Consider the following 227,077-nt stretch of genomic DNA (forward strand, 5'->3'; position numbering starts at 1 on the left):
TCTCTTGCAAAAGTTCGGCTACCGCGTGCCGCTGGTGCGCAAGCGCGGCTATCACATGCATTATCAGGGCGGCACCTCGCTCGACCTTCCCCTGGTCGACACCGCGCTCGGCTATGCCATGGCGCCGATGGCCAAGGGCATCCGCATCACCACGGGCGCGGAGCTGACGAGCCCGGACGCACCGGCGACGCCGATCCAGCTCGGCCACGCAGAAGCCGCCGCGCGAACATTGCTCGATCTCGGAACGCGCGTCGAGCCCGAGCCATGGTTCGGCACGCGGCCCTGCACGCCGGACATGTTGCCGGTACTCGGACCCGCGCCGCGTCACCGCGGTCTCTGGCTCGACTTCGGTCACGGCCACCAGGGCTTTACGCTCGGACCCGCGACCGGCCGCCTGCTCGCCGAGATGATGAATGGTGGGGCCACCTCGATCGATCCCAAGCCCTATCGGGTGGATCGGTTCTAGGCGTTGATCCTCGCGCGAATCTGAGCGGCCAGGAAAGTAAAGTAGAAACGGCCGGTCGACGATGTCGACCGGCCCTGCTCTCTCCAGTTGCGATGGCGGCGGATCAATCCGTCGTCAGCGCCGTCTCCATGTCGGTCGGGTCGACCTGCTTGGCGAGGTTGGCGGTGAGCTTGTCGCGGTCGAGCTCGCCCTCCCACCAGGCGACGATCACGCAGGCGACGCCGTTGCCGCAGAGATTGGTCAGCGCGCGGCATTCGCTCATGAACTTGTCGATGCCGAGCACGATCGCCATGCCCGGCACGAGCCGCGGATCGACCACCGCAAGCGTTGCCGCGAGCGTGATGAAGCCCGCGCCCGTGATGCCGGAGGCGCCCTTCGAGGTCAGCATCGCCACGACCAGGATGGTCAATTGCTGGCTGAAGGTGAGATCGACGCCGAGCGCCTGCGCGATGAACAACGTCGCCAGCGTCATGTAGATGTTGGTGCCGTCGAGATTGAACGAATAGCCCGTGGGCACCACGAGGCCGACCACCGACTTCGAGCAACCGAGCCGCTCGAGCTTCTCCATCAAGGACGGCAGCGCGCTTTCCGAGGACGAGGTGCCGAGCACGATCAAGAGTTCGTCCTTGATGTAGGCGAGGAACTTGAAGATCGAGAAGCCTGCCATCCGCGCGATGGTGCCGAGCACGACGAACACGAACAGCGCCGCGGTGACATAGAACGTTGCGATCAGCCCGATCAGGTTGAGGATTGCGCCGGTGCCGAACTTGCCGATGGTGTAGGCCATCGCACCGAAGGCGCCGATCGGGGCGGCACGCATCACGATGGAGATGACGCCGAACACCGCATGCGCGGCGTCGTCGATGAACGAGCGGATGGTGTGTCCGCGCTCGCCGAGGCTCATGATGGCGAAGCCGAACAGCACCGAGAACAGCAGCACCTGGAGGATTTCGCCCTGCGCAAACGCGCCGACCACGGTGTCGGGAATGATGTGCAGGATGAAGTCGACCGACTTCTGCCCTTCCGCCTGCTTGGCGTAATTGGCAACGGCCTGCGCGTTCGCCGCAGCACTGCCGAATCCGGAGCCCGGTTTGACGAGATTGCCGACGACGAGCCCGATGAGGAGAGCGAAAGTGGAGACGACCTCGAAATAGACGAGAGCCTTGACGCCGATGCGCCCGACTTTCTTGGCATCCTGAATATGCGCAATACCGGATACCACGGTGCAGAAGATGATCGGCGCGATCACCATCTTGATCAGCTTGATGAAGCCGTCGCCCATCGCCTTGATCCACTCGTTGGTGGCAAGGGTCGGCCACAGCCAGCCGACGATGGCGCCGAGGACGATGGCGATCAGAACCTGAACGTAGAGAACCTTGTACCAGGGCTTTGCCGCAGTCTCTCGCACTGCAGGCGCTCCGGTTGCGATCGCTTCAGCCATGAAGTTGTTCCTCCCCGTGAACGGCGTTTGTCCCTTGTGCTCACCCAAATTCCATTAGGCGGACAGAGTCAATGCCGGCTGCGGCTTGAAGTGGGCCTGCAGTTAGATTGACAGCGCTAACGCAGCCAGCGGGCGATGCGCTCGACCGCCTCGCGCATCTCCTCGGCCGAGCGGGCGTAGGAGAAACGGATGAACGAGCGGCCGTGAACGGGGTCGAAATCGATGCCCGGAGTCGCCGCGACATGAGCCTTCTCCAGCATCTCCTGAGCGAATGCGAAGCTGTCGGAGGTGAAGTCGGAGACGTCGGCATAGAGGTAGAATGCGCCGTCGGCCGGCAGGAACCTGGTCAGCCCGGCCTTCGGCAAACCCTCGATCAGGATGCGGCGGTTCTCCTGGTAGCCGTGCTTGATCTCCTCCATCTCGGCCGCGCCCTCGAAGGCGGCTTCGGCCGCGATCTGCGACAGCGCCGGCACCGAGATCGACAGGTTCTGCTGCAACCGCTCGATCGGCCGGACCAAAATCTCCGGCACCACCATCCAGCCGACGCGCCAGCCCGTCATGCAAAAATATTTCGAGAAGGAGTTGATGACGAGCGCCTGCTCCGACAGCGCGGCTGCCGTAACGGCCGGGAACGCATAGTCGAGGCCGTGATAGATCTCGTCCGAGATGAAGCGGATGCCGGCGCCTTCCGCCGCTGCGATCAAGCTCGACAGCGCCTCTTTCGACATCATCGTGCCGGTAGGATTGGCGGGGCTGCCGACCAGCACACCCTTCAGCGGCGTTTTGCGATGGGCGGCGAGCAAGGCTTCGCCGGTCAGCGCATGGCGGGTCTCGTTCGTGGTCTCGATCAGCACCGGCTCGCAGCCGAGCGCGGTGAGGATGTGGCGATACGGCGGATAGCCGGGCACCGTGACCGCGACCCGGTCGCCGGGCTCGAACATCGACAGGAAGGCGAGAATGAATCCGCCGGAGGAACCGGTGGTGACGACCACCCTGTCGGGGCTCACCGTGCAGCCATAGGCATCGCGGTAATGGCGGGCGATACGCTCGCGCAGACTGGGGATGCCGAGCGCGGAGGTGTAGTCGATCCGCCCGGCGTCGAGCGCCGCGTGCGCGGCCGCAATCGCCGTCCTCGGGGCCGAGGCTGCCGGCTGTCCCACCTCCATGTGGATGACATGGCCGCCGGCCGCCTCGATTCGCGCCGCGGCCGCCATCACGTCCATCACCATGAACGGGGGAACATCGCTGCGGCGGGACGGCTCCAGCCATTGTCCCAGCCGGTTTCTCAAGGTCGCCTCAACCATCAATATCTGCTATTTCGCTCTCCGCCGGCCCCCTCCGGGACCGGGAACCGAGGCCAATGCGCCCCAGACTGGCCGCATTGTGCGGCTCATTAGGGCATATCCCGTATCCGGTCCGCCGCCAATCGCCAAAACCAAACACGAAACTGCATTTCAAGACCGATCGATGTTGCTTCAGCTCGTTTCGCGCAAGACGGCCTCCGCCCTGACCGCCCTGGTAACGGCGGTGAGCCTCGTGCTGTCGCCGCTGCCTGCGGCGCGGGCGCAGCAGGCCAAGGGACCGCCCGTCCTGCGCGATACCGAGACCGAGCAATTGCTGCGCGAATATACGCGCCCGATCCTGCGCGCTGCGGGGATGGAGAAGCAGAACATCCAGATGGTCATCCTCAACGACAGCTCGTTCAACGCGTTTGTCGCTGACGGCCGCCGCATCTTCGTCAATTACGGCGCGATCATGCAATCGGAGACCCCGAACCAGTTGATCGGCGTGCTCGCGCACGAGACCGGGCATCTGGCCGGCGGCCATCTCGCCAAGCTGCGCGAGCAGCTCGCCAGCGCGCAGACCCAGATGATCATCGCCATGCTGCTCGGCGCCGGCGCGATGGTTGCGGGCGCCCGCAGCGGCAACCCGAACAACGGCCTTGCCAATGCCGGTGCTGCGGCAGTCGCCGGCCCCCAGGAGATGATCCGCCGCTCGCTGCTGTCCTACCAGCGCCAGCAGGAAGAGAATGCCGACCGCGCCGGCGTGAAGTTTCTCAACGCCACTGGCCAGTCGCCGCGCGGCATGTACGAGACCTTCAAGCGCTTCACCGGCGAAAGCCTGTTTGCCGCCCGCGGCGCCGACCCCTATCTGCAGTCGCATCCGATGCCCGCCGAGCGCGTCGAGGCGCTGGCGCAATTCGCCCGTTCGAGCCCCTATTGGGACAAGAAGGACGATCCGGCGCTGCAAATGCGCCACGACATGGCGCGCGCCAAGATCTCGGCCTTCATGGAGCGACCCGAAACCGTCTACCGCCGCTATCCCCAGTCCAATGACGGCGTGCCGGCGCGTTATGCCCGCGCCATCAGCACCTATCTGCACGGCGATCTGCGCAGCGCGCTGACGCAGATCGACGCGCTGATCCAGCTCCAGCCGAACAACCCGTACTTCTACGAGGTGCGCGGTCAGGCGCTGTTGGAAAGCGGCAAGCCCGCGGAAGCCATCCCCCCGCTGCAAAAGGCGGTTCACCTCTCCGGCAACGCGCCGCTCATCGAGATGTTACTTGGGCAGGCGCTGGTCGGAACCGATAATAAGGCCTACACGGACGAGGCCATCCGGATTCTCCGTGCGGCAGTCGCACGCGAGCCGGAGGCGCCGATCGGTTACACGCAGCTCGCGATGGCCTATGGCCGCAAGGGCGACTATGCGGAGGCGGACCTCGCCTCGGCGCAGGCCGCTTATCTACGCGGCGACAACAAGACCGCGCGCGAGCTTGCCACCCGCGCAAAGACCCGCTTCGCCGTTGGGACACCCGGATGGGTCAAGGCTGACGACATCGTGACGGCGAAGTCGCCGCGCGGTAACTAGACTTAAACTGAACATCACTACGTCCCCCACAGGGCGTTTTTCCGAAACCGCTTTCGACAAGAGGATTTGCCAATGCCTTCGCTGCGCCTGCTCGTTCCCGCGCTGTTTGCGCTCGCCGTGTTCGGCGCCACGGGCCCCGCCTCGGCCGACAGCTTCTCCGACACTCAGCGCTCGGACATCGAAGCCATCGTCAGGAACTATCTCGTCACCCATCCCGAGGTGCTCGAGGAAGCCATGGCCGAGCTCACCAAGCGCCAGGCCGCGGCCGAAGCCCAGAAGCACGAGGCGAGCATCGCCATGAACGCGGATGCGATCTTCAACTCGCCGCGCCAGGTCACGCTCGGCAACAAGGACGGCGACGTCACCTTCGTGGAGTTCTTCGACTACAATTGCGGCTACTGCAAGCGCGCGATGACCGACATGCTCGAGATCATGAAGGGCGACTCCAAGCTCAAGGTCGTGTTGAAGGAGTTTCCGGTGCTGAGCCAGGGCTCGGTGGAAGCCGCGCAAGTAGCGGTCGCCGTGCGCATGCAGGATCCGACCGGCAAGAAGTATCTCGACTTCCACCAGAAGCTGCTGGGCGGCCGCGGCCAGGCCGACAAGGCGCACGCGATGGCTGCCGCCAAGGAAGCGGGCCTCGACACCGCGAAGATCGAGAAGGATCTTTCGAGCGCCGAAGTGCGCGCCACCATCGAAGAGAATTTCAAGCTCGCCGAAGCGATGGGCATGAACGGCACGCCGAGCTATGTGATCGGCAAGCAGATCGTGGTTGGCGCAATCGGCGTCGAAGCTCTCAAGGAAAAGATCGGCCTCGCACGCTGCGGCAAGGCGACCTGCTGATCCCACGCACGATCGCAAGCGTTTTCAAGAGGCCGGCTGAAACGCCGGCCTCTTTGTTTTCAGCGCCGCTCGTGCTGCCTGATGTGTCGCGAACGCGGCCGCTCTGTTCATCTGGCGTTCAACAAACAAATGCCGCGGAACAGGGGAAGTTCCGGAACAACCGATATCTCCTTTCGTTGTCGGCGCGGGCAATGACGCATGTGAACACGTGAGGAGGACTTCAATGATTAATCGCTTCATGATCTCGGTTGCCGCGCTAGCGCTCGTCGCCGGAACCGGACTGGCGAACGCACAGGACAAGATGGGCCGCGACAGCGGTTCGACTGGCGCGCAGCCGACGCAGCAGCAGTCGCAACCTGCTGAACGTGGCGGCGCCATGAATAAGGAAATGAACAGGGATAAGGATGCGACGAAGGACAAGGGCACCGTCGGACAGGCTGGTGGCGCCATGAAGTCCGAGGACAAGTCCGGCGCCATGAAGGACGACAAGTCCGGCACGATGCACAAGAGCCAGTCGGCTGACGACAAGGCCGGCGCCACCAAGGGCCAGCGCACCGACGAACGTGCCCAGGACAAGTCCCAGCATCAGGACAAGTCGAAGAGCATGAGCTCGGAGTCCCAGACCAAGCCCGGCACCAAGGACATGAAGGCTGAGGACAGCAAGAGCGGCGCGCCGAGCAAGAGCAGCGCCGAGACCCGCCCCGGCACCAGCACGGACATGAAGGCCCAGGGGCAGACCGGTACCTCGTCCTCGACCACCGTCGGCCAGGCCGGCGCTGGCGCCAAGCTCTCGACCGAGCAGCGCACGCAGATCACCTCGGTGATCCGCGAGGAGAAGGTGGCGCCCGCGACCAACGTGAACTTCAACATTTCGGTCGGCACCCGCGTGCCGCGCGAGGGCATCACGCTTCACGTCCTGCCGCCCCGGGTCGTGACGATCTATCCGGAATGGCGGAGCTACAAGTATATCGTGGTCCGCGAGGAGATCGTGATCATCGACCCGAATACCTATGAGATCGTGGCCGTCCTGAACGTCTAGACTCTTGGTTTGACGCGTTTTCCTTACGCGAACCGGTACCCACTTCGCTCGAAAACGCTTTCAGGCACGGCGGACGAGACGCTTCGGGGGCGGGCAGCAATGCCCGCCCCTTGGCATGGGGCCGACAGCCATGCTTTGGACTGGTTAACAAGCAATTTCCGTAGCTTCCGCACAGGTTTTTGCAAGCCGGATGAGCTGTTTGAAGCCCCTTCCGAGGTCCTTCAAGGCTTCCCCTGAGGCGCTTTGTTACCTATAACCCCCGCCACCCAAGCGCCTTTTGCGGGATAGAAATGGCTGAACCAGCGACCGACACGATTCTCGTTCTCAACGGGCCGAACCTCAACATGTTGGGGACGCGCGAACCGGAGAAATACGGCCATGCGACGCTCGCCGACGTCGAGGCGCTGTGCCGGGAGACCGCGGCGCAGTTCGGGCTCAAGGCCGACTGCCGCCAGTCCAATCGCGAGGGCGAGCTGATCGATTTCATCCACGAGGCGCATGCCAGGAAGATGCGCGGCATCATCATCAATGCCGGCGGCTACTCGCACACCTCGATCGCGCTGCATGACGCTCTGCTTGCCGTCCAGATTCCGACCGTGGAAGTGCACGTCACCAACATCCACGCCCGCGAGAGCTTCCGCCACCACTCCTACACCGCCCGCGCCGCCTTCGCGTCGCTGTGCGGCTTCGGCATCGAGGGCTACCGCCTCGCGATACAGGGTCTTGCCGCCAAAATCGGCGTCAAGGCCAAAGCCTGACGCACCCCTTCAACAAAAGGTTCGGATTAGAAATCATGGCGCGCCAGCCAGACGACAAATCAGCCGCAAAATTTTCCAGCGACGACTCGGCCCTCATCCGCGAGCTCGCGCTGCTGCTCGATGAGACGAGCCTCACCGAGATCGAGATCGAGCGCGCTGGCCTGCGCCTGCGCGTTGCCCGCAACATCAGCGTCGCCGCGACGATGCCCATGCCGGTTCATGCCGTCAGCGCAGCGCCCGTCGCCGGCGCCGCGGTTGCCGCTCCGGCTCCCGCCGACCTATCGAAGCATCCGGGCGCAGTGACCTCGCCAATGGTCGGCACCGCCTACTGGGCGCCCGAGCCCGGCGCAAAACCGTTCATCGACGTCGGCTCAAAGGTCTCGGTCGGCCAGACGCTGCTGATCATCGAAGCCATGAAGACGATGAACCAGATCCCCTCGCCCCGCGCCGGCACCGTGACGCAGATCCTGATCGACGACGGCCAGCCGGTCGAATTCGGCGAAGCTCTGGTCATCATTGAATGAGCGAGTGGCGAATGGCGAATGGCGAATGGTGCCCGTTGGACCCATTCGCCATTCGCTACTCGCTATTCGCCCGCTGAGGCACCATGTTCGACAAGATCCTCATAGCCAATCGCGGCGAGATCGCCCTTCGCATCCTGCGGGCCTGCAAGGAGCTCGGGATTGCGACCGTCGCCGTGCACTCCACCGCCGACGCCGACGCCATGCATGTACGCCTGTCGGACGAGAGCGTCTGCATCGGCCCGCCGCCGTCGAAGGACAGCTATCTCAACGTGCCCGCGCTGCTCGCGGCCTGCGAGATCACCGGTGCGGATGCGGTGCATCCGGGCTACGGCTTCCTGTCGGAGAACGCGCGCTTCGCCGAAATTCTCGGCGAGCACAATCTGCATTTCATCGGCCCCAAGGCCGAGCACATCCGCCTGATGGGCGACAAGATCGAGGCCAAGAAGACCGCCAAGCGCCTCGGCATCCCCGTGGTGCCCGGCTCCGACGGCGGCGTCGGTCCCGAGGACGACGCGATGGCGATCGCGAAGGAGATCGGTTTTCCGGTCCTCGTGAAGGCGGCTGCCGGCGGTGGCGGCCGCGGCATGAAGGTCGCACACAGCGAGGCGGACCTGCAGGTGGCGCTCTCGACCGCCGCCAACGAGGCCAGGTCCGCCTTCGGCGACGCCTCCGTCTATCTGGAAAAATACCTCCAGAAGCCGCGCCACATCGAAATCCAGATCCTCGGCGACGGCCGCGGCGGCGCGATCCATCTCGGCGAACGCGACTGCTCGCTGCAACGCCGCCACCAGAAGGTCTGGGAAGAAGGCCCCTCGCCCGTGCTCACCGCCGCCGCGCGCGCAAAAATCGGCGAGACCTGCGCCAAGGCGATGCGCGAGATGAAATATCTCGGCGTCGGCACCATCGAATTCCTCTACGAGGACGGTGAGTTCTACTTCATCGAGATGAACACCCGCATCCAGGTCGAGCATCCCGTCACCGAGAGCATCACCGACATCGACCTCGTGCTGGAGCAGATCCGCATCGCCGCCGGCGGCGACCTGCCGGCGAAACAGGAAGAGATCGCGATCATCGGCCATGCGATCGAGTGCCGCATCAACGCGGAGAATCCGCAGACCTTCCGCCCCTCGCCCGGCCGCATCCTGCAATACCATCCGCCCGGCGGTCTGGGCGTGCGGATCGATTCCGCCGTCTACCAGGGCTACACCATCCCGCCCTATTACGATTCCCTGGTCGGCAAGCTGATCGTGCACGGCAAGACCCGCGCCGAGTGCCTGATGCGGCTGCGTCGCGCGCTGGACGAGATGGTGGTGGACGGCATCGAGACCACGCTGCCCCTGTTCCGGGCGCTGGTGCGCGAAGACGCCATCATCAACGGCGACTATCACATCCACTGGCTGGAGCAGTATCTGGCCGGCCAGTCCGGCAACTCGCCCGGATAGAATCCCTCGACGAATGGAACCGAACGCCCTCGCCGGCGTTATCGGACGTTTTGTACGCTCGGGGGAGTGGAAATTCTTAAACGTCGAACGGAGTTGGCCGCAACGCCCGATCTCAGGCGGCGGCGCGCATTTTGGCAGGTCCTGCTGTTCGCGGCGGGACTTTTGGTGCTGACTGTGATCAGCGCCGGCTCGGTCTACCTCGTCAACAAGGCCCGCGAGGACAACAAATGGGTCCTGCATACGATCGAGGTCGAGAACCAGGTCAATGCCCTGCTGCTGGAGGTCCGGCGGGCCGAGAGCGCTGCCCGCGGCTACCTCCTGACGCGGGGGCCTGAGTTTCGCACCGACCACGAGGAGGCCGTTGCCGCGATCCCGCTGGCCCTCGACAAGCTGACCCGGCAGATCGGGGACAATCCGGCGCAACGCAACGGCATCACCCGACTGCGTGCGGCCATCGAGACCCGGCTGGAGCAGTTCTCCGCTGAGATCGATACGATCACGCGCGGCGAAACGGATAAGGCAACGGCCCTTGTCCGCACGGCCGCCTCCGGCAACAGCACGGCCACGATCCGCGATACCGCCGAAGCGATGCTGCGCGAGGAGGAGCGGCTGTTCACCGAGCGCTCCATCAACGCCGACCGCAGCCAGACGCTTGCAGCGTCCCTCACCGGCATCGGCTCGGGCCTGGTCGTTGTGCTCGCGATACTCTCGGCCTGGCTGGTGCGGCGTTCCGCAGCGATGCGCGATCAGGCCGAGGCGCGCCTGCGCGATGCCAATGCCAACCTGGAGACGACCGTCGACGAGCGTACGGCCGATTTGCGAGAGGCCAACGACGAGATCCAGCGCTTTGCCTATATCGTCAGCCACGATTTGCGCTCGCCGCTCGTCAACATCATGGGCTTCACCAGCGAGCTCGAGGAAATGGGCCGCGACATCTTCCGCCGCATCGGAAGTCTCACCCATGTCGCCGCCGGCGGACCGCAGGTTGCCGCTTCCGATGCCGGCGAGATTGCCCTGGAGGGACCGGACGAGAAGCTCTCGGAGGACTTTTCAGAAGCGCTCGGCTTCATCAAATCGTCGATCGCCAAGATGGACCGCCTGATCTCGGCGATCCTCAATCTGACCCGCGAAGGGCGGCGCGAGTTCGAGCCCGTTCGCATCGACGTGCGCGAACTGATGGAGGCCATCGCGGCGACTGTGGCCCATCAGGCCTCAGAGGCGAACGCCGAAATCCGCATCGGCGAATTGCCCGACGTCACCAGCGACCGCCTGGCGCTGGAGCAGATCTTCTCCAACCTGATCGACAACGCCGTCAAATATCTGAGGAACAGCGAAGCGGGAAAGATCACCGTCCGCGGCCGCACCAAGCTCGGCTACGCGATCTATGAGGTTGCCGACAATGGCCGCGGCATCGACGCCAAGGACCATCAGCGCATTTTCGACCTGTTCCGCCGCGCCGGAACCCAGGACAAGCCGGGTCAGGGCATCGGTCTTGCCCATGTGCGTGCACTGGTACGCCGACTGGGCGGTACTATGTCCGTATCGTCAGAGCTCAACCAAGGCAGTACATTCACCATCACGCTGCCGATCAACTGGAACGCCAGCAAGCGGACTTCAGACCGATGACCCAACCCGTGACCATCATCATGATCGAGGACGACGAGGGACATGCGCGCCTGATCGAGCGCAACATCCGTCGTTCCGGCGTGAACAACGAAATCGTGCCCTTTGCCAACGGCACGGACGCGGTGAAATATCTGTTTGGCGCCGACGGCAGCGGGCTCGTGCAGAAGGGCCACGCGCTTCTGATCCTCCTCGACCTCAACCTGCCCGACATGAGCGGCATCGACATCCTGCGACGGATCAAGGAGAACAAATATCTGAGGGCCTCGCCGGTGGTGGTCCTGACCACCACCGACGACTCCCAGGAGATCAAGCGTTGCTATGAGCTCGGCTGCAACGTCTACATCACCAAGCCCGTCAACTACGAGAATTTTGCCAATGCCATTCGGCAACTTGGCCTGTTCTTCTCCGTGATCCAGGTCCCGCCGGCCGCCACATGAACCAGATCACCCCGACGCTGCTCTATATCGACGACGACGACGCGCTTGCGCGCCTGGTCGAGCGCGGCCTGACGCGCCGCGGCTACAAGGTGCTGCTTGCATCGAGCGGCGAGGAAGGCCTGGCTCGCATCCGTGAAGGCGGCATCGACGTCGTGGCGCTCGACCAGTACATGCCGGGCCTCGACGGGCTGGAGACGCTCGAGCAGATCATGGCGATCCCGGAGGCGCCGCCGATCGTCTTCGTCACGGCGTCGCAGGATTCCAACATCGCGGTCACCGCGCTGAAGGCGGGCGCGGCCGACTATCTCGTCAAGGACGTCAAGGGCGACTTCATTCCCCTTCTGCATGTCGCGGCCGACGGTGCGCTGCGCCAGGCCGAGCTGCAGAAGGCGCGCGAAGAGGCGGAGGCCGAAATCCACGCCTCGCGCGACCGCTACGCGGCGCTCGCCGCCGAACGCGAGATGTTGCTGCGCGAGGTGAACCACCGTGTCGGCAACTCGCTCCAGATCATCGCTTCGCTCCTGCATCTGCAGGCGAGTTCTGCCGGCCAGGAAGAGGTCAAGGCCGCCCTCACCAACGCGATGGGCCGCGTCGCCGCGGTCGCGCAGGTGCACCGCCGCCTCTACACCTCGCAGGACCTGAAGAGCGTGGTTCTGAACCAGTATCTGGATTCCCTGCTGGAGGATCTCCGCCGCTCCGCCGAAGGCAACCGGATGTCGCGCCTGACCCTGAAGGCCGAGCCGATCGAGATCGATCCGGACCGCGCCGTCGCTGTCGGCATCATCGTCAACGAGCTGGTGATGAACGCGGTCAAATACGCCTATCCCGACGGCGCCGGGCCCATTCATGTCGAGCTCGTCTCGCAGGACGACGATGTCCTGCTGTCGATCGCCGACAATGGCGTCGGCGACGCCGTCAAGGCCGATCCGCGCTCGACCGGCATGGGCCAGCGCATCGTCGCGGCAATGGCCTCCAAGCTCGATGCCTGCGTCGAGCGCGATCCCGATCATGCAGGGACCCGGATCGTGCTGAAGTTCCGCCGCGTGCCCGCGCCTGCGCCTACGGCGAGCAGCGCCGCCGCGAGCTGACGCGCGACCCCATCGCAAGCGCGATGCGATCCTGCTATTCTCCGGCAATGACCTCGCGCGACTCCGCCTCGTCTGAAATCACCCCCGCCGTGCTGTTGCGCGCCTATGCCTGCGGCATCTTTCCGATGGCGGAGAGCGCCGACGACCCGACCCTGTTCTGGGTCGAGCCCGAGCTGCGCGGCGTGATCCCGCTCGATGGTTTTCGCATCGCCTCGCGGCTCGCGCGGACCGTGCGTTCGGACGCGTTTCGCGTCACCGTCAACACCGCATTCAAGGCGACGATATCGGGCTGCGCCGCGCCGCAGGCCGGGCGCGAGGATACCTGGATCAACAAGCGCATCCGCGACCTCTATGGCGGGCTGCACGCGCTCGGCCATTGCCACTCGGTCGAAGTCTGGCAGGACGACGATCTCGTCGGCGGGCTCTATGGCGTCAGCCTGGGGCGCGCCTTCTTCGGGGAAAGCATGTTTCACCGCGTGCGCGACGCCTCCAAGGTTGCGCTGGTGCATCTCGTGGCGCGCCTGATCGCGGGCGGATTCGAGCTCCTGGACACGCAATATGTCACCGAGCATCTGAAGAGCTTTGGCGCGGTCGAGATTTCCCGGCGGCGTTACACCGCCCTGCTCGACAAGTCGCTCGCCGGCGAGCCTGCCGATTTCCTGCGCCTGCCGGCGGAGCAGCCGATCGCGGGCACCCGCGCGCTCGAGATCATCGCCACACGACAATAACTGCTCAGGCGTCGTGCTTACCGGCCAAAACCCGGGAACGGGAACAGGCCCGGCTGCTGCTGGGGCGGCGGAGGCGGAGGTGGCGGCTGCTGCTGGGGCAGCGGCTGCGGCGGGCGCTGCTGCTGCACCGTCTGCTTCGGCGGCGAGGATTTCTTCTGAGCCGGAGGCGGCGCCGGCGGCTTGGTGCCTGGATCGGGCGCAGCGGTCGCGATCGTCGTCTGCGGCTCCTTACAGTCGGTCAGCCAGATGTCGTAGATCGGATGCTCGACGCCGTGCAGGCCGGGGCTTGCCGCATACATCCATCCCGAAAAGATCCGCTTCACCTCGCCTTGGAGCGTGATCTCGTCGACCTCGACGAAAGCGTCGGTGTTGGCGGCTTCCGTCGCCGGGCGCGTGTAGCAGGCGTTGGTTTTGACGCGCAGCGCACCGAACTGCACGGTCTCGCCGATCTCCTCGTCGAAATTGATGATACGGCCGGTGATCTTGTCGAGCCCGGAGAAAGTCGCCTTCTTGTTCACGATCTTCTGCGCCGGCGGCTCGGTGACGACCTCGTCGCCCGGCTGCAGGCTTGCCGGCGTCTGCGGTACGGCGCCCGGCGCGCCCGCCGGTCCACCCTTGGGCTGGCGCTGGCCGGGCGGCAGGCCCGGCAGCGGATTGGCGCCCGGCTGGGGTGCTGCCTGCGGATTGGGTGGCGCAACCGCAACCGACGGCGGCTGGTTCTGGGGTACCACGGTCGAGCCCGGCGGCGGCGCCAATGGCTGCGACTGCACGGGACCCGGGAGCGCATTGCCCTGCTGGGCCGGCGGCGGCGCCGGACGCGTCGGCAGCACGCGGCCCTGCCGCGGCAGCTCTGGCACCACCTCTTCGTCGTCGTCAGGCATCTGCTGGGGCGGCTGATTGCCGCGGGGAATGGCCCCCGGCGGCCGCGGCGGCGGATCGGAGAAAATGGTGCCGATCTGCGCCTGCGCAGGTGGGGCAAGCGTCATCGCTGTGGCGGCGAGCAGAGCCGCAAGACCGGTCAGGACAAGGTTTCGAGACATCTCGCGCGGCTTCAACAGCGAATCGGGTTTCGGGACATTGTACAGGGGGTTACCGCCGCTCGCAGACCTTCCGGTTAACACGGCGAATACGGCGGGGAAAGGGCGGCAACCCTGCCCCGCCCGCCGGCCGTCTGGCCAGGACGCCCCGCAGATGGAATAGTTGCACCAGGGTCCGCGCCACGGGCCCCGGGCGTCTCCGGGCCAACCGGAGCAATATCAAGGGGGGAACATGCCCGATCGCATTCGTCTCGATGGCCGGGTCGCCGTCGTCACGGGCGCCGCCGGCTTCATCGGCCGCGCCACCGCAAAACTGCTCGCCGACCGCGGCGCCCGCATCGTCGCCGTCGACCGTCGCGAAGCCGACCTCAAGACCGCGATCGTCGACCTGCCCGCTTCCGCCGAGGCACTCGCGATCGCCGCCGACGTCACCAGCGAGGACGAGGTCAAGGACTACGTCCGCGCCAGTGTCGACCGCTTCGGCAAGATCGACGTGTTCTACAACAATGCCGGCATCGAGGGTGACGTCAGGAAGATCACCGACTATCCGCTCGAAAGCTTTCGCCGCGTGCTCGACGTCAACGTGATCGGCGTGTTCCTGGGGATGAAGCACGTGCTGCCGGTCATGCTCGCGCGTAACAAGGGCAGCATCATCAACACCGCATCCATCGCCGGCCTGCTCGGCACGCCAGAGGTTGCGGTCTACAGCGCCTCCAAGCACGCGGTCATCGGGCTCACCAAGAGTGCCGCGATCGAATGCTCCGGCACCGGCGTGCGCGTCAATTGCGTCTGCCCAGGACTGATCGAGAGCCGGATGCTGAGCGCCATCGTCAACGGCCGCAATGGCGGCAAGGCGCCGATCCCAAACGAGAAGCTCGCCGAGCGCATCCCCGCGCGCCGACTCGGCGATCCCTCGGAGGTCGCCTCGATCGTCGCGTTCCTTGCGTCGGATGAAGCGAGCTACGTGTCCGGCTCCGCCTACACCGTCGATGGCGGCCGCGTCGCGTCCTAGTCCCGCGCCGTCATCCCGGGGCGTCTCGAAGAGGCGAACCCCAATTCGCGATTGCGAATTGTGGGATCTCGAGATTCTCTGGTGCGCAATTGCGCACTAAAGTTCGATGCTTCGCATCGCCCCGGAATGACTCCTCAAATCACAGGTCTCCTGCCCCAATGCCCGTCGTCCTCGATCCCGATGCCGCCGCCGTCTACAAGGCTTTCCTGGAAGCCGGCCGGCCGCCTTATGAAACGCTGACCGCTCCCGAAGCGCGCGAGTCCTATCTTCAGGCCCACCTCGTCGTCAGTCCGGAGCCGCCCGAGCTTGCGCGGGTCGAGCAACTCGAAATCCCCTCGCCGCACGGCGCGATCCCGGCGCGCCTCTACGTGCCAAAACGCCTGCGGAAGCAGAACGGCCTGTCGGCGGCGCTGGTGTTCTTCCACGGCGGCGGCTGGGTGATCGGCAATCTCGACACCCATGACGTCGCCTGCCGCAAACTCGCCGACGAGGGCGAGCTGATCGCGATCTCCGTCGACTATCGCCTCGCACCCGAGCACAAGTTTCCGGCCGCCGTCGACGACGCCATTACCGCAACCAAATGGGTGGGCGACAACGCGAGGCAGCTCGGCATCGATGCTTCGCGCTTGTGTGTTGGCGGCGATAGTGCCGGCGGAAATCTCGCAGCCGTGGTCGCGATCGCCGCGCGCGACGGCAATGGTCCGGCCATCGCCGGACAGGTGCTGATCTACCCCGCCGTCGATTTCGCGATGACCACACCATCGCACAGCGAGCCCGAGACCAGCGTGCTGCTCACGCATTCCGTTATCCGCTGGTTCCGCGACCATTATCTGAACGGCACCGCCGACACCCACGACTGGCGCGCCTCGCCCGCACGCGTGTCGACGCTTGTCGGCCTGCCGCCCGCCTATGTGCTGACCGCCGGCGCCGATCCCCTGCGCGACGAGGGCGACGAATATGCCGCGCGCCTGAAGGCGGCCGGCGTGCCCGTCGCCTATAGGCACTTCCCGGGCCAATTCCACGGCTTCTTCACAATGGGCAAGCTGCTGCGGCAGGCCGATATCGCAGCACGCGAGATCGGGGCGTGGATGAAGGAATTGAATTGACGATCAGTGTAGCCCGGACGGCCATCTCCATCCCCGTGCGTGGGCTGTCATGGCTCGGCGACCAGGGCACGCGTGCGATCGCAGCGCTGGTGGTGTTCGGGATCGCGATTCCGCCGCTCGGTGCGATGTTGCGGCCCTACGTCACCGAGGCGATCTTTCTTTTGCTCTGCATCTCCTTCATGCGCGTCGATCTGATCGCGCTGCGCGATCATTTGCGCCGGCCGGGACTGATCGTGGCGGCCACCGCGTGGACGACGATCGGCGTGCCCCTGATCTTCGGCCTGATCGCACATCTCACGGGCTTCGACACCCGCGCGCCCGGCCTGTTCCTGGCCCTGATGCTGCAGGCGATCGCATCGCCGATGATGGCCTCGCCCGCGATTGCTGCGCTGATGGGGCTCGACGCTACGCTCGTGCTCGTCACGCTGGTGACCAGCACGGCGCTCGTTCCCTTCACGGCCTCGCTGTTCGCGGCCCTCTTCCTGTCGGGAACACTCGACATTTCGCCGCTCGCGCTTGGGCTGAAGCTGCTTGCGATATTGGCGGGCTCGCTGTTGGTTGCCACCGCCATCCGCTGGATTTTTGGCGCTGACGCAATCCAGCGCCACCGCCGTCCCATCGACGGCGTCAACATCCTCATCCTGTTCGTGTTCGTCGCAGCCGTCATGGGCCATGTGATTGCGGATTTCCTCGCCAATCCCGTGTTGTCGATCGCGGTCGCCGCACTCTCCTTCGCCGTCTTCTTTGCCCTCCTGATCGTCACGACGCTGCTGTTCCGCCGCATCGGCTATGAACAGGCGCTCGCCCTCGGGCTGATGGTGTCGCAGCGGAACCTGGGCCTCATGCTGGCCGCGACCTCGGGCGCGCTGCCGGCCTTCACCTGGCTCTATTTCGCGCTGACCCAGTTTCCCTATTACGTGGCGCCGCAGATGCTCACGCCGATCGCACGGCGGCTGACGGCGAAGACCGAGACATCGCGCACGGCGAGCGCGACGAGCACGTCTTAGACGGCGCGCGCCGCGCGACGCAGCGATTGCGGCGGCTGGCCGAAGGCGCGGATGAAGGCGCGCCGCATCCGCTCCGGATCGCGAAAGCCGGTGGACTGCGCCACGAGCTCGATCGCTTCGCTCGACGACTGCACGCGCTCGCGCGCCACCTCGATGCGCAACCGCTCGACCGCTTTCGACGGCGTCGTGCCGGTCTCGGCGGTGAAGGCGCGGGCGAAATGCCGCGAGCTCATGCCGGCGCGCTCGGCGAGATCCTCGACGGTCAGCGGCGCGTCGAGATTCTCCCGCGCCCAGGCGAGCAGCGGGCCGAACCGGCCGTTCGGCGTCTTCAATTCGAGCAGCGACGAGAATTGCGATTGCCCGCCGCTGCGGCGATGGTAGAGCACGAGCTGGCGCGCGGTGTCCTGCGCGACCGCTTCGCCGTAATCCTCAGTGACCATGGCAAGCGCGAGGTCGATCCCGGCGGTAATGCCGGCCGACGTCCACACATTGTCGTCTCGCGTGAAGATCTGGTCGGGCTCGAGCTTGATCCTGGGATAGCGCGTGACGAAATCGCGGGTGCGGCCCCAATGCGTGGTCGCACGCTTGCCGTCCAGCAGGCCCGCCTCGGCGAGCACATAGGCGCCGGAGCAGACGCTTGCGACCCGCACGCCGCGTTTGGCCATCCGCTGCACGAAGGCGAGCGTCAGCGGGCAGCGCGACGCGGTCGCAATACCCTCACCGCCCGCCACGATCAACGTTGTGATGGCGCCGGCTGATTTGAGATCGCGCGCCATCATCTCCGCGCCGGAAGAGCTGCGTACTGGACCTGCCTTCACCGCAAGCACGCGGATCGCAGGCACCTTCCGCGTATAGCGCGTGGCGATCTCGAACACCGAGATCGGGCCGGCCGCATCGAGCAATTGGAAATCCGGAAAGATCAGGACGCCGATCATGATGAGGTCCACCGTATCAGAAAGTGATGTGTCCTAAAATGAGGGAATTATGCCATTTCGGACGGAAGGGCAGCATGGCATCGTGGTTCCGTCAAGCCAATTCTCTTCAAGCCAGTTTTCTGGAGGCCTTCCCGATGTCGCAGCCGCTTCAGATCGGACTTCTCGTGTTTCCGCGCGTCACCCAGCTCGATCTCACCGGTCCCGTGCAGGTGTTTTCGAGCGTGCCCGGCGCAAAAGTGCATCTGATCTGGAAACGCATCGAGCCGGTGCCGAGCGATTCCGTGCTGACGCTGACGCCGACCACGACCTTCGCCGACTGCCCGCAGCTCGACGTCATCTGCGTGCCCGGCGGTTTTGGCACCGACGAGCTCGTCAATGACGAGGAGACGCTCAACTTCCTGCGCAAGCAGGCCGACGGCGCGCAATACGTCACCTCGGTCTGCACGGGATCGCTGGTGCTGGGCGCGGCCGGCCTGTTGAAGGGCTACCGCGCCGCCACCCATTGGAGCGCGACGGAGGTGCTGGCACTGTTCGGTGCGACACCGACGCGCAACCGCGTCTGCATCGACCGCAACCGCGTCACCGGCGGAGGCGTCACCGCAGGCATCGACTTTGCACTGACACTGGTGTCGATCCTGGTCAACCGCACGCTTGCCGAGGCGATCCAGCTCCGGCTCGAATACAACCCCGCCCCGCCCTTCAACGCGGGCTCACCGGAGACTGCGCCTGCCGAGGTGCTCGCACTCATGAAGGAGAAGATTGCACCGTCGCAGGCCCGCCGCATCGAAGCCGCCAAGCGCGCGGCGGCACGCGTGATGTGAAACAGCGGATCACGACAGAAAAAGGCCGCTCGGTTTCCCAAGCGGCCTTTCCTGTCTCACGATGGCTGCACATATCACCGGGCGATTTCGGATCTTCTAGACCGGGGGCCTATCTCCCGATCGAGTCCTGCTCGGCAGCCGCTGCATTTCGGGACAGTCGCGATCTGTTGCCCGAACCGACGCGATGGTCTCCCATCTCCGTAAGATGGGTTTATTAGGCCGCACGGCGCGTGCGAGCGCAATGGCTGCGCAAGCGGCGTCCCCGCTGATCCCGTTGTTCACAGGGTCAAGCGACGATGCGAATGCATCCAATGGAACGAGATCGAGAAAATTAGCTGCCGGGCGTCCAGGCCTGGTAGTCGCCGGTGGCCTTCGGGCGCTTGCCGCTCGCGAGCGTCGAGCCGGACGGCCTGTACGCAGCGGGCGTGCCGGTCAGGTTCGGCTGATGCGGCTTTTCCCACTCGCGCGGCTTGTAACCGTCCTCGGTCGGCGGCACGTCGACGACGTGATGCAGCCAGCCGTGCCAGGACGGCGGCACGCGGCTCGCCTCCGCATAGCCATTATAGATCACCCAGCGCCGTTCGAATCCGAGCGTCGGATCGATCTGGCCGCCACGGGTGCGGTAGTAGCGGTTGCCCTGCTCGTCCGCGCCGACCAGTTCGCCGAAGCGCCAGGTCCAGAGCTGCGTGCCAAAAGTCTGGCTACTCCACCAGGTGAAGAGTTTCAGGAAGAACTGTTTCATGCGGCGCGGGCCCTGCTTTCTGGCGCCCTGATGCCATCCGGCAGCCGAATTGTCCAGTTGGGCCCTAGGCGGATCTTGCCGCAAAGCGGTCGCGATCCGTTCATGCCGGGTACAGTCGTCGAGTGAAAGGCTGCCTCGTGCGCGCAATCCTGTGCGCGGCCCGGGAACCAGGGCCCCGTTACTGGGTTTGTCCTCCGGGAAAAGGAGCCGAACATGAACAGTCTCAGAGTTTTAAGCGCCACAGCGGCTTTGGCGCTGGTGTTACCGTTGGTCACGTCGACCGCCAGCTTCGCGCAGGGTCCCGCTGGTGGAGGCCGCGGCCCCGGTGGCGGTGGTGGCGGACATGCCGCGATGGGTGGTGGCGGAGGTGGTGGTGGCCACGCCGCGATCGGTGGTGGCGGGGGCGCCCGGATGGGCGGTGGCCCTGGCGCCGGTGCGGCCTTTAGTGGCGGTGGCGGTAACTTCGCCGCAGGCGCCGCAATGTCGCGGCCGAGCGTTGGTGCGGGGCCAGCCTTTGGCGGCGGCGGGCGCAGTTTCGCAGCAGGTGCCCCAGTCGCGCGGCCGAGCGTCGGCGCGGGACCGGCCTTTGCCGGCGGCAGTGTCGCAGCGGCCTCCCCGGGTTCGACCTGGCGCGGCAGTGGCGGCACCTGGCAAGGCGGCCGCTGGCACCATCGCGGTGGCGGATTCTGGCCGGGCGTCGCGGCCGGGGCTGCGATCGGAGCGCTTGGTTCGTACGCCTATTACGGCGGCGGGCCCTACTACGATGACTCCTACTACTATAATGACGGCTATTACGATGACGGCGCGAGCGTCGCAGTCGTGCCTGACGGCGGCGATTCCGTTGCCTACTGCCAGCAGCGCTACCGGTCCTATGACCCGGCGTCAGGCACCTATCTTGGCTATGACGGCCTGCGGCATCCGTGCCCGTAGTGGGCCTTGCGCCACGCGCATTCGACACGTGATGAAAAAGGCGTCGCTGTTCGGCGGCGCCTTTTTTCTGTGCGGCGCGCAGGCTCCATCTGGAACAGGCATCTGTGCACCCCACCGTGCATATCTGTACTGATCCAATCCAAAATTGACCCGATGCGCGATTCGCCTATATCAGCAATCGCTGTGGGGACTTCGATTGGTTAGGCAATGTCATGCCGCGTATACTCGTGGTTGATGACGATCCGATGGTCGGCGCGACTATCGAGGTCCTCCTGCTACGCCAGGGCTTCGACGTCACGTTGACGGACGGCGGAGAGTCGGGGCTGGCTGCGCTCGAGACGCAGACGTTCGACGTGATGCTGGTCGACATCTTCATGCCGCACATGCGCGGCTACGAATCCATCCGCATCTTTCATGAGCGCGCGCCGAACGTTCCGTTGATCGCGATGTCCGGCTATGCTTTCGCATCGTCAGCCTCGCCCTCCCCCGATTTCCTGCGCATGGCGCTCGAGCTTGGCGCGACGCGCTGCCTGCGCAAGCCGTTCACGCCGGATACGCTCTTGACCACCATTCAGGAATGCCTCGGACGGCCGAACGAGAGCGCACCGACGAAGGACAAGTCATCCCCTTGATTCCCTCGCAGCGCGTCATTCTTGCAGCCGGACTCGCGATCCTCCTGATCATTACCGCAGCCTCGATCGGGCTCGATCTCAAGTCGCGCGCCGATACAGCCTGGACCAACCACGCGGTCGAGGTGCTGAAGAAGATCTCCGACCTGCGCCTGCTCGTCCGCCGCGCCGAAAGTGCTGCGCGCGGCTACGAACTCTATCGCAGCCAGACCTTCAACGACGAGTTCGCGACCGCGCGCGCGCAGATCGCGCCCTCGCTCGGCGATCTCAAGCGCGCCGTGCGCGACAATCCCGACCAGGTCGCGCTCGTCGAGGCGACCGAGCCGCTGATCAAGCGCCGCATCGACATCGCCGCCGAAGCGATGCGGCTGCGCGCCGACCGCGACGAGGCTGGCATCGCCGCGCTCCAGGGCAAGGCTGAGGGCCGCGGCCTGATGGAGACGGTCACATCGAATCTCGACCGGCTGACCGCTGATGAGGAAGAGCTGCTCGCCGCGCGCGCGGCCGACTCGCGCCGGACCGGCATCGTCCTGCTCGGGATCGACGTCGCCGGCGTAGTGCTGATCCTGCTGCTGGTGGGGCTCTTGCTGCGCGAGACCGGGCGCGCCAGGGTCGCGCTGCAAAGCACGCTGCACGAGACCAAGGCCGCCAACGAAGCGCTGGAGGCCGCCGTTGCCGAGCGCACCGCGCATCTCGTCACCGCCCATGACGAGCTCCGTCTGTCGGTCAACGTGCTCCAGAGCACCTTCCACAGCATGGCGGAGGCCGTCCTCGTCATCGACGAAAAGGGCGAGGTCTTGCTGTCGAACCCGGCTGCCGAGCGCACGCTGGTCCATCGCACCGGCATGAACCTCCAGACGATGCGCGAGCGCGCCACCGTCGTCACCAAGGAGGACGGCACGGTGCTCAACTTCGACGAGCTGCCGTCAGCGCGCGTGCTGCGCGGCGAGGAATTCGACGAGCACGAGATCGTCATCCTGCCGAACAGCGGCAGCCCGACCCGTCATCTCGTCGTCAGCGGCCGCCCGATGCGCGATGGGCAGGGCGCGATCAGCGGCGCGGTGCTGGTCTATCACGACGCCACCGCCTCGCGCGAAACCGAGCGGCAACTGCACCAGTCGCAAAAGCTCGATGCCATTGGCAAGCTCACCGGCGGCGTGGCGCATGATTTCAACAACATGCTCACCGTCATCTCCGGCAATACCGAGACGCTGGTTTCCGAGCTGAAGGAACAGCCGGAGCCGCAGCGCGTCGCAAAGCTGATCCTCGAAGCCGCCGACCGCTGCGCCGAGCTGATCCAGCATCTGCTCGCCTTCGCCCGCAAGCAGCCGCTGCGTCCGCGCAATGTCGAGATCAACGCCGCGCTGACGGACATCGCAAAGCTGCTGCGCCCGACGCTCGGCGAGCAGATCCAGATCGAGACCGCGCTGGAACAGGGCGCGGTCACCTCGCATATCGATCCCTCGCGCCTCACCAACGCGGTGCTCAACATGGCGATCAATGCGCGCGATGCGATGCCGGGTGGCGGCAAGCTGCTGCTCGAGACCCACAAGGTCGAGCTCGACGAGGCCTATGCGCAGGCCAATCCGGGCGTCGTGCCCGGCCCTTACGTGATGGTGGCGGTGTCCGACACCGGCACCGGCATGTCCAAGGAGATCCAGGAGCAGGCGTTTGAGCCCTTCTTCACCACCAAGGAGGTCGGCAAGGGTTCCGGGCTCGGTCTCTCCATGGTCTACGGCTTCGTCAGGCAGTCCGGCGGCCACATCAAGATCTACAGCGAGCTGGGCCACGGCACGACCATCAAGCTCTATCTGCCGCCGGGCCAGGGCGAGATGGAAGCCGCAGGTCCAGTCGCCGCGCCGTCCGGCGGCGGCGTCGAGACGATTTTCGTCGTCGAGGACGACAACCTCGTGCGCACCTTCGTCACCGCGCAGCTCGAGAGCCTCGGCTACAAGACGATCGCCGCCGCCGACAGCCGCGCCGCGCTGGCGCTGGTCGACCGCGGCGCGGCGTTCGACCTGCTGTTCACCGACATCGTCATTCCCGGCGGCATGAGCGGGCGCGAACTTGCAGAGGTCATCACCAAACGCCGTCCGGGGCTGAAGGTGCTGTTCACATCAGGCTATACGGACGACGCGGTCGTGCAGCAGGGCAAGCTTGGCGAGGGCGTGCGGCTGCTGACAAAGCCCTACCGCCGCAACCAGCTCGCCGACATGATCCGCCTCGCGCTGAACGGCGGCAGCGCCGACGCGGCGGCGTCCTAGCCCCGCGTCGCCAGCACCACGGCCGCAAGCGTGAAGATCAGCGCGGCGATCTGCCCTGGTCCGAGCGGTTCGTGCAGCGCGATCGCCGAGGCCAGCACGCCGATGACGGGCACCGCCATGGTGCCGATCGCCGCGACGGAAGCCGGCAGGCGCGACAGCGCGGCAAACCAGCTCACATAGGCGATGCAGAACTGCACGACGGTGGAATAGACCACCAGCACCCAGCCGACCGTCGTCATCCGGTCCAGATGCGTGGTCTCGAGCAGGAGACCTGCGAGCGCCACCGGCAGGCAGCCGGCGCCGATCTGCCAGGCGGCCGCCGTGATCGGCGGCAGATGGATCGGCAGCTTCTTCGACAGCACGGTGCCGACCGCAAAGCCGATCGAGCCCGCGAGCGCCATGATGATGCCGGGGAGTTTCTCCTCGCTCGCGGCGATGCCATTACCGCCCATGATGGCGGCGAGCCCGGCAAACGCCATCACCAGCGCGATGGTGCGCAATAACGTCGGCCGCTCGCCGAGCACGGGCCAGGCGATGATCGAGGCCCAGACCGGCATGGTGTAGGCGATCAGCGCCGCCTCGCTCGCCGGCAGCCAGAGCAGCGCGAGCCCCATCAGCACCATCCAGCCGGTGACGTTGAGGAGCCCGGCCAGCAACAGCCGCGGCCAGATCTCGGGTGCAACCTTCAGACTCTGGCTGCGCAAAATCGCAAAGGCGGCGAGCAAGAGCGCGCCCAGCACGCCCGTGACCCCGCGCAAGGTCAGCGGCGGCAGCTCGGACAGCAGGAATTTCGTCACCGGCCAGTTGAAGCCCCAGCCGACCGAGGTAATGGCGAGGAACATCAGGCCCGCGGGGGCGATGCGTGGGCGCATCCCCCGTCGCGTCGAATCATGCATGCAAAAAACCCGGCAAGATTTTTCCTACCTTGGCGCGAATTCGACGCCTCCGCCACCACCTCAACGGGCATGTCTGTCGCTTTATTCCGTAGCGCTACGTGAGTCTCACTGACGCAATCCCGGAGGCCAAAAATATACCCCGCCTGTGAACAGCGGGACGAAGCCTCCGGAGCGGTGCGGGAAACAAATTTTTTCGGTTTCGAATCTCTGAGGACTCACTGATACTTGCCTCCACAACAGGCGCGGCACTGACCCCTGTTATCCCCGTCATTCCACCATATTTAGTATTTGATTCAGGAACTCGTACTAGTTCTTGACGGGCGCAACGGAGAGTCCTAGCTTTCGATCCGTTCGGCGCGAGTGTGTTTGCGTCCCGCCGGTCACTCCCCAAAAGGGTCCGCAAAAACCACTCCGCCGGCCGGTCCAAGGCAGCGGATGAAGGGCTTGTCTGCCCTGAATTGGCGGATTTTCGGGGCGCTCGAACGGGTCGACACAGACCCGAAAGAGCCTGGTTGAACAAAGTGGCGTGGGGCGTTGAACGCATGGCCCTTCATCCGGGGGTGGATGAGGTGACATGCCGACGGTTGGGCCGGTGCCAAGCACCGGTTCGGCGGCGAGAGAAACTGGGCCGGGTCCACCGGCAGCAACTGCGAAGCCTGAAGGCCGAAAGGCCGGGAGGAATTCGCGCAAGAGAAATAACCGGCACGCCCCAACGAAGGCGGTCCGGTCAAATAAAAAGGACGGGGCAACTATGCGGATTGAGCGGCGCCACACCACGGCAGGACAATCACCTTACGCCGGGATCGATTTCCGGCTGACCACGTCGGAGATCCGGAATCCCGACGGCTCGGTCGTGTTCAGGCTCGAGAACGTCGAAGTGCCCGGCGCCTGGTCGCAGGTCGCCTCCGACGTGCTCGCCCAGAAGTACTTTCGGAAAGCGGGCGTCGCCGCGCGCCTGAAGAAGGTCGAGGAGGAATCCGTCCCCTCCTTCCTGTGGCGCTCGGTGCCCGACACCGAGGCCCTCGCCGCCCTGCCTGAGAAAGAGCGCTTCGTCAGCGAGCTCTCGGCCAAGCAGGTGTTCGACCGACTCGCCGGCTGCTGGACCTATTGGGGCTGGAAGGGCAAGTACTTCTCCACCGACGAGGACGCGCAGGCCTTCTATGACGAGCTCCGCTACATGCTCGCTATGCAGATGGTCGCACCGAACTCGCCGCAATGGTTCAACACCGGCCTGCACTGGGCCTATGGCATCGACGGCCCCGGCCAGGGCCATTATTACGTCGACCCCTTCACCGGCAAGCTGACCAAGTCCAAGTCGGCCTATGAGCATCCGCAGCCGCATGCCTGCTTCATCCAGGGCGTCGGTGACGACCTCGTCAACGAGGGCGGCATCATGGACCTCTGGGTGCGCGAGGCGCGCCTGTTCAAATACGGCTCCGGCACCGGCTCCAACTTCTCGCGCCTGCGCGGCGAGGGTGAAAAGCTCTCCGGCGGCGGCCGCTCCTCGGGCCTGATGAGCTTCCTGAAGATCGGCGACCGCGCCGCGGGCGCGATCAAGTCGGGCGGCACCACGCGCCGCGCGGCCAAGATGGTCGTGGTCGACGTCGATCACCCCGATATCGAGACCTATATCGACTGGAAGGTGAAGGAGGAGCAGAAGGTCGCCGCCCTCGTCACCGGCTCAAAAATCAACCAGAAGCATCTCAAGGCCGTGCTCAAGGCCTGCGTGAACTGCGAAGGTTCGGGCGACGATTGTTTTGACCCCGAGAAGAACCCTGCCCTGCGCCGCGAGATCAAGCTCGCGCGCCGCAGCCTCGTGCCTGACAACTACATCAAGCGCGTCATCCAGTTCGCCAAGCAGGGCTACAAGGACATCCAGTTCGACGTCTACGACACCGACTGGGATTCGGAAGCCTATCTCACCGTTTCGGGGCAGAACTCCAACAACTCGGTCTCGCTGAAGGACGACTTCCTCCGCTCGGTCGAAACCGACGGCGACTGGAATCTCGTGGGCCGCACGACCAAGAAGGTCACGAAGACCCTGAAGGCGCGCGACCTCTGGGAGAAGATCGGCCACGCCGCCTGGGCCTCGGCCGATCCGGGTCTGCACTTCAACACCACGATGAACGACTGGCACACCTGCAAGGCGTCCGGCGACATCCGCGCGTCCAATCCGTGCTCGGAATACATGTTTTTGGACGACACGGCGTGCAACCTCGCCTCCGCCAATTTGCTGACGTTCTACAACACGACGACGAAGCACTTTGACGTCGAGTCCTACGAGCATCTCTGCCAGCTCTGGACGCTGGTGCTCGAAATCTCCGTGATGATGGCGCAGTTCCCGTCGAAGGCGATCGCCGAGCTCTCCTACGAGTTCCGCACGCTCGGCCTCGGCTATGCCAATATCGGCGGCCTGTTGATGACCATGGGCCTGTCCTACGACAGCAAGGAAGGCCGTGCGCTCTGCGGCGCGCTGACCGCTGTCATGACCGGCATCACCTACAAGACCTCGGCCGAGATCGCGGCCGAGCTCGGCACCTTCCCCGGCTACAAGAAGAACGCGGCGCACATGCTGCGCGTCATCCGTAACCATCGCCTCGCCGCGCACGGCCGTGCATCCGGCTATGAAGGGCTGAACACCAATCCGGTGCCGCTCGATCACGCCTCCTGCCCGCAGGCCGACATCGTCACCCACGCGCAGGCCGCCTGGGATGCCGCGCTGTCGCTCGGCGAGCAGCACGGCTACCGCAACGCCCAGACCACCGTCATCGCGCCGACCGGCACGATTGGCCTGGTCATGGATTGCGACACGACGGGCATCGAACCGGACTTCGCGCTGGTAAAATTCAAGAAACTCGCCGGCGGCGGCTACTTCAAGATCATCAACCGCGCGGTCCCCGAGGCGCTGCGCGCGCTCGGCTATCGCGAGAGCGAGATTGCGGAGATCGAGGCCTACGCCGTCGGCCACGGCTCGCTGGCGAACGCCCCCGGCATCAACGTCTCGACGCTGAAGACCAAGGGCTTTACCGATGAAGCGATCGCCAAGGTCGAAAAGGCCCTGCCGACCGCCTTCGACATCAAGTTCGCCTTCAACAAGTGGACTTTTGGCGAAGACTTCATCCGCGACCAGCTCGGCATCGGCGCCGAGGCGATCGCGGCCCCCGGCTTCGACCTGCTCCAGGCCGTCGGCTTCACCAAGCGCGAGATCGAGGCGGCCAACGTCCACATCTGCGGCGCGATGACGGTGGAGGGAGCTCCCCACCTCAAGGCAGAACATTACGCGGTGTTCGACTGCGCCAACCCCTGCGGCAAGATCGGCAAGCGCTATCTGTCGGTCGAAAGCCACATCCGCATGATGGCCGCGGCGCAGCCCTTCATCTCGGGCGCGATCTCCAAGACCATCAACATGCCGAACGACGCCACGGTGGAGGACTGCAAGTCCGCCTACATGCTGTCGTGGAAGCTCGCGCTCAAGGCCAACGCGCTCTATCGCGACGGCTCGAAGCTCTCCCAGCCGCTCAACTCGCAGCTCATCTCTGACGATGAGGACGAGGATGATGCGGTCGAGGCGCTCTACGAGAAGCCGATGGCGGCGCGTGCGGCGCAGATCTCCGAGAAGGTGGTCGAAAAGCTCGTCGAGCGCATCATCGTCATGCGCGAGCGCGAGAAGATGCCGGACCGTCGCAAGGGCTACACCCAGAAGGCGGTCGTCGGTGGACATAAAGTCTATCTCCGCACCGGCGAGTATGACGATGGCCGTCTCGGCGAGATCTTCATCGACATGCACAAGGAAGGCGCGGCGCTCCGCTCCTTCATCAACAACTTCGCCATCGCCGTGTCGCTCGGCCTGCAATACGGCGTGCCGCTCGACGAATATGTCGACGCCTTCACCTTCACCCGCTTCGAGCCGGCGGGCCCCGTGCAGGGCAACGACAGCATCAAGTACGCGACCTCGATCCTGGACTACGTCTTCCGCGAGCTCGCGGTGTCGTATTTGTCCCGCTTCGACCTCGCCCATGTCGATCCCAACGAGACGGGCTTCGACGCACTCGGCAAGGGCGTCGAGGAAGGCAAGGAGCCGGACGAGGACCGCGGCCACCACGCGACCAAACTCGTGTCGCGCGGCCTCACCCGCTCCCGCACCGACAACCTCGTCGTGATGCGCGGCGGCACGATGCCGGCGAGCGACGGCGGCGGCAGCAAGGTCACGGCGCTGGCCTCGCACGGCACCTCGGCCCGTGCCGGTGACGCCGTCGAAGGCGCCGTCGCGCTGAAGCAGGAAGCCCAGCACGACCTCTCGCCCACCGAGAAGCTCGAGCAGCTTCAGTGGAGCAAGGCCGGCACCGCCGCGCAAACGGTCGTCCCCACCAAGGCCGAACGCCGCGCGGAAGCAAAGGCCAAGGGCTACGAAGGCGAGATGTGCTCGGAGTGCGGCAACTTCACCCTGGTGCGGAACGGCACGTGCATGAAGTGCGATACGTGCGGCAGCACGACGGGGTGTTCGTGAGGCGGTAGCGCGCGACGATCGTTGGGACCGGGCGAGACCCAGGCATCTACAAAGGGCGGCCGAAAGGCCGCCTTTCCCTTAGACACGGCCCCCCGAAAACCGTGCGACGGCGCATACTCGCCTAAAGAGGACAGGATAGTATGTATTTCTCTAGCGGCTTAATCCTGAACAGCGGCCCGATAGCAAGTCTGCAGCTCACCCCATCCTTCACTGACGATGGGCTACCTAAACCGCTCGTCCTTGTGGGCACAAACGGCTCGGGAAAAACCGGAGCATTGTCGACTATTGCTGATGCACTAGCCGAAATCGCGGCTCAGTACTTCATCAATGCACTTCCGGCGCACGGAGCTGGTCACAAATACTTTCGGATGCTCGGCGGAAGAAGTCTGCGAATTAACCAGTCGTTTGAACTTAGCGCGCTGAAGTTTGTCCATGGCAATACCGATTTCCTCATTAGGGCAAAATCGGGCTCCGTTCCATCCGATGCGATTCCTCGAAGCTTCACTCAGTTCGATCCTCTGGCTGGACTAGCAGGTGGAGGTAGCGAGAAGGTCTTCTCCGGCGATACCGGAAAGCTTCATGAAATCTTCGCTGGAGGCGCATATGCGTTCTTTCCTTCGAGCCGCTATGAAATTCCACACTGGGCTAATACTCAAGTTCTTGAACGCAATCCCGAGTGGGATTTCACCCCAAGCGTGTCCGACCGTCTCGAAAACCCGATTATCGTTGAATCTTCCTTTCAAGAGCTCAAGTCTTGGCTCTTAGATGTCGTCTCCGCACGCACGATTGATTTTCATCATGTACTCGCCGCGACCGACCTCGACTTACTCAAGAGATCCTACCGTGGAGGTCACTACATAAATGTATCAAACAGTCTTGGTTTGGATGAGATATTCTCGACGATACTTGGACGAAGGGTGCGAATTGCGCGGCTAATGGGAGGTAGCAAGGACCGAAGAGTGTGCATAGCTGAGGGCAATGAAATTGTGCTGAATTCCATTGACCACCTATCAGCAGGACAATCTTCTCTTCTTTCCATATTTGGCACCGTGGCGAGGTACGGCAATGTTCCTCGGTTACCTTTGGACCAACTACAAGGATTGGTTTTAGTCGACGAGATCGATGATCATCTGCATGCGGACTTACAGCACGACGCGCTCCCTAAGCTGATGAAATTGTTTCCCCGCATACAGTTTATTGTGAGTTCTCATGCTCCACTCTTCTTACTCGGAATGCAGAAAGCCTTCGGTGAAGATGGATTCTCAATTGTTGATTTGCCGTCTGGCCTAACAATTGGGCCTGAACGGTTCTCTGAATTTGAATCTTCGTTGTCCTATTTTCGTGCAACGCTTTCATTCGAGAACCTTCTTCAGGCAAGGATCGGAGCCGCTGGGCCGCCGTTGGTCTTAACAGAAGGGCAAACCGATCCCACATATTTGAAGGCAGCATCCGAGCTCCTGGGCTTCGCCGATCTGACCACCGGTGTCGAATTTGACTGGGTTGGCGCTCCCGATGTCCGAGGCGCCCAGGGTGGCGGAAAGAGCCATCTCGATGATGCTGTTAAATTCCTTGTCAACAATCCGCAATTTCAGATCAGAAAAGTGCTCTTTTTGTACGACCCCGAGACGAGGAAGTCGTCGTTCGACTCTGGAAACTTGCATGTTAGGACCTTGACTCAAATTCCTACAGCGAAGCGAAAGAACGGGATCGAGAACCTTCTGCCCGATCATGTGTTCGAGCCCCGCTTCTTCCAAAATACGGTTATGGGCAAGGGTGACGACAAGGGTCCCGTACCCATGCTGCAGAAAACCCAACTCGCCGAGTATCTCTGCAACGCAAAACGCGATCCCGCGGACTTTTCTGCTTTCCGGGACGCCCTTGAAGTGATCCGAGAGTTATTGCTTCCCGTTCAACAAGAAGCGTAGCCCGTAGCGAACCTGATTGTTCCGGCAACCATCCGGGTCCGATGAAGGTGCTGGCGCGATCACACTACGGGCAGCCACAAACTGCTCAGCACGCGTAGGGTAGATTAGCCGAAGGCGTAATCCACCAATTCGCACAATGCGGCGGCGGGTTACGCTTCGCTAACCCGCCCTACGCGCTCAATTCGGATAGATCGTTGCAGTAATGTCGGACGAAGCCTACACCGTCCTGCCGCGGCGCAAGGCCGCGTAAAGACCGACGAGGGTCCCGATCGCGACGAGCGCTGCCGCGAGCAATAGTTGCAATTCGCCGTCATCGGTGGAGCCTACGGACGACAACAATCTCGTCACCACGACGAACAGGATGCCGACCGAGACCGCGGCACCCAGGCAGAGATGGACGAACTCGCCGGTCAGGTTGCGGTCGAGAAGTCCGAGCGCCGTGAAGTACATCGCGCCGGCGTTGGGGTGAACGAACACGGCGATCCGCGCATAAGGCCCGTAGGCGTCGAGGAGGGATTCGCATTTACTCATCGCGGCTTTCGAGGCTATCAGCTTCAGGAACGGCCTGAAGAACCGGGCCTGTCCATAGCTGAGGACGGCGCCCACGATGATGGCCAGCCATGCCAGGATGAAGACGAACGCATCCGCGGGCTTGGGATTGAGCGCGACGGACATCAGGATCAGAGCGGTTCCTGGAAAATAGCCGAAGTACGGGAAGACCGACTCCAGGAGCACACACACGAATATGAAAACCGGAAACCATGACGAGGCGGCCGCCTCGAGCACGATCGCGTTCATGTCCAGGATATCAGTCTTGTAGAGCAGCAGGTACACGCACATGGCTAGTCCAGCCAGCGCGTAAAACGGCAACGCCCCCGTCAGGAATCGCTTCGTCACTGCCGAACAGCCCGGCAGGCAAGTTTGCGCATGTGCACGGCGATTCCTTCGATGACCCGATCCCGACCCCACGCCAGCCCGCGTGAAGTCCCCCAGCGAGGTTCTACCGCGTCTGAGTTCTACGCGCTAGGCTCGCCAGCTTGCGCCCTGCCATAGTCATCGGATTTGTGCTAAAGTTCTACCGGTTTCCATCGGCGGAAGAGTATCGACCATGACCCCGAAAGAAACTTCTTCCCTCGTCCTCGAGAGAGCGAAGCACGGCGCGCTCATAGATCGGTGTGGCCGGATCTTTTTCTACATTGCCCTTTGGGCTGCAGCTGTATGCTCCGCCTTTCCAATTCCAATTCCAATTCAGTTGCCGTTTTTTCCGCACGATTATTTTGGGGTCGGCGCTTTGATTTTCCCAATCGGGCTATCGCTACTCGCATGGGCTATTTTCGAGTGGCTCAAGTGGCGGATTCTCTAGGCCCCACTCACCGCCTTTTCCAGCAGGGCTACGTTTGTGTAGTGATTGGTTCGTAGGGTGGGTTAGCCCCGTGAATTGCGCGAAGCGCAATTCACTAGGCGTAACCCACCTCTTTTATCTCCGCGTTAACAGAAGTGGTGGGTTACGCCTACGGCTAACCCACCCTACGCACCGCCCTACCCCTGCCTTTGCGCCAGCCAGAACCCGCACAGCACCGTCGCCAGTCCCGCCATCTGGAGTGACGTCGGATGCTCGCCGAGCAGCAGCCAGGCGACGAGCAGCGTAAGCGCCGGCACGCAGGCCGGAAACACCGCGGCGCGGGCGACGCCGAGGCGCTGGACGGAGACGGCGAACAGGTAAAGCGCGGCGGGGCCGGCCAGAATGCCTTGCGCGAGCGCCTGGAGCGCATTCTCGGTGAGCCCAAGTGCAGCGACGCGCGCGAGGCCGCCAGTGACGAGGTAGATCGGCAGCAGCGCGAGCGACAGCACGTTGATGACGATGGCGGCGGAATAGGCCGAGACGTGCCAGCGGCGCAACAGCATGCCGAAGCTCGCGAACATGAAGCCGGTCAGCACGAAGATCAGGTCACCCTGCACGCCGTCGGCGCCGATATGGCCGATTGACTCCGCGCCGATCACGCAGAGGCCGCCGACGATGACGATGGCGCCCGCGAGGCGCGAGGCCGTGATCTTTTCCTTCAGCACGAGCGCCGCGAGCAGGAGGCCGCCGAGCGTGGCCGACGATGGCTGGATGACGCTGCCGTGGCCGAGCGGCACGAACAGGAAGCCGGTATAGGAGATCAGCGACATCACGGGGCCGCCGAGCACCATCAGCACGAGGCCCCTTCCCCATCCGATGCCGCAGAGATCCGTGATGCCCGCGCGCAGCACCAGCGGGATGAACGCGATGCCGGACCAGACGTAGCGGTGCACCAGGAGATCGACCGGCGTGAAGCCGGCCTTCAGCCCGTGCCGCGTGGCCGCAAAGCCGAGCGCCCAGAACAGCGCGGCTGCGAGGCCGCAGACGATGCCGAGCAGCGCCGGTGTCGCATCGGGCTTTTGGGTGAGCGCGTCGGTGCCGCGCGTGCGTTGGTCCATGGTTTGGAGTTACGTCGACGCAGCCACGCGCTCAACCCACGCGCCTGCACGGCTGGCACGCGCGGCGACACACGGGTGTAGCAAGCGTAGCCCGGACGAGCGAAGGCGGAAGCGAAACCCATCGATTGCGACCCACGACGATGATGGGTTTCGCAAGAGTTCAACCCCATCCTGCGGGCTTCCAATTAAGGCGACCTTGGCGACGCGGCCGAGACTGGCCGCACCTGCGCCGCAGATGCGCCCCATTGTCTCCCCCTCGCCTCCTTAATCGGCGTGCCTAGTCGGAGCCATGAACGGGGGGACCGCGGCCGCGCGGCGGCGACATTGAAGATTTGGCAAGCAAGCTGTATTGCCGGCGCGCTGACAGCGACTTCGCTTGTCGCGATTGGTCAGATCGCGGTACCGCGCCCGAGCATCGCAACGCCGAATGCAAGAGTTGCCGATGCATTCAGCGGCATCGCGCTGAACGTGACGACGGCGCTGACAAATGCCAGCGCGGCGTATCCGACCCCGGCCATCGCGGCGAAATTCGATACGGGGTTATCGGCGAATGCGATCGTGGCGGAGGGATTTGGCGCCGCGGCGCGGGACTCGGTGCCGCCGTCCGATGTAACCAGTTCGCAAGGGCCAGAGTTGCAGCTCGCCAGCCTGGAGGCAGCGTCGCCGGAGAACGAGGCAACGCAACAGCAGGATCGTGCGCCCGCAGCGTCGCCCGATCCGGGTGAAGGCAAACAATCGTATCTCAAGTACTACGTCTATTCGGAAATTCCGCCGCCGGAGAAGCCCGCGAAGATCGCCTTGTCGGCGTTGAGCGGCGTTCCGCTCGGAACGCCCGTCCAGGAGATCGAACGCGCCGCCGAAGCGTTCGGTATCGACGCCAATTTCATGAAGGCAGTCGCCAAGATCGAATCCGATTTCAATCCGAAGCAACGCACCGGCTCCTATATCGGCCTGTTCCAGCTGAGCAAGTACGAGTTCGGCAAATTCGGATCGGGCGACATCCTCAATCCGCGCGACAACGCGATGGGTGCCGCCTACAAGTTCCTCACCGAGGCTGCGCTATTCGAAATATTAACGCAGAAGAAGCCGACCCTTTCCGATCTCTACCTGATCCACCAGCAGGGTTGGCAAGGAGCCGCCCAACACATCAGCCATCCGCAGCGGATTGCCTGGAAGTCCATGTGCGCAACCCAGGAGGGCACGGAGAAGGGCGAACGATGGTGCAAGCGCGCCATCTGGGGCAACACGCTGCCGGCGGTCAAACGCGAATGGAAGTCGGTCGATGGTCTCACCTCGGCCGCGTTCGTGGCGATGTGGCGGGACCGCGTCGACACGTTCTACGCCCGCTATCCAGTGCTGACTGCGGCGGCCGAACGCTCGAGATAGAACAGCAAGCGTAGGGCGGATTAGCCGACTGCGTCCGCCGTAGCTGACCCGTCCTACGCACTCCCTTCTCCTCATCGCTCATCATTCGCCGGCGCATTGCGGCGTGCCTGTCTCGCGGCTTGCCTCGCCGCCCTCCTCGCAACCCACCGCGCGCGAAACCGCTTCGCGGCACGAAAAGTCCGCGGCGCCACCACCTGAAATGCCATTGAGGCAACTCCGGCGACCACCCCCTTCACCACGTCGAAAGCGAAATCGGGTCCAAAATACTCCCACATGACCCTGCATCCTTCTCGCGAAGGCTCCGCCGGGCGGTCGTGGGCAAATTGCAAACATGAAAAAGGCCCCGTCCGTCACCGGCGGGGCCTCAAGAAAAATCCCTGTGCGCGTTGTTCAACGCACGCGAAATCTCCCGGTACACCCGCTCATGGTGGACACGATGAAAGAGCTGCAAAGCATGCTCGTGCGATTGAAAACGCCCATAGCGATCATCCCAAAATCAGCGAATGCGAGAAGCCCGGTGCGCAATGCCAAATGCACGCACGAGAGGCCAATGGCGGCAGAGAAGCAGACTGAAGGGCTGCCGTCTGTGTGGCAATTCACAATTGCCGGGTGAATTTTCCAGCCTATGGAATGGTCGCCATAAATTCTCCGTCACGCTCGCGTTGTCTTGATCGCGACGGCGGCGGGACCTATTCTTCCACATCCGCGGACCGCCGCACTCATTCCGTTGACGCCAGACTGAATGGAAAGCGCATCGGTGCCTCAGACGCACGACCCCAAGCCCGACGACCCCAAGCCGGACGACCTCAAGCCGGATCCACAAGGCCCGCAGCGCGCCGATGTCGAGCTGGCGCGGGCCCATGAACGGATCAAGAGCGCCAATGAGGAACTTGCGCGGTTGGATCGATTGGTCTCCGGATTGGAGCGCGGCAGCGACAGCCCGCCGATCCGGCAGATCAAAGCTGCTGCGGAACGAGGCGACGCTCCCCAGGCGCCAGCGCCGGAGCGCAAGGCTCGCCATCAAGGCCTGAAAGGGGACCGGCCCATGCTGCGAGCCTTCGTTGGCCTGCTGCTGGCGATAGGCCTTCTTGGTGCTGCGTTCGCTTCGCAATACCGCGATGAGGCCAAAGCGATCATGGCGCGATGGGCCCCGCCGGTCGCGAGCCCGTCCCCGGAGGTATCAGAGGATCGCAGTCCTCCGACGCCGCCAACAGTCCAGCTGGCTGCTGCGGATGAGCAGACGCCCCTGCCCGCGCCGCCGGTCCGCAAGGAGGCGGAAAGCGCTCCGCCAGCCGGCGCCACATCGCCCTATCCGGCATCCGCTGAGCTTGTGCAATCGCTCAAGACCATCACCGAGGCACTTGCAAGCATCAACGAAAAGCTCGAGCAACAGAAGAGCCGCAACGAGCAAACGCTTCGCGAGCAGGCCGACGCCATTCAACAACTCAAGACGGCGCAGGAGAAAGGTGCTGATGACAATGCGCGCCTCGCCGCACAGGTCCAGGCGCTGCAAACGCAGCTTACGACCTTATCCGCGAAACCCGCCGGGCAGAGCGTGATGAAGCAGACCGAGATGGCTGTGCGTCGGCACATTCCCGCAGCCGCACCTCGGCGGCCCAGGCCGCCGCGCGGACCCTGGACGCCCCCGCCATACATGGTCGACCCTTATTACGGCGATCCGGATTGGTGAGGTGCACCATCGTTCCGATGGGTCGGCCCCGAGCAGCGCACTGGGGTCGTGCTATAACCTGCCGCCATGCGCACGGCTGAAGATTTCAATCGCTACTATGAAACACCTGATCCGTGGGGCTACGCGCGCGCGACATTCAGGGACAAGGTGCTGCGCCGACGCCTGACGCGATCCATTCGCAAAAAATCGGTTCTTGAGCTTGGCTGCGGCGAAGGCCACCTCACCCAGGTGATTTTTCACAGGGCGCGATCGGTGACTGCCGTCGATATCAGCGATGTCGCGATTGCCCGTGCGAAGTCGCGGAATCTGGGAAATGCTGGGTTCGAGACCGCGGACCTCCTGGAAACGTCGTTTGGGGGTTACGACGTGATCGCAGCCATCGAATGTATCTATTATTTGTCCCATCAGGAGCAGGGAGCATTTCTGGCGAAGGTTGCCAGGGAACACCCCGGCAAGCTGCTCTGGCTTTCGGGTCCCATCATCGATTATCAGAGATACTTCAGCCACCGGCGATTGATGCTCGAATTCAAGACGCTCGGATTCACTGTCATCAGATTCTATAATCTGTCGGTCTATTGGCACCCGCTTTCATCTCGGATTGTCGGCAACCTCCTCAAGCTGCCGCTTGGCTACAGGCTGCTGGATCGGCTCCCCGAGCGGATGATCTACCAAAGACTGTACGCCGTGCGAGCACCGTAAGCTCACTCACATGCCCATGCAGATAAATTCGTTCTGCATCTGAAGCCGCTTCGTTCTCAAAGAACGAATCGGAATCGTACAAAAAGAAAAGAAATGGGCAGGTTACGCCGAGCCTTGAACCGGGCCGCGCGAAGCGCGGACCGGCTCGCCAACTCAAGCTACGCGCACGTCACTTGATTTGATTAATTGCATCACGCCGCCTTGGCGGCACCTTCCGGCTGCGCCGTGTCCATCGCGCGCATATAGAGATCAAGCAGGGTTTCGCGCTCGTCGCGCTCGTCCTGGTCCTGCTTCCTCAACTTGATGATCTCCTTGAGGATCTTCACATCGAAACCCTCGGCCTTGGCTTCCGAGAAGACCTCCTTCTTCTGCTCGTTCAACTCCAGCAATTCGGTATCCAGGTTCTCGATCCGCTCGACGAACGAACGAATTTTTCCGCCGGGAATGGTGATGTCAGTCATGGTGCCTCTTTGTTGAATGAGGCCATGAAAATGACCGCAAACGAATGACCAATGTGTTAACCGACGGGTCCCGCACAGCATGTGGGAACCCGGCGCGCCGAGACGAGCGAGGGCGGAAGCGATACTCATCAAATTCGGTCAGGTGATGGGTTTCGCAAGGGCTCAACCCACCCTGCCCACTCGCACACGCCGCATGCCAAGAAAAAGCAAGCTCCTCCCTCGCCTTCGCAGCTTCCGGCGGGTCGCGCGGTGGGCGCGAAAAAAGCTCGCGCGGGCACCGCGGATGGTTCGGATCGTCGGCAGCGTGGCGATCCTGCTTGCGGTCGCAGCGCTTCTGAACATCGTCTATCAAGTGATCCGCAAGCCGACTGAGCTGTTTGTCCTTGTCGGCAACGCCCTCGACAAGGAGCCGGCCGAGAACTGGCGGCATTACGGGCCGCTCTTCCGCAAGCTTTCCACCGCTACGATCACGCCCGAATTGCTGGCCGCGCTGGCGCAGGTCGAGAGTTCAGGCAATCCGGTCGCGCGCACCTACTGGCGCTGGCGATTGAGCCTCAATCCCTTCGCGATCTACCGGCCCGCCTCCAGCGCCGTCGGCCTCTACCAGATGACCGATCCAGCCTACGCCGAGGCCGCGCGGTTCTGTGTCCGCAGCAACACGGTCACGGAGACCGGCTGCGGATTCACCAGTCTCTACATCCGCGCGATCCCGAGCCACGCCATCGAGCTGGCATCGGTGTACCTGGACCGCAATGTGGCTGATGTTCTCACCCGCGCGGGCGACCTAAAGGCAAGCGCGCAGCAGAAGCAGGATCTGGCCGCGTTCATCCATCTCTGCGGCGCGGGTCCCGCCACAGCCTACGCACGCCGTCACTTTCAGATGATGGCCGGCGAGCGGTGCGGCGATCACCTCGTCGCAAGCTATGTCTTCAGGGTCAACGCGATGAAGCGGCAATTTCAGCGCCTTGCCGCGGATGACGGCAATTAGCTCGTAGGGTGGGTTACCCCGCGGCTGCGCGAAGCGCAGTCCGCTCGGCGCAACCCACCCTACGGACTTCAGTACCCTGACTTCGTGCTCGAGCCGGTGGTCGGCTTCGTGCTCGCGCCGGTGGTTTGACCTGGAGCGTAACCGGACGCGCCGGGGCTGGTCTTCTTCGACGCCTTCGCGTGCTGCTTCTTATGTCCGGGAGCGTAGCTGGAAGCTCCCGGCTCGCCTTTCTTGGAACCCGTTTGCTGCATGTCCTGACGCTGCATCTCCTGACCTGGCGCCTTGCTCGACACACCCTGAGCGAACACGGCTGGTGCTGTAGCCATGACGACGGCAGCAGAGAGCGCAATGACCATTGCTTTCATGTCGTCCTCCGATGAGCCCCTCATTGCAACGAAGTGAACCCAACGCCCGTTCCTCGGGGGCCCATGCGGAAAACCGTTCTGCATCTGACTCTGCTTCGTTCTCAAAGAACGAATCGGAATCGCGCAAATCAGCCATGGACACGTCTTAACGTTCCATTTCTCGCTGAGGATTTGAATGAGCTTGGCCGTATCCGCCCACGCGAATATTGGCGGGTCACACCTTCGGCTGATTAGCGCAGCCTAACCCACCTCTTTCGCTTCCGCGTACAGACAGCGCGTGGAATGGGTGGCGCGATGCCCATCAGCGCTGTGCACGCCGATGGGTTTCGCGACAGATCACCCTTCCCACAAGCTGTCATTCCCCAAGAGACCCGACCAAGAGACCCGACCGTCTTGGGGCTGCAGTTCCCGATACTATGCGCGTTCTATCTCGAGCGCGCGTTCTACCTCTATCTCTTGCTCCGCAAACTCCGGGCTGGGAGTCTCGCCTACCGAGACTTCCGCCATTCGGCGCTTGACCTCTTCACATGTCTTGCGGACGTCTTCGGTGAATACCGCGCATTCTTCGATGCGCTTGAAGATCTTCCGTCCCTCTTCACGATACCCCGCCGCCGTTTCGCGCATGAAGGCAATCGCATCATGGACCTGGGCCGTCAGCGCCTCGCACTTTTTCGCGGCGTCGATCAACTCGGTGCCCATGGCCTCGATCTCTTTTGCAGCGGACTCATAGTCGCGAATGACCGCCTCTGCACTGAGCGCACCGACGCGCGTCACCCCCGCGGTGTGCTCGACGTAGTCAGGCAGAGCAATGGACGCGATGGAACTTCCCGGGCGTACCGAACTAATGTCCGCCTCGAGTTGAACCAGGTTCACTCCTTCGCGTCTGCGCAATTGTTCAACACTTGCCATTGAATTGATCCTCCCAATACGCACCCAGAACCCCAAACGGCGTTGAGTGTATTACGGGGGTAAGCGGTGTTCTAACCCGTTGTGTCCTTGACAGTCTCAACTTTGCCATTTTTTCCCAATCGCTGACGCAGCACGCAGCGATGATGGACGTCATAAGCGCTCAACCTTCTGGTTGCGGTTCGCGAAGCTGGCAGGTTTCGCAACAATTCGACCCCGCCGGGCTCCCACGGCGCGCGAGCCCGGGCCGGCAAATGCCGGGGAACCAATGGTCGCGCAACGTCTTGAGATATGCCGCTTCCATTATGGACGGCTCAGACCCGTTGAGAGGCGAAAATGGTCCTGATGATGGGCCTTGGCGCGCTGCTCATCCTGGGCGGACTCCTCTACACGGCACGCGCCACCATATGGCGGGGACCGCTGAGCGGCCGGGATTCCTCCCAGCCGGTTCGTGGCACGCTTGAGCCGCCCCGGCGCGGCGTGGGCTTCCTCGGGTGGGAAGCAAATTGGCCGGGCGTTCTGCTGATGGCCCTCGGCGCAGTTCTCATGGCGGCCGGCGCCACCCTGTAGGCACACCCTACGCGCTGCTGCGAGAGCTAGCCGGTTTTCTTGGTCCGCAGCGCTTCGTGCGGGTGTCGACGATCGCCGCGTCGATTCGACTTGCGAACGTAGGTGACGAGCGCCTCGGGGTTTTCAATCTTGATCTTGAGGGCCGCGACCAATGCGTCCTCGGCTTCGATTGTGAGCGCCTTGGCGCGCATGCCGAGCTTCAATCCGACGGTATATGATGTCATGGCAGGCTCCTCGATCCGCGCCGCAAGACAAGACCGGATCACGGCTATTCTATCAGCATCGGCGACCCGAGTTCATCGAAGCGAAAGAGCTGAAAGACCCGCTGACCGTTGAAGTCGAGGACTCGCAGATCATCAGTCTCGTGCAGATTGCTTTCGACCGCTTGAAAATGCCCGCCATAGCGTTGTCTGGCGAGCGACAAGGGAACCTCGAACGCGACGAATTTTCCGATCCCCTTCTGCCTGAGCACCTCAAGCAGCTTCTGATCGTGCGAGGACTCGTGCGACGTGAGAATGAGCAGCGGACCGCTCGCCGTGAGCAGCAAGAGCGATTTCATCGGATCCTCCTTCGCTGGTCGGACCGAACTTTCGCGTCTTGTCCAGTTTAGCCCGCAGAAGGGGTAGAGCGAAGCGAAACCCATCGACTGCTGCCGCGAACATGACGGGTTTCGCAAGGGCCCTCCCCGTCCTACAGTCGCTCCCAGAATGCGCGGAGCAGCATGGCCATGAACGGAAATCGGTACTACGGCGTCCGAGTCGAGGGCGCGAAATACGGCGTGGGCTTTGGCTCCGCGCTCGCGATCGCGATCTCCTACACCAACAACCATTCGATCCTGTGGGCGATCATTCACGGCATCTTTGGCTGGCTCTACGTGATCTATGTCGCGCTGTTCGGGTGACGACGTCAGCACGTAAGCACAGTCCGCTCGGCGTAACCCACCCTACGCAGCACCACAGCAAAAAGCCCGCGACGAGGTCGCGGGCTTCCTGCGATTTCAGCGATGGCGTCGAGCGTTCAACGCACCTGGCCGATAGTGCGGCCTGCCGATGCGGTCGCCCTCGCGCGCGGCGTCAGCACGCTGACCTGATGGGGGGTGGCGGACACGGCCGCGACCTGCGTTTGCTGTTCGACATGCGCGGCGCCGAGCACGGCGACCTGGGCTTGCGAGATCGGCAGCGCGTTCGCCTCGAAGGTCGGCATTTCAGCGGCAAAGCCTGATGTCGCGCCGGCCATGGCGATTACGGCGGCTGCGATGGTTAACGAGATAGTCTTCACACCGATTCTCCTCAGTAGCAGGTGGAGACCGAGAGGTAGGTTCCTTTGCTGCGTTGCGGTAGTATCGTCTGCTGCATTGCAACAATGCAGATTTGCTGTCAGGACAGGCCCGACGATTTGTTCGGCCACAATGATTTGGGGCACGACTCCTGATCCTTTCAGCTTCTGCGCGCGGATCCCCACGCGAGCCGCCCGGCTCTTAAGCCAATGACGACGAGGTCTTTGATGAACGACGTGCAAAAATGCCCGAAATGCGGCTCCGAACATGCCTATAGGGATCGCGACCTCTGGGTCTGCCCGGAATGCGCGCATGAATGGAGCGCGACTGGCGAAGCAGCCACGGACTCGGCGGACGACACGGCCGTGCGCGACGCCAACGGCAATTTGCTTGCCGACGGCGACAGCGTCATCGTGATCAAGGATCTCAAGGTCAAGGGCTCGTCGTCGGTCGTCAAGGGCGGCACCAAGGTCCGGAACATCCGCCTGCAGGAGGCGACCGACGGCCACAACATCGCCTGCAAGATCGACGGCATTGGCGCGATGAATTTGAAATCGGAGTTCGTGAGGAAGGCGTGAGCCACTTTGGGCATGATCTCCGCGCAAACGCGTTTCGCGTTTGTCGCGAGGGAATACCGCTGCGCACTTTTCCGGATCATGCTCCAGCCGGGATCCCTCTTCCAAATCTCAACACATGACCGTCACCCCGGCGACAAGACGCAACCGCGATTCCAGCGCAAACACGGCTGAGGCTCGGCGCACAGCCCAAAATGGGGAACAATTGCAATGTTGAGTACGGACGCAACCAAGTCGATGGGAAAATCGGGGCAACGGAAGGGCAAGAAAAAGTCCGGGCAGCGGGCAAAATCCGGCCAGCAACAAGCGACCGGGCAAGCGACCGGGCAAGAAACCAAGCAAGAAACCAGGCAAGAAACCGGACAAGAGACCAGGCACGAGACCGCAAAGGACGAACTCCAGGCCGCCCCGACGGAGACCGGCCGGGAGAGTGTCGAAGAGATCGTTCAGGAGATTGCCCAGGAGATCCACAAGATCGGCCAAGAGGCTGGCCAAGAAACCGGCCAAGACATCAGCGCGCCGATCGCGCCGGCTGAGGACATTCCGGCTGAAGCTTCCGCGATGGATCCGCCAGCGGGCGCGCTGGTCGTCTCAGCCGGCATCGCTCCGGTCAGTCCTCAAACCGTCGCGGATGCCTATGCCGACTACACCAGAAAGTCGCTCGAGCATATCTGGTCGTTCTTCGGCAGGTTGGCCGCTGCGCGGTCGCCAGCTGAAGCCTTCGAGCTTCAGATGCAGTTCGCGAAGGAGGCATGCGAAACTTTCGTCGCGGAGTCGCAGAAGATCAACGATCTGCAAGCCGAATTGGCCAGACAGCGTGTCATGAATTTCGAGGGCTTCGTTGCCAAGGTCACCCAGACCACATTCGAGCTGCGCGCGACACGTCATTAGGGCGTAACAAGCGTGACGAGCGTAGCCCGGACGAGCGAAGCGATATCCGGGATTCTTGCCGCGTGGATGGACCGACCCGGATTTCGCGGAGCCTGCCATCGGGCGCGCATTCGCGCGACCCGTTGGCTCCATCCGGGCAACTCACTCAGTTGGCCGCCCGTACGTCGTTGCGGCCTGCCGCTGCGGTCGCCGTCAGCTTCGGCCGCAGCTTCAGGACTCTCACCTGATGCGGCGACGGTGCAGTGATCGAGACCTGCGATTGCCGGACATGCGCCGCTCCCAAGACGGCGACCTGAACAGACGAGATCGGCAGCCCGTTCGCTTCATAGGTCGGCAACTCCGCGGCAAGGCCTGTGGCCGCGCTGGCGATCGAAATCGCGGCGGTGGCCGCGATAATCGGTGACATCTTCTTCACGGCAATTCTCCCAAATTGGATCTGAAGAGCCGGACCTATGCATCCGCGCCGCGCCGTCAATGAGATGATTATCATCATATAAAAACAAGATCGTGATCGACCTTCACGCAGAGGATTTATTTCGCTCCTGTACGCAGGATTGAATCCAGATTCTAAAATCCCCTGCGGGCGTAGAATGATCCTGCCGTCATGTGCCAACAATCGCTTGCGCGAAGCGGTGGAACCGCGCTCCAGATCCCGTCACTTCTTTATGAGCGACCGTTGCCCGTCTCAGGGAATCTCGTACACCGACACCTTGTCGGCAATCCCGCTCAGCGCCACGCTTTTGCGCGTCGGCGTCAGCCCGCCGGCCTCGAGCAGCGTCCTGGCATCGGCATTCTCCACGACTTGCTCCGTCACCACGATCGAGCGCGAGGCGGCAAGGCCCTGGACGCGCGAGGCGATGTTCACGGTCTGCCCAAAATAGTCCTGCTGGCCGTTGAGGGTGACCGCGAGGCAGGAGCCCTCGTGGATACCCATCTTGAGCAGCAGGCCCTGGCGCTGGCGCTCGGCGCCGAGATCGCTCATGGCCTCGCGCATGCGGATGGCGGCCGCGATCGCGCGATCGGGTGTCTCGAACGTCGCCATCACGGCATCGCCGATGGTCTTGACGACCGCGCCGCGTTCGGAGGCGATGATCTCCTGCAACAGCCGAAAATGCTCGTTGACGAGATCGAAGGCGACGAGGTCGCCGACGTTCTCGTAGAGCTGGGTGGAGTCCTTGAGATCCGAGAACAGGAAGGTCAGGCTCAAGATCTTCAGGCGCTGGCCGATGGCGAGCGTGTCGGTGCGGTAGAGATCGCGAAAGGTCTGGTTGGTGAGCAGGCGCTTTGCCGTCAGCGCGGGCTTGCGCCTGGAGAGCAGCGCGTCGAGCGCCTGGTTCGCCACCCACACCGCCGGCAGCACGCGGCCGTCGGTGCGATTGTCCAGCGTCAGCCGCAGCGGCCCGGGGCGCAGGGAGACCGCATCGACATGCGTCTCGGCCTTGCTGAAGATGAGGGACAGGTTTTGCCGCTCGGCCGCCTCCTCGCCTTTTACTTCGAGGAACTGCGCCGTGTGCGTCACGGGCTCGAAGACGATGATCGTCCCCTCAGGGACGTTCAGCGAGAGGATGGCCCGCTCGCCCGGCGGCAGGTCGACGGTCTCCAGCGTCAGTTCGCGCATGGCCTTGTCGAGATCGGCGGGCAGATCGATCGCCGAGCTCCAGAACACCTGGCGATAATATTCCGGCACGGACAGGCTGTCGGGATTATGGGCGGCGATCTTGCGCAGGCGCGGTGAGACCGTGAACGTCACCTCGACCAGATTGTCGAGCGAGGTGTCATAGCCCGCGGCGCAGAACGCGCAATGATACTGCGGACTGGTCAGCGTCTTCAGGCTCTTGTTGGCGGAGAGCACGCCGGCGCAGCTCGGGCACATCACGGCCCAGGTCATTTCCAGCATGCCGAGCTGCACCCCATGCAGCAATCCCGCAATCACGCGCTCCTCATCGAGCTTGGCTTCCCTCGCGAGATCCAGCGCATTCATCCGGTTCAAGGCATGGTCCGGCGCCTCCCGCACCATGCGCTCGAACAGGTCGACGACATCAGCGTCGGCGGACTGCCGCAACAGGCCAAACAGGGTTTCGATTTCGCTCATGGGAGGATGCTACCTGAAAGAGGCGCCGGCGGGGAACCGCCTCTCTGTAGGTATGTCCGGACCGGCGGGGAACAAGCCGTAGCAGCCAATTGCTGCGTCACGATGATGTGCGCAGGACCCCGTTTGATGCTGCCAAAAACTCTGATCCATCACCGTCATTGCGAGCGGAGCGAAGCAATCCAGTCTGCCGCCGCGGAAAGATTCTGGATTGCTTCGCTGCGCTCGCAATGACGATGTGGAAGCAGCGCACTCAAATGTCTGACCGTCATGCTGAGGTGCCGGAGCGAAGCGGAGGCCTCGAAGCACGACGGCCCCGCCGCATCCGGTCCGTTCATCCTTCGAGGCTCTCCACGCGACGCATTGCGTCGCATGGCTCAGGATGACGGGGCGGACCATCACCCCGTCATTGCGAGCGCAGCGAAGCAGTCCAGTCTGCCGCCGCGGAAAGATTCTGGATTGCTTCGCGGAGCTTGTCATCGGGCCGCGCTTCGCGCGGACCCGTTGGCTCGCAATTACGATGGCAATGCTGGTGCAAGCCCCTACTTCAACGCCGTCGCAAGCGCAGTCAGCTTCTCCACCAGGTTGGTACCGAGCGCGTAGATCACCTCGATGATCGCAAGCGCAATGCCGGCCGCGATCAGGCCGTATTCGATGGCAGTTGCGCCGGTTTCATCGGCGACGAATTTCTTGAAAATGCCCTTCAAATTGCTATCCTTCCCAGTTGCGCAGCCTACGGTCTGCACGCAACGGGATAGATTCCACAATCTACGATTGCGTTAATTTCAACGCGGCAATTTGACGAAGACGCGTAACTGCGCGCTCAATCGCGCGGCCAGGGGACGAGGCTCATCTCCTCGCCGCCCTGCGCCTGCGTGCGAACAAGCACCGCGAACACGCCATCCACCGCCGCACGCACGGCGGCCTCGACGGAAGCGCCCTTCGCAACATGCGCGGCGATCAGGCCTGAGAGCAGATCGCCGGTGCCGCAGGGACGGATCGGCAGCCGCACCGTGGCAAAGCGGCTCGCCTGCCCGTTCGCGCAAAGGATCGTCTCGACCTGTCCTTCCGGCGTGTCCGCAAGCGTGCATCCGGTCGCAACGACGCCGCTTGGGCCCTGCGCCGACAGTGCCGCGCTCGCGGCGAGCAGGCTGGCAGCGTCGGTTACATCAACGCCCGCGAGCTGTTCCAGCTCGAACTGGTTCGGCGTCACGAGCGATGCCGCCGGCACGAGCCGCTTTCGCACCACGTCCAAAATGCCCCCGGCGACGTAGACCTTGCCGTCATCCCCGATCACGGGATCGCAGAGATAGGCGAGCTTTGGATTGCGCCGCCGCGCCCGCGCAACGAAATCGGCGATCGCATGCGCATTGGCCTCCGAGCCGAGATAGCCGGTGACGAGCACGGAGGCGCGCTCGACCAGCCCCCGCTCCTCGACGCCCACAAGCAGATCGGCAACCAGCTCCGCATCGAGCACGCGGCCGCGCAGGCTCGGATAGCGCGGATGGTTCGACAGCAGCGTCGTCGGCACCGCCGCAACGCTCACGCCCTCCGCCTGCATTGGATAGACGGCCGCGCTGTTGCCGACATGGCCGTGGACGACCTGGCTTTGAATGGAGATGACGAGCATGAGGCAACTCTAGCATGAGAGCAGGCGCGATTGCGTCATCGCCGCCGATTTGTCCGACCTGTCAACGGCTTCGTCCCATCCACAGTGTGTCGCGCCAAAAATTGCCTTCTACTTTGCATGGGGTTGTTTCGAGGTTTTGACGCCCCTACCCTTTTTTTCCGCTTCCCAGCCGACCCGCGATCCCTTGAGGCAGATCAACGCTGCTCCGTCCCGCACCCCAACCCTCGCTTCCGGGCAAGGAGGGGGGCCGACATGCAGGTGCTGCTGAGGGAGATCCGTCATAATCCGCTGCTCTGGCTGCTGACGATCGTGCCGGTCGTGCTGGTGGCCGCAAAAACCGCGCCGGAGGCGCACACGATGCTGTTCGTGCTCGCGGTGCTCGCCATCGTGCCGCTGGCCGCCCTCCTCAGCCACGCCACCGAGGCGGTGGCGGCCAAGACCGGCGATGCGGTCGGCGGGCTCCTCAACGCCACGCTCGGCAACCTCACCGAGATGATCATCGCGATCACGGCGCTGCATGCCGGCCAGTACATGCTGGTGAAGGCATCGATTGCCGGCGCCATCGTCACCAATTCGCTGTTCATGCTCGGCGCCTCGTTCCTGATCGGCGGGCTCCGCCATCGCGTCCAGGAGTACAACCGCGCCGGCGGGCGACTCTATTCGGGCCTGTTGCTGATGGCGACCGTCGCCCTGCTCGCGCCCTCCGCCGTCGCCGATCTCGAGGCTGCGCGCGATCCAGCGATGATGCAGAAACTCAGCGTCGGCCTCGCCGTGTGCTGATCGCCGCCTACGCGCTCGGCCTGCTGTTCTCGCTGGGGACGCACAAGGACCTGTTCGCCAGCGCCGAGCACGACGAGGCGGAGGCGCCGTGGCCGATCGGCACCGCGCTCGCAACGCTGTTCGTCGTCACCGTGCTGGTGGCGCTGGTGAGCGAGATCTTCGTCGAATCCGTGCAAAAGGCCGCCGAGAGTTTTGGCATGAGCCCGGCCTTCGTCGGCTTCATCATCGTCTCGCTGGTCGGCGCCGCCGCCGAGATGGTGGTGGCCTTCTCGGCTGCGCGCAAGAACCGCCTCGACATGAGCGTATCGATCGCGCTCGGCAGCGCCTCGCAGATCGCACTGTTCGTAGCACCGGTGCTGGTGCTGCTGAGCTACGTCACCGGACCGAAGCCGATGGATCTCCTGTTCTGGCCGGGCGCGGTCACCATGACGCTGATCGCGGCGCTGACTGCAAGCTTCATCACCAACAGCGGCCGCTCGGCCTGGTTCGTCGGCGCGCTGCTGATCTTCATCTACGCGATCTTCGCGCTGACGCTCTACGTCGTCCCGCCGGCGTCGCAGGCCGCAGGGTGAGCGGACCGGGACGTCCGGGGACGACACGTTTCCGCCATGGTGCCTCTGTCCTCTCATCGAAAGCTCGAGGAGAGACATCATGGTCGCCCGCATCGGGCCGGTCCTTGCCGCCGCTGTCGCGTTGGTCATCGCCCAAGCTGTCTTCACGCAGGGTATTATGGCGCAGGAGCTCACGCCGGCCGGGCGCGTTATGCTCGAGAACAAAATCGCTGCCGCCCCGCTGTCGGTCAAGCCGCAGACCTTTGCAATTCCGACCTGCGCCTTCGCCGGCGGACTATGCGGCGCGGTCCGCCGCGACGGCTCGACCGCCGTGCCGCCCCGCTACGATTGGATCGGCCCGTTCGCCGACGGCCGGGCCGCGGTGCGCCTCAGTGGCCTCTATGGCTTCATCGACGAGGAAGGCAACGAAATCGTTCGGCCGCAATATCGCATCGTCGACGACTACAGGCTCGGCTTTGCCCAGGTCGATGTCGACGGCAAGTCGGGCCTCATCGACCGCGACGGCAACATGGTCATCCAACCACGCGACGGGTCAGTCGAGGCCATCGCACCGGATCGTTTCCGCGTCACACGGGAGCGTCAGCTCGGCGGCCTGCGCGGGGCAGAGGATTTCTCCGGCGTGCACGCCTCCCGCACACCGACCGGCGTCAGCGTCTCGTTCTCGATGTCGCGTGTGTTCAACCGATTCAGCGTCATCGACCGCGCCGGCCAAATCATCGAGGCGGAGGATCGGACCGCCTCGTTCGCGTTCGACCTGGACGATCCGTCGCTGCGCGTGACGCGCAAGGACGGACGCTGGGGCATTGCGCGCGGCGATGGAAGCTGGCTGATCGAGCCCATCTTCGAGCGTATCGACGCGTTGAGCGACGGTCTCGCGCAGGTGAAGTTGAACGGCAAGGCCGGCTTCATCGATCGCTCCGGCAAGGTCGTCATCACGCCGTCCTTCGACAGGGTGTGGGCGTTCACGCCCGGCATCGGGCGCACCGCGGCAGAGCGCGACGGCACGGTCGGCCTCATCGACAAGACCGGCGCGTGGGTCGTGACGACCGACTATCAGCAAATGTATCCGGCGGTCGAATTCACCAAGGACCGCACGCGCGCCTATGGCTGGCACGTCAGCCGTGACGACCGTTGGGGCCTGCTCAATGTCGATCTTCGTCCCCTGCTCGACGTCGCATTCGATCAACCCGTGAGCTATTGCCTCGACGACCGCCTGACTGCCTCCAAGGACAAGGAGTGGTACACATTCAAGCCGGACGGCAGTCCGCTCCAGCCACCCGGCGGCCGTCTGCTCGATGCGCCCTGCGGTGGCCCGCAGCCCTTGACTCTCAAGCTCGGCGACAAGTTCGCACTCGTCGACGCCGACCAAAGGCAGATCACGCCGTGGTTTGAGGCCATGACCCCGGCGGGCCTCAACATCAAGAACGTCAAGCTCGACGGCAAATGGGGACGGATCGGGCCCGACGGCCAATGGCTGATCGAGCCGAAATACGACGTCCTTTCGAACGGCGGCCCACTTCTGGTCGCCGACATCAATGGCAAACGCGGCATCCTCAGGAGTGACGGCACCTGGCTGATCGAGCCCAGGTTCGATGCCGCGCGCCTGCGCGACTCCAACACGGCCTTCGTCACCGTCTCCGGCGCAACTGGTCTGCTGCGGGTTGCCGATCAATCCTGGATCATTCCACCGCGCCCCGGCACGATGTGCCAGATCGGCTCCGCACTGATCCGGCAGACCGACGGAACGCGCACGGTGCTGTCGCCGGACGGCGAGACCTGGATCGACATTGGCGCCGAACGGATCGGCACCAACCTCGACGACGGCCTCGTGACATTCCTGAAAGACGGCAAGTGGGGATTGGTCGACACGGCAGGCCAGATCATGCTCGCGCCGACCTATGACGCGCCGCTGTTTTTCTCACCTAGCTTGCGTGGCATCGCCTGGGCGAAGCGCGACGGCCAATGGTGTGCGATCGACAGGCGCGCAAATCCGGTTCCGGGGCTGGCCTGCGTCGCTGAAGATCCCCTCGGCGCGCCCGCACCCCGCTACGAATGCAGGGTCGAGCCGTAGCGGGGACGTGGAGCTATCGCCCCGTCACGGACGCCGGCGGACGCGGCGCTCGCGATGTGCCGGCCGGCTTGCCGGACTTCGCGGCAGGACGCGCCTTGGCCGCAGCCGCGTCGTCCACGCTCACGAGATAAGAGGCAAGCGTCTTCGCCGAGTCCGGGCCGCTCGTGTAGTGATCTCTGAGGAACCAGGCGAGCGTCAGCGTGAAGCGGCCCTTGGCAAGGCCGCGCGGGCTGCGGTGGCAGCTCGCGCAGCTATCGGCAAACAGTCTTGCCGGTGGCTTCTCCGCATCGAGATTTTGCGCCCGCGCGACCGCACCCGTCAGCAGAACGGCGGCGCCAACGGCGATAAGGGGCGCGATCCAGCCGCGCCCCGGCTTTTGCAACGACGTCAAATTGTGTCCCCTGCCCCAAAATCCTCGGGTTAGGCCGCCGCGAGCTGGTCGAACTCCGCTGCCTGATAGGCCTTGCCGTCGGGATCGGTAATCACGACCTGCCAGCCCTCGCTCGCCCACACCTTCGCCTTGGCCACGATCAGCAGCCGGCTTTCCCGTGCAAAACTATACTTCGCGTTCTCGCGTTCTGCGATCATCTTGTAGGCCACCACGCATCCCCTAAAAGCGTTGCCCTGCCACCCGAGAGCTGTCGTGGCAGCGCGCTTTGGCGGCAATTCGCCGGGATCGTGGCAATTTGGCGCCGTCAACACGACGCGGGTGGGATGCGGAACTGCGCACGCATCAGCGTCACTCTGACAACGTCGCTTCGACAAAACCTCGCGGATCCGCGCAGAACTCGCGCATCACGCGGTAATGGTCGGTCTCCTCCACCGTAACGGGCGCGAGCCCGTTCTTGCTCAGCCGCAGCAACCGCGCATTGGGATAGGCCATCAGCATCGGCGCGTGCGTTGCCATGATGACTTGACAGATCCGCGACTCCTCCATGCGGCGCAGCAGCTTCAGAAATTCGAGCTGGCGCGAGGGGGAGAGCGCCGACTCCGGCTCGTCGAAGATGAAAATACCCTGGCGCTGACAACGCTCTTCGAAGAATCGAAGGAAGCCTTCGCCATGCGAATGCGAAAGGAAGTCCGGCCCAAGCTTGCCGACATCGCGCGCAGCTTGATCGAGATATCGCGCCACGGTGAAAAAGCTCTCGGCGCGAAAGAACCAGCCGTTCGTAATCTTAGGCAGCCAGCTCGCGCGCAGCGCCTTCGACAGCACACCGCCCATTTCTTCCGTTGCCTGGGAATGGTCGACCGGCATGTAGCCTTTTCCGCCGCCAGCGTCGTCGTAGCCGGCAAGCGCCGCGATGCCTTCCAGGATGGTGGACTTTCCGGTGCCGTTCTCTCCGACGATGATGGTGATCGATGTATCGAAGCTGAGCTCGAACTCCTCGGCAAAGATCGGAAGGCAGAATGGATACGCGTCACGGTCGCCGATACGCGACGGCTCAAGCCAAACGCGCTTCAGATACGGCGCAGGCAGGTTGATCGTGCGATTGCCCCTCCGGCTCATTCCGTGCCCCCTGCCAGTTGCTGCCGTGAACAGGAACATAACAGGAACACATAGACCAGGGAAGCGGCATCTCAACCAACCGCAGGCGCGCCCTTACTCCAGCGCCTCCAGCACCAGTTCCATGGTCATCAGCACGGGATTGTCGCCGCGGATCAGGCGGCCCTCGGCGATGCCGCCGGTGTAGTCGATCAGCGCGACGTCGAGCTCCGCCTCCAGCCCGCCGGCGCTGCCCGGCGCGATCGTGCCTGACGTCACCGCAAGCTCGGTGGCAAAGGGCTCGGTCACGCCGCCATGGGTGAAGCGGGCGCCGATGGTCGAGCCGACCCCGCCGTGAAGCTCTGCGCGCGCGATGCCTTGCGTGCGGCAAAACTCTTCCAGGCAGCCGGCAAAATCCTGGTTCGGCCGCAGCCGCAGCGCGAAGACGCGGCTGGTCGTGCGCGCGCCGGTGGCCGCGCAGGCAACCGGGCCGAACAGCTTGAAGTTCGTCTCGGGATCGGGCTCGGCCGTGAACAGCGCGCCGTCGAGGCCGAACGCGTCCACCTCAGAGGGCTCGGCGACCACAGCCTCTTCGGGAAGGATGTGCCCACCGCTGGCGCGATTGCCCTGTTCGGTCCAGAGCCCGTGGCAATGGAAGAACGACGCGCCGTCGCGGCTGCCGAGCGTCATGCTGCCGAGCTTCAACCGCGTGACGCCGGTGGGGCGAAAGGTGTCGCTGTAGAACGCCGCATTAGCACCGGTCTTCGATAGCGCCGGCATCACATAGGCGAACGGCCCGAGCGCGCCGCCGCGAAAATTGAGCACACCGCCGGCAAATCCCTCCTGGGCAAAGCCGCGACGCGCGGCCTCTAACAGCGGCACGCCGGCGTCAAGCGTGAAGGAGAAGGCGCGGCCCCGCGCCTCGACCCATTGGATGCGTTCCGGAACGGGTGCGCCCGGCTGCTTGATGCTGCGCATCTGTTACCGTCAACCCGCCTGCTTGGTGTTGAGATCGAGCAATCCGCGCGCCTCGAGCTCGTCGCGCACCATGCGCTTGGGAATTTTGCCATAACCCGACTTCGGCAACGCCTCCCAGAAGAAGAAGCGCTTTGGCATCTTGTAGCGCGGCACTTTAGCGCTGAGGAACGCCGCCATCTCCGCCTCGCTCACAGCCTTCGCGCCCTCGCGTGCGACGCAGACGGCAACGCCGACCTCGCCCCAGGTCGGATCGGGCACGCCAAGCACGGCGACCTCGCCGACCGCCGGATGGGTCAAGATCTTCTCCTCGATCTCGCGCGGATAGATGTTGGAGCCGCCGGAGATGTACATGTCCGACGCGCGTCCCGTGATGTAGACAAAGCCCTCCTCGTCCATGTGGCCGAGATCGCCGGTGCGGAACCAGCCATTGCGGAACGCTTTCGCATTGGCCTCGGGATTGTCGTAATAGCCGGCGAATACCGCGGGCCCGATCACGCAAATCTCGCCGCTCTGGTTCGCAGCCAGTTCGCGGCCCTCGTCATCCTGGATCGAGACCTGCATGCCCGTACGCTCATAGCCGCAGGTGCCGAGCTTGGTCTGCGGGGTATCCTCGACGTCGTGCAGCGCCGCCGGCAGCACGGTGATGTTGCCGGTGACCTCACCGAGCCCGAAATACTGCACGATCACCTTGCCGAGCTTGTTCAACGCGGTCTTCTGGTCCTCGCGATACATCGGCGCGCCCGCATAGATCACCTGGCGCAGCGAGGAGTGGTCGAACTTATCGACCGCGGGATGCTCGACCATCATCTTTAGAATCGTCGGCACGGTGAAGAGATTGCTCACACGATGCGCCTCGATAAGGCGAAACGCCTCAGCGATGTCGAACTTTTCGGTCGGCAGCAGCACGGTGCGCGCGCCGCGCGCGGTCTGCATCAACTGATGCACGCCGGCGCCATGCGACAACGGCGCCACCACGAGCGATGCATCGTCTTCCGTCGTGCCCGGCGTGAGATCGGCGAGATGGTTGGTGACGACAAACCCCATTTGGCCGTGGGTCAGCACCGCGGCCTTGGAGCGGCCGGTGGTGCCTGACGTGAAGAAGAACCAGCAGGGATCGTCATGCTCGACGGCGACGTTGGCTATGCTCGCACCCGCGTTGGCCTTGATCGCCTCCGCCACGCTCGTCTCGCCGAATGACGCCTTGCCGTCGATCGTCCAGGTGAACGCCAAGGTGCCACCGTTCACAGCCGCGGCGTGCTCCGGAAAATCGACATGACACAAAAATCCCTTCGCGCCGGAGGCCTGCGCGAGATAGGCGACCTCGTCGGGCATCAGGCGGAAGTTTGTCGGCACCCAGACCGCGCCAAGGCGGAAGGCGGCGAACATCGAGACGAACATCTCGTCGCCATTCTTGGAATGGACGAGAATGCGGTCGCCCTTGGCAATCCCCCGCGCCGCCAATGCCGCCGCCAGCGCGGACACTTGCGCGTCGATCTCGCGCCAGGTCCAGGATTTGTCGCCCCACACAAAACCGATCCGCTGTCCATGCCGCCGGGCATTCTGGGTCAGCATGTAAGCGAGATTCATGACGCGGCGGGACATCCGCAATAGCTGCATGGGGCTTCCTCTTCGGTGGCGGGCACCGCAGGCGGGCCGCTCTTCGCGGTCCATTTTTATCGCCATCCGCCGAGGCCCGGCAAGGCCGCCCAGCGCAAGGCCCCATTACGGCATCTTGAACGCGAAGGCTGTGGCGGTAATACCCTTCTCCTTGTAGCAGGACGGCGAGCCGTGGCCGCCGCAATAGCCGCCATGCAGCTCGAAGCGGATGGTGCGCACCGCGCCCGCCTTCATCGGTTTCGGCTTGATCTCGTAGCTGCGGACATAGCCGTCGAAGACGCTGCGCACGCTGCCGTTGGGCAACGTCACCAGGATGTTCATCACGCAGCCGCCGGTTCCGCAGTAGACGGCTTTCCGGCCTTCGCAGGTCGTGTCGCGGAAATCGACGATGTAATCGTCGCGCCCGTCACCGGTGAGGTCGATCCGGCGCACCGTATCAGGCGCAAGGCTCACGGTGCCGCCGCCTTGCGACGTGCATTCCTCACTGGCGTAACGCAGCGCCTTCTGGACTTCGCCGGGATAGGCGGCCGGATCGAAAGCCTTCGGCTCCTCTGCGCGAGCGTGACCGGCCAGAAGCGCCGCAAGCACGATGATCGCATGAAATCTCATGCTGCGTTGGTCGGCGTCGCGGGCGCCAGCGTTCAGGGAAATTTAAACATGTTCGGCGCACCTTCGCCGCATTCTCCGCGTATCGAGTTGTGCATGATGTCCAGAGCGCCCGCCATCCTCCTGCTGTCGCTGGCGCTCGCCGGATGCGCCGCCACACCGCAAGCACATCTGGCAGCCGATCCCGCGGCCAGGCCGGCACGTTTCGCCTGGGACGGCGGGGGCGAAGATCCCAACCGCCCCCGGATATCAGCGGAAACCTCGCGTGCTGCGCGGACGGCTGCGAAGCCCTCCCAGGATGGCACCGGCTTGGACGACGAGCACGACGCGCAGCTCAGCCGCTCGCTGGTGATCTGCAAGGGCTGCCTCCGTCCGCAGCCGCAGCCGAGCGACGACGCGCGCCTCGCCAAGGCTTCCAATTGAACCGCTTCCGATTGAACCGATCGGCCACGTAGCTCTACCGAGATAGGGGCCGCAGGACCGGCCGTTCCGGTCTATAAGCGCGTCATCACCGATCTCAGGATAGTTCATGCTCACCCGTCGCCATTTCGTCGCCACTGCCCTGCTCGTCTCCGTCAGCCCGGCCGTTGCCCAGACCGCCCCGCCCAGCGATCCCGTCGCGATCCTCACCGCGATCTACACCCGTGCAGCCAAGGGCAAGGGTGATGGCGGCGGTGCCTTCATCATCGAGAACAAGGCGGCGAAGGGAAAATACCTCTCGAAATCGCTGGTCGCGCTGTGGGCCAAGGCCGATGCGCACACCCCGAAGGGCGACGTCGGCCCCGTCGATTTCGATCCCGTGACCAATTCGCAGGAGCCGGACGTCAAATCGTTCAAGGTGGAAACGGAGAAGCTCGAAGCCGACAAAGCGAGCCTCGCGGTCACCATCACGGGCCACCGCAACGACCGCAAACCCGCCGACCTCATCGTGCGTTATGAGTTCGTGCGCGAGGCCAATAGCTGGCGGATCGACGACATCAAGGGCTCCTCCGACGGCGAACCCTGGTCGATCCGCAAAATGCTGGCGGACTCGCTGAAGAACTGAGGGGAGACACGATGAGCGCAGTGACCGACAACAAGTCCCATCATCGCTTCGAGCTCGAGGTCGACGGCCACGTTGCGACCGAACATTACAAGCTCGACGGTAACGTCATCACCTTCGAGCACACGGAGGTACCGACCGAGCTCGGCGGCAAGGGCGTCGGCTCAAAGCTGGTGCAAGGCGCTCTCGACCAGGTGCGCGCCGCAGGATTGAAGCTGATCCCGCAATGCCCGTTCGTGAAGGCGTGGATCAACAAGCATCCGGACTATCAGGATCTGGTGAAGGTCTAGAGCGTTTTCGAGCGAAGCGGATACCGGTTCTCGTCAAGAAAACGCATCAAAAAAAGAGCGACGTACAGGCTCGTCGGCTCTCGCCGACAGGCCTGCACGAGAGTTGGCTTCATCACCCATGCTTGAGCAAGTCCTGGTCGCTCTGCTCCCAGTCCTGCCAGAGCAAGAGCACGCCAAGGAGCACCACGACCGCGCCGAGGCTGGTGTGGTAGAGGCGTAGAAAACCTTCGCCGGAATAGCCGAAGACATAGGGAGAGACGATCAGCCACAGGCCGACGAGGATCGTTGTCACCTCCTCCCAGCGCTGCAGCGCGACATATTCGAGCTGGGCGAGGCCAAACACCACAAGGCCGATCGCGAGCGTGTTCAGGATGGCCATCTGGCGCCCGGCGAGCGCCGCCTCCTCCTGGATCGGAAACCACGGCGACGCAAAGATCAGCGCGCCGAGCAGCATGCCGCACCAGTCTTCCCATGTCCGGTGAGTCTTCAGGAAACCAAAATCCGACATCGTAACCTCCCAACATAGAGGCATACGTCTGCGGCTGGCGATCATAACACTCCGAATGTCAGGCGACCCTGCCGGCCGCATTCGAGCGCATGTCTTGATGGAACACCACGGTGCCGACTGTTGCAAGAGGCGCGCCGACATTTTCTTTGCGTTCGCCGGACTTTAACAAACCCCGATTGCAGCGCCTTGTCCTAATCGGTCCTAATCGGCAAGGCCGCCCTTGTGGTCGCCCTGATGAGAAGCTGCATTGACGAAAGCACAGGAGGCGGCTCTCGGGCCGCCTCCTCGCGCTGTATCCCTGCTGAGGCTCTACTGACAGACATGCATCAGGCCATCAGAGCCTTTGATCATGGTGCCGGGATCGCAGACAATGCCGTAACGCGCCTTGTAGTCGGCCCATCCGCTAACGCCATACCAGGGGCCATCCGCGTAGTAGGCCCTAGGCACATAGAAGGGCTTGGTTTCGATGGGACCGCCATAGTAGGCATTGGCCGCCAATGCTCCGGTGCCGTAAGGCCTGCCATAGTAACCGGCACCACCCCAGTTCCAGGGTTGTGTGGCAGCGACGGCGGCGGTCGTGCCGGCAACGGCTGCTGTGCCAGCCGCGCTTGCAAGGCCGGCGTAGTTGACCGCCATCGGGCCTGCAATACCGGCCGAGTCGTACTGGACAGCCCGCCGGTTTTGTCGACGTGCAACACCCGCAACGCTCACTGGCGTCAGGGGACGACCCACTCGCGCCTGCGCACTTTCGATCGAAAGCGAAGCGCCGCCTTGCTCCGACCAGCCGAAGGAGAGCAGCATCGCACAAGTGAACGTCGAGGCTGCTAATGCAACGTTTCGTACATTCATCTTCATCATGGACCTTACTCCACTGTTTCCTGCCCGGTTTCAATGATGGAACCTCCCAATCAGCGGTCGTTGCGCTAGATCAACAGTCCACCTCTTGTTGTGCCTCAATGAGACAACGACGCTGACGCAGCGCGGCGAGCGCGAAATCGGCTTTCATCTCCTCCATCGGATCGCCGCGAACAGTGCTTCGTTGTATGCGAACGACGGCATCAACCTGAACAGCGCATTCGCCTGGCGATCATTCGATCAAGCTCGGCGGCGCGATGGCTATTCTCTTCGAGATCCGGCGCTTGGATCCTGAGCAAGCTGCACGCAAGCGACGTCATGACCGTAGAGGTTGCCTGGGCGGTGTCGGCCTTGGCAAAGGTGACATCGCCCAGGCTCAAAGTTGGTTAGCCGCGCATGTTTAGGCCATCACGCGGCAGGTATGAATCAACATTCTGCTTCAGTCATCATCCTCGGCCTGCGCACGACGTCGCTCCACGACCTCGCTCATGTCGTGAAGTACAAGGACCGCGAGGGCCCCCATGCGCTGCCTCTGTTCGGGATTGAGGGTCTTGTAGAGTGGCTGCCACGCCTCGGCGAGTTTATCCAAATCGGCTGATCGTTGAGCCAATGCCTCCGAGCGTCGTTGCAAGAAGGCGATGGGGTCACGATTGCGCATGGTTTCGACGGCATTTTGGTCGGCCCGTCTACCCACTGTTTCCGAGATTTTTGCAACACGGGCCTTCCGATCCTCCGCTCTGGCACGAATGGCGCTCTCGACAGGCGGCCAGAGTTTTTCCTGGTCAGGTGTCAGCTGCAAGGCTGCCTTGGTCAAATCGATCCGCATGTCCATCAGTGTATTTCGGTCCACTGCGTTTAGCCGTTCTGGCGTCGCAGTGGAGGTAGTTTGCGCGCTGGCAATCGATGGTGCGGTAAGAAGGAGTGCAGCTGTTCCGATCACTACTATCTTCATCATCGGCGACCTCCTAGGTAAGTAGCCCCCAGGCACCGCGCAAACAATCGTCGGCAGGACGATGTCGCGTTGATTCAAATCAAGGGACTTGGAGAAAGAATTGTGGCGCGCAGGCCAGGCGAGAGCTCCGACATGTCCGTTCTTGCGCCGCCATTCGGACGCGCGGACGTCAACTCTCCATCGCAGCAGAGCTGCGACGCGGCGTTCGTCAGACGAGCAACAAGGAAAGAAGGCCCCGGGCGAAACCCCGGGGCCAGTTGTTGGGTACCGCTATTGGACTAGTAACGTGCTGTGACCGGTGCCGTGTAACCGCCGAAGCGGTAGTTGAAGCGCAGGGTGATCATGTCGACGTCCTGGCTGACCCCGGTGCCCAGCAGGGTGACCCCAATCGGAGTAACCACGCCTGCGAAGGCAGTATTGTCACGCCCCATCCAGAGATGGTCGTATTCAATACCGAAGGACCAGTTCGGTGCGAAGCCATATTCCCAGCCGACACCCAAGGCGCCGCCCCAGCGCGTGTGACCTGCCGAGGCCAGACCGACCCCGGTGACGTTGTTGAATATATCAAAGCTATTGTGAGTGACGGCCGCGCCACCCTTCACGTAGAACAGTGACGCGTTCCACGCCCAACCGAGTTGGGCCGTGAAGAGGCCAATGCCGTCGGTTTTCCCCGTGGTTGAAATCAGCGGATCGATCAGGCTGACGCGCGTGTTCTTGATGTCGGCCCAATCGCCCTGTGCTTCCAATCCGAACACAAACTGATTGGTTTGCCAGCGATACCCGATCTGTCCGCCGATAAGACCTCCGGAGCGATCAGCGCAAGCACCCGCGACTGTTCCTACGAGCGTTACAAAATCGATGCACTGGTGGCTTTGGCCCCAGCCGCCATTGGCGCCGATGTAGAAGCCGCTCCAGTTGTAGATCGTCACGACCGGTGCTGGTGGCGGGGCGGCCTTGACGGGCATGTCGGCGGCCGATGCAGGGGCAGCCAGGCCCATGGCTGCGACGCTCACAGCGGCTATCAGAAGTTTCCTCATATGATTGTCTCCGTATCAGAGCTTATTTAATCGACGATTTCTTGTGCACGGGAGCGTGCATAACTTCTCCATGCCAATCGCGAGTTTAGTCGCGAGTCTTTCAAGCACCCGTAACAAGATGGCAACACTCAATCGAAATCTCTTAGACAGCGCATTTCCGCCGACCACAGGGGTCATTCGTTGTCGGGAAGCGGCGAGGCTTCGGCTGCGTCCTCCTGGCCTTCTGAAAGCCATTGGTGAACTTGATTGGACGGGATATGCCGCCGCGGCAGATGCGGATTGATCGTACCCGCGAAGACGATCAGCCCTTCGTCCAGTTTCGAGCTTGCAAAGACCTTGGCCTCGTCTTCGGTCGCGAATGTCCTGGTTTCGCGCGGACTTCGCCTTCTTTCGCGCAGACTGCGTGGACGACTCTCAAAAGTGACATACCAGGCTGGCGTCATCTCACGTGGACTCCGAGCGCGCAGTCTCGCGGAGTTGGCTGACGAGCGCACTTAGTCTGCGACGTGCTGCAGAGGAAGCGCACTCGCCCGCGAACGCGCCCACGTGGGCTTGCCCCTGTCGATTGATCTCGGCGCGAGCCCAATCCGGTGTGCGCGCAGACCCTTTGATTTAGCTCAACGGTTGCCCCGCATTTGCTCGTTCGATGGAGCGTCGGTATTTGAACTGCAAGGACAAGCACGATGATCCGACTAGCCATTGTGGGCTTCGCCGTCCTGGTTACAACGTCGGCCCAGGCAATAACACCTGCACCGTTGGTCCAATCAGATCACATGATTACGCAAGTCGCCGTCGGCTGCGGTCCGGGCCGAACGCTCGTGAACGGTATCTGCGTCGCACGAACCACCATCCGTCAGACCCGTCGAGCAGTGCGCCGGTGCATCCGCTGGCAAGGAGGCGTCTGCGCCCTGTACGAATGAGACTCCTGAGCCTGCATCCGGAGGGATGCTGATGCTCATCGCTTGTCCGGACCATCTTTCAATAGCAGGCGAGGCTCGCCTCGTGCCCCTGCCCTCCAAGAAGCGAAACATAGAGCCAACATGAAAGCAGCTTCACTAAGCGTATTCTGGCTTGGAATGCTTGGAATTTCCGCGGAGGTGCTCGCTGCCCCGTGCTCGTCCTATTACATTTCGGAAATCACTGTTGTATCGGCGGTCGACACCGAGGCCGGGCGTGTACAGACTTTTGTCGGATTTGGAGCGTCGAAGGAAGAAGCCGAGAAGAATGCCTTGGGATCCTGCTCGCACATCCAGCTCGACCTCCAGACTTGCCTGGACTCAGATCGCCTCGTGAGTCGTAATGCTCCTTCGGATGAACTTAACGGTTTGCTTCATTTGAAGTACATGAAGGCGGTGAAGCGCATCACTGGCTGCGACTAGCGCAACTTCGCAGCCCTGCATCATTGTCTGGATTTGTGCGAATGCTCATGCACCGTTCGCACGAGTTGCAACTTCGATGGCCGGTTTCCGTTCTGGACCAAAGAGAACGCAAATGCAGTGCCTTGGATTCGACTTAGGGCACAGTTGTTTTGGGCGACTGCTGCTTGTCGGGGCGGCCGTGGCTCTGCTCCCGCTTTCCGGCCAAATTGCCCATGCCGATGAAGGGGGCGTGTCTTTCTGGCTTCCCGGGCAAGTTGGCAGTCTCGCCGCTGTGCCTTCGACGCCCGGCTGGACATTAGACACGGTCTATTATCACGCCTCCGTAGCCGCCTCCGGCAGCGTTTCCGCTTCCCGACAAATTGCTATCGGAAACCTTCCGACAAACGCAAATGTCAGCCTGAATGCGAATCTGAACGCACGTGCCGATCAGGTCGTGCTGGCGCCCACATACGCCTTTGCCAATTCAGTGCTCGGCGGCCAATTGGCGATTGGCATGGCCGGATCATTCAGTCGCGTCGACGCGCGCCTCGACGGGACTCTGACGGCCCAACTCGGTTCGGTCACCGCGACCCGCACGGGTACCATTTTGGATTCCTTCACATCGGTTGGCGATCTCAGCCCGATCGTGACGTTGAAATGGGGGCAAGGCGTCCACAACTGGGTGATCTATGGTACGGGCGACATTCCCGTCGGAGCCTATGATCGGGGGCGACTCTCCAACATCGGGATCGGCCACGGAGCCATCGATGGTGGCGGTGGCTATACCTATTTCAACTCGGTAACGGGTCGAGAATTTTCTGCTATCGCCGGTTTCACCTACAACTTCCAAAATCAACAGACACAATACCAGAACGGCATTGATTTCCATTTCGATTGGGGAGCGTCGCAATACCTCTCAAAACAACTTTTCATCGGCCTTGTGGGGTATGCGTACCAGCAAGTTACCGCTGACTCCGGCCAACACCCTATCCTGGGACCCTTCAAGTCGCGCGTGATCGGCATCGGTCCGCAAATCGGCTACATTTTTCCGATCGGGAAGATGCAGGGATCTTTGAACCTGAGAGGTTACGGCGAGTTCCTCGCGGCCCATCGCGCGTCCGGTTGGAATACTTTTCTGACGTTCGAGATCTCCGGCGGTGCCCCAGAGATGCCGACCCGTCACCCCCTGGCGAAATGAGCAGGGAAACTGTCCACGAGGCCGCCTTAGGCACCTGAGGATCAGCATCGAGCTTCCGACTACATCGCCCCCAGCCGCTGCAACGCCTCCCGCGCCGTCGGCAGATCAGGGCGCAGCTCCAGCGCCTTCCTGAAATCCGCGATCGCGCCCTGCTTGTCGCCGAGGCGCATCTTGGCCTGGCCGCGGTTGTTCCAGGAGAACACGTCGGAGGGATCGTATTGCAGCGCCTTGTCGTAATCGGCAAGGCCGCCCTTGTTGTCGCCCTGGTAGAGCCGGATCATGCCGCGATTGCGCCAGCCGCGCGCATCGGTCGGCGCGATCCGGATCGCCTCGCCATAGTCGGCGGCGGCGCGGTCCAGCTGCTCGGAATCGCGAAAAACGTTGCCGCGGTCGATATAGGCGAGCAGATCCGGCGCTAGCTTGATGCGCGTGGTGTAGTCGGCGAGCGCGCGCGTCATGTCGCGTTTGCGGTAGTAGGTCAGTCCGCGGTTGCCATAGGCGCCGGCGTAGTTGGGATTGAGCTTGATCGCGGTGTCGAAATCGGCGATCGCGCCATCAAGGTCGCGCTTGTTGTACCGGGACTCGCCGCGGTTGTTGTAGGCAAGCGGCAGCGACGGATCGAGCTTGATCGCCTGGTCATAATCGGCAATCGCGCGATCATAGTCGCGCTTGAAGGAATAGACGCGGCCGCGGTTGTTGAAGGCGCAGGCATAGTTCGGGTCGAGCTTGACCGCCTCGTCGAGATCGGCAAGCGCGGCATCGAGCTCGTGCCTCTCGGTGAGCCCATGCCCGCGGTTGCAATAGGCGCCGGCGAGCCGGCGGCCGGTTTCACTCTTGGTGTCGATGACCGTCGAGCAGGCCTTGACCCGCTCGTCGGGCGTGCTGGCGAGGCCGACACAGGCCTCCCAGGCCGGGCCGCCTTCGGCCGCCGCCGGCACCGGCGCGGCACAGGTGAGCGCGAGGACGGCAAGCGACGCCAGATGGCCAACCGAGACACGCATTTGCCGGATATCTCCCCTGCGACGATGTCCGTTGGTCGCGTCTTTGCAAGGGCGGGTTCATCCGCCTACATCGGGATCGGAGCGACAAACTCAGAGGGATTTGCATGCCGGCCGCCGTACGCGACAACAAAGACAAAAACCGCTTCGAGCTCGACGTCGGCAACGAGGTCGCCTTCGCCAACTATCGGCTGACGCCGCAGGCCATCATCATCACCCACACCGAGACGCCGCGCAGCTTGCGCGGCCGCGGCATCGCCTCGGAGCTGGTGAAGGGCGCGCTGGAGCTGATCCGGGCCGACGGCAAGAAGGTGATCGCAGCTTGCGGCTTTGTCGTCGACTACCTGCACAAGCATCCGGAAGACGCTGACCTCATCGCCTGAGGCCCCCTCAAACGCAAAAGGGCCCGCCTGATGGCGGGCCCTTTCGACGAGCGGGTCATCGCTCAGTGCTTGATCTCCGGCGGCAGCTTGCCGCCATTGGCCGCGAGCTTGGTCATGACCTGCTTGTGCAGCCAGACATTCATGCTCGCGGAATCATTGGTGTCGCCGGTGAAGCCGAGCTCCTTGGCGAGCTCCTTGCGCGCGGCAAGGCTCGAGTCGATGTCGAGCGCCTTCATGAGATCGACGATGGAGGTGCGCCACTCCAGCTTCTCCTTCTTGGCCGCGACCGCCTTGTCGAGGATCGGCGCGACGTCGACGGTCTGCGCGGGCGCAGCCGCGGGGGCAGAGGCCGGCGAAGCCGCCGTGCCGGAGCTTGCGGGTGCGCTCGCGCCGCCGGCCGGCGCTGCCGCTGCCGGATGGCTGCCGAAGATCGCGCCCATGATTTTTCCGAAAATGCTCATAGTTGCTCCCCAAAAAGGATCCGAAGGAAGGGCCTGAGTGGCACTCTATAGACTTGGTTCTTGCGCAGACATGCGACGCGTTGAACAGCATGAGCTTATCTGCGGCGAAATGACGACAGAATGACATATTCGAGGTTGCGCTGCGGCAACAATATTCACCCAACAGTGCGGGACAGCCCTCCCAATTGGGAGTACCGTTGAGCCTCAGTCCGCGATCCCGTCTGGAATTCGCGTCTGGTCTGGATCGCAATTGTCTAGGAAATGCGGCCGCTTGCGCCGTTTGTCGGCGCAACATGCGGCTGCGCGGCAAGGGAGCTAGCGACCATGGCGACACTCTACCAGGGCAATGTCCCCGGCGTGGCCCAGTCCGCTGATGCGGCTGGACCAACGATCCGGACCATCCAACTCTCGGACCTCCACGACGCGCTGAAGCGCGGCTGGGAAGATTTCAAGGCGGTGCCGAGCCACGCCATCATCCTGTGCGTGATCTATCCGGTGCTGGGCCTCGTGATCGCGCGCGTCGCGATGGGCTATTCGGTGATCCCGCTGCTGTTCCCCCTTGCCGCAGGCTTCGCGCTGATCGGACCGTTCGCCGCGCTCGGCCTTTATGAGCTCAGCAGCCGTCGCGAACGCAACGAGGAAGCGAGCGCCTGGGATGCCATGGAGGTGCTGCGTTCGCCCTCCTTCGGCGCCATGCTCGGGCTCGGCACGCTGCTGCTCGCACTGTTCGTGACCTGGGTTGCCACCGCGCAGGCGATCTATGTCGCAGCATTCGGCTATGAAGGTGTCACCGGCATCGCTGATTTCATCACGCGCGTGCTGACGACGCAGCAAGGCTGGTGGTTGATCATCGTCGGCTGCGGCACAGGCTTCCTGTTCGCACTCGCCGCGCTCTGCATCAGCGTCATCTCGTTCCCGCTGATGCTCGACCGCCATGCCAGCGCCGGCGAAGCCATGGTCACCTCGCTCCGCGCGGTCGCGAAGAACCCGGTACCGATGGCAGCGTGGGGCCTGATCGTCGCAGTGCTGCTCGCGCTCGGAACCCTGCCCGCCTTCCTGGGCCTCGCCGTGGTCATTCCCCTGCTCGGTCACGCGACCTGGCATCTCTATCGCAAGGTGATCGTGTCGGATCCCAACGCCCGGCCCGTACCGCCTCCGCCGCATCGCCCGCGGAAGCCGGCGGCCGACTTCCCGGCCAATCTGTTCCCGTGGCGAAATCGCACAGGCGAGTGAGGGCCACATCGAGTCGTGTGTGTCCGCCGATCGCTTGCCGGCCGGCGGATGCACCCCACATCAATCCTTAACCCTGCCCGCGTTTCGGGCAGGGTCCATTGATCTGCGGGCCTTGTTTTAGCCGCGGTTGCTCCCAAGATGGCTGCCGCCGGTCATGTCACTTTCAGGAAATCGATTCTTTCGAATGACCCCGACGTTTCATCGTCTTTCCCTCGCGGCCCTGAGCCTTGCCGTCTCGATCGCCTTCGCCGAGCCCACGCTCGCTGCCACCGCGTGCGGGTCGGGTAATTTCGATGCCTGGCTCGCCGACTTCAAGACGGAGGCCGCCGCCAAGGGTATCGCGCCGCAGGCGATCACGGCCGGCCTTGCCGGCGTGACGCTCGATCAGGCCGTGCTCACGCGCGACCGCTCGCAAAAGGTCTTCAGCCAGAGCTTTGAGGAATTTTCCGGCCGTATGATCCCGCCACGCATGACGCGCGGCGCCAACATGATGAAGCAGTACGGCTCGGTGCTCTCGCGCATCGAGCAGACCTATGGCGTGCCGGGCGAAGTGCTGGTCGCGATCTGGGGACTGGAAACCGATTTCGGCGTCAATACCGGAAAGTTTCAGACGCTGCGCTCGCTGGCAACGCTCGCCTATGACTGCCGGCGCGCCGAGCAGTTCCGCGGCGAGTTGATGGAGGCGCTGCGCATCGTTCAGCGCGGAGATCTCGCCCCTAGCGAGATGAAGGGCGCCTGGGCCGGCGAGCTCGGCCAGACCCAGTTCATGCCGTCGTCCTGGATGAAATACGCCGTCGACTTCGACAACAACGGCCGGCGCGACCTCCTGCACAGCGCGCCCGACGTGCTGGCGTCGACCGCCAATTATCTCGCGAACTATGGCTGGCAGCGCGGCAAGGATTGGGAGCCCGGCGGCCCCAACTTCACGGTGCTGCAGCAGTGGAACAAGAGCGAGGTCTACGCCAGGACGGTCGCCAATTTTGCGACCCAGCTCTCCCGCGCACCCTGAACAAGCGTTGGGCCGACCGCAGGGTTTGCGACCGGCCCTCCCTATAGCGTTTGCCTCTCCGTCTACTTGCCCATGGTGGCGTGCATCGCCTTGTTCAGATGCGCGCCGCAGGCTCCCATCTTGCCGTTGAGCAGGGCGTCCTGTGCGGAGGCGATTTCCTTCTGCGCGGTGATCTTGCTGTCACCGTCGGACATGTTCTCGATCGCCGTTTCGGTCTTCTCAAGATTGGCCGAGCTGCAGCCGCCCGCTGCATGCTTGGCGGCCTGGGCCGGCGCGACAGCGAACGCAACCGCGGCAATTGCCATAACCCGGAGTAACTTCGTCATCATGTTACTTTCCTTCTTCTGATCTTGTGCACACCGACTGCATTGCCGGAATCTGCGCTAAGAGTGTCCGCTACTCTCCGTAACATGTGAGAATGAATTCCCCGCGAGAACTGCGTGATGTTGCGCGGCCTGCAGAGCCCCATGCGGAATTTCCGATTTTCATTACGGGTTTGTAATCAACCCTTCGCACGCGCAGCGTGTAGGCGCCGACAGAGGCCAACAGACGGAGCGTCGGGCCTCATGGACTGCTCAATATCCTGTCCAGCGAGGACCGCCAGAAGCGGATGACTGGAAACGCGGCGCTCTCGCCCCAAGGCAAATGAAATGAATAAATATTCATTTTATAATCCACTTCCTTCGCATGCGATTCGCGCATGAAAGACTTGGGATTAGACGCTATCCAGGAACCTTGCCCCTCACAGAATGCGCCCTATTTCCGCAAGAGCCGGAACAATCAAAAAATGTCATAAACACGTGATTTTCCGGTGATTTATTGCGATGTGTCCGGGCGCCTGCCCATCGCCTGGACGGGTTTGCCGAGAGGTTAATCGCGTCTTACCTTTGCCATGCACCTATCGCTTAGCTGCATCGCAACATCGGAACTTCCGCAGTGCAACACCTCCATCTATATTCATTTCAACGATGAGGCCGCCATCAAAGGCTGAATCGAACTACAGGAGACTACCATGTTGCTCTCGCTCATCCGCATGATCCACGCGTTCCGGGACTATCAGCGCAATGTCGCTGAACTCTCGCAGCTCAGCGATCGCGAACTGGCCGATATCGGCATTGATCGCTCGGACATCCCGCGTGTTGCAGCCGGCCAATACCAGGGCTGAGCTCAGCTCGGCCGACCGGACCAAGCCGATAGCGCCCGCCTCGTGCGGGCGTTGTCGTATCTGGCGCTGGGAATCGTCATCTCCGCGATTCCACTTCCCGCCGAAAAGCGCTACCTGTCGCGCCCATGACAGGTCCTCAATCCAACACCGTCCATATCGTCGGCGCCGGCCTTGCCGGCTCCGAGGCCGCCTGGCAGGTCGCCAAGGCGGGCATTCCCGTGGTGCTGCACGAAATGCGGCCGAGCCGCATGACGGAGGCCCACCGCACCGAGGGGCTCGCCGAGCTCGTCTGCTCTAACTCCTTCCGCTCGGACGATGCCGCCAACAACGCCGTCGGGCTGCTGCACGCCGAGATGCGCCGCCTCGGCTCGCTGATCATGCGCGCGGCCGATGCCAATCAGGTGCCCGCCGGCGGCGCGCTGGCGGTCGACCGCGACGGCTTCTCCGCCGCCGTCACCAAGGCGCTGACCGAGCATCCCCTGATCGAGATCGCCCGCGGCGAGATCGCAGGCCTGCCGCCGGCCGAATGGGGCAACGTCATCGTCGCCACCGGCCCCCTCACCTCGGCGCCGCTGGCGGATGCCATCCGCGCGCTGACCGATGAGAATGCGCTGGCCTTCTTCGACGCGATCGCGCCGATCGTGCATCGCGACTCCATCGACATGTCGGTGGCCTGGTTCCAATCGCGCTATGACAAGGTCGGCCCCGGCGGCAATGGCGCCGACTATCTCAACTGCCCGATGACGAAGGAGCAGTACGAGACCTTCGTCGCCGCGCTGATCGCCGGCGACAAGACCGAGTTCAAGGAGTGGGAGACGAACACGCCCTATTTCGACGGCTGCCTGCCGATCGAGGTGATGGCGGAGCGCGGTCCCGAGACCCTGCGGCACGGACCGATGAAGCCGGTCGGGCTCACCAACCCGCACGATCCCACGACAAAGCCCTATGCGATCGTGCAGCTGCGCCAGGACAACAAGCTCGGCACGCTCTACAACATCGTCGGCTTCCAGACGAAGCTGAAATACGGCGACCAGCAGCGCATCTTCCGCACTATTCCGGGCCTGCAGAACGCCGAATTCGCCCGCCTCGGCGGCCTGCACCGCAACACCTTCCTCAACTCGCCAAAGCTGCTCGACGGCCAGCTCCGCCTGCGCGCCCAGCCGCGCCTGCGCTTTGCCGGCCAGATGACGGGCTGCGAGGGCTATGTGGAGTCCGCCAGCGTCGGCCTCATGGCCGGCCTCTATGCGGCGGCGGACGCGCGCGGCGAGACACTGGCGAGTCCGCCGGCAACGACCGCGCTCGGCTCGCTGCTCGGCCACATCACCGGCGGTCATATCGAAACCATCGAGCCGGGCACGCGCTCGTTCCAGCCGATGAACATCAATTTCGGCCTGTTCCCGCCGCTCGCGAGCGTCCCGACCAAAAAACCCGACGGCACGCGGCTGCGCGGCAATGAGAAGACGGTCGCCAAGAAGCAGGCGATGAGCGCCCGCGCGCTCGCCGATCTCGATCGCTGGATCGCCGACAACCTACGCATTGCTGCGGCGGCGTGAGCCCTAGATGAGCCTTCCCAACGAAGACAGTGCCGTGCTCGCGGCGCGCTGGACCGAGGGCGTGCTGCTCAAGCGCGACGTGTTCTCGACCGTCGAGCGCGGCCGCTTCCGCAGCGAAAGCGGCGAGGTCGACGCCGTGCTGCGCCGTCTTGACGAAGTGCCGTGGTGGTCATTCCTGCTCGCCCGCCACCTGTTCGCGCGCGAGAAGCGCGCGCTGGGACTCGCCGCTGGGCTCCATGTCGGGCCCGAACTACTCTGGGCCGGCCGGCGCGCGCTGGTGCGCGGCTTCGTCGACGGCGTGGCGCTACATCTGGCAAAACCGCACGGCAACCTTGCCTATTTCCGCTCAGCCAAGGATGCGCTGCGCCGCCTGCGGCGCGCCGGCATCTGCCACAACGACCTCGCCAAGGAACAGAACTGGCTGGTGGGGCGCGACGGTCGCGCCTATGTCACCGATTTCCAGCTCGCGGCCTGCTTCAAGCGGCGCGGCCGGCTCTACCGCATCCTCGCCTATGAGGACCTTCGGCATCTGCTCAAGCACAAGCGCTCCTACGCGCCCGAAGCGCTGACGCCGCGCGAGCGCAAGATCCTCGCCAAAAAATCCTTTGCCGCGAGCCTGTGGCTCGCCACCGGCAAAAAGGTCTATCGCGCCATCACCCGCGGGCTCTTCAACTTCACCGACCGCGAGGGCGGCGGCCGGAGGCTGGTCAATGACGCGCCGGTGCTGATCGACCTCATCCGCAAGAACCCGGCCGTGCGTGACACCGCCATCGTCGCCTTCGCCGACCGCCGGTCCGGCGTCGGGCTCTACGCCTTCGTCGAGGCCGACCAGACCGCGCTGGAGAGCCAGCTCCGCGTCCAGCTTAGCGCGGCGAAGGGGCCAAAGCCGCCGGAGCACATCCAGGTGGTGCATGCCCTGCCGCGCGATGCGAGCGGCAAGCCGCGCACGGAGATTTTGCAACTGGTCGCCATGAACCAGCTCGACCTGATCGAGCCGATGATGAAAAGCGACCAGGACCGCGAATTCCTCAAGGACATCCTCGAGCAGCGCAAGAATTTGCGCGACCGCTTCAATTTCGAGGCCGATCTGCCGGCGAGTTAGGGCGCCGGCCGCGCCTTGAAGCCTCCACATTGCCGATGGAGAAGAGGCCGAGCATCACGGTGGACAATGGGCAACTGGGGGATGACACGTCGCGCGGTTGGCATGGTGTTGGCAGGCCTTGTGCTGGCCGCCACGCCTGCAATGGCCGCGGAATCGCCAGCCGAGCAGATCTCCAGCTTCCGCCAGAAGCATGGCGAACCCCGCGTCGTACGCGATACCACCCTCGACCGCATCGCGATGGACCAGGCCCGCGCGATGGCTGCGAAGGACGATCTCAGTCACGACGCCCTCGGCCCGTTCACGCGGCGCGTCGCGCCGGCGGGCGCGGGTCGCGCCGCAGAGAACATCGCCTACGGTTACGAGAGCTTCGAGAAAACGCTCGGACAGTGGATTGACTCGTCCGGGCACCGCAAGAACCTGCTGCTGCACAACGCCTCCCGCGTCGGCATTGCGAGCGCCCGGAACGCAAGCGGCAAACGCACCTATTGGGCGATGGTGATCGCGGGTGACTACGAGCCGAAGCCGAAGAAGGGCAAGAAGGACAAGGAGCCGCTCGTCGCCGTGAAGCGCGAGGCGGCTCCCGCAAGCCAGCCCAAAGCCAGCACCTGCCACATCAAGCTGCTCAGCCTCTGCATCTGAGGCAAAAGCATGATCCGGAAAAGTGCGCAGCGGTTTTCCCTCGCGACAAACGCGGAACGCGTTTGCGCGGAGATCATGCTCAAACAAAGACCTAAAGCGCGATGACGATTCAGCCTAAAGCCATCGCGCTTTAGACCGCGCCGCTCACGCGCAGCGCACGCTCAATCCGGATGCGGCGAGCTTGGCCATGACCTCGTCGAGATGCGCGGCATCGCGGGTCTCGATGACGAGCTGCAGCAGCGTCGCCTTGGCCGGCAAATCGGAAAACGTCCGCTGATGCGAGACCTCGATGATGTTGGCGCCGGCCTCGGCGAGCAGCGCCGCGACCGCGGCAAGTTGCCCGGGCCGGTCGGGGATATCGAGCGAGAGCTGGGTCAGCCGCCCCTCGCGCGCGAGCTCGCGGGTGAGCACGGAGGCAATCAGCCGCGTGTCGATATTGCCGCCGCTTAAGACTAGGCCGATCTTCCGGCCGGCAAAGCGCGAGGGATCGGACATGATGGCGGCCAGCCCCGCCGCGCCCGCGCCCTCCACGACGGTCTTCTCGATCGAGATCAGGGTCGCGACCGCGCGCTCGAGCTCGGCCTCGTTGACCAGCGCAATGTCGTCCACCAGACGCCGCACGATCTCGGTCGTGATCTTGCCCGGCGATTTGACCGCAATGCCTTCGGCGAGCGTATCGCCGCGCGCCGGCAGATTGCCGCCATGGATCGCATTGTACATCGACGGGTACAGCCAGGCCTCCACGCCCATGATCTGGATCGACGGCTTGAGCGAACGTGCCGCAATCGCCATGCCGCTGATCAGGCCGCCGCCACCGATGGGAACGACGAGCTCGTCCAGCTCCGGCACCGCCTTCAGCATCTCGAGCGCAACGGTGCCCTGCCCCGCGATCACGAGCGGATCGTCATAGGGGTGGACGAAGATCATGCCGCGCGCCGCGCCATGTTCACGCGCGAACTCGGCGGCCTCCTCCAGCGTCGCGCCTGTCACGATCACCTCGGCGCCGTGGTGTCGCGTGTTCTCGATCTTCACCATCGGCGTGCCGATGGGCATGACGATGGTTGCGGGAATGCCGAGGCGCCTCGCGTGATAGGCGACGCCCTGCGCGTGGTTTCCGGCGGACATCGCGATCACGCCGCGCCGGCGCTCCTCGTCCGACAGGGCGGTCAGGCGGTTGAGCGCGCCGCGTTCCTTGAAGGACGAGGTGAACTGCAGATTCTCGAACTTGAACCAGATGTCGCAGCCGCAGATATTGCTGAGCGTGCGGCTGTAGCTGCAGGGCGTCTCGACGATGGCGCCGCGTACGGTGTCGGCTGCGGCATGCAGATCTGCGAGCGTCACCGGCAGGCCGCTCAGATCGACTGCGGAGTCCTGCGCTTCTGATGTGATTTGGGATGCTTCGGCCATGGGACAGCATAGAGCATTTGGCCGTCGCGAGCGATATCGCGCCGTCTATTTGGTAAATTCACGCGACCGTGACGCGCGCCACAGCGTCCACAGGGTCGCCAGCCGCGATACGGGCTGCGGCAGGAACGGATTGCGGTCGGCGCGCGACAGCCGCGCGAGGTCACGACGCGCAAGCGCCAGCGGCAGGAACGCCTTGCGCGCCGCAGGCGCCACCTCGGGCAAGAGCGATCCCGCCGTCGCCAGATGCTGCCGCGCTTCGCTCGCGAGCGCTTCCAGCGCCGCCCGGAGCGTCGGCGTGTCCTTGCCCGCAAACACCTCCTCCATGCCGATGCGATGGCGCTCGAGAAGCTGTTGCGGCACGAACAATTGGCGGTGCGCGGCATCGCGCGGCAGGTTGGCCAGCACCTGCACCATGCCCTGCGCCAGGCCGGCATGCCGGGCCAGATGCTCGGCCTCAGCCGAAGGCGGTGCCAGGATTCGCGCCGCCAGCGCGAACAGCGCCGACGAGGTCGCAGAGAGATAGCCTTCCAGCGCAGGGATCGTCGGCATCGGATCGTTGTAGAGATCGAACTGGTGCTCCTCGGCGAGACGCGACAACGGCTCGACCGGCAGGTCGAAATCGCGAATTGTCAGCAGGAGCTCGGCCGCGACGGGATTTCCTTCCGCGCTGCCGTGGACATGGCCCGCCAGCATGTCGGTCCACCACTGCATCCGGATCTCGCCGGGCAGCGGCTGGGTGACCTGGTCGCGGACGCGCACGATCTCGACGTTGAAGGCGTAGAGCGCGAGCAGCGCACGCCGCTCCGTCGCGGGCACGAACAGCGTCGAGGCGTAGCGCGGAAAGTCGTGGCTGCGGACGAGGTCGGCGCAGAACGCGGCCGCGTCGGCGGACGGGTTGGCCGCGGTCATGGCACGGCGATCAGGGCGGCCGCGACGCGCCGGCGCTCGCCGATCATGATGTTGTAGGTGCGGACCGCGGGACCCGTCTGCATCGTATCCAGCACCACCCTCACCGCCTTCAGCGCCTGGCGCAGCTCCGGCGGCGGCAGCCAGATCCCGGTTCCCGTGCCGACCAGCAAGGTGTCGATGCTATTGGCCGCCGCAAACACCTTGTCGAGCGAATAGCGGTCGATCTTCGCGGGATCCGTCACGTCCCAGGCCCAGATCGCATCGGGCAGGCAGAGCAGCGAGCCCCGATGCGACATGCCGGCAAAGGCAAAGCCGCCCTTGCCATAGGCATCGATCGGCGCCGAGCGCGGGAAATGCGGAGCGTTGGGATCGCCGGCCATGATGTTCGTCCGAATGGGCTTTGCCGCCCCCGCGCATCAACGCGGGAGCACACGGTTCGGATTATGCCCTACTTCTTCGGATTCTTCTTCGCCGGCTCTTCCGCCGCTTCGGCACGCTGGCTGTGGACGCCGAGATAGATCAGGATCGGCGCCGCGATGAAGATCGAGGTGTAGGTGCCGACCAGCACCACGCCGAACATCATGACAGCGGTGAAGCTGTGGATGGCGTGGCCGCCGAACAGCAGCAGCGCGAGCAGCGCCAGCGTCACGGTGACGTGGGTGATGATCGAGCGCGACAGCGTCGAGTTGATGGACTCGTTGAGAAGCTGCGGCATCGGCATCTTCTTGTAGCGGCGCAGCATCTCGCGGATACGGTCGTAGATGACGACGGTATCGTTGAGCGAATAGCCGAGAATGGTCAGAAGCGCCGCGATGCTGGTGAGGTCGAAATCGACCTGGCTGATCGACATGAAGCCGATGGTGAGCACGATGTCGTGCACGTTGGCGATCATGGCGCCGAGCGCGAACTGCCACTCGAAGCGGAACCAGAGATAGATCAGAATCGCGACGATCGCGAGCATCAGGCCGAGCATGCCGTAGGCGAGCAGCTCGCCGGCGACGCGCGGACCGACCACGTCGCTGCGCTCAATGCTGACGTTGTCTCCGAGCACGCCACGAACCTTCTGCAGGGCCAACTGCTGGGCGGCGTCGCCGCCCGGCTGTTCCGCAACACGGATCAGGACGTTCTCGGGGCCGCCGAACTGCTGCAACTGGACTTCGCCGAGACGCAACCCTTCCACCGCGTTGCGCATCGCGGCGATGTCGGCGGTCCCGGACTTGACCTTGACCTCCAGCAGCAAGCCGCCCTTGAAGTCGATGCCCAGATTGAGGCCGTGGGTGAAGAACAGCGTGATCGCGAGAATCGACAGCGCGGCCGAGATCGGGAAGCTGATGCGGCGGAAGCGCGTGAAGTCGAAATGCGTGTCGTCAGGGACGATGCGCAGCGACGGCAGCAGGCCGAGCGCCGAGACGACGGTGAGGATGGCAATGAGGATGCCGAGCCCGATGAGAACGGTCTGAGTCACGAACAGGCTCCTAGATCGGCACGCTCTGCGGCCGCTTCCACCGCACCCACCAGGCCACGATCAGGCGGGTCAGGGTGAAGGCGGTGAACACCGTGGTGATGATGCCGATGCCGAGCGTCACGGCAAAGCCGCGCACCGGACCGGTGCCGATGTAGAACAGCACCGCTGCGGCGATGAAAGTCGTGATGTTGGAATCGAGGATGGTCGCCAGCGCCCGCTTGAAGCCGGCGTCGATCGCCGAGATCGCGTTGCGGCCGCCGCGCAGCTCCTCACGGATGCGCTCATAGATCAGCACGTTGGAGTCGACGGCGATGCCGACGGTGAGCACGATGCCGGCGATACCGGGCAGGGTCAGCGTGGCGTTGAGCAGCGACAACAGACCGAAGATCATGGCGACGTTGATGGCCACCGCGATGTTGGCGAACACGCCGAATAGACGGTAGGTCAACAGCATGAACACGATGACCAGGATCGAGCCGACGTAAGCCGCAAGCTCGCCCTTCTCGATCGAGTCCTGGCCGAGGCCCGGACCGACGGTGCGCTCTTCGACGACCGTGAGCGGCGCCGGCAGCGCGCCGGCGCGCAGCAGGATCGCGAGATCGTTGGCCGACTGCACGGTGAAACTGCCGGAGATCTGGCCCTGGCCGCCGGTGATCGGCTCGCGGATCACGGGCGCAGAGATCACCTTGTTGTCGAGCACGATCGCGAAGGGCAACCCGACGTTTTCCTGTGTGGCCTGCGAGAACTTGCGCGCACCCGACGTATTGAACTTGAAGCTGACGACCGGCTCGCTGGTCCGCTGGTCGAAGGTCGCCTGGGCGTCAATCAGGTCGCCACCCGCCACCAGCACCTGCTTCTTGACGACGTAGGGGGTCGGCGGCGGCGACGCGCTCATCAAGAGCTCGGATTCGGGCGGCACCCTGCCCTGCTGCGCCTGATCCGGCGGCACGGACGTGTCGACCATCCGGAATTCCATCTTGGCTGTCTTGCCGAGCAATTCCTTCAGACGGGTCGGGTCCTGGAGGCCCGGCACCTGCACCAGGATGCGGTCATTGCCCTGGCGCTGGATGACGGGCTCGACGGTGCCGAGCTCGTTGACGCGGCGTTCGACGATCTGGATCGATTGCTCGATGGTCTTGCGCATGCGATCGAGCATCGCCGGCTGAGGAATGCTCAGGCGGATCAGCCCGCCGCTGGCATCAGCCACTTCGAGGTCGCGTTGACCGCTGGAGCCCATCAGACCGCCGAGCGGTTGCGAAAGGTCACGCAGCTTGGCCAGCGCGGCCTGAAGGTCGGTGTCCTTAACCCGGACCTCGACGGCATCGCCGCGGGTCACGAGCCCGGTGTAGCCGATCTTGGCGTCGCGCAACGTGCGCCGCACCTCGTCGCGGACCTGGTCGAGCTTTTCCTTCTTCACGTAATTGGAATCGACCTCTAGCAGAAGATAGGAGCCGCCCTGCAGGTCGAGGCCGAGCACGATGCGGCGCTGCGCCCAGGCAGGCCAGGTCTTGACCTGCGCCTCGGGAAAGAAGTTCGGGACCGCGCAGAGGCACACGATCAGCGCCGTCAGGATGATCCCCAGCGCCTTCCACCGCGTGAAATACAACATCGATTGAACCTGTCAGATCAGGAGAATGCGAGAACGATCAGCTTGCGGAGCTGTCGTCCTTGGCGCTTTCTTTGGCCGGCTCGCCCTTGGCGCGCACGCCGGAGATCATCTGCCGCATCTGGCGCACCCGCACGCCGTCGGAAATCTCGAACTCGATCTGGTCGTCGTCGACGACCTTGGTGACCTTGCCGACGAGGCCGCCCGAGGTCACGACGGTGTCGCCGCGGCGAATGTTCTTCACGAGGTCGGCATGGTCCCGCACCTTCTTCTGCTGCGGCCGCAGAATCAGGAAGTACATGATCACGAAGATCAGCGCGAACGGCAGAAGCGACATCAACATGCTGTTGGTATCGCCTGCGGCCGCGGCCTGGGCATAGGCAGGGGTAATCAGCATCGAACATTCCTCGTGAACGGGAGAAGGCCGGTCCCGCCCCCGAGAGGCGACCGGTTCGGTCAAATTTCGCGCGGACTATAGCGGCCATTGCCCCAATTGCAACGCTGCCAGCCCCCTGATTTGGCCACCTTGCGGCGCGTCCCAAGGCCCGATAAGGCTGCGTTCTCAGGAACTTCGGACATGCCCAGAAAACCAAGCAAAACCACGGCTTCCAAGCCCGCCAAAAGGCTTGCCAAAAAGCCTGCCCGCGTCGCGGCAAAACGCCCCACGACCGTGGCTTCGGACCCCTCGCAGGCGCGCATCGTCCGCGCGCTGGAGACGATCGCAGCACACCTGTCGGCCACGGCCCAATCAGGCCCCGTCCCCGAATCCTTCGACCGCGCCGACGCCTTCGTTTGGCACCCGGACGGACGCCTGTCGGCGGTGCCGCGGGTCAGCCGGGTCGAGCTCTTCCTGCTTAGGGGCATCGACCGGATGCGGGACATCCTGATCGAGAACACCGAGCGCTTCGCCAATGGCCTGCCAGCCAACAACGCCCTGCTCTGGGGCGCGCGCGGCATGGGCAAGTCGTCGCTGGTGAAAGCCGCACATGCCAGCATCAATGCGGACCGAAAAGCCACCGACAAGCTGAAGCTGATCGAAATCCATCGCGAGGACATCGAGACCCTGCCCGCGCTGATGGAGCAGCTACGCGACTCCGCCTACCGCTTCATCGTGTTCTGCGACGACCTCTCCTTCGATGGCAACGACGCCTCCTACAAGTCGCTGAAGGCGGTGCTCGAAGGCGGCATCGAGGGCCGGCCCGAGAACGTGATCCTCTACGCCACCTCCAACCGCCGTCACCTGCTTGCGCGCGACATGATCGAGAACGAGCGCTCGACCGCGATCAATCCCGGCGAGGCCGTCGAGGAAAAGGTCTCGCTGTCCGATCGCTTCGGCCTGTGGCTCGGCTTCCACCGCTGCAGCCAGGACGAATATCTCTCAATGGTGCGCGGCTATTGCGGCCATTTCGGCATCAAGATGGATGACGAGGCGCTGGAGCGCGAGGCCCTGGAATGGTCGACCACGCGCGGCTCACGCTCGGGCCGCGTCGCCTGGCAATTTACGCAGGAGCTTGCGGGACGGCTCGGCGTGAAGCTGACGGGGAAGTAGGCTGAAGGTGTTGCCTCGGTCATTCCCCGCGAAAGCGGGGAATCCAGTACGCCGCGGCTTATCGGCTCAACAACAACGGTCTCTGGAATACTGGGTCGTCCGGTCAAGCCGGACGACGACAGTGAGTATGTAGCGCGAGCGTACTCTACTGAAGCTTCGCGCCTCACGCCCCGTTCAGGAATTGAAGCGGGTCAACTGGATTAGATCCTTTACGGATCTCGAAGTGGAGCTGCGGCGACGCCACCTCACCGGATTGACCCGACTTGGCAATGATCTGGCCGCGCTTGATAGTGTCCCCGCGCTTCACCATCAGCTCACTCGCATGGGCATATGCGGTGACGTAGCCGTTGGAGTGCCGAACCAGGATCAGATTGCCGTAACCCTTCAGCTCGTTGCCGGAATAGGCAACGACGCCGTCTTCAGCCGCCTTGACCGGCGTGCCCTCGGGCACCGCAACGTTGATGCCGTCATTGGACTTGCCGTTGGTCTTGGCGCCGTAGCCCGTGACCACCTTGCCGCGCACGGGCCAGCGGAAGGTCGGCAGTGCGCCGGTCGTTTCCGCAGCCTTGGCCGGAGCCTCGGCGGCAGGCTTTTCCTCGATATTGGCGGTGGCCTGGGCAAGCCGCGCGCTCTGCTGCGGCGCGGGCAAGGCCGCAACCTTCATGGCCGGCGCGGTCGCAACCGCAGCCGGCTGCTGGGCGACGGCGACGGGCGCCGCGGCAACCGGGGCGGGTGCAGCCAACGCCGCGGTCTTGCCGCCGGGCACGTTCAGCTTGGTGCCGAGCTTGAGCTTGGCCGATGGCTCGAGGCCATTGGCACGCGCGAGTTCGGTGACCGACACATGATTCTTGCGGGCGATGCTGGCGAGCGTATCGCCGCGATTGACGAAGTGGGTGCTTGATGGCGCAGCGACGACCGCAACGGGTTTTGCCGCTACCGGCGCCGCCATGACCGGGGCCGCCGCAACCGGCGCCATGGCGGGCGCAGGAGCCGGAGCCGCCGCCGTCTGATGCGGGATGATCACCTGCTGACCGGGCGACAGGGCGCGCGGGCCCTTGTAGCCGTTGGCGGCAAGGATCGCCGCGGGCGTGACGTGATAGCGCTTGGCGAGCACCTCGAGCGTGTCGCTGGTGCCGACGATGATCTTGGTCCCGCCCGCCGGACGCGCTGCTGCGACCGAGCGCGGCGGCACGGCACCGGTGGCTTCGAGCTGCGGCTGGGCCGGCGGCGTGTAGGAGCCGACCCCGCGACCGCCTCCGGACACCCCGCCCGCCACCGGATAGGACTGCGGCGCAGAAACTGCCGGCGGCGGCAAGGGCTGCGACTGGTAAGCCGGCGCCTGGGTGTTCGGCCGCGCATATTGCGGCAGCTCGCGCTGGACGGGCTGCTGCTGCACCGCGCCAGTCGATTCCTGAGACGCAAAGGGATTTGAGAAGTTTTGCTGGGAGAGCCGCGACGACATGTCGGCGCTACAGCCCGCGAAACTGAACGAGATCAGCGCCAGCACCGCGACCTGCGGCACGCGGCGCGAGTAAAGCAACTCGGCGACAGCGGACATGGTTACTCACTCGTACGCAACAGAACTGGTCTTTTAAGTAAACACCCGCCGAGTAAATAACGGCTTAACCCTCCCAATAAGGTGTTGGCAGCACAACCGATCCGGAAATCTACAGCTCGCGGGCTACCCCAGGCAGCGCCGGCACGAAGCGGACGTCGACGAGTTCCCTGCGCTCGATGCCCGCCTCCGAGCGGGTCAGGCGGACCAGCGTCTGCACCCCCTGATGCGGTCCGACCGGCGCGATCAGGACGCCCCCGACCTCGAGCCGCTCGATCAGGTTCTCCGGGACCTGCTCCATCGCGGCCGTGACGATGATCCGGTCGAAGGGGCCGATATTGGCAGGCAGGTTGAGGCCGTCGCCCAGCATCACCTCGACATTGTGACAGCCGAGCTTCTCCAGTCTGGCGCGTGCGACGTCGGCAAGCCTGCGATAGCGCTCGACCGTCAGCACCTGCCCGGCGAGCCGCGACAGCACCGCCGCCTGGTAGCCCGACCCGGCGCCGATCTCGAGCACGCGATGATGCTTCCGGACCTGGAGCTGCTCCGTCATATAGGCGACGACGAAGGGCTGGCTGATGGTCTGGCCGCAAGCGATCGGCAGCGCGCTGTCGCGGTAGGCATCGCCTCTGTCGGCGTCCTCGACGAACAATTCGCGCGGCACCTCCTCCATGGTGCGCAGCACCGACTGGTCGCTGATTCCGCGGCGTCTCAGCGTGAGCTGAAACATCATCTTTTCCGGCGGACGTTGATTGCTGGCCATTTTACACTTGTTCTCGTCTTGCTTCCCCAGGGACGAACGACGCTTGCGTCGCAAAGTCGAGAGACGGCCTGTCGTAGCCTGTCGGAATCGTTGTTCCGGCTCAGGAACCCATGATAATCTAGGGCTACGGCGATTGACCACAATCTGTGTGCGTAGGACAGCCGTAACCGTCATGACAGATTGGGGTTCGTCCAAACGCGCATTGCGTCGTATGCCTATATCTGCGAACGTTTCACGGGACGGGCAAGGACTCAACTGAATGACTGCGACGGGTGGTTCTGTATTCCTCGTTGAAGACGAGGTCATGATCAGGATGATGGTCGCGGATATGCTGGAGGAGCTCGGCTACAAGGTCGCGGCCGAGGCCGGCGACATTGCAGAGGCGATGCGGCTAGCCCAATCCACCGAGTTCGACTTCGCCATCCTCGACGTCAACGTCAACGGCAAGGTGATTTCGCCGGTCGCCGACGTGATCAAGGCCAAGGGCCGACCCTTCATCTTCGCGACCGGCTACGGCTCCTCCGGCCTGCCCGAGCAGTATCGCGACCGCCCCTCCCTGCAAAAGCCGTTTCAGCTCGACGCTCTCGGCAAGACCATCGAGTTCGCCCTGCGCGGCGGCTAGGGCCTGCGACGGCGTCCATCTATCTGATGCGTCAAACGATCTCGTAAAATTCGAAAATCTTAGCCCGGCAACCCCGCCTACTTTGCATGGGGTTGTTTCGACGCTTTTATCGTCCGGTCTACTTCAGGGTCTCGCCGAGGGCTTCCGAGAACGCTTCATCGGTGCGGTCGAGCCGGAGCGGCGTGACCGAGATGTAGCGCTCCCGCAGCGCCGCGAGATCGGTGCCTTCGGCGGGCAGATCCATCATCGCGGCGCGCTCGAAACCGATCCAGAAATAGGGATTGCCGCGGCCGTCGCGGCGCTCGTCGATCTTGAGGAAGCCGAGATTGCGCTTGCCCTGGCGCGTCACGCGGATGCCGGCAACCTCTCCCGGCGCGCAGGCCGGAAAGTTGACGTTGATCACGGTGTTCTTCGGCACGCCGGCGGTCAGCACCTTGCGCAGGATGTCTGGGCCGAATTTTTTCGCCGTGTCCCACAGCGGCTGATCGCGTGTCTCGATGCTGAACTCTTGCGACAGCGCGAACGACGGCAGGCCCAGAATGGTGCCTTCGAGCGCGCCGGCGATGGTGCCGGAATAGACCACGTCCTCGGCGACGTTGCGGCCCTTGTTGACGCCTGAGAGCACGACGTCGGGCATCGTCGCGCCCAGGATGTGACGCGCGCCCATGATGACGCAGTCGGTCGGTGTGCCCCGCACCGCAAAGTGCCGCGGACCGACCTCGCGCAGACGCAAGGGATCGTTCAGCGACAGCGAATGCGACACGCCGGACTGGTCGAGCTCCGGCGCTACCACCCAGACGTCCTCGGACAGGGCGCGCGCGATCTCCTCCACGACCTTGAGGCCGGGCGCATGAATGCCGTCGTCATTGGTGCAGAGAATGCGCATGTGCTTCGATTCCAAGAGCCTGGATTTGGGGCGGGTTGGGGTCGTCTTATCGCCCTCCGCCCGATCAGGCAAACCCCGGAAGCCCCCGCGGGGAACCGCTGCTCAGCGGCGGATGCGCCATTGCGGCAGGAAGCGCGCCAACCTGCCTTCCGCCCGCAATTCCAGCCGCAATTCCAGGGGTGGCCGGACCGCCGGCGGCGGCATCTTCGGAATGGCTGCCGGAGGCTCGGGGATTTTGGTCGGTTCGAGTTTCGACAGCATTGCGATGAGGCTGCCCACCTCGGCGCTCTCGTCGGCCGGCGGAGCTTCAGCCTTGCGAGGCGCGGGCGGGATCGGCGCAGACTTCGAGGCAATGGCGTCCGGCGCGGCGCCTTGCGGATGGCGCGTACGCGCCATCGTCAGCGCCTTGTCAAAATCCTCGACATTGATGCCGGGTTTTGTCCGCCGGCTCTGCACAAAATCGTCGTCCCAGAGCCGGGCCACCTCGATGTCGAGCACGCCGCGCAAGCGCTGGTCGACGGCCTGGATGCCGAATCCGGTCACGGCCCATTGTCTGCCGACCCAGAAGATATCGCGATGCAAGGCCATGAAGGGTCGGCTCAAAACTCTCGGGCAGCCGGCAGGATAACCGCCCGCCCGATCTTCGCAACCGTCTATCCTGGCGGTATCGCCCTATTCGCGCGTGATCGCCTTCAGTCCGCCCATATAGGGCTGGAGCACGTCGGGAACCGCGATCGAGCCGTCCTCCTGCTGATAGGTCTCCATGACCGCGATCAGTGCGCGGCCGACCGCCGTGCCGGAGCCGTTCAGCGTGTGCACGAAGCGCGGCTTGCCGTCCGGCCCGCGCGAACGCGCATCCATCCGCCTCGCCTGGAAGTCGCCACACACCGAGCAGCTCGAGATCTCGCGGAACGCACCGCCCTCGCCCTGCCCGGGCATCCAGACCTCGATGTCGTAGGTCTTTTGCGACGAAAAGCCCATATCGCCGGTACAGAGCGTCATGACGCGATAATGCAGGCCAAGCCGGCGCAGCACTTCCTCGGCGCAGGCGAGCATCCGCTCAAGCTCGTCCTTGCTGGTCTCGGGCGTGGCGATCGAGACCAGCTCGACCTTGGTGAATTGGTGCTGGCGGATCATACCGCGCGTATCGCGGCCCGCAGCTCCCGCTTCCGCACGAAAACACGGCGTCAGCGCGGTGAGCCGCATCGGTAACTGCTTCTCGTCGAGGATGGATTCGCGGACGAGGTTGGTCAGCGCAACCTCGGCGGTCGGGATGAGGCCGAGCCGCTCGGTCCGCAGCCGCTCGTCGGGCGTCAGCAAGAGCTCGCCCTTGAGGGCCCAGAACTGATCGTCCTCGAATTTCGGCAACTGTCCCGTGCCGAACATCACCTCGTTGCGCACCAGCAGCGGCGGGTTGACCTCGGTATAGCCGTGCTCGGTCGTGTGCAGATCGAGCATGAACTGGCCGATCGCGCGTTCGAGCCGCGCCAGCCCCTTCTTCAGCACGACAAAGCGCGCGCCGGAAAGTTTTGCCGCCGCTTCGAAATCCATATAGCCGAGCGCGCCGCCGAGATCGTCATGCGGTCTTGGTGTGAACGCGTAGTTGCGGCGGTTGCCGAAGACGTGACGCTGCACATTGCCGTGCTCGTCGCGGCCGTCGGGCACTTCCGCGAGCGGCAGATTGGGGATCGCCGACAGCTCCTTCGCAAGCTCCTCGTCCGCTGCCTTCGCGGCAGCTTCGAGTTCCGGCATGCTGGTCTTGAGTTCGGCCACCTCGGCCATCAGCTTGGCCGCGCGCGCCTCGTCCTTGGCCTTCTTGGCATCGCCGATCTCCTTGGAGGCCGCGTTGCGCCGGGCCTGCGCCTGCTCGGACGCCAGGATCGCCGCGCGCCGCTTCTCGTCAATCGCGAGCAGCGATGCCGACAACGGCTGCAGGCCCCGTCGGACCAGAGCGGCGTCGAAGGCTTGCGGGTTGTCGCGGATCGATTTGATGTCGTGCATGGCTGATTTCCCGTCGTGGCCGGGCTTGTCCCGGCCATCCACGTCGTTGCCGCCTTAGATCAAGTCGTGGATGCCCGGGTCAAGCCCGGGCATGACGAATCGTCGGCTGGCCTGCTCAATGATAAGCGAAAAAGCGCCCTACTCGGCCGGATTGGCGCTGGACGACGCGCCGCTTTGGGCCTGCGAGGCCGCCGCCTTCTTCTCCACCATCGCGACCGCGATGATCGAGCCCTCATAGAGCGCCAGCAAGGGGATCGCGAGCGAGGCCTGGCTCAGCACATCAGGCGGGGTCAGGACGGCGGCGATGACGAAGGCGATGACGATGAAATAGCGGCGCTTCTCCCGCAGCATCTTTGCCGTGATGATGCCGATGCGGCCGAGCAGGGTCAGGATCACCGGGAGCTGGAATGCGATGCCGAAGGCGAAGATCAGCGACATCATCAGCGACAGATATTCGCCGACCTTGGGGAGGAGCTGAATCTGGGCGGTCTCCGCGCCGCCCATCTGCTGCATGCCGAGCGAGAAGCGGACCAGCATCGGCAGCACGATGAAATAGACGAGCATCGCGCCAAGCACGAAGAAGAACGGGGTCGCGACGAGATACGGCAAAAACGCCTGCTTCTCGTGCTTGTAGAGGCCGGGCGCCACGAACATGTAGATCTGGCCGGCGACGATCGGAAACGAGATGAAGGCGGCGCCGAACATCGCCAGCTTCAGCTGCGTGATGAAATATTCCAGCAGCGCCGTGTAGATGAACTTGGAGTTCTCCGGCCCCGCGATCCATACGAACGGCCAGACCAGCACGTTGTAGATCTGCTTGGCGAAGAAGAAGCAAAGGATGAAGGCCACGCCAAAGCCAAGCAGCGCCTTGATCAGCCGCGAACGCAGCTCGATCAGATGGTCCATCAGGGGCGCTTTGCTGGCCTCGATATCGGCGTCGGTCATGACGCTTTGGCATCCTTCAGCGCCTCAGCGGGCGCGGTATCCTGTGCCACGGGCGCCGGCTGAACCTCGCGCACGATCGCGAGCGGCTCATCGGCCGCGGCATGTGCCTCCGCCTCGACGAAGGTCGCGGGCGTCGGGGCTTCCGGTGTCGTGGGTGTGGTCGGCGGCTCGATGGCAGCAGGCGTCGAGGACGACGTCTCTGCGGGCTTGTCGATGTCGTCGATCCGCAGGGAGTCGCTGACGTCCTTCTGGAGCGCGGTCATGACATTGCCGCTGGCAAGGCCGGTGGCGACGTCCTTGACCTCGTCAAAACTCTTCTTGAGCTCGGCCATCTCGGCCTCGCGCATCGCTTCCTGGAACTGGCCCTGGAATTCGGATGCCATCTTGCGGGCCTTGCCCATCCACTGGCCGACCATGCGAAGAACGCCCGGAAGCTCCTTCGGGCCGATGGCGATCAGCGCGACAACCGCGATGACGACCAGTTCACTCCACCCGATGTCGAACATGAAGGCTTCCGTTCACGCAAGCCGCGGACACGCCCAATCCTTGCACTACCGGATCGGGCCGCGCCCCACGTCTGCTGGTGTTTGGCTCAGACGGCTTTGCTGCCGACGTCCGTCCGGGCCGCCGTCGGCGCACCGGTGTGCTCGATGGACTTGGCCGGCTCGGCGGGCTTATCGGCGGCCTTGTCGTCGTCCTGCATGCCCTTCTTGAAGGCCTTGATGCCCTGAGCCACGTCGCCCATCAGATCCGAAATCTTGCCACGGCCGAACAGCAGCAGGACCACTGCGATCACCACGATCCAGTGCCAAATGCTAAGCGAACCCATCCTGCAACCCTCCAAACGCGTATGGCTGGCGCCCCAGCCTGATCTCCCCGAAACCTAGGCTCCGCGGGTGTCAAAAACAAGGACCAAGGGAGCGCCAATTCGCTGTTGGCACTAGGTAATATCGCTAGTGTTAACCGGTCGCAGGGTGCGGCAGGAGAGGCCGGAATCAGCCCTCGCCGCCCTCTTCGCCACCGTCCGACGTCTCCGGCTCGACCGCAGGCGCGAGCGCCAGGTCGAGGTCGTCGCCCGGTTCCAGCGGATCCTCGTCCTCGCGCAGCTCCGGGTCGTCCGACGGCGTCGGCACGCTGAAGCCGGTGGGAAGCCGGGAATCCAACAGGCCAGTGCCCTTCAGTTCCTCGAGGCCCGGCAGGTCGGTGAGCTGTTCCAGCGTGAACTGCGACAGGAAGGTCTCGGTGGTGCCGAAGGTGAGCGGCCGGCCCGGCGTCTTGCGACGGCCGCGCGGCTTGATCCAGCCGGTCTCCAGCAGCACGTCCAGGGTGCCCTTCGAGGTCACGACGCCACGGATCTCCTCGATCTCGGCGCGCGTCACCGGCTGATGGTAGGCGATGATCGCCAGCACCTCGATCGCCGCACGCGACAGGCGGCGGGTCTCGGTGCTCTCGCGCGTCATCAGCCAGGCGAGATCGCCGGCGGTGCGGAAGGTCCATTTGTTGGCGACGCGCACGAGGTTGACGCCGCGCGCGGCGTATTCGGCCTGCAACTGCGCAAGGGCGGCCTTCACATCGACGCCGTCAGGCATCCGCTTGGCAAGCGTCGCGGTATCCAGCGGTTCGCTCGACGCAAACAGCAGCGCTTCGAGAAGCCTCAACTCTTCGGGACGTGCCTGCGGCTCGTTGTCCATCGGCTCGACCTCTTCAACCCGAACTTCCGCCAAGGCCATGGCAGCTTCTCCTTCTTGCACTTAACTCACCGGCGCGTCAGGCGCAGGAACTGCGTCTGGCACCGGTTGATGCCGCCCCTTCCGGAAATAGAGGGGGGCAAACGCCTCTTTCTGGTTCAGCTCCAACTGGCCTTCCCGCACGAGTTCGAGTGCGGCGGCGAAGCTCGAGGCAAACACGGTGGCGCGCTGCGTGGGGTCGGCGACGTAGCGCATCAGGTAATCGTCGAGGCAGCCCCAATCTTCCGATTCAGTGATGCCGCCAACCAGCCGCTCCAGCGACGCACGCGCCTCGGCGAGCGACCACACCGTGCGCTTGGCCAGATGCACGCTCGCCAGCACGCGCGACTGCCGCTGCGCGGCGTAGGCTGTGAGCAGGTCGTAGAGCGTTGCCGTGTATTTGGGATGCTTGATCTCGGCGATGGCTTCGGGCTCGCCGCGCGGAAAGATGTCGCGCAGCAATTGCTGCCGGTTCATCAGCCGGTTGGCGGCTTCGCGAATGGCCTCTAGGCGGCGCAGGCGGTTGGCAAGCGCAGTCGCCATCTCTTCCGCACTCGGCCCCTCCGCGCTCGGCGGCTCCGGCAGGAGGAGACGCGACTTGAGGAAGGCGAGCCAGGCCGCCATCACCAGATAGTCGGCCGCAAGCTCAAGCCGGATTTTTCGCGCGGCTTCGATGAAGTGCAGATACTGGTCGGCGAGCGCCAGGATCGAGATTTTGGCGAGATCGACCTTCTGCTGCCGCGCCAGCGCGAGCAGCAAGTCGAGCGGGCCCTCATAGCCCTCGACATCGACGACCAGCGCCGGTTCGCCCTCGGCGAGCTCGGCGGGCCGCCCGGTTTCAAACGATAGGATTTCTGCGGTCATGCGGTTGCCGTGTTCGCTCTTGCGATCAATGCGTCAAGTTCGGTGCGAGCGGCGACCCGGTCGACGGGGTGCGGAGCCTTGCGCGCTGCGAGCGCCCGATTGGCCCGCTCCAGCGCCTCTCCGGTCAGTTCCGGCGTTTGGCTCGCGACGTCACGCATCTCGTCGATATTACCGTTGCAATGCAGGACCATGTCGCAGCCGGCCGAAACGATGGCCCGGGTCCGCTCGGCAATGGTTCCCGCCAGTGCATTCATGGACACGTCATCACTCATCAACAAACCCTGGAACCCAATCGCGCCGCGAATCACCTGCTCGATCATTGTCGCAGATGTCGTCGCCGGATGGGCGGGGTCGACCGCGCTAAACACAACATGTGCAGTCATGGCCATCGGCAGGTCCGACAGCGGCTGGAACGCCGCAAAATCGGTCCGCATCAGCTCGTCCCGGGACGTATCGACGGTTGGCAGCTTGAAATGGGTGTCTGCCGTTGCCCTTCCGTGGCCGGGAATGTGCTTGAGAACCGGCAGCACGCCACCCTGTTCCAACCCTTCGGTCACGGCGCGCGCGATGGCCGCGACTTTTGCGGGCTCCGTTCCATAGGCGCGGTTGCCGATCACGGCGTCGGCGCCCGCCACCGGGACATCCGCCAGCGGCAGGCAATCGACGGTGATGCCGAGATCGGCCAGATCGGCCGCGATCAGCCGTGCGCTGAGCCGCGCCGCTTTCAGGCCCAAGGCCGAATCACGGTCGTACAGAGTCGAGAAAACGGCGCCCGACGGGTAGACCGGCCAATGCGGCGGCCCGAGGCGCTGCACCCGCCCGCCCTCCTGGTCGATCAGGACGGGCACGTCGGGGGCACCTGCGGCATCGCGCAATTCGGCAACAAGGGCAGCCACTTGAGCCGGGGTTACGACATTCCTCTTGAAGAGGATAAAGCCCCAAGGACGTTCGGCACGAATGAACGCCCGCTCGTCGGCGGTCAATTCGGGTCCGGATACGCCGGTAATGAAGGCCCGCGTGGTCATCAGCGCCGATTATCCGTACCCCGCTAGGGGGTCAAGGAAACCGCGGAATATTCTACGGGATAAAGCACTGCCCGCCGGCCGCCTTCAGCTCCGTGCAGAACTGCGCAGCCTCCTGCCGCGTCCGATACGGCCCGACCATCGCGCGGTACTTGACCTTGCCGTCGGAGAGATCCACCCGCTTGATCACCGGCGAGCGGGATCCGAGCACAGAGGCGTACTTGCCTTGCGCCACGCGGAATGCGTCGCGCGCCGCGGACTCGCTGTCCTGGGAGGCGATCGACACCAGAACACTTCCTCCGCCGCTTTCGGGGGCCGCACTGGGCGCGATCTGCGTCGGGTTGGTCGCGGCCATCCGGGTCGGCGGCGCGGCAGGCTGGTCAGCCTGCGGCGCCAGCGACATCGGCTGGTTCGCGCTGGCATTGGCCGAGGTCGGCGGATTGCGGGATGCAGCCGGCGCAGGCGCGGCCGCGGGTTTGGGTGCAGCCGCCTGCTTGGACGCCGCAGCGCCTTGCGGCGTGGTGGCGTCGGTCTGGTCGCCCTTCACCGCCAGCGTGCGGATACGGCGCGGCTCGTTGTTGGGCAGCGTGCCGTTGTTCGGCGCGGGACCGGCAACGGGTGGCGGCACGGCGGACGGCGAGACGCTCGCGACTGGCGGCGGATTGGCATTCTGGTTCAGCGGCGGGAACACGACGCGCGGACCGCCGGACTTGGCGTTGACGTCGATCGGCGCTTCCTCGCGCGGCACGATCTTCTCGGTGCCGTCACCAGTCACCATGCGGTCCGGCACCTTGGCCGTGCTGTCGCTCGGCGCGGGCACGATCTTGGTCGGCGAGTTGTCGGCCTTGATGATCGGAGGCTCGCCGCTGCGCGGCGATCCCAGATAGGTTTTGTAGGCGAAGGCGCCGCCGGTGCCGACCACGGCGAGCGCCAGGATGGCCGCAACGGTAATCAGGCCGCCGCGATGCTTCTTCGGCGGCTCCTCGTCGAGCTCGTCTTCGGGATAGTCGCTCTGATAGGCGTAAGGATCGTCCGGATAGGACGGGTCGCGCTGATAGTCCTGCGCGCCTGACTCAAGCTGGCCATACAGCGCATCGTCGTAACGCGACGGATCGGGCTGCGCCTCCTGCTCCGCATAGGCCTGCGACTGCTGATGGTAGTCGGGCTCGGGCGCGGCGGGCTGGGTGGCATAGCGCTGGAGCGGATGCACCGGGCTGACGGCGGGCTGATAATCCTGATGCTGCGGCGCGGGCGCCGGCTGCGCCTGGACATTGGCACGCCGCATCCACGCCGGCGGTCCCGGCGGCGGCGGTGGCACCTCTTCGTGGCTGTCCTGATAGTCCTGCGCGGCGTAGCCGTCCTGCGCATAGCCTTGGGCTTGGGCATAGCCTTGGGCATAGCCTTGGGCATGGTCTTGGGCATGGTCTTGGGCCGGCGGCTGATACGGTTCTGGTGTCGGAGGTGTCGGGGCTCTCGCCGCCGGACGGGTCTGGCTACCGAACGGATCGGTCTGTCCGATCAGGCGCGCAAGCTCGGCCAAGGGATCATTGTCCGCCCGCCCATGCTGATCGCCGCCGCGACCATAGTCATCGGAAGGCAACGGTCTGTTCTGATATCGATCGGCCATCGTGATGATGCGTCCCTTCGGGAAAGCCACCCAGTCACGAGGACTTCAAGTGGCCTTCACCCACAAGGCTTTCAACCAAGTCGCATAACGTAAGCGATCCGGCTTCTGCCGGTTACCCCTCGAAGTCCACTTCAAGTAGTTCGCCCCAAACTACCGCATCTCGTCCGGGGCATGGACGCCGAGAATGGCGAGGCCCGATGCCAGGACCGAGACGACGCCCTGGACCATGGCCAGTCGCGCCTTTGTAAGCTGTGCATCATTATTGATAATGAAGCGTAAATAGGGCAAATCGCGCCCCTTCGTCCAAAGTGCATGAAATTCGCTGGCTAAATCATAGAGATAAAAAGCAATTCGGTGCGGTTCGTGGGCCGCGGCGGCGGCTTCCAGCGTCCGCGGATAAATTGCGAGCCGCTTCAAGAGATCAAGTTCCGCCGTATCAGACAGCCGTTCGAGCGCCGACTCACCGAGCCAGGCGATGCGTGCGCCCGCCTCCTCCGGGAGTTCCGGAAAGACCTCGGCCCGGGCGTTGCGGAAGATCGAATGTCCGCGGGCGTGGCCGTACTGCACGTAAAATACCGGATTGTCGCGCGACTGCTCGATGACTTTTGCGAGGTCGAAGTCCAGCACCGCATCGTTCTTGCGGTAGAGCATCATGAAGCGGACGGCGTCCTTGCCGACCTCATCCACCACCTCACGCAAGGTGACGAAGTCCCCGGAACGCTTGGACATCTTCACCGGCTCGCCGTTGCGCAACAGCTTCACGAGCTGCACGATCTTAACGTCGAGCGCGGCCGTGCCGGACGTGGTCGCCTTTACGGCCGCCTGCATGCGCTTGATATAGCCGCCATGGTCGGCGCCCCACACGTCGATCATGTCGGCAAAGCCGCGATCGAACTTGTTCTTGTGGTAGGCGATGTCGGAGGCGAAGTAGGTGTAGCTCTTGTCCGACTTGATCAGCGGACGATCGACGTCGTCGCCATAGGCGGTGGCCCGGAACAGGAGCTGCTCGCGGTCCTCCCAATCCTCGACCGGCGCGCCCTTCGGCGGCGGCAGGCGGCCTTCGTAGATATCGCCCTTGGCTTGCAGGAACGCGATGGTCTCGGCGACTTTGTTGTTGCCGCTTTCGATCAGCGAGCGTTCGGAGAAGAAGACGTCGTGGCGGATGTTGAGCGCCGCGAGATCGTCCTTGATCTCGTCCATCATCATCGCGATCGCCTTGGCGCGAACCGTCGGCAGCCATTGCGCCTCGGTCAACGCGCAGAGCTTGTCGCCGTGCTCCTTCGCCAGCGCCTCGCCGACCGGCTTGAGGTAGTCGCCGGGATAGAGCCCCTCCGGGATCGCACCGATGTCCTCGCCGAGCGCCTCGCGATACCTGAGGAAGGCGGAGCGCGCGAGCACGTCGACCTGCGCGCCGGCGTCGTTGATGTAGTATTCGCGCGTGACGTCGTGGCCGGCGAACTGCAACAGGCTCGCCAGCGCATCGCCGAACACGGCGCCGCGGCAATGGCCGACATGCATCGGCCCGGTCGGGTTGGCCGAGACGTATTCGACGTTGACCTTGGAGCGGCCGCTCAGGCGGCCATAGGCGGGCCCTTCGCGCAGCACCGTGCCGAGCGCCTCCGCCCAGGCCGACGGCCTGAGCGTCAGATTGATGAAGCCGGGTCCGGCGACGTCGACCTTGTCGATCAGGGCGTCGCTGCGCAGCTTAGCCGCGATCTGTTCGGCGAGATCGCGCGGTTTTGCCTTTGCCTCTTTCGAAAGCACCATCGCGGCGTTGGTCGCCATATCGCCATGGGTTGCATCGCGCGGCGGCTCGACGACCACGCGCGAGAAGTCGATCCCCTCCGGCCAGCCGGATTCGGCCGCGAGCGCGCGGCAGACGGCGTGCACGCGCGCGAGCACGTCGGCGAACAGATGCAGGGATGAGGATGTGTCGGCCATGGGCCGCCGCCTAACGCAAATCCGGGGTCAAGTCAAAGAGCCGCTGATGCTCGGTCAGGGCAAAACGGTCGGTCATTCCGGCAATGAAATTGCCGATCCGGCGCGCCCGGTCCGCCTTGTTCTCGTCCTCCGCGCCGGCCAGCCATTCCGGCGGGAGGTGGTCGGGAGAGTTCTGGTAACGGGCGAACAGGTCGAACAGGATCTGCTCGGCGTCGGCCATGACCCGCACGACCCGCTTGTGGCGGTACATGTGCTGGTACAGGAACGCCTTGATCGCAGCCTCCTCCTCGGAGGCAGCCACGGGAAAGCCGATCAGCGCCCGGCTCTGCTGGCGCACGTCCTGGGCCGATTGCGGCTTGACCGCCGAAAGGTTCCTCTCGGCCTCGGCAAAGACCGCACCGATGAAATGCGAGATCAGCTCCCGCACCAACTCGGCCCCGCGCCTGTCGTCATCCAGATCAGGATAATGCGCGTCGATCGTCCCGATGATCTCCGCCATCAGCGGCATGATCTTGAGATCGTCGATGCGGAACAGGCCCGCGCGCAGGCCGTCGTCGATGTCGTGGGCGTCATAGGCTATGTCGTCGGCAACCGCTGCGACCTGTGCTTCCAGCGAGGCAAAGCTCCAGAGCTCCAGATCGTAGGTCTTGTCGTAGCTGGCGATGCCGACGGGCACGCCATGCTCGCGATAGCGGCCGACCGGTGCGCCGCCGCGATCCGTCAACGGACCGTTGTGCTTGACGATGCCTTCGAGCGATTCCCAGGTCAGGTTGAGGCCGTCGAACTCGGGATAGCGATGCTCCAGCGAGGTGACGACACGCAGGGTCTGGGCGTTGTGATCGAAGCCGCCAAACTCCTTGAGGCAGGCGTCCAGCGCCCGTTCACCGGCATGGCCGAACGGCGGATGGCCGAGATCATGGGCGAGCGCGAGGGTCTCCGTGAGGTCTTCGTCGAGCCCCAATTGCCGGGCCAGGGCGCGGGCAATCTGGGCAACCTCCAACGAATGGGTCAGCCGCGTCCGGTAATGGTCGCCCTCGTGGAACACGAAGACCTGGGTCTTGTACTTCAGGCGGCGGAAGGCGGTGGAATGGATCACCCGGTCGCAATCCCGCCGGAACGGGCTGCGGGTCCGGCTCGGCGGCTCCGCGACCAGCCGGCCGCGGCTGGAATCGGGGTCGCAGGCATAGGGCGCGCGGGGGGCAGCCATTCCGACGGACACGGCGAATTTAGTCCCTATCCATTTGATTCCACGGACCGACGCACTTAACTATGTCGGGAGCGGGATACCAAATGAAATGGGCAAATGACCCAGGTATGACGCGAGACGACCGGAGAGACGAGAATGACGACTGCCGTGACCATCAGCGACCGGGCCGCCCGCCGGATCGGAGAAATCCTGAGCGGCGAAGGCAGTGGTGCGATGCTGCGCATCTCAGTCGAAGGCGGCGGCTGCTCCGGCTTTCAATACAAGTTCGACATCGAGCGTGCGAGGGGTGACGACGACCTCGTGATCGAGCGCGACAATGCGGTGGTGCTGGTCGATTCCGCCTCCCAGCCGTTCCTGGAGGGTTCCGAGGTCGATTTCGTCGACGATCTGATCGGCGCCTCGTTCCGCGTCAACAACCCGAATGCCACCGCTTCCTGCGGCTGCGGTACCAGCTTCTCGGTCTAGCCCGGCCCAACCTGGCGCTCGAAGCGGTGACCAGCGTGCGCAGCGGTACGCTTTTCGACCCCATGATGCGAACCTCTTTCGCGTCCACTTCGACGCGCTGGGCAGACAAACACCCGACGGGCCGGAGCGACACCGTCGCTTTTATCTTGCCGTCTTGATCTGTCGGGGGTCGGGGGCGGACATGTCGCGGACATGGCCCAAACCGACGCAAATGGCCCGAAGCAGCCGTTTCTTCTTGCGCCTTACTTGATGCCGATGACCATCGAATCCGGACCCACCAGCGGTTCGACGCGGGTTTCGACAAAGCCCGCTTCCTTAAACCAGGCCATGCAATCCGCGCCGGTGAAATCGAATCCCTCGCGCGTCTCGATCAGCATGTTCAGGCTCATCAACAGGCCGAACGCATTCCGTCGGCGCTCGTCGTCGATGACGCTGTCATAGATGATCAACGCCCCACCGAAGGGCAGCGCCTCGTAGGCCTTGCGGATCAGCATCCGCTTCTTGTCCAGGCCCCAATCATGCAAGATGTGGCCCATGATCAGCACGTCGGCCGCCGGCAGCGGGTCGGCAAAAAAGTCGCCTGCGCGGAACGAAAGCCGTTCCGCTAGTCCATATTGAGCCACATAGGCCTCGAAGTGCGCTCGCACCACCGGCAGGTCGAAGCCGATCCCGCCAAGATGCGGGTGCGCGCGTGAAAGCGTGACAGGAAGTGCGCCCTGCGCGGTACCGATGTCGGCAAAGGTCTTGTAGTCAGTCCAGGGAAACTTCCCGGCAATCGCGTTCGCCGCACCAAGGCTCAGGCCGCTCATCGCCTTGAGAAACTCGCCAAGAATTGCTGGGTCACGATAGATCTCGTCGAACAGGTCGCGGCCTTCCTTGGTCTCGTTTTGAGGGACGCCGCTGCGCAAGCCTTCGGTCAGCGCGCCCCAGAACGGATAGAGCCGGGCATTCGCCATTTCCAGGATGCCGCCGACATAGGTCGGCCTGCGCCGGTCGAGGAATACGGCGGCGGCAGGTGCGTTTGCGTACAGATTTTCCCCGCGTTCGAGCTGACCCAGCGCGACCAGCGCATCGAGGAAGTCGCGCACACCGCGCGGATGCAAGGACAATCGGGCGGTCACCGCTTCCGCGGTTAGCGGTCCGTCGGCGAGGAGTGTGAACAGCCCTAGCTCAACCGCGCTCAGAAGCGTCTTTGATCCCCAAAACGCAAAGCCGAGTTGCAGGATGGCGTCAGGTGTTACGCTCTCATTCGGCTCGCAGGCGTTCGACTGAATCGGCTGGTTCATGACGGATCTCCAGGTGGCGGAATGGACGCGAGAGTAGTCGTGATCCGGAAGTGCGGCATGTACGCCGCATTGATTTTCAATGTACTTTCCATTGACATGTCGGCAAGGTTGCAGGGATTGGGCAAACGGCGGCAGCATGCGCCTCCACTTCGAACAATGTGTGTTGGATATCGAGCGCCGCGAGCTCCGCCGCGACAACGAATTTGTCGCAGTGCAGCCGCAAGTGTTCGATCTGCTGGTTTACCTGATCGAGAACCGCGGGCGCGTAGTCGGCAAGGACGATCTCATCAAGGCCATCTGGAATGGTCGGATCGTCTCCGAGTCGACGCTGATCAGCCGGATCAATTCGGCACGCCGGGCCGTCGGCGACGACGGCGATCAGCAGCGGCTGATCCGCACCGTACCGCGGAAGGGCGTACGATTCGTTGGGGACGTCGAGCCAGTGGAACGGTCCGCCGATACGGCGCCGTCATTTCGGCAGCATGGCTTCCTGGCGGATGCCGATCTCAATCAGCAGGTTCGCTATTGCAGATCGCGGGACGGCGTCCGCCTTGCCTACGCAACGGTCGGCTCGGGACCGCCAATCCTGCAATCGGCACATTGGCTGAGCCATCTCGAGTACGACTGGGAGCTGCCGATTGCCCGCTACCGGCTTCTCGATCTCGCAAAAGACTACTCGCTGGTTCGTTATGACGCGCGTGGCAATGGGCTATCGGACTGGGATGCGGGCGACATGTCCTTCGACGCGTGGGTCAGCGATATGGAGACCGTCGTCGATGCCGCTGGTCTCGATCGCTTTCCGGTGCTCGGAATATCGCAAAGCGTCCCGGTCTCGATCGCCTATGCGGTAAGACATCCGGATCGGGTGTCTTGCCTGATCCTCTACGGCGGATTCGCCGCCGGCCGCAACAAGAGACCCGACGCCACCGCAGCAGACCGCGAGCGTATGGCGGCGATCAGAACCCTGATCAGACTGGGCTGGGGCTCCGAACATCCGACTTTCCGCCAGATGTTTACGTCCCAGATGATGCCGACCGCAACGCGCGAACAGGCTGACGCGTTCAATGAACTGCAGCGCCTGAGCGCGTCTGCGGACTGCGCCGTGCGCTATTTCGATAGCACAGGCGAATTTGACGTCCGCCACTTGCTGCCATTGGTCAAGGTCCCGACGCTCGTCATGCATGTTCGCGACGACGCCAACGTTCCAATTGCCCTGGGCCGTGAAATCGCCGCCGGAATTCCAGACGCACAATTTGTCGCCTTACCAGGTAAAAATCACATCCTGCTCGAACAGGACCCCGGGATCCCGAGGTTTTCGAGCGAGCTCAAGAGCTTTGTAAGGCAGCACGTATGACCATAGGATGACTGGCTTCCTTGAGCCTGACGTAGACGCCTGCGAGAGCGATGCCTGCTGTTGGCGCATCGGCCGTGGCGCCCCAACAACGGTAGTAAATTATCCAATGCGCATGATCCATCGTCTGTTCTCTTGCCTCGTTCTATTCCTTGCAATCGCAGCCGTTCCCGCGCGCGCGGCCGAAACCTGCCCGTTCATCAGCGCCAAGGAGCTCGCCGGCGCGATGCCGGCGCTCAAATGGTCGTTGATTTCAAATCAGGACGGCCGCGGCTGCATCTACCAGGGCGGGCGCGGCGACACGATGATGCTGACCGTGTTCCGCAATCCCGACAAGGACCGCGCCAAGGAGTTGTACGCGACCTTCGTCAAGACGCTTGGCGAGCGCATGCCGCTTAGCGCGGTGTCCGGGATCGGCGACGAAGGCCAGGGCGGAACGAGCGCCGCCGGCGCGCAGCGCCAGGAGGCCTCGGTCGTCGCTCTGTCCGGCGATTACATTCTGCAGATCAGCGTCTACCCGATCGGCCGACGCGCCGACGACGCGCTGCTCGGACCGCTCACCGACGTCGCACGCGCTGCCATCGGGAATGTGACCAAGACCAGCGAGCGGTTCGGCAGTTGCGAACGGCTCACGCCTGCGGATGCCGACGGCTTTCTCGACAAGAGCACGCTGACGGTCGAGCGGACCGGCGCGGGCAGCTGCATGATGTTCGATGGCGAGGCCAACACCATGGTCGTCGCTGTCATCGCGATCTCGCGCGACACCGTCGTCAACATGATGAAGCGCGCGGGCCCGTGCCAACACGTGGCGATACCCGAGTTCGGTGGTGAAGCGTTCGGCGAGCATTCCTGCACCAAGGGCAACGGCAACGCCGTCAACATCTATGTCTGGAAGAAGGGCAGGCAGGCTTCGATCCTGTTCGCGCCGGTCAAGCCGCATCCGGAGTCCGGCTCGGTCGAGCGCCTGAAGGCGGTCGCCGGGCGAGTCTATGGAAAACTGTAGCGGCGGCGCATGACCGCTACGGAAGCCGGCTAAGCTCCACGCCATCGGCTACGATCTTCCGTGTCTCCGCCTCCTGCTCAGGCTGTAGCGGAGCATCGCTTGCTTCTATGCGATCCAGCGCACGCAGCAGCGCCGTCACCAGCGCCGGCTTGCGCAACGGCTTTGCTAAAAAGTCCGACATCCCCGCTTCCCGGCAGATCTTGACGTCCTCGGGGAAAGCGTTGGCGGTCAGCGCGATGATCGGCAGCAGATCGAAACGACCGCGCTGCGCACGGATCGCCCGGGTGGCGGCGAGACCGTCCATGTCCGGCATCCGCACGTCCATCAGCACCACATCGAAATCGCCCTCGGACACCGCCTGCACGGCCTCGACGCCGTCGGTCACCACCTTAAGCTCGACATCGAACTCGCCGAGCATCTTGCTCACGACCATGCGGTTGACCGCATCGTCCTCCGCCACCAGCAACCTGAGCGGCCGGTCGAGCGCGGCAATGCACGCCTTGAGCTCGTCGGATTCGCTGCGCTCGGCCGCCTGCTCGGACACCAGCGTCTGGCTCCAGGGCAGCACCAGCGTGAAGCGGAAGGTCGAGCCCTCGCCCGGCGTCGACGTGACGCCGATGGTGCCGCCCATCTGCTCGATGATGCGGCGGGAGATCGCAAGCCCCAAGCCCGAGCCGCCGAAGCGGCGGCTGATCGAGGCGTCGGCCTGCGCGAAATCGCTGAAGAGCTGGCCGACTTTTTCGGGCGCAATGCCGATGCCGCTGTCGGTCACCGTCCATTCCACGGTGGCGAGCAGATCGCGGCGCGATTGGCAGCTTGCGGCAATGGTGACGTTGCCGCTATCGGTGAACTTCACCGCGTTGGAGGCGAGATTGAGCAGCACCTGCTTGATCCGCGCGACGTCGCCGCGCAGGGCGTTTGGCAGGTTCGGGTCGAGCTCGACCTTCACTGCCAGCCCCTTGGTCCTGGCGTTGCCGCGCACCACGGCTGCAACAGTCTCGACCAGCGCGTGCGGGGAGAAATCGATCGCCTCGAATTCGAAGCGGCCGGCCTCGAGCTTGGAAAGGTCGAGGATGTCGTTGAGGATGCGCTGGAGATTGTCGCCGGACTCGCGGATCGCAGCGACGGCCTCGCGCTGCTCCGCGTCGAGCCTGCTCTCGAGCAGCATGCTGGCGAGCCCGAGCACGCCGTTCATGGGTGTGCGGATCTCGTGGCTCATCACGGCGAGAAAATTCGATTTCGCGCGACTCTCGGCCTCGGCCTTCTCGGCGCGCCAGCGCTCGGTGACGTCGCGGCCAAAACCGCGATAGCCGAGGAACACCCCGTCGCGATCGTGCGACGGCTTGGCCGTCAGCGACCACAGCCGCGGCTCGCCGCCGGCGACGACGCGCACGCTCATCTCATGCAGCGGCTCGCCATTCTCCATGAGACCGATGATGTTGTAGGCGGTCGTCATGTCGTCGGGACAAAGCATTTCGAGCACGTCGGAGAACAGCGTGCCCTTGAGCAGCGGCAGCGGGAGCTGTGCGACGGCTGCGAAACGTTCCGGCACGTCGGTCAGATGTCCCTCCGCATCGGTCTGCCACAGCCAGTCGCTGGCGTTGTCCTGAAACTCCTTCAGCAGCAGCGAGATGATTTCGGTCTGCCGTTCGAGCTCGAGCTGGGCCTTGAGATTGCCCAGGAACAAATTGCCCTGCGAGACGATGTTGCGCGCCATGAAGAAGGCGAACATCATCAAAAACACCGACGTCACGAGATAGAGGCCGGTGCCGCACAACAGAAGCGCGCCGGCGCAGGCGACCGTCATGGTCGCGAGATAGATCAGGCCCGCACGCGGGAAGGTCGAGAGCGTGAAGGCGCCGCCCGAGATCATCCCGACCATCAGGCAGGCGAGGATCAACTGGTGCGTCGGCTCGATCCGGCTGAACAGCGCGAGCGGCAGTGTGCCCCAGATCGCGGCGAGGAAAAACGCCTGCCGCATCATCTGCTCGGTCCCGCGGGCGGAAGCCTCCTGCGGCGGGTTTTCGCGCGAGCGCTGCCACGAGCGCACCGCGAGCGAGGCGGCGCTCGCCAGTGTAAAACCCCAGGCGAGCAAGAATCCGTTCCAGCCGATCCCCCAGAACAGGACCAGCACCATGCCGACGGTGAGCATGTTCACGGCCATGGTCACCGGGATCAGCTGCGTCACCGCGTCGATCTGCTTGGCGCGGATGCGGCGCATCTCGCGCTCGGTCAAATCAGCGGTCAGGCCGTCCTCGATCTCGAAGCCGCCAAGCCAATACAGCAGCGCGGCGACGAAGCCGTCGCGCGGCTCAGGGGCTTTCGCGGATTTTGCAGGCCATGCCATCGCAGGGAACTTGACCCGGCCCACGCTTCCATCGGGTTAATTTCCTGGGGGATTTTGTATCTCTGGCGGGAGCTTCCTTGACGACGACGTTTGCAGTTTGTTCTAACGGGGCCCCAGCCCGGAGCACCCCCGCGAATGTCCATCAGAGTTGCCACCTGGAACGTCAATTCGGTCCGGCAGCGGATCGACCTCCTCCTGACCTGGCTGAAGGAATGCTCGCCAGACATCGTCTGCCTCCAGGAGATCAAATGCGTCGATGACGCCTTCCCGCGGCTGGAGATCGAGGCGCTCGGCTACAATGTGGTGACCCACGGGCAGAAGACCTTCAACGGGGTCGCCCTGCTCTCAAAATACCGGTTCGACGAGACCAAGTCGGGGCTCGCCGGTGACGACGAGGACGCGCATGCTCGCTTCCTCGAAGGCGTGGTCACGCTGAAGCGCGGGGTGCTGCGCATCGCCTGCCTCTATCTGCCCAACGGTAATCCGGTCGGCACCGAGAAATATCCCTACAAGCTCAAATGGATGTCGCGGCTTCTTGAGTATTCGAAGGAGCGGCTTAAGGAGGAAGTCCCGCTGATCCTCGCCGGCGACTTCAACGTCATCCCCGCAGCACGTGACGTCTATAATCCGGCGGCTTGGACCGAGGACGCGCTGTTCAAGGCCGAGACGCGCGAGAGTTTTCAGTCCCTGCTCGGCCTTGGGCTGACCGACGCGCTGCGCGCGGTGACCGACGAGCCCGGGCTCTACACCTTCTGGGACTACCAGGCCGGCGCCTGGCAGAAGAACCAGGGGCTTCGCATCGACCATCTGCTGCTGTCGCCGCAGGCGAGCGACAAGCTCGCCAATGTCGGCATCGACAGCTATGTGCGCGGCTGGGAGAAGCCGTCGGACCACGTGCCGGTGTGGGCGGATCTGGATCTGGACGCAGCGTAACGCCCGAGGCGGTCAGCCGCTGGCGATTATTCTCGCCGGCCCTGCAGCCACTGCGCCAGCATTTGGTAGCACATGGCGCGGTCGTCGTCGGAGGCTTTTGCGTAGGCCCGGTTGTAGCTTTCCTGGATCCAGGACTCGTCAGCGCTCGCGCCGTCACGCGCGCCGTCACGTGCCAGCGTCAGCCACATCAGGCCGCGCGCCCGCTGCGGCGGCAGACGGTCGCCGTTGAACAGCATCTGCCCGAGCAGTGCCTGAGCCTGGTGCTGGCCCTTCTGCGCTGCAAGTCGCAGCCAGCGCGCGCCGTAGGTGAAATCTTCACGCGAGGCGTCCGGCGTCTTCAGATAGAGCCGTGCGAGATCGTACTGCGCGTCCGCATTGCCGAAATAGGACGCGGCATAGGAGAACATCTCACGCGCCCTCTCGGGGTCCGACTTGACCTTCGAGTTCGGGATACCGCTGAGGTAGTAGCGGCCGAGCGCGACGAAGGCGTTGGCCACGATCTGCGCCTGCGGCGCCGACGGGCTGTCCTCGGCATGGGCGTTGGCAATCCGGCTGAAATATTCGAAGGCGCGCAGGTCATCCTGGGCGACACCGTCGCCATTGGCGTACATGCGGCCGAGCTTCCACTGCGCGGCGTAATGGCCACCCTCGGCTGCATATTGCAGCGCGGTCAGCGACGAGGTCTCGGGCGCGGTGGCCGCGGAGGGCACAGCCTTGCGCAGCGCGCCGGCCGCATTGGGCGCCGGCGAACCCACTGGAATCGTGGCGTCTTTCGGATTGACCGGCGCACCGTCGAAGGCGTACGCCGGCATGGCCAGCGCTGCGGCCCCGAACACAAACGCAACTATGGTACGCCTAGATGTCCGCATAGCACTGTTTCTCGTGCGCGCCACCCGGATGGGTCACTGCCCCACCGACTGCTGGCCCTACCTGCTGAGCATACTTCCAGAGCGCACCCGATGTATGGTTAGTCGCGCGAGCGCGCCATTTGGTTGCGCGCTGAGCCAGCTCGTCGTCGCTCAATTTTACGTTAAGGGTACCGTCGACGGCGTCGATCTCGATGATGTCACCGTCCTCGAGCAGGCCGATCGGGCCGCCGACTGCGGCCTCAGGGCCGACATGACCGATGCAGAAGCCGCGGGTGGCACCGGAGAACCGGCCGTCGGTGATGAGCGCGATCTTGCCGCCCATGCCCTGCCCGGTCAGCGCCGCAGTGGTCTGGAGCATTTCCCGCATGCCGGGGCCGCCCTTGGGGCCCTCGTAGCGGATCACGATGACTTCGCCTTCCCGATAGGTCCGGTTCTGGACGGCCTCAAAGGCGTCCTCCTCCCGGTCGAAACAGCGAGCCGGGCCGGTAAACCTCAGGTTGGACATTCCCGCGACTTTCACGATCGCACCTTCTGGCGCCAAATTGCCCTTCAGGCCGACCACACCTCCCGTGACGGTGATCGGTTTGTCTGCCGGGTGCACCACGTCTTGGTGCGGATTCCACTTCACGCTCTTGAGGTTTTCCGCGATCGTTCGGCCAGTGACGGTGAGGCAATCACCGTGGAGATATCCGTTGTCGAGCAGCGTCTTCATCAGAAGCGGGATGCCGCCAACTTCAAACATGTCTTTGGCGACATAACGGCCGCCCGGCTTCAAATCCGCGACATACGGTGTCTTTTTGAAGATTTCTGCCACGTCGAACAGGTCGAACTTGATGCCGCACTCATGCGCGATCGCCGGCAGGTGCAGCGCAGCATTGGTCGAGCCGCCGGAGGCTGCAACGACGGCGGCCGCATTCTCCAGCGCCTTGCGGGTGACGATGTCGCGCGGCCGGATGTTCGACGCGATCAGATCCATCACCTTCTCGCCAGCGGTCGTGCAGAAGGCGTCACGGATTTCGTACGGCGCCGGGGCACCGGCCGAGTAAGGCAGCGCCAGCCCAATGGCCTCCGATACGGTCGCCATGGTGTTGGCCGTGAATTGTGCGCCGCACGCGCCGGCCGAGGGGCACGCCACGCGCTCGATCTCGTCGAGATCCTCGTCCGACATGGCGCCGACCGAGTGCTTGCCGACGGCCTCGAACATGTCCTGCACGGTGACCTGCTGCCCGCGGAAATTGCCGGGCAGGATCGAGCCGCCGTAGATGAAGATCGAAGGTACGTTGAGGCGGACCATCGCCATCATCATACCCGGCAGCGACTTGTCGCAGCCGGCGAGCCCCACCAGCGCGTCATAGGCATGGCCGCGGACGGTGAGCTCGACAGAATCGGCGATGCACTCGCGCGACGGCAGCGAGGAGCGCATGCCGTCATGGCCCATGGCGATGCCGTCGGTCACGGTGATGGTGCAGAATTCACGCGGCGTGCCGCCGGCGGACGCAACCCCCTTCTTCACCGCCTGCGCCTGGCGCATCAACGCGATGTTGCAGGGGGCGGCTTCATTCCAGCAGGAGGCAACGCCGACGAAGGGCTGGTGGATCTGCTCGGTGGTCAGACCCATGGCGTAGAAGTAGGAGCGATGGGGCGCACGCGCAGGACCTTCCGTCACGTGACGGCTCGGCAGCCTTCCCTTGAGATTGACCTTGGCGTCCATCGCGAACCAGTTTCCTCGGCCAACCTTGTCAGATCCGGAACATCAGACCCAAGATTTGAATCGACCTTGGGATTTCCTTCGCCGTCGCGAGCCAGCCGCAGCCCCTAAAACCTTACGAAGATTTTATTCATGCAGGGGTGTGGCTAAAAAGCGGCGCGACCTCAAACGGGCTGGGATGACGGTTAAATCCGACCCGACTGTTGCAACAGCGACACATTCGTGGCTCCCAGGCCACGGCAGGAGCTGCCTTACTACCTCTCCAGAGGGCGAACGGACAACCTGAGATTTCCGGACCATTGGCCCACATCTCCTTCACCATGCACCCCGGCGACTCAACGCCCGATCGCCCGAGGAGTTCTCATCTGTCGAAATCAACCCCATGCGAAGTAGGATTGTACGCCGGACACTGGCTTGACGGTCGCACGGGCCGTATCAAATCTGCCTTCCTGCGGGACTGGAAAGTACGATGACACACGCGCCGATCGCCGCCGCACGCCGGATAGGGGCGATCGACGCGTTGCGCGGGCTCGCGCTGTTCGGTGTGCTCGCAATCAACCTGGAGAGCGAGTTTCGCGTCTCGATCTTCCGGCAATTCCAGACGGTGACGCCCGATCCCGGCTGGAACGGTGTCGTCAACACCGCGCTCATGCTGTTCGTCGAGATGAAGGCGTTCGCCCTGTTCTCCTTCCTATTCGGCGTCGGCCTTGCGATCCAGTTCGACCGGCTCGCCACATCACCGCGACGAACGATCCTGCTCGTCAGGCGGCTCCTCGTGCTTCTGCTGTTCGGCCTGATCCATCTGGTGCTGATCTGGAACGGTGACATCCTCACCGAATATGCGCTGGCCGGGTTCGTGGCGCTGCCGTTCCTGTTTGCACCTAGCTGGATCGTCGCCGTCGCAGCTACGATCGCCCTCGCCTTCTACGTTCTCCAGCCGATGCTGCCGAGCGCGATCAGCTTCCCGAGTGATTACGCCATCTACACGCTGGTGCAGTCAGCGAACCAGATCTATCCGACCGGGAGCTTCCTGGACGTGCTGAGGCATCGCGTGCAGGAGCTGCCCGCGATACTGACGCTGCATTACTTTGTCTTCTCGCGTACGATCGGACTATTTCTGGTTGGCATCCTGTGCTGGCGCGCCGACCTTTTTGGCGCGACCGCGCAACGCCATCGCACGCTGATCCTGATCGTCGGCGTCGCCGCGATCGCGTTTGGCCTCGCCCTGGCTCCGCGCCCGCATGACGACCCCGGCCTCGGCAGTCCCATCGTGCTTGCGGCCGGCTACGCCGCCCTGGTGATCGCAGCCGAGCAGACGGCCATGGGTGCGCGATGGCTCCGCTGGGCCGAACCCGTGGGCCGCATGGCCTTCACCAACTACATCATGCAGTCGGTCGTGCTTGGATTCATCTTCTACGGCTACGGCTTCGGACTGTTCGGCAGGCTCGGCTCCGTCGCCGGCCTGTGCCTCGTCCTCATCATCTATGTCGCGCAGATCGTCATCAGCCGCCTATGGCTCGCCCGCTTCACCCACGGTCCGATCGAGTGGCTTTGGCGGGCGCTGATGTACGGGCGAGCGCCGACGTTCCGGAAAGCCGGCTCACACCCAGTCACCGCGCGCCCTTGAGCGTGCAGGACGTCGTGCAGGTAACCGTGTTGCCGCGGTCGCACGCCTTACAGGCAGCGACGCACTGATTCATCTCCTTGGGATTGTAGGAGCTGTAGAGACGCAGCGGACAGGCCGGCGTGGCGCCCGTGATGTCCTGCTCCGGCTCGCAGCCGGCGACCGTCAGTCCGAGGAGTATGACCGCAACAGCCCGCATGGGATCGCCCTGGAGAGCAAGGACAACGCGCTATTCCATGAGGCCTTTCGCGTCAGCTCCAAGCCCCAGCATTCCCAGCGTGGAGAAGCGCGCATCGGCGCTATCAGCCACGTCCCACAAAGGATGCGCGTCAATTCTTAAGAAGGACTTTCGGCCACAGCTCACGCCCATCGACGACGCGAGACAGTGCCTGTCCTGCCCTATGCCGCGTGCCTGGTCGCAATGATCTGCTTCATGTCGGCGGCCAGCTCGCGATAGTGCTCCGCAAGCGTCAGGTAGAGTTCCCGTTTGGCCGATTCGGTTGCAAGCTTGGCGATCAACTCGCATTCGGCGGTAAGCGTCTCGAAACGTTCCAGCCTGTCCTCGAAATCTGTCATCGGCGTTTCCCCATCAATACGCCTTCGAAGGACATCCAACCTAAGCCCGCCAGATACGTCACCGCCAACATCGTTATGCGATTGAATCATTTTTTGTTGGCGCGGCCGCCGCTCATTGGCGGCGACTTTCGTTGGGGTGACGGCATCCGTAGGAGGACTTGCGCTGCGGGGACTACTTCTGCTCCATGCGCCAGGCACCATCCCAATCGGCCGGCGGATGGGCTTCGAGCCCGTCGATGCGGGCGAGCAGCGTCCGCGACGGACCGTCGCCGGGAGCGAGTTCGAGCGCGGCGTTGAAGGCGGTGCGCGCCTCGTCCCAGCGCCCGGCGCGATAGGCCGAAAGGGCCTCGGCGTAGCGCGTCCGCAGGCTCTCCTGCTGGGCGGACAACTGACCCGCCCTCCCCATCACCTCGAATACCGCCTGCGCCACGGTCTGGCCGGCGACCGCGATGCGATCGATCTCGCGCAGCTCGACGCTGTCCTTCAGCGCCGCCGCGGTTGCCTGCGCGACCAGAATGCGGCTGCCATAGATCTTGTTGGCGGCCTCCAAACGCGAGGCCAGGTTTACCGCGTCGCCCATCACCGTAAAGCTCATCATCAGCTCCGAGCCGATGCTGCCGGTGAGCACCTCGCCGGTCGCAACGCCGATACGCAGGTCGCACTGCGCCGGCATGGCGCGGATGCCGAGCAGATCGGGCAGTTGCTGCTGGAGCGTCGGCACCTGGTCAGCCATGTCGAGCGCGGCGAGACAGGCAAGCTGCGCCTGCTCGGCCTCCTCGATGAAGGGCGGGCCCCAATAGGACATGATCGCGTCGCCGATATATTTGTCGATGACGCCGCGGTTCTTCCGGATCGGCGTCGACATGACCGTGAAATAGTGGTTCATCACCTTGACGAGGCCGCGCGGCGTCATGCCTTCACTCATCGCGGTGAAGCCGCTCATGTCGCAGAACATGATGGTCATCACGCGCCGCTCGCCGTCGACGGCGACCTCCGGCCGGTCGATCAGGCCCTGCACCACCTTGGGATCGATATAACGGCCAAAAGTTTCGCGGATGCGCTCGTTCTGGCGCAACTGCTCGATCATCCGGTTGAAGGCGCGCGCGAGCTCGCCGATCTCGTCCTGGGTGGAGACGCTGATCGGCTGGTCGAAGCGGCCGGCCTCGACCTCGCGCGTGCCCGCGAGCAACAGGCGCACCGGGCGGGTAATGCCGCTACTGACGAGCAAGGCAAACACGAGGCCGACGACCGCGGCAAGGATGGTGACGATGGCGGAGACGATGATCGCCTGACGCTGCTGGCGGATCACCGTCGCCGTGCTGGCGAAGACCTGCTTGAGCATGTCGGCGCGGATCGCATCGATCCGCTGGGTGAAGAGATCGCGAAGCGTCTCGATATGGGCGAGCGTCGTCCGTGTGGCGGTGAAGTCACTGGCGTCGAGCTGTTTCAGCAGTTTTGCATTCTCGTCGGCGAGCTCGCGGCGGAGCTCGGCGACGGCGCTTTCAATGCGTGCGTCGATGCGGCCGAGCGCCGCGTTGTCGGACGGCGTGCTCTCGTCGGCGATGATCTCGTTGATCAGCTTTCGCGCGGCGTCGGTTTCTCGCTCAACCAAGGGCTCGCTATCGCGGTAGACGCGCAACTGCGCAGCATAGGTCTCCTCGTCCGGCGGCGTCTGCATCCTCGCGATGACCATGCGCCGCAGCGCCAGCGCCCGCTCCAGCGAGTAGACGTTGGCCCGCGCCAGATTGCCGTAGGCGGGGATGTAGCGGTTGGTCAGTTCGTCCAGGAGCACCCCGACCCGCCCGGACATCACCATCGACAGCATGGAGGTGATCACCATCAGGACGATCAGCCCGAGGGCGATACCGACGATCTTGCGCCTGATCGACTGATTGAACAGCGGCATGGCTACGCGACAGGTGAGGCTCTCGGGGACGACCGGGAACTCATACACCGGATTTGTTCCTGGGAACACGCGACGAATTCGTTAACGCCCGTTTACGATTGCCCGCTTGCCAGTTCCATTTTCGTTCGCGGTCGTCCGGGTAGCATTTTTGCCGCAATGTTACATGAGCGTGCGGATACGAATCGATGCTGGTGGTATCATTCGTTTCGCTCAAGCCGCAGTATCAGCGGATCTTGGTTTGTGCTGATGGTTTCGCAGGGGGACCATGGAATGAACCAGTGCCTACGCTCGCTTGCGTACGTTTTTGCGTTCATATCGCTCGCGCTTCTGTCGACGGAAGCGCTCGCGAAAGCCAAAGCATCCCATCCGAAGAAGACGCACGAGGCCAAAAAGGACTCGAAGGGCGGCAAGCAGCGCACTGCCGCCAAGCACCGGCATTCCAAGCACGCCGCGGCCAAGCGCAAGCCGAAGCCATCCGACGACGACGATGATGACGAGACACCGGCCAAGCCGGCGCTGACCGGCGACCTCGCGGCGCTGAAGGACGCGATCGATCTCGCCCGCAAAGGCAAGACTGACGACGCGACCGCCGCGCGCAACCGGATCGCGGAGCCCGCCGGGCAAAAGCTCGCCGAGTGGTTCATCCTGCGCAATTCCGAGACGACGGGAAATTTCAACCGCTACGCGGCGTTCATCGCCGGCAATCCGGAATGGCCGAGCATGACGCTCTTGCGCAGGCGCGCGGAGGCACGGCTGTGGCAGGAGAAGAGCGATGCCGCAACCGTGCATCGCTTCACCGCGGACCAGCCGCTGAGCGCCAAGGGCAAGTTCGCGCTCGCCCGCGTGCTGCTCGCCGAGGGCGATCGCGACGGTGCCCAACGCCTCGTCCGCGATGCCTGGCGCTCCGACGAATTGTCTGAGCGTAGCGAGGAAGACAGCTACGAAGTGTTCCGCGACCTGCTCACCGCGGACGACCATCGCGCCCGCATGGACAAGCGCCTCGGCGTGAAGGACTATTCCGGCGCACGGCGCGCGGCAAAGCATCTCGATGAGGACGCGCTTGCGATCGTGAAGGCGTGCTCGGCCGTCACCGGCAAGGAGAACAAGGCCAAGGACTATCTCGAGGACGTCTCGGCCGAAGCCCGCAAGGATCTCGGCTACGTACTGTGCCGCGCCCAATGGCACCTGCAGAAGGACCGCCTCGACGACGCCGCGCAAGTCATCCTGGCTGCCGCCCCCGGCACCATGGCGTTGCAGGACACCGATGCCTGGTGGCGCGAGCGCCGCCTGATCGCGCGAAAGCTGCTCGACCAGGGCAAGTTCACGACGGCCTACGACGTGGTGCGCAGCGCGGCCGTGCCGGCAATGGAGGTCTACCGCGTCGACTACCATTTCATGTGCGGCTGGATTGCGCTGCGCTATCTCGACGATCCCAAGACGGCGCTGACGCATTTCGCCTCTATCGACGAGGGCTCGCCCAACCCGATCGCGCTATCGCGCGCGCATTACTGGCGCGGCCGTGCGGCGGAGGCACTCGGCGCCACCGCCGACGCCCGCGCGAGCTACAAGGCTGCCGCCCGCTATCCAACCGCCTATTACGGCCAGCTCGCCCGCACGAGACTTGGGCTCGACCGTATCGAGCTGCGCCCGCCTTCGGCTGTCCTCGCCTCTGATACGGCGGCGCCGATGGACGAGCGGGTGCGCGGCGCCGAGATGCTCTACGAGGTCGGCGAGCGCGACGTCGTGTATTACTACGCCGACGATCTTGCCGAGCAGAGCACGGATGCACGCATGCTCGAAGCGCTCGGCGAACTGGCCAGCCGCCGCAACGACGCCCGTACGATGCTCGAGATCGGAAAGTCGGCGCTCGCCCGCGGGCTTGCGCTCGACCATTACGCCTTCCCGACCATCGGCATTCCCCCGCACAAGCAGGTCGCCCCCGAGATCGAGCTCAGCATCATCTACGGCGTGGCGCGGACCGAAAGCGCGTTCGACCAGCGCGACAAGTCCCCGGCCAACGCCGTCGGGCTGATGCAGGTGACGCCGGAAGCCGGGCGCGACACCGCAAAACGCTTCGGGCTGAACTACGACTGGAGCAAAATGGTCTCCGACCCCGTCTACAACACGCAGATGGGCGCGGCCGAGCTCAGTGCGCTCTTGTCGGAATACCGCGGCAACCAGATCATGACGTTTGCCGGCTACAATGCCGGCCGCGGCCGCGTGCGCGAATGGGTGCAGGCGCGTGGCGATCCCCGCGACCCCAAGGTCGATCCGGTCGACTGGGTCGAGCGCATTCCCCTGTCGGAGACGCGCAACTACGTCCAGCGCGTAATGGAGAACGTGCTGGTCTACCGCACCCGGTTTGAGGACGGCGCCGTTTCGACGGCGAAGTCCGAGCAGCGCGTGCCGACGCAGGAAGTCAGCGCGGTTCCAAGGACATCGGCCGCAGTGCCTCCGCCTTAGCCTCGCACCCCGGGGCTGGACGCGGTGCGAAACTGGACGTGGCGACTGCGGCCGACTGCTCCGCGCGGCAGGGATAGGCGGGCTATCCGTCACGTCCTTCAGGGAGGAGAAGAAGGTCGTGCGCGCGCAGGAACGCCTCAGTCAGCGCGCGCGACAGCGCGCCGATCTGCATCATGCAGCCCCAGCTCGCTATCGCGGCAAACACCGTGATGGCTTCGAGCGAACTGGGGTCCGACCACGGCACCGCCATCGCGGTCAGCCGATATCGCCGGTAGCAATCGTAGTCGCAATACGGCCGCCGCGTGGGCACATGGCGGAGATAGTTCGAGCCGAGAGGTTGCGCACACGCGCTGCAGGCAGAGCCCTCGCCCGGCCGTCCCTGATTGACGAGCATGAATTTCAATGACGTCTCCTCTCCTGCCAAGCGTATGCGCCGCTCACTCCCGACCTCGCGTCGGGTCAAGATGCCGCTCTCCTGCGGCTCTCGATCAACGATCCGGATTCGCGTTGAAGCGCGTAGCACTCGTAGTCGCAGTAAGGTATCCGCGTGTCGACCTCGCGCAGATAGCTGCCGCTGATCTGCTCGCAGCATTGCAGACAGAACGTCTTGCGGAACGGCGTCCTGTCGTTCACCAGAACGAACTTCACGTAGCACCTCCCAATGCGAAGCAGTAGACGGTATCAACCAGAGAGGCGGACGGCGGTGGCGCGCAAAGATGATTGCGGCCGTCGGGATTGTCCCGGTTTCGCTCCACCTTCTGGGACGGGATGAGAATGTACTTCCCGTCCTCGCGGCGCCGCGCGTAGATCCTTCCGTCGACGTACCTGACCTCGGTCGGGTAGCAATCGGCGTCGTTGCAGCAGGTCAGCGCCGGATTGTCGGGCATGTGCCAGGTCGAATAGAATTTCTCGTGCAGAAGCCGATCCTGGGGCGGATGATGACGACGTGCAGCATCCTGGCCGACTTGCTGAGCCTGAACTCCCGTCGTCAACGAGAGTGGCAGCACCATCGACAAGAGGAGCTTGCACATGCGGTTCAAGACGCAGCCTCCTGATTCAGAACAGTCGACCTATGGACGATCGTCACGCCGCTCGAAATCGGAACAGCCATCGGCGGTCGCGCTCGCGGCGCTCCCTGAAGCGGTCGAGGCATTTCTTGGAGCAGACTGCCGTTCGCCAGGAATAGTACCGGATCAGGCCAAACCTGCCGCCGCAGAGGGCGCAGGCTGTTGCGGCAGGCCGGCACTCGAAATGTTCGGAGCTATCGCACATTGTACTCTCCTTTGAGCCTGTCGAGCGTCCTGGATCTCCCGGTAACCTGATCGAGCGTCACACCTCGCGCACAGAAGAAGTGCAGCTCCCGCATCGTAATGATCCGCCAGATCCTCCGGCACGTAAGGGCAGCGGGCGCAGAGCTTGACTCTCATGGGCAGCATCCCGAGCAACGCTGGTGAGACGCCTTTCACCGGGATCCGAGGCTCGCGCCAATCCGCCCGACCCTCGTTTGCGATCGCCGATCGTGGCTCCGCAATCCATTCCTCCCGATTGACGGTGAGGCTACTCCCCACGCAACGGACCGCTCAACTGTACGGAGGTAAACGCGCGCCATGACTAGGGATGGCGACGCTATACTTAGGTTTTCCGTAGTCTTGCGGGGTTTCAGCGGCGTCCGCGCAACGAGACGGCGTACGGCTCGGCCGTTGCACGGCACCCGCGCATTTTCAGGCGGCGGGTGCGCTCGAAAGATTTGCCCGCAATATTGCAAAGTGCTCTACTCGCGTTCGTGCAGCGAGCCGGGGCGCGTCTCGATGATGCCTGGCCAGATCGCGAAATTTGGAAGTACGGCCGCGCAACTCGTGTTCGGCGGCATTGCGGCGCTTCGGTCTCTTCGCGGCGATACGACGAAGAAGCGACGTGTCGAAGAAGTTCCCCGGCAGGATGAAACCGATCTGCGCGAGGCCGTCAAACAATGGCGCGAGGTCTTCGAGCACAATCCGGTCATGTACTTCATGGTCGATCCGGCCGGAACCGTGGTAAACGTCAACACCTTTGGCGCCGAACAGCTCGGCTACACGGCGGCGGAACTGATCGGCCAATCCGTGCTGGGCGTTTTCTTCGAAGAGGACCATGACTTCGTCCGCCGATGCGTTGCGGTCTGCCTCGAGACCGTCGAGCAGTCGCATACCTGGGAAATTCGCAAGATCCGGAAGGACGGCTCGATCCTGTGGGTCCGCGAAAATGCCAAGGCCATGCTGCGCGGCGATGGCGCGCCCATCGTGCTGGTCGCCTGCGAGAACATTACCGAGCGCAAGGAAGCGGAGAACGCGCTGCGGCAAAGCGAAGCCTACCTTGCCCAGGCGCAGGAGCTGAGCCACACCGGCAGCTTCGGGTGGAAGGCCGCGACCGGCGAAATCACCTGGTCGAAGGAGACGTATCGTATCTTCGAATGCGACGAGGGAACGAAGCCCGCGATCCCGTTCATGCTCCAACGCATCCATCCGGAGGACCGGCTCGCCGTGCAGCGGACCACGGGTCGCGCGGTGCGCGAGAGGCAGGACTACGATCACGAATACCGGCTCGTGATGCCTGACGGCTCCGTGAAGCACGTCCGTGCGGTGGCCCGCGCCATACGAGATGCCCGCGGTGGCATGGAGTTCGTCGGTTCGGTGACCGATATCACGGCCACCAAGGAGGCGGAACGCAGGTTTCGCGACAGCGAGCAGCGCTTCCGCGACTATGCCGAGACCGCATCCGACTGGTTCTGGGAGACCGGGCCGGACCATCGGGTTACGCAGATCTCCGAGCATTCCGATTCAGCCGGCATGGCGCCTTCCGGCGTCGTCGGACTGACGCGTTGGGACATTGCACCTGACGCCGACCTCGAGCCGGAAAAGTGGCGGCAGCATCGGGCGGCACTCGACGCCCATGTTCCGTTTCGCGATCTGGTGTACCGGAGCAGGGACCGGAACGGGCATGCGATCTACGTGCGCACCAGCGGCAAGCCGTTCTTCGACACCAATGGCGAGTTCCTTGGCTATCGCGGAGTCTGCACCGATGTGACCGCGGCGATCCGGGCCGACCAGGCCGAAGAAGCGCTGCGCAAAGCGCAAGCCGAGCTCGCCCATGTCACGCGCGTCACGACGCTCGGCGAGTTGACCGCCTCGATCGCCCACGAGATCAACCAGCCTCTCGCCGCCGTCATCGCCAATGCCGATGCCTGCATCTCGTGGCTTGGGCGTGACCCGCCCGACCTGACTGCGGCGCGCCGCTCGGTGCAATGGGTGATCGAGGACGGCAACCGGGCCGGCGACGTCATCCGCCGGGTCAGGGCACTCGCCAGGAAGAGCGACATCGAGATGGTTCCACTCGACATCAATAGCGTCGTCAGGGAAGCGATGGCGCTGGTTCAGCGCGAACTGGCCACGCATGCCGTATCCGTGCGATTGGAGCTGTCCTCCGCACTGCACAGGATTTCGGGCGATCGAATCCAGCTCCAGCAGGTGCTGATCAACCTGGTGATGAACGGGATCGAGGCAATGGAGAGCGTCACCGACAAACCGCGGGAGCTGGCGATCCGCGCGGATGAGGCCGATGAGGATGGCGCGCGCCATTTGCTCCTCACCGTGACAGATTGCGGCGTGGGCTTTTCCGGCGAAACGGCGCAGCGCATGTTCACCCCATTCTTCACGACCAAATCGGGCGGCTTGGGCATGGGCCTGTCGATCTGCCGATCGATCGTGGAAGCGCATGGCGGGCGGCTTTCAGCCTTCGCTGATCAGGGAGGCGGCGCGACGTTTCAGATCATCCTGCCCCTGTGTGAGGAGGCCGTGTCGTGAACCAACGCGACGCGCCATCGCAAGCACAGGCGAGTGCCGACGAGGCGATCGTCTTCATCGTGGACGACGATCCCTCGATGCGCCGGGCGCTCGCCAATCTCTTCGAGTCGGTCGGACTTAAGGTCCAGGCATTCAGCTCCGCACTGGAGATCCTGGAGAGCAAGCTGCCCGAGGTCCCAAGCTGCCTTGTGCTCGACATCCGCCTGCCGGGATCGAGCGGCCTGGATCTCCAGGCGGACCTCGCCAAGGCCAACGTGCATACGCCCATCATCTTCATCACCGGTCATGGCGACATTCCCATGACCGTCAGGGCGATGAAGAGCGGCGCTGTCGACTTCCTGAGTAAACCGGTACGGGAGCAGGACATGCTCGACGCGGTCCAGGCAGCGATCGAACGCGATCGCAAGCGGCGCGATGCCGAGAAGTCGGTTTCGAATGTGCGGTCCCGCTACGAGAGCCTGACGGCGCGCGAGCGCGACGTTCTGGCTCTGGTCGCATCCGGCCTGATGAACAAGCAGGTGGCCGGCGAGCTCGGGCTGGCCGAAATCACGGTCAAGATCTATCGCGGGCAGATCATGCGGAAAATGGCTGCAAGATCATTGGCCGACCTCGTGAGAATGACCGACGCGCTGGAAATTCCGCGCACGAAAGGCGGCGCACAAACCTAAGTATGATTTAAAATCCTTCTCCGCAGGCTCACTTTCCAGCCCAACTTGGAATTCTCGCAGGCTTATCCGGCGTCAGGAGCCCACGCCTTGTCAGCGCCTTCGGTCATTTCCGTGATTGACGACGATCCCTACGTTCGGGCCGCGATGAACAATATGCTCAAGTCGCGCGGATATTTCGTTCACACGTTCCCTTCCGCCGAGGAATTTCTGCTTTCAGCCGTGCTGAATGACACGTCGTGCGTGATCACAGACGTGCAGATGTCGAAAATGAGCGGATTTGACCTGATGACAGAGATGCGGGGCCGAGGCGTGCTGACGCCGTTCATCTTCATCACGGGCTTTCCCGATGAGGCCGTCCACGCGCGCGCGCTCAAGGGGGGAGCCAGCTTCCTGCCCAAGCCCTTTTCGACCTCAGCCCTGATCAAATGCCTCGAAACCGCGTTGGAGGATCGCGGAAAAGCGAGCGCATGATGCGGCGCAATGGAAAACGCCATGCGCCTCTGATCCCTCCGCGCAGGCCGCGGGCCTGCCTCACTCCATCTTGATGTTCGCCGCCTTGATCATCGGCCACCATTTGGCGATTTCGGCCTTCTGACGCGCGCCGAGCGCTTCGGGCGTGAGCTGGTCCTGCGGCGTCATCTCGAGGCCGAGGTTCTCCATCTGCTTCTTCACGCCGGGATTGCTCAGCGCCTCGACGGCGGCGGCGTTGAGCTTGGTGACGATCTCTTTCGGCGTGCCCTTCGGCACCCACATTCCCGACCACAGCGTCATGGTAAAACCCTTCAACCCCGCCTCCTGCGCGGTCGGAATCTCCGGCGCCGACACCAGCCGCTTCTCGTCGCTGATGGCATAGGCGCGGATCGTGCCGGCGCGGACCTGGTTGATCGAGTTGGAGGTCTGGTCGACGATGACGTCGATCTGGCCGGCGATGAGGTCGTTCAGCGCCGGACCCGTGCCGCGATACGGCACGTATTGCAGCTTGATGCCGGCGGCGCTCTCGAAATAGACGCCGGCGATGTGGCTGCCGGAGCCCGCGCCGGCCGTGCCCGCAGTCGCCGGCGACGGACGCGACTTGAGCCAGGCAATCAGCTCGATCAGCGATGTCGCCGGCACCGCGTTCTTGCTGACGACAATCATCGGATTGCTCGGCAGCAGCACCACGGGCACGAGGTCGGCGACGAGATCGTAATTGAGCTTGTAGACGGCACCGTTAGCGACATGGGTGCCGAGATGGCCGAAAGAGATGGTGTAGCCGTCCGGCGGCGACTGCACGGCGCGCCCGACCCCGATCGAGCCGCCGGCGCCGGTGACATTCTCGACCAGCACCGCCTGCCCCAGCGTGACCTTCATCCGTTCGGCGAGGATGCGCGCCATCGCATCCGACGGACCGCCGGCCGAGAACGGCACGATGATGGTGATGTTGCGCGAGGGAAAACTATCGGCATGCGCGGCGCCGGCAAACGCGAGAACGGCAACCAAGGCAGCCCAAACGGCTTTCATTGTTCTTCCTCCCGGCGGCATCATTCTTATTGCCCTCCCCCCGCGCGCCGGGGAGAGGGATCGTTGGTGACGTACTGCCGCGCTAGAACTGCGAATAATCGATCGGCTTGTGGCGGTCGAGCGTGCGGGTGACCGGCGGCAGCGGATATTTGAGGCCGGTCGCGCAATTGAACAGCATCACGCGATCGTTCCTGGTGACGCGGCCGTCGGCGAGACTCTCTTTGTAGGCGGCGTAGGTGGCGGCGCCTTCGGGGCAGAGCAACAGCCCCTCCTCGCGCGCAACCTCGTTCAGCGCCGACGAGATCTTGTCGTCATCGACCGCGATGGCAAAGCCCTTGCTCTCGCGCACCGCGCGCAGGATCAGGAAGTCGCCGATCGCCTGCGGCACGCGGATGCCTGAGGCGATCGTGTGCGCATCCTCCCAACGCGTGGCGTGCTCGGTGCCGGCGTCATAGGCGCGCACCATCGGCGCGCAGCCCGACGCCTGCACCGCGACCATGCGCGGACGCTTCGCGCCGATGAAGCCGATCTTCTCGAGCTCGTCAAACGCCTTCCACATGCCGATCAGGCCGGTGCCGCCGCCGGTCGGATAAAAGATCACATCCGGCACGTCCCAGCCGAGCTGCTCGGCGAGCTCCAGGCCCATCGTCTTCTTGCCCTCGATGCGGTACGGCTCCTTCAGCGTCGAGGTGTCGAACCAGCCGACCTTGGCCTTGCCCTCGCCGACGATCTTGCCGCAATCATCGATATAGCCGTTGACGCGGTAGACGGTCGCGCCCTGAAGCTCGATCTCGCTGACATTCACCTCGGGCGTATCGGCCGGGCAGAAGATCGTGGTCTTGATGCCGCAGCTCGTTGCGTAGGCGGCAAGCGCCGCACCGGCATTGCCGTTGGTCGGCATCGCCATGTGCTTGATGCCGAGCGCCTTGCCCATCGACACCGCCATCACGAGGCCGCGCGCCTTGAACGAGCCGGTCGGCAGTCGTCCCTCGTCCTTGACGATGATCTCGCCGCCGCCGAGCTTTTGCGACAGTTTTGGCAGCCGGATCAGCGGCGTCGTGACCTCGCCGAGCGAGACGATGTCCTTGCATTTGCGCACCGGCAGCAGCTCGCGGTAGCGCCACATGTCGGCGGGACGATTTTTCAGCGCGTCCTTGGTCAGCGCCTTCTTCACGCCCGCGAGGTCGTAGCGTACGAGCAGCGGCTTGCCGGCCTTGGAGAGGTTGTGGACCTGGTCGGCCGCGTAATGGTCGCCCTCCATCGCGCATTCCAGATGCGTGACGAAGGTCGGGCGTTCGATGGTGAGATTGTCGTTGTCTTTCACAACTGTTCTTTCTTGGTGAGGTTGAAGCCTAATTCTCAATATGATCCGCCGCGCGGGGTTCGGCCAGCAGCATCGGGATACTTTGCATCGACCGCGATGTTATCGTCCCTGCACAGGCCCGAGTAGCCCCACATAAGCAAGCGGTCGCCGGGACCGGCGCGCGATTCCAAGTGACGCACAAATTCATCATAGTCGTCGAAGATTAACATCAGAGGAGCCGCACTCCCTGCATACAATCGGTGTTCCAGAATAATCGGTTCCCGTTCCAGCATATTCCGGACCTTGGTCAGCAACTCCGGCGCAAGGATATTTACGCCTGCCTCTGACCAATCATCTTGAGCCGTCATTGCAGAGTTCTACGCTAGATATTCAACACCCTTCCATAAGCATCCAGCACGGCTTCCTTCATCATCTCCGACAGCGTCGGATGCGGGAAGACCGTGTGCATCAGCTCTTCTTCCGTCGTCTCCAGGTTCATCGCAACGACATAGCCCTGGATCAGTTCCGTCACCTCGGCGCCGATCATGTGCGCGCCCAGGAGCTGACCGGTCTTCTTGTCGAAGATCACCTTGACCAGGCCCTGGTCCTCGCCGAGCGCAATCGCCTTGCCGTTGCCGACGAAGGGGAAACGGCCGACGCGGATCTCGCGGCCGTTCTCTTTGGCCTTGGCTTCGGTCAGGCCCACGGAGGCGACCTGCGGATGGCAATAGGTGCAGCCCGGGATCATGTTCTTGTCCATGGGATGCGGATGCAGGCCCTTGATCGCTTCGACGCAGATCACGCCCTCATGCTCGGCCTTGTGCGCCAGCATGGGGGGACCTGCGACGTCGCCGATGGCGTAGATGCCGGGCACGTTGGTCTTGCAGAGGCCGTCGATGACGACGACGCCGCGATCGGTTTTGACGCCCAGCTTTTCGAGGCCGAGATTCTCGATATTGCCGACCACGCCGACGGCCGAGATCACGCGCTCGAACTCGGTCGTGACAGGCTTACCCTTGCCGTCGTCGATGGTGGCAACGACGCTGTCGGCCTTCTTGTCGAGTTTTGTCACCTTGGTCGAGGACATGATCTTGATGCCCATCTTCTCAAAACGCTTGCGCGCAAGACCTGCGATCTCGGCGTCCTCGACGGGCAGGATCTGCGGCAGCACCTCGACCACGGTGACGTCGCTTCCCATGGTGTGGAAAAAGGACGCGAACTCGATGCCGATGGCGCCGGAGCCGACGACGAGGAGCGACTTCGGGATACGGTCAGGCACCATCGCCTCGAAGTAGGTCCAGACCAGCTTCTTGTCGGGCTCGAGCCCCGGCAGCACGCGCGGCCGCGCGCCGGTCGCGATGATGATGTGTTTGGCCTGATAGCTCCCCTCGCCCAGCGTCCCCTTCGGCGCCTCGACGTCGGACTTCTTCACGGTGACCTTGCCGGGCGCGTCGATCGAGGCGGCACCCCAGATCACCGAGACCTTGTTCTTCTTCATCAAAAAGCCGACGCCATCATTCAGCCGCTTGGAGACGCCGCGCGAGCGCTGCACCACGGCCTTCGGATCGAACGAGATCTTTTCCGCCGACAGGCCGTAATCCTTGGCGTGCTGCATGTAATGATAGATCTCGGCCGAACGCAGCAATGCCTTGGTCGGGATACAGCCCCAGTTCAGGCAGATGCCGCCGAGATACGACTTCTCGACGATCGCGACCTTGAAGCCGAGCTGGGCGGCGCGGATCGCGGTGACGTAACCGCCGGGACCGGAGCCGATGATGATGATATCGAAGGATGTGTCGGCCATGCTGTACGCTCGTTCTCGCTCCAACCGGCCTTAACGTTCGAGACCGTCATTGCGAGGAGCTCTTGCGACGAAGCAATCCAGTCTGCCGGTCACGTCCTGGATTGCTTCGCTTCGCTCGCAACGACGACGCGATTTTCTCGTCAAACCATCATCATGACGGGGTTTTCGATGAGCTGCTTGAACGCGCCGATCAGCTCGGCACCGAGCGCGCCGTCGATGGCGCGGTGATCGCAGGACAGGGTCACGCTCATCATGTGCGCGATCTCGATCTTGCCGCCCCGCACGACGGGACGCTCCTCGCTTGTCCCGACCGCGAGGATGGTCGCGTGCGGCGGGTTAATCACGGCGGTGAAGTCTTTGATGCCGAACATGCCGAGGTTGGAGACGGCGGTGGTGCCACCCTGATATTCCTCGGGCTTCAATTTGCGGGAACGCGCGCGCGTCGCAAAATCCTTCATCTCGTTGGAGATGGTGGACAGCGTCTTGGTCTCCGCCTTGCGGATGATCGGCGTGATCAGGCCGCCGGGCATCGCGACCGCAACGCCGACGTCGGAATGGTGGTGCTTGACCATGCCGGACTCGGTCCAGCTCACATTGCAGTTCGGGATCTTCTGCAGCGCGACCGCCATTGCCTTGATGACGAAGTCGTTGACCGAGATCTTGTAGAGCGGCTTCTTCTCCTTGTCCTTCGGAGCGGCCGCATTGATCTCCTCGCGCGCGACCATCAGCTTGCCGATGTCGCAGTCGATGGTGAGATAGAAATGCGGGACGTTCTGGATCGACGCGGTCAACCGCTGCGCGATGGTCCGGCGCATGCCGTCATGCGGGATGATGTCGTAGGAGCCGGGCTCGAACAGCGAAAGGATCTGCTTGTCCGACATGGTCGGGGCGATCGAGGGCGCGCCTGACGGCGCAGCTGCCGGCGCCTTCAGGCCCTTGCCGGTCTTCGCCTGCTCGACGTCGCGGGCCACCACGCGGCCGTGCGGGCCGGTGCCGGTAACCATGGAAATCTGGATGCCGGCGTCCTTGGCAAGCCGGCGCGCGAGCGGCGATGAGAATACGCGGCCGCCCTGCCCATTTGCCTGCGCAGCGGGAGCGGCGGCTGGCGCCGGAGCGGCGGCAGCAGCCGGTGCAGCCTTCGGCGCTGCCGGCACGGGTGCGGGCGCAGCCGCCGGAGCCTCGGCCGCCTTGGGCGGCGCGGCGGATGCGCTGGGCTTCGCAGCACCGGCGGCCTTCACGTCCTCACCCTCGCCCGCGAGCACGGCGATCACGTCGTTGACCGGCACGTCCTGCGTGCCTTCGGGCACCAGGATCTTTGCGATCGTGCCTTCGTCGATCGCCTCGACCTCCATGGTGGCCTTGTCGGTCTCGATCTCGGCAATGACGTCGCCGGATTTGACCTTGTCGCCTTCCTTCTTCAGCCACTTGGCGAGGTTGCCCTTCTCCATGGTCGGCGAGAGAGCGGGCATCAGGATGTTGATGGGCATGCTGACCTCACGAAAAACTTTTCAAAGCGTTGATTGCCACGCGTCAGTGACCCTTCTGTCCGCGCGGTGTGGTGGTGCCGAGATCGGTCGGCCGTTGGATTTCCGCCTCGAACATTTCGAGGATGCGGCTCAGCGCCTCTTCCTCGGTGTATTCGCTCTCGCGCGCATAGGCGCGCGCGGCGTGGCGGGCGAGATCGACCAGCAGCAGGCCCCACATGTCGGGCTCCTCAAAAGCCCGCTGGAACGCCATCGACAGTCCGCCGTCGAGCACGAACACGCGCAGGATCTCGATCGCATCCTCGCGGGCCATGACGTCGGGCGGCAGTGGCTGCTCCTTGGGCCCTGCCATGGTCTACCTGTAGCAGACGGCTTTGGCGGCCTCGACGACTTCGGCCGCCGACGGCAGCGCGAGCTTTTCCAGGTTCGCGGCATAGGGCATCGGAACGTCCTTGCCCGACACACGCGTGACCGGTGCGTCGAGATAGTCGAAGGCGTGCTCCATGATGCGCGCGGCGATCTCGGCGCCGACGCCGCTCTGCGCCCAGCCCTCCTCGACCGTGACGGCGCGGCCGGTCTTCTTCACCGAGTTGATGATCGTTTCGGTATCCATCGGCCGCAGCGTGCGCAGGTCGATCACCTCGGCCTCGATACCGTCCTTGGCGAGCTCGTCGGCGGCCTTCAGCGCATAGGTCATGCCGTTCGACCAGGAGATGATGGTGACGTGGCCGCCGGTGCGCACGATGCGCGCCTTGCCGATCGGGATCACATAGTCGTCGAGCTTCGGCACTTCGCCGGTATGGCCGTAAAGCACCTCGTTCTCGAGGAAGATCACCGGATTGGGATCGCGGATCGCGGCCTTGAGCAGGCCCTTGTAATCGGCTGCCGAGAACGGCGCGATCACTTTCAGGCCCGGAATGTTCGAGTACCAGGACGCGTAATCCTGGCTGTGCTGCGCGGCGACGCGGGCTGCAGCACCATTCGGACCGCGGAACACGATCGAGCAGCCCATCTGGCCACCCGACATATAGAGCGTCTTGGCGGCGGAGTTGATGATCTGGTCGATCGCCTGCATGGCGAAGTTGAACGTCATGAACTCGACGATCGGCTTCAAGCCGGTCATGGCGGCGCCGACGCCGACGCCAGCAAAACCGTGTTCCGTGATCGGCGTGTCGATGACACGCTTGGCGCCGAATTCCTGCAGCAGGCCCTGCGTGACCTTGTAGGCGCCCTGATATTCAGCGACCTCTTCACCCATGACAAAGACGTCCGGGTCGCGGCGCATCTCCTCGGCCATCGCGTCGCGCAGCGCTTCACGAATCGTCTGCGTCACCATCGCGGTGCCAGCGGGCACTTCGGGATCGGGCTCGGCGACGGCCTGCGGCGCCGCAGCGGCCTTCGGCGCCGAGATCATCGGCTTGCCTTCGCCGACCGGCGAGCGGGATTCGGCGACTTCCTGCGCGACGCTCGGCGCGGCCGGCGCCGGCGCCTTGGCGAGATCGGCGGCCGTCTCGCCATCGGCGAGGATTGTCGCAATCGGCGTGTTCACGGCAACGTCGGCGGTGCCTTCCGGGATCAGGATCTTGCCGAGCGTCCCCTCATCGGTCGCCTCGACCTCCATGGTCGCCTTGTCGGTCTCGATCTCGGCGATGACATCGCCTGACTTGATCGTCTCGCCCTCTTTCTTCAGCCATTTGGCGAGGTTGCCCTTTTCCATCGTGGGCGACAACGCGGGCATCAGCACTTGAATTGGCATATCGACTCCAAAAGAAAGCTTGCGCGCGATTAGCGGTAGACATCGGTCCAGAGCTCGGCGGCATCCGGCTCGGGATCATGCTGGGCGAAGTCGGCGGAGGCGTTGACGATGTCGCGCACCTCGGCGTCGATCGCCTTGAGGTCGGCCTCGCTGACCTTCGCCGCCAGCAGGCGGTTGCGTACCTGCTCGATCGGGTCCTGGTCGTGGCGGACTTTTTCGACTTCCTCGCGCGTTCGGTACTTCGCGGGGTCGGACATCGAGTGGCCGCGGTAGCGATAGGTCTGCATTTCCAGGATGAAGGGGCCCTTGCCGGCGCGGCACCAGGCGACCGCCTCGTCGCCCGCGGCCTTCACCGCGCGGACGTCCATGCCGTCGACCTGCTTGCCGGGGATATTGAAGGACGCACCACGCTTTGAGAAATCCTGCTGAGCGGATGCGCGGGACACCGCCGTACCCATGGCGTAGCGGTTGTTCTCGATGACGTAGATCACCGGCAGCTTCCAGAGCTCCGCCATGTTGAAGCTCTCATAGACCTGGCCCTGGTTCGCCGCACCGTCGCCGAAATAGGCGACGCTGACATTGTCGTTGCCGCGATAATGGTTGGCGAAGGCAAGCCCGGTGCCGAGCGAGACCTGTGCACCGACGATGCCGTGACCGCCGTAAAACTGCTTCTCCATGCTGAACATGTGCATGGAGCCGCCCTTGCCCTTGGAATAGCCGCCGCGGCGGCCGGTGAGCTCGGCCATCACGCCGTTGGCGTCCATGCCGCAGGCGAGCATGTGGCCATGGTCGCGGTAGCCGGTGATGACCTGATCGCCTTGCTTCAGCGCCATCTGCATACCAACTACCACGGCCTCCTGGCCGATATAGAGGTGGCAGAAACCGCCGATCGCACCCATGCCGTAGAGCTGGCCCGCCTTCTCCTCGAAACGGCGGATCAGGAGCATGTCCCGAAGCGCCTTGAGTTCCTGTTCTTTGGTGAATTCCGGAGGAGAGCTGCCGTTGGTCTTGTCAGCGGCGGCTTTTTTGGGTGAGGCCATGGGAATTCCGGGTCAGAGAAAACTAAGCCCTCTCTAACCCAACTCAAACGCCGGTGAAAGCACCGCAGCGCAGGCATGCAACTTTCATTATGCCGCAGTGCAGCGTGCCCGAAATTTTGCAAAATCTTTTGCGCCGATCCGGCAACAATTGCTCTCCCGCGAATCCGGCCTCACCAGCCGAGCTCACGCAGATAGGCTGCACGGGCGCCGACACCGGTGTGTGTAAAGTCGGTGAAGACCCCATCCACGCCCAGACGGAAGAATTTGAGATATTCAAGGCTGGGATCACCGTGATAGTCGGCTGCCAGATACTTCCTCTCGTTGCGGAAGGTGAAGACATGCACGAACAGGCCAAGCTTGTGAGCGTCGGCAACAAGGCTGGTTGCTTCCTGCGTCGAAGCCTCCAGCGTTGATCCCTTGTAGGGACCGCCATCGGCATTGTTGTCCTTCCACGGCGAAATCTTCAGCGGAACGATATAAGGCTTCCAGGGACCAATGCCGTCGGCATAGGTCTTGATCTCCGCGAGGCCCTCAGGGGTCACCATCGCATCGTACCAGCGCGCATCACCCGAAGCCGTCCAGTCGAACGGACGGGAGCTGGTGATGTCGTTAAGGAGGACCTTGCCGGTCTTGAAGTCGACGCCGTTGCCGTCGATGAGCTGGACCTGCCGCGTCTGAAGGCCACGGCTGCGCATATATTTCAGGCTGCTGGGCTCGAAGCTCTGAACAATGACGGGGGCATCCTTCGCGTTGAGGCCGTTGTCCTGGATGATCTTGATCAGAGCATCCTCGAACGGGTGGCTGCCGGATGCGCCGCAGCCATTCGCGATCGCCTGGGCGTTGTTCCAGGTCGGATTCTTGGTTTCCGGATAGACGGCGATGGGACGCCCCGTCTCCTTGCTCTTGGCCTTGGCGATGTCGATGACTTCCTGGAAGCTGATGATCGGGAACTTGCCGTTGAAGACCTTCGGCCTTTCGTTCGCCGCATCATAGGTCGTACCGGCAATCCAGTCCTTCAACTCGGCCATGGTGAAGTCGGTAATCGACCAGTCATTGGTGTGGTTTTCGCCGTCGACGATCAGCGATTTCAGCACCGATTTGGGGTCGGCCGGATCGGTGAGATCGGTGAGGTATTCAGCCGGCCCACTGCCGGGAGATTTTACCTTGACGAGCACACCGGGCACGGTGCGCTTGCGGGCCGCAACCGCCGCATTGGTCTTCGCCACCTCGGCAATGTTGGTGTTGTCGGCGAGCCAAGGGTTGTGACGCACCACCAGGACGCAGTCCTTGGTCAGGTGCAGGTCCTCTTCGAGTGCGTCGGTTCCCAGCGCTGCCGCAAGGTCATACGCAGGCTCCGTCTCTTCAGGCACCAGCCCCGGCACGCCGCGATGTCCGAGGATCAGTGGCGCCTTTCCGTCAAGGGTCAGGAAGTGCTTGGCGCCGGCGGGCAGCGGGCTGGTCTGTGCGCGGGCCATCGCTGGTGGGAAGAACGCCAAAGCTGCCGCGCCGAACAGGAGCGCGCCAATATGCATCTTCCGTCGCGAACGATCGCTCGTCATGGCCAGGCCTCCATTTTTTGCGCGGCATCTGTTGCGTAGCGTCGCTTCGAACGCCACGAGCGCCGGGCTGATCAAGGCCGGCGCTCGTGTCTTCTTGTCGCAATTCTCTGACGGGCGGATGACGGCGGGCGCGCAGACGATCTTTCCCCACTGCGGCGCGCGCGAAACCGCAGCGCCGCGGCGAATCTATTCGGCGCCGCCGCGCGAACAGATTCGTGACCGCGTCAGGAACCTCCGCTCCCGTCCATTGTCCAAGGAGAACATGCCGCCCCGTCCCGGAACGACGTCGATGATCAGGTCGGTATGCTTCCAGACCTCGTATTGCGGTCCGCTGATATAGACCGGCATGCCGCCGATGTGACCGAGCAGCACGTCGTGCTCGCCGATGAGAAACTCGCCGGCCGGATAGCACATCGGCGAGGAGCCGTCGCAACAGCCGCCGGATTGGTGAAACAGGACGGGGCCGTGATCAGCACAGATTTCGGCCAGGAGCTTCAGAGCAGCCTCCGTTGCGCTGACCTTGTCGTGCATGAGCCGTGCCCCGCCAGTCCAGAGCGGCGCAATGGGAGAAGATTTTTGCGCCGCCCTGATTGCAACGATCAGAAGAAGCCGAGCTTCTTCGGGCTGTAGCTGACCAGGAGGTTCTTGGTCTGCTGGTAATGATCGAGCATCATCTTGTGGGTTTCGCGTCCGATACCAGACTGCTTGTAGCCGCCGAACGCCGCATGCGCGGGATAGGCGTGGTAGCAGTTGGTCCAGACGCGGCCCGCCTGGATGGCGCGGCCGAAGCGGTAGCAACGGTTGGCATCGCGGCTCCAGACACCGGCGCCGAGGCCGTAGAGCGTGTCGTTGGCGATCGACAGCGCCTCTTCGTCGGTCTTGAAGGTCGTGACCGAGACGACGGGCCCAAAGATCTCCTCCTGGAAGATCCGCATCTTGTTGTGGCCGTGGAAGACGGTCGGCTGGACGTAGAAACCGCTGGCGAGATCGCCGGACAGGCTGGCGCGCCCGCCGCCGGCCAGAACCTTGGCACCCTCTTGCTTGCCGATGTCGATATAGGAAAGAATTTTCTCCAACTGCTCGCTGGAAGCCTGTGCACCGATCATGGTGGCGGCATCACGCGGGTCGCCCTGCACGATGGCGGCCACGCGCTTCAGCGCCCGTTCCATGAAGCGGTCGTAGATGGCCTCGTGGACCAGCGCCCGGCTCGGGCAGGTGCAGACCTCGCCCTGGTTCAGCGCGAACATGACGAAGCCCTCGATCGCCTTGTCGAAGAAATCGTCGTCCTCAGCGGTGACGTCCTTGAAGAAGATGTTCGGCGACTTGCCGCCGAGTTCGAGCGTGACCGGGATCAGGTTCTGGCTGGCATATTGCATGATCAGCCGGCCCGTCGTGGTCTCGCCGGTGAACGCGATCTTGGCGATCCGCTTGCTGGAGGCGAGCGGCTTGCCGGCTTCGAGGCCAAAGCCGTTGACGACGTTGAGGACACCGGGCGGCAGGAGGTCGCCGACGATCTCGGCCCAGACCATGATCGAGGCCGGGGTCTGCTCGGCCGGCTTGAGCACGACGCAATTGCCGGCGGCGATCGCGGGCGCAAGCTTCCAGCAGGCCATCAGCAGCGGGAAGTTCCAGGGGATGATCTGACCGACCACACCGAGCGGCTCGTGGAAATGATAGGCGACGGTGTCGTCATCGATTTCGCCGATGGTGCCTTCCTGCCCGCGCACGACGCCGGCGAAGTAGCGAAAGTGGTCGATGGCGAGCGGCAGGTCGGCGGCGCGGGTCTCGCGGATCGGCTTGCCGTTGTCCCAGGTTTCGGCGATCGCGAGCCGCTCCAGATTCGCCTCCATGCGGTCGGCGATCTTGTTGAGGATGACCGAGCGTTCCGCCGCGCTCGTGCGTCCCCAGGCGTGCTTGGCCGCATGCGCCGCGTCGAGGGCTGCCTCGATATCCTGCTCATCGGAGCGGGCGATCTGGCACACGACCTTTCCGGTCACCGGCGAGGTGTTGTCAAAATACTTGCCTGCTTTCGGCGCAACGAATTTGCCGCCGATGAAATTGTCATAGCGCCCGGCAAAGGGATTCTGGCTGACGTTGAGGAATTCGACCTTGTTCATGTTCACTCCCGGTGTTGCTGTGTGAGCAATTCGTCGCGGGCGTTTCGCCTCCGTGCGACTTGCAATGAAAATGTCGCGGAAGATGTTTTCTGTCAGCCCGGGCGGGAGCGACGGTGCGGCCGACCTGTCGCAGAACTGCGACAGGTGATGCGGCTACACGCACTTATCCTCACGCTGAGGAGCGCTCTTGCACGCGTCTCGAAGAATGGCCGCGGGTGGCGGCCTCCTCGCATGGACGGCTGATGATGTAGGTGGAAGGCAGGCGAATGATCAGTGCGCGCGCAGCTCGAACCGCTTGAGCTTGCGATGGAGCGTGGCGCGGCTGACGCCGAGCGCCTTGGCGGCCGCCGAAACGTTGCCGCCCGCGCGCAACAGCGCCCGCTGCACGACGGCGCGCTGACCGCCGGCAAGGTGGTCGCACGCCGTATCGGCGCCGAACAGATCGGCTGCGGGCACCGGCTGCCACGGGCGGCCGGGCGCGATCCCAAGTCCGACCCGGGCGGATCGGGTCGCGCCTATCACGAGATCGTCGGCATCGACGGCCACGAGGCCACCCTGCCCCTCCGCCGACGGCGCCAGCACGATGCGGGCATTGGCAAAGGCACGGCGGAACAGGTCGGCCTCGATGCGCCGCGCGGCTTCGCCCGCGGCCAGTGCAATCAAATTCGAAAATGCGTCGGTGCGATCGGCGCGGCAGGAGGAGACGTCGAGCACGCCGGCCAGCGCCGCCTCATGGTCGTAGATCGGCACGGCAGTGCAGCTCAACAGCGTGTTGCGCGTGAAGAAGTGCTGGTCGCGGTCGATGGTCAGCGGCCGCTGCTCGACCAGGCAAGTGCCGATGCCGTTCGTGCCTTCATGCTCCTCGCTCCACAGCGCGCCCGTCCACAGGCCCCAGGATTGGAACGTCGCGTCATCGGCCGGCGTGCCGCGACGATCGACCGGAATGCCCTCACCGTCGGCGAGCAGCACGCAGCAGCCCGCAGCGCCGACCGCCTGATAGAGCCGGTCCATCGCGCCCTGCGCGGCCGCAAGCAGCGGCGCGATGCGTTCGCGCGCATAGAAGAGCTCGGCGTCGGTGAGCCGGGTCGATGGCCGGTGGCCGGAAGGATCGAGGTGATGCAAACGGGAGGAACGGCACCACGACGCCACAAGCGCGGAACGTGCCGCCTGGCCCGACGCAATAGCGGCCTCAACGCGAGCCGCGTGATGCTGGTGCATTTGCCCATTCATCACTGTTTCCTCCGAAAGGCAGTCTAGGTCGTGCCGGCGCCGCCAAGTTGATCTGCGTCAACTCCGGATGACGGCGCCTGTGAAGCCATGAACCCGGCGCGCGGCCGCCGTCAAGACGCGAGGGCCCCCGCGGGTACCGACCTTCGGCATAGACGGAACAATCGCCGCCGGCTTCGCCCGGCGGCTTTCGACTTCGGTTTCGGAAGGCGTGAGGCGTTAGTTCTGGTTGATCATCCGAACCAGATCGTGCGGGTTGACATATTGGAGCTGGTAGCGCGCCCGCTCGTCCAGCATGTCGGGGTCGATCTTGTCCGCGCGCAGCAGCGACACCCGCTGCTCGCCCTCGGCCCGCTCCCGCTTTAGCCGCGCCAGCTCGGAGGTCAGGGCGATGATCTCCTGGTCGAGCTCCTGCCGAGCGTTCAGGCCGTATTTGCCGGTATAGGCGTTGATGCCGAAATAGCCGACGATCGCTGCCGCAATCGTGTAAAGGGCAAGGCCGGTTAGAATCGATTTGAGGCGGGCACGGGTGACCATAACAGCCAAGATCGAACAGGTCGGTTAACGGAGTGCTAATTCAACACACGTCGTCATTCCGGGGCGGCTCGAAGAGCCGAACCCGGAATCTCGAGATTCCGGGTTCGATGCCCTGCATCGCCCCGGAATAACCTCAGAAAAGCTCAGCCCTGGTTCTTCGCCACATGCGCGGCGAAGGCGTCGATGTACTGCTGGAGCACGGTCTTCAGCGCGTCCTTGGTCAGGTTGCCGGCCGCGTCGAAGGCGTCGCCGACGCCGTTGAGGTAGACCTCCGGCTGCTGCAGGATCGGGCCGGCGATGCCGGGCAGGATGTTCTGCAGATGCTTGGCCGCGCTGACGCCGCCGAGCGGTCCCGGCGAGTTGGAGACGATGCCGACCGGCTTGCCGAGGAATGAGCTCTTGCCGTAGGGGCGCGAGGCGACGTCGATGGCGTTCTTGAGCACGCCCGGAATCGAGCGATTGTATTCTGGGGTGACGAACAGCACGCCGTTCGACTTCTGAAGCTTTTCGCGGAACGCGAGCCAGTCGGCGGGCGGTGCGCCCTCGAGGTCCTGGTTGAAGAACGAGATGCCCGCAGGCGTGACGACCTCGAGCGAGAGCGAGCTCGGCGCGAGCTTTGCGAAGGCGTTGGCGATCTTCAGCGAAAAGCTTTCCTTGCGCAGGCTGCCGACGATCGTGACGATGTGATGGGCCATTTGTGTCCTCAAACTCCAGCGGAATACCGGTGAGGCACATAAGCCATCCCGGCCAATGGATGCAAGTGCATGGACCGACACGTTTTGGAAACGCAGCGTTTCCCGAAAACGAACCTCCCCCAAAACGATCAGGCCGCCAAATGGCGGCCTGATGCCTCATATGGCGATCGCGCTTCCGCTCAGAGCGTCGGATTCCAGAGCGAGGGGATGAGGCGATATTTGGCGCCGTCCTTCTCGACATGGCCGACCGAGGGGAAGGTGAAGTGGAAGCCGACGACGGTCGCCTTCTCCGCCGCCGCCATATCGTAGAACTTGTGGCGGGTCGCCTGCGCCATGGCGGGATCGTTGTCGAACACCACGTGCCAGTCCGGATTGCGCAGGAAGAACTCCGGAATGTTGGTCACATCAGACTGGATCAGGACCTTGGCATCGCCGGATGCCACCGCAAAGGACGTGTGGCCGGGCGTATGACCGGGCGTCGCGATCGAGGTGATGCCGGGCGCGACCTCCTTGCCCCATTCGTACTTCGTCACCTTGGACTCCAGACCGGCAAAGGTCTTCTTCACGTTGGCGAAGTAGTTCTTCATCATGTCGTTCGGAGCCTTGGCCGCATTCTCCTCGCTCGCCCAGAACTCCCAATCCTTCACCGGCACCATGATCTCGGCATTCGGGAAGGCAAGGCCGCCGTCGGCGAGACGGATGCCGTTGGTGTGGTCGGGATGCAGATGCGAGAGCAGCACGACGTCGATGCTCTTGGGATCGACGCCCGCTGCCGCCAGGTTCTGAAGCGTGCGGCCGACTGCGCCCTTGCTCGCTTCGAAATTGGCCGCGCCATTGCCGCTGTCGATCAGGACGAGCTTGCTGCCTGTGTTGATGAGCTGCGGATTGAACGGCACGGTGACCATGCCCTTCGGCATGTAGGCGGCATCGCCGGCGGCGAGCGCCTCTTCCTTCGGCACGTTGGTCACGAATTTGTCGGGCATCGGGAACGTGCGTGCGCCGTCATTGATCGAGGTGCACTCGAACGAGCCAACCTTGTAGCGATAGAAGCCCGGCGCCTGAATGCCGCTTTGCGGCACTGCGGCACTGGCGGGCGTCGTTCCCAACCGCGTGATCGCGGCTGCGCCGAGCGCCGCAGCGCCCGCAAGCATGTGACGGCGATTCAGTTCGATCATGGGCTTGTCCCCTTCTGAGCATTGCGGTTTTCCCGCTTTCAATTGCGGCGCGAATGTTGTTCCGCTTCGCTCAGAAGGCAAGCCCTCTTTTGGATCATGCCCTGCCGGACATCACGAAGATTTATTTGGGTTGATAAGGAATTTTTCGCCGGTCGCGCGTTTGCCGTACACGGCGATGTTGGCGAGATCGAGCGTTTCCGGCAGCGACACCACGCGGGTGTAGTGGCTGGCGAAGGTGGTCTTGAGCTCGGAGGCCACGCGCTGGCGCAGCCGGCCGATCTCGGCTGGGCCGATCTTCTGCAGGAACGGCGTGAGCAGCCAGCCGCCGACGCCCCAGGTCAGGCCGAAGGAGCGGCTGAGCTCGGTCGGACGGGTGTCGAGGGCGCCGTAGATGTAGACCTGCTTGTACACGTTCGAGCCGTAGCGGCTGTACTCTTTGGCGGTCTTGTTGGCCGCGACCTCCATCGCCGTGAGGATCTGGCTCGCAAGCTTGCCGCCGCCGATGGCGTCGAAGGCGATCGTGGCGCCGGTCTCCACCAGCGCATTGGTGAGATCGTCCAGGAAGCTGGCTGCGGTGGAATCGACGACGTATTTGGCGCCGATCTTGTGCAGGATGTCGGCCTGCTCCTTGCTGCGCACGATGTTGACGAGGCCGATGCCGTCCTTGATGCAGATCTTGTTGAGCATTTGGCCGAGGTTCGAAGCCGCCGCGGTATGCACCAGCGCCTTGTGGTTCTCCCGCCGCATCGTCTCGGTCATGCCGAGCGCGGTCAGCGGATTGACGAACCACGACGCGCCGTCGGCCGCCGTCGTGCCGGGCGGCAGCTCCATGACGTCGCGGACCTTGAGGACGCGGTATTGCGTGTACATCGCACCACCGATCATCGAGACCATCTTGCCCATCAGCGCTTTTGCGGCGTCCGATGATCCGGTCTCGATGACAGTGCCGGCGCCTTCGTTGCCGACCGGCAGCGACTGATCGAGCCGCGCGGCCATCATCCGCATCGCGGCCTCCGGCATCTTTGCGGTGACCACGGGCTGATCCTTGGTGCCGGACACCTGCGCGGCCGACATGTCGGCGGGGCCGATCAAGAGCCCGAGGTCGGACGGGTTGATCGGCGTCGCCTCGACGCGGACCACGACCTCGTCATCGGCCGGCTCCGGCGTCGGCACGCTCACCAGGGACAATTCGAGTTCGCCGCTATTCTTGAGCAGCGAACGCAGTTGCAGTCCGCTGTTGCCGTCGCTCATGTGGATCCTCCCTGGTGCTTGTTTTGTCGTCGTTTACGCCAGCGCCTTCAGCGCCGACTTGCCGGCGTAGAGTGCCTGCTTGCCGAGCTGCTGCTCGATGCGCAGGAGCTGGTTGTATTTAGCGGTGCGATCGGAGCGTGCAAGGGAGCCGGTCTTGATCTGCCCGCAATTGGTGGCGACCGCGAGATCGGCGATGGTGGAATCCTCGGTCTCGCCGGACCGGTGCGACATGACCGAGGTGTAGCCGGCCTTGTGCGCCATCTCGACGGCGGCGAGCGTCTCGGTCAGCGTGCCGATCTGGTTGACCTTGATCAGGATCGAGTTGGCACGGCCGGCCTTGATGCCCTCGGAGAGGCGCTTGACGTTGGTGACGAAGAGATCGTCGCCGACGAGCTGGCACTTCTTGCCGATGAGATCGGTCAGCTCCTTCCAGCCATCCATGTCGTCTTCCGACATGCCATCCTCGATGGTGACGATCGGATAGCGCGCGACGAGGTCGGCGAGATACTTTGCCTGCTCCGAGATCGAGCGCGTCTTGCCCTCGCCTTCGTAGACGTATTTGCCGTCCTTGAAGAACTCGGTCGAGGCGCAGTCGAGCCCGATCATGACATCACCACCCGCCTTGTAGCCGGCCTTGTTGATGGCGTTCATGACGAACTCCAGCGCCGCGTCCGCCGACGGCAGGTTCGGCGCAAAGCCGCCCTCGTCGCCGACATTGGTGTTGTGGCCGGCCTTCTTCAGCTCGGACTTCAGCGTGTGGAAGATTTCAGCGCCGCAGCGCAGGCCTTCGGCAAAGCTCTTGGCACCGACCGGCAGGATCATGAACTCCTGAAAATCGATCGGATTGTCGGCGTGCACGCCGCCATTGATGATGTTCATCATCGGCACCGGCAGCACGCGGGCCGAGGTGCCGCCGACATAACGATAGAGCGGCATGTCGAGCGAGTTGGCGGCGGCCTTGGCGCAGGCCAGCGACACGCCGAGGATGGCGTTGGCGCCGAGACGGCTCTTGTTCGGTGTGCCGTCGAGGTCGATCATGATCTGGTCGATCTGGACCTGGTGCTCGGCATCGATGCCGCTGAGCGCCTCAAAGATCTCGCCATTGACGGCGCCGACCGCCTTTTGAACGCCCTTGCCGACATAGCGGGCCTTGTCACCGTCGCGCAGCTCCACCGCCTCATGGGCACCGGTGGAGGCGCCGGAGGGCACCGCGGCGCGGCCGAGCGAACCGTCCTCCAGCACGACGTCAACCTCGACGGTGGGATTGCCACGGCTGTCCAGGATTTCGCGGCCGATGATGTCGACAATGGCGGTCATATTGCGCTTCCGTTCGTTTGAGGCAGGTCTTTTGAAGAGACAGGTCTTTTGAAGTCGTGTGGGGCGGATCGTTTCGCCGCGGGTCTTACACGGAGAGCAAGCAAATGTGAACGCTTAGCCTGCGCCCCTCGCCTGACGGGTGAAGAGCGCAGGTTTATGCTTTCACCCGGTTGATCTGCGTGTCGAACCGCAAACTGAAACAGTCGGGGTAACGCAATGAATCGCCGCCAGTTTCTCGTCTCCGGCGCCGCCCTCCTCGCGGTTCGGCCAGGCTTTGCCCAGGAAGGCCCGTTCCGGACAAAATACTACCCGATCAGCGCCGGCATTGGCCTGCACGACCTCACCCCCGCCCCCGACGGCACGGTCTGGTTCACGGCCCAGGGCAAGGGCATGCTGGGCAAGCTCGATCCCAGGGACGGCTCGCATAGGACGGTCAGCCTTGGTCAGGGCGCAGCCCCCCACGGTGTGACCATCGGGCCGGACGGCGCGCCCTGGATCACCGAGGGCGGCCAGAACGCAATCGCGCGGGTCGACCCTGATGACCTCAAGGTCTCCCTGTTCCGCCTGCCCGAAAAATTCGCTGCCGCCAACCTCAATACCGGCGTATTCGACAAGGCCGGCACCTACTGGTTCACCGGCCAGTCCGGCTACTACGGCCGGCTCGAGCCAAAGTCCGGCGCGATGGACGTGTTCAAGGCGCCGAAGGGCGTCGGCCCTTATGGCATCACCGTGACGCCCAAGGGCGACATCTGGTACGCCTCGCTCGCCGGCAGCTACATCGGCAAGATCGATCTTGCGACCGGCAATGCCACCGTCGTTCAGCCGCCCACGCCGAGCCAGGGCGCGCGGCGGGTGTGGTCGGATTCCAAGGGCCGGATCTGGGTCAGCGAGTGGAATAGCGGACATGTGTCGGTGCACGATCCCGCCGACAGCTCCTGGAAAAGCTGGAAGCTACCGGGCGAACGTCCCCGCACCTACGCGGTCTTCGTCGACGACAAGGACAAGGTCTGGCTGACGGACTTCTCAGCCAATGCGATCGTGCGGTTCGACCCCGGGACGGAGAATTTCACGAGCTTCCCGAGCGACCGCGCCAATGCCAACGTCCGCCAGCTCGACGGCCGCCCCGGTGAGCTCTGGGGCTGCGAGTCCGGCAACGACCGGATCGTCCTGATCCAGACGATTGCCTCGGGTTGACGGCAGCCATCGCTTACGTCCATGTCAGCGCGACAAAGGACGACAAACGATGGCGAAAAAATCCCTCCAGCTCGGCCGCGCGGTGGAATGGCCGCATACGCCGGAAGAAGCCCAGCTCGACCGCGTGCCCAATCCGCAGAAGGGTACCGACTATCTGGTGCGTTTCACCGTGCCCGAATTCACCTCGCTCTGCCCGGTCACGGGCCAGCCGGATTTCGCGCATCTGATGATCGACTACGCACCCGGCCAGTGGCTGCTGGAGTCGAAGTCGCTGAAACTCTACATCGCGAGCTTTCGCAATCACGGCGCCTTCCACGAGGATTGCACCGTGATGATCGGCAAGCGCATCACTACCGAGATCAAGCCAAAGTGGTTGCGCATCGGTGGCTACTGGTATCCGCGCGGCGGCATCCCGATCGACGTGTTCTGGCAAACCGGCAGGGTGCCGAAGGGCCTCTGGGTGCCGGAGCAAGGCGTCGCGCCCTATCGCGGGCGGGGTTAAGCCGTCCGTCAGACGAGGGCCAGGGCCAGAAGCCCCGAGCAGAGCAGCGCAACGCCTGCCAGCGCCACCGCAAGAAAGCCGAAAGAGGTGAATTCTTCACGCATGATGACAAACCGGGCCGCCGTGCTCACCAGGCGCCAATCATGACGAGCGTAGCGATGCTCGCGGCGGAGAAACTCAGAATAACAATTGGTGCGGCAAGACTCTCATGGAACCACATGTCGCTTCTCCCTCAATGGGACTAGCAACGGAGAGTAAGCCGCCCGTGCTTTGATGCGATGTCGTTGCGCTCGCAAAATGGCTTCGTCCCGGCGCGCTGGTACTTCGCCGGAACATGAACGACGAAACGACTTCACGGCGTCGCGAGTGCGATTGCCCCGACTGGACCAGATTGTCGCAGGTGCGTGGGCGGCAGGTCCGCCCACGCAGCCAGTGCTCCCTGATCACGTGATCGCGATCGGACAGCCATTGCTTCCCGTGGCGCCCTTGATGGGCGCCGGGGTGAAGGAATAGACGAACTGATACTTCTTGTCGGCGATCAGATCGTCGAAGATCAGGTTCTCGTGGTTGTGAATGCCATGCTTGGTTTGCAATTCGGCATGAACCACGAAGGCGAGCGACTTGTCGGGATTGGGCACCACCTCGACCGCCCATGTATCGGCGGCCGTGAGCGCGAGGTCCTTCTCGATCACCCATTTCGCGGCGTCGAGGCCGATGCCCGGCTCTCCACTGTTGAAGCGATCATTGTTCTTCATCCAGAGCGAGCCCCAGCCGGTGTGAAACATGATGGCGTCTCCCGGCTTGATGTCGCTCTCGGCGATGTTCTGCTTCGCCAGCGCCGCCTTGATGTCGGCCGAGGTGATCTCCTGGCCGGCATCCATCATCCCGCCCTTGAGCGCGACCATGTCAATGAGATGGGCGCGGGTGAAGATGGGCTTGAGCTTTTCAACGCCGAGCTTCTTCAGACCGTAGGCGTCACTGATCTCCTGGGCGGTGAAGCCGTTGTAGAACCGCATCTCGCTCCTGTCGCCGTCCTTGCCCATCTGGATGCCGATATGGCCGAGGCCGTCGAACTGCGTGCCGGTCTGGCCGATCTCGGTGGCGAGAAACTCGTCGTGATACACCAGCTTGTTGTCGCCGAACGGCCCGCCGGTCGGTCCGCCGGGAATGCGTAGCGAGAACGCGCGCGCGCCGAAAAGCGGCATACCCTGCTCATAGACGCGGCCGATCTTGTAGATCTTGCCGTCCTTGATCCACTTCGCCGCGTCGAGCACCTTCGCGGGCGTCATGTGGTTCGATGCACCTGACTCGTCATCCTTGCCCCATTTCGACGGCCACCATGGCTTGTCGACGCCCTTGGGCATCGAGACTGCCGTCTGTGCCTGCGCCTCGGTGATCGGCGCGAGCGAAAACTTGCCGTGCATCGACCCCGCGAGCGCAGCGCCCGCCGCGCCGGCGAGGCCCGCCGTGCGAAGCAGGGTTCGGCGATCAGTCGTCGCCATCCCGCCTTTCTCGTCGTCTCCCTTGATTTCGTCTCCCTTGATTTGGTCCATCGCTTCCTCCCAGGTTGCGCCCGGTAGACCGGGCTTAGAATCTTATTTTCGGCCGGTTCGTCCTTCATTAGGCTGTTGTTCCGCGACAAAAATAAGACCAGAGGTTGAGGACGCCGATGAGCCTGTTCGAGAGCGACAAATCCGCCGAGCGGCTTCCCGTATCGCTGATCACCGGGTTTCTCGGCAGCGGCAAGACCACGCTGCTCAACCGCCTGCTGCGCCACGACGCCATGAAGGACAGCGCCGTCATCATCAACGAATACGGCGAGGTCGGTCTCGATCACCTCCTGGTCGAGCGCGTCGACGGCGAGGTTGCAGTGCTCGCGAGTGGTTGTATTTGCTGCACTATCCGCAGCGATCTGGAGGAGACGCTACGCGCGCTGCTGGTGCGCCGCGATCGCGGCGAGGTGCCGCCGTTCCGCAGGATTTTGGTCGAGACGACGGGGCTTGCGGACCCCGCCCCCATCGTTCAGTTGCTGCTGAACAATCCATTGGTTTCACATTTCGTGCGGCTGGACACCGTGGTGACGACGGTCGACGCAGTCAACGCAGCGCGCCAGCTCGACCGGCAGTACGAGGCCGTGAAGCAGGTGGCGCTCGCCGACCGGCTGCTGATCACCAAACGCGATTTGGTCAACAACATTGACGCACTTGAGCTGCGCGTGCGACGGCTCAATCCGGGCGCCAGCATCGACAGCGTGATGCATGGCGAGATCGATCCGGCGCAACTGTTTGGCGCGGCCCTCGTCGATCCCGAAAAGAAAACCGCCGACATCGAGCGCTGGCTCAACGAACAGGCGTTCACCGGGGTCATCGAGGCAGCGCATGAGCGCGGCCATCACCACGATCACGATCACCACACGCATCACGACCATCACAGCCACGATGCCTCGATCGCCAGCTTCATGATCGCATTCGACGATCCCCTCGACTGGATGGCGGTGTCGCACTGGCTGACGCATTTGCGCGCCACGCGCGGAGAGGATCTGCTGCGGGTCAAGGGAATCCTGAACCTCCGCGATGAAGCGACGCCGGTCGCGATCCACGGCGTCCACCATGTCTTCCATCCGCCGGTGGCGCTCGCCAAATGGCCCGACGCCGACAGGCGCTCGCGCATCGTGTTCATCACCCGCGGCATCGCGCGTCAGGACGTGCTGGACCTCTGGCAGGCCGTCCGCGCGGCCGCCTGAGCGCTAGTATGCGCTCATAGTACAAGGGACGATCACAATTTTAGGGAGAACGCCCCGACGAGCAAGGGAGACCCCGAATGTACGCCAATATTCTCTTGAGCACGGATGGATCGGATGTCGCGAGAAAAGGCATCAAGCATGGGATTGCTTTGGCAAAGGCCCTGAACGCTGAGGTGACGGTGATCACCGTTACGGAACCGCTGCCGATCGACTATGGAGGCGGACACGACTCAGGCTGGATTCCTACGCAACAAGAAGTTGATCGCTTCGACGCAGCCTGCAAGGAACGTGCGGGCAAGGTGCTCGATGAAGCTCAATCAATGGCGGAGCAGATAGGGATATCTGCAGAACTCTTGCACGTTCCGAATGCGCGCCCAGCGGATGCGATTATCGAAACCGCGAAGTCCAGAGGTTGTGACTTGATCGTCATGGGCTCTCATGGGCGCCGTGGCTTCAGGAAACTGTTCTTGGGCAGTCAAACATCCGAGGTTCTTGCGGACGGAAGCGTGCCGGTTCTTGTAGTTCACTGATGGGATCCGCTCCCTTCTGGGAGAGCCAATATTCAAAGCAAAGGCCCGTCACAGCCTGCACTGCGACGGGCCTGTCTTCTGGGGCGTACCTGCTGGGCGGCTCACGCCACCGCGCGCACCTTGCTGATGAACCTGTCGACCTCTGATGTCAGCGAGGTTGACTGGTTCGACAAATTCGCAGCGGCCTTGAGCACACCGGCTGCGGCGCGGCCGGTCTCGTTGGCGGCCGACGAGACGTTCGCGATGTTGCGCGTCACGGTCGAGGTCGCTTCCGCCGTGTGCTGCACGGTGCTGGCGATCTCGGCGGTGGCCTTGTTCTGCTCTTCCACGGCCGAGGCGATGACGCGGTTGATGCTCGATACCTCTTCGATGGTCTTGACGATGCCGTCGATCGCGGAGACCGCCTTCTGCGTCGCCTCCTGGATCTGGGTGACCTGGGCGCTGATCTCCTCCGTCGCCTTGGCGGTCTGCGATGCCAAATTCTTCACCTCGCTCGCCACCACCGCAAAACCCCTGCCGGATTCGCCGGCGCGCGCGGCTTCGATGGTCGCATTCAGCGCGAGAAGATTGGTCTGGCCTGCGATCGAGGTGATCAGCCCGATCACTTCGCCGATACGGTCAGCGCCGTCGGCGAGCGCGCGCACCGTGGTGTCGGTCTCCTTGACGGTATCGACCGCCTGCTCGGTGGCGCGCGTTGCCTGTTCCACCTGACGGTTGATCTCGCGGATGGAGGCGTTGAGCTCCTCGGCCGCGGCCGCCACGGTCTGCACGCCGCCGCCGACCTGGTCTGCGAGGTTCGAGGCCGAGCCCGCCTGATCCTGCGCTTCGGTCGCGGTGCCCGACATCGAGCGCGCCGTCGTTTCGAGGTCGTTGGAGGCCTCCGACAGCGTCTGCACCATCTGGCCGACACGGCTTTCGAACTGCCGGACGAGGCCGGCAAGCTCGCCGGCGCGCGCTTCCTTGGCGGCGCGCTCAGCGGCCTGATCACCCGACAGGCGCTCGGCGTTGATCATGGCCTCCTTGAACACCTGCAGGGCGGACGCCATGCGGCCGATCTCGTCGTTGCGGTCGAGTCCGGGCACCTCGCTTGCGAAATCATGGGCGGCAAAACGGGTCATGACCCCGGTGATCGCCGTCAGCGGGCGCGTCACGCGGTTGCGCATCAAGAGCAGGCCGCCGATCGTGAGGGCGAGCGAGGCCGGCAGCAACGGCCCGAACAGGATCAGGCTGAGCCGGGCGCGCGAAGCACCGTCTTCCGCACGCGCGATCATATTGGCGAGCGCGGACTTGGTCACGATGACGATCTTGTCGGCGCCGCCGAGCTGGCGATCCCGGTACTCGAGACCGGCGACGCCGGCGGGTTCGTTTTTGAGCAGACGCGCTGCGATCGCGTTGCGCTCCTCGTTCAGGGCACCCGAAACGGCCGAGTCGGCGTCGCGAATGGCCTGCTCCAGCGCGGCGTCGGCGACGTTGGCGCTGAGGTCACGGACGATCTTCCAGGATTGTTGGAGGCGGCCGCGCAGGTCGGCGAACTCGACGCCCTCGAGCGCTCCCCAGCTCTTCCCCGCCAGGATCGCGCTGAACTGCATGAGGATGGTCTGGCCTTGCGACGCGCGGGTCTGCCAGGCGGACTGCTTGACCACCACGAGGCGATCGACGACCGGATCGATCAGCGTCATGGCATTGTCCACATGCGCGGTGACGTCACCGATCGCGTCCATATAGGCATCGCTCGCCTTCGCCCAGGCGGGTGTCAGGCTGGCCTCGCGTGCGGTCTTCTCCTGACGCAGCCCGGCCGTGGTGCGCGGTCGCAGCTCTTCGAGCTGCGCCCAGATGCCGCGCAGCTTGTCCAAACGCTCGGCGAGGCCGGGCAACTCGATCAAGCCGAGACTCTGCAACACTTCATTGTAGTTCTTCGTCGCCGTGGAGCGGTTCTCTGCGATCGCGGCCAACACCTTGTCCGCCGCAGGCGCCGCGGCCGACAGATGGCTGAGCGTGTCGCCGCGTTCGAGGCGGAACACCACCAGCGCGTTGGTCAGGTCGCGGCTGGCGACTGCGAGCGACACGATGCGGTTGCTGTCCGAATAGCGCCCGACTGCCAGCTTAAGGGCATAGGCGCTGATGACGACGAGCACGATCCCGAGAGAACCGACCACAGCCCCGAGGATGCGGGCGACCGAACGCTGCTTTTGCATCGAATGATCCAACAGAATGACGCCGCGCCCCCGCGGCTTGCCGGCACTCTGGGATCGAAAGGTGAGATTTGATTTAAAATCGACGGGATTTGGCTACCGTTCGACTGCGGAGACTACGGAGAAGCGGCATGTTTCTGCGTCCCGGCGGCCTCAGATGCGGGCATCGGACGGCGCCCGCTGCCGGAGCAGCCGTGCACAGGCGATGCCCAGCACGATCATGCAGGCGGCGGCGGTCAGAAGGGTCGCGACCTTGCCGCCATGGGCCAGGCCAAAACCATAGGCGATCGGCCCGACCGTCTGGCCCATGAAGAAGAAGAACGAATGCAGCGAGAGCGCGGTGGCGCGCGCCTCGACAGAGAGCTCGCTGGCAAAGACCTGCAGGCAGCCATGCGCCATGTAGAAGCCCAACCCCATCACCATGAGATTGAACAACTGCAATTCCCAGCGCGGACCGAAGGCGACCGCGACGAGTTGGGAGGCCACCAGCACGGTGCCCGCGATCATCATGCCCTTGACGCCGAGCCGCGGGAGAAGCAGCGACACGGTTAAGGTGTAGAACAGTCCGCCGATCGCAAAGCCCGCGATGACGACGCCCGCGATCGACAGCGAGGTTTCGCCGAGATCGAACAGGAATGAGGCGATGTAGGGAAACAGGCCGAGCACGCAGCAACCTTCGATGAACACGGCCGAATAGCAGATCGGCGCATTCGGGTTGGTGAAGATGGTGCGATAGCCGGTCTTGAGCGCGGACAGGCTGGTCCTCGGCGGATGCTTCAGCCTGGCGCCGCGGAAGCCGGCCGCGACCGCAATCGACGCCACGATCACGAGCACGCCGAGCGCGGCAAGGACGCCGCGCCAGCCGAGCAAATCGCCGATCAGACCGGACGCCGACGCGCCGAGCAGATTGCCGGTCATCGCGCCGGCCAGCGTTCGGCCGATCGCAACCTGGCGCTTCTCCGGTCCGACCAGATCGCTGGTCAGGCTCAGCGCGATCGGAAACACGCCGCCCGAGCCGATGCCGGCGAGGATGCGGGTGGCAAACAACAGCGGAAACGACGTCGACAAGGCGCCCAGAATGCTGGCGAGGCCCAGGACCGCCAGGCAACCGATCATCAGCCGCGTCTTGCCGAAGAGGTCGGCCGCCGCGCCGATCACCGGCTGGATGATCGCAAAGGTGAAGGCAAAGACCGCGGCGAGGCCAGCGGCGGTCGCGATGTTGACGCTGAGATCCTCGGCGATGTGCGGCAGCACCGGATCCAGCGCTCGCGCCGACAGCGCCGCCGCGAAACTCGCTCCGGATATGACGTTGAGCGCCGGCGGGAGGCGCTGATCCTGCGGCCGCGCCACCGTTTGATGCATCAGGATGTTTTGCCCTTGGCGACGGCGTCGAACGCCATCAGCCTGCGCAGCAGCCCTTCGAACTCGCGCAACGGCACCATGTTCGGCCCATCCGACGGCGCGGAATCGGGATCGGGATGGGTTTCGATGAAGAGGCCGGCGACGCCGACCGCGACCGCGGCACGTGCCAGCACCGGGACGAATTCGCGCTCGCCGCCGGAGGATGCCCCCTTCCCGCCCGGCTGCTGCACCGAATGGGTGGCATCGAAGATCACGGGCGCCCCGGTGCGCGCCAGAATTGGCAGCGCGCGCATGTCTGATACCAGCGTGTTGTAGCCAAAGGAGGCGCCGCGCTCGGTGACGAGCACGTTGGGATTGTTGGCGCTGGTGATCTTGGCGACCACATTCGCCATGTCCCACGGCGCCAGGAACTGCCCCTTCTTGACGTTGACGACCTTGCCGGTCGCGGCCGCCGCGAGCAGCAGATCGGTTTGCCGGCAGAGAAACGCCGGGATCTGGAGCACGTCCACAGCCTGCGCCACCTCGGCGCATTGCGTCGCTTCGTGCACGTCGGTGAGCACGGGCAGACCGAACGAGGAACGGATTTCCGCAAAAATCGGCAGTGACTGCGCAAGCCCAAGACCGCGCTGGGCGGATGCGCTGGTGCGGTTCGCCTTGTCAAACGAGGTCTTGTAGACGAGCCCAATGTTCAGCCGGCTCGCAATCTCCTTCAGCACTGATGCCACTTCAAGCGCATGCTGCCGGCTCTCGAGCTGGCACGGGCCGGCGATGATCGAGATGGGCAGATCGTTGCCGAACCTGACCGGTCCGACCGTGACGACAGGTGCCGCGGAATTGCTATCGCTCAAGACCAAAATCCTCGTTCCGGCGCGACCATAGCGGCGATGCGCGCCCGATCAACCCGATTCGGCCCTGCTCCCTGAATATCAGGGTTGCAGCAGGGCCGCGGCGCGAGGCCGGCCGTCACTTCACGGCGGAGAACGCCGTCGGGGCGAGGAACTGGCTGACGATATTGGCGATGATCTGGCCATCGGCTTCCGACTTCGCACGCGCATCGATCCAGTCGGGATCGCTCATGAAGCCGGCCCACTTCTTCTCGCGCTCGGCGAGCGATTCCCACGCCAGGAAGTAGGTCAGTTCCTGGTTCGACGACCCGATCAGCGTGGTGAAGAACCCCGCCTGCCGGATGCCGTGCTTCTCCCACAGCTTCAGCGTGACCGTGTCAAAGCGCTTGAGCAGCGCCGGCAGCCGGCCCGGCAGGCAATGGTAGACGCGCATTTCGTAGATCATTCTGGTTCCTCCAAGTTTCTTGCGCGCCGGTTATAGCGGCTGCGGCAAGGGGTGTCTTGATGTGATCATGCACGCTGCGCGGCCCGGCGCGCATGACTGCCTTGCGGCCGAATTCCGTTCGTCCTCATCCCCGCGTGACGTGAGCGGCGACACAAACCCAGACGCCGGCGCGGCGCGCCCAACTGTCGGTGTATCGTCCAAAGCCGGCCGACCCATCGGCCCTGAGATAGGTCGTCCGTGCATGGATGATCGCCATGTCGCCCATGATCCGGATCCGCTCGTCCTCGTATCCCAAATTCGATATGGCCGCGGGCTTCGCGATCTGTTCGAGGAATCCGGCACGATCGACCACTGATCCGTCGGGGTTGCTGTTGAGAAAATCGTCGCTCAGATGTTCGCGAAACCAATCGACATCCTTCATGGCGACCGAGCGGATATAGCCGGCGTTGAGGTGCTTCAGTGCGTTCATGTCCCTCGCCGAAGCCAGCCGATCTTCCAGGTCGGCTTTGATCGCAACGCAATCGACTTCCACGTCGAATTCACCTGGCCAGGAAGGCACCGTCAGAAAGATGCGCGCGGGTGGCGAGACGGGAAAATAGCGCTGGTACACATCGTTGAACGCGGCGAAATTCGAACTATCAGGCGTGCAGTAGACGTTGCATTTCACGACGTGCTGCAACGACGAGCCGGCAACTTCCAGGCAAAGTTTCATTTGCTCGAGAACAATCTCGGCTTGCTGTACGAACGGCAATCGCCTGACCTCACCGGTGACCGTGTCAAAGGGCGGTATGCCTGAGACATAAACCGTCTCGCCGGCGACGATGACAGGACAGATTGGTCCCTTCCGCCGATGCTCCAGATAGGTAGAAATGGGTTCAACTCTGATGGGTTCGCGCTTCACGGCAGCCTCCAGGACACGATCGATCAAGTGGTCCCCAAGCTGTCGCATCCGACGAGCTCAATGTCTCCAGTCGTGAGTTCGGTGCGTGCCGAACTCACCTCGCTTGTTGCTCCGGTGCGGACAATGGTAGAGGACGCTATGGTTGCAGCGGCGAACTTGGTCGAGGTTGCGGCGCTCGTCGGCGATACCGCGCGCGCGACCATGCTGTCCGCCCTCATGGGTGGACAATCCCTGACCGGAAGTGAGTTGGCGTTCCTTGCGCGAGTTTCGCGACCGACAGCCAGCGAGCACCTGTCCAGGATGGTCGAGGCCCGGCTCATCTCGGTGACCAGGAAGCGCAGCTATCGGTACTACCGCATCAGCTCACCACTGGTTGCCTGCATGCTCGAGAGCATCAAGCTGGTGGCAGCTCTCGAGGTTCCTCAGCGATATCAACCTCGATCTGCGCGCGACGCGGCGCTGCGGTTCGGTCGCACCTGCTACGATCATTTGGCGGGTCGATTGGGCGTTGCGATCGCGGACTCCCTGATCGCCTGCGATTGCATCGTCCTTGGCGAAGACGGCGGCGATGTCACCGATGCCGGCGCGAAGCTATTGACCGAATTTGGAGTCGACCTGAGCCAGAAGCGCAGAAATAAGCGCATCTTCTGCAAGCCGTGCCTCGACTGGAGCGAACGCCGGTATCACATCGCCGGTCACGTCGGAGCCGAGATCCAACGACGCTGCATGGAGCTGAATTGGCTCACCCGAGTCGATGATACACGGGCGGTGCAATTGACAACGGCTGGCCAGGCCGGTCTTCGCGATACCTTTGGCCTGGATAATTTGGGTCTTCAAGTCGACCCGCCGGATCTCAAGGTTGGAGCGTAAGCGCGCTGCCCCCTGAACGCACCCTCCTCACCATGAGGGGTAACTTGGCGATGCTACACCAGCCGGCTCTGCTTCGCCGCCGCCGCAATGAACGATGCAAACAGCGGATGCGGCTCGAACGGGCGCGACTTCAGCTCGGGGTGGAATTGCACGCCGATGAACCAGGGGTGATCCTCGTACTCGACGATTTCAGGCAGCACGCCGTCCGGCGACAGGCCTGAGAATTTCAGGCCGTGCTGTTCCAGGCGGTCCTTGTAGGCGGTGTTGACCTCGTAGCGGTGGCGGTGACGCTCGGAGATTTCGGTGGCGCCGCCATAGACCTGCGAGACGCGGCTGCCGCGCTTGAGCGCCGCGGGATAGGCACCCAGCCGCATCGTGCCGCCGAGATCGCCGGCCTGCGAGCGCTTTTCGAGCTCGTTGCCGCGCAGCCATTCCGTCATCAGGCCGACCAGCGGCTCCTTGGTGGGACCGAACTCGGTGGAGTTGGCTTCCTCGATACCGACGAGATTGCGGGCGGCCTCGATGACCGCCATCTGCATGCCGAAGCAGATGCCGAAATACGGCACGTCGCGCTCGCGCGCGAACCGCGCCGCGCGGATCTTGCCTTCGGCGCCGCGCTGGCCGAAGCCGCCGGGCACCAGAATGCCGTTGACGTGCTCGAGGAACGGCGCGGGATCTTCCTTTTCAAAAATCTCGCTCTCGATCCAGTCGAGATTGACCTTCACCTTGTTGGCGATGCCGCCATGCGACAGCGCCTCGATCAGCGATTTGTACGCATCCTTCATGCCGGTGTACTTGCCGACGATGGCGATGGTGACGTTGCCTTCGGGATTGCGGACGCGCTCGTTGATCTGCTGCCAGCTCTGCAGCTCCGGCGGAATCCGCGAGCCGATGCCGAAGGCGGCGAGCACCTCGTCGTCGAGGCCGGCGGCATGATACGCCTCTGGCACTGCGTAGATGTTGTCGACGTCGCGCGCCTCGATCACGGCGCTTTCGCGCACGTTGCAGAACAGGCCGAGCTTGCGCCGCTCCTCCTTCGGAATCTCGCGATCGGTGCGACAGAGCAGGATGTCCGGCTGGATGCCGATCGAGCGCAGCTCCTTCACCGAGTGCTGTGTCGGTTTTGTCTTGAGCTCGCCGGCGCTCGGAATGTAGGGCAGCAGCGTGAGGTGGATGTAGACGGCGTGTTCACGCGGCAGCTCGTTCTTGAGCTGGCGGATCGCCTCGAAGAACGGCAGGCCCTCGATGTCGCCGACGGTGCCGCCGATCTCCACCAGCACGAAATCGTACTCGTCATTGCCCGACAGCACGAATTCCTTGATGGCGTTGGTGACGTGCGGCACCACCTGGATGGTCGCGCCGAGATAATCGCCGCGGCGCTCCTTGGAGATGATGTCCTGATAGATGCGCCCCGTGGTGATGTTGTCCTGCTTCGTCGCAGGCCTGCCGGTGAAGCGCTCATAGTGACCGAGATCGAGATCGGTCTCCGCGCCGTCATCGGTCACGAACACTTCGCCGTGCTGATACGGCGACATCGTTCCGGGATCGAGATTGAGATAGGGATCGAGCTTGCGGAGGCGGACCTTGTACCCGCGAGCCTGCAGCAGAGCACCGAGTGCCGCCGAAGCCAGACCCTTTCCGAGCGAAGAAACCACGCCGCCGGTGATGAAAATGTACCGCGCCATGGGACTTAACCTCTAATCCCTCGAATTCGATTCGCCAAAGCGATTCGTCTTCCGCCCCAAAGATTTTGCGGGCCTGTGGGTGAGCCAAAACTACGAGTGGTAACAGTGCCTTGATGGGGATTTTTGATGCAGGACGGTAGGCACCGCCCTGCATGGCCCCCCTGCTTTATTGCGCCGCTATTGCGACTTCGGCGCCTGCGGAGCCGCGGGGGCCTGATTCTGCTGCTGCTCGTCGGCCTTCTTCAACGTATCGAGCACGCCGCCCGAGGTCGGCGGCGCCACCGGCGCCGCACCGCCAACGGGCTGCGTCTGCGAGGCGGGCTGGCCGATGATCGAGGCCGGCTTGCGGTCGTAGCCCGCGTACCAGGTCAGGAACAGGCTAGTGATGAAGAAGCCGACAGCCAAAATCGCCGTCGTCCGCGTCAGCAGGTTCGCCGTGCCGCGGCTCGACATGAAGCCCGCACCGCCACCCATGCCGAGACCGCCGCCTTCCGATTTCTGCAGCAGCACGGCGCCGATCATCACGGAGACGATCATGAGGTGGATGACGATAACGACAGTCTGCATGGTACCCTTCCGTCACAAGCCGTCAGCGCCGATACCGGCTGCCAGCGCGCTTTGCGGGTTTTCCTGAAGTTGCGCGGTGTTACACGATCGGGACCGGCAATGCCACCCCCCGATCGGTGCTTGCGGTTAGCTAGGGACAACCTTTGGCGATCGCAAGGAAATCGGCCGCCTTCAGGCTGGCGCCGCCGACCAGCGCGCCGTTGACGTTGGCCACCGCCATCAGCTCGGCCGCGTTCGAGGGTTTGACCGAGCCGCCGTAGAGGATTCGCATCTTGGCCCCCTCGGCGCTGAAGCGGGAAGTCAGCAATTCGCGGATAAACCCATGAATTTGCTCGACATCCTGGGCCGTCGGGGTCAATCCGGTGCCAATCGCCCAGACCGGCTCATAGGCGACGATCAGATTGGCGGCGCGGGAGCCATCCGGAAGCGATCCCTGAAGCTGGCCGCGCAGGATATCCAGGGTCTGCCCGGCATCACGCTGGCCTTGCGTCTCTCCGACGCAGACGATCGCGGTCACCCCGGCGCGCCAGGCGGCTTCGGCCTTTTGCCGCACCAAAAGGTCGCTCTCGCCATGGTCGGCGCGGCGCTCGGAATGGCCGACGATGATGCCGCTCGCCCCTGCGTCCGCAAGCATTTCCGCGGCAATATCGCCGGTATGGGCGCCCGATACCTTCGGATGGCAATCCTGCGCGCCGACCGCGACCTTCTTCCCCCTCGCCTTGTCGGCGAAGGCGGCAATCAGCGTTGCGGGCGGGCACACCAGCAGATCGGCTTTGGCGGCGACGTCTGCCGCGCCTGTAAGCATGGCGTCGAATTCGGCAGTCGCGGCCTTGAGGCCATTCATCTTCCAATTGCCGGCGATCAGGGGGCGGATGGCGTCAGTCATGTCAAAATCCAGCGAAATGGGCTCGCCCATGCGCTAGCAGAGCAGGCGCCGCAGTTCCAGAGAGATGGGCTCGTTAACACAGCTTAAGGGAGCCTCAGGTTGCGGGGCGAAAGCAGCCACTTTATGATGCCAGATCAATTCGGTGACGCGCTTTTGCGGAATCTGCTTTAAGGCGCGAACCGGTTCCCTTTCCTACCAAACAAGTTGGACCCAATGCTTCGAGGAATGCGCAAGGCCTCATCAAACTGGCTCGGCAAAACCATAATGGCCGTGGTGATGGGCGTGTTGATCATCAGTTTCGGCATTTGGGGCATCGCCGACATCTTCCGCGGCTTTGGGCAGTCGACCGTCGCCAAGGTCGGCGGCACCGAGATTTCGCTGAACGAATTCCGCCAGATCTATACCGAGCGCCTGCAGCAGATCGGCCGCCAGTTCGGCCGTCCCCTGTCCTCCGAACAGGCGCGCGCATTCGGGATCGACCGCCAGGTGCTCCAGCAGTCCATCGCGGAAGCGGCGCTCGATGAGGAAGCGCGCCGGCTCGGGCTCGGCCAGTCCGACGACGAGATCCGCCGCGTCATCATGAACGACCCGAACTTCAAGGGCGTCAGCGGCAGCTTCGACCCGCAGCGCTTCCAGGCCGTGATCCGCAACTTCGGCTATACCGAGCAGCGCTACATCGCCGAGCAGCGCAAGGTGTCGCTGCGGCGGCAGATCACCGGCACCATCGCCGCCGGCCTCGAGCCGTCCAAATCCATGATCGACGTGCTGACCCGTTTCCAGAACGAGCAGCGCGGCATCGAATTCGTCAGGCTGGACGCCGCGCACGCCGGCACCATCGACCCGCCCTCGCCCGAGGCGCTCGCCGCCTATTTCGAGGATCACAAGGTCCAGTTCCGCGCGCCCGAGTATCGCAAGATCTCCTTCGTCGTGATCTCGCCGGAAGAAATCGGCAAGTGGACCGAGGTCTCCGACGACGACGCCAGGAAGCTGTTCGACCAGCGCAAGGATCGGATGGGCACGCCGGAAAAGCGGCAGGTGCACCAGCTCGTATTCCCCACGGTCGAGGAGGCGCAGACCGCGCGGACCCGCCTGACCGGTGGACTGTCGTTTGAAGATCTCGCCAAGGAGCGCGGGCTCAATCCCGGCGATGCCGATCTTGGGCTGGTGGCGAAGTCCGCGATCCTCGATCCCGCCGTCGCAGATGCCGCCTTCGCCCTGCCCGCGGGCGAGATCAGCCAGCCCGTGCAGGGCCGCTTCGGCACAGCCCTCGTCAAGGTCGACAAGATCGAACCGGCCGTCGAACCGAACTTCGCGGCCGTCGCTGCCGACATCAAGCGCGAGCTCGCCGCCGAGCGGGCCCGCGCAAAAGTCTCGGAGTTGCGCGACAAGATGGAGGACGAGCGCGGCGGCGGCTCCAGCGTCGTCGATGCGGCTCAGAAACTCGGCCTCACTGCGGTGACCATCGATGCCGTGGACCGCTCCGGCCGCGCGCCGAACGGCCAGCCGCTGACCAACATTCCGCAGGGGCTCGACGTGGTGTCGCAGGCATTCAACAGCGACGTCGGTGTCGACAACGATCCGATCTCCTTCCGCGGCGGCTATGTCTGGTACGACGTGCTCGGCATCACGCCCTCGCGCGAGCGCGGCCTCGACGAGGTCCGCGATCAGGTCGAGGCGCGCTGGCGCCAGGACCAGATCGCGACCAAGCTCAAGGCCAAGGCGACGGAGATGGTCCAGAAGCTAGACCAGGGCGGCAAGCTCGCCGACGAAGCAGCGAGCGCCGGCCTCAAGGTCGAGACCGCCACCGGCTTCAAGCGCGACGACTCGCCGGCCGGTGTGCCTGCGAGCCTCGTGAATGCGGCCTTCCGCACCGCCAAGGACGGCGTCGGCCAGACCGCGGCAACCGGCGGCGGCGACGTCTTCGTCTTCCGCGTGACCGAGATCGTCGACCCCCAGGTTGACCTCGCCTCCGACCCGATCAAGAAGTTGAAGGACAGCCTCGACCGTTCGCTCACCGACGAGCAGGTCGCGGCCTACGTCACCAAGATCCAGAACGATATCGGGACCACGATCAATCAGGCCGCCTTCCTGCAAGTGACAGGCGCGAACAACCAGTAGTCAGTTGAAAGCACGCGATGGACGACCTGAAATCGATTATCGGAAAAGTCGCGACCGGCGCCAGCCTGTCGCGTGACGAAGCCGCTTCCGCCTTCGACGCCATGATGTCCGGCGAGGCCACGCCCTCGCAGATGGGCGGGCTGTTGATGGCGCTGCGCGTGCGCGGCGAGACCGTGGACGAGATCACCGGCGCGGTGTCGGCGATGCGCTCCAAGATGCTGCGCGTGACGGCGCCGCCAGATGCCGTCGACATCGTCGGCACCGGCGGTGACGGCTCCGGCTCGGTCAACGTCTCGACCTGTGCCTCCTTCATCGTGGCCGGCGCGGGCATCCCGGTCGCCAAGCACGGCAACCGCGCGCTGTCGTCGCGCTCGGGCGCCGCCGACGTGCTGGCCTCGCTCGGGGTCAAGATCGACCTCAAGCCCGAGCAGGTCGGCCGCTGCGTGACGGAATGCGGCATCGGCTTCATGTTTGCGCCGGCCCATCACCCCGCGATGAAGAACGTCGGCCCGACCCGTGTCGAGCTCGCCACCCGCACCATCTTCAACCTGCTCGGTCCGCTCTCCAATCCGGCCGGCGTCAAGCGGCAGATGGTCGGCGTGTTCTCGCGGCAATGGGTACAGCCGCTGGCGCAGGTGCTGAAGAACCTCGGCTCGGATTCGGTCTGGGTCGTGCATGGCTCCGACGGGCTCGACGAGATCACGCTGACCGGCCCAACCTTCGTGAGTTCGCTCCAGAACGGCGAGATCAGGAGTTTTGAGATCAGCCCCGCGGATGCCGGCTTGCCCTCCTGTGAGGCCGCTGCGCTCAAGGGCGGCGACGCCGAAGCCAATGCGATCGCGCTGCAGAGCGTGCTCGACGGACGGCCAAGCCCGTATCGCGATGTCGCGCTGATCAACGCGGCGGCCGCCCTCGTCGTGGCCGGCCACGCCAAGGACCTGAAGGAGGGTGTTGCGATCGGCGCCAAATCGCTCGACAGCGGCGCGGCCACCGCGCGGCTCAAGCACCTGATTGCCGTCTCCAATAGCTGAGCCAGAGATGTCGGATATCCTGACCAAGATCGAGGCCTATAAGCGCGAGGAGATCGCGGCCGCCAAGCGCGCGCATCCGCTCCCCGAGTTGGATGCCCGCGCCAGGACGGCACCTGCGCCGCGCGGCTTCCTGCGCGCCATCCAGAGCAAGCTTGCAGCCGGCGACTACGCGCTGATCGCGGAGATCAAGAAGGCCTCGCCCTCCAAGGGATTGATCCGCGCCGATTTCGATCCGCCGCAGCTCGCCAGGGCCTATGAAGCCGGCGGCGCGGCCTGCCTGTCGGTGCTGACGGACACGCCGTCGTTCCAGGGACATCTGGATTTCATGGTGGCGGCGCGCGCGGCGACCGCGCTGCCCGTGCTGCGCAAGGATTTTCTGTTCGACACCTATCAGGTGGCGGAAGCGCGCGCCCACGGCGCCGACTGCATCCTGATCATCATGGCTGCGCTCGACGACGCCACCGCCAAGGACCTGGAAGACGCAGCGCTCGGTTACGGCATGGATGTGCTGATCGAGATCCACGACCGCGCCGAGCTCGATCGCGCGCTGAAACTGCGGTCGCCGATGATCGGCGTCAACAATCGCAACCTGCGTACCTTCGAGACCACGCTCGCGACCAGCGAAGCGCTGGCACCGCTGATCCCGCGCGAGCGTCTGATGGTTGGCGAGAGCGGCATCTTCACACAGGCCGACCTCGCCCGGCTCGAGCGCGTCGGCATGTCGACCTTCCTTGTCGGTGAAAGCCTGATGCGGCAGGCCGACGTCACGGCCGCGACGCGCAGCCTGCTCACGCGCGAGACCGCGCCCCGCGCCACGGGCACGCGCTGACATGGCGCGCAAGGACATGGCGCGTAAGCTTTCGAAGACGCGCCCCGCCCTCACCCATATCGGCGCCTCCGGCGAGGCGCGGATGGTGGACGTGTCGGACAAGCCCGCCACCGAACGCCTCGCGGTCGCCGAGGGACGCGTGATCATGAGCAAGGCGACGCTCGAGCTCATCGTTTCCGGCAACGCCAAGAAGGGTGACGTGCTCGGCACCGCCCGCATCGCCGGCATCATGGCGGCCAAGCGCACCTCGGAATTGATCCCGCTTTGCCATCCGCTGGCGCTATCAAAGGTAACCCTCGACATCGAACCTGACACGAAGCTGCCGGGCTGCATCGTGCGCGCGAGCGTGAAGGTCACCGGCCCCACCGGCGTCGAGATGGAGGCACTCACGGCCGTATCGGTCGCCTGCCTCACCGTCTACGACATGATCAAGGCGGTCGAGCGCGGCGTGCGCATCGAGGGCATCCATCTCGTTGAGAAGAAGGGCGGCAAATCCGGCCACTATTTGGCCTGAGGGCACGCCGTCACTTCAGCGAGGAGCTGATCGATCCGAATTTTGTGTTGAGCTTGCTGCCGAGCCCGTTGACGACGGTGATGATGGCAAGCGCAATGCCGGCCGCGATGAGGCCGTATTCGATCGCAGTCGCACCGGACTCATCGGCGAAGAAATTCTTCAAAGTGTTTTTCATGGTTCAATCCTCTCTGCGTAACGCGAGGATCATTCGCAAATGCCGTGCCAATGTGGCGTTGAGCGGTTCCAGTAAGTTAGATGGTTAAGCCCAGGTTGACGTCGCATCGACCGGCAAGAACTGACCGGCATCGCGTGAGCCTTCGGCAATTCCTGCTCGGTTCGCACAGCGCGCATCGCTTGCATTCGCGCGTTGCCATTCACCGCGCGTTAACCGCAATTCCTAACCCCACCTCCATACCGACTCCGTAAACGTGCGGATGTACCGGGTTCAAGAAAATGATCCTGGCGTGTGCGCGACAGTGATACCTGACATGACGAGATACGGCAGCCGCCTCCTCGATCGAGCGTCCCTGATCCGCAGCGGACCGATCCGCTGGCTGGTCGTGGGCGGCGTGCTGCTGATTGCGGCGATAGCCATCGGCGCGACGCTGATGGCGCAGGATTTCCGCGAGCGCGCATTGCGCAATAGCGCGCGAGAGCTGGAAAACACGGCACTGCTGCTCGCCCATCATTTCGATCAGCAGCTCCAGGATTTCGCAGTCATCCAGAAGGATTTTGTCGACTATGTGCGCGCGACGGGCGTTGCGAATGCCGATGATTTCCGCAAGCGGCTCTCGGGGCCGGACATCCACCTGATGCTGCGCTCGAAGATCGAGGCGCTGCCCTATATGGGCAGCGTCAACGTCATCGACGCCGACGGCGATCTGATCAGTTCGTCGACGGCGTGGCCGGCGCCGAAGGTGAACGTGACTGATCGCGCCTATTTCAAGACGTTCAAGTATGATCCGCACGCGCCGGACATCCTGGTCGAACCGGTGCACAGCCGCGTCTCCGGCGCCTGGACGATCCTGATCCTTCGCAAGGTCCGGGGGCCGAGCGGCGAATTTCTCGGCCTCGTCGGACGCGGCATCGAGCCCGCCAATTTCGAAAAGTTCTTCTCCTCCGTGGCGCTCGGCGAAGGCGCCACGATCACGATGCTTCACCGCGACGGGACCTTGCTGGCACGCTATCCCCATCTCGATGAGGTCATGGGACGGAACTACCGGAACGGCTCCTACATCCAGCAGCGGATCTTCGAGGTCGATCGCTTCACCGGCCGATTCATCAACCCGGTCGACGGACTGGACCGCCTGATCTCGTCGCATGCGCTGCCCCATTTTCCGATCGTGATGGTGGCAACCACGACCACGGCGGCGGCGCTTGCGGATTGGCGCGAGCAGATCGGCATCCTGATCTCGGTGGCGGTGGCCTCCGCGCTCGTCATCGCCGGGCTCCTGACCTCGGTGGTGCGCAAATTGCTCCAGCAGTTCCGCGCATCGCGCGAACGGCTGACGCTGGAGAAGCAGCGGCTCGATCGCGCCGTCAACAACATGACCCAGGGCCTCCTGCTGTTCGACGCCTCGCAACGGCTCATCGTCTGCAACCAGCGCTATCTCGACATCTACGGGCTCTCGGCCGAGGTCGTAAAGCCCGGCTGCAGCTTCCACGACATCATCGCGCACCGGAAGGCCACAGGCTCCTTCACCGGCGACGTCGACAAATACGTCGCCCGCGTGCTGCGCGACATCCACATGCGCAATGCGATGGTCATCGACACCGCGGACGGCCGGTCGATCCAGATCGCCAACGAGCCGCTGGCCGACGGCGGCTGGGTAGCGACCCATGAGGACATCACCGAGCGGCGGCGCATCGAGGAGCGGATCACCCATCTTGCGCATTACGACGCGCTGACCGACCTGCCGAACCGCGCGATGTTCCATGAACATCTACGGCACGAGCTGGCGACGATTGCCGACAGCGAGCAGCTCGCCGTGCACTACATCGATATCGACGAGTTCAAGGGCGTCAACGACGCGCTCGGCCATCTCGTCGGCGACGAGCTCTTGAAGTCGATCGCGACGAGCCTCAGCCGTTGCGCCGGCGAAGGCGACTTCGTGGCGCGGCTCGGCGGCGACGAATTCGCGATCGTGCAGCGCGCGGTCACCTCGCCCGATCGCGTCACCGATCTCGTCGGACGCGTCTTCGGCGCCATCCGCCGGCCTCTCAACTGCCTGGGCCACCAGCTCACCACCGACGCCAGCATCGGGATCGCGCTCGCGCCGGAGCACGGCGTGGCGCTCGACCAGGTTTTGAAGAATGCGGATCTGGCGATGTACGCGGCCAAGTCCGCCGGCCGCCATACTTATCGCGTGTTCGAGCCGGAGATGGATGCCAAGGTCCGGGAACGGCGGCTGCTCGAGATCGACCTCCGGCACGCCATCGCCTATGGCGGGCTCGAAGTTTTCTACCAGCCGTGCCTGAGCCTGAAGGACGACAGCATTACCGGATGCGAGGCACTGGTGCGTTGGCGCCATCCGGAGCGCGGCATGATCTCGCCGGCCGAATTCATCCCGATCGCCGAGGATACCGGGCTGATCAACGAGATCGGCGAATGGGTTTTGGCCACCGCCTGCCGGGACGCCGCCAACTGGCCGGACGACATCCGCCTTGCCGTCAACGTCTCGCCCGTGCAGTTCAAGAGCGGGACGCTGGCGCTGAAGATCATGGCCGCGCTCGCGGCCTCCAACCTGCCGGCGAGCCGGCTGGAGCTCGAGATCACCGAGGCCGTGCTGATCCGCGACGACGAGACCGCGCTTGCCATCCTGCATCAGTTGCGCGCGATCGGCGTGCGGATCGCGCTCGACGATTTCGGCACCGGCTACTCGTCGCTGAGCTATCTGCACCGCTTCCCGTTCGACAAGATCAAGATCGACCGCTGCTTCGTCAACGACATCGCAGGGCCAGACGGCTCGGCCTCGATCGTGCAGGCCGTGGTCGGCCTTGCCGCGTCCCGCCGCATGACGACGACGGCCGAAGGCGTCGAGACCGAGGAGCAGCAGCGGCTGTTGCGCGCACTCGGCTGCAACGAGATGCAGGGTTATCTGTTCAGCGCCGCGAAGTCGGCCGACCAGATCAAGGAGCTCTTTGCCCTGCACCGCGCCCGGCTCACGCAGCGCAACGCCCATGGCGGCCGCCGCCGCGAGGCGGGCTAGCAAGGTATGTCACTTGTCGGGTGGGCAAAGCGAAGGCTCAGCTCGAAGAGCGAAGGCGAGCGTGCCCACCGTCTCTCCACGATTGCTGCAGACGCGGTGGGCACGCTTCCGTCTCGCTCTTCGAGCGATCCCGAAAGCTTTGCCCACCCTACGGCAGCTCGATATCCAAGCTAGCTAGTTCGGCACCGCCGCCTTCGGCGTCGGTCGCGCGGCCGTGGCTGCGTTCGCGGTTACGCCATGCAGGAAGTCGAAGGCGGCGTGCAGCGCCTTGTCGTCCTTCTCTTCCGGCGGAACGTAGGATTGCGATCCGGTCTGCTCGGTGCCGTCGGCCGCCGAAAGATGGCCGCGCATCTGGGACTCGGCCATGGTGTCCATGCGGCCCTTCAATTCAGGCGGCACATCCTGGAGGATCTCAATGTCGGGCGCGATGCCCTGGGCCTGGATCGAGCGGCCCGACGGCGTGTAGTAGCGCGCCGTGGTCAGCGCCAGTGCGCCGCTGCCGGAGCCGAGCGGAATGATCGTCTGCACCGAGCCCTTGCCGAAGGAACGCGTGCCGATCAGGGTTGCGCGCTTGTGATCATGCAGTGCGCCAGCCACGATCTCCGAGGCCGAGGCCGAGCCACCGTTGATCAGGACGACCAGCGGCTTGCCCTTGGTGAGGTCGCCGCCATGCGCGGTGAAGCGCTGGGTTTCGTCAGGGCTACGGCCGCGCGTCGAGACGACCTCGCCGCGGGCGAGGAACGCGCTCGACACCGAGACCGCCTGGTCGAGCAATCCGCCCGGATTGTTGCGGAGGTCGACGACGTAGCCGGCGAGCTTCTCCTGCGGGATCTCCTTGGAGATGGCTGATATCGCCTTGCGCAGGCCGTCAGTGGTCTGCTCGTTGAACGACGTGACGCGGATATAGCCTGTATCGCCATTCTCGGTGTGATAGCGAACCGGGCGCACGTGGATGATCTCGCGCGTGATCGCGACGTCGATCGGCGCATCCGCGCCCTTGCGTAGAATCGTGAGCTTGGTCTTGGTATCGACCGGCCCCTTCATCTTGTTGACGGCCTGTTCGAGCGTCATGCCCTGAACGGCGTCGCCGTCGATCTTGCTGATCAAATCGCCGGAGAGCAGGCCGGCCTTGGACGCCGGCGTATCGTCGATGGGCGCCACGACCTTGACGAGGCCTTCCTCCATCGTGACCTCGATGCCGAGACCGCCGAACTCACCGGAGGTCGTCTCCTGCATCTCGCTCCAGGATTTCTCGTTCATGTAGCGCGAATGCGGATCGAGCGAGGTCACCATGCCGTTGATGGCGCCCTCGATCAACTTGGCATTGTCGGGCTTCTCGACATAGCTCGCCTTGACCCGCTCAAACACCTCGCCGAACAAATTGAGCTGCGTATAGGCGTTGTCGCCGCCGCCCGCTGCCGCCGCCGCTCTCGCCGCCGCCACCCAGTTCTCGCCTTGCGGAGAGGTCACGAGGAGAGTGAGGCACACGCCCGTCAGCGCGCCCAGGGGGAACAACAGGGATTTCCGCATGGAGTGGCAAGCCTTTTTCGTTGGCGATTGGGAGCCGCCGTGCAAATGGCGATCCAGCCTGCTTCTCACAATAGCTTTCGGGTTTCTTCAAGGCCGGGTTGAACGCAGTGGCCGTCCTTCGACAAAAACCTCTTCGTCCTGGCCTAAATCTTTGGCAACGTTGGCCGACCGGTCGCACCAGGCAAGAATTGCAGCGCGTCCCCCGCCCGCAAGCTATGCAATTTTGGGATGGTTTCCGAGCGCCGGACGCGATAGGCGATGGCATAAGTTCAAGGAAACCGGGAGGAAAACAATGAACGAGGCGCCCCGCATCCGGCCGAACCGAAATGTCGAACTCGGTGCCAGCGACGAGCCGTTCCAGAACCTGCACGAGTTCATCCGGAAGGCGCGCGCCAACCTCAACCAGAACGCCTGGGACTACATCGTCGGCGCGGCCGAGACCGAGACCACGATGCGCCGCAACCGCATGGCGCTGGACGAGATCGCCTTCCGCCCGCGGGTGCTGCGCGACGTCAGCAAGGTCGACGGCTCCGTCGAGCTGTTTGGCCGCAAGATGCGGTTGCCCGTGGTGCTGGCCCCCGTCGGCGCGCTCGAGATTTTTGATCCCCATGGCGCGGCCAGTGTCGCCCGCGGCGCCGGCGCGTTCGGTGCAGCGCATATGCTGAGCTCGGTGTCCGATCCGGGCCTCGAAAAGGTCGCGCAAGCCGCCCCCGATGCGCTGCGCTTCTACCAGCTCTATGTTCGCGGCGACGACGCCTTCGTCGAGGACGTCGTCAGCCGCTCGATCAAGAACAGCTATGCCGGCTTCTGCCTCACGGTCGATACCGCCCATTACAGCCGTCGCGAACGTGACATCGCAAAACGCTATGTTCGCGAGAGCCGGCTGCGCGCCACCGGCGGCGACTACCAGAAGGGCCTGAACTGGAAGACCGTGAAGCTGATCAAGGACAAGTACAAGATCCCGCTCATCATCAAGGGCATCGCGACCGCCGAGGACGCGCAGATCGCGCTCGATCACGGCGTCGAGTGGATCTACGTGTCCAACCATGGCGGCCGCCAGCTCGATCATGGCCGCGGCGCCATGCACGTGCTGCCGGAGATCGTCGACGCCGTGAAGGGCCGCGCCAAGATCATGGTCGACGGCGGCTTCTGCCGCGGCACCGACATCGTCAAGGCGATCGCGTCGGGTGCCGACATGGTCGGCATCGGCCGGCTGCAATGCTGGGCGCTCGCGGCCGCCGGCGAAGCCGGCGTAACGCGGATGCTGGAACTATTGGAAGATGAGGTGCTGCGCTGCCTCGGCCTGTTAGGGGCCACCTCGTTTGCCGAGATCGACAAGTCCTGCCTGCATCCGGCAACCGCGACGAATGTGCCCTCCGTATTCTCTGCGTTTCCGCTGCTCGACATCGAGCCTTATCGGTATTGAATCTGTCGCGCCTGAGCTGAAAGGACCAAATGACCTCTCCCCGTCTCTCTCCCGGCAGCGCGGACGCACTCCTGTTCGATATCGGGCGCGTTGTGATCGATATCGATTTCTCCAAGGCGATCGCCTGCTGGGCGGGACACGCGGGCTGCAAGCCGGAAGCGATCATCTCCCGGTTCGAGCGCGGCGAAGCCTATCGGCAGCATGAGGTGGGCAAGATCAGCGACGAGGCCTATTTCGACTCCCTGCGGTCCGCGCTCGGCATCGCGATTTCTCATGACCAGTTCCTGGAGGGCTGGAACGCGATCTTCGCGGGCGAGATGCCCGACATCGCGCACCTGCTGCCGCGCGCCGCAAAGCACATGCCGCTCTACGCCTTCTCCAACACCAACCGCCCGCATGTGGAGTATTTTTCGAAGGAATATGCCGGCATCCTCGGCCATTTCCGCGAGCTCTATCTCTCCTCCAGCATCGGCCTGCGCAAGCCCGATGCGGATGCCTTCGATCACGTAGTGCAGGCGATCGGCGTTCCGGCCGAGCGCATCGTGTTCTTCGACGACCTGGCCGAGAACGTCGAAGGCGCGCGTGCGCGCGGCCTGACGGCCGTACACGTGACCACACCCGCGGACGTCGGCAATGCACTGAGGGCGCTCGGGATCTGAGGCAGGCCCTTTTTGCAGGGTTCCCCGGAACTTTTTGAGTAAATTGCGGAACCAACTCCCTCTGTGCATTTTTGTACAGAGTTCCGGGAACAGAACACCGCGTGCGGACTCATCTCTCCGTTGAGGATTTCGACAACGGACGTGTTATCGTGTTGGGCAAGACCTATCTCACCAGACAAGCCTCCACCCTGCTCAAGTTTGCCAAATCGACCTCGGATTCGGAGCTTTCCGCCAAGCTGATCAGCAAGGCGGCAGATCTGAAGTCCCAGGCCGATCCGTTGCCCGATACCGATCAAAGTCTCAGAGCGCCCGACGTCGATCCGGAGGATCAAACAGGAGCGCCCTGATGCTCGCCGCGGCCTTTGTCGTGCTCGTGCTGGGAGTGGCCACCATCCTCCCAGTGTGTCTCGTGCTTAGTGTGATGGCGCGCCGGATATAGGTCGCACCACTTCATTGTTGGGACTGCACGACGGCAACGGTGATCGCTCGCCCGACCCACGCGAGCGCCTCCTCCCCCTTTTGCCTCCCCGCCCGCACTCGGCTAGAACGCGTGTCGCCTTCGTTCGATTTGCCATGCGGGAGCTTTGCCTTGGCCCTGATGCCGGTTTCTGACGCGCTTGCCGCGGTGCTTGCGGGGGCCGAGCCCGTGGCGGAGGAGACCGTCGCGCTCGACGAGGCCTGGCATCGCGTGCTCGCGCGCGACCTCGCGGCGCGGCGCACGCAGCCGCCGCAGGCGATGTCGGCGATGGACGGCTATGCGGTGCGCGCGGCTGACGCCGACCGGATCGACACCCAGCTCGAAATCATCGGCGAAGTCGCGGCCGGCCGGCCGTTTGCCGGGCAAGTCGGCGCAGGCCAGGCGGTGCGCATCTTCACCGGCGGCGTGGTGCCCGATGGCGCCGACGCCGTCGTGATCCAGGAGGACACGGTTGCCGCAGCCGGCCGCATCACCCTCAAGGAGGCCGCCCGCCCCGGCCGGCACATCCGTCCCGCCGGCGTCGATTTTCGCGAAGGCGACGTGCTGATCAGGCAGGGCAGCCTGCTGACGGAACGCCATCTGTCGCTCGCGGCCGGCATGAACTATCCCCGCCTGCCCGTCCGCCGCCGCCCCAAGGTCGCGATCCTCGCAACCGGCGACGAGCTGGTGATGCCCGGCTCGACGCCCGACGCCGGACAGATCGTCTATTCCAACGGCTATGCCCTGCATGCGCTGGCGCGCGCCGAAGGTGCCGACACGATCGACCTCGGCATCGCCGCCGACACCATCGAGGCCACCACGGCCGGCATCCGCCAGGCCCGCGAGAGCGGCGCCGACATCCTGATCACGACCGGCGGTGCCTCGGTCGGCGACCACGATCTGGTGAAGCCCGCGCTCGATGCCGAAGGTATCTCGATGACGTTCTGGAAGATCGCGATGCGGCCGGGCAAGCCGATGATGCACGGGTATCTCGGCGCCATGCGCGTGATCGGCCTGCCCGGCAATCCCGTGTCGTCCTATGTCTGCGGCTTCCTGTTCATGGTGCCGCTGATTCGAGCCCTCGCGGGCCGCGCGGTGATTCACCACCGCCGTGAACATGCCGTGCTCGGCTCCGAGATCGGCGCCAACGATGTGCGTGAGGATTATCTGCGCACGCGCCTCGAGGAGCGCGAGGACGGCACGCTGGTCGCCCATCCCGTCAACCACCAGGATTCGTCTCTGCTTGCGAATCTCGCTGCGGCGCAGGCACTTCTCGTGCGCGCGCCGTTTGCGCCGAAGGCCGAACCGGGATCACCCTGCGAGGTGTTGCGGCTGCCGATTTGAACGCGTTGTTGACCCTTTGCGCGCGAAGTTCTCGACCTTCACGGTAAATTAAGTAGTTGCGGAACACATATCGAACATATAGTGTCCGTTCATGATTTGTTTCGAGCATGTAGCGGCTCGCCGCTGAGTTTGGCGTCTCGGAATCGAACGACATCAACCGGGGGATTTGGTCGAGATGTTAACGCGCAAACAATACGAGCTTCTGCGATTCATCAGCGAGCGTCTGAAGGAAAGCGGCGTACCGCCCTCCTTCGACGAGATGAAGGACGCGCTCGATCTGCGCTCGAAATCGGGGATCCATCGCCTGATCACGGCGCTGGAGGAGCGCGGCTTCATCCGCCGCCTGCCCAACCGCGCCCGCGCGATCGAAGTGATCAAGCTGCCGGAGTTGCAGGCCGCCGGCGCCAACCGCCGCGGCTTCACGCCGAGCGTCATCGAGGGCAATCTCGGCAAGGTCCGCGGCTCAAGCGCGCCCGCTGACGAGGGCGAGCGTCCCGTGGCCGTCCCCGTGATGGGCCGGATCGCGGCCGGTACGCCCATCGAGGCGTTGCAGACCCGCAGCCACACCATCAGCGTGCCGCCCGACATGCTCGGCTCGGGCGAGCACTACGCGCTCGAAGTGCGTGGTGATTCCATGGTCGATGCCGGCATCCTCGATGGCGATATGGCGCTGATCCAGCGCAACGAGACCGCCGACACCGGCGACATCGTGGTGGCGCTGATCGACGACGAGGAAGCGACGTTGAAGCGCTTCCGCCGCCGCGGCGCCTCGATCGCGCTGGAGCCGGCCAATACCGCCTATGAGGTGCGCATCCTGCCGCCGAACCGGGTGAAGATTCAGGGCAAGCTGATCGGGCTGTACCGGAAGTATTGAGCAGCGGCGCCTTAAAAGACGGCGCTCGCACACATGAGGCGCTTGCACAAATGAAAATGAGCGGACCGCCGGTCCGCCCATTGATGATTTTATGCCCTGCATCGCGCACATCGCGTCAGATATCGATTGCCGGGACGGCCACAAAACCGTTTCGGCGCGGCTTCGTTCCACAACAGTCAGAAAAGAATTTGTGATCGGGCGTTGCGACTGCGGGCCGCAGATTCGCCCTCAAACTGGAATATGCTGGAGTTTCCACTCTGATAGAGGCCAGCGCCTTTAAGGGGGGTGTGGCGCGGACTTGCTATCTCGAATGAGGAGCACTCCGATGTGTGACTACAGCCTGCACGCCGTTGCGACCCGTCCTGCACAAGTCGGCGAGACGATCGTCACGACAACCTTCCGCGGTACCTCGACGCGTGGATTTGCGTCAGAGCGTGATCTCTCGGTTGCCGTCTGCCTCTTGCCAGGAACCGAGCTCGCCTTCGCCGACAACGTCCGCTACGACAATCGCTGGATTTGGACGCGCACCATCAACTCGCGCGTCGGCAAGTTCGGCAAGGTCGATCCGCACATTCCCGATCGCCACCATGATGCGATCGAATTCCCCGACGGCAAATACGTGCTGGTGACACAGCTGGTCGAAGGCCAGCGCGCAACCGTGCTGCAATTGCCGGTGACGCAGCCCATCGGCGAGGAGAAGCAACAACAGGCGACAACCGAGCAGCAAGTCGAACGTCCGGCGACGATGCCGCGATTGCCGATCGGCTGACGCATCAAATCCTCGGCCTGCAGGTCGGCCTCCGACGTCGTCACATCCGTGGTGCGTGGAGCAGCCGGCCGCGGTGCGAGGCTCACATCGAAATGGTCATCGCCGGTATTTTGCCGGCGACTATGGTAATTTTGCTTCTCTCCGAGCACCTTGGCGTGGCCTCTCGACCGCACGAAGTTTGAGCTGCGCTGCCTGAATTTTGAACGTCCGTTCTGCCGCTAAATGGCCGATGCTGATTGCAGGCTTGGGCATCAGGCTTGGGCAGCGGACACGTTTGATGAAGACGTTCATTCGCGTCGTTGAACTTTGGGTACCGGACCGCACGCGCACGCGGCTGGAATTTGGCGGCGGCCTCTACAGCGAAGGTCTTGATAGCGAAGGCCATGATGGCGAAGGTCTTGCCGCATTCAAGGCCGCCAGCGAAGACCTGCTGTTCGCCCATGACGAGGGGCTTCCCGGCAAGGCCTGGGCCAGCGGCCATCCGGTGATCCTCACCAAATTCGCCAACTCCTACTTCAAGCGGACGGATCAGGCCATCGAGGCCGGGCTCACCTGCGGCGTCGCCGTGCCCTTGTTTGCCGGAGAATTTTTGCAAGCCGTCATGGTGCTGTTCTGCGGCGACGACGATACGCATGTCGGCGCAATCGAGCTTTGGCACAACGATCCCGAAATCTCGCACGAGATGGGCCTCGTCGACGGTTATTACGGCACCGCCGACATGTTCGAGTTCAACTCCCGCCACACCAAGTTTCCGCGCGGCTTCGGTCTGCCCGGACGAACCTGGAAGGCGGGCATGCCCTTGCTCATCAAGGACCTGCACGACACCAAAAGCTTCCTGCGCTGGGAAGACGCCTCCAAGGTCGGGATCAATCTCGGCGTCGGCATTCCCTATCCGACCGCCACGGACCAGACTTTTGTGCTGACATTCCTGTCCGCGCAGGCAACGCCGATCGCGCGGCGTTTCGAGATCTGGGTGCCGGACGAAACGCGGTCGCGGCTGGTCTTTCACGGCGGTGATTGCAGCGAAAAGACCGACCTCGCCGCACGCTATGCCGGCAAGTCAATCGGCAAGGGCGAAGGCAGCATCGGCGGCGCCTGGGCGACCGGGCTGCCCGTGCTCAACGACGATCTCTCGCAGGATGGCTCGATTGCGGCTTCGCTCGCACGCACGTCCGGCATGAACCAGATCGTGGTCCTGCCTGTGATCGACAGCGCACGTCTCAAGGCAATGCTGGCCTGGTATCTTTGAACGTCCAGCTCAATCCTCGGCCTGGAAGTCAGCCTCTGACGGCGTCGCGTCCCGGCTGCGCGGCGCGGCCGGTCGCGGCGTGAGGTTGGTCTCGAAATCACCATCGCCCGCGGTAGCCGGCGACCATGGGCGGTTTGCACCCCGCGGCCTGACGGCACGCACGGCAAAACCGTCGCCGCTGCGCGACAGCGTCAGCGCACCCTGGCTTTGCAGGCGCGCGCGATCGATCGCCATCGCCGGGCAGTCCGGCGCGGCAGGCCTCGACGTCACGACCAGCGCCGCACGGCTGCAATCCTCGGCCAGCGCATCCGGCCGCAGCGACAGCGCGACGAACCGGCCGTCGGCGAGCGGCGTCACGCAGCCGGCCTCGTCGCAGGAGACGCCATCGCCCAGCGAGGCATCGCCGGCGCTGCGCGGATCGCCATCGGCCGCCAGCCATTCCTTCACAAGAAACGCGTTCTTGCCGGCCTGGATCAGATGCAACTGCCCGTCCCTGCCCCTCACCGCGACGCTGTGGCCGTCACCGGCAATCAAGATATCGGGCTGCCGCGCCATCAGCGCCCAGGCAATCGCAACCGCCAGCACAGCGACCCCCGACCAGCGCAAGGGCGTGCGCAACAGCCCCATCAGGATGATGGCGATGCTGGCAGCAACCAGCGGCCCGGTCCCGAACGCCGCGATGCGGCCGATGGCGCCGGGAAGCGCCGCCACCCAGCGCGAGACCAAAACCATCCAGTCGATGCCGACGCCCATCGCCCACCAGCACACGCCGTCGAGCCCGAAGGGTGCGGCGAGGAGCCCGAGCAGTCCGGCCGGCATCACCAGCGCCGACACCACGGGCATCGCCGCGAGATTGGCGAGCACGCCGAACGGCGTCACGCGGTGGAAATGGAAGGCGGCGTACGGCGTGGTCGCGAGCCCCGCGATCAGCGAGGCCAGCAACAGCATCACGATCTCGCGGCCGCCCCACAGCGCGATACGTGCGGTGGCCGAATGATCAGGCGAGGCGAACAGGTTCGGCATGCCGAGCTGCACTAGCGCGACGAGGCCAAGCGTCGCCGCAAACGACATCTGAAAGCTCGGATGTACCAGCGCTTCCGGCGCGATGCCCAGCACGATCAGCGCGGCGACCGCCAGCGTGCGGAAGGTGATGGCGCGGCGGTCGACCATCACGGCAATGAGCACGACCGCCGTCATTAAGAACGAGCGTTGCGTTGCGACCTCGGCCCCCGAGAGCAGCAGATAGAAGGCAGCCGCGACCAGCGCTGCCGCCGCCGACCATTTCTTGATCGGGTGCCTCACCGCAAATCCCGGGATCAGCGCCAGCAGCGCCCGCACGGCGAAGAACACGACGCCGGCAACGACCGCCATGTGGTAGCCGGAGATCGACAGCACGTGCCCGAGGCCGGAGATGAACATGGCGTCGTTGACGGGCGTGGAAATCGCATCGCGCCGCCCGGTCAGAAGCGCGGTGGCGATGGCGCGGTTGTCGCCTTCGAGCACGTCGCGGATGCGCGCATCGATGGTGTCGCGCAGGCCCTGCATGAAGGCGGCATAGCGCAGCCGCAGCCCGCCGGTATCGGGCGACGCCGCCGTCGCGACCGTTCCCATCACGAAGCCGGAGGCGCCAATGCCCTGAAAGAACATGTCGCGGCTGAAATCATAGCTGCCGGGCCGCGATGGCGCCGGCGGGGGCATCAGCCGCGCCTTCAATTGCACGAAGCTGCCGACCTCGGGCGCCGTGCCCTTGCGCACCGACAGCCTGACGCGCTCGAGCCTGACATCGCCGCGCGGCGCCTGCATCTCGACGACGCGCAGCACGAAGCGATCGGTGCGTTCGCGAATGTCGCGGGTCTCGACGAAGCCCGAGAGCGACACTGAGTAGAGCGGCTTTGCCAGGACAACATGCGCGATACGCGCGGTCTTCCAGGTCGCAACCGCAAAGCCCGCCGCGACCGCGGCGATCATCACGACCGGGGCAAACAGCCTGTGGCGGCGCAGGAGCGCAGCAACCACGCCGAGCGCGATCGCCGTGACGGCTGCCACCCACAACACCGGCTCGTGGTCGGCAGCGAAATAAAGCGCAATGCCGCTGCCGAAGGCGACGGGCACCCAGGGCAACAGCCGCCCGGCGCCGGCTTCGGCCTTGGCCCATCCGCGCACCGTCTCGACGAGGGACGACCACACGTCAAAGCCGGCGGGTGCGAATCCCCCAGCCTGCGCCCCCCGGCCCGTTGGCCAAGTCCCCGCAATCCCCTTGCCCTGCGGCGCGCGCTGTGGCCGGGACGGCTCCGCCATGTCGGTTGACACCTTACGATACGCTGACGCGTCACAAGGCTACCGGAAGGTGCTGGGAGCGGGATAGCGGAACAGATGGAGAATGCGGGGGAAAGACGATCCTGCCTTGTCGCGAAGCGATCGCTCGGCCGGCTGCTGGCCCTAACGAGGTCGATTGAGCCGAAAGTCTCATAAGGTGCCACCCCCTGGTGGGACTACACTACCTCCCCCGCCTCCCCGACAGACGGGAGGTAGTGGTAGCTCGCGGGTCTAAAGCCGCTGGAGCTCTCCTCAGGTAGTCCAGAAATCTCCTGAGGTCAGGCGTTGCCGACGCAACGTTTCAATAGCGCCCGTAACGCCGCGCATTGCGCGTACTCCGCGACAAGATCGACCGCTGAAACAATGCGAGGAGACGTCTTGAATCATAGGAGTTGCACATGCCCATGGAAGTCCCGCGCGACTTTCGCCGCGTCATCATCGCTGCATCGGTTGGAAACGTCATCGAATGGTATGATTTCTATATCTTTGGCAGCCTGGCCGCAGTTCTATCGGTCAAGTTCTTTGAGCAGTCCCACCCCGTCGCCGCCCTGCTCAGCACGATCGCACTGTTCACGGCCGGATTTCTGATCCGACCGCTGGGGGCATTCCTGTTCGGATGGATGGGGGATCGGGTCGGCCGCAAATACACGTTTCTCGTCACGCTCAGCGGAATGGGACTGGGCACGGGAGCGATCGGATTGATCCCGACCTACGAGTCGATCGGGCTGACGGCTGCGTTCCTGCTCTTCGGCTTGCGCATGATCCAGGGTTTGTGCCTCGGCGGCGAATATGGTGGCGCCATCACCTACGTTGCCGAACATGTGCCGGACGATCGACGCGGCTATTATACCGGCTGGCTACAGACCTCGCCTACACTCGGGATCGTGGTGTCGCTGGCCGTCATCATCCTCACGCGGACATACGCCGGCAATGAGGCCTTCGACGCATGGGCGTGGCGCGTTCCGTTCCTGCTGTCCTTCCTGCTGGTGGCCGTCGCGATCTACATTCGGCTTCAGCTCCAGGAGACGCCGATCTTCCAGGAGATCAGAGCCCGTGGCCAGATGACGGCGAATCCGTGGAAGGAGGCCTTCCTCAGCTCGAACGTCAAATATATCGGCATCGCCATTGTGGTCCTGATTGGACAGGGCGTGGTCTGGTACAGCGGTCAGTTCTGGGCGCTGTACTTCCTGCAGCAGGTCTCCAAGGTCGATCCGCTGACCTCGGCCTACATCGTGGGCGCAGCACTTCTCATTGCAACGCCGAGCCTGATCTTCTTCGGCTGGCTGTCTGATCAGATCGGCCGCAAGCCGGTGATCCTCGGCGGCATGCTGCTCGCCGCGATCACGTACTATCCGTTGTATCTGTGGCTGGGAACGGTCACGCAGCCCGGAAACATCAACTATCCGACGGCGATCTTCATCATCTTCATCCTCGTTTGCTACGTCGGGATGGTGTACGGGCCGGTCGGCGCTTTCCTGGCGGAATTCTTTCCCGGCAGGATCAGGTACACCTCGGTCTCCGTGCCGTATCACATCGGCAATGGCTGGGGTGGCGGGTTGGTACCGTTCATCACCTCGGCGGCTTTCGCTGCGACCGGCAGCATCGGCTACGCGCTGATTTATCCGATCGTGGTCCCCGCGGTGTGCTTCGTGCTTGCCGTCTTCCTGATGCCGGAGACGCGCAAAATCAGCATCTGGCAGCAGATCGAGCCCAGAGCCGCATCGTGAGGCAATAGTCCTTGCGCAAGCGCGCAAGGCCAGGCAGGAGCGAAAGGCAAGGGCGCGATGACGATCCTCGAAGCGTCATCGCGCCCAACCAACTCCCACCGCTCCGACCGCCAGTAGCTGGCGGTCGGCGAACGACAGGCTTAGCTCGCTCATCTCAACCCGCTCGATGATGCCAGTGATCGTGCCACCAGGTGGTGAAGTCGCGATCTGTCATCAACTCCCAGACGCCGAGCAAGATCACCAATATGCCCGACAGCATGCTGCTGACCGTGGCCGATACCGACTCATAGCCGATCGTCCAGGGCGCCAACAGCAAAGCCAGGCCCAGCAGCATTTCGCCCCATTCCTCCAGATAGGATGGAATGACGAATGCTTCGACGGCAAACAGCATAACGCCGAGCCCGAGCGCGATCGTGATCCAGACCGCCGCTCCGGATAGACCGAGGATGAAGGACGACAGGACCAGCCACACGCCCACCAGAAGGCTTGCCACATCTTGCCAATGTTGAATGCGCATGATGCTCACCTCCCCTCTCGGAATCTACATGGGGATGCGCCGACCAAAATCATCCACCGGCGCTGCGCTGTATCGTCACTGCTGCGCCGCATCATGATGCAGACGCCCTCAACGCCGCGCTGCTGCTTGCACCAGGGATTGTGACGTTTGTAGCTCGGCTGCGAAGACGAGCGCGATCAGCAGCGGTTGAATCGGGCCTAGAGCATGATCCGGAAAAGTGCGTAGCGGTTTTCCGAAGAGATCATGCTCAAACAAGGAGCTAAAGCGCGATGGAGATTCAACCTAAAACCATTGCGCTTTAGATCAGCGGCGCCTTTGACGAAGCGTGGTGATTGACGATCTTCCAGTCGCCCTCCTCGCGGATGATCACCCAGCTCATCTTGACCTCGAGCGGCTCCCGTTCGCCGGCGAGGTCGAACGAGATGATGGCGGCCATATTGATGAGATCAGGGCTGGCCTGCGCCGCCCTCACCTCGGAAAACACCGCACTCGGCGACCGCCAGCGCGGCAGGCCGTTGAAATAGGCCGCAACGCCGTCGCGCCCGCGATAGAGCGACGGGTTGGAGCCGAAGAAGAACGCATTTTTCGAATACAGCGCGGCGAGCGCCGCTGCATCCAAGCTGGCGAAGCCGGCGCACCATTTCGCGATGATGGCGGAAACGATCGCGTCGGCCTGCTCAGGCATCCCTCACCCCCTAAATCACCCTTTGGCGACTTCCTTGGCAAACGTGTCACGCAGGCCGATGGTCCTGGAGAACACCGGCTTGCCGGGCGTCGAGTCCTTGTCGCGGACGAAATAGCCCTGCCGCTCGAACTGCATCGGCTCGGTCGCATTGCTTTCGGCAACCGACGGCTCGATCCGCGCGTCGGAGAGAATCTCCAGCGACTGCGGGTTGAGATCGGCGGCGAAGTTGGACGCATCCGGGTTCGGGTTCGCAAAGAGCTGATTGTAGATGCGGATCTCGGCCGGCACCGACGTAGCTGCCGGCAGCCAATGCATGGTCGCCTTGACCTTGCGGCCGTCGGGCGCGTTGCCGCCCTTCGTCGCGGGATCGTAGGTACAGCGCAGCTCGACCACCTCGCCGTTACTGTTCTTGATGACGCCGGTGCACTTGACGAAATAGGCGTAGCGCAGCCGTACCTCGTTGCCCGGCGACAGGCGGAAGAACTTCTTCGGCGGGTTCTCCATGAAGTCGTCGCGCTCGATATAAAGCTCGCGGCCGAACGCGATCTTGCGCGTGCCGGCGGAGGGATCATCGGGGTGATTGATCGCCTCGAGTTCCTCGACCTGCCCTTCCGGATAGTTCTCGATCACGACCTTGAGCGGCCGCAGCACCGCCATGCGCCGCTGCGACGTCCGGTTCAATTCCTCGCGGATGCAGAATTCGAGCATGCCGACGTCGACCACGCTGTTGGCCTTGGCCACGCCGATGCGCTTGACGAATTCGCGCAACGCCGCCGGCGGCACGCCGCGGCGGCGCAGGCCCGCCATGGTCGGCATCCGCGGATCGTCCCAGCCCGCGACATGGCCGTCGCGCACGAGCTGGGTCAGCACGCGCTTCGACAGCACCGTGTAAGTCAGGTTCAGCCGCGCGAATTCGTACTGGTGCGGTTCCGACGGCACCGGCAGCTTTTCGATGAACCAGTCGTAGAGCGGACGGTGATCCTCGAACTCCAGCGTGCAGATCGAATGCGTGATGCCTTCGATCGCATCCGACTGGCCGTGCGCATAGTCGTAGCTCGGATAGATGCACCATTTGTCGCCGGTGCGCGGATGATGCGCATGCAGGATGCGGTACAGCACGGGGTCGCGCAAATTGATGTTACCCGCGGCCATGTCGATCTTGGCGCGCAGCACGCGCGCGCCGTTGGGGAATTCGCCGGCCTTCATGCGGCGGAACAGGTCGAGATTCTCCTCCACCGACCGTTCCCGGAACGGCGAATGCTTGCCGGGCTCGGTCAGGGTGCCGCGGGCGAGCCTGATCTCCTCCTGGGTCTGGTCGTCGACATAGGCGAGCCCGTCGCGGATCAGCTTTTCGGCCCAGTCGTACAGGCGCTCGAAATAGTCGGAGGCAAAGAACAGGTTCTTGCCCCAGTCGAAGCCGAGCCAGCGCACGTCGGCCTGGATGGAATCGATATATTCCTGCTCCTCCTTGACCGGATTGGTGTCGTCGAAGCGCAGATGGCAGCGGCCCGGAAACTCCTGGGCGATGCCGAAATTCAGGGCAATCGACTTGGCATGGCCGATATGCAGGTAACCGTTCGGCTCCGGCGGGAACCGGGTCACGATCTCCTTGTATTTGCCTGCGTCGAGATCGGCCTGGATGATGTCGCGAATGAAATCGCGCCCCACCTCTGCCGCCACCGGTTCTGTGCTCATCCGAAAATCCTGTAGGGAAATCAGCGGTCCTTCTGCCAAATTCGGACGGCCCAGCCAAGGGGCTGATGAGGGGCTGACAAGGGCTGAGGACATCAGCCGCAAGGCTTTAGTTATGCTCCGTTCCTGCTATACACCACCGCCTCCCGAAGCATAGGCCTTAACCCAGAATGACCGATTCCGTCGTCACGCGCTTTGCCCCCTCGCCGACCGGCTTCCTCCATATCGGGGGCGCCCGCACGGCGCTGTTCAACTGGCTCTATGCGAAGAAGCACGGCGGCAAGATGCTGCTCCGGATCGAGGACACCGACCGGGAGCGCTCCACCAAGGAGGCGATCGACGCCATCCTCGACGGCTTGAAATGGCTGGAGCTCGGCTGGGACGGTGACGTTATCTACCAATTCAGCCGCGCCGCCCGTCACCGCGAGGTCGCCGAGCAGCTTCTGGCCGAAGGCAAGGCCTATCGCTGCTACGCTACGCCCGAGGAGCTCACCGCGATGCGCGAGAAGGCGCGCGCGGAGGGGCGCACCCGGCTCTATGACGGCATGTGGCGCGACCGCGACCCCGCAACCGCGCCATCAGGCATGAAGCCGACGATCCGGCTGCGCGCGCCGCAGACCGGCGAGACCGTGATCGAGGACCAGGTGCAGGGCCGCGTGGTCTGGCAGAACGAGAATCTGGACGACCTCGTCCTGCTGCGCGGCGACGGCACGCCGACCTACATGCTCGCGGTGGTCGTCGACGACCACGACATGGCCGTCACCCACGTCATCCGCGGCGACGATCACCTCATCAACGCGGCACGCCAGAAGCAGATCTATGATGCGATGGGCTGGGCGCTGCCGAGCATGTCGCACATCCCGCTGATCCACGGCCCGGACGGCTCAAAGCTGTCCAAGCGGCACGGCGCGCTCGGCGTCGATGCCTACCGTGCCATGGGGTACCTGCCGGCTGCGCTCCGCAACTACCTCGTCCGGCTCGGCTGGAGCCATGGCGACCAGGAGATCTTCTCCACCGAGGAGATGATCGCGGCCTTCGACCTCTCCGGCATCGGCCGCGCGGCGGCACGCTTCGATTTCGCCAAGTTGGAAAGCCTCAACGGCCACTACATCCGCAATGCCGACGATGCTTCGCTCGTGAAGATGTTCGAGGACGTGCTCGACCATGTGCCCACCAAATCCGAGCTCAAGGCAAAACTCAACGACACCACGCGCGCGCAACTGCTCAAGGCGATGCCGAGCCTGAAGGAGCGCGCCAAGACGCTGATCGAGCTGATCGACGGCGCCTATTTCATCTTCGCCGACCGCCCGCTGGAGCTCGATCCCAAGGCGGCGGCACTGCTGACCGACGACAACCGCAGGCTGATCGGACGGCTGCATTCCGCGCTGGAGAATGTCGAGGCCTGGAGCGCCGCCACCGCCGAGGCCGCGCTGCGGAGCTACGCCGAGGAAAATAGTCTCAAGCTTGGCGCGGTCGCGCAACCATTGCGGGCGGCGCTGACCGGACGGAGCACGTCACCCGGCATTTTCGAGGTTTTGGACGTCTTGGGACGCCAGGAAAGCCTGGGACGGCTCAAGGATCAGGCTACGACGTAAGTAGAGCCCGGCGTGCGGCCATCTTGCAGCGCACACAGCAATAATATACCCATCTCACCCGTACCTTCTGGAATTTCCGGCCTGCCCCACCATGTCACTGGGGTCTCCGGGTCCGGCCCGTTTCACCACACATCGGGGACCTACGATGGACGCCAAACCAAGCACAAAAACCGCGACGCTGACGGTCGGAAACAAGAACTACGACCTCCCGATCCTCAGCGGCAGCATCGGCCCCGACGTCGTCGACATCGGCAAGCTGTACGGCCAGTCCGGCCTGTTCACCTACGATCCCGGCTTCACCTCGACCGCGAGCTGCCAGTCCAAGATCACCTATATCGACGGTGACGCGGGCGTGCTGGAATACCGCGGCTACCCGATCGAGCAGCTCGCCGAGCACGGCGACTTCCTGGAGACCTGCTATCTCCTGCTCTATGGGGATCTCCCGACCGCTGCCCAGAAGAAGGATTTTGACTACCGCGTGACCCATCACACGATGGTGCACGAGCAGATGGCCCGCTTCTTCCAGGGCTTCCGCCGCGACGCCCACCCGATGGCGATCATGGTCGCGGCCGTCGGTGCGCTCGCCGCGTTCTATCACGACTCCACCGACATCAACGATCCGAAGCAGCGCATGATCGCCTCCATGCGCATGATCGCCAAGATCCCGACGCTGGCCGCGATGGCCTTCAAATACACCGTCGGCCAGCCCTTCGTGTATCCGAAGAACTCGCTGAAGTTTGCCGAGAACTTCCTCAACATGTGCTTCGCAGTGCCCTGCGAAGACTACAAGATCAATCCGGTTCTCGCCGAAGCGCTGGAGAAGATCTTCATCCTGCATGCCGACCACGAGCAGAACGCCTCGACCTCGACGGTGCGCATCGCCGGCTCGTCCGGCGCCAACCCGTTCGCCTGCATCGCGGCCGGCATTGCCTGCCTCTGGGGCCCGGCCCATGGCGGCGCCAACGAAGCCGCGCTCGCCATGCTCGCCGACATCGGCACGGTCGACAAGATTCCGGAGTTCATCACGAAGGTGAAGGACAAGAGCAGCGAAGTCCGCCTGATGGGCTTCGGTCATCGCGTCTACAAGAACTACGATCCGCGCGCCAAGATCATGCAGAAGATGTGTCACGCCGTGCTCAAGGAGACCGGTCATGGCGACGATCCGATGCTCAAGGTCGCGCTCGAGCTCGAGAAGATCGCGCTCAGCGATCAGTACTTCATCGACCGCAAGCTCTACCCGAACGTCGATTTCTATTCGGGCATCACGCTGAAGGCGATGGGCTTCCCGGTCTCGATGTTCACCGTGCTGTTCGCGGTCGCCCGCACCGTCGGCTGGATCAGCCAGTGGAGCGAGATGATCGAGGATCCGCACCAGAAGATCGGCCGTCCGCGCCAGCTCTACACCGGCGTCCCCCGCCGCGACTACGTGGCGATCGGCAACCGGAAGTAAGTTTTAGCGATCACGGCTTTCGAAGCGGCGCCATCTCACGATGGCGCCGTTTTCGTTTGCGGAGATATCGTGGGCAAAGGCGTGAAGCGCCGTGCCCACCATCTTTCTTGATTGCAGCAAAAGAGGTGGGCACGCTTCGCTCTGCCCACCTTACGAGCTCGCTGATATCCTCAAGCTCGAGCCGGTTTCACCGGGGCGCATTCGTCTACCGATTTGTCTAACGAAGACTTAGCACTTGTCCGATTACATCCGGGGAGACCACAACCTGAGGTTAACGGACGGCTACCGACTTGACCGTTATGACTCGCTTTCGATGGAAGTCCTGGCTCGCATGGCTCGCCACGAGCTTGCTGATAATTCCCTATGTGTGGGCCGGGTCCCTCGCGAGCAGGACCTACATGTTCGCCATCAAGCTTGAGCCCGGCACTTCGACGGAGTTCGATATCTACCGGTTTATCGAGGGCCCGTTGTCGATGGAGTTGCAATTCCGCGACGGGGGCGACCACACAGGCAGGCCGGAACTGGGCGACTATACGACCCGAGCAGACTTGCGCGAGCCGGGGATTTCGAAGTTCCCCAATCCAGGGAGCGCGATCCGCATCGTCGCATCCGTGCCAGACGCCGCGCCGGTAACTTACGAAGCAATGCCGAAGAGCGGGCATGGCCCCTCGTTTTTCACGCGGAACCTTACGCCCAATCTCTCGATCTCGCCGGGGCGCTACAAGTGGCCGCCGGAGAGGAACGAACTGCTACTCCATCAGGGCACGAACGTTGTCCGCATAAAGGTCGTCGCAGTCGAACGGCCCCTCGTGGGGGAAGAAGTCGAGCTGTGGGTTAAGCCTTCGCTTGGCTTCAAGGCAGGTGCCCCGAGCCTATCATGGCTCTGGCCATCGCTCCTGTGGCCCATCCTCCTCGTCTTCCAATTCTGGTGGGCCTGCGCGCTTTGGGCGACAGGCAAGACACGTCGCGACACCCAATCGCAATAGCGCTGCAACCATTCCGTGACGCTCGCGAAGATTCCTGAAGCGAACGCCTAACGGCGCTGCCCCTTGCGCATGGTCGCGAGCACGATGTCGGCGGCGCGCACGCTGGGCGACTGGTTGCCGGTCGACATGATCGTGTCGAGCTGCGCAAAGGCCTCGACCTGCCGGCGGCGCATGTCCGTATCCGTCAGCACGCCGGAAAGTGCCTGCGACAGCTTCTCGGGCGTGCAATCTTCCTGCAAGTACTCCGGGATTACCTCCGTGCCGATCACGAGATTGGCGAGGATCACCGACGACACCTGGATCGCGCGCCGCAGGATGAAGGCTTCCATCGCACCGACGCGGTAGGCCGTCACCATCGGGACACCCGCCAGTGCGAGCTCCAGCGTCACCGTGCCACTCTTTGCGAGTGCGGCGCGCGCGATGCGGAACGCTGCGCGTTTTTCGGTCTCACCGACCGCGATCTTTGGCGTCACCGGCCAGGCGGCGACGCCCTCGCGTACTGTTTTTTCCAGATGCGGCATGGTCGGCAGGATCAGTTCGAAGTCGCGTCCGCCGGCCTTGAGCTGGCCGAGCGTCGCACCGAAGACGCCGAGGTGGTGGCGGATCTCGCTGCGCCGGCTGCCCGGCAGCACCAGCAGCACCGGCGGCGCGGCATCGCGGCGCGCCTGTTCGTCCGCATTCGGCCGCAGCGACGACAATTGCTCGATCAGGGGATGGCCGACATAGCTGCACGGCGGGCCGCGCAGCTTGCGATATTCCTCGGGCTCGAACGGCAGCAGCGCCAGCACGTGGTCGACATAGCCGAGCATGGCGCGTGCCCGGCCCGGCCGCCAGGCCCAGACCGACGGCGAAACATAGTCGACGATCGGGATCGCCGCGTTGTGGGCGCGCACGCGGCGGGCGACGCGGTGGGTGAAGTCGGGACTGTCGATGATGACGAGCATGTCCGGCGCGGCCTCGATGACCGCGTCGGAGGTCGTGCGGATCAGCCGCAATATCTTCGGCAATTGCTGCACGACGGCGGCAAAGCCGACGATCGACAGCTCCTCGATCGGGAACAGCGAGACCAGCCCTTCCCGCGCCATCATGTGGCCGCCGACGCCTTCGAAGGCGACGGCGTCGCCGAGCCGCTGGCGCAGCACCTTCATCAGCGCCGCGCCCAGCCGATCGCCGGACTCCTCGGTCGCGATCAGGAAGATCTTCTTCTCTGGGCCCCTCACCTGCATCACGCGGGTACACCGATGACGAAGAGATAGCGCGCATCGGCCGCTTCGATCATCGCTTGCGGCTCGGCGGCGAGCGTGTTGCCGGCCATCACGGCGATTCCGGCAAGACCTGCAGCCGCCACGCCTTCGACGGTGCGCGGGCCGATGGTCGGCAGGTCAAAGCGCAGATCCTGGCTGCTCTTGGGCATCTTCACCAGCACGCCGCGCCCCTTGGCCGCGCGGATCCGGCCGTCCTCACGCAGCCGCGCCACGCGCGCGAGCAGCGCGTCGGTGCCCTCGATATCCTCGACCGCGACCACGTGTCCGTCGATCACGACGGCGGCCTGGCCGATATCGAAGGGGCCAAGCGCGGTCAGCACCTTGCGGCCGCGTTCGATGTCATCCGCGGCAGTACCGCTCGGCGCCGCGCGCGTGACGCAGCCTTCCGGCATCAGCAGATCGGGCGCGACGTCCTTGATTCCGACCATGCGAAAGCCGTCCTGCTCGAGCATGCGTCCGACGCCGGAGAGCAGATGATCGTCGCCGCCGCGAAAGGCGCGGATCACATTCCCGAGCAGACGGAGCGTCTTGAAGTCGAGGCGCACTTCCGACAGCGACGGCCGCACCAGCGTGCCGATGAAGACGAGGTCGCGGCAGCCCTCCTCGCGAAACAGCCGCATCGCGCGGCCGAGCTGGCCGACCGAAATCCAGCGATGGCGGAATTTCTCCACCCGTGCCGCATCGCAGGCGCCGCGCAGCGGAAACAGCACCGGCTCGATGCCTTGCGCTGCGAGCGAGTCGGCGACCGCGAACGGCATGGCACCGCCGCCGGCAATGATGCCGACCGGCGACGATATCCCTGATGCCGCTGCGCTCATGGTTGCGGCCATCCCGTGATCACCTGGCGATGGCGGGAAGACAGAGCGGGCGCTTGCCCTTGCCGATAAAGCCGAGGATTTCGGCGATCGCCGGATCTTCACCGGCGAGCGTCTGCACCGCTTCGAGCCGCTCGGCGAACGTGCCGGACCCGTGGAAGAGTTTTTGGTAGAACGCGCGCACGGTAGCAAGCCGCTGCTTGGTGAACTTGCGCCGCTTCATGCCGATGAGATTGAGGCTCTCCAGCACCGCATACTGGCCGTTGACGAGCCCATACGGGATGACGTCGTCGCGTACGCCGCAGACCCCGCCGACCATCACATACGGGCCGATGCGCGTGAATTGATGCACAGCGGACAGGCCGCCGATGTAGACGGCGTCGCCGATCTCGCAGTGGCCGCCGAGCGTCGCCGAGGTCGCGAAGATCACGTTGTTGCCGACCATGCAGTCATGGCCGACATGGCTGTTGTTCATGAAGTAGCCACCGTCGCCGACGCGTGTCAGGCCGCCACCCTTGACGGTGCCGACATTCATCGTCGCGCCTTCGCGGATGATGCAGCCGGAGCCGATCTCGAGCCTGGTGGGCTCGCCCTTGTAGCTGAGGTCCTGCGGCGCACCGCCGAGCACGGCGAACGGCGAGATCACGCAATCGTTGCCGATCGTCGTGTGGCCGATCACGCTGACATGCCCGATCAGCTTGCAGTTCTTGCCGATCACGGCATGGGGGCCAATGATGCAAAAGGGCCCGATCTCGGTGCCCTCGCCGATCACGGCGCCGTCTGCCACCCGCGCGGCGGGGTCAATCTTGCTCATCAAGAAAATCTGATTGTGCGTTGAAGTAGTTTGGTTTTCCGGTGGTTAGCGCGTCTTTGCCCGATCTGTCCAGTGACGTATCATCTCGGCTTGTTTCAGTGCTGCAAGCCATGCCGCCGCTACATTAACGACTTCATGTGGAGCTTTAAGAGTCGTGGTCAGGACCATCGCCCTCCTGCTCTCGCAGCTTCTCACCGCGCCGATCGTGTCGGAGACCGTGGATATCACGGGACGTGGCGAGGTCGATCTCGCAAGCTTCGAATGCCGCGACATCAATCGCAGCACCGTGCTCCAGCGCGTCTGTTACGACCGCGAGCAGCACGACCTGATCGTCGCGATCGATGGCGCCTATGACCGATATTGCGGCGTGCCGGCGCGCACGGTCGACGGCCTGATGGGCGCGCCGTCCATGGGGCAGTTCTTCAACCAGAATATCAGGCGGCAGATATCGGGCGATCGCTACGATTGCCCGGTCCCGCGACGGACCTAGCAAGAGCAGCCGTCAATCCGTCAGCATGGCGCCGACATCGGCTTCTGCGACGACCGTGCCGTTGACCTTGGCGTCGCCGTGAAACCACCACATGGCCTTGCGGCGCCCGATCGAACGCATGTGATATTCGATGGTGTCGCCGGGCAGGACGGGCTTGCGGAACTTGCACTTGTCGATGGTGAGAAAATACACCGCCCGCGGCTTCTCGGTACCCTCGACCGAGGTGATGCCGATCACGCCCGCGGTCTGCGCCATCGCCTCGATCATCATCACGCCGGGATACACCGGACGCTCCGGAAAATGTCCCTGGAAGGCCGGCTCGTTGAACGTGACGTTCTTGATGCCGATGCCGCTGTAATCGGTGCGGATGTTGATCACCCGATCGATCAGCAGCATCGGAAAGCGATGCGGAAGTGTCCGCAGGATCTGGTTGATGTCGATGAGCTCGAACCTGACCGGTGCCTCCTCCATCACTCCCGTCCCTCTTCCTTCGGATCAGCCTTGCTATCGCGCGCCAGACGCTCCACCGCCAAAATCTCCTTGAACCACTGCCGGGTCGGCTTGGCAAAGAAGCCGCCCCAGCGTCCACCCGCAGGAATGTCGTCCTTGACGCCGCTCATCGCGGTCACCTGGGCGCCATCGCCGATCTTGAGGTGGTTGTTGATACCCACCTTCGCCCCCAGCGCCACGTTGTCGCCGATCGTCAGGCTGCCCGCGAGCCCGATCTGGGCCGCCAGCAGGCAGTGCCGGCCGATCGTCACATTGTGGCCGATCTGGACCTGATTGTCGATTTTGGTGCCCTCGCCGATCACGGTGTCGCGCAGGGAGCCACGATCGATGGTCGTGCCGGCGCCGACCTCGACGTCGTTCTGGATCAGCACCCGTCCGGTCTGGGGCACCTTCAGATGACCCTCCGGGCCAAAGAAGATGAAGCCATAGCCGTCCTGGCCGATCGAGCAGCCGGGATGGATCAGCACGTTGTTGCCGATCAGGGCGCACTGGATTGCCGTCCGGGCGCCGACGTTGCAGTCGCGGCCGATCTTGACGCCCGGCCCGATGACCGCGCCTGCGCCGATCACCGTGCCGCTGCCGATCTCGACCTCGGGGCCGATCACGGCCAGGGGATCGACGATGACGTCATCCTCCAGCCGCGCCGTCGGGTCGATGATCGCCGACGGGGCGATGGCGTCGTTGCCGATCCAGGATTGCGGCCGGAGCGCATCGCCATGCCATTCCCGGGCAATCCTGACGAAGGCGCGGAACGGCTGCGCCGCGCGCAGGACCGCGACATGCGCGGGCACCTGCGCAACGAAGCGCTGGCTCACCAGGCAGGCCCCTGCCTTGGTCGCCTTGAGCTGATCGGCGTATTTGAGGTTGTCGAAGAACGTCAGATGCATCGGGCCGGCTTCGTCGAGCGAAGCCAGGCCCGTGATGACGTGGCCGGCCCGCGAAGGGTCGACCAATTCCGCCTTCGTCAGCGTGGCGATCTCAGCCAGCGCTGACGCAGGCGGCTTCCTGAAGAAAGTCGGCTGCGCCATTCCACCCCGTCGCGGTCCGGCCAGAGCATGGTGCCAACCGCATCATGCTCTTATCTCATCAGGCTCAGTGAGCCAATTAGAACGACGTACCGCCGCCGAACCTGAACTGCTGCACACGGTCATACGCGCCCTTGGTGAGCGGAACCGCATAGTCGAAGCGCAGCGGTCCGAAGGGCGACTGCCAGATCAGGCCGACACCCACCGACGTCCGGACCACCCTGCTGTCGTCAAGCACCAAACCGGTACACGTGCCAGCCGAGGCCGGGTTGACGGTCGATGGGACGCAGCCCGGCACGTTGACTTCGTTGGTCAGCGTCCAGCTCGTCGGTCCCTTGTAGTCGTACAGACCGCCAGCGTCGGCATAGACCGCGCCCTTCAGACCCACTTCCTTCGGCAGGAACCAGAACGGCATTTGCAGTTCGAGCGAAGCGCCCCAGTACTTGGTGCCGCCGAGCGCGTCCTGCGTGCCGAACGGGTTCAGGTCACGCGGGCCGATGCCGTTGGGCGCGAAGCCGCGCACGAGGTTCGGACCCATCTGGAAGTGATCCAGCATGCGCAGGTCGGTGCTGCCCCACTTGTTGAGGATACCGCCCTGCACATGGACCAGGCCGACGATGTCCGAGACCAGCGATTGGTAGTACTTCGCATCGACCGCGGACTTCAGATAGGAGACGTCGCCGCCGACACCCGCGAAGTCCTGCTTGAAGTCGATCAGGAGGCCGTCGGTCGGGTTCTTGTTGTTGTCGAGCGTGTTGTAGGTGAGCGAGTAACCCAGCGCCGAAGTCAGCGTCTTGCCGTTCGCCAGCTCCTTGCGCACCGGCAGCGAGGCTTCGCCGTCGACGTAGCAGCCCAGGCCGTTGGTCGAAGCCGCCAGCGGCGTACCGGTCGCATTCGAATACGCCGGGCTCGGGTTGAAGGCCGCCGAGGTCGGATCGTTGTTACAGTTCGCCAGATTGGACGGCAGCGTGATTTCCTGCCGATAGATCGAGTAGCGAAGCTGCAAGGCCAGATCTTCGCGCAGGCTGAAGCCGAGGCGCGGGCTGAAGCCCAGCGTCTTGGTGCCGTAGGAGATGTAGCTGTTGGACAGCTGCTGGCGCTGATAGAGGTCGAGGCCGAGCGCGACGCGGTAGTCGAGCAGATACGGCTCAACGAACGACAGCGAATAGCCGCGCGCATACTGGCCGTAGGTGACCGACGCCTTGGCGAACAGGCCGCGGCCGAGCAGGTTGCGCTCCGAAATCGAGACTTCGGCGAGCGCGCCGTCGGTGGTCGAGTAACCGCCCGACACCGAGAAGTCGCCGGTCGACTTCTCCTCGAGGTCGACGATCAGAACCACGCGGTCGCTGGACGAGCCCGGCTCCGTGGCGATCTTGACCGTCTTGAAGTAGTCGAGGTTCTTCAGGCGCCGCTCGGCGCGATCGACCAGCGCGCGGTTATAGGCGTCGCCCTCGGAGACGTCGAACTCGCGGCGGATGACGTAGTCGCGCGTACGGGTGTTGCCGCGGATGTTGATGCGCTCGATGTAGACGCGCGGACCTTCGTCGACGTTGAACACGACCGAGACGGTGCGCGCGTCGAAATTGCGGTCGCCGCCCGGACGCACCACGGCGAAGGCATAGCCGCGCCGCGAGGCTTCGATCTGCATTTCCTCGACCGACTTCTCGACCGATTCGACGTTGTAGAGCGAACCGACGCTGACGCGCGAATTGTTGCGCAGCGTGTTGGCGTCGAAATTCGGAATGCTGGAGCGGAAGTCGACCGAGCCGACACGGTATTGCTGGCCTTCCTCGATCTTGAAGGTGACGAGGAAGCCCTTGCGCTCGGGGTCGTATTCGGTGAGCGCGGCAACGACCTGCACGTCGGCGAAGCCGTGCTTGAGATAGAAGCGGCGAATCAGGTCGCGGTCGGCCTCGACGCGATCCGGGTCGTAAACGTCGCCGCTGCCGAGGAAGCTCAGCAGATTGGTCTCGCGCGTCTTGATCACGTCCCTGAGCCGGTAGGACGAATAGGTAACGTTGCCGACGAAGTCGATCGACTTGACGCCGGTCTTGACGCCCTCCTGGATCGTGAAGATCAGGTCGACGCGGTTGTTCGGCTGCTCGATGATCTCGGGCGTGACGCGCACGTCATAGCGGCCCGAGCGGCGGTAGATCTCGGCGATGCGCAGCGTGTCCGACTGCACCATTGCGCGCGAGAAGGTGCCGCGCGGCTTGGACTGCACTTCGGCGGAAAGCTGCTCGTCCTTGATCTTCTTGTTGCCTTCGAAGGCAACGCGGCCGATCACGGCGTTCTCGACGACCGTGACCACGATGCGGCCGCCGGCGCGGTTGATCCTGACGTCCTGGAACAGGCCGGTCTCGATCAGCGCCTTCAGACCGTCGTCGATGGCGCCCTGATCAAGGTGCCCCCCCGGGCCCGGCTTGAAATAGGAACGGATGGTCTCGACTTCGACGCGCCGGTTCCCCTCGACGACGATCGACTGCACGGTCTGAGCGACCGCAGACGAAGACACCAGCATAGCCCCGACCGGGGCAACCACCGGCGCGCCGCACAGGATCAGGGTGGCAAGCAGGCCCCCCCGGACTCGCATTCCAAACTTCATGCGCAACGCGCCCTCGTCATTCCAGAGCCAGACCCAACCCCAGGCCGGTCTGGGAGATTCCCCAAGTTCAAGCCGCTTGTAGCCAATTTCACCGACGCCGCAAACGGCCGAGCGCGCCACAATTTCAATTTCATTCCAAGACGTTGCCCATTCGCAACGTCACAAAAAAGCCAGCTTCAGGATGCTGCGAACCGAAGGATGTCATTGTAGGTGGCAAACACCATCAGCATCAGCACAAGTCCGAGCCCGATTCGGAAGCCCATCTCCTGGGTCCGCTCCGACAACGGGCGGCCCCGGAGCACCTCTGCCGCATAGAACATAAGGTGTCCGCCATCCAGCAGCGGAATCGGGAACAGGTTCAGAAGACCGATCGAGACCGACAGCACCGCGCAGAGGTTGATGACAAACTGGAATCCGGCGCTGGCCGCCTGCCCGGACATCTTCGCGATCCCGAGCACGCCGCTGACGTCCTGCGGGTTGCCATGGCCGACGAACAGCGATCCCAGGAACTTGAATGTGCTGGCGATGATGAACCAGACCTGGTCGATGCCGATTTTCAGGGCCTCGACGACACCGACGGGCGTGGTCGCCGCCTCGCCGAACTGGGCCTTGTGCTCAACCCCGAGCACGCCGACCTTCTGGCGATTGCCGAACTGGTCCTTGCGCTCCTGGAGTTTTGGCGTCGCGTTCAGCGACACGATCTCACCATCCCGCTTGACGCGGAAAACAAGCTGCGAACCGCCGTTCATCACAACGACTCGCTGCATGTCGTTGAAGCTCTCGATCGCGGTTCCGTCGATCTGAACGACCACGTCGCCGACCTTGAAGCCGGCCGCGGCGGCGGCACCCTCCGCCACCAGCCCGTCGACCCGCGCGATCGTGCTCGGCTTGCCGTAGTACAGCGCCATGCCTGCGAAAATCAGCGCGCCGAGGATGAAATTGGCGATCGGCCCCGCGGCGACGATGGCTGCGCGCGGCCCGACCTTCTTGTGATGGAAGCTGCCGGCACGCTCCTCGGCGGTCATGGCCGAAAGCGTTTCGGCCGACGGCGTCGAGGCCTCGCTCTCGTCACCGAAGAACTTGACGTAGCCGCCGAGCGGAATCGCCGAGATCTTCCAGCGCGTGCCGTGGCGGTCGTTGAAGCCGATCAGTTCGGGTCCGAAGCCGAGCGAAAAGGTTAACACCTTCACGCCGGCCCAGCGCGCGACCAGGAAATGGCCCAGCTCATGGAAGAAGACGACAATGGTCAGGACGAACAGGAAGGGGACGGCGTAGCCGATGAGCCCATGGCCCAACGCATTGAAACTATGTAGAAAAAAGTCGGACATCAATTCCCCTCACCCAGCGCCCTCAAGGCCCCGGCCCCGAACCCTCTAGGATGCCTTTAAGGCAATTTGAGGCAATAGGGCGGCAGCCTTATTTCGCGCATTATGGTCAACGGCGATGGCGTCGTCGGCCGACGACAGGGGCGCCAGATTCCCGCCTCTGATCCAGTCCTCAAGCGTCGCTTCGACCAGACGCGCGATGGCGCCGAATTTGATCTTGCCGGCGATGAAGGCCGCGACCGCGACCTCGTTCGCGGCATTATATACCGTAGTTGCGCCGCGTCCGGTCCTTAATGAATCGTAAGCGAGCCGCAGCCCGGGGAAGCGTTCGAAGTCCGGCGCCTCGAAGGTCAGTTGCCCGATCTTGGCGAGGTCGAGCTTGGCCGCGGGTCCCTTGATACGGTCGGGCCAGCCGAGGCAGTGCGCGATCGGCGTGCGCATATCGGGCGCACCGAGCTGAGCCATCACCGATCGGTCGGAGAACTCGACCATACCGTGAATGATCGACTGCGGATGCACCAGAACGTCGATCTCGTCCGGCGTCAGCGCGAACAGATAGGACGCCTCGATCACCTCAAGGCCCTTGTTCATCATCGACGCGGAATCGATCGTGATCTTCTGGCCCATGCTCCAGTTCGGATGCTTGAGCGCCTGGGCCAGCGTCGCCTGCTCGATATCGGCCGGCTTCCAAGTGCGGAAGGGGCCGCCCGAGGCGGTGATGATGACGCGCACCAGCTCGTCGCGATTGCCCGACGCCAGTGCCTGGAACAGCGCGTTGTGCTCGGAATCAGCAGGCAGAATGCAGGCATTCGCCTTGGCCGCGCGCTGCATGAAGAAGTCGCCGGCGCAAACGAGGCATTCCTTGTTGGCGAGCGCAACCGCTGCGCCGCGATCGACCGCGGCCAGCGCCGGCTTCAATCCGGCAGCACCGCTGACCGCCGCCATCACCCAATCGGCCGGCCTTGCCGCCGCCTCGATCACCGCGCTCTCGCCGGCGCCGCATTCGGTCTTCGTGCCCGCGAGCGCACCCTTCAGTTCGGCGAGCTTGGAGGTGTCGGCGATCGCGACGAACCGCGCGGAAAATTCTTTTGCGAGCTTGGCGAGCGCCTCGACATTGCCGTTCGCGGTCAGCGCCTCGACGCGGTAGCGATCGGGCGAGGCGCGCAGCAGGTCCATCGTGCTGTCGCCGATCGAGCCGGTGGCACCGAGGACGGTTACGCTGCGCACCTGAGAGGCCGCAGCTTTGTTGTTACGCAAGGGGACTGCGCTCATACCTTCACCAAACCATAAGTCCGCTTCCGGCGCTATGCACACCATGGCGGAGGAAGCCGAAAATCCAGGCCACCACGATGGCCGCGATGAACCCGTCCAGGCGGTCCATGAGACCGCCGTGACCGGGAATTAAGTGACTGGAATCCTTGACGCCGAACCGGCGCTTCACAGCGGATTCGAAGAGGTCGCCGAGTTGCGAAACCACCGTAAGCAGCGCGCTGAGGGCCAGCAAGGGAACCGCATTGCCGAGTCCGGCGGCGGCAAAGCCGCCCGCGACCATCAGGCTCGCGATGAAGCTGCCGCCCGCGCCGGCCCAGGTCTTCTTGGGGCTGACGCGCGGCCACAGTTTTGGGCCGCCGATGCTGCGGCCGGCAAAATAGCCGCCGATGTCGGTCGCCCAGACCACGAGCAGCACGAACATCAGCGCGACGAATCCGTTGACCGGATCCTGCCGCACCAGGATCGAGGCCAGCAGCGCCGCGGCCGCATAGACGAAGCCCATCGCGGCCCAGCCGCGCTTGCCCTTCGCCAGCAGCACGATCACGACGAATCCGATGCAGCCGCAGATCACGGCAGTCCTGAGCGCGCCGAAGGCGATGCAAAATCCCATGGCAGCCAAGATGGCCGTTCCGGCGGCGGTCAGGGCGACCTGCCCTGCCCCCACCACCGTCAGCCATTCCACGAACAGGCCGATCGAGACCAGGGTGACGAGAAACGCCCACAGCCAGCCGCCGGCATAGGCGAGTGCAATCGCCAGCGGCGCCAGCACGAGCGCCGCGATGACGCGCATCGCGAGATTGCTTGAGGCAGGCTTCGAGCCCGCCGGTGCGGCGTCGGGTTCGCTCACGAGGCGGTTTTCGCGACCAGGCCGCCGAATCGGCGCTCGCGCCTGGAGAATTCGGCGATCGCACCCTCGAGCGCCGCCTTGTCGAAATCCGGCCAGTGGATCGGCACGAACACGAGCTCGCTATAGGCGGCCTGCCACATCAGGAAGTTGGACAAGCGCTGCTCGCCGCTGGTGCGGATGATCAGGTCTGGATCGGGAATGTCGGGCGCGTCGAGATGATGGCCGATGGCCTCGGCGTCGATCGTGTCAGGATCCCGCTTGCCGTCCGCGACTTCGCGCGCGAGCCGTTGCGCGGCTTTTGCGATCTCCTGGCGCGAACCGTAGTTGAAGGCCACGACCAGTGTCAGCCGCGTATTGTCGCGCGTCAGCTCCTCCGCCTCATTGAGCAGTGCGCAGATGTCGGGCTCGAGGCCCTCGCGCTCGCCGATGATGCGGACCTTGACGCCGTCGCGGTGCAACGAGGCGAGGTCATTGCGGATGAAGCGACGCAACAGGCCGAAGAGGTCGCCGATTTCGCTCGCAGGTCGCGACCAGTTCTCCGAGCTGAACGAGAAGATCGTCAGATAACGAATGCCGAGTTCGTGCGCGGCCCGTACCACGCGGCGCAACGCCTCGACGCCGCGGCGATGGCCCTCGGCCCGTGGCAGCCCCCGCGACGCCGCCCAGCGTCCATTGCCATCCATGATGATGGCAACATGCGCAGGCGCCTCGGACCGGTCAGGTCCTTCGGTTGCGGGCGCGGCGGCGTTCGGCATCGGTTCGGCTTCTCCGTAGCGTTTCCACGCGAAGTGGATACCGGTTCGCGTCAGGAAACGCGTCAAAACAAAAATCTAGAGCCCCGTTCCGATTCATCGGAACGGAAACGGCTCTAGACCGTCAGGATTTCTTTTTCCTTGGCCGCCAGCAACTGGTCGATCTCGGTGATCGTGCCGTCGGTGGCCTTCTGCACCTCGTCGGCGTGACGCTTCTGGTCGTCCTCCGACATCTCGTGATTCTTCTCGAGCTTCTTGAGAACGTCGAGACCGTCGCGGCGGACGTGGCGCGCGGCAACCTTGGCGGCTTCGGCATATTTGTGCGCGACCTTGACCAACTCCTTGCGCCGCTCCTCGTTCAGTTCGGGGATGCGCAGGCGCAGCACCTGGCCTTCGGTGGCGGGCGACAGGCCGAGATTGGAATCGACGATCGCCTTCTCCACCGCCTTGACCATGCTCTTGTCCCAGACCTGCACCGAGATCAGCCGCGGCTCCGGCACGCTGACGGTGGCGAGCTGGTTGAGCGGCATGTGGGCGCCGTAGGCATCGACCTGAACCGGATCGAGCATCGAGGCGGAGGCGCGCCCCGTGCGCAAGCCGCCAAGCTCGTGCTTGAGCGACTGGACGGCGCCCTGCATGCGGCGCTTCAATTCGTTGAGGTCGAAATTACCCGTAGCCATCACGCTCTCCCTTCAAAGTCCTCTGGGCGCCCTCAGCCGGTGCCCGGCGGGCCGTCAGCCCGAGACGATCGTCCCGTGGCCGATACCGCGCAGCATGGCGCCGATCGACCCGGGCTCCGCAATCGAGAATACGATGATAGGCAGTGACGTCTCGCGGGCAAGCGCGAAGGCGGTCGCATCCATCACCTTGTAGCCGCCCTCGATCGCCTGCGAATGCGTCAGACGGTCGAAGCGTTTGGCGGTCGGATCCTTCTTCGGATCGGCCGAGTAGACACCGTCGACATTGGTGGCCTTGAGCACCGCCTGCGCCCCGATCTCGGCGGCGCGCAGCACCGCCGTGGTGTCGGTCGTGAAGAAGGGGTTGCCGGTTCCACCGCCGAGCAGCACGATTCGGCCCTCGGCGAGGTATTTGTGCGCCGCAGTGCGAGTGAACAGCTCGGAAATCTCGGGCATCACGAAGGCAGACAGCGTGCGCGCCGGCGTGCCCTTGCGCTCGATCGCCGCCTCCAGCGCGAGGCAGTTCATCATCGTGGCCATCATGCCCATGGTGTCGCCGGTCGGGCGCGACACACCGCGGGATGACACCTCCATCCCGCGCACGACGTTGCCGCCGCCGATCACGACGGCGATTTCGGTTCCTAGATGGCGGGCGGCGATCAGCTCGTCCGCGATCCGGTCGATGGTCGGCTGGTCGAAACCAAAACCCTGCTGCCCCGCGAGGTATTCGCCGGACAGCTTGATCACAACGCGACGGTAGACCGGATCAGTCATGAGCACTTTCCTCGTCCGGCACCGCTTCCGGCGGAAGCCGCCGGAAGGGAACGTCCGGCGCTTACTTCTTGCCGCTCGCGGCTGCGACTTCGGCGGCGAAGTCGGATTCCTGCTTCTCGATTCCCTCACCGAGAGCATAGCGCACAAAGCCCGCGATCTTCACAGCGCCGCCGACCTTGCCCTCAGCTTCCTTCACCGCCTGCGCCACCGACTTGCCGGTGTCGTGGATAAAGGCCTGCTCGAGCAGGCAGACTTCCTTGTAGTAGGTCTTGAGGCCGGACTCGACGATCTTCTCGATCACGTTCTCGGGCTTGCCCTGCTGGCGATACTTGTCGGCGAGCACGTCCTTCTCGCGCTTGACGACGGCCGGATCGAGGCCCGACGGGTCGAGCGCCAGCGGATTGGCGGCCGCGACATGCATCGCGAGCTGGCGGCCGAGGGTTGCGAGCTCGTCGGCCTTGCCGGGCGATTCCAGCGCCACCAACACGCCCATCTTGCCGGCGCCTTCCACGACGGCGCCGTGGACGTAGCTCGACACCACGCCCTGGCTGACTTCGAGCGACGCCGCGCGGCGCAGCGTCATGTTCTCGCCGATGGTCGCGATCGCGTCGTTGACCGCGGTCTCGATGGTGACGTCACCGACCTTGGCAGCCTTGATCTTCTCGACATCGGCGCCGGCGTCGAAAGCAACCTGGGCGATCATCTTGACCAGGCCCTGGAACTGACCGTTGCGCGCGACGAAGTCGGTCTCGGAGTTGACCTCGACCACGACGCCCTTGTTGCCCTTGGTGAGCGCGCCGATCAGACCCTCGGCCGCGACGCGGCCCGACTTCTTGGCGGCCTTCGACAGGCCCTTCTTGCGCAGCCAGTCCTGCGCCGCTTCCATGTCGCCGCCGTTCTCCGTTAGCGCGGCTTTGCAGTCCATCATGCCCGCGCCGGTCGACTCGCGCAGGTCCTTGACCATTGCTGCTGTGATCGTTGCCATCGATGAAAATCCTTCTTGCCTGCCAGTTGACCCGCGGCGCGGCTTCGATCGCCTCGCCGCGGTCCATCACAGGATTCGCGTCATTGAGATGGTGGCCGGAACGGCTCCGGCCAACCCTTGACTAACTCGCTGCTATTCCGCTTCCGCGGTCAGCGCCTTGGCCTTGGCCACCCAGGCGTCTGCGCGGCTCGGCAGACCGACTTCTTCGCCGATCTTGTGCGCGGTGTCGTGGTCGAGCTCGGCGAGCTGCCAGTAGTGGAAGATGCCGAGGTCGTTGAATTTCTTCTCGATCGCACCCGACACGCCCGGGAGCTTCTTGAGGTCGTCGGCGGAGCCGCGCGGACCGGCCAGGCCCTGGAAGCCGCTGGCAGCGATCGGCAGCTCTTCGGCGACCGGACGAACGGAGGCACCGACGTCGATGCCCGCGTCGCCCTGGGCGCGCGAGATGCCGTCGATCGCGGCGCGCGCGATCAGGTCGCAGTACAGCGAAATCGCGCGTCCCGCGTCGTCATTGCCCGGCACCACATAGGTGATGCCCTTCGGATCCGAATTGGTATCGACGATCGCCGCTACCGGGATGTTGAGCCGCTGGGCTTCCTGGATCGCGATGTCTTCCTTGTTGGTGTCGATGACGAAGATCAGGTCGGGCAGACCGCCCATGTCCTTGATGCCGCCGAGCGAGCGGTCGAGCTTGTCGCGCTCGCGCTGGAGCGTCAGGCGCTCCTTCTTGGTGTAGGAGTTGGCTTCACCGCCGGACAGCACGTCGTCGAGGTGACGCAGGCGCTTGATCGAGGCGGAGATCGTCTTCCAGTTGGTCAGCGTACCGCCGAGCCAGCGCGAATTGACGAAGTACTGCGCGCAGCGCTTGGCAGCGTCGGCAACGCCGTCCTGCGCCTGGCGCTTGGTGCCGACGAACAGGATACGGCCGCCCTTCGCGACGGTGTCGCTGACCGCCTGCAAGGCGTGATGCAGCATCGGCACGGTCTGCGCGAGGTCGACGATGTGGATGTTGTTGCGGGTCCCGAAAATGAACGGTGCCATTTTCGGATTCCAGCGGTGGGACTGGTGACCAAAGTGCACGCCAGCTTCCAAGAGCTGACGCATGGTGAAGTCGGGTAGCGCCATAGTTTTAATTCTCCGGTTGGTTCCTCCGGAAACGTGTGAGCAAAACGGAGCGTTCTCGCCCCGGCTGCCACCGGACGGCCTTTTGAGCCATGTTTCCGTGTGAGATGGCGCGCTGTATAGCGCGATTTCGGCCAGAAGCAAGGAAATAAGGGCCTTTCGCGGGCAGTTTCACTGCCCCACTCCAGGGCCCCTTTTCCCGTCGTTATCAGTCAAATGCCTAGCACCTCGGCTGGTTTGGCGGGCATTTCTTGGCTGCGGCCGGCGCGGGTGCCGCCGGGCGCGGCGGTGGCGGAGGCGGCGCGGCCGGACGCGGTGGCGGCGGCGGCGCGACCGCAATCCTGGGCGGTGGTGGCGGCGGCGCCGGTCTTGCTACCGGTGGGGGCGCCGGACGGGCAGCCGCAACCGGCGGTGGTGCAGGTCGCGGCGGCGGGGGTGCCGCCACGCGCGGCGGTGGCGGTGGAGCCGCCCGCGGCGGCGGCGGCGGCGCCGGCGTGGGTCGTGCCGTCACCTGCGGACGCGGCGGTGGCGGGGGTGGCGCCGCAGCGCGCGGCGGTTCGGGCTTCACCTGCTGGCGAGCAACCGGCGGCGGTGGCGGTGGCGGAGGAGCCGCTGCCGGCTTCACCGAGGTGACGGCCGGCTTGGCCGCCGGGGACGCCGGAGGCGGCACGACCGCCTGGCTCGGTCCGGGCGGTTTTCCCGGGGCCGGCGGTGTAGCGGCAGGCGGTGCTGCGGTCGTCGGTGCAGCGGCGGTCGGCGCCGGCGCATTCGGCGCGGGCTTGCCGCCGGACGGCAGCCCAGCGGGAGGCTGGCCCGCGGGCGTGTGCGCGGCGGACGGCGGCGGACCACCGGGGCGACCGGGCACCGGCGGCGTTCCATGGGCGCCCGGGACCGGAAGTGCATGCGCAGCATCAGGCTGCTTTGGCTGACCTGCCGGTGCGGGTGCACCTGCGGGCGCATTGGCTTGCGCCGGCGCTACGTTGGTCGCTGGCGCCGTTGCGGTCGGAGCCGGCTTGCCATTCGGAGCCGCGGCCGAAGGTGGCGGCGTCGGTCCTGCTCCCGGAGGCACCGGCGGCGTGCCGGGCGCCGGCAGCGTGTTGGCCTGCGGCAGCTTCGCAGGACCAGCCGTCGGCGCGCCCGGTGTCAGCGCCGCCGGCGTTGCCGCCGGAGTCCCCGGCCTGACGGTCGGATTGATCGAGGCGCTCGGCGGCACGGGCAGCCTGCCCTGCTGGATCAGCGAGGCGCGTTGCGCTACCGCGGCCGGCACGGCCGGGCCTGCCTGCGTCGGGCGTCCCGAGACCGCCGGTGCAAGGCTGGTCGGCGCGAGCCCCGCGGTCCCCGCGGGCGGCGGCCGATTGATCACGGTGTTGATAACCGTCGTGTTGTGGATGTTGGCATAGATGATGTTGTTCGGCGGCGGCGCGACATAGATCGGCGGCCGGACGAATACCGGGATCGGCACGAAAACCGGCTGCGGCAGCACGAACAGGCCGACCACGGGCAGCGGCGGCGGCAGCACGACGAAGTCGGGCGGCGGCGGCGGCAAATAGTAGACCGGGGGCGGCGGTGGCGGCGCGAAGCCGAAATCGGGATCACTAAACGCCAGCACAGGGCGATCGACATAGACGATCTCCTCCGGCGGCGGCGGCGGCACGTCGTAGTCGATCATCGCAAAGCTCGGCGGCGGCTCGACCGGCGCGGTGAGGATCGCGAGCCGTCGCCGCGCATCGGCCGCGTGCGGCCCGCGCGGATAGCGGCGCAGATACGACCAATAGGCCTCCGGCGTGTCGGTCCGGTAGGTGCGCCGCCAGGTGATGGCCTCGCGCCGCGCCGCGACGATCACCCTCACCCGCTGTGCCATGGGGTCGTTGGGATAGGCGGCGAGATAATCCTCGTAGGCCGGCAGCGTGTCGCGCGCGAGCGCGGCGGCATAGGCGTCCTGCGCACCGAGATCGCGGATCGGCTTGTCGCGGATCGCGGCGACCTGGTCGGGCGCGGCCTGCGGCGGCGCGTCGGGTCCGCGCTCGAAGAAGGAGAACTGCGCGGAGATCTTCTGCGCGTCCCACGGCACCTGCGCGCCCTTGCTGGCGTCGTTGACGCGCAGCCGCAAGCGGTCGAACATTTCGGTCAGTGACAATCCGCCGGTACGAATCATCTCGGCGAGCGACTGGGCATAGATGCCGTAAGGCCCCGCCTCTTCCGGGGCGACCGTGCCGGGCGCCGCGTTGAAGGCGATCAGCATGTTCGCCTCCGGCTCGACCAGAGCGAGGCCGCTTGCGATCGGCTGGCCGCCTTCGATGAAGGACTGCTGGCGCGCCGCATCGAGCACGACGATGCTCGCCTTCACCCTGATAGCGGCGAGCTGGCGGATATAGTCGCTGACGCGCAGCGCCTCGGTCGGAATATCGGTGTCGCGCGCGATGTTGGAATCGACCGGGATGAAATAGTTCTCGCCGGCGAGCTGCACGCCATAGCCGGCAAGATAGATCATCGCCACCGTGCCCGGCCCCGAGGTCTGCGCCTTCTGGATGAAGTCGCGAAAGCTCTTGCGCAGCGTATCGCCATCGAGATCGCGCGCGCCAACGACGTCGAAACCCGCCGCCTGCAGGGTTTGCGCGATCAGGCCGGCATCATTGGCCGCCGTTGCCAGCGGCGACTTGGCATAGGCGCCGTTGCCGACCACGAGCGCGATGCGCTTCTCCTGCTGCTGGGCGCTGGCGGGACTGACGATCCCGCCGCCGACGAGCAGCAGCATCGGCAAAAGTGCGAAAAGGAAAGCTCGATGTGTCCCACGCATGGCCTGCACGCCCGTTTTTGTTTGTTGTGCCCCGCTGCCATACACTAGGCGCGCGGTCAGATGAATGGCGTTTGAACGAGAGCGCCCGAATGCGGCGGCGGGATGGCCGCATCCTGCCGTCCTGTCCGCGTCAGCCTCGCGCGGACAGACCACGATCTTCCACCGTAATCGATCGCCGGGCATCTCCGCGGCCACCGGCCGAGGAACCACCACGACCGACCGATCGTCCCAGTTCACTCAGCCTTCTCGTCAGCCTTGCGCGAGCAGCTCGACCGTGCCCGTCGCGAGCCGGTAGATGCCGCCCACGACCTTGAGCTTGCCCTGCTCCACGGCGGCATTGAGGATCGGCGCGGCCGATTTCAGCTTGGCGACATTATCGATCACGTTTTGCCGGATCGCCTTGTCGAGCACGTCCCCACCCTGCTGCAACGCCGCCTTCGCTGCGGGCGCGATCGCATCGACCAGCGAGGGAATATGTCCCGGCGGCGACGTGTTGTCCTTGAGCGCTTTCAGCGTCGCATCGATGGCACCGCAACTCTCGTGGCCCAACACGAGGATCAACGGCGTGTTCAGCACGCCAACCGCGTATTCCATGCTGGCGACGGTTTCGGTGCCGGCAAAATTGCCGGCGACGCGGCACACGAAGAGATCGCCGCGGCCGCTGTCAAAGGCGTATTCCGGCGCGATGCGGGAGTCCGCGCAGCTCAGGACAGCGGCGTAGGGATTCTGCCCACCAACCAGGGCCTCGCGTTCATGCTTGAAATCATGCCGTCGTGAAACGCCGTCGACATAGCGCGCATTGCCCTCCGTCAATCGTTTCAACGCCGTATCCGGCGTCAACACGTTCTGCGGCTTGGGAGGCGTCTTGGGAGACGTCTTGGCCTCCTTGGCGAGGGCCGCGCCGGTGAAGGCCAGTCCAAGCGCGGAGGCGGCAAGGACTATCGCGGATCGCCGCGAGGGTCCGATCGGATGAGGCAGATTTTCAGAGCATTTGTCGCACATGTTTCCTCCTGCCATCTCGCTTACGATGTCCGCGTGAACCGCGTACGACGCAATTGATGGCGGCGCACCGCCCACGACACGGACAGGAACGCAATCGTAGGCTACGGTTTGCGCAGACGCCATGCTAGAGTTGCTGCATGTCGACGATGCCGGCGAGAGCGTTGATCGCGCCTTGGCGAGTGATCGCGACCGGCTATTCCGCCAGTCGCAGTTCAGCGATCGTGGTGCGCGCTGAGGTCTCCTCGAGTTGCAGAAACTCCAGCGGCCCCTGATTCTTGTAGCCGGCGGTCATCGCGAGCGTGAGACCGTAGCCCAACAATCCCGTGCTCGCGTTGGCGATCACGGCGGTCTTGCGCTCGCTCATCCGCGCAACGAAGAAGACGGTCTGGCCGGATTGAGCTGAAAAGTCGACACGCGTGGTGCCGAGGCCGATCTCTTCGGCCACGAACTGGTGCTGGCCCGCCGGGCGATCGGCATAAACATAGGTCCCGGTCTTCAGGCCCTTGATCGGTGCACCGTCGAGGGCAAATGGGAAGTCCGGATCGGCAATGCCGCCATAGCCCTTCTCGCGAACCACGACGATGCGGGCGTGCCCCGCCTTTGGCGGCCCGATCTTTCGCAATGTCTCGGCATAGCCGAGTCCGTTTCTTGCAGTCGTCTCACAGCCGCACAGCAATACCGCGGCGACGAACAACACCAGCCCACGCAGTAACATCACGCCCCCGAAGACATCATCCCCGGCAGCAAGCTAACTAAAATCATCGCCTGGTTGCAATACCGGCGGCGCCACTACCACGGGATAGCGGGGGGCGCGGGTCCACGGAAGACCGACGCGCGCCTTGCCCTAAAGCTGCTGCACGTCGACGACGCCGGCGACAGCCTTGATCGCGCCGGCGATCTGCGGCGAGACCTTGAAGCGGCCCGGCAGCTTCATCTCCACCTCGGTTTCGAGGTCGAGCATCATCACCAGCGAGACTTCGCCGTCGCCATTGCTGCGCGGCGCGATGCCGGGACTGCCGACCTTCGACATTGCTCCGCTGGGCGCACCGCCGTTCGAGGCGCCCGCCTCCGGCCCGGCCAGACGCCGCGCGATCGATTCCAGCGGCTTGGTATCGCGCACGAAGATGCGCAGGCCCTTTTGCGTCTTGGCGGCGGCGTCATCGAGCGGCTCGGCATGCAGCACGCGCGCCCGCACGTCCTCGCCCTGCAATTCGGCGCCGAGTTGCAACAGCACGGCCGCGCCGGGCTCGAGCACGTCGCGATATTGCGCAAGGCCCTCGGAGAACAGCACCGCCTCAAAGTGGCCCGTGGGATCAGAGAGCCCCATGATGCCCATCTTGTTGCCGGTCTTGGTGCGTCGCTCCATGCGCGAGACCACGGTGGCTGCGACCTTGCCGGCGGTCGCGCCGGTCTTCACCGCGCGCGAAAACTCCGCCCAGGACTGCACGCGCAGCCGCTTCAATACGGTCGCGTAGTCGTCGAGCGGATGGCCCGACAGGAAGAAGCCGATCGCGTCATATTCACGCCGCAGCCGCTCCGCCGGCAGCCATGGCTCGACCTGCGGCAGCATGATGGTGGGCGCATCGGCAGCATTGCCGAACATATCGTTCTGGCCGATGGTCGCCGCCTCATTGGCGCGCTGGCAGGCGGCAAGGATCGCATCCGCGCCAGCAAACACCCGCGCCCGGCTGGGCTCGAGCGTGTCGAAGGCGCCGGCGGCGGCAAGGCTTTCGATGATACGCTTGTTGATGGCGCGCGGGCTGACGCGGGCCGCGAAATCGGCCAGCGAGGTAAAGGCGCCCTTCTTGTTACGCTCCTCGATGATCTGCTCGACCGCCTGGATGCCGACGCCCTTGAGCGCCGCGAGCGCGTAATAGATCGTGTTGTCGCCGACCTCGAAGGTCGCGCCCGAGCGGTTGATGTTGGGCGGCTCGACCTTGATCTTGAGGCGCTGCGCCTCGGAGCGGAATTCGGACAGCTTGTCGGTATTGTTGAGATCGAGCGTCATCGACGCCGCGATGAACTCCACCGGGTAATGCGCCTTCATGTAGGCGGTGTGATAGGAGACCAGCGCATAGGCCGCCGCGTGGCTCTTGTTGAAGCCGTAGTCGGCGAATTTGGCCAGCAGCTCGAAGATGGTCTCGGCCTGCCCCTTCGGCACGCCGTTCTTCACCGCACCCGCGACGAAGATGTCGCGCTGCTTGTCCATCTCGGCGCGGATCTTCTTGCCCATCGCGCGGCGCAGCAGGTCGGCGTCGCCGAGCGAATAGCCCGACATCACCTGCGCGATCTGCATCACCTGTTCCTGGTAGATGATGACGCCGAAGGTCTCCTTCAGGATCGGCTCCAGCACGGGATGCAGATATTCCGGCTCCTCGTCGCCGTGCTTGCGCGCGCAGTAGGTCGGGATGTTCGCCATCGGACCCGGGCGATACAGCGCCACGAGCGCGATGATGTCCTCGAAACGGTCGGGCCGCATGTCGACCAGCGCGCGCCGCATGCCCTGGCTTTCAACCTGGAACACGCCGACCACCTCGCCCCGCGCCAACATCTGGTAGCTTTCGGCATCGTCGATCGGCAGCGTGGCGAGATCGACATCGATGTTGCGCGGCTTCAAGAGCTTCACGGCGACGTCGAGCACCGTCAGCGTCTTCAGGCCGAGGAAGTCGAACTTCACGAGACCCGCCGGCTCGACCCATTTCATGTTGAACTGGGTCACCGGCATGTCCGACTTGGGATCGCGGTACATCGGCACGAGCTCGCTCAAGGGGCGATCGCCGATCACGATGCCGGCAGCATGCGTCGAAGCGTGCCGCGTCAGGCCTTCGAGACGCTGCGCGATGTCGAAGGCGCGCGCCACCACCGGATCTTCATCGCGGAACGCCTGGAGTTTCGGCTCGCTCTCGATTGCAGCCGCCAGCGTCACCGGCGCAGCCGGATTCTGCGGCACCAGCTTCGTCAGCTTGTCGACTTGCCCGTAAGGCATTTGCAGCACGCGACCGACGTCGCGCAGCACGCCGCGCGCCTGCAGCGTACCGAAGGTGATGATCTGCGCGACCTGGTCGCGGCCGTAGCGCTGCTGCACGTATTGGATCACCTCGCCGCGACGATCCTGGCAGAAATCGATGTCGAAGTCCGGCATCGAGACGCGCTCGGGATTGAGGAAGCGCTCGAACAGCAGGCCGAACTTGATCGGGTCGAGGTCGGTAATGGTGAGTGCCCAGGCCACCAGCGAGCCTGCGCCGGAGCCGCGGCCCGGCCCGACCGGAATGCCCTGCCCCTTCGCCCATTTGATGAAGTCGGACACGATCAGGAAGTAGCCCGCGTACTTCATGCGCATGATGACGTCGAGCTCGAAGGCGAGGCGCTTGCTGTAGTCCTCTTCCGTCGTCCCCTGCGACAGGCCGTGCACGCTGAGGCGGTTGGCAAGCCCCTCCTCCGCCTGCCGCTTCAGCTCGGCCGCCTCGACCGCGGCGGCATCGGAGCTCGCGGCAGCGCCGACCGTGAAGAACGGCAGGATCGGCTTGCGCGTCATCGGGCGGTACGAGCAGCGCTCGGCGATCTCGACCGTCGAGGCCAGCGCCTCCGGAATGTCGGCGAACAGCACGGCCATCTCGGCGCGCGTCTTGAAGCGGTGATCGGCGGTGAGCTGCACCCGATCGGTCTCGGCGATCAGCCGCCCGCCGGCGATGCAGAGCAGCGCGTCATGCGCCTCGTAATCGTCGGTCGAGGCGAAATACGGCTCGTTGGTCGCAACCAGCGGCAGGCCCTTGGCGTAAGCGATGTCGATCAGCCCGCTCTCGACGCGCCGCTCCCGGTCGATGCCGTGGCGCTGCAACTCGATGTAGAGGCGGTCGCCGAACAGGCCGGCCAGCCGCTCGCAGCGCAAGCCGGCCAGCTCCGCATGCCCCATCTGGAGCGCGAGCGAGATCGGCCCGTCGGGGCCGCCGGTGAGCGCGATCAGGCCCTCGGTCTCGTCATTCAGCCAGTCGAACTTGATGTGCGGCGCGTGCGTGTCCGGCGTCTCGAGAAAGGCGCGCGAGTTCAGCCGCATCAGGCTGCGATAGCCGCGCTCCTGTGCTGCCAGCAGCACCATGCGCGACGGCCCGATGGTGTTGCGGGCATTGGGATCCTGGTCGCCGAAATCGACCGCGATCTCGCAGCCGACGATCGGCTGGATGCCGGAGCCCGCCATCTTGTCGGAGAACTCCAGTGCCCCGAACATGTTGTCGGTGTCGGTCAGCGCCAGCGCCGGCTGGTGGTCCTTCTTGGCGAGCTCGGCGAGCTTGGCGATCTTGATCGAGCCCTTGAGCAGCGAATAGGCCGAGTGAACGTGAAGATGGACAAATCCGGCGTTCGCCATGGTCGCTCAAAGGCCTCTCGCATCAGGGATGGAACGGCCGGCGGAAGGGGTGCCTCATGTGCGCCTCTTGGCCGACTCGCCGCCTGATGGTGAAGGCCCCTGCCGCCGGAGTCCACGCTGCCGGCACACATTGGCTCGACCATCCGGCTTTTCCCCAGCGCGGATCGCTAAAGCTGGGGAATCACCTGCGCCCAGATCGCGATCATCCCGACGAACAGCGTGATCGATGCCAGCGCCGCCGCTTCTTCCACGAAGATCCTGAACATGGCCTTGCTCCCTCACCAGAACATAGGGAGAACAATGTTCTATTTATGTTCCGGGAGTCAAGGCTAACGGTGGAATTTGCCGCCGCGCTTCGAATGCGATGGTTAACTCGCTGATCTCACAAACAAAAAAAGCCCCGGCCGAAGCCGGGGCTTGGTGACCACTCGCTTTGAGCAGTCGATTCCTTGGATCAGTACTTCGCGATGATCGGGCCGCCGAACTTGTAGTTCAGGCGAACCAGGCCCATGTCGACGTCCTGACGGATCCGCTCAGTGCCGGCGAGGCCCGCGAAGGTCACGTCCTTGTCAGCCAGGAAGATGTGGTTGTACTCGACGCCAACCGACCAGTTCGGCGCAAAGCCGATTTCGAGGCCGGCACCGATCGTGCCACCCCAGCGAGTCTGGCTGGTCGAGGCGAGCAGCGCACCGGCCGCGGTCGAGACTTCGTACTTGTCGCCGACCACAGCAGCACCGCCCTTCACATAGGCGAGCACGTTGTTCCAGGCATAACCGACCTGGCCGGTGATCAGGCCGAACGAGTCGATCTTGGTGCGGTTGCGGGTTGCGAACAGTGCGCTGGCGTTGCTACCGGAGAAGTCGGCCCAGTTGCCCTGGCCTTCAACGCCGAACACGAACTGACCCGACTGCCAGCGATAACCGACCTGGCCGCCGACGGTGCCGCCGGTCGCATTGTGCGAACCTTCCGAGCCCGTACCGACGAAGTCCCAAGTCGTGTGGGCCGAGCCACCGCCGCCGTTGATGCCGATGTAGAAGCCGCTCCAGTCATAGATCGCAGCGACCATCGCCGGCGCCTTCGTGTAAGGGCGCGCTGCGAGGTCAGCGGCCACAGCCGGCGCAGCCGCGCTGAGCGCGACGAGGCTTGCAGTGACCAGCAACAAATTCTTCTTCATTTGTATCCCGTTCCAGTTTCTTGGTCGTAAGGCCCCCAGGCCAGTGCGCACCTCTTAACAGCGATCGACGGAATTGCTGTCACCACAGCGCAACACTGAGTTCGAAAGGCCCTGCGACATCAGCGAGAGCTGCATTTCGACGCCAAAATCATTCAAAACTTCGTGCTTGCGCACGCTCGATGTGGATGACGCAGCCCTCGCGCGCGCTGCGCACAGAGCTGCTGATGTGTCCATGCATTTCCCTCCCCCATTCTCGCCGCAATTGAGCCCGCGCTCGAGAGTTTCCGTTCCGATTCTATCGGAACGGAAAACGCTCTAGCGTGTACAAGCGCAGCCAAGGAGCGACATCTCCGATGACCGTCCCAACAGACTACGACCAGATCGCTTCGCGCTACGCGGCCGGGATCGACGAACGGCCGTGGAACGCGCTCTATGAGCGCCCGGCAACGCTCGCCCTTCTGCCCGATGTCGCCGGCAAGGATGTTCTTGACGCCGGCTGCGGGCCGGGCTGGTACGCAGATTGGTTGGCGTGCCATGGAGCGCGCGTCATCGCTGTCGACTGCAGCCTCGCCATGGTCAGACTTGCCGGCGAGCGATTGAGCGGGCGTGCGCGCGTGGTGCACGGCGATGTGAGCAATCTGCAAGAGGTGCTGCCCGGCGCAACGTTCGATCTCATTCTGTCCTCGCTCGTGCTTCACTACCTTGCGGACCTGTCGGAGACATTCCGGGAATGGTCGCGCCTGCTCAGGCCCGGTGGGATGCTGGTGTTCTCGACGCATCACCCCATCCACCAGGCGAGCCTCCTTGATCCCGGCTATCTGCATGCGGAGCTGATCGAGGAAGAGTGGGGCTGGCTCGGTCAGAAGATGCGCTACTATCGAAGGCCGCTGCGGGATCTCACCGAGCCGTTGGCAGCAGCGGGCTTCGTCATCGAGCGGATCAGCGAGCCGACCCCTGGCGAAGCGCTGAAGGTACAAGACCCCAGGGGATATGAACGGCTTTACCGCCTCCCGGCCTTCATTTTTGTCCGCGCAAGGAAGCTCGCGGATGCGTGCCCTGCTGCATCGACACCCTGCACCGGCGTGTAGATCACGCGCTTCAACGCCGGATCGTCATTGGCCTGAAAGCTGGTGCGCTCGAAATGCAGCGCCCACCGTGGGACCGTCGGCACGCGGTCGCTACTTTATGGCCACCATCCTGACGCCGCCCATCTTGCGCTCTTGAACGAGGTCAACAAATCGGATGTAGGACTCGTGGAATGCATCGTGCCCCGTTGGGGTGCCGGCCTGTCGGGCTTCTTCACGCAGCCGTTGATACATTGCCAGTCGTTCCCTGAGAATTGGTCCCCATTCTTCCGTCAAATCCTTTGTCGAAATCACTCTAAAGCCAACGCTTTCGAGCAGACTGCGATATTCGGGGATCGACCGAAGAGGCTGAATGGCCATTCCTTCCCACATCAATTGCGCATCGGTGGCGGTAAGCGGCTGGTTAGCTATCCAATCCGTGAATGCCAATCGGCCATCTGTCCTCAGAACACGAAAAGCTTCGGCCGCCGCTTTCTTCACATCAGGAACGTGGCAAAATGCTTCCTGGCTGACGACTGCGTCGATGCTCGCGTCAGGAAGCGGCACGTCCATCACGTTGCCCTCGACAATCCGCGCAGCACCGCGAAGGCCAACTCGTCTGGTCAGCTCCTGTGCGCCCGAGACGCGCGCTGGCGTCAATTCGATACCGGTGACGTCGGCTCCATATTTGTGAGCCAAATAGCGCACCGTGCCGCCAAGTCCCGCACAGAAATCGGCTACGCGCGATCCATTGCTGACCTGCGCTCCTCGCGCCAATTCATCTGTAGCGGCGAGGCCGCCATAATGATCCTGGTCATGGGGAAATAGCTCTTCAGGACGCAAGCCGTCGAGATGGCCACGGCTTGCGCGTAGTTTCGCAAGGATGATTTCGCACGAGATGGGATGACGATCATAGAAATAGACCGTTTGTGAAGTTGCATCGCTCATGAACTTGCTTCTATGGCTCGGGGCCACGCCAATTTTCGCAATCAGATCAGGCCATCAAAGCAGCAAATGGCGACGAGCAAAATAGGGAGCGGCGCTCAATTTGCGCTGCGCAATCGCGTCGGTTCGCCTAGGCGCCGTGCCTTGGTAAGCAGACTCAGACCAGTCATATTGCCATTTGGCCGGTTGAAACTTTGTACGAAGCCGCGTTTGATGGGATCGTCGCCCACAACGAAAATTATAGGCAGCGCCGCGGCGCGGGCCGAACGCCGCAATCCGATCTGGAGGTGGCATGACACATCTGACCGCGAGCGCCGTCGTAGCATTGCTGGCCAGTTTTCCTGCTGCCGCGAGCGCGCAGGTCGACTGCGCCACGATACCTCGCGGACCGGCACGCACCGATTGCTACCTCGCCCTAGGCCAGCTCCATCAGGGGCAATCCGATCTTGCCGCTGACAGAGCACGCGTTCAATCGGACGCCGCCTGGTATCGGGCAATTACGGGAACAGACCCTCCAAGACATCGGTCGCTTCGGCGACGATAAAGGACCGGACAGTGTTTGCACAGAAATGAGGAAGTCTACAATGCGGTTGTCCATAGTTGTTGGTTCCGCGCTCATCGTTGGAGCAACAAGCTCAATGTCGGTGTCTCCAGCGCTTGCCGCTCCTGAGTGTCCAAAGTTGGTTGGATTGGCGGATTGGGGCGAAAATTCAACTGGCGACATTAGCGTCGCATCAGGGGGGAGTTGCCTGTTTCCGATCCCGATGCGCGGTACGGTGAGTAGTTCCGAAATTTTCCAGAAGCCGACATATGGCAAGTTGAAAAAGATCAATCCAAGCACCTACGAATACAAGGCGAAGGCAAGGTACAAGGGAGGCGATACGTTCGCCATCAAAGCAACAGGACTCGGGCCGACGGCATCTGGCACCTCGGTCATTACTGTGCACGCGACGATCAAATAGCGTTCCTCGCTCGATTGCTGGGTGAACGCGTAAGCAACAGCCGCCCGATGTCTCGCGGCAATGGCACGACAATGAAATGGCACGACAATGAAAAGGGACCATCGGAGCGACCGATGGTCCCAAAAGCCTCGATGGCTCTTCGTTGGCAAAGGCCTTGCCGTGTCTTGCCAAGTTTGGCTGCGAGCAGACTTGGCGGGCTGCTTGCAGGGTCGATGCTCGCTTTACGCTGGCCTTCTGGACCCTGGCCTCTTTGACGCTGGCCTTACGGACACTGGTCCCGTCGGACACTGGTTGCCATAGGCTCTGGTCACGTCGGCGCTCGTCGCTCTCGGCTCTGGATGGTGCGAGAAACCGGCTCGATCAACCAACGCCAATTGAACTGCCGACCCAACAAATAGTCCAGGTGTTGTTGTCTGTTTCTCGAAGAAATTTGGGTTAGCGAGGCTGCCAATTCCCGCATCGTCGGATGTGTTTTCTAATGACAACCGGCAGCCCCGCCGACCGAATTGCGAACGGCGAACGTCCTCGCGCTGAACTTGGCCGTGTACCCATAAACCCGGCGGCGTGATCCGACTAAAAACCGGAAGTGGCCATTGCGAGCTGGCTTTCGGACATCAACTTCTGAGCCGGCTCTTTCAGTTTGTAGCCGCCTCGAGATTATCTGACGACTCGACATCAGTTGCGCCCAGGGCGTATGAGCGAACCTACGCGGCTCAATAATGGCATTTGGAGTATTTCCGATAGTGGGCACCAGCGGTTTGATGTCGATTGACCTCGGGTTACGAGGCGCCGTCATAGCATTGTGCCTGCTGATCGCATCCATGGCGCTACGCGATCGCCGCGATAGCACGGCCGCACTGCTGGGCGCCGCGCTCGCAATCGGCGCCGCGGCTTCGATGGTCTGCTCGGCGCCCACGTTCCCGCGGCCATTTGCGTGGTGGGGCCTGTTGCTACTGGCGTTGTCCAGCGCGAACGGTGTCGTGTTCTGGCTATGGGCGCGTGCTGCCTTCGATGACGATTTCGTACCACGGCCTTGGCATGGCGTCTTGTGGGCGGCCGTCGCCATCGCACAATGGCTGGACGCCAGCGGAGTCACAAGATCGGCCGCGCTCGAGCTTGCGATCGAACGCACGCTGTCGTTTACCGTTCTCGGCCTGGCCCTGTTGGCGGTGGCGCAGACGCTTGTCACTTGGCCGGCGGACCTTGTGCAAGGCCGGCGTGGGCTCCGGCTGGTCGTCCTGATCGGCGCGTCGGCCCAAATCGTTCTCAACTCTTACTTGAGCTTCCTGCAGCAGCCCTCGCATCCCACTTTTTCCATGACGAGCGTCGCCAACGCCTTCGTTCTGTTCGTGTTAGTTGGTTTGAGCACATGGAATCTGCTGGAGGCGGGGACGCGGAAAGGTTCGATCCTGCTGCCCGCAGCAAACGTCCCCTCCAGCGCGCCAACCAAGGCGTCTGACGCGACGATTGAACCGGCTCTCCTGCGCCGGTTGGAACAGCTCATGACCGTCGAGCGCATCTACCGGCGTGAGGGGTTGACCATCAAAATGCTATCCGTCGAGCTTGGCGTGCCGGAGTACCGGCTGCGGCAAGTTATCAACGAGGGCCTCGGTTATCGCAATTTCAACGCGTTCCTCAATCATTACCGGATCGGGGAAGCCAAGGCAGCGCTGGTCGACCCTGAACAAGTAGAAGTCCCGGTGCTGACAATTGCCATGGACACAGGTTTCCAGTCGATCGGGCCGTTCAACCGCGCCTTCAAGGCGGCGACCAATTTGACCCCAACCGAATTCCGACGTCTCTCAATGGCGGGAAATGCAGCCCGTGGCACGACCGATTGAAGAATCGGCCAGTCGTTGAGAAATCGGCCAGCCAACCTGCGGGAATCGGCGAGAAGGGATCGAAAACATTTGACAGACTGATGGGGATCCTTCCGCGCAATGAGCTGCGACGACGGGCCTCCCTATGCTATATCAGCGGTTTACCACTTTATTGCCTTTCGCCGACGCCGGGAACGCACTCTCGCGCCGCTCGGCTCTGACCGGACTTGCGGCGAGTTGTGTTGCTGCGTCGGTCAGGTGGAGCTGGGCTGCCGAGAGTGGGGGTGGTCCGGTCTTTTCCGCTGGTGGTCCCGATGCAGAGCTTTACGGCGCCACCGAGGACTATCCGGTGAAGGATCGCTGGCGCGTTTACCAGCCCGGCAATCCGGCTTCGCCAAAATACCGCGTCGGGGCATTCAGTCACTACGACGAGATTTTTCCAACGCGCTTGGTCAATCGCGCAGCCACGGCCTGGCCGTTCAAGCGAACGCAGGCGGATGTCAGCTACCAGTACAAGGGAAGCCACTCTTCGCTTGCGGATTATCTGTCGCGCAATCCGGTGACGGGTCTGCTGATCGCAAAGGACGACCGGATTCTGGTCGAGCACTATCAATACGGCCGCACCGATCGAGACCGGCTGATATCGCAGTCGATGGCAAAACCGATTACGGGCATGCTGGTCGGTATCGCGATCTCGGAAGGCGCGATTAAATCTATCGACGATACCGCGGAGACCTATGTGCCTGGCTTGAAAGGCACCGAATATGGCGCGACGCCGCTCCGCGCGCTGCTGCACATGTCGTCGGGCGTGGAGTTCGGCGAGCAGGCCGACGAAGGCAACGGCAGCGGCCGCGACCTCGATCGCTTGTGGGTCGACATGGTGCGCAAGCACTGGGTTTCCAACAAAGGCACCGTTGCCAGCATCGCGCAATTCAATCGGCGGATCGCGCCGCCGGGTACGCAATTCCGCTACGCCAGCATCGAAACGGATGTGCTTGGTCTGGTGCTGCGTTACGCAACGGGCAAATCACTCTCCGACTATCTCCAGGAAAAGGTGTGGCAGCCGATCGGCACGGAAGCCGATGCCAAATGGCTGATCGACGCGGAAGGCTATGAAGTAGCGCACGGCTTCTTCAACGCCGTGTTGCGCGACTATGCCCGGCTCGCCCGCCTGCTCGCCCACGACGGAGCATGGGAAGGCAAACAGATCATCCCGGCGCAATGGATGGTCGATGCAACCACGGTGCGCGCTTCCGATGGCTATCTGGCAAAGGCCGAGGGAGGGTTCGGCTACGGCTATCAGTTCTATCTGTTTCCCGGAAGCCGACGGCAATTCGCAATGCTGGGCCATCTCGGGCAGCGTATCCTTGTTGATCCGCCCTCGAAGCTGGTCATGGTGCAAACCGCCGTCGATGAAAAGTCCCCCGAAATCTGGCGACTATGGTCGGGCGTGGTCGCGCAGTTCGGGCAGGCTTGATCGGGTGCTTATTCCGTCTTCTCGGAAAACGTCGCGCGGAAGGGGTGGACGGGATAGACGCCGACGATGCGGAATTCGCGCGAGAACGGCGGCGAGCTTGACGGTGCGCGCATTCTGAAACCGGAAACGGTCCGGCTGATGATGACAAATTCGCTGCCGCCCGACATCCACCTCGCTGGCTATGAAGCGGGTCCGGCTTATGGGACCGGGTGGGGGCTCGGCTTCGCCATTCGCACCAACCCGGATTTCAGTATGATCCCGGGCGCGGTCGGCAGCTTCAACTGGCAGGGCAGCTGGGGCACGTTTTTCTCGGTCGACCCGGTTCAGAAGCTGATCCTGGTGATGATGATGCAGCGGGGCCAGTACAGTGAAAACGGCTTCTATTTCAACGCGGTCCGCCGTCTGCCGTATGCGGCGTTGAAGGTCCCCGAAGCTCCCGCGCCGCCCGCGGTGGGGCCATTGAACTCTGGCACGCTTACCGACTACGTCGGACGGTACATTTTCGGCGGGTCCGCGAGTTCGCTGGACCGGCAGACCTCGGTCGCCGACGGTAACGGCTGGACCGGTCTTGAGTCCATCGTTGCGGAGACCCGTGGCCCGAGGGTGATCAAACCGGCCGACGGAGGTCCCGCCGCGAGGGCCGGCGTGATGGCGGGAGACCTCATCACTTCCATCGACGACGCATCGATCGATGGCCTGACCCTGGAAGCTGTATTTGGCCGGATTTCAGGCCCGGTCAACGCCACGATCAAGTTCAAAATCACCCGGCAGGGGCAGCACGATCCGCTTGTTGTTGCCTTTGCCCGGGAGGCGGTCCCCTTTCGCAGCATCCAGCTTCGGATCCGTGTCGCGGACGGCAAGCTCGTCGTTACAGCAATAGGCGGCTGGTCGATCCTTGATTTCGACAAGGGCCAGCCGACATCGGTGGCGGTTCGCTCAAAGGATGAATTCCAGGTCGAGAGTGGCGATCACACGCGGATCGCCTTCGTCAGAGACGCAGCCGGCAAAGTCAACGGCGCGGTTCTCAATCCGGGACCAAGGGAGCAACGCGGCGTACTCGCACAATAAGGCACACTGACAGCTGATGAAATTGGCGGGAGCTTGCGTTGCTCGAACATCAGGTGTCCGGCGGCCCGAGATGGTGGTGGTCTCGACTTCCGCTCAGGGTCATTTTCGACGCATTTGGCAGAGATTGAGGGCTGGTCCCGCCGAAAAGCAATCGCAGCGATCCGATCTGCTTCAGCCCCTATCTCTACCGCGCGCGCAACCAGGTCGAGCGGTTCTTTAACAGGATCAAGCAATGCCGTCGGGTGGCGACGCGCTATGACAGGCTTGCTGCCAACTACCTTGCCTTCGTTCAACTCGCGTCAATCAGGCTATGGCTGCGCCTCAATGAGTCCGCGTCCTAGTCAGCGCAAGTTTTGCTTTTTCGGGGACCGCGCTTTTTCGCGGGTTTTGTCACTGCAAAGTCTGCCACGGCGGGGCTCGCGACTAACGTCGCGAGAATTTCGTATTGAGCATGCATCCAATGGACTTCCGCTTTTCCGTCGGGTTGACCATCGGCGACCCAGAGGTGGTAGGCGCGCTCGCGAATTGCCTCTTCCAGATTTGGCATGGGATTTTCCTTGCTAATGAATGACGGGGCCGCCTCTTGGGGACGCGCGGCCCGATTGACACCAGAACAACGAAACTAGTCAGTCGATTGGCGCGAGCCGTTCGTTCCACCGCGCCGCAAGGTTCTTGATCTGCTCGAAATTCAGGATCTCCGGTTCCCCCTCGCGGACGATTGTCGTCCGCTTGCGCTCCTTGGGTAGCAACATCATCGCGCGCAATACTGCCGCGCGCAGTTTCATCGAGCCGTGATCTGTCAGGGTGACGAGTTCTTCCGGGTCAAGGGCCATGGGTCCACGCCTACGCTACCGGCTGGCCCGCAAGCCAGCGCACGCACCCCGAATGCCCAATTCTCCAGATAGCCCAACATGGTTAATAGTTGGTTACCATTTGGCTCTGTCATTTGAAATTGGCGCGCGCGGGTCACGCGGCGTGTGGTCCCGTACGTAAAATGAGCCTCTCAGGCTGCACCGGACCCTACTTGGGTCGAACCCCGCCGCACCCGATTTCGAATGCTAAAGGAGGCGGCTACAGCCACGCTCACAGCAGGGTGCGTGCGCCCGTGCCGCGCCTGCCCGCGCGGTAGCACCCAGTGAGTCATTGTAGTCGCAATCGATCAGGCTACCGCTGCCAATCTGCCATCGGCATGCGGGTTTGCGCAAAGCAGACGCTTGCGAATGGCCTCTTCAACGAGCGCGAGCGCTTCCCTGGCTTGTCGCGTTTCGGCTTCGGCAACTTCGGCACGAAGCTCCGCGGCCGTCAACTTGTCCTTCTGAGCTTCAATACAGGACTGGGCTTGTTCCAGGGCTCGGCACGCATGTTGCAACTTACGTTCGGCAGTGATGATGAGTTCACGCTGTGCCCGCTCGGCGGCCTCCGCTCGCGTTTCCGCAAGCCGCAATCTTTCCAGGGCGCTCGTGCAAAGCGACTGGGCACGGGCTTCGGTCTCGCGGGCGCGCTCCTCCATACCGCGGAAGACATCGGCCGCCTGAAATACCAGATCGAGGGCTGTTGCTCCCTTGTCTGGTGCCAGCGGTGAGGGAAAGCTCAGGACGTCCTCATCCCCACCAACCGGCGCTCTGGAACTACGCTGCGCCATGCAGTTCAAGCTCGTCGCGAACAGATACACACGAGTAGTATCATGACCAAGTTATGGTTAACGGATGGTTAAGCAGTTGCATGCCGGGAGGAGTCGCGACGGCGCAATATTCCTTCGCAAGTATCTAGGACGCGGACTCATTAAGGCGCAGCCACAGCCTGATTGACGCGAGTTGAACGAAGGCAAGGTAGTTGGCAGCAAGCCTGTCATAGCGCGTCGCCACCCGACGGCATTGCTTGATCCTGTTAAAGAACCGCTCGACTCGGTTGCGCGGGCGGTAGAGATAGGGGCTGAAGCAGATCGGATCGCTGCGGTTGCTTTTCGGCGGGATGTTGGCCCACGCGCCCTTGGCAAGCTCCCTGATCCAGTCCGCGTCATGCCACGATCGGCAAGCAGCATTGACCCGGATTTCAGACGAGACAGCAGTTTTCCGGCAAGTCGAACATCATGGGCCTCACCGGGGCTCAGCGCCAGCCGTACCGGCAGACCATTGCCATCGACCACCGCATGGATTTTGCTCGTCAAGCCGCCGCGGGACTCCCATCGATTGGCGATGGTTCCTGGTGATGCAGGCTCCATGCTGATGCAGGCGGACAATGGAGGTGTCGATCATCTGGACAGCGGCATCCTGGGCAGTGGCAAGCGCTTCTATGATGCGGCCCCAAACACCGGCCCGCCGCCACCTGACGAAACGGTTGTAGCAAGTGGTGTATGGGCCAAACGCCGTCGGCAGATCACGCCAGGGTGCTCCTGATCGGAGGACCCAGAAGATGCCATTCAGGACCCGTCTGTCGTTCACGCGAGGAACGCCACGCGGCTTGTTCGGCAGCATCGGCGTGATCGCTGTCCATTCATAGTCAGCGAGTTCGTAGCGCATGATTCGAGCCCCAGTTCGGGAGTTTGAATCACGGCAGTCCAGCCAAACGCAACGATCCTGGCCCGACCCGGGTACGGCGCCGCTTAAGGACGGGAGCGCACATCAACCCACCCGCAATCTCTGCCAAAACCGTCGAAAATGACCCGAAGGGAAGTCGCCGCTGTCCGTTTGCATGTCCGTTAATGGGGGGCCGAGCCGACGCGTTGTGCTCGCGGCGAGTCTTTCCGTTGATGAGTGCGGCCCATCGCCCAGGTTGCTGTGTCCAATACGTCGCTGGGCGAGGCGACCGATCATACGAGGGCGGTCGTGGACAGCATTGTTGCCTGATCAGTCATTCGCGCCGATGTCCGTAAAAAGGAATCCCGCCGGCGTCTTGGTAAAGACGAACATGTCCTGGCCGCAGAAGACGGAGTAATAGTCATTCTTCTCTTGATCGCGATCGTAGACGGCCTTGGCGCGCTGGATACACGCGCGATTTTTTGCCGTGAAGAAGGTCGAATAGGTCTTGGCGCGAAATTGCGCGGCGTCGCGAATTGCGCTGTCGTTCATGAACGGCAATAGTGTCATACCGGCGACGGCGGCGGAATCGTTTGCCTTCAGCGCCGCGCGAAACTTCTCGATGAAGCCGTCGAATTCCTTCTGCAAGGCAGGAGAAGCGACGGCTTGCTTCGGCGCCTGGGCGACGGCTGGCGCAAGGTTCACGAGAGCGGTGGCGAGCATAATTCGCAGCAAAAATCCCACGGGTCGGCTCCGTCCATCCAATCAAGGTCTTCCGACCGATCCAAATCCATGGTGTTCTGTTGCGTCAAGGACTTTCTGGCTCGCCGGCGCAGCGTTAACCCCGCAGAGCATGCGCTGGCATGTCTTGCCGCGCCTGCTTAAGGCAGAAATTGGCCCATCGCGACATATTGCGCTGTCGCACGAACTTGGTCGCTATAGGGGCAAAGCGGACATTGCTTTCGTCGCATCACGCCGCCGGGTTTATGGGTACACGACCTAGTGTCCGATAACGCGAATATATGCGTCAGAAACAAAGTTTGGATTCTTCCGGTGGCCTCATTCGCAGCAAGATGTCTTGCCGTGCTCTTGAACGGGTGGACAACCTACGGCGTGAGCGCAACTCGAAGGGATCACTGATGCAAAGGCGCGCGGCGTCTACAAGGGACGCAAAGCCAGCATTGATCCTGAGAAAATTCGGAAGCTGAAGGCCGAAGGCATGGGTGGTCCATCGGCCGTCGCCATAGCGCTGAAGATTGGCCGCGCGCCGGTCGCGCACTCGAAAGCTAAGGCAGGACAATCCACCAACTGCGGTGTTTTTGACGGTGCGTTGCATGTATTAATGAGCCGTCGCGTCTGCTTGTTGGTCATCATGCAGAGCGTGTTGCGATCCATTGATGCACTTACGACAATTGATGGGCTCAGAATTCCGAGTTAAGTCGCTGCGCAAACACACGAGAGGGTGAAGTGGAAATCAGGCAGGACGATCCGACGGCACCATATGTGGCCTCCTTGTTGGCACATCATTTGGAAGAGTTGCAAAGTGTCATGGGCGAGCATGCGCAAGCGCTCGACGCGAGCGGTCTTTCGGCTGCGACCGTAACGTTCTGGACCGCTTGGCAGGGCCAAGTGCTGCTTGGATTCGGTGCCTTGAAGCAACTCGATGACACGCATGGCGAAGTAAAGTCGATGCGCGCTGCATCCGCTGCGCGGGGCACCGGTGTCGGACGCGCCATTCTCCACCATATCATCACCGAAGCCCGCAAACGTGGATATGCGCATGTCAGCCTGGAGACGGGAACAGCAGCGCTGCATGCGCCTGCCATCTCGCTCTACCGCAGCGCCGGCTTTGTATCCTGTGAACCGTTCGCCGATTATCAGGCCAGCCCGCATAACCAGTTCATGAGGCTCGACCTGGCCAATTGAGCGGTCTTCGTATGCAGGCAATCGTCGGGAAAGCGTGCGCCGTCGCGGCGGATTGGCTCGACCTGTCAGATGGTTCGCGACCACCGCCGGGACAACAGCCAAAAGGCGCCGGCTACTGTGCATGGGGTTGTTTAGATGCTTCGGTCGGACGGCCTATTCGAGCTCGACGACCTGGCCGTTCGCCAGCGAGACACGGCGGTCCATGCGGCCGGCGAGCTCCATGTTGTGGGTCGCGATCAGCATCGAGACTTGCGTCGCCTTCACGAGCTGCATCAGCGCCTGGAAGACGTGGTCCGCGGTGACGGGATCGAGGTTGCCAGTCGGCTCGTCCGCAAACAGCACCCGCGGCGCATTTGCCACCGCACGCGCGATCGCCACGCGCTGCTGCTCGCCGCCCGATAGCTCGGCCGGGCGGTGGGTAATGCGGTCCTCGAGGCCGAGATAGGACAATATCTCCTTGGCGCGCTTGACGCTCTCGGAGCGCTTCAGGCCGCGGATCATCTGCGGCATCATGACGTTCTCGAGCGCGGTGAACTCCGGTAGCAGCCGGTGCGACTGGTAGACGAAGCCGATCTCGGTGCGTCTGATCTGGGTGCGCTCGATGTCGGGCAGTTGCGAGGTCGGCGAGCCCGAGACGTAGACTTCGCCGGCGTCAGGCGTCTCCAGGAGGCCCGCGATGTGCAGCAGCGTCGACTTGCCCGAGCCTGATGGTGCCACCAGCGCCACCGACTGTCCCGGCCACAGCGCGAGCTTTGCGCCGTCAAGGATGGTCAAGGGCACTTCGCCCTGCATGTACTGCCGCTTTATCTCGTGGAGATAAATGACCGGTACATCTTCTGCCCCCTGCTCCATCAGCCCCTCACTCGTACCGCAGCGCTTCGACAGGATCGAGGCGCGCGGCGCGCCACGACGGGTAGAGCGTCGCGAGGAACGACAGCGTCAGCGCCATGATCACCACCGCGGTGGTCTCGCCGACGTCGATCTCGGCGGGCAGTTTGGAGAGGAAGTAGAGCGTCGGATCGAACAATTCGGTCGCCGTGAGCCAGGACAGGAACTGGCGGATGGATTCGATATTCAGGCAGATCATCAGCCCGACGAAGAAGCCGACCAGGGTGCCGACGACGCCGATGGAGGCGCCCGTGATCAGGAAGATGCGCATGATCGAGCCCTGCGTCGCCCCCATGGTGCGCAGGATCGCGATGTCGCTGCCCTTGTCCTTCACCAGCATGATCAGGCCGGACACGATGTTGAGGGCTGCGACCAGCACGATCAGCGTGAGGATCAGGAACATCACGTTCCGCTCCACCTGCAGCGCGTTGAAGAATGTCGAGTTGCGCTGCCGCCAGTCGACCAGGAAGACCGGGCGGCCTGCGGCCTCCGTCACGGTCTTGCGAAACTGGTCGATGCGATCGGGATTGGTGGTGAAAATCTCGATCGCGGTAACGTCGTTGTTGCGGTTGAAATAGGCCTGCGCCTCGGCGATCGGCATGAACACGAAGCCGGCGTCATATTCGGACATGCCGATCTCGAACACAGCCACGACCTTGTACGGCTTGATGCGCGGCGTTATGCCCATCGGCGTTACCGCACCCTTCGGCGCCACCAGCGTGATGCTGTCACCCGCGTGGACCGAGAGCTGGTCGGCCAGGCGCCGGCCGATCGCGACCCCCTGCCCGTCGTCAAAGCCCTCCAGCGTGCCCTGCTTGATGTTCTTGGCAATCGAGGTGAGGTTGTTCAGATCATCGGCACGCATGCCGCGCACCAGCACGCCCGAGGCATTGAAATAGGACGACGCCAGCGCCTGACCGTCGACGACGGGTGCGGCGAGGCGGACGCCTTGCGCCTGGCTGATACGTTCGGCGACGTCCTTCCAGTCGGTCAGGGGCGATTCCAGCGGCTGCACCAGGATATGGCCGTTGAGGCCGAGGATCTTGTCGAGCAGCTCTTTGCGGAAGCCGTTCATGACGGCCATGACGATGATCAGCGTGGCGACGCCGAGCATGATGCCGAGAAAGGAGAACCCGGCGATGACCGAGATGAATCCCTCCTTGCGGCGCGCCCGCAAATAGCGCGCCGACAGCATCCATTCGAAGGGGGCGAAGGGCGCAGTGTGCTGGGCTTCGGTCATGGTCTCATCCATTGCTCGATAATCCCATGATTCGGGGTCAATTGTGGCCGGATTGCCTGCCCCTTTGCCGCGCGGTGGATAATATTCAGCCGGCCAGCCGCGCCACCGCGTCCGCCGGTGACATGGTCTCGCGCGACCCGTCGGCGCGCCGCTTGATCTCGACCTTGCCGTCGGCGAGCCTCTTCGGGCCGATCATGATCTGCCAGGGAATGCCGATCAGGTCCGCGGCGGCGAATTTGGCGCCGGCGCGCTGGTCGGTGTCGTCATAGAGGACGTCGACGCTTTTGGCGGACAGCTCGGCATAGAGTTTTTCGCAGGCGCCATCGACGGCGGCATCGCCCTGCTTGAGGTTGAGGATCACGACGCGGAACGGCGCCACCGCTTCCGGCCATTTGATGCCGGAATCGTCATGGCAGGCCTCGATGATGGCCCCGGCGAGGCGCGAGACGCCGACGCCGTAGGAGCCGCCATGGATCGGCACGTCGACGCCGTCGGGCCCGGCGACCATCGCCTTCATCGGCTCCGAATACTTCGTTCCGAAATAGAAGATCTGGCCGACCTCGATGCCGCGGGTGTTGAGCCGCTTGTCCGCGGGCACTTCCTGCTCGAAGCGCGCCGCATCGTGCACGTCCTCGGTCGCGGCATAGACCGACGTCCACTGCTTGATGATCGGCGTCAGGTCGCTCTCATAGTCGACGTCCTCGCCGGGCACCGGCAGGTCGAGCACGTCGCGATTGATGAAGACGCCGGATTCACCGGTGTCGGCGAGCACGATGAATTCATGGCTGAGATCGCCGCCGATCGGGCCGGTCTCGGCGCGCATCGGGATCGCCTTCAGCCCCATCCGGGCAAAGGTGCGCAAATAGGCCACGAACATCTTGTTGTAGGCGACGCGCGCCGCCGCCTCGTTGAGGTCGAACGAATAGGCGTCCTTCATCAAGAATTCGCGGCCGCGCATCACGCCGAAACGCGGACGCTGCTCGTCGCGGAATTTCCACTGGATGTGATAGAGATTGAGCGGCAGGTTCTTGTAGGACTTCACGTAAGCGCGGAAAATCTCGGTGATCATTTCCTCGTTGGTCGGCCCGTACAGGAGCTCGCGCTTGTGGCGGTCGGCGATGCGCAGCATTTCCGGGCCATAGGCGTCGTAGCGGCCGCTCTCGCGCCAGAGGTCGGCGAGCTGCAGCGTCGGCATCAGCAGTTCCAGCGCGCCGGAGCGGTCCTGCTCCTCGCGCACGATTTGCTCGATCTTCTTCAGCACGCGATAGCCCAGCGGCAGCCAGGCATAGATGCCCGCGGCCTCCTGCCGCATCATGCCGGCGCGCAGCATCAGGCGATGCGAGACGATCTCCGCCTCTTTCGGATTTTCCTTCAGGATCGGGAGAAAAAACCGCGACAATCGCATGTGCCAAACTCGATAAGAATCAGTGATGGGGTGCAGTGAAACCGGATTAGCGGCGATAGCACAAGACAGGGACTGAGGAAATGCCGCTAAGGTAACGAAATTCCTTGTCATTTTTCCGTCGACTTCAGAGACGGGTTGAGGCTGTTGATGCGCCGCCTAGCGCGGCGCCACCTCGAGTTCGTCCTCGAGCGTGACCTTCTCGAAATCGGTCACAAGGGCATCGATGCGGATGTGCCAGCGGCCGGCGAAGGGAAGCTCGACCTTGCGCACGTGCCAGTAGCCGTCGGCGCCGAGCTCGGCATCGCGCTCCATCGGCTCGATCCCGCGCTCGGGCAGGCTGAGCGTCAGCGTGACCTCCTTGGCCGCAAGCGGCGCCGCATCCCCGGTCATGAGCTGGAGCACGAAATCGTCGGTGCCGGCCTTTCCGGGCGTGACCAGGACCTGGAACATCGCCTTGTCGGTGTGGATGTGGAGCGCCAGCGGTGTCTCCGGGACGATCGTGCGCGGCGGCGGCGTGAAGCGCCAGCCGGCAACGAGCGCAAAGATGCCGAGCGCGAGCGCGCACTCCAGAAGGATCGAGCGCTTGAGTGCCCTCGCCGCGACCGGGCCGTTCGCAAGCCGCGGCGCCAGCCGAAAGCGGTTGAGCGCGGCGAGCGCCAGCAACGCCAGGACCAGCGCGAGCTTGGTGACAAGGATGAAGCCGTATTTGGTCTCGACCAGCGCCGCAAAGCTTTGGAGCTGGATCACCGCGAGCGCGAGGCCGGTCAGCGCGAGAGTGCCGACCACCGGTACGGCGAGCCGCGAGAACCGCTCCACCACAGGCAGCGCCGCGGCACCCTGTCGCGAGACCAGCGCAGCCAGCGGCGCCAGTGCGCCAATCCAGAACGCGACGCCGACGCCGTGCAGAAGGATCGCCGACCGCGTCAGCATCTGCGGCGGCGCGCTGGCTGCGTGTCCCGTCGGGGCCAGCGCAAAGCCGACCCCAACCAAAGCAATGGCCGATAGAGCGTGGGTCGCCCCCGTACCTCGTAGCGCCAGCGCCGACATCAGCATGGCGACGCCTGCGATTAGCAGCGCCGGTGCGGCGCTGGTCCTGACCGCAACGCCCCACGGGGCAGGCTTCAATATTGCGGCCAGCGGCAATCCCAGCAGGTCGACACCCAATAGTCCGAGCGAAGCGATCGCGCTGACGAAGCCGACCGTCAGTGCCACACGCGCCACGGCCATGCCATCCGTGGACCGCCCGATCCAGTTTCCGAAAAAGACGCCTCCGACGCCGACAAACAGTCCGAGATAGAGACCGATCCGCGCCAGCCAGATCAGGCCGTTCACGCTGTCGTCCGTAGCCGCGGTCGCGGAAACTTTCGCGCTCGGCATGCCGATCGAAAAGGTCACCGATCCCGCAACGGGATGGCCATCCTGCGAGATCACGCGATAGCTGACCACGACGGTGCCTTGCGGCAGGTCCGGCGGCACGGCGATGGAAATGGTCTCGCCGGATGCGCTGACGCGCGCCTCGCCGCGCTCCCTGCCCTCGGCATCGATCAGACGAATTGCGCCCGGGGTCACGGCCTCGTTGAAGCGCAGCTCGACGCTCTTCGGCGGCGAGGCCACCACGCTCGCATTATACGGCTCGACCGAGACCAGTGCCGCATGCGCATCCGCGCGGCCCGCGAAGCCGACGCAAAAAATCAGCGTCGCGAGCGCGGCGAGCAGGCGCATTACGGCTTTGGCACCAGCTTCACGCCGGGCGCCGGCGTCTTGCTGTCATGCGAATGGCCACTGCCGGCACCGGCTCCCGCCGCGGGAATATCGATCCAGCGGCTGACGCCCTTCTCGCATTCCTGCACCACAGGGAAATACAGCGTGGTGTTCGGCTTCAGGGTATCGGTGAGATAGGTGTTCATGACGAACTCATCATAATTGTGGTCCACCAGCTTGCCGCCCGACCACACCACCTCTTTCGCGCCCGACGAGATCTTGTTGCCGTGATACTCGTACTCGCTCGCATATTTCCCCTCGACCACGTCGACCGTCCAGCCCGCCTTCGGCATCGGTTTTACGGAAATCACGCCCTCCGGCACCTGCACGCGAATCTTGACGGTCGGTGAGCCCGAGCAGCCATGCGGGACGGCGAACACCGCCTTGTAGGATGCGCCGGCGCTCGCCTGCTTGCCTTCGAGGAAGACATGCGCGCTCGCCGGCGTTGCGGCCAGCATGGCGAGGACGAGGAGATACTTCGTGTTGGACATTTTCGGCCTCTGGTTCATGTGATTGAGTGACAGCGCGCATTTGCGCGCGTCAGGAATCAAAGATTCATGGTTGCGCCGGCAGCTTTCGCGGCGGCTTCCGCCTCGCGGATCAGCTCCTGGCGCCGCTTGAGAACCTCGCCGGCAATTGCTTGCCCCGCCTGTTCGGGAGAGCCGGCATTGAAGGGCGGCTTTGGATCATATTCGATCAGCAATTGAATGCGCTTTGCGGTGTCCTCGCCAGCGAGCCGCGCGGCGATGGTCAGCGCAAGATCGATGCCGGCCGTCACGCCTCCGCCGGTCATGCGGTTGCGATCCTCGACGACGCGGTCCGTGCGCGTCACCGCGCCCATATGCGGAAGGAGATGGAGGACGTACCAGTGCGACGTGGCCTGATAGCCCTTCAGAAGGCCCGCCGCTCCGAGCAGGAGCGAGCCCGTGCAAACGCTGGTCACCAGCCGCGCGGCGTTGCCCTGCTCCTTGATGAAGTCGACGGTCTGCCGATCCTGCATCGCCGCAACCGTTCCCTTCAGGCCGCCGGGCACAAACAGCACATCAAGCGGCTTCGGAGCGTTGTCGAAGCTGACGGTCGGCGCAACAGCCACGCGCACGTCGGTTATGACCGGCTGGGCCGTCTTCCCGATCAGTTGGACGTCGGCCTGCATGATGTTGAACACGGTCAGCGGCCCGACGAGGTCGAGCAGGATCATGTCGGAGTGGATCAACATCCCGACCCGCAGCCGGTTGGATGGAGTTGGCTGCGCCATGGCGGCCGGCGCAACGAGATTGAGCAGGGACAGTGCTGCCAGCGTGGTGTTGAATTCTCTGCGGTCCATGCTCCCTCTCCTCCAGTGGTCAGCGGAACAGAAGCAACGACAGCAAATGGTCGTTCGCCTCTGACCGCCTGATGTTCAACCCCGCACCATCACATCTTCATCCCGGAATGGTCGTGCATCTTCTTCATCTGTCCGCCCTTGTCGGTGGCGCCGCCCGGTGCCTGCGCGCCGACGCCCTGGATGTCGAGCGAGACCTGCACCTTGCCGGCCTTCTCGAATTGCAGCGTCACCGGCACCTTGTCACCCTGCTTGAGCGGGCTCTTCAGCTCGAACAGCATCAGATGATAGCCGCCAGGCGCGAGCTTCACGGTCTTGCCGGGCTCAATGGCGAGCCCCTTGTCCAGCGCGCGCATCTTCATCACGCCGTCGGTGACCGCCATCTCGTGGACCTCGACCTTGCCGGCAATGTCGGCGGAGCCGCCGACGAGCTTGTCCGGCGCGCTCCCCTTGTTCTCGATCGTCAGATACGCGCCGCCGATCTTGGCGCCGCCGGGCGTGGCCCGGCTCCAGGCCTGCGTGATCACGAGATCGCCGGCCTTGATTTCCTGGGCGGTCGCGGGCGCCGCGAGCGCGGCGGCGAACAGGGCGAAGCCGGCAAGTCCGGCCAACAGAGTTTTCATGGGTAGCTCCTTCTTGTCGTTGGATCGTTCAGAACGTGTATTTCGCCGCCAGCACGAAGGTTCGGCCCGGGAAGGGATGGAACAAAAAGTACTGCTCGTTGAAGAGATTATCGACGCCGAAATCGAACGAGAAATTCTTCGTCGCGTTGTAGTGGATCTTCAAGTCCACAACGAAAAAATTATCGAAGGCCCCGTAGACGCGCGGGATGCGGTCGGTGTTGTCGAGCGTCGAGTACTGCTTGCCGCTGTAGCGGGCGGCGACGGTATAGGCCCAGCTTTCGTTCGGCCGGTAGGTCACGCCGAATTTGGCCCGCCAATCAGGGACGTAAGGTACGCGCTTGCCTACAACAGTGGTAGGCAGGTTGGTCAAAGGATCAAAACCGGCCCAGCTAGCGTCCGCCAGAATCCGAGAGTCGACGTAGGTCACGCTGCCGAACAGTTGCAGCCCGTTGATGAGCACGTTGTCCTTGTCGGCCGACAGCTCGACACCCTGCATACGGATGGCATCGACATTGCTGATAACGGTTGTCGGAGTCTGCACGCCCGTCGTCGGATTTGTCACCAGATTGGTCTGCGAGATGATGGCGTTGTTGGTCCGCTCGCGGAATAGCGTCAGCCTGACACGACCGTCGTTCCATCTGCGCTCGATATTCAGCTCGCCCGTGTAGTCATGCTCGGGAACGAGGAACGGATTTGCGAAGGTCGCCACGCCACCGACCGTGATGTTCTGATAGAGCTCGGTCACCGTCGGGTAGCGGTACGCCTCACCAAAGCTGCCGGTGATGCGCCATTCCTTGTTCAGATCGTAAGTGAGTGACGCCTTCGGCGAGAAATTGGTCGAGGACAGCGCCGGCTGATTGACCGCCGCCGATGACGTGATGACGCCCACGCCATTCTGGATCGTGTTGAGATTGAACCCATCCAATGCGCGCCAGGTCTCAAGCCGGCCGCCGAGCGTCAGCTTGAGATTGGGCACGATCTTCCAGGCGTCCTGCAACCAGAGTGCACCGGTTCGCGTCTCGCCGATGCCTTGCGAATACAGCGTGCCGTTGCCTTTATCCCCTGTCGAATACCAGACGGTCGACGCATAGACCGGGTTTTCGAGGCGATAGCGGTCGCCATGAACGCCAAAGCTGACCTCGTGCGCGCCGTCGATCCCGTCGGGACGCCAGATGCCCTTGGCGTCGGCGTTCTGCCAGTTCGTGCCGTCCATCCGCGTCACCTTCCCGTTCAGGGAGTAGCTGGTGCCGGCGCGGACGGTGAACGGGTTTGTCTGGATGTCCTGGAGATAGTTGTAGCTCGACGCTGAGAGGTCGAAGTCGAACACACCCTTGGTATCGCTCTTCAGCGCGACCGCATTGCTGACATGAGTCTGGTCCCAGATGTATTTGCTGTTCGCAAAGCTGGAGATGCCGGCAAAGGTGGGCAGACCCGTCGCTGTCGATTTCAGATAGGTCTGCGGATCGGACGTTTGGTGATTGTTCCAGATGCCAAGCGAATACGTTGCCTGCACCAGCGGCGACACATCCCAGGCCAGCCGCAGATTGCCGGACGCCTGTTGCGAATGCGCGAGCGTTCCCGCGCCCACCACGTTCGCGATCATACCCTGCTTGTTCTGGGCCGGAAACATTCCGGTCGTGCCCGGCGGAGTCCCCGTGGGATTTGCCAGCGTCGCGCCGAAGGTCACGTAGGACAGCGGCTGCTGAAAACTGTCGAGATAGTTGGCGCTCACGAGCCACGACAAATTGCCGTCGCGATTGCCCGCGGCAGCACTGGTCTGGCTCGTCACATAGGTGTCCTTGGTGCCGTACTGGCTCCACGGCATCACCGAGACCGTTTCCTTGGCCACCGCAAATGGCTTGTCCGGCATTTTCGAGGAGATCAGCAGCACGCCGCCGATCGAGTTGCCGGGATAGGCCGCCGCAAACGGGCCGTTGAGGAAGTCGATTCGCCCGATCGCTTCGGGCGAGATCAGGTTCCACTTTGGCGAGGCGCCGGAGTTGTTGTTGCCGATCAGCGCCGAGATCAGAAGGTCGTCATAGTAGATCAGCGTCCGCGCGCTGGAGTTCAGACCCCAGCTTCGCGTTGCCAGCACCGCCTGGTTGTCCCCGTCATTGCGTTTCCGCACGAACAGGCTCGGCATGTATTTGACGGCATCCTCGGCATCCTTGAGGTTGATGGTTTCATCGACCTCCTTGGCGGTGATGCTGAAGGACTGTTGCGGCAGCTGGTAGCGCGCCACCGCCGACGGCGTCGCCAGCGAGGCACGAGTCTCCCCGCCGACCGGATTGACGACGATGACCGGGATCGACCGGTTGGCGGCCGCCGGTCTGGTCGCGCGCGGTTTGGCATTCGCGGAGCGTTGGGCGAGCTTGCGCGCCTCCTTGGGCGCATCGACGCTCACCGCCGGCAGCTCCTTCTCGCTACCTTGGGCAAAGGCTCCGCTCGTCGACGCGAGTAGCGCCGCCTGGATGGCGACGACACTCACGCCACAGAGGGCATGAAGGCGTAACATCGTAAATTCCTGACGCCGGCACGGCGGCCGGCCTTTCGACTGCATCAGTCGCCGGCGGACGAACCGCGGCGACCACGAGGGTCGTCAGGAAATTTGCGGCGGCGCGCGCGCTTGCGCGTTGGAGCCGCCATGCGACGTGACAACGCTATCGGTCACATCGTGCCACACCACGCGCGCGGCGTGGCGGAGGGGCGCGGAGAACGTCGGCTGCGGCGAATCGAGCGACGCGTTCGCCTGCGCAAGGCAGCACATCGCGCAGGCCCCCGCATGCGCGCCGGGCACGCCCGTCTGATCGGCAAGACCGGAGCCCGAGGAATCGCTGCTATGGCAGATGACGGCGTTCTGGAGCGGATCGGCTACGGCCGCAGCCGCCGCCCAGCAGGCGGCGATCGGCGCCAGCACCTGGATCGCCAGCGCGATCAGGACGATAGGCAGGAATTTTTGCAGCCGCGCGCGCATTCGCCGAACCATTTGTTCGCCTACCAACTAATCACCGCGCCCTTTCCAAGTCGAGACAGGTTCGCGCGCCAGCTTGGGCCACGACAAATTTGTGGGAGAGTGTGTTCCGTATACCGCGCTGGGGCCTGAACAAGCACGCTCTGACCGCCTTACCACCCTACCAGCCAGACGAATTCCATCTATTTTTCAATATCTTATCTGATTAGTATTACGAACATTTCGTCCACTGCTCGAATTTTGAACAATCGTTGCTGAAATTGATGACAAGTGAGAAAAGTTCATCTAGCATTCATGTGCTCAGGCTGGCCGCGAGGTCGAAGTCTGGTGGTCCAAGTCTCGGGAGGAGCCCCTGGCGCGCAAAACGCAGCGTCGCCCCGTCAATCAAGAGCAAATCTTCAGATATCGGGGATAATAGGGTCGACACAATTTTTGAGCGGGGCTAGGGCCCCGCTCTTTTTTTGCCTTTTGCAGCGCGTGTTTGTGCCGCGCCGGCGCCACACAAATGAATGCGTCAACCAATCCGATCGAACGAAGCTTCGAACTTGCGGCCGATCGCTGCGAGGATCTGACACCGCTTGTCTATCGGCGTCTGTTTCGCGAACGCCCCGAAGCACAGACGATGTTTCGCACGGACGGTGGCGATCTCGTGAAGGGATCGATGCTGGCGCTGACGATCGAGGCGATTCTTGATTTCGCAGGCGCGCGCAGCGGGCATTTCCGCATGATCGCATGCGAAGTGTCCTCGCATGACGCTTACGGCACACAGCGCGATCTCTTCATCGACTTCTTCCGCATCATTCGGGACACGCTACGTGACGTACTTGCCGACGAGTGGTCGCCGGCCATCGACGATGCCTGGCAAAAATTGCTCATCGACATCGCGGCCTTTGCCGAGAGTCCGGCCTGAATCTTCGCATTGCACCAACGCGGCTGCGTCAGATTTCCGCGCGATTGCGTGACGGGTAGCGTGGACCCTTCGATTGTGAGACACTGCCCTCCTTGGTAGCGCAAACAAAGACGCTGCCAACGCAAAAGATCATGGGAGCGAGCGATGTCCGGGACGAAAGATTTCTCGAAGACCAGGCGCGATCTTCTTCAGGCGGCAGCGACCGCCGGCGCCGCCACGGCAATTCTCGGCAGCATGGGCATAAACCCAGCGCTTGCCGCCGAAGTCGGACGATCCGAGAAGCCGTTGAAGGCGGCATTCTCCAATGCAGGCCTCCAGGCCACCTGGTGCGCCCAGGGCAAACAGGCTGCGGAATTCTGGGGCAAGCTGTTCAACGTCGAAGTCACCTGGTTCGACGGCCAGCTCGATGCGGTGAAGCAGCGCGCCGCGATCGATAACATGGCCTCGCAGAAGTGGGACTTTGTCGCGATCCAGGCGTTTGGCATCGGCACCCTCACCCAGCCCGTGCAGAAGATGATCGACGCCGGCACGCCCGTGATCGACATGGACACGCTGATTGCTCCGCTCGATCAGATCAACGTCCACTCCTTCCTCGCGCCCGACAACGAGTTCATGGGCGCCTCAGTCACGCAGGCGCTGTGCAACGCCATGGGCGGCAAGGGCAAGATCATCATGACGCAAGGCGCGCTCGGCCACACCGGTGCGCAGGGCCGCGCCAAGGGCTTCAACTCGGTCGTCAAGCAATTCCCGAACATCGAGGTGCTCGACACCCAGCCGGCCGATTGGGACGTCTCCAAGACCGCACGACTGTGGGAAACCTATCTGACCAAATACCCGCAGATCGACGCGGCGTTCTTCCACAATGACGACATGGCGCTCGCCGCCGCCAACATCATGAAGGCGCGCAACCGCACCAACATCCTGATCGGCGGCGTCGACGCCATGCCGCCGGCGATTCAGGCGGTGAGCGAAGGCCGCATGTATGCTACCGTCCGCAACCCGTCTTGCCGCATCCATGGCGGCGCCATCATCGCGGGCGTCTCCGCTGTGGTTGGCGGCGAGAAGAGCGGACAAGGCATCCCGAAGAGTGTCGTCACGGACGGCCCGGTCGTGACCAAGGCGAATGCTGCCGGCATGCAGTGGATGCAGGATCATTTCCTGATCTGATTCCTCGATGCAGCAGGCACGCTCGCCGATCCTCGAACTGCAGGGCATCACGAAGAGCTTCGGCGGCGTCGAAGCGCTTCGTGGTGTCGACTTTGCGCTCTACGCCGGCGAGATCCATGGTCTCGTCGGCGAGAACGGCGCCGGAAAAAGCACGCTGATGAAAATCATCGCCGGCGTGCACCCCGAATTCTCCGGCCGTTTCCTGGTCAATGGCCAGGAAACCCGCTTTCGCTCGGCCCGTGACGCCCATGCCGCCGGCATCGCCATGGTGCATCAGGAGCTCAGCGTCGCGCCCGACCTGACGGTCGCGGAGAACGTGTTTTTGGGCAACCAGCCGACCAACCGGCTCGGCATCGTGCAGTGGCGGCGGATGGCGCGGGACGCCGGCGAGCAGCTCGCGCGCTTCGGGATCGACGTCGACCCGATGTCACGGCTCGGTGACCTCCCGATCGGGCTCCAGCAGCTCATCGAGATCGCCCGCGTGCTGTTCTCGGGCGCCCGCATCGTCATCCTGGACGAGCCGACCTCCGCCCTCTCCCCGCCCGAGGTCGAACGCCTGTTCGCGACGCTGCGGCGGCTACGCGATGAGGGCACCGGCATCGTCTTCATCTCGCATTTCATCGAGGACATCCTTCGCGTGTCCGACACGGTCACCGTATTCCGCAACGGTCGAAAGGTCGCAGAGACCGCATCAGCGGCCACCACCAAGGGCGCGCTGATCGAGGCAATGATCGGGCGCGGCGGCGAGGCCCTGGAGCACAGCTATACCGACGACCTCAGCCTGCCGAAGCCGAGCGACGGCCCGGTGGTTCTGAAGGTCGACCAGTTGTCGCTCGCCCGCAGCCTGCAGGACGTCTCGTTCGAGGCGCGCTCCGGCGAGGTGCTGGGCATCTACGGCTTCATGGGCTGCGGCCAGCAGGAATTGTCCCGCATCCTGTTCGGCAAGCTGAAGCCGGACAGCGGCGCGCTCATCGTGGACGGCGCAGCCAAGAGCTTTGCCAGCACGGCGGCGGCACGTCGCGCCGGCGTGGCGCTGGTGCCCGAGAGCCGGCGCGCAATGCTGTTCCACCAGGAGCCGGTCTACAAGAACGTCTCGATCAGCATCTTGGACCGCATCTCCGCCCTCCTGCTCAAGCCGGCGCGCGAGCGGGAGATCGCAAAACGCCAGGTCGAGCAGTTGCAGATCAGGCCGCCGGTCGTCAGTCTCGACCTCGGCATGCTCTCGGGCGGCAACCAGCAGAAGGTCGCGCTGGCGAAATGGCTGACCTATCCGCCAAAACTATTGGTTCTCTGCGAGCCGACGCGCGGCATGGACGTCGGCGCCAAGAACGACGTCATCAACATCGTGCGCGATCTCCGCGCCAAGGGGCTGGCGATCATCGTCCTGTCGACGGAGCCGGAGACGGTGCTGTCGCTGGCCGACCGCATCCTCGTGCTCAAGCGCGGCGCGGTGGTGCGGGAATTCACCAACGAACCGGTCAGCAAAGACCGCCTGCTGGAGGCGGCGTGACGGAGAAGCACAATGGCGAGCAGTGAGACGGCTTTGGCTGCGGATCGCAAGGCGCGCGGCATCGGCCCGTTCCTGCGCTCGCAGATGCGCAACATCGCGCCGTTCCTGACCCTGATCTTCCTGAGCCTCTTCTTCGCCTTCGCGAGCCCCTCCTTTGCGACGCTGGACAATCTCGGCAACATCCTGACCCAGGTGTCGGTGACAGGCATCATCGCCGTCGGCCTCACCTTCGTGATCCTGTGCGCTGAAATCGATCTCTCGATCGCCAGCATCGCCAACGTCACCGGTATTGCGGTGGCCTACTTCACGCTGCAGGAATCCTACGTCAACATCGCCAACGTGCCCCTCCCCGGCGCGGTCGCAATCATCCTGTCGATCCTGCTCTGTGCGCTGCTCGGCCTGGTCAACGCGCTGGGGCTGACCGTGATCGGCATCCCCTCCTTCATCATGACGCTGGCGATGATGCAGATCGCGGCCGGCATCTCGGCCATGCTGGTGCGCGGGCAAATCGCCTACAAGGTGCCTAGCCTGATCACGACGCTCGGCTCCGGCTCGATCGGCGGCATCCCCTGGATCGTCATCGTCGCGGCCATCATGCTGCTCGCAGGGCACCTCGTGCTGACCTACACGCGCTTCGGCCGCTACGTCTACATGGTCGGCGGCAACCGCGAGGCGGCCGAATATTCCGGCCTCAACGTCAAGCTGATCCTCGGCGCCGTCATGGTGATCTCGGCGGTCTGCTCAGGGATCGGCGGCATGCTCGGCGTCGCCCATTTTGGCAGCGCGCAGCAGAACGAGTTCGACACCTATCTCCTGGATTCCATCGCAGCTGTGGTGGTCGGCGGCACCAGCCTGTTCGGCGGCCGCGGCGGCATAGGCAACACCATCGTCGGCCTGTTCGTGCTGGGAGTGCTCAACAACGGCCTCGACCACGTCAATATCGACAGCTTCCTGAAGATCCTGATCCGCGGCCTGATCCTGCTCGCCGCCCTCGTGATCAACGTCTATGCGCAGCGGCTGCGGGAGAAGACGGCGGAGTAGGCACCTCACCGCATCGAAAACAACCCCATGCAAAGTAGAAAACGCTCGCAAATCTGGCCCGGGACGGCCTGAGGAGGGCGGAGCAAAAAGCAGGTGCGGTGCCCCGCGACAGGCGCGCCACGTCCGTCGTTCTGCTATAATGTCGCTATGACGATCGGGATTTCCGGACCCGAACGGAAGGCACCAGCGCGAAGCGCTCGGGTGGGATTCATCCTCGCAGCCATCGTCGTCGCAATCGGCTTGTTCCTGCTCGCTCTCGTCGGCGACATCCTGGTCGACTGGATGTGGTTAACCTCGATCGGCTACAATCAGGTCTTCTGGACCACGACCGGCGCGAAAGCCGCCGTGTTCCTCGTTGTCTTCGCGGTGACCGCTACCGTGTTGTGGACAAACGCGCGCTTTGCCCTTGGCCTCGCCGGGCGCCGAGGCCGGTTGCCTGCGGCCTTCGACCCGACGCTTGCGGCCGCCGCAGCCCCCCCCGATCCGCTGGCATTCCTGCGCGAGCGACTGCCGTGGCGCATTGCGATCGCCGCGAGTAGCGGCCTCCTCGCTGTGTTCGTCGCCTGGGGCGAGGTCGGCAATTGGAGCACTCTGCTGCGCTTCATCTATCAGGTGCCCTACGGCAGCAACGATCCCTTGTACGACAAGGATATCGGCTTCTACCTCTTTTCCCTGCCCGCCTTTGTGGCCATCAAGAATTGGGCATTGCTGACGCTCATCATGAGCGCACTGCTTGCCGGATTTATCTACTGGGCGCACGGCGACATCGAGGACCGGGCGCAACGAATGTCGCCGGCAGCGATCTCCCACGGTTCGGCTCTTCTCGGCCTTTTCTTTGGCGTGAAGGCCTGGTCCTACAGTCTCGACCGCTATCTTCTGCTGTACGGCGATAACGGCGTGGTGGTCGGTGCCGGCTTCACCGACGTGAACGTGGAATTGCCGGTCCTGTGGCTTCTGATCGCGCTGTCGATCGTCGCCGCTTTGGCGGCAGGGACGAACCTGTGGGTGCGTACCTACCGCCTTCCCACCGCCGCGATTGTGCTGCTGTTCGGCGGCGCCTTGCTGCTGTCAGGCATCGTCCCCGCGGTATTTCAGCGCTTCTACGTCGGGCCGAACGAGCTGGAGTGGGAGCGGCCCTACATCGAACGCAACATCGCCCTGACCCGCGAGGCCTACAATCTCAATCGGATCGTACCGAAGCCTTTCCCTGCGGAACAGAACCTGAGCTTCAGGACACTCGAGGCCAACAAGGCCACGATCGACAATATAAGACTATGGGATTGGCAACCATTAGCCGACACCTACGCGC

General features: G+C 63.9%; 214 protein-coding genes and 5 pseudogenes (2 of these 219 only partly in view). 89 read left to right on the plus strand and 130 right to left on the minus strand.

Going from position 1 to position 227,077, the window contains the following annotated elements; translation table 11 throughout:
* Positions 1-466: the final stretch of an NAD(P)/FAD-dependent oxidoreductase gene (locus KUF59_RS23905; protein ID WP_212459780.1), read on the plus strand. 767 nt of this gene lie to the left of the window's left edge; only the last 466 of its 1,233 coding nucleotides appear in the window; its start codon lies off the left edge, out of view; it ends in the stop codon at positions 464-466.
* Between the two features lie 103 nt (positions 467-569).
* On the opposite strand, the gene KUF59_RS23910 is transcribed toward KUF59_RS23905, so the two are convergent.
* Positions 570-1,907, minus strand: a complete 1,338-nt coding sequence (locus tag KUF59_RS23910; RefSeq protein ID WP_212459779.1) for a dicarboxylate/amino acid:cation symporter — start codon at positions 1,905-1,907, stop codon at positions 570-572.
* Between the two features lie 116 nt (positions 1,908-2,023).
* Positions 2,024-3,211, minus strand: a complete 1,188-nt coding sequence (locus KUF59_RS23915; RefSeq protein ID WP_212459778.1) for a pyridoxal phosphate-dependent aminotransferase — start codon at positions 3,209-3,211, stop codon at positions 2,024-2,026.
* A gap of 163 nt (positions 3,212-3,374) precedes the next feature.
* On the opposite strand from KUF59_RS23915, the gene KUF59_RS23920 reads away from it, so the two are divergent.
* From KUF59_RS23920 to aat, 10 genes are all read left to right on the plus strand, one after another.
* Positions 3,375-4,775 (plus strand): M48 family metalloprotease, encoded by a 1,401-nt coding sequence (locus tag KUF59_RS23920; protein WP_212459777.1) that lies wholly within the window; start codon positions 3,375-3,377, stop codon positions 4,773-4,775.
* A 72-nt stretch (positions 4,776-4,847) separates the two neighbouring features.
* Complete coding sequence (locus KUF59_RS23925) at positions 4,848-5,615, plus strand: DsbA family protein (RefSeq protein ID WP_212459776.1); 768 nt, start codon at positions 4,848-4,850, stop codon at positions 5,613-5,615.
* Between the two features lie 223 nt (positions 5,616-5,838).
* Entirely contained in the window at positions 5,839-6,654 is an 816-nt protein-coding gene (locus KUF59_RS23930; protein ID WP_212459775.1) for a DUF1236 domain-containing protein, read from the plus strand.
* Positions 6,655-6,944: 290 nt separating this feature from the next.
* A complete protein-coding gene (gene aroQ, locus KUF59_RS23935) occupies positions 6,945-7,412 on the plus strand; it encodes a type II 3-dehydroquinate dehydratase (RefSeq protein ID WP_212459774.1) in 468 nt (155 codons plus the stop codon).
* 35 nt (positions 7,413-7,447) lie between these two features.
* A complete protein-coding gene (accB, locus tag KUF59_RS23940; RefSeq protein ID WP_212459773.1) occupies positions 7,448-7,936 on the plus strand; it encodes an acetyl-CoA carboxylase biotin carboxyl carrier protein in 489 nt (162 codons plus the stop codon).
* An 83-nt stretch (positions 7,937-8,019) separates the two neighbouring features.
* Positions 8,020-9,378 (plus strand): acetyl-CoA carboxylase biotin carboxylase subunit, encoded by a 1,359-nt coding sequence (gene accC, locus KUF59_RS23945; protein WP_212459772.1) that lies wholly within the window; start codon positions 8,020-8,022, stop codon positions 9,376-9,378.
* A gap of 93 nt (positions 9,379-9,471) precedes the next feature.
* Positions 9,472-11,004, plus strand: a complete 1,533-nt coding sequence (locus tag KUF59_RS23950; protein WP_249140477.1) for a sensor histidine kinase — start codon at positions 9,472-9,474, stop codon at positions 11,002-11,004.
* Positions 11,001-11,441 carry a response regulator gene (locus KUF59_RS23955; RefSeq protein WP_212459771.1) on the plus strand — a complete coding sequence of 147 codons (441 nt, stop codon included), beginning with the start codon at positions 11,001-11,003 and terminating at the stop codon, positions 11,439-11,441. Before KUF59_RS23950 ends, KUF59_RS23955 begins: the two co-directional genes overlap by 4 nt.
* Positions 11,438-12,529, plus strand: coding sequence for a sensor histidine kinase (locus KUF59_RS23960; RefSeq protein WP_212459770.1), 1,092 nt, complete (start codon positions 11,438-11,440; stop codon positions 12,527-12,529). Before KUF59_RS23955 ends, KUF59_RS23960 begins: the two co-directional genes overlap by 4 nt.
* Positions 12,530-12,576: 47 nt before the next feature.
* A complete protein-coding gene (gene aat, locus KUF59_RS23965) occupies positions 12,577-13,257 on the plus strand; it encodes a leucyl/phenylalanyl-tRNA--protein transferase (protein ID WP_212459769.1) in 681 nt (226 codons plus the stop codon).
* Positions 13,258-13,274: 17 nt separating this feature from the next.
* On the opposite strand, the gene KUF59_RS23970 is transcribed toward aat, so the two are convergent.
* Positions 13,275-14,297, minus strand: coding sequence for a DUF2155 domain-containing protein (locus KUF59_RS23970; protein ID WP_212459768.1), 1,023 nt, complete (start codon positions 14,295-14,297; stop codon positions 13,275-13,277).
* Between the two features lie 229 nt (positions 14,298-14,526).
* Between KUF59_RS23970 and KUF59_RS23975 the strand changes: the two genes are divergently transcribed.
* The 3 genes from KUF59_RS23975 (at position 14,527) to KUF59_RS23985 (ending at position 17,419) form a co-directional block, all read left to right on the plus strand.
* The gene (locus KUF59_RS23975) at positions 14,527-15,306 is read left to right on the plus strand and encodes an SDR family NAD(P)-dependent oxidoreductase (protein ID WP_212459767.1); all 780 of its coding nucleotides are present in this window, start codon (positions 14,527-14,529) and stop codon (positions 15,304-15,306) included.
* A 158-nt stretch (positions 15,307-15,464) separates the two neighbouring features.
* Positions 15,465-16,412 carry an alpha/beta hydrolase gene (locus KUF59_RS23980; RefSeq protein WP_212459766.1) on the plus strand — a complete coding sequence of 316 codons (948 nt, stop codon included), beginning with the start codon at positions 15,465-15,467 and terminating at the stop codon, positions 16,410-16,412.
* Entirely contained in the window at positions 16,409-17,419 is a 1,011-nt protein-coding gene (locus KUF59_RS23985) for a bile acid:sodium symporter family protein (RefSeq protein ID WP_212459765.1), read from the plus strand. The genes KUF59_RS23980 and KUF59_RS23985 overlap by 4 nt, the downstream gene beginning before the upstream one ends.
* On the opposite strand, the gene KUF59_RS23990 is transcribed toward KUF59_RS23985, so the two are convergent.
* Entirely contained in the window at positions 17,416-18,354 is a 939-nt protein-coding gene (locus KUF59_RS23990) for a GlxA family transcriptional regulator (RefSeq protein WP_212459764.1), read from the minus strand. The two genes, KUF59_RS23985 and KUF59_RS23990, sit on opposite strands and share 4 nt — an antisense overlap.
* Positions 18,355-18,488: 134 nt before the next feature.
* On the opposite strand from KUF59_RS23990, the gene KUF59_RS23995 reads away from it, so the two are divergent.
* Positions 18,489-19,175 carry a DJ-1/PfpI family protein gene (locus tag KUF59_RS23995; protein ID WP_212459763.1) on the plus strand — a complete coding sequence of 229 codons (687 nt, stop codon included), beginning with the start codon at positions 18,489-18,491 and terminating at the stop codon, positions 19,173-19,175.
* Between the two features lie 331 nt (positions 19,176-19,506).
* On the opposite strand, the gene KUF59_RS24000 is transcribed toward KUF59_RS23995, so the two are convergent.
* Complete coding sequence (locus tag KUF59_RS24000; protein WP_212459762.1) at positions 19,507-19,917, minus strand: NADH:ubiquinone oxidoreductase subunit NDUFA12; 411 nt, start codon at positions 19,915-19,917, stop codon at positions 19,507-19,509.
* Between the two features lie 213 nt (positions 19,918-20,130).
* Between KUF59_RS24000 and KUF59_RS24005 the strand changes: the two genes are divergently transcribed.
* From KUF59_RS24005 to KUF59_RS24015, 3 genes are all read left to right on the plus strand, one after another.
* Positions 20,131-20,847 carry a BA14K family protein gene (locus KUF59_RS24005; RefSeq protein WP_212459761.1) on the plus strand — a complete coding sequence of 239 codons (717 nt, stop codon included), beginning with the start codon at positions 20,131-20,133 and terminating at the stop codon, positions 20,845-20,847.
* Between the two features lie 212 nt (positions 20,848-21,059).
* Positions 21,060-21,479, plus strand: coding sequence for a response regulator (locus tag KUF59_RS24010; protein WP_212459760.1), 420 nt, complete (start codon positions 21,060-21,062; stop codon positions 21,477-21,479).
* The gene (locus KUF59_RS24015) at positions 21,476-23,740 is read left to right on the plus strand and encodes a CHASE3 domain-containing protein (RefSeq protein ID WP_212459947.1); all 2,265 of its coding nucleotides are present in this window, start codon (positions 21,476-21,478) and stop codon (positions 23,738-23,740) included. Before KUF59_RS24010 ends, KUF59_RS24015 begins: the two co-directional genes overlap by 4 nt.
* Here the strand turns inward: KUF59_RS24015 and KUF59_RS24020 are convergent.
* Complete coding sequence (locus KUF59_RS24020; RefSeq protein WP_212459759.1) at positions 23,737-24,636, minus strand: DMT family transporter; 900 nt, start codon at positions 24,634-24,636, stop codon at positions 23,737-23,739. The genes KUF59_RS24015 and KUF59_RS24020 overlap by 4 nt on opposite strands.
* Before the next feature lie 751 nt (positions 24,637-25,387).
* Here KUF59_RS24020 and KUF59_RS24025 point away from each other — a divergent pair.
* Both KUF59_RS24025 and KUF59_RS24030 read left to right on the plus strand, forming a co-directional pair.
* A complete protein-coding gene (locus KUF59_RS24025) occupies positions 25,388-29,143 on the plus strand; it encodes a vitamin B12-dependent ribonucleotide reductase (RefSeq protein ID WP_212459758.1) in 3,756 nt (1,251 codons plus the stop codon).
* Between the two features lie 140 nt (positions 29,144-29,283).
* Positions 29,284-31,068, plus strand: a complete 1,785-nt coding sequence (locus tag KUF59_RS24030; RefSeq protein ID WP_212459757.1) for an AAA family ATPase — start codon at positions 29,284-29,286, stop codon at positions 31,066-31,068.
* 216 nt (positions 31,069-31,284) lie between these two features.
* Here KUF59_RS24030 and KUF59_RS24035 read toward each other — a convergent pair whose 3' ends face one another.
* Positions 31,285-31,908 carry a hypothetical protein gene (locus tag KUF59_RS24035; protein WP_212459946.1) on the minus strand — a complete coding sequence of 208 codons (624 nt, stop codon included), beginning with the start codon at positions 31,906-31,908 and terminating at the stop codon, positions 31,285-31,287.
* A gap of 699 nt (positions 31,909-32,607) precedes the next feature.
* On the minus strand, positions 32,608-33,528 hold the full coding sequence (locus KUF59_RS24040) for a DMT family transporter (protein ID WP_212459756.1): 921 nt from the start codon (positions 33,526-33,528) through the stop codon (positions 32,608-32,610).
* 324 nt (positions 33,529-33,852) lie between these two features.
* Between KUF59_RS24040 and KUF59_RS24045 the strand changes: the two genes are divergently transcribed.
* The 3 genes from KUF59_RS24045 (at position 33,853) to KUF59_RS24055 (ending at position 37,303) form a co-directional block, all read left to right on the plus strand.
* Positions 33,853-34,914: a transglycosylase SLT domain-containing protein gene (locus KUF59_RS24045; protein ID WP_249140476.1), complete on the plus strand. Its 1,062-nt coding sequence runs from the start codon at positions 33,853-33,855 to the stop codon at positions 34,912-34,914.
* Between the two features lie 919 nt (positions 34,915-35,833).
* On the plus strand, positions 35,834-36,604 hold the full coding sequence (locus KUF59_RS24050; RefSeq protein ID WP_309500863.1) for a hypothetical protein: 771 nt from the start codon (positions 35,834-35,836) through the stop codon (positions 36,602-36,604).
* Positions 36,605-36,670: 66 nt separating this feature from the next.
* Positions 36,671-37,303: a class I SAM-dependent methyltransferase gene (locus tag KUF59_RS24055; protein ID WP_212459754.1), complete on the plus strand. Its 633-nt coding sequence runs from the start codon at positions 36,671-36,673 to the stop codon at positions 37,301-37,303.
* 191 nt (positions 37,304-37,494) lie between these two features.
* Here KUF59_RS24055 and KUF59_RS24060 read toward each other — a convergent pair whose 3' ends face one another.
* Positions 37,495-37,764, minus strand: coding sequence for a DUF2312 domain-containing protein (locus tag KUF59_RS24060; RefSeq protein WP_212459753.1), 270 nt, complete (start codon positions 37,762-37,764; stop codon positions 37,495-37,497).
* A gap of 193 nt (positions 37,765-37,957) precedes the next feature.
* On the opposite strand from KUF59_RS24060, the gene KUF59_RS24065 reads away from it, so the two are divergent.
* Positions 37,958-38,752 (plus strand): transglycosylase SLT domain-containing protein, encoded by a 795-nt coding sequence (locus KUF59_RS24065; protein WP_212459752.1) that lies wholly within the window; start codon positions 37,958-37,960, stop codon positions 38,750-38,752.
* A gap of 68 nt (positions 38,753-38,820) precedes the next feature.
* Here the strand turns inward: KUF59_RS24065 and KUF59_RS24070 are convergent, their stop codons facing one another.
* Together KUF59_RS24070 and KUF59_RS24075 are read right to left on the minus strand one after the other, a co-directional pair.
* Positions 38,821-39,117 carry a hypothetical protein gene (locus KUF59_RS24070; RefSeq protein WP_212459751.1) on the minus strand — a complete coding sequence of 99 codons (297 nt, stop codon included), beginning with the start codon at positions 39,115-39,117 and terminating at the stop codon, positions 38,821-38,823.
* Between the two features lie 414 nt (positions 39,118-39,531).
* Positions 39,532-40,026, minus strand: coding sequence for a hypothetical protein (locus tag KUF59_RS24075; protein WP_212459750.1), 495 nt, complete (start codon positions 40,024-40,026; stop codon positions 39,532-39,534).
* A gap of 333 nt (positions 40,027-40,359) precedes the next feature.
* Between KUF59_RS24075 and KUF59_RS24080 the strand changes: the two genes are divergently transcribed.
* Positions 40,360-40,593 (plus strand): hypothetical protein, encoded by a 234-nt coding sequence (locus KUF59_RS24080; protein WP_212459749.1) that lies wholly within the window; start codon positions 40,360-40,362, stop codon positions 40,591-40,593.
* A gap of 26 nt (positions 40,594-40,619) precedes the next feature.
* Here the strand turns inward: KUF59_RS24080 and KUF59_RS24085 are convergent, their stop codons facing one another.
* Both KUF59_RS24085 and KUF59_RS24090 read right to left on the minus strand, forming a co-directional pair.
* A complete protein-coding gene (locus KUF59_RS24085) occupies positions 40,620-40,817 on the minus strand; it encodes a hypothetical protein (RefSeq protein ID WP_212459748.1) in 198 nt (65 codons plus the stop codon).
* Between the two features lie 44 nt (positions 40,818-40,861).
* On the minus strand, positions 40,862-41,152 hold the full coding sequence (locus KUF59_RS24090) for a cytosolic protein (protein WP_212459747.1): 291 nt from the start codon (positions 41,150-41,152) through the stop codon (positions 40,862-40,864).
* A gap of 168 nt (positions 41,153-41,320) precedes the next feature.
* Here KUF59_RS24090 and KUF59_RS24095 point away from each other — a divergent pair, with 168 nt between their 5' ends.
* Entirely contained in the window at positions 41,321-41,494 is a 174-nt protein-coding gene (locus KUF59_RS24095) for a hypothetical protein (protein ID WP_186294307.1), read from the plus strand.
* Between the two features lie 116 nt (positions 41,495-41,610).
* Here the strand turns inward: KUF59_RS24095 and KUF59_RS24100 are convergent, their stop codons facing one another.
* Positions 41,611-41,871: a hypothetical protein gene (locus tag KUF59_RS24100; RefSeq protein ID WP_212459746.1), complete on the minus strand. Its 261-nt coding sequence runs from the start codon at positions 41,869-41,871 to the stop codon at positions 41,611-41,613.
* Positions 41,872-42,096: 225 nt separating this feature from the next.
* Here KUF59_RS24100 and KUF59_RS24105 point away from each other — a divergent pair, with 225 nt between their 5' ends.
* Together KUF59_RS24105 and KUF59_RS24110 are read left to right on the plus strand one after the other, a co-directional pair.
* The gene (locus KUF59_RS24105) at positions 42,097-42,447 is read left to right on the plus strand and encodes a zinc ribbon domain-containing protein YjdM (protein ID WP_212459745.1); all 351 of its coding nucleotides are present in this window, start codon (positions 42,097-42,099) and stop codon (positions 42,445-42,447) included.
* Between the two features lie 234 nt (positions 42,448-42,681).
* Positions 42,682-43,335: a phasin family protein gene (locus KUF59_RS24110; protein WP_258767203.1), complete on the plus strand. Its 654-nt coding sequence runs from the start codon at positions 42,682-42,684 to the stop codon at positions 43,333-43,335.
* A gap of 145 nt (positions 43,336-43,480) precedes the next feature.
* On the opposite strand, the gene KUF59_RS24115 is transcribed toward KUF59_RS24110, so the two are convergent.
* The 4 genes from KUF59_RS24115 to pdxY form a co-directional block, all read right to left on the minus strand.
* The gene (locus KUF59_RS24115; protein WP_212459944.1) at positions 43,481-43,741 is read right to left on the minus strand and encodes a hypothetical protein; all 261 of its coding nucleotides are present in this window, start codon (positions 43,739-43,741) and stop codon (positions 43,481-43,483) included.
* A gap of 279 nt (positions 43,742-44,020) precedes the next feature.
* Positions 44,021-45,427: an adenylate/guanylate cyclase domain-containing protein gene (locus KUF59_RS24120; RefSeq protein WP_212459743.1), complete on the minus strand. Its 1,407-nt coding sequence runs from the start codon at positions 45,425-45,427 to the stop codon at positions 44,021-44,023.
* A 539-nt stretch (positions 45,428-45,966) separates the two neighbouring features.
* Positions 45,967-46,131, minus strand: a complete 165-nt coding sequence (locus KUF59_RS24125) for a Flp family type IVb pilin (protein ID WP_212459742.1) — start codon at positions 46,129-46,131, stop codon at positions 45,967-45,969.
* A gap of 116 nt (positions 46,132-46,247) precedes the next feature.
* Complete coding sequence (gene pdxY / locus KUF59_RS24130) at positions 46,248-47,054, minus strand: pyridoxal kinase (protein WP_258767204.1); 807 nt, start codon at positions 47,052-47,054, stop codon at positions 46,248-46,250.
* A gap of 252 nt (positions 47,055-47,306) precedes the next feature.
* On the opposite strand from pdxY, the pseudogene cax reads away from it, so the two are divergent.
* Together cax and KUF59_RS24140 are read left to right on the plus strand one after the other, a co-directional pair.
* Positions 47,307-48,406, plus strand: a pseudogene (gene cax / locus KUF59_RS24135) (calcium/proton exchanger).
* 79 nt (positions 48,407-48,485) lie between these two features.
* Positions 48,486-50,477 carry a WG repeat-containing protein gene (locus KUF59_RS24140; protein WP_212459740.1) on the plus strand — a complete coding sequence of 664 codons (1,992 nt, stop codon included), beginning with the start codon at positions 48,486-48,488 and terminating at the stop codon, positions 50,475-50,477.
* Between the two features lie 13 nt (positions 50,478-50,490).
* On the opposite strand, the gene KUF59_RS24145 is transcribed toward KUF59_RS24140, so the two are convergent.
* The 6 genes from KUF59_RS24145 to KUF59_RS24170 form a co-directional block, all read right to left on the minus strand.
* Positions 50,491-50,868: a hypothetical protein gene (locus KUF59_RS24145; protein WP_249140475.1), complete on the minus strand. Its 378-nt coding sequence runs from the start codon at positions 50,866-50,868 to the stop codon at positions 50,491-50,493.
* A 29-nt stretch (positions 50,869-50,897) separates the two neighbouring features.
* Positions 50,898-51,077 (minus strand): hypothetical protein, encoded by a 180-nt coding sequence (locus KUF59_RS24150; protein ID WP_140979533.1) that lies wholly within the window; start codon positions 51,075-51,077, stop codon positions 50,898-50,900.
* A gap of 139 nt (positions 51,078-51,216) precedes the next feature.
* Positions 51,217-51,984, minus strand: a complete 768-nt coding sequence (locus KUF59_RS24155) for an AAA family ATPase (RefSeq protein WP_212459942.1) — start codon at positions 51,982-51,984, stop codon at positions 51,217-51,219.
* A gap of 93 nt (positions 51,985-52,077) precedes the next feature.
* The gene (locus KUF59_RS24160; RefSeq protein ID WP_212459739.1) at positions 52,078-52,938 is read right to left on the minus strand and encodes a PCC domain-containing protein; all 861 of its coding nucleotides are present in this window, start codon (positions 52,936-52,938) and stop codon (positions 52,078-52,080) included.
* Positions 52,939-52,947: 9 nt separating this feature from the next.
* On the minus strand, positions 52,948-54,555 hold the full coding sequence (locus KUF59_RS24165; RefSeq protein ID WP_258767205.1) for an acyl-CoA synthetase: 1,608 nt from the start codon (positions 54,553-54,555) through the stop codon (positions 52,948-52,950).
* A 105-nt stretch (positions 54,556-54,660) separates the two neighbouring features.
* Positions 54,661-55,164: a hypothetical protein gene (locus KUF59_RS24170; protein ID WP_212459737.1), complete on the minus strand. Its 504-nt coding sequence runs from the start codon at positions 55,162-55,164 to the stop codon at positions 54,661-54,663.
* Between the two features lie 96 nt (positions 55,165-55,260).
* Between KUF59_RS24170 and KUF59_RS24175 the strand changes: the two genes are divergently transcribed.
* The 3 genes from KUF59_RS24175 (at position 55,261) to KUF59_RS24185 (ending at position 56,493) form a co-directional block, all read left to right on the plus strand.
* A complete protein-coding gene (locus KUF59_RS24175; protein ID WP_212459941.1) occupies positions 55,261-55,584 on the plus strand; it encodes a hypothetical protein in 324 nt (107 codons plus the stop codon).
* 106 nt (positions 55,585-55,690) lie between these two features.
* Positions 55,691-56,206, plus strand: coding sequence for a DUF3828 domain-containing protein (locus KUF59_RS24180; protein WP_212459736.1), 516 nt, complete (start codon positions 55,691-55,693; stop codon positions 56,204-56,206).
* 11 nt (positions 56,207-56,217) lie between these two features.
* Positions 56,218-56,493: a GNAT family N-acetyltransferase gene (locus tag KUF59_RS24185; protein WP_212459735.1), complete on the plus strand. Its 276-nt coding sequence runs from the start codon at positions 56,218-56,220 to the stop codon at positions 56,491-56,493.
* A gap of 112 nt (positions 56,494-56,605) precedes the next feature.
* Here the strand turns inward: KUF59_RS24185 and KUF59_RS24190 are convergent, their stop codons facing one another.
* Positions 56,606-57,001: an SPW repeat domain-containing protein gene (locus KUF59_RS24190; protein ID WP_212459734.1), complete on the minus strand. Its 396-nt coding sequence runs from the start codon at positions 56,999-57,001 to the stop codon at positions 56,606-56,608.
* 309 nt (positions 57,002-57,310) lie between these two features.
* Positions 57,311-57,859: a hypothetical protein gene (locus KUF59_RS24195; RefSeq protein WP_249140474.1), complete on the minus strand. Its 549-nt coding sequence runs from the start codon at positions 57,857-57,859 to the stop codon at positions 57,311-57,313.
* Between the two features lie 85 nt (positions 57,860-57,944).
* Here KUF59_RS24195 and KUF59_RS24200 point away from each other — a divergent pair, with 85 nt between their 5' ends.
* On the plus strand, positions 57,945-58,151 hold the full coding sequence (locus KUF59_RS24200; RefSeq protein ID WP_212459733.1) for a hypothetical protein: 207 nt from the start codon (positions 57,945-57,947) through the stop codon (positions 58,149-58,151).
* 144 nt (positions 58,152-58,295) lie between these two features.
* On the opposite strand, the gene KUF59_RS24205 is transcribed toward KUF59_RS24200, so the two are convergent.
* The 3 genes from KUF59_RS24205 to KUF59_RS24215 all read right to left on the minus strand — a co-directional run bounded on the left by KUF59_RS24205 (position 58,296) and on the right by KUF59_RS24215 (position 60,288).
* Positions 58,296-58,811 (minus strand): Spy/CpxP family protein refolding chaperone, encoded by a 516-nt coding sequence (locus KUF59_RS24205; protein WP_212459732.1) that lies wholly within the window; start codon positions 58,809-58,811, stop codon positions 58,296-58,298.
* A gap of 275 nt (positions 58,812-59,086) precedes the next feature.
* Complete coding sequence (locus KUF59_RS24210) at positions 59,087-59,845, minus strand: outer membrane protein (RefSeq protein ID WP_212459731.1); 759 nt, start codon at positions 59,843-59,845, stop codon at positions 59,087-59,089.
* 173 nt (positions 59,846-60,018) lie between these two features.
* Entirely contained in the window at positions 60,019-60,288 is a 270-nt protein-coding gene (locus tag KUF59_RS24215) for a hypothetical protein (RefSeq protein ID WP_212459730.1), read from the minus strand.
* A gap of 597 nt (positions 60,289-60,885) precedes the next feature.
* Here KUF59_RS24215 and KUF59_RS24220 point away from each other — a divergent pair.
* Positions 60,886-61,224, plus strand: coding sequence for a hypothetical protein (locus tag KUF59_RS24220; protein ID WP_212459729.1), 339 nt, complete (start codon positions 60,886-60,888; stop codon positions 61,222-61,224).
* A gap of 112 nt (positions 61,225-61,336) precedes the next feature.
* Positions 61,337-62,401 (plus strand): SphA family protein, encoded by a 1,065-nt coding sequence (locus tag KUF59_RS24225; RefSeq protein ID WP_212459728.1) that lies wholly within the window; start codon positions 61,337-61,339, stop codon positions 62,399-62,401.
* Positions 62,402-62,460: 59 nt separating this feature from the next.
* On the opposite strand, the gene KUF59_RS24230 is transcribed toward KUF59_RS24225, so the two are convergent.
* Positions 62,461-63,402: a tetratricopeptide repeat protein gene (locus KUF59_RS24230; protein ID WP_258767206.1), complete on the minus strand. Its 942-nt coding sequence runs from the start codon at positions 63,400-63,402 to the stop codon at positions 62,461-62,463.
* A 104-nt stretch (positions 63,403-63,506) separates the two neighbouring features.
* On the opposite strand from KUF59_RS24230, the gene KUF59_RS24235 reads away from it, so the two are divergent.
* Entirely contained in the window at positions 63,507-63,782 is a 276-nt protein-coding gene (locus KUF59_RS24235) for a GNAT family N-acetyltransferase (RefSeq protein WP_212459726.1), read from the plus strand.
* Between the two features lie 62 nt (positions 63,783-63,844).
* Here the strand turns inward: KUF59_RS24235 and KUF59_RS24240 are convergent, their stop codons facing one another.
* Positions 63,845-64,243, minus strand: coding sequence for a DUF3597 domain-containing protein (locus tag KUF59_RS24240; RefSeq protein WP_212459725.1), 399 nt, complete (start codon positions 64,241-64,243; stop codon positions 63,845-63,847).
* A gap of 324 nt (positions 64,244-64,567) precedes the next feature.
* Here KUF59_RS24240 and KUF59_RS24245 point away from each other — a divergent pair, with 324 nt between their 5' ends.
* Both KUF59_RS24245 and KUF59_RS24250 read left to right on the plus strand, forming a co-directional pair.
* On the plus strand, positions 64,568-65,476 hold the full coding sequence (locus KUF59_RS24245; protein WP_212459724.1) for a DUF2189 domain-containing protein: 909 nt from the start codon (positions 64,568-64,570) through the stop codon (positions 65,474-65,476).
* A gap of 184 nt (positions 65,477-65,660) precedes the next feature.
* The gene (locus KUF59_RS24250) at positions 65,661-66,485 is read left to right on the plus strand and encodes a lytic murein transglycosylase (protein WP_212459723.1); all 825 of its coding nucleotides are present in this window, start codon (positions 65,661-65,663) and stop codon (positions 66,483-66,485) included.
* Between the two features lie 62 nt (positions 66,486-66,547).
* On the opposite strand, the gene KUF59_RS24255 is transcribed toward KUF59_RS24250, so the two are convergent.
* On the minus strand, positions 66,548-66,814 hold the full coding sequence (locus KUF59_RS24255) for a hypothetical protein (RefSeq protein WP_212459722.1): 267 nt from the start codon (positions 66,812-66,814) through the stop codon (positions 66,548-66,550).
* A 683-nt stretch (positions 66,815-67,497) separates the two neighbouring features.
* On the opposite strand from KUF59_RS24255, the gene KUF59_RS24260 reads away from it, so the two are divergent.
* The 4 genes from KUF59_RS24260 (at position 67,498) to KUF59_RS24275 (ending at position 70,944) form a co-directional block, all read left to right on the plus strand.
* Positions 67,498-67,650, plus strand: a complete 153-nt coding sequence (locus KUF59_RS24260; protein ID WP_212459721.1) for a DUF1127 domain-containing protein — start codon at positions 67,498-67,500, stop codon at positions 67,648-67,650.
* 125 nt (positions 67,651-67,775) lie between these two features.
* Positions 67,776-69,203, plus strand: a complete 1,428-nt coding sequence (trmFO, locus tag KUF59_RS24265; RefSeq protein WP_212459720.1) for a methylenetetrahydrofolate--tRNA-(uracil(54)-C(5))-methyltransferase (FADH(2)-oxidizing) TrmFO — start codon at positions 67,776-67,778, stop codon at positions 69,201-69,203.
* A 7-nt stretch (positions 69,204-69,210) separates the two neighbouring features.
* The gene (locus KUF59_RS24270) at positions 69,211-70,305 is read left to right on the plus strand and encodes a serine/threonine protein kinase (protein WP_212459719.1); all 1,095 of its coding nucleotides are present in this window, start codon (positions 69,211-69,213) and stop codon (positions 70,303-70,305) included.
* A gap of 81 nt (positions 70,306-70,386) precedes the next feature.
* Entirely contained in the window at positions 70,387-70,944 is a 558-nt protein-coding gene (locus KUF59_RS24275; RefSeq protein WP_212459718.1) for a CAP domain-containing protein, read from the plus strand.
* Positions 70,945-71,088: 144 nt separating this feature from the next.
* On the opposite strand, the gene KUF59_RS24280 is transcribed toward KUF59_RS24275, so the two are convergent.
* From KUF59_RS24280 to yajC, 6 genes are all read right to left on the minus strand, one after another.
* Entirely contained in the window at positions 71,089-72,351 is a 1,263-nt protein-coding gene (locus KUF59_RS24280; RefSeq protein WP_212459717.1) for a threonine ammonia-lyase, read from the minus strand.
* Between the two features lie 45 nt (positions 72,352-72,396).
* Positions 72,397-73,260, minus strand: coding sequence for a phytoene/squalene synthase family protein (locus tag KUF59_RS24285; RefSeq protein ID WP_212459716.1), 864 nt, complete (start codon positions 73,258-73,260; stop codon positions 72,397-72,399).
* Positions 73,257-73,640: an Mth938-like domain-containing protein gene (locus tag KUF59_RS24290; RefSeq protein ID WP_212404263.1), complete on the minus strand. Its 384-nt coding sequence runs from the start codon at positions 73,638-73,640 to the stop codon at positions 73,257-73,259. Before KUF59_RS24290 ends, KUF59_RS24285 begins: the two co-directional genes overlap by 4 nt.
* A 68-nt stretch (positions 73,641-73,708) precedes the next feature.
* Entirely contained in the window at positions 73,709-74,725 is a 1,017-nt protein-coding gene (gene secF / locus KUF59_RS24295) for a protein translocase subunit SecF (RefSeq protein ID WP_212459715.1), read from the minus strand.
* A gap of 10 nt (positions 74,726-74,735) precedes the next feature.
* Positions 74,736-76,334 (minus strand): protein translocase subunit SecD, encoded by a 1,599-nt coding sequence (secD, locus tag KUF59_RS24300; RefSeq protein ID WP_212459714.1) that lies wholly within the window; start codon positions 76,332-76,334, stop codon positions 74,736-74,738.
* 37 nt (positions 76,335-76,371) lie between these two features.
* Positions 76,372-76,728 (minus strand): preprotein translocase subunit YajC, encoded by a 357-nt coding sequence (yajC, locus tag KUF59_RS24305; RefSeq protein ID WP_212459713.1) that lies wholly within the window; start codon positions 76,726-76,728, stop codon positions 76,372-76,374.
* Between the two features lie 180 nt (positions 76,729-76,908).
* On the opposite strand from yajC, the gene KUF59_RS24310 reads away from it, so the two are divergent.
* Positions 76,909-77,880 (plus strand): ATP-binding protein, encoded by a 972-nt coding sequence (locus KUF59_RS24310; protein WP_212459712.1) that lies wholly within the window; start codon positions 76,909-76,911, stop codon positions 77,878-77,880.
* 163 nt (positions 77,881-78,043) lie between these two features.
* Here the strand turns inward: KUF59_RS24310 and KUF59_RS24315 are convergent, their stop codons facing one another.
* Both KUF59_RS24315 and KUF59_RS24320 read right to left on the minus strand, forming a co-directional pair.
* Complete coding sequence (locus KUF59_RS24315) at positions 78,044-79,438, minus strand: LysM peptidoglycan-binding domain-containing M23 family metallopeptidase (RefSeq protein WP_212459711.1); 1,395 nt, start codon at positions 79,436-79,438, stop codon at positions 78,044-78,046.
* A 109-nt stretch (positions 79,439-79,547) separates the two neighbouring features.
* Positions 79,548-80,198 carry a protein-L-isoaspartate(D-aspartate) O-methyltransferase gene (locus KUF59_RS24320; protein WP_212459710.1) on the minus strand — a complete coding sequence of 217 codons (651 nt, stop codon included), beginning with the start codon at positions 80,196-80,198 and terminating at the stop codon, positions 79,548-79,550.
* Between the two features lie 259 nt (positions 80,199-80,457).
* Here KUF59_RS24320 and KUF59_RS24325 point away from each other — a divergent pair, with 259 nt between their 5' ends.
* Positions 80,458-80,820, plus strand: a complete 363-nt coding sequence (locus KUF59_RS24325; protein WP_212459709.1) for a response regulator — start codon at positions 80,458-80,460, stop codon at positions 80,818-80,820.
* Positions 80,821-80,938: 118 nt separating this feature from the next.
* On the opposite strand, the gene surE is transcribed toward KUF59_RS24325, so the two are convergent.
* From surE to KUF59_RS24385, 12 genes are all read right to left on the minus strand, one after another.
* Positions 80,939-81,706, minus strand: coding sequence for a 5'/3'-nucleotidase SurE (gene surE / locus KUF59_RS24330; protein ID WP_212459708.1), 768 nt, complete (start codon positions 81,704-81,706; stop codon positions 80,939-80,941).
* 102 nt (positions 81,707-81,808) lie between these two features.
* Positions 81,809-82,294 (minus strand): hypothetical protein, encoded by a 486-nt coding sequence (locus KUF59_RS44385; RefSeq protein WP_408918031.1) that lies wholly within the window; start codon positions 82,292-82,294, stop codon positions 81,809-81,811.
* 84 nt (positions 82,295-82,378) lie between these two features.
* Positions 82,379-83,707 (minus strand): serine--tRNA ligase, encoded by a 1,329-nt coding sequence (serS, locus tag KUF59_RS24340; protein ID WP_212459707.1) that lies wholly within the window; start codon positions 83,705-83,707, stop codon positions 82,379-82,381.
* 138 nt (positions 83,708-83,845) lie between these two features.
* Complete coding sequence (gene tatC / locus KUF59_RS24345) at positions 83,846-84,652, minus strand: twin-arginine translocase subunit TatC (RefSeq protein ID WP_212459706.1); 807 nt, start codon at positions 84,650-84,652, stop codon at positions 83,846-83,848.
* Positions 84,649-85,158, minus strand: coding sequence for a Sec-independent protein translocase protein TatB (gene tatB, locus KUF59_RS24350; protein WP_212459705.1), 510 nt, complete (start codon positions 85,156-85,158; stop codon positions 84,649-84,651). The genes tatC and tatB overlap by 4 nt, the downstream gene beginning before the upstream one ends.
* A gap of 86 nt (positions 85,159-85,244) precedes the next feature.
* Positions 85,245-85,481 carry a twin-arginine translocase TatA/TatE family subunit gene (locus tag KUF59_RS24355; protein ID WP_212404246.1) on the minus strand — a complete coding sequence of 79 codons (237 nt, stop codon included), beginning with the start codon at positions 85,479-85,481 and terminating at the stop codon, positions 85,245-85,247.
* A 166-nt stretch (positions 85,482-85,647) separates the two neighbouring features.
* On the minus strand, positions 85,648-86,382 hold the full coding sequence (gene scpB, locus KUF59_RS24360) for an SMC-Scp complex subunit ScpB (protein WP_212459704.1): 735 nt from the start codon (positions 86,380-86,382) through the stop codon (positions 85,648-85,650).
* Between the two features lie 21 nt (positions 86,383-86,403).
* Entirely contained in the window at positions 86,404-87,243 is an 840-nt protein-coding gene (locus KUF59_RS24365) for a segregation and condensation protein A (protein ID WP_212459703.1), read from the minus strand.
* Positions 87,240-88,268 carry a beta-N-acetylhexosaminidase gene (gene nagZ / locus KUF59_RS24370; RefSeq protein WP_212459702.1) on the minus strand — a complete coding sequence of 343 codons (1,029 nt, stop codon included), beginning with the start codon at positions 88,266-88,268 and terminating at the stop codon, positions 87,240-87,242. The genes KUF59_RS24365 and nagZ overlap by 4 nt, the downstream gene beginning before the upstream one ends.
* 52 nt (positions 88,269-88,320) lie before the next feature.
* Positions 88,321-89,892 carry an SPOR domain-containing protein gene (locus KUF59_RS24375; protein ID WP_212459701.1) on the minus strand — a complete coding sequence of 524 codons (1,572 nt, stop codon included), beginning with the start codon at positions 89,890-89,892 and terminating at the stop codon, positions 88,321-88,323.
* A gap of 150 nt (positions 89,893-90,042) precedes the next feature.
* The gene (argS, locus tag KUF59_RS24380) at positions 90,043-91,833 is read right to left on the minus strand and encodes an arginine--tRNA ligase (RefSeq protein WP_212459700.1); all 1,791 of its coding nucleotides are present in this window, start codon (positions 91,831-91,833) and stop codon (positions 90,043-90,045) included.
* Positions 91,834-91,843: 10 nt separating this feature from the next.
* Positions 91,844-93,052, minus strand: coding sequence for a deoxyguanosinetriphosphate triphosphohydrolase (locus KUF59_RS24385; RefSeq protein WP_212459699.1), 1,209 nt, complete (start codon positions 93,050-93,052; stop codon positions 91,844-91,846).
* A 123-nt stretch (positions 93,053-93,175) separates the two neighbouring features.
* Between KUF59_RS24385 and KUF59_RS24390 the strand changes: the two genes are divergently transcribed.
* Positions 93,176-93,505 (plus strand): HesB/IscA family protein, encoded by a 330-nt coding sequence (locus KUF59_RS24390; protein WP_212459698.1) that lies wholly within the window; start codon positions 93,176-93,178, stop codon positions 93,503-93,505.
* A 242-nt stretch (positions 93,506-93,747) separates the two neighbouring features.
* On the opposite strand, the gene KUF59_RS24395 is transcribed toward KUF59_RS24390, so the two are convergent.
* The gene (locus tag KUF59_RS24395; protein WP_309500865.1) at positions 93,748-94,929 is read right to left on the minus strand and encodes a methyltransferase; all 1,182 of its coding nucleotides are present in this window, start codon (positions 94,927-94,929) and stop codon (positions 93,748-93,750) included.
* Between KUF59_RS24395 and KUF59_RS24400 the strand changes: the two genes are divergently transcribed.
* Together KUF59_RS24400 and KUF59_RS24405 are read left to right on the plus strand one after the other, a co-directional pair.
* Entirely contained in the window at positions 94,928-96,145 is a 1,218-nt protein-coding gene (locus KUF59_RS24400; RefSeq protein ID WP_249140472.1) for an alpha/beta hydrolase, read from the plus strand. The two genes, KUF59_RS24395 and KUF59_RS24400, sit on opposite strands and share 2 nt — an antisense overlap.
* 106 nt (positions 96,146-96,251) lie before the next feature.
* Positions 96,252-97,145, plus strand: a complete 894-nt coding sequence (locus KUF59_RS24405; protein ID WP_212459697.1) for a hypothetical protein — start codon at positions 96,252-96,254, stop codon at positions 97,143-97,145.
* Between the two features lie 16 nt (positions 97,146-97,161).
* On the opposite strand, the gene KUF59_RS24410 is transcribed toward KUF59_RS24405, so the two are convergent.
* Positions 97,162-99,492: a PAS domain-containing hybrid sensor histidine kinase/response regulator gene (locus tag KUF59_RS24410; RefSeq protein ID WP_212459696.1), complete on the minus strand. Its 2,331-nt coding sequence runs from the start codon at positions 99,490-99,492 to the stop codon at positions 97,162-97,164.
* A 135-nt stretch (positions 99,493-99,627) separates the two neighbouring features.
* Here KUF59_RS24410 and xth point away from each other — a divergent pair, with 135 nt between their 5' ends.
* Positions 99,628-100,425 (plus strand): exodeoxyribonuclease III, encoded by a 798-nt coding sequence (xth, locus tag KUF59_RS24415; protein ID WP_212459695.1) that lies wholly within the window; start codon positions 99,628-99,630, stop codon positions 100,423-100,425.
* Between the two features lie 26 nt (positions 100,426-100,451).
* Here the strand turns inward: xth and KUF59_RS24420 are convergent, their stop codons facing one another.
* Together KUF59_RS24420 and ilvD are read right to left on the minus strand one after the other, a co-directional pair.
* Entirely contained in the window at positions 100,452-101,294 is an 843-nt protein-coding gene (locus KUF59_RS24420) for a tetratricopeptide repeat protein (RefSeq protein WP_212459694.1), read from the minus strand.
* Positions 101,281-103,005 (minus strand): dihydroxy-acid dehydratase, encoded by a 1,725-nt coding sequence (gene ilvD, locus KUF59_RS24425; protein WP_212459693.1) that lies wholly within the window; start codon positions 103,003-103,005, stop codon positions 101,281-101,283. The genes KUF59_RS24420 and ilvD overlap by 14 nt, the downstream gene beginning before the upstream one ends.
* 466 nt (positions 103,006-103,471) lie before the next feature.
* Here ilvD and KUF59_RS24430 point away from each other — a divergent pair, with 466 nt between their 5' ends.
* Positions 103,472-104,629 carry a DUF418 domain-containing protein gene (locus tag KUF59_RS24430; RefSeq protein WP_212459692.1) on the plus strand — a complete coding sequence of 386 codons (1,158 nt, stop codon included), beginning with the start codon at positions 103,472-103,474 and terminating at the stop codon, positions 104,627-104,629.
* Here the strand turns inward: KUF59_RS24430 and KUF59_RS24435 are convergent.
* The 3 genes from KUF59_RS24435 to KUF59_RS24445 form a co-directional block, all read right to left on the minus strand.
* On the minus strand, positions 104,613-104,825 hold the full coding sequence (locus KUF59_RS24435; RefSeq protein WP_212459691.1) for a hypothetical protein: 213 nt from the start codon (positions 104,823-104,825) through the stop codon (positions 104,613-104,615). The two genes, KUF59_RS24430 and KUF59_RS24435, sit on opposite strands and share 17 nt — an antisense overlap.
* A 200-nt stretch (positions 104,826-105,025) precedes the next feature.
* Entirely contained in the window at positions 105,026-105,202 is a 177-nt protein-coding gene (locus tag KUF59_RS24440; RefSeq protein WP_212459690.1) for a hypothetical protein, read from the minus strand.
* 172 nt (positions 105,203-105,374) lie between these two features.
* Complete coding sequence (locus KUF59_RS24445) at positions 105,375-107,108, minus strand: adenylate/guanylate cyclase domain-containing protein (RefSeq protein ID WP_212459938.1); 1,734 nt, start codon at positions 107,106-107,108, stop codon at positions 105,375-105,377.
* 270 nt (positions 107,109-107,378) lie between these two features.
* Here KUF59_RS24445 and KUF59_RS24450 point away from each other — a divergent pair, with 270 nt between their 5' ends.
* A complete protein-coding gene (locus tag KUF59_RS24450; RefSeq protein WP_258767207.1) occupies positions 107,379-109,571 on the plus strand; it encodes a lytic transglycosylase domain-containing protein in 2,193 nt (730 codons plus the stop codon).
* Between the two features lie 82 nt (positions 109,572-109,653).
* On the opposite strand, the gene KUF59_RS24455 is transcribed toward KUF59_RS24450, so the two are convergent.
* The 3 genes from KUF59_RS24455 to KUF59_RS24465 form a co-directional block, all read right to left on the minus strand.
* On the minus strand, positions 109,654-109,965 hold the full coding sequence (locus tag KUF59_RS24455; RefSeq protein ID WP_249140484.1) for a hypothetical protein: 312 nt from the start codon (positions 109,963-109,965) through the stop codon (positions 109,654-109,656).
* Positions 109,966-110,030: 65 nt separating this feature from the next.
* Positions 110,031-110,219: a hypothetical protein gene (locus KUF59_RS24460; protein WP_212459955.1), complete on the minus strand. Its 189-nt coding sequence runs from the start codon at positions 110,217-110,219 to the stop codon at positions 110,031-110,033.
* The gene (locus tag KUF59_RS24465) at positions 110,216-110,602 is read right to left on the minus strand and encodes a hypothetical protein (protein WP_249140483.1); all 387 of its coding nucleotides are present in this window, start codon (positions 110,600-110,602) and stop codon (positions 110,216-110,218) included. The genes KUF59_RS24460 and KUF59_RS24465 overlap by 4 nt, the downstream gene beginning before the upstream one ends.
* Before the next feature lie 777 nt (positions 110,603-111,379).
* Between KUF59_RS24465 and KUF59_RS24470 the strand changes: the two genes are divergently transcribed.
* From KUF59_RS24470 to KUF59_RS24480, 3 genes are all read left to right on the plus strand, one after another.
* Entirely contained in the window at positions 111,380-113,407 is a 2,028-nt protein-coding gene (locus KUF59_RS24470; protein ID WP_212459686.1) for a PAS domain-containing sensor histidine kinase, read from the plus strand.
* Positions 113,404-114,075, plus strand: coding sequence for a response regulator transcription factor (locus tag KUF59_RS24475; protein WP_212459685.1), 672 nt, complete (start codon positions 113,404-113,406; stop codon positions 114,073-114,075). Before KUF59_RS24470 ends, KUF59_RS24475 begins: the two co-directional genes overlap by 4 nt.
* A gap of 87 nt (positions 114,076-114,162) precedes the next feature.
* Positions 114,163-114,546 carry a response regulator transcription factor gene (locus KUF59_RS24480; RefSeq protein WP_212459684.1) on the plus strand — a complete coding sequence of 128 codons (384 nt, stop codon included), beginning with the start codon at positions 114,163-114,165 and terminating at the stop codon, positions 114,544-114,546.
* A 60-nt stretch (positions 114,547-114,606) separates the two neighbouring features.
* On the opposite strand, the gene KUF59_RS24485 is transcribed toward KUF59_RS24480, so the two are convergent.
* The 17 genes from KUF59_RS24485 to eno form a co-directional block, all read right to left on the minus strand.
* Positions 114,607-115,575: a tripartite tricarboxylate transporter substrate binding protein BugD gene (locus KUF59_RS24485; protein WP_212459683.1), complete on the minus strand. Its 969-nt coding sequence runs from the start codon at positions 115,573-115,575 to the stop codon at positions 114,607-114,609.
* 82 nt (positions 115,576-115,657) lie between these two features.
* A complete protein-coding gene (locus tag KUF59_RS24490; RefSeq protein WP_212459682.1) occupies positions 115,658-116,899 on the minus strand; it encodes a threonine synthase in 1,242 nt (413 codons plus the stop codon).
* Between the two features lie 35 nt (positions 116,900-116,934).
* On the minus strand, positions 116,935-117,246 hold the full coding sequence (locus KUF59_RS24495) for a hypothetical protein (RefSeq protein ID WP_212459681.1): 312 nt from the start codon (positions 117,244-117,246) through the stop codon (positions 116,935-116,937).
* Positions 117,247-117,260: 14 nt separating this feature from the next.
* Complete coding sequence (lpdA, locus tag KUF59_RS24500; RefSeq protein WP_212459680.1) at positions 117,261-118,682, minus strand: dihydrolipoyl dehydrogenase; 1,422 nt, start codon at positions 118,680-118,682, stop codon at positions 117,261-117,263.
* 140 nt (positions 118,683-118,822) lie between these two features.
* Positions 118,823-120,169 (minus strand): pyruvate dehydrogenase complex dihydrolipoamide acetyltransferase, encoded by a 1,347-nt coding sequence (locus KUF59_RS24505; RefSeq protein WP_212459679.1) that lies wholly within the window; start codon positions 120,167-120,169, stop codon positions 118,823-118,825.
* A gap of 43 nt (positions 120,170-120,212) precedes the next feature.
* Positions 120,213-120,518: a DUF5076 domain-containing protein gene (locus KUF59_RS24510; protein WP_212459678.1), complete on the minus strand. Its 306-nt coding sequence runs from the start codon at positions 120,516-120,518 to the stop codon at positions 120,213-120,215.
* A 3-nt stretch (positions 120,519-120,521) separates the two neighbouring features.
* Positions 120,522-121,922 (minus strand): pyruvate dehydrogenase complex E1 component subunit beta, encoded by a 1,401-nt coding sequence (locus tag KUF59_RS24515; RefSeq protein WP_212459677.1) that lies wholly within the window; start codon positions 121,920-121,922, stop codon positions 120,522-120,524.
* A 29-nt stretch (positions 121,923-121,951) separates the two neighbouring features.
* The gene (gene pdhA, locus KUF59_RS24520) at positions 121,952-122,962 is read right to left on the minus strand and encodes a pyruvate dehydrogenase (acetyl-transferring) E1 component subunit alpha (RefSeq protein ID WP_212459676.1); all 1,011 of its coding nucleotides are present in this window, start codon (positions 122,960-122,962) and stop codon (positions 121,952-121,954) included.
* Between the two features lie 170 nt (positions 122,963-123,132).
* Positions 123,133-124,521 (minus strand): glycerophosphodiester phosphodiesterase family protein, encoded by a 1,389-nt coding sequence (locus KUF59_RS24525; RefSeq protein ID WP_249140470.1) that lies wholly within the window; start codon positions 124,519-124,521, stop codon positions 123,133-123,135.
* Between the two features lie 186 nt (positions 124,522-124,707).
* The gene (locus tag KUF59_RS24530) at positions 124,708-125,052 is read right to left on the minus strand and encodes a DUF779 domain-containing protein (RefSeq protein WP_212459675.1); all 345 of its coding nucleotides are present in this window, start codon (positions 125,050-125,052) and stop codon (positions 124,708-124,710) included.
* Positions 125,053-125,120: 68 nt separating this feature from the next.
* A complete protein-coding gene (gene adh, locus KUF59_RS24535) occupies positions 125,121-126,638 on the minus strand; it encodes an aldehyde dehydrogenase (RefSeq protein ID WP_212459674.1) in 1,518 nt (505 codons plus the stop codon).
* Positions 126,639-126,908: 270 nt separating this feature from the next.
* On the minus strand, positions 126,909-127,868 hold the full coding sequence (locus KUF59_RS24540; protein ID WP_212459673.1) for a GAF domain-containing protein: 960 nt from the start codon (positions 127,866-127,868) through the stop codon (positions 126,909-126,911).
* A 216-nt stretch (positions 127,869-128,084) separates the two neighbouring features.
* The gene (locus KUF59_RS24545; RefSeq protein WP_212459672.1) at positions 128,085-128,402 is read right to left on the minus strand and encodes an FtsB family cell division protein; all 318 of its coding nucleotides are present in this window, start codon (positions 128,400-128,402) and stop codon (positions 128,085-128,087) included.
* 143 nt (positions 128,403-128,545) lie between these two features.
* Complete coding sequence (locus KUF59_RS24550) at positions 128,546-129,097, minus strand: NADPH-dependent FMN reductase (RefSeq protein WP_212459671.1); 552 nt, start codon at positions 129,095-129,097, stop codon at positions 128,546-128,548.
* Between the two features lie 179 nt (positions 129,098-129,276).
* A complete protein-coding gene (locus KUF59_RS24555; protein ID WP_212459670.1) occupies positions 129,277-130,272 on the minus strand; it encodes an MBL fold metallo-hydrolase in 996 nt (331 codons plus the stop codon).
* A gap of 111 nt (positions 130,273-130,383) precedes the next feature.
* On the minus strand, positions 130,384-131,523 hold the full coding sequence (locus KUF59_RS24560) for a zinc-binding dehydrogenase (protein ID WP_212459669.1): 1,140 nt from the start codon (positions 131,521-131,523) through the stop codon (positions 130,384-130,386).
* 33 nt (positions 131,524-131,556) lie between these two features.
* On the minus strand, positions 131,557-132,840 hold the full coding sequence (gene eno / locus KUF59_RS24565) for a phosphopyruvate hydratase (RefSeq protein WP_212459668.1): 1,284 nt from the start codon (positions 132,838-132,840) through the stop codon (positions 131,557-131,559).
* A gap of 216 nt (positions 132,841-133,056) precedes the next feature.
* On the opposite strand from eno, the gene KUF59_RS24570 reads away from it, so the two are divergent.
* Together KUF59_RS24570 and queF are read left to right on the plus strand one after the other, a co-directional pair.
* The gene (locus KUF59_RS24570) at positions 133,057-134,034 is read left to right on the plus strand and encodes a Vgb family protein (protein WP_212459667.1); all 978 of its coding nucleotides are present in this window, start codon (positions 133,057-133,059) and stop codon (positions 134,032-134,034) included.
* 49 nt (positions 134,035-134,083) lie between these two features.
* Positions 134,084-134,536 carry a preQ(1) synthase gene (gene queF, locus KUF59_RS24575; protein ID WP_212459666.1) on the plus strand — a complete coding sequence of 151 codons (453 nt, stop codon included), beginning with the start codon at positions 134,084-134,086 and terminating at the stop codon, positions 134,534-134,536.
* A gap of 8 nt (positions 134,537-134,544) precedes the next feature.
* Here queF and KUF59_RS24580 read toward each other — a convergent pair whose 3' ends face one another.
* Together KUF59_RS24580 and KUF59_RS24585 are read right to left on the minus strand one after the other, a co-directional pair.
* Entirely contained in the window at positions 134,545-134,667 is a 123-nt protein-coding gene (locus KUF59_RS24580) for a hypothetical protein (protein ID WP_258767208.1), read from the minus strand.
* 312 nt (positions 134,668-134,979) lie between these two features.
* Entirely contained in the window at positions 134,980-136,089 is a 1,110-nt protein-coding gene (locus tag KUF59_RS24585) for a cyclase family protein (RefSeq protein WP_212459665.1), read from the minus strand.
* A gap of 116 nt (positions 136,090-136,205) precedes the next feature.
* Here KUF59_RS24585 and KUF59_RS24590 point away from each other — a divergent pair, with 116 nt between their 5' ends.
* Positions 136,206-137,279: a CobW family GTP-binding protein gene (locus KUF59_RS24590; protein ID WP_212459664.1), complete on the plus strand. Its 1,074-nt coding sequence runs from the start codon at positions 136,206-136,208 to the stop codon at positions 137,277-137,279.
* 77 nt (positions 137,280-137,356) lie between these two features.
* A complete protein-coding gene (locus KUF59_RS24595; protein ID WP_212459663.1) occupies positions 137,357-137,809 on the plus strand; it encodes a universal stress protein in 453 nt (150 codons plus the stop codon).
* Between the two features lie 101 nt (positions 137,810-137,910).
* On the opposite strand, the gene KUF59_RS24600 is transcribed toward KUF59_RS24595, so the two are convergent.
* The 6 genes and pseudogenes from KUF59_RS24600 to KUF59_RS24625 all read right to left on the minus strand — a co-directional run.
* Positions 137,911-140,004, minus strand: coding sequence for a methyl-accepting chemotaxis protein (locus tag KUF59_RS24600; RefSeq protein WP_212459662.1), 2,094 nt, complete (start codon positions 140,002-140,004; stop codon positions 137,911-137,913).
* Between the two features lie 150 nt (positions 140,005-140,154).
* Positions 140,155-141,363 carry an MFS transporter gene (locus tag KUF59_RS24605; RefSeq protein WP_212459661.1) on the minus strand — a complete coding sequence of 403 codons (1,209 nt, stop codon included), beginning with the start codon at positions 141,361-141,363 and terminating at the stop codon, positions 140,155-140,157.
* The gene (gene kdsA, locus KUF59_RS24610) at positions 141,363-142,211 is read right to left on the minus strand and encodes a 3-deoxy-8-phosphooctulonate synthase (protein WP_212459660.1); all 849 of its coding nucleotides are present in this window, start codon (positions 142,209-142,211) and stop codon (positions 141,363-141,365) included. Before kdsA ends, KUF59_RS24605 begins: the two co-directional genes overlap by 1 nt.
* Before the next feature lie 115 nt (positions 142,212-142,326).
* The gene (locus tag KUF59_RS24615) at positions 142,327-142,653 is read right to left on the minus strand and encodes an NIPSNAP family protein (RefSeq protein WP_212459659.1); all 327 of its coding nucleotides are present in this window, start codon (positions 142,651-142,653) and stop codon (positions 142,327-142,329) included.
* 124 nt (positions 142,654-142,777) lie between these two features.
* The gene (locus KUF59_RS24620; protein WP_212459936.1) at positions 142,778-143,122 is read right to left on the minus strand and encodes a nuclear transport factor 2 family protein; all 345 of its coding nucleotides are present in this window, start codon (positions 143,120-143,122) and stop codon (positions 142,778-142,780) included.
* A 39-nt stretch (positions 143,123-143,161) separates the two neighbouring features.
* A pseudogene (locus KUF59_RS24625) lies at positions 143,162-143,602 on the minus strand (RidA family protein); the annotation flags it as partial.
* Positions 143,603-143,692: 90 nt separating this feature from the next.
* Here KUF59_RS24625 and KUF59_RS24630 point away from each other — a divergent pair.
* The gene (locus KUF59_RS24630) at positions 143,693-144,424 is read left to right on the plus strand and encodes an ArsR/SmtB family transcription factor (protein ID WP_212459658.1); all 732 of its coding nucleotides are present in this window, start codon (positions 143,693-143,695) and stop codon (positions 144,422-144,424) included.
* 53 nt (positions 144,425-144,477) lie between these two features.
* On the opposite strand, the gene KUF59_RS24635 is transcribed toward KUF59_RS24630, so the two are convergent.
* The 3 genes from KUF59_RS24635 to tpiA form a co-directional block, all read right to left on the minus strand.
* The gene (locus KUF59_RS24635) at positions 144,478-146,109 is read right to left on the minus strand and encodes a CTP synthase (RefSeq protein ID WP_212459657.1); all 1,632 of its coding nucleotides are present in this window, start codon (positions 146,107-146,109) and stop codon (positions 144,478-144,480) included.
* A 177-nt stretch (positions 146,110-146,286) separates the two neighbouring features.
* On the minus strand, positions 146,287-146,676 hold the full coding sequence (gene secG, locus KUF59_RS24640; RefSeq protein WP_212459656.1) for a preprotein translocase subunit SecG: 390 nt from the start codon (positions 146,674-146,676) through the stop codon (positions 146,287-146,289).
* Between the two features lie 130 nt (positions 146,677-146,806).
* Positions 146,807-147,562, minus strand: coding sequence for a triose-phosphate isomerase (gene tpiA, locus KUF59_RS24645; RefSeq protein WP_212459655.1), 756 nt, complete (start codon positions 147,560-147,562; stop codon positions 146,807-146,809).
* A gap of 213 nt (positions 147,563-147,775) precedes the next feature.
* On the opposite strand from tpiA, the gene KUF59_RS24650 reads away from it, so the two are divergent.
* Genes KUF59_RS24650 through moaC form a run of 4 tightly spaced genes read left to right on the plus strand, consistent with a single transcriptional unit; the run spans position 147,776 to position 152,054 of the window.
* Positions 147,776-149,680 (plus strand): SurA N-terminal domain-containing protein, encoded by a 1,905-nt coding sequence (locus tag KUF59_RS24650; protein ID WP_212459654.1) that lies wholly within the window; start codon positions 147,776-147,778, stop codon positions 149,678-149,680.
* A 17-nt stretch (positions 149,681-149,697) separates the two neighbouring features.
* Positions 149,698-150,711, plus strand: a complete 1,014-nt coding sequence (gene trpD / locus KUF59_RS24655) for an anthranilate phosphoribosyltransferase (protein ID WP_212459653.1) — start codon at positions 149,698-149,700, stop codon at positions 150,709-150,711.
* A 7-nt stretch (positions 150,712-150,718) separates the two neighbouring features.
* Positions 150,719-151,540, plus strand: a complete 822-nt coding sequence (trpC, locus tag KUF59_RS24660) for an indole-3-glycerol phosphate synthase TrpC (protein ID WP_212459652.1) — start codon at positions 150,719-150,721, stop codon at positions 151,538-151,540.
* Between the two features lie 16 nt (positions 151,541-151,556).
* Positions 151,557-152,054: a cyclic pyranopterin monophosphate synthase MoaC gene (moaC, locus tag KUF59_RS24665; protein WP_212459651.1), complete on the plus strand. Its 498-nt coding sequence runs from the start codon at positions 151,557-151,559 to the stop codon at positions 152,052-152,054.
* A 10-nt stretch (positions 152,055-152,064) separates the two neighbouring features.
* On the opposite strand, the gene KUF59_RS24670 is transcribed toward moaC, so the two are convergent.
* Positions 152,065-152,229 carry a Flp family type IVb pilin gene (locus tag KUF59_RS24670; protein ID WP_212459650.1) on the minus strand — a complete coding sequence of 55 codons (165 nt, stop codon included), beginning with the start codon at positions 152,227-152,229 and terminating at the stop codon, positions 152,065-152,067.
* A 313-nt stretch (positions 152,230-152,542) separates the two neighbouring features.
* Here KUF59_RS24670 and KUF59_RS24675 point away from each other — a divergent pair, with 313 nt between their 5' ends.
* Positions 152,543-155,263, plus strand: coding sequence for a bifunctional diguanylate cyclase/phosphodiesterase (locus tag KUF59_RS24675; protein ID WP_212459649.1), 2,721 nt, complete (start codon positions 152,543-152,545; stop codon positions 155,261-155,263).
* Between the two features lie 174 nt (positions 155,264-155,437).
* Here the strand turns inward: KUF59_RS24675 and KUF59_RS24680 are convergent, their stop codons facing one another.
* The gene (locus tag KUF59_RS24680; RefSeq protein WP_212460783.1) at positions 155,438-156,793 is read right to left on the minus strand and encodes a S41 family peptidase; all 1,356 of its coding nucleotides are present in this window, start codon (positions 156,791-156,793) and stop codon (positions 155,438-155,440) included.
* 292 nt (positions 156,794-157,085) lie between these two features.
* Here KUF59_RS24680 and KUF59_RS24685 point away from each other — a divergent pair, with 292 nt between their 5' ends.
* The 7 genes from KUF59_RS24685 to KUF59_RS24715 all read left to right on the plus strand — a co-directional run bounded on the left by KUF59_RS24685 (position 157,086) and on the right by KUF59_RS24715 (position 163,571).
* Positions 157,086-158,219, plus strand: coding sequence for an alpha-hydroxy acid oxidase (locus KUF59_RS24685; RefSeq protein WP_212460784.1), 1,134 nt, complete (start codon positions 157,086-157,088; stop codon positions 158,217-158,219).
* 29 nt (positions 158,220-158,248) lie between these two features.
* Positions 158,249-158,878: an HAD-IA family hydrolase gene (locus KUF59_RS24690; protein WP_212460785.1), complete on the plus strand. Its 630-nt coding sequence runs from the start codon at positions 158,249-158,251 to the stop codon at positions 158,876-158,878.
* A 149-nt stretch (positions 158,879-159,027) separates the two neighbouring features.
* Positions 159,028-159,225: a hypothetical protein gene (locus KUF59_RS24695; protein ID WP_212461015.1), complete on the plus strand. Its 198-nt coding sequence runs from the start codon at positions 159,028-159,030 to the stop codon at positions 159,223-159,225.
* A 242-nt stretch (positions 159,226-159,467) separates the two neighbouring features.
* Positions 159,468-160,679, plus strand: coding sequence for a molybdopterin molybdotransferase MoeA (locus KUF59_RS24700; protein WP_212460786.1), 1,212 nt, complete (start codon positions 159,468-159,470; stop codon positions 160,677-160,679).
* A gap of 175 nt (positions 160,680-160,854) precedes the next feature.
* On the plus strand, positions 160,855-161,553 hold the full coding sequence (lexA, locus tag KUF59_RS24705) for a transcriptional repressor LexA (protein WP_212460787.1): 699 nt from the start codon (positions 160,855-160,857) through the stop codon (positions 161,551-161,553).
* A 325-nt stretch (positions 161,554-161,878) separates the two neighbouring features.
* On the plus strand, positions 161,879-162,322 hold the full coding sequence (locus KUF59_RS24710; protein ID WP_212460788.1) for a hypothetical protein: 444 nt from the start codon (positions 161,879-161,881) through the stop codon (positions 162,320-162,322).
* A gap of 277 nt (positions 162,323-162,599) precedes the next feature.
* Positions 162,600-163,571, plus strand: a complete 972-nt coding sequence (locus KUF59_RS24715; protein ID WP_212460789.1) for a GAF domain-containing protein — start codon at positions 162,600-162,602, stop codon at positions 163,569-163,571.
* Positions 163,572-163,580: 9 nt separating this feature from the next.
* Here KUF59_RS24715 and KUF59_RS24720 read toward each other — a convergent pair whose 3' ends face one another.
* Complete coding sequence (locus KUF59_RS24720; RefSeq protein ID WP_212460790.1) at positions 163,581-165,869, minus strand: ComEC/Rec2 family competence protein; 2,289 nt, start codon at positions 165,867-165,869, stop codon at positions 163,581-163,583.
* A 416-nt stretch (positions 165,870-166,285) separates the two neighbouring features.
* Between KUF59_RS24720 and KUF59_RS24725 the strand changes: the two genes are divergently transcribed.
* Positions 166,286-167,614, plus strand: a complete 1,329-nt coding sequence (locus tag KUF59_RS24725; RefSeq protein WP_212460791.1) for an MFS transporter — start codon at positions 166,286-166,288, stop codon at positions 167,612-167,614.
* A gap of 154 nt (positions 167,615-167,768) precedes the next feature.
* Here the strand turns inward: KUF59_RS24725 and KUF59_RS24730 are convergent, their stop codons facing one another.
* From KUF59_RS24730 to KUF59_RS24740, 3 genes are all read right to left on the minus strand, one after another.
* The gene (locus KUF59_RS24730) at positions 167,769-168,131 is read right to left on the minus strand and encodes an SPW repeat domain-containing protein (protein ID WP_212460792.1); all 363 of its coding nucleotides are present in this window, start codon (positions 168,129-168,131) and stop codon (positions 167,769-167,771) included.
* A gap of 298 nt (positions 168,132-168,429) precedes the next feature.
* Complete coding sequence (locus KUF59_RS24735) at positions 168,430-168,816, minus strand: SgcJ/EcaC family oxidoreductase (protein ID WP_212460793.1); 387 nt, start codon at positions 168,814-168,816, stop codon at positions 168,430-168,432.
* Positions 168,817-168,831: 15 nt separating this feature from the next.
* Positions 168,832-170,511 (minus strand): glutamine--tRNA ligase/YqeY domain fusion protein, encoded by a 1,680-nt coding sequence (locus KUF59_RS24740; RefSeq protein ID WP_212460794.1) that lies wholly within the window; start codon positions 170,509-170,511, stop codon positions 168,832-168,834.
* A 167-nt stretch (positions 170,512-170,678) separates the two neighbouring features.
* Between KUF59_RS24740 and gltX the strand changes: the two genes are divergently transcribed.
* From gltX to KUF59_RS24755, 3 genes are all read left to right on the plus strand, one after another.
* A complete protein-coding gene (gene gltX, locus KUF59_RS24745; RefSeq protein WP_212460795.1) occupies positions 170,679-172,103 on the plus strand; it encodes a glutamate--tRNA ligase in 1,425 nt (474 codons plus the stop codon).
* A gap of 145 nt (positions 172,104-172,248) precedes the next feature.
* Positions 172,249-173,553, plus strand: coding sequence for a citrate synthase (gene gltA / locus KUF59_RS24750; RefSeq protein WP_212460796.1), 1,305 nt, complete (start codon positions 172,249-172,251; stop codon positions 173,551-173,553).
* 398 nt (positions 173,554-173,951) lie between these two features.
* Positions 173,952-174,539: a hypothetical protein gene (locus KUF59_RS24755; protein WP_212460797.1), complete on the plus strand. Its 588-nt coding sequence runs from the start codon at positions 173,952-173,954 to the stop codon at positions 174,537-174,539.
* Between the two features lie 47 nt (positions 174,540-174,586).
* Here KUF59_RS24755 and lpxB read toward each other — a convergent pair whose 3' ends face one another.
* The 3 genes from lpxB to lpxA are packed head-to-tail and all read right to left on the minus strand — an operon-like array spanning position 174,587 to position 177,433.
* A complete protein-coding gene (gene lpxB / locus KUF59_RS24760; protein WP_212460798.1) occupies positions 174,587-175,768 on the minus strand; it encodes a lipid-A-disaccharide synthase in 1,182 nt (393 codons plus the stop codon).
* Entirely contained in the window at positions 175,765-176,622 is an 858-nt protein-coding gene (locus tag KUF59_RS24765) for an LpxI family protein (protein WP_212460799.1), read from the minus strand. The genes lpxB and KUF59_RS24765 overlap by 4 nt, the downstream gene beginning before the upstream one ends.
* Positions 176,623-176,641: 19 nt before the next feature.
* The gene (gene lpxA, locus KUF59_RS24770) at positions 176,642-177,433 is read right to left on the minus strand and encodes an acyl-ACP--UDP-N-acetylglucosamine O-acyltransferase (protein WP_212460800.1); all 792 of its coding nucleotides are present in this window, start codon (positions 177,431-177,433) and stop codon (positions 176,642-176,644) included.
* Between the two features lie 154 nt (positions 177,434-177,587).
* Between lpxA and KUF59_RS24775 the strand changes: the two genes are divergently transcribed.
* A complete protein-coding gene (locus tag KUF59_RS24775; RefSeq protein WP_212460801.1) occupies positions 177,588-177,923 on the plus strand; it encodes a KTSC domain-containing protein in 336 nt (111 codons plus the stop codon).
* A gap of 12 nt (positions 177,924-177,935) precedes the next feature.
* On the opposite strand, the gene fabZ is transcribed toward KUF59_RS24775, so the two are convergent.
* The 16 genes from fabZ to KUF59_RS24855 form a co-directional block, all read right to left on the minus strand.
* The gene (gene fabZ / locus KUF59_RS24780; protein ID WP_212460802.1) at positions 177,936-178,394 is read right to left on the minus strand and encodes a 3-hydroxyacyl-ACP dehydratase FabZ; all 459 of its coding nucleotides are present in this window, start codon (positions 178,392-178,394) and stop codon (positions 177,936-177,938) included.
* Positions 178,394-179,461 (minus strand): UDP-3-O-(3-hydroxymyristoyl)glucosamine N-acyltransferase, encoded by a 1,068-nt coding sequence (lpxD, locus tag KUF59_RS24785; protein WP_258767209.1) that lies wholly within the window; start codon positions 179,459-179,461, stop codon positions 178,394-178,396. The genes fabZ and lpxD overlap by 1 nt, the downstream gene beginning before the upstream one ends.
* A gap of 76 nt (positions 179,462-179,537) precedes the next feature.
* On the minus strand, positions 179,538-182,063 hold the full coding sequence (gene bamA / locus KUF59_RS24790; RefSeq protein ID WP_212460804.1) for an outer membrane protein assembly factor BamA: 2,526 nt from the start codon (positions 182,061-182,063) through the stop codon (positions 179,538-179,540).
* Positions 182,064-182,239: 176 nt separating this feature from the next.
* Positions 182,240-183,391, minus strand: a complete 1,152-nt coding sequence (gene rseP / locus KUF59_RS24795; protein WP_212460805.1) for an RIP metalloprotease RseP — start codon at positions 183,389-183,391, stop codon at positions 182,240-182,242.
* Between the two features lie 45 nt (positions 183,392-183,436).
* Positions 183,437-184,660: a 1-deoxy-D-xylulose-5-phosphate reductoisomerase gene (gene dxr / locus KUF59_RS24800; protein ID WP_212460806.1), complete on the minus strand. Its 1,224-nt coding sequence runs from the start codon at positions 184,658-184,660 to the stop codon at positions 183,437-183,439.
* A 4-nt stretch (positions 184,661-184,664) separates the two neighbouring features.
* A complete protein-coding gene (locus KUF59_RS24805) occupies positions 184,665-185,507 on the minus strand; it encodes a phosphatidate cytidylyltransferase (protein ID WP_212460807.1) in 843 nt (280 codons plus the stop codon).
* Entirely contained in the window at positions 185,504-186,262 is a 759-nt protein-coding gene (locus KUF59_RS24810; protein WP_212460808.1) for an isoprenyl transferase, read from the minus strand. The genes KUF59_RS24805 and KUF59_RS24810 overlap by 4 nt, the downstream gene beginning before the upstream one ends.
* A gap of 113 nt (positions 186,263-186,375) precedes the next feature.
* The gene (frr, locus tag KUF59_RS24815) at positions 186,376-186,939 is read right to left on the minus strand and encodes a ribosome recycling factor (RefSeq protein WP_212460809.1); all 564 of its coding nucleotides are present in this window, start codon (positions 186,937-186,939) and stop codon (positions 186,376-186,378) included.
* Positions 186,940-186,993: 54 nt separating this feature from the next.
* Complete coding sequence (pyrH, locus tag KUF59_RS24820) at positions 186,994-187,710, minus strand: UMP kinase (RefSeq protein WP_212460810.1); 717 nt, start codon at positions 187,708-187,710, stop codon at positions 186,994-186,996.
* A 61-nt stretch (positions 187,711-187,771) separates the two neighbouring features.
* Positions 187,772-188,695 carry a translation elongation factor Ts gene (gene tsf, locus KUF59_RS24825; protein WP_212460811.1) on the minus strand — a complete coding sequence of 308 codons (924 nt, stop codon included), beginning with the start codon at positions 188,693-188,695 and terminating at the stop codon, positions 187,772-187,774.
* Between the two features lie 132 nt (positions 188,696-188,827).
* Positions 188,828-189,820 (minus strand): 30S ribosomal protein S2, encoded by a 993-nt coding sequence (locus tag KUF59_RS24830; protein WP_212460812.1) that lies wholly within the window; start codon positions 189,818-189,820, stop codon positions 188,828-188,830.
* A gap of 217 nt (positions 189,821-190,037) precedes the next feature.
* Positions 190,038-192,614, minus strand: coding sequence for a caspase family protein (locus KUF59_RS24835; RefSeq protein ID WP_212460813.1), 2,577 nt, complete (start codon positions 192,612-192,614; stop codon positions 190,038-190,040).
* 249 nt (positions 192,615-192,863) lie between these two features.
* A complete protein-coding gene (locus tag KUF59_RS24840; RefSeq protein WP_212460814.1) occupies positions 192,864-193,616 on the minus strand; it encodes a carbonic anhydrase in 753 nt (250 codons plus the stop codon).
* Between the two features lie 193 nt (positions 193,617-193,809).
* A complete protein-coding gene (locus KUF59_RS24845; RefSeq protein ID WP_212460815.1) occupies positions 193,810-194,331 on the minus strand; it encodes a DUF2846 domain-containing protein in 522 nt (173 codons plus the stop codon).
* A gap of 129 nt (positions 194,332-194,460) precedes the next feature.
* Complete coding sequence (dnaE, locus tag KUF59_RS24850) at positions 194,461-197,979, minus strand: DNA polymerase III subunit alpha (RefSeq protein WP_212460816.1); 3,519 nt, start codon at positions 197,977-197,979, stop codon at positions 194,461-194,463.
* A gap of 454 nt (positions 197,980-198,433) precedes the next feature.
* Entirely contained in the window at positions 198,434-199,153 is a 720-nt protein-coding gene (locus KUF59_RS24855) for an outer membrane protein (RefSeq protein WP_212460817.1), read from the minus strand.
* 353 nt (positions 199,154-199,506) lie between these two features.
* Between KUF59_RS24855 and KUF59_RS24860 the strand changes: the two genes are divergently transcribed.
* A complete protein-coding gene (locus KUF59_RS24860; protein ID WP_212460818.1) occupies positions 199,507-200,241 on the plus strand; it encodes a class I SAM-dependent methyltransferase in 735 nt (244 codons plus the stop codon).
* 90 nt (positions 200,242-200,331) lie between these two features.
* Here KUF59_RS24860 and KUF59_RS24865 read toward each other — a convergent pair whose 3' ends face one another.
* A complete protein-coding gene (locus KUF59_RS24865) occupies positions 200,332-201,165 on the minus strand; it encodes a class I SAM-dependent methyltransferase (protein ID WP_212460819.1) in 834 nt (277 codons plus the stop codon).
* 581 nt (positions 201,166-201,746) lie between these two features.
* Between KUF59_RS24865 and KUF59_RS24870 the strand changes: the two genes are divergently transcribed.
* From KUF59_RS24870 to KUF59_RS24890, 5 genes and pseudogenes are all read left to right on the plus strand, one after another.
* Complete coding sequence (locus KUF59_RS24870) at positions 201,747-202,124, plus strand: hypothetical protein (RefSeq protein WP_249140602.1); 378 nt, start codon at positions 201,747-201,749, stop codon at positions 202,122-202,124.
* 761 nt (positions 202,125-202,885) lie between these two features.
* Entirely contained in the window at positions 202,886-203,965 is a 1,080-nt protein-coding gene (locus KUF59_RS24875) for an AraC family transcriptional regulator (RefSeq protein ID WP_249140603.1), read from the plus strand.
* 328 nt (positions 203,966-204,293) lie between these two features.
* Positions 204,294-205,421: a serine hydrolase domain-containing protein gene (locus KUF59_RS24880; RefSeq protein WP_258767210.1), complete on the plus strand. Its 1,128-nt coding sequence runs from the start codon at positions 204,294-204,296 to the stop codon at positions 205,419-205,421.
* Positions 205,422-205,769: 348 nt separating this feature from the next.
* Positions 205,770-206,489, plus strand: a complete 720-nt coding sequence (locus KUF59_RS24885) for a S41 family peptidase (protein ID WP_312015523.1) — start codon at positions 205,770-205,772, stop codon at positions 206,487-206,489.
* Positions 206,490-206,623: 134 nt separating this feature from the next.
* Positions 206,624-206,830: pseudogene (locus KUF59_RS24890) on the plus strand (transposase); the annotation flags it as partial.
* Here the strand turns inward: KUF59_RS24890 and KUF59_RS24895 are convergent.
* The 5 genes and pseudogenes from KUF59_RS24895 to KUF59_RS24915 form a co-directional block, all read right to left on the minus strand.
* Positions 206,827-207,036, minus strand: coding sequence for a DUF2934 domain-containing protein (locus tag KUF59_RS24895; protein WP_212460823.1), 210 nt, complete (start codon positions 207,034-207,036; stop codon positions 206,827-206,829). The pseudogene KUF59_RS24890 and the gene KUF59_RS24895 overlap by 4 nt on opposite strands.
* A 79-nt stretch (positions 207,037-207,115) precedes the next feature.
* Positions 207,116-207,322, minus strand: coding sequence for a hypothetical protein (locus KUF59_RS24900; protein ID WP_212460824.1), 207 nt, complete (start codon positions 207,320-207,322; stop codon positions 207,116-207,118).
* A 326-nt stretch (positions 207,323-207,648) separates the two neighbouring features.
* Positions 207,649-208,161, minus strand: a complete 513-nt coding sequence (locus KUF59_RS24905; protein ID WP_258767211.1) for a nucleotide exchange factor GrpE — start codon at positions 208,159-208,161, stop codon at positions 207,649-207,651.
* A gap of 94 nt (positions 208,162-208,255) precedes the next feature.
* Positions 208,256-209,008 (minus strand): annotated as a pseudogene (locus KUF59_RS24910) (IS5 family transposase).
* A gap of 327 nt (positions 209,009-209,335) precedes the next feature.
* Positions 209,336-209,749 carry a hypothetical protein gene (locus KUF59_RS24915; protein WP_258767212.1) on the minus strand — a complete coding sequence of 138 codons (414 nt, stop codon included), beginning with the start codon at positions 209,747-209,749 and terminating at the stop codon, positions 209,336-209,338.
* 376 nt (positions 209,750-210,125) lie between these two features.
* Between KUF59_RS24915 and KUF59_RS24920 the strand changes: the two are divergent.
* Both KUF59_RS24920 and KUF59_RS24925 read left to right on the plus strand, forming a co-directional pair.
* Positions 210,126-210,278 (plus strand): annotated as a pseudogene (locus tag KUF59_RS24920) (recombinase family protein); the annotation flags it as partial.
* 194 nt (positions 210,279-210,472) lie between these two features.
* Positions 210,473-210,931 carry a GNAT family N-acetyltransferase gene (locus KUF59_RS24925; RefSeq protein WP_212460826.1) on the plus strand — a complete coding sequence of 153 codons (459 nt, stop codon included), beginning with the start codon at positions 210,473-210,475 and terminating at the stop codon, positions 210,929-210,931.
* Positions 210,932-211,084: 153 nt separating this feature from the next.
* Here KUF59_RS24925 and KUF59_RS24930 read toward each other — a convergent pair whose 3' ends face one another.
* The 9 genes from KUF59_RS24930 to KUF59_RS24970 all read right to left on the minus strand — a co-directional run bounded on the left by KUF59_RS24930 (position 211,085) and on the right by KUF59_RS24970 (position 221,143).
* A complete protein-coding gene (locus KUF59_RS24930) occupies positions 211,085-211,783 on the minus strand; it encodes an ABC transporter ATP-binding protein (RefSeq protein ID WP_212460827.1) in 699 nt (232 codons plus the stop codon).
* Positions 211,784-211,790: 7 nt separating this feature from the next.
* On the minus strand, positions 211,791-213,071 hold the full coding sequence (locus KUF59_RS24935) for a lipoprotein-releasing ABC transporter permease subunit (protein WP_212460828.1): 1,281 nt from the start codon (positions 213,069-213,071) through the stop codon (positions 211,791-211,793).
* A 73-nt stretch (positions 213,072-213,144) separates the two neighbouring features.
* Positions 213,145-214,464, minus strand: coding sequence for a proline--tRNA ligase (gene proS, locus KUF59_RS24940; protein ID WP_212460829.1), 1,320 nt, complete (start codon positions 214,462-214,464; stop codon positions 213,145-213,147).
* A gap of 156 nt (positions 214,465-214,620) precedes the next feature.
* On the minus strand, positions 214,621-216,186 hold the full coding sequence (locus KUF59_RS24945) for a copper resistance CopC/CopD family protein (RefSeq protein ID WP_212460830.1): 1,566 nt from the start codon (positions 216,184-216,186) through the stop codon (positions 214,621-214,623).
* Positions 216,186-216,716, minus strand: a complete 531-nt coding sequence (locus KUF59_RS24950; protein WP_212460831.1) for a YcnI family copper-binding membrane protein — start codon at positions 216,714-216,716, stop codon at positions 216,186-216,188. Before KUF59_RS24950 ends, KUF59_RS24945 begins: the two co-directional genes overlap by 1 nt.
* Before the next feature lie 56 nt (positions 216,717-216,772).
* Positions 216,773-217,549: a DJ-1/PfpI family protein gene (locus KUF59_RS24955; protein WP_212460832.1), complete on the minus strand. Its 777-nt coding sequence runs from the start codon at positions 217,547-217,549 to the stop codon at positions 216,773-216,775.
* A gap of 89 nt (positions 217,550-217,638) precedes the next feature.
* On the minus strand, positions 217,639-218,169 hold the full coding sequence (locus tag KUF59_RS24960; protein ID WP_212460833.1) for a copper chaperone PCu(A)C: 531 nt from the start codon (positions 218,167-218,169) through the stop codon (positions 217,639-217,641).
* A 28-nt stretch (positions 218,170-218,197) separates the two neighbouring features.
* On the minus strand, positions 218,198-220,684 hold the full coding sequence (locus KUF59_RS24965; RefSeq protein WP_212460834.1) for a TonB-dependent receptor: 2,487 nt from the start codon (positions 220,682-220,684) through the stop codon (positions 218,198-218,200).
* An 84-nt stretch (positions 220,685-220,768) separates the two neighbouring features.
* Positions 220,769-221,143, minus strand: coding sequence for a DUF2946 family protein (locus KUF59_RS24970; RefSeq protein ID WP_212460835.1), 375 nt, complete (start codon positions 221,141-221,143; stop codon positions 220,769-220,771).
* A gap of 502 nt (positions 221,144-221,645) precedes the next feature.
* Between KUF59_RS24970 and KUF59_RS24975 the strand changes: the two genes are divergently transcribed.
* The 5 genes from KUF59_RS24975 to KUF59_RS24995 all read left to right on the plus strand — a co-directional run.
* Positions 221,646-222,050, plus strand: a complete 405-nt coding sequence (locus tag KUF59_RS24975; protein ID WP_212460836.1) for a globin — start codon at positions 221,646-221,648, stop codon at positions 222,048-222,050.
* 144 nt (positions 222,051-222,194) lie between these two features.
* Positions 222,195-223,217, plus strand: a complete 1,023-nt coding sequence (locus KUF59_RS24980) for a sugar ABC transporter substrate-binding protein (RefSeq protein WP_212460837.1) — start codon at positions 222,195-222,197, stop codon at positions 223,215-223,217.
* Between the two features lie 7 nt (positions 223,218-223,224).
* Positions 223,225-224,727, plus strand: a complete 1,503-nt coding sequence (locus KUF59_RS24985) for a sugar ABC transporter ATP-binding protein (RefSeq protein ID WP_212460838.1) — start codon at positions 223,225-223,227, stop codon at positions 224,725-224,727.
* A 12-nt stretch (positions 224,728-224,739) separates the two neighbouring features.
* On the plus strand, positions 224,740-225,768 hold the full coding sequence (locus KUF59_RS24990) for an ABC transporter permease (protein ID WP_212460839.1): 1,029 nt from the start codon (positions 224,740-224,742) through the stop codon (positions 225,766-225,768).
* A 147-nt stretch (positions 225,769-225,915) separates the two neighbouring features.
* On the plus strand, positions 225,916-227,077 hold the beginning of the coding sequence (locus tag KUF59_RS24995; RefSeq protein WP_212460840.1) for a UPF0182 family membrane protein. Its footprint extends 1,628 nt past the window's final position; only the first 1,162 of its 2,790 coding nucleotides appear in the window; it begins with the start codon at positions 225,916-225,918; the stop codon falls past the right edge of the window.

This window comes from Bradyrhizobium arachidis (assembly GCF_024758505.1).
GTDB lineage: Bacteria > Pseudomonadota > Alphaproteobacteria > Rhizobiales > Xanthobacteraceae > Bradyrhizobium > Bradyrhizobium manausense_C.

Coding starts and splice junctions, on each gene's coding strand:
- KUF59_RS24560 (WP_212459669.1), bottom strand. CDS start 131,523: ATGAGCGACGGCAACAGCGGACTGCAACTGCGTTCGCTGCTCAAGAAT.
- KUF59_RS24470 (WP_212459686.1), top strand. CDS start 111,380: ATGATGCCTGGCCAGATCGCGAAATTTGGAAGTACGGCCGCGCAACTC.
- rseP (WP_212460805.1), bottom strand. CDS start 183,391: ATGTCCGACTTTTTTCTACATAGTTTCAATGCGTTGGGCCATGGGCTC.
- KUF59_RS24950 (WP_212460831.1), bottom strand. CDS start 216,716: ATGTCCAACACGAAGTATCTCCTCGTCCTCGCCATGCTGGCCGCAACG.
- KUF59_RS24270 (WP_212459719.1), top strand. CDS start 69,211: ATGAGCCTTCCCAACGAAGACAGTGCCGTGCTCGCGGCGCGCTGGACC.
- tpiA (WP_212459655.1), bottom strand. CDS start 147,562: ATGACTGACGCCATCCGCCCCCTGATCGCCGGCAATTGGAAGATGAAT.
- KUF59_RS24875 (WP_249140603.1), top strand. CDS start 202,886: ATGTCGATTGACCTCGGGTTACGAGGCGCCGTCATAGCATTGTGCCTG.
- KUF59_RS23910 (WP_212459779.1), bottom strand. CDS start 1,907: ATGGCTGAAGCGATCGCAACCGGAGCGCCTGCAGTGCGAGAGACTGCG.
- KUF59_RS23920 (WP_212459777.1), top strand. CDS start 3,375: ATGTTGCTTCAGCTCGTTTCGCGCAAGACGGCCTCCGCCCTGACCGCC.
- KUF59_RS24320 (WP_212459710.1), bottom strand. CDS start 80,198: ATGGCCAGCAATCAACGTCCGCCGGAAAAGATGATGTTTCAGCTCACG.
- KUF59_RS24155 (WP_212459942.1), bottom strand. CDS start 51,984: ATGAGCCGGAGGGGCAATCGCACGATCAACCTGCCTGCGCCGTATCTG.
- KUF59_RS23930 (WP_212459775.1), top strand. CDS start 5,839: ATGATTAATCGCTTCATGATCTCGGTTGCCGCGCTAGCGCTCGTCGCC.
- tatC (WP_212459706.1), bottom strand. CDS start 84,652: ATGACCGACGCCGATATCGAGGCCAGCAAAGCGCCCCTGATGGACCAT.
- queF (WP_212459666.1), top strand. CDS start 134,084: ATGGCGAAAAAATCCCTCCAGCTCGGCCGCGCGGTGGAATGGCCGCAT.
- KUF59_RS24175 (WP_212459941.1), top strand. CDS start 55,261: ATGTCCAGAGCGCCCGCCATCCTCCTGCTGTCGCTGGCGCTCGCCGGA.
- KUF59_RS24735 (WP_212460793.1), bottom strand. CDS start 168,816: ATGCCTGAGCAGGCCGACGCGATCGTTTCCGCCATCATCGCGAAATGG.
- surE (WP_212459708.1), bottom strand. CDS start 81,706: ATGCGCATTCTCTGCACCAATGACGACGGCATTCATGCGCCCGGCCTC.
- KUF59_RS24275 (WP_212459718.1), top strand. CDS start 70,387: ATGACACGTCGCGCGGTTGGCATGGTGTTGGCAGGCCTTGTGCTGGCC.
- KUF59_RS24055 (WP_212459754.1), top strand. CDS start 36,671: ATGCGCACGGCTGAAGATTTCAATCGCTACTATGAAACACCTGATCCG.
- KUF59_RS24190 (WP_212459734.1), bottom strand. CDS start 57,001: ATGTCGGATTTTGGTTTCCTGAAGACTCACCGGACATGGGAAGACTGG.
- accB (WP_212459773.1), top strand. CDS start 7,448: ATGGCGCGCCAGCCAGACGACAAATCAGCCGCAAAATTTTCCAGCGAC.
- KUF59_RS24935 (WP_212460828.1), bottom strand. CDS start 213,071: ATGGATGAGACCATGACCGAAGCCCAGCACACTGCGCCCTTCGCCCCC.
- KUF59_RS24315 (WP_212459711.1), bottom strand. CDS start 79,438: ATGTCCGCTGTCGCCGAGTTGCTTTACTCGCGCCGCGTGCCGCAGGTC.
- moaC (WP_212459651.1), top strand. CDS start 151,557: ATGGCGCGTAAGCTTTCGAAGACGCGCCCCGCCCTCACCCATATCGGC.
- KUF59_RS24865 (WP_212460819.1), bottom strand. CDS start 201,165: ATGAGCGATGCAACTTCACAAACGGTCTATTTCTATGATCGTCATCCC.
- KUF59_RS24755 (WP_212460797.1), top strand. CDS start 173,952: ATGTTCGCCATCAAGCTTGAGCCCGGCACTTCGACGGAGTTCGATATC.
- KUF59_RS24845 (WP_212460815.1), bottom strand. CDS start 194,331: ATGTTACTGCGTGGGCTGGTGTTGTTCGTCGCCGCGGTATTGCTGTGC.
- xth (WP_212459695.1), top strand. CDS start 99,628: ATGTCCATCAGAGTTGCCACCTGGAACGTCAATTCGGTCCGGCAGCGG.
- KUF59_RS24115 (WP_212459944.1), bottom strand. CDS start 43,741: ATGTCACCGATTATCGCGGCCACCGCCGCGATTTCGATCGCCAGCGCG.
- KUF59_RS24010 (WP_212459760.1), top strand. CDS start 21,060: ATGCCGCGTATACTCGTGGTTGATGACGATCCGATGGTCGGCGCGACT.
- gltA (WP_212460796.1), top strand. CDS start 172,249: ATGGACGCCAAACCAAGCACAAAAACCGCGACGCTGACGGTCGGAAAC.
- KUF59_RS24585 (WP_212459665.1), bottom strand. CDS start 136,089: ATGGACCAAATCAAGGGAGACGAAATCAAGGGAGACGACGAGAAAGGC.
- KUF59_RS24765 (WP_212460799.1), bottom strand. CDS start 176,622: ATGAGCGCAGCGGCATCAGGGATATCGTCGCCGGTCGGCATCATTGCC.
- KUF59_RS24835 (WP_212460813.1), bottom strand. CDS start 192,614: ATGCGTGGGACACATCGAGCTTTCCTTTTCGCACTTTTGCCGATGCTG.
- KUF59_RS24390 (WP_212459698.1), top strand. CDS start 93,176: ATGACGACTGCCGTGACCATCAGCGACCGGGCCGCCCGCCGGATCGGA.
- gltX (WP_212460795.1), top strand. CDS start 170,679: ATGACCGATTCCGTCGTCACGCGCTTTGCCCCCTCGCCGACCGGCTTC.
- KUF59_RS24215 (WP_212459730.1), bottom strand. CDS start 60,288: ATGACGCCAGCCTGGTATGTCACTTTTGAGAGTCGTCCACGCAGTCTG.
- KUF59_RS24255 (WP_212459722.1), bottom strand. CDS start 66,814: ATGATGACGAAGTTACTCCGGGTTATGGCAATTGCCGCGGTTGCGTTC.
- KUF59_RS24990 (WP_212460839.1), top strand. CDS start 224,740: ATGGCGAGCAGTGAGACGGCTTTGGCTGCGGATCGCAAGGCGCGCGGC.
- KUF59_RS24860 (WP_212460818.1), top strand. CDS start 199,507: ATGACCGTCCCAACAGACTACGACCAGATCGCTTCGCGCTACGCGGCC.
- KUF59_RS24620 (WP_212459936.1), bottom strand. CDS start 143,122: ATGAACGCACTGAAGCACCTCAACGCCGGCTATATCCGCTCGGTCGCC.
- KUF59_RS24070 (WP_212459751.1), bottom strand. CDS start 39,117: ATGAAAGCAATGGTCATTGCGCTCTCTGCTGCCGTCGTCATGGCTACA.
- KUF59_RS23970 (WP_212459768.1), bottom strand. CDS start 14,297: ATGTCTCGAAACCTTGTCCTGACCGGTCTTGCGGCTCTGCTCGCCGCC.
- dxr (WP_212460806.1), bottom strand. CDS start 184,660: ATGAGCGCAGTCCCCTTGCGTAACAACAAAGCTGCGGCCTCTCAGGTG.
- KUF59_RS24110 (WP_258767203.1), top strand. CDS start 42,682: ATGGGAAAATCGGGGCAACGGAAGGGCAAGAAAAAGTCCGGGCAGCGG.
- KUF59_RS24280 (WP_212459717.1), bottom strand. CDS start 72,351: ATGGCCGAAGCATCCCAAATCACATCAGAAGCGCAGGACTCCGCAGTC.
- ilvD (WP_212459693.1), bottom strand. CDS start 103,005: ATGGACGCCAAGGTCAATCTCAAGGGAAGGCTGCCGAGCCGTCACGTG.
- KUF59_RS23975 (WP_212459767.1), top strand. CDS start 14,527: ATGCCCGATCGCATTCGTCTCGATGGCCGGGTCGCCGTCGTCACGGGC.
- pyrH (WP_212460810.1), bottom strand. CDS start 187,710: ATGACTGATCCGGTCTACCGTCGCGTTGTGATCAAGCTGTCCGGCGAA.
- KUF59_RS44385 (WP_408918031.1), bottom strand. CDS start 82,294: ATGGCCTTGCATCGCGATATCTTCTGGGTCGGCAGACAATGGGCCGTG.
- KUF59_RS24185 (WP_212459735.1), top strand. CDS start 56,218: ATGAGCGCAGTGACCGACAACAAGTCCCATCATCGCTTCGAGCTCGAG.
- KUF59_RS24525 (WP_249140470.1), bottom strand. CDS start 124,521: ATGACGAGCGATCGTTCGCGACGGAAGATGCATATTGGCGCGCTCCTG.
- KUF59_RS24505 (WP_212459679.1), bottom strand. CDS start 120,169: ATGCCCATCAACATCCTGATGCCCGCTCTCTCGCCGACCATGGAGAAG.
- KUF59_RS24830 (WP_212460812.1), bottom strand. CDS start 189,820: ATGGCGCTACCCGACTTCACCATGCGTCAGCTCTTGGAAGCTGGCGTG.
- KUF59_RS24555 (WP_212459670.1), bottom strand. CDS start 130,272: ATGATCGAACTGAATCGCCGTCACATGCTTGCGGGCGCTGCGGCGCTC.
- KUF59_RS24545 (WP_212459672.1), bottom strand. CDS start 128,402: ATGGTCACCCGTGCCCGCCTCAAATCGATTCTAACCGGCCTTGCCCTT.
- bamA (WP_212460804.1), bottom strand. CDS start 182,063: ATGAAGTTTGGAATGCGAGTCCGGGGGGGCCTGCTTGCCACCCTGATC.
- lpxA (WP_212460800.1), bottom strand. CDS start 177,433: ATGAGCAAGATTGACCCCGCCGCGCGGGTGGCAGACGGCGCCGTGATC.
- KUF59_RS24600 (WP_212459662.1), bottom strand. CDS start 140,004: ATGCAAAAGCAGCGTTCGGTCGCCCGCATCCTCGGGGCTGTGGTCGGT.
- KUF59_RS24465 (WP_249140483.1), bottom strand. CDS start 110,602: ATGTGCAAGCTCCTCTTGTCGATGGTGCTGCCACTCTCGTTGACGACG.
- KUF59_RS24495 (WP_212459681.1), bottom strand. CDS start 117,246: ATGACGGCTCAAGATGATTGGTCAGAGGCAGGCGTAAATATCCTTGCG.
- KUF59_RS24030 (WP_212459757.1), top strand. CDS start 29,284: ATGTATTTCTCTAGCGGCTTAATCCTGAACAGCGGCCCGATAGCAAGT.
- KUF59_RS24510 (WP_212459678.1), bottom strand. CDS start 120,518: ATGGCAGGGCCCAAGGAGCAGCCACTGCCGCCCGACGTCATGGCCCGC.
- KUF59_RS24630 (WP_212459658.1), top strand. CDS start 143,693: ATGGTTGCAGCGGCGAACTTGGTCGAGGTTGCGGCGCTCGTCGGCGAT.
- KUF59_RS24240 (WP_212459725.1), bottom strand. CDS start 64,243: ATGAGCATTTTCGGAAAAATCATGGGCGCGATCTTCGGCAGCCATCCG.
- KUF59_RS24485 (WP_212459683.1), bottom strand. CDS start 115,575: ATGAAAGCCGTTTGGGCTGCCTTGGTTGCCGTTCTCGCGTTTGCCGGC.
- KUF59_RS24410 (WP_212459696.1), bottom strand. CDS start 99,492: ATGGCATGGCCTGCAAAATCCGCGAAAGCCCCTGAGCCGCGCGACGGC.
- KUF59_RS24725 (WP_212460791.1), top strand. CDS start 166,286: ATGCCCATGGAAGTCCCGCGCGACTTTCGCCGCGTCATCATCGCTGCA.
- KUF59_RS24170 (WP_212459737.1), bottom strand. CDS start 55,164: ATGAGATTTCATGCGATCATCGTGCTTGCGGCGCTTCTGGCCGGTCAC.
- KUF59_RS24195 (WP_249140474.1), bottom strand. CDS start 57,859: ATGATGAAGATGAATGTACGAAACGTTGCATTAGCAGCCTCGACGTTC.
- KUF59_RS24595 (WP_212459663.1), top strand. CDS start 137,357: ATGTACGCCAATATTCTCTTGAGCACGGATGGATCGGATGTCGCGAGA.
- KUF59_RS23960 (WP_212459770.1), top strand. CDS start 11,438: ATGAACCAGATCACCCCGACGCTGCTCTATATCGACGACGACGACGCG.
- KUF59_RS24715 (WP_212460789.1), top strand. CDS start 162,600: ATGAAGACGTTCATTCGCGTCGTTGAACTTTGGGTACCGGACCGCACG.
- KUF59_RS23990 (WP_212459764.1), bottom strand. CDS start 18,354: ATGATCGGCGTCCTGATCTTTCCGGATTTCCAATTGCTCGATGCGGCC.
- scpB (WP_212459704.1), bottom strand. CDS start 86,382: ATGGCCTTGGCGGAAGTTCGGGTTGAAGAGGTCGAGCCGATGGACAAC.
- KUF59_RS24970 (WP_212460835.1), bottom strand. CDS start 221,143: ATGCGCGCGCGGCTGCAAAAATTCCTGCCTATCGTCCTGATCGCGCTG.
- KUF59_RS24680 (WP_212460783.1), bottom strand. CDS start 156,793: ATGCGGAAATCCCTGTTGTTCCCCCTGGGCGCGCTGACGGGCGTGTGC.
- KUF59_RS24165 (WP_258767205.1), bottom strand. CDS start 54,555: ATGCAGCTATTGCGGATGTCCCGCCGCGTCATGAATCTCGCTTACATG.
- KUF59_RS24405 (WP_212459697.1), top strand. CDS start 96,252: ATGCGCATGATCCATCGTCTGTTCTCTTGCCTCGTTCTATTCCTTGCA.
- KUF59_RS24235 (WP_212459726.1), top strand. CDS start 63,507: ATGCCGGCCGCCGTACGCGACAACAAAGACAAAAACCGCTTCGAGCTC.
- KUF59_RS24080 (WP_212459749.1), top strand. CDS start 40,360: ATGGTCCTGATGATGGGCCTTGGCGCGCTGCTCATCCTGGGCGGACTC.
- KUF59_RS24375 (WP_212459701.1), bottom strand. CDS start 89,892: ATGGCCGATCGATATCAGAACAGACCGTTGCCTTCCGATGACTATGGT.
- KUF59_RS24395 (WP_309500865.1), bottom strand. CDS start 94,929: ATGCTGCCGCCGTTTGCCCAATCCCTGCAACCTTGCCGACATGTCAAT.
- KUF59_RS24980 (WP_212460837.1), top strand. CDS start 222,195: ATGTCCGGGACGAAAGATTTCTCGAAGACCAGGCGCGATCTTCTTCAG.
- KUF59_RS24615 (WP_212459659.1), bottom strand. CDS start 142,653: ATGATCTACGAAATGCGCGTCTACCATTGCCTGCCGGGCCGGCTGCCG.
- KUF59_RS24740 (WP_212460794.1), bottom strand. CDS start 170,511: ATGAGCACAGAACCGGTGGCGGCAGAGGTGGGGCGCGATTTCATTCGC.
- tsf (WP_212460811.1), bottom strand. CDS start 188,695: ATGGCAACGATCACAGCAGCAATGGTCAAGGACCTGCGCGAGTCGACC.
- KUF59_RS24895 (WP_212460823.1), bottom strand. CDS start 207,036: ATGCCAAATCTGGAAGAGGCAATTCGCGAGCGCGCCTACCACCTCTGG.
- KUF59_RS24310 (WP_212459712.1), top strand. CDS start 76,909: ATGCCCAGAAAACCAAGCAAAACCACGGCTTCCAAGCCCGCCAAAAGG.
- KUF59_RS24955 (WP_212460832.1), bottom strand. CDS start 217,549: ATGGACCGCAGAGAATTCAACACCACGCTGGCAGCACTGTCCCTGCTC.
- KUF59_RS24960 (WP_212460833.1), bottom strand. CDS start 218,169: ATGAAAACTCTGTTGGCCGGACTTGCCGGCTTCGCCCTGTTCGCCGCC.
- KUF59_RS23995 (WP_212459763.1), top strand. CDS start 18,489: ATGTCGCAGCCGCTTCAGATCGGACTTCTCGTGTTTCCGCGCGTCACC.
- accC (WP_212459772.1), top strand. CDS start 8,020: ATGTTCGACAAGATCCTCATAGCCAATCGCGGCGAGATCGCCCTTCGC.
- KUF59_RS24180 (WP_212459736.1), top strand. CDS start 55,691: ATGCTCACCCGTCGCCATTTCGTCGCCACTGCCCTGCTCGTCTCCGTC.
- KUF59_RS24085 (WP_212459748.1), bottom strand. CDS start 40,817: ATGACATCATATACCGTCGGATTGAAGCTCGGCATGCGCGCCAAGGCG.
- KUF59_RS24065 (WP_212459752.1), top strand. CDS start 37,958: ATGCCAAGAAAAAGCAAGCTCCTCCCTCGCCTTCGCAGCTTCCGGCGG.
- proS (WP_212460829.1), bottom strand. CDS start 214,464: ATGCGATTGTCGCGGTTTTTTCTCCCGATCCTGAAGGAAAATCCGAAA.
- KUF59_RS24870 (WP_249140602.1), top strand. CDS start 201,747: ATGCGGTTGTCCATAGTTGTTGGTTCCGCGCTCATCGTTGGAGCAACA.
- KUF59_RS24140 (WP_212459740.1), top strand. CDS start 48,486: ATGGTCGCCCGCATCGGGCCGGTCCTTGCCGCCGCTGTCGCGTTGGTC.
- KUF59_RS23980 (WP_212459766.1), top strand. CDS start 15,465: ATGCCCGTCGTCCTCGATCCCGATGCCGCCGCCGTCTACAAGGCTTTC.
- yajC (WP_212459713.1), bottom strand. CDS start 76,728: ATGCTGATTACCCCTGCCTATGCCCAGGCCGCGGCCGCAGGCGATACC.
- KUF59_RS24225 (WP_212459728.1), top strand. CDS start 61,337: ATGCAGTGCCTTGGATTCGACTTAGGGCACAGTTGTTTTGGGCGACTG.
- KUF59_RS24430 (WP_212459692.1), top strand. CDS start 103,472: ATGACACACGCGCCGATCGCCGCCGCACGCCGGATAGGGGCGATCGAC.
- KUF59_RS24090 (WP_212459747.1), bottom strand. CDS start 41,152: ATGAAATCGCTCTTGCTGCTCACGGCGAGCGGTCCGCTGCTCATTCTC.
- KUF59_RS24005 (WP_212459761.1), top strand. CDS start 20,131: ATGAACAGTCTCAGAGTTTTAAGCGCCACAGCGGCTTTGGCGCTGGTG.
- KUF59_RS24160 (WP_212459739.1), bottom strand. CDS start 52,938: ATGCGCAGCATCAAGCAGCCGGGCGCACCCGTTCCGGAACGCATCCAA.
- KUF59_RS24245 (WP_212459724.1), top strand. CDS start 64,568: ATGGCGACACTCTACCAGGGCAATGTCCCCGGCGTGGCCCAGTCCGCT.
- KUF59_RS24060 (WP_212459753.1), bottom strand. CDS start 37,764: ATGACTGACATCACCATTCCCGGCGGAAAAATTCGTTCGTTCGTCGAG.
- KUF59_RS24690 (WP_212460785.1), top strand. CDS start 158,249: ATGACCTCTCCCCGTCTCTCTCCCGGCAGCGCGGACGCACTCCTGTTC.
- KUF59_RS24075 (WP_212459750.1), bottom strand. CDS start 40,026: ATGGCAAGTGTTGAACAATTGCGCAGACGCGAAGGAGTGAACCTGGTT.
- KUF59_RS23915 (WP_212459778.1), bottom strand. CDS start 3,211: ATGGTTGAGGCGACCTTGAGAAACCGGCTGGGACAATGGCTGGAGCCG.
- frr (WP_212460809.1), bottom strand. CDS start 186,939: ATGGCTACGGGTAATTTCGACCTCAACGAATTGAAGCGCCGCATGCAG.
- KUF59_RS24285 (WP_212459716.1), bottom strand. CDS start 73,260: ATGACCGCGGCCAACCCGTCCGCCGACGCGGCCGCGTTCTGCGCCGAC.
- KUF59_RS24035 (WP_212459946.1), bottom strand. CDS start 31,908: ATGTGCGTGTACCTGCTGCTCTACAAGACTGATATCCTGGACATGAAC.
- fabZ (WP_212460802.1), bottom strand. CDS start 178,394: ATGGAGGAGGCACCGGTCAGGTTCGAGCTCATCGACATCAACCAGATC.
- KUF59_RS24530 (WP_212459675.1), bottom strand. CDS start 125,052: ATGCACGACAAGGTCAGCGCAACGGAGGCTGCTCTGAAGCTCCTGGCC.
- argS (WP_212459700.1), bottom strand. CDS start 91,833: ATGGCCGACACATCCTCATCCCTGCATCTGTTCGCCGACGTGCTCGCG.
- KUF59_RS24400 (WP_249140472.1), top strand. CDS start 94,928: ATGCGCCTCCACTTCGAACAATGTGTGTTGGATATCGAGCGCCGCGAG.
- KUF59_RS24420 (WP_212459694.1), bottom strand. CDS start 101,294: ATGCGGACATCTAGGCGTACCATAGTTGCGTTTGTGTTCGGGGCCGCA.
- KUF59_RS24260 (WP_212459721.1), top strand. CDS start 67,498: ATGTTGCTCTCGCTCATCCGCATGATCCACGCGTTCCGGGACTATCAG.
- KUF59_RS24000 (WP_212459762.1), bottom strand. CDS start 19,917: ATGAAACAGTTCTTCCTGAAACTCTTCACCTGGTGGAGTAGCCAGACT.
- KUF59_RS24720 (WP_212460790.1), bottom strand. CDS start 165,869: ATGGCGGAGCCGTCCCGGCCACAGCGCGCGCCGCAGGGCAAGGGGATT.
- KUF59_RS24550 (WP_212459671.1), bottom strand. CDS start 129,097: ATGGCCCATCACATCGTCACGATCGTCGGCAGCCTGCGCAAGGAAAGC.
- KUF59_RS24855 (WP_212460817.1), bottom strand. CDS start 199,153: ATGAAGAAGAATTTGTTGCTGGTCACTGCAAGCCTCGTCGCGCTCAGC.
- KUF59_RS24985 (WP_212460838.1), top strand. CDS start 223,225: ATGCAGCAGGCACGCTCGCCGATCCTCGAACTGCAGGGCATCACGAAG.
- KUF59_RS24540 (WP_212459673.1), bottom strand. CDS start 127,868: ATGAATGGGCAAATGCACCAGCATCACGCGGCTCGCGTTGAGGCCGCT.
- KUF59_RS24810 (WP_212460808.1), bottom strand. CDS start 186,262: ATGCCGAACGCCGCCGCGCCCGCAACCGAAGGACCTGACCGGTCCGAG.
- pdhA (WP_212459676.1), bottom strand. CDS start 122,962: ATGGCCTCACCCAAAAAAGCCGCCGCTGACAAGACCAACGGCAGCTCT.
- KUF59_RS24840 (WP_212460814.1), bottom strand. CDS start 193,616: ATGTGCGACAAATGCTCTGAAAATCTGCCTCATCCGATCGGACCCTCG.
- KUF59_RS24355 (WP_212404246.1), bottom strand. CDS start 85,481: ATGGGTTCGCTTAGCATTTGGCACTGGATCGTGGTGATCGCAGTGGTC.
- KUF59_RS24440 (WP_212459690.1), bottom strand. CDS start 105,202: ATGACAGATTTCGAGGACAGGCTGGAACGTTTCGAGACGCTTACCGCC.
- adh (WP_212459674.1), bottom strand. CDS start 126,638: ATGAACAAGGTCGAATTCCTCAACGTCAGCCAGAATCCCTTTGCCGGG.
- serS (WP_212459707.1), bottom strand. CDS start 83,707: ATGCACGACATCAAATCGATCCGCGACAACCCGCAAGCCTTCGACGCC.
- KUF59_RS23955 (WP_212459771.1), top strand. CDS start 11,001: ATGACCCAACCCGTGACCATCATCATGATCGAGGACGACGAGGGACAT.
- KUF59_RS24025 (WP_212459758.1), top strand. CDS start 25,388: ATGCGGATTGAGCGGCGCCACACCACGGCAGGACAATCACCTTACGCC.
- KUF59_RS24900 (WP_212460824.1), bottom strand. CDS start 207,322: ATGGCCCTTGACCCGGAAGAACTCGTCACCCTGACAGATCACGGCTCG.
- KUF59_RS24435 (WP_212459691.1), bottom strand. CDS start 104,825: ATGCGGGCTGTTGCGGTCATACTCCTCGGACTGACGGTCGCCGGCTGC.
- trmFO (WP_212459720.1), top strand. CDS start 67,776: ATGACAGGTCCTCAATCCAACACCGTCCATATCGTCGGCGCCGGCCTT.
- KUF59_RS24220 (WP_212459729.1), top strand. CDS start 60,886: ATGAAAGCAGCTTCACTAAGCGTATTCTGGCTTGGAATGCTTGGAATT.
- KUF59_RS24120 (WP_212459743.1), bottom strand. CDS start 45,427: ATGAGCGAAATCGAAACCCTGTTTGGCCTGTTGCGGCAGTCCGCCGAC.
- lexA (WP_212460787.1), top strand. CDS start 160,855: ATGTTAACGCGCAAACAATACGAGCTTCTGCGATTCATCAGCGAGCGT.
- dnaE (WP_212460816.1), bottom strand. CDS start 197,979: ATGGCGAACGCCGGATTTGTCCATCTTCACGTTCACTCGGCCTATTCG.
- KUF59_RS24095 (WP_186294307.1), top strand. CDS start 41,321: ATGAACGGAAATCGGTACTACGGCGTCCGAGTCGAGGGCGCGAAATAC.
- nagZ (WP_212459702.1), bottom strand. CDS start 88,268: ATGACCACGCGGGCCTTCATTACCGGCGTATCCGGACCCGAATTGACC.
- KUF59_RS24635 (WP_212459657.1), bottom strand. CDS start 146,109: ATGGCGCGGTACATTTTCATCACCGGCGGCGTGGTTTCTTCGCTCGGA.
- KUF59_RS24975 (WP_212460836.1), top strand. CDS start 221,646: ATGAATGCGTCAACCAATCCGATCGAACGAAGCTTCGAACTTGCGGCC.
- eno (WP_212459668.1), bottom strand. CDS start 132,840: ATGACCGCCATTGTCGACATCATCGGCCGCGAAATCCTGGACAGCCGT.
- KUF59_RS24455 (WP_249140484.1), bottom strand. CDS start 109,965: ATGCTCGTCAATCAGGGACGGCCGGGCGAGGGCTCTGCCTGCAGCGCG.
- secG (WP_212459656.1), bottom strand. CDS start 146,676: ATGCAGACTGTCGTTATCGTCATCCACCTCATGATCGTCTCCGTGATG.
- trpC (WP_212459652.1), top strand. CDS start 150,719: ATGTCGGATATCCTGACCAAGATCGAGGCCTATAAGCGCGAGGAGATC.
- secD (WP_212459714.1), bottom strand. CDS start 76,334: ATGTTGTATTTCACGCGGTGGAAGGCGCTGGGGATCATCCTGACGGCG.
- KUF59_RS24650 (WP_212459654.1), top strand. CDS start 147,776: ATGCTTCGAGGAATGCGCAAGGCCTCATCAAACTGGCTCGGCAAAACC.
- KUF59_RS24730 (WP_212460792.1), bottom strand. CDS start 168,131: ATGCGCATTCAACATTGGCAAGATGTGGCAAGCCTTCTGGTGGGCGTG.
- KUF59_RS24105 (WP_212459745.1), top strand. CDS start 42,097: ATGAACGACGTGCAAAAATGCCCGAAATGCGGCTCCGAACATGCCTAT.
- KUF59_RS24210 (WP_212459731.1), bottom strand. CDS start 59,845: ATGAGGAAACTTCTGATAGCCGCTGTGAGCGTCGCAGCCATGGGCCTG.
- trpD (WP_212459653.1), top strand. CDS start 149,698: ATGGACGACCTGAAATCGATTATCGGAAAAGTCGCGACCGGCGCCAGC.
- KUF59_RS24930 (WP_212460827.1), bottom strand. CDS start 211,783: ATGGAGCAGGGGGCAGAAGATGTACCGGTCATTTATCTCCACGAGATA.
- KUF59_RS24365 (WP_212459703.1), bottom strand. CDS start 87,243: ATGACCGCAGAAATCCTATCGTTTGAAACCGGGCGGCCCGCCGAGCTC.
- KUF59_RS24020 (WP_212459759.1), bottom strand. CDS start 24,636: ATGCATGATTCGACGCGACGGGGGATGCGCCCACGCATCGCCCCCGCG.
- KUF59_RS24230 (WP_258767206.1), bottom strand. CDS start 63,402: ATGCGTGTCTCGGTTGGCCATCTGGCGTCGCTTGCCGTCCTCGCGCTC.
- KUF59_RS24205 (WP_212459732.1), bottom strand. CDS start 58,811: ATGATGAAGATAGTAGTGATCGGAACAGCTGCACTCCTTCTTACCGCA.
- KUF59_RS24590 (WP_212459664.1), top strand. CDS start 136,206: ATGAGCCTGTTCGAGAGCGACAAATCCGCCGAGCGGCTTCCCGTATCG.
- tatB (WP_212459705.1), bottom strand. CDS start 85,158: ATGTTCGACATCGGGTGGAGTGAACTGGTCGTCATCGCGGTTGTCGCG.
- KUF59_RS24885 (WP_312015523.1), top strand. CDS start 205,770: ATGCAGCGGGGCCAGTACAGTGAAAACGGCTTCTATTTCAACGCGGTC.
- KUF59_RS23925 (WP_212459776.1), top strand. CDS start 4,848: ATGCCTTCGCTGCGCCTGCTCGTTCCCGCGCTGTTTGCGCTCGCCGTG.
- KUF59_RS24685 (WP_212460784.1), top strand. CDS start 157,086: ATGAACGAGGCGCCCCGCATCCGGCCGAACCGAAATGTCGAACTCGGT.
- KUF59_RS24570 (WP_212459667.1), top strand. CDS start 133,057: ATGAATCGCCGCCAGTTTCTCGTCTCCGGCGCCGCCCTCCTCGCGGTT.
- aat (WP_212459769.1), top strand. CDS start 12,577: ATGACCTCGCGCGACTCCGCCTCGTCTGAAATCACCCCCGCCGTGCTG.
- KUF59_RS24515 (WP_212459677.1), bottom strand. CDS start 121,922: ATGCCAATTCAAGTGCTGATGCCCGCGTTGTCGCCCACGATGGAAAAG.
- pdxY (WP_258767204.1), bottom strand. CDS start 47,054: ATGCTCGTCATCTCCATTCAAAGCCAGGTCGTCCACGGCCATGTCGGC.
- KUF59_RS24965 (WP_212460834.1), bottom strand. CDS start 220,684: ATGTTACGCCTTCATGCCCTCTGTGGCGTGAGTGTCGTCGCCATCCAG.
- KUF59_RS24670 (WP_212459650.1), bottom strand. CDS start 152,229: ATGAAAAACACTTTGAAGAATTTCTTCGCCGATGAGTCCGGTGCGACT.
- KUF59_RS24450 (WP_258767207.1), top strand. CDS start 107,379: ATGAACCAGTGCCTACGCTCGCTTGCGTACGTTTTTGCGTTCATATCG.
- KUF59_RS24605 (WP_212459661.1), bottom strand. CDS start 141,363: ATGCATCAAACGGTGGCGCGGCCGCAGGATCAGCGCCTCCCGCCGGCG.
- KUF59_RS24250 (WP_212459723.1), top strand. CDS start 65,661: ATGACCCCGACGTTTCATCGTCTTTCCCTCGCGGCCCTGAGCCTTGCC.
- KUF59_RS24040 (WP_212459756.1), bottom strand. CDS start 33,528: ATGGACCAACGCACGCGCGGCACCGACGCGCTCACCCAAAAGCCCGAT.
- KUF59_RS24945 (WP_212460830.1), bottom strand. CDS start 216,186: ATGCGCCTGCTCGCCGCGCTCGCGACGCTGATTTTTTGCGTCGGCTTC.
- KUF59_RS24675 (WP_212459649.1), top strand. CDS start 152,543: ATGACGAGATACGGCAGCCGCCTCCTCGATCGAGCGTCCCTGATCCGC.
- aroQ (WP_212459774.1), top strand. CDS start 6,945: ATGGCTGAACCAGCGACCGACACGATTCTCGTTCTCAACGGGCCGAAC.
- KUF59_RS24445 (WP_212459938.1), bottom strand. CDS start 107,108: ATGCCGCTGTTCAATCAGTCGATCAGGCGCAAGATCGTCGGTATCGCC.
- KUF59_RS24710 (WP_212460788.1), top strand. CDS start 161,879: ATGTGTGACTACAGCCTGCACGCCGTTGCGACCCGTCCTGCACAAGTC.
- lpdA (WP_212459680.1), bottom strand. CDS start 118,682: ATGGCCGACACATCCTTCGATATCATCATCATCGGCTCCGGTCCCGGC.
- KUF59_RS24325 (WP_212459709.1), top strand. CDS start 80,458: ATGACTGCGACGGGTGGTTCTGTATTCCTCGTTGAAGACGAGGTCATG.
- KUF59_RS24290 (WP_212404263.1), bottom strand. CDS start 73,640: ATGGCCGGCGATCCCAACGCTCCGCATTTCCCGCGCTCGGCGCCGATC.
- lpxD (WP_258767209.1), bottom strand. CDS start 179,461: ATGGCGCAGCCGACTTTCTTCAGGAAGCCGCCTGCGTCAGCGCTGGCT.